General features: G+C 43.3%; 226 protein-coding genes, 2 tRNA genes, 3 rRNA genes, 1 other RNA gene and 1 other annotated feature (2 of these 233 cut by a window edge). Of the genes, 125 read left to right on the top strand and 107 right to left on the bottom strand.

Annotation, left to right across the window (positions count from 1 at the left end; translation table 11 throughout):
- Positions 1-251, bottom strand: partial view of a thiol peroxidase gene (gene tpx, locus A4G17_RS01700; RefSeq protein ID WP_123956946.1) — the 5' portion only. Its footprint begins 247 nt before the window's first position; 251 of the gene's 498 nt are visible here — the first part of the coding sequence; its start codon is at positions 249-251; its stop codon lies beyond the left edge, outside the window.
- A 122-nt stretch (positions 252-373) separates the two neighbouring features.
- Between tpx and A4G17_RS01695 the strand changes: the two genes are divergently transcribed.
- From A4G17_RS01695 to pdxY, 4 genes are all read left to right on the top strand, one after another.
- Complete coding sequence (locus tag A4G17_RS01695) at positions 374-1,093, top strand: 1-acylglycerol-3-phosphate O-acyltransferase (protein WP_123956945.1); 720 nt, start codon at positions 374-376, stop codon at positions 1,091-1,093.
- Between the two features lie 79 nt (positions 1,094-1,172).
- The gene (locus A4G17_RS01690) at positions 1,173-2,582 is read left to right on the top strand and encodes a multicopper oxidase domain-containing protein (protein WP_123956944.1); all 1,410 of its coding nucleotides are present in this window, start codon (positions 1,173-1,175) and stop codon (positions 2,580-2,582) included.
- An 89-nt stretch (positions 2,583-2,671) separates the two neighbouring features.
- Positions 2,672-3,625, top strand: a complete 954-nt coding sequence (gene accA, locus A4G17_RS01685; protein ID WP_123956943.1) for an acetyl-CoA carboxylase carboxyl transferase subunit alpha — start codon at positions 2,672-2,674, stop codon at positions 3,623-3,625.
- A 59-nt stretch (positions 3,626-3,684) separates the two neighbouring features.
- Positions 3,685-4,548, top strand: coding sequence for a pyridoxal kinase PdxY (gene pdxY / locus A4G17_RS01680; protein ID WP_123956942.1), 864 nt, complete (start codon positions 3,685-3,687; stop codon positions 4,546-4,548).
- A gap of 48 nt (positions 4,549-4,596) precedes the next feature.
- Here pdxY and A4G17_RS01675 read toward each other — a convergent pair whose 3' ends face one another.
- The 12 genes from A4G17_RS01675 to epmA all read right to left on the bottom strand — a co-directional run bounded on the left by A4G17_RS01675 (position 4,597) and on the right by epmA (position 12,839).
- Positions 4,597-6,003, bottom strand: coding sequence for a DHA2 family efflux MFS transporter permease subunit (locus A4G17_RS01675; RefSeq protein ID WP_123956941.1), 1,407 nt, complete (start codon positions 6,001-6,003; stop codon positions 4,597-4,599).
- Positions 6,004-6,075: 72 nt separating this feature from the next.
- Positions 6,076-6,456 carry a lysozyme inhibitor LprI family protein gene (locus A4G17_RS01670; protein WP_165894247.1) on the bottom strand — a complete coding sequence of 127 codons (381 nt, stop codon included), beginning with the start codon at positions 6,454-6,456 and terminating at the stop codon, positions 6,076-6,078.
- Between the two features lie 69 nt (positions 6,457-6,525).
- Positions 6,526-6,765, bottom strand: a complete 240-nt coding sequence (locus A4G17_RS01665; protein WP_123956939.1) for an FAD assembly factor SdhE — start codon at positions 6,763-6,765, stop codon at positions 6,526-6,528.
- Entirely contained in the window at positions 6,765-7,709 is a 945-nt protein-coding gene (gene ispH / locus A4G17_RS01660) for a 4-hydroxy-3-methylbut-2-enyl diphosphate reductase (protein WP_123956938.1), read from the bottom strand. Before ispH ends, A4G17_RS01665 begins: the two co-directional genes overlap by 1 nt.
- Positions 7,710-7,713: 4 nt before the next feature.
- Positions 7,714-8,199 carry a signal peptidase II gene (gene lspA / locus A4G17_RS01655; RefSeq protein WP_123956937.1) on the bottom strand — a complete coding sequence of 162 codons (486 nt, stop codon included), beginning with the start codon at positions 8,197-8,199 and terminating at the stop codon, positions 7,714-7,716.
- Between the two features lie 25 nt (positions 8,200-8,224).
- On the bottom strand, positions 8,225-8,563 hold the full coding sequence (gene glnB, locus A4G17_RS01650) for a nitrogen regulatory protein P-II (protein WP_123956936.1): 339 nt from the start codon (positions 8,561-8,563) through the stop codon (positions 8,225-8,227).
- A 10-nt stretch (positions 8,564-8,573) separates the two neighbouring features.
- Positions 8,574-9,167 (bottom strand): molybdopterin adenylyltransferase, encoded by a 594-nt coding sequence (gene mog, locus A4G17_RS01645; RefSeq protein WP_123957080.1) that lies wholly within the window; start codon positions 9,165-9,167, stop codon positions 8,574-8,576.
- A gap of 95 nt (positions 9,168-9,262) precedes the next feature.
- Complete coding sequence (locus tag A4G17_RS01640) at positions 9,263-9,622, bottom strand: YbaN family protein (protein WP_123956935.1); 360 nt, start codon at positions 9,620-9,622, stop codon at positions 9,263-9,265.
- Between the two features lie 106 nt (positions 9,623-9,728).
- Entirely contained in the window at positions 9,729-10,454 is a 726-nt protein-coding gene (lpxH, locus tag A4G17_RS01635; protein WP_123956934.1) for a UDP-2,3-diacylglucosamine diphosphatase, read from the bottom strand.
- A 9-nt stretch (positions 10,455-10,463) separates the two neighbouring features.
- Positions 10,464-10,991, bottom strand: a complete 528-nt coding sequence (locus A4G17_RS01630; protein ID WP_123956933.1) for a DUF1523 family protein — start codon at positions 10,989-10,991, stop codon at positions 10,464-10,466.
- 9 nt (positions 10,992-11,000) lie between these two features.
- Positions 11,001-11,789, bottom strand: a complete 789-nt coding sequence (locus A4G17_RS01625; RefSeq protein WP_123956932.1) for a TatD family hydrolase — start codon at positions 11,787-11,789, stop codon at positions 11,001-11,003.
- 66 nt (positions 11,790-11,855) lie between these two features.
- Positions 11,856-12,839, bottom strand: coding sequence for an elongation factor P--(R)-beta-lysine ligase (gene epmA, locus A4G17_RS01620; RefSeq protein WP_123956931.1), 984 nt, complete (start codon positions 12,837-12,839; stop codon positions 11,856-11,858).
- 109 nt (positions 12,840-12,948) lie between these two features.
- Here epmA and A4G17_RS01615 point away from each other — a divergent pair, with 109 nt between their 5' ends.
- From A4G17_RS01615 to dnaJ, 6 genes are all read left to right on the top strand, one after another.
- Entirely contained in the window at positions 12,949-14,433 is a 1,485-nt protein-coding gene (locus A4G17_RS01615) for a TrkH family potassium uptake protein (RefSeq protein WP_123956930.1), read from the top strand.
- 278 nt (positions 14,434-14,711) lie between these two features.
- Positions 14,712-16,613 (top strand): molecular chaperone DnaK, encoded by a 1,902-nt coding sequence (gene dnaK, locus A4G17_RS01610; RefSeq protein ID WP_123956929.1) that lies wholly within the window; start codon positions 14,712-14,714, stop codon positions 16,611-16,613.
- A gap of 45 nt (positions 16,614-16,658) precedes the next feature.
- A complete protein-coding gene (locus A4G17_RS01605; RefSeq protein WP_123956928.1) occupies positions 16,659-16,919 on the top strand; it encodes a protein L in 261 nt (86 codons plus the stop codon).
- Positions 16,920-17,014: 95 nt separating this feature from the next.
- The gene (locus A4G17_RS01600) at positions 17,015-17,413 is read left to right on the top strand and encodes a VapD (RefSeq protein WP_236941018.1); all 399 of its coding nucleotides are present in this window, start codon (positions 17,015-17,017) and stop codon (positions 17,411-17,413) included.
- A gap of 41 nt (positions 17,414-17,454) precedes the next feature.
- Positions 17,455-17,832 (top strand): effector binding domain-containing protein, encoded by a 378-nt coding sequence (locus A4G17_RS01595; RefSeq protein WP_123956926.1) that lies wholly within the window; start codon positions 17,455-17,457, stop codon positions 17,830-17,832.
- 176 nt (positions 17,833-18,008) lie between these two features.
- Positions 18,009-19,151: a molecular chaperone DnaJ gene (gene dnaJ, locus A4G17_RS01590; protein WP_123956925.1), complete on the top strand. Its 1,143-nt coding sequence runs from the start codon at positions 18,009-18,011 to the stop codon at positions 19,149-19,151.
- 58 nt (positions 19,152-19,209) lie between these two features.
- Here the strand turns inward: dnaJ and yccS are convergent, their stop codons facing one another.
- From yccS to A4G17_RS01570, 4 genes are all read right to left on the bottom strand, one after another.
- Positions 19,210-21,381, bottom strand: coding sequence for a YccS family putative transporter (gene yccS / locus A4G17_RS01585; RefSeq protein ID WP_123956924.1), 2,172 nt, complete (start codon positions 21,379-21,381; stop codon positions 19,210-19,212).
- 89 nt (positions 21,382-21,470) lie between these two features.
- Positions 21,471-21,746 (bottom strand): deoxyribose-phosphate aldolase, encoded by a 276-nt coding sequence (locus A4G17_RS01580; protein ID WP_123956923.1) that lies wholly within the window; start codon positions 21,744-21,746, stop codon positions 21,471-21,473.
- 38 nt (positions 21,747-21,784) lie between these two features.
- Positions 21,785-22,249, bottom strand: a complete 465-nt coding sequence (locus A4G17_RS01575; protein WP_123956922.1) for an outer membrane lipoprotein — start codon at positions 22,247-22,249, stop codon at positions 21,785-21,787.
- A gap of 23 nt (positions 22,250-22,272) precedes the next feature.
- Entirely contained in the window at positions 22,273-22,890 is a 618-nt protein-coding gene (locus A4G17_RS01570; protein WP_123956921.1) for a VOC family protein, read from the bottom strand.
- Between the two features lie 40 nt (positions 22,891-22,930).
- Here A4G17_RS01570 and argS point away from each other — a divergent pair, with 40 nt between their 5' ends.
- On the top strand, positions 22,931-24,658 hold the full coding sequence (gene argS, locus A4G17_RS01565; protein WP_123956920.1) for an arginine--tRNA ligase: 1,728 nt from the start codon (positions 22,931-22,933) through the stop codon (positions 24,656-24,658).
- 51 nt (positions 24,659-24,709) lie between these two features.
- Here the strand turns inward: argS and A4G17_RS01560 are convergent, their stop codons facing one another.
- Together A4G17_RS01560 and rpoH are read right to left on the bottom strand one after the other, a co-directional pair.
- The gene (locus tag A4G17_RS01560) at positions 24,710-25,348 is read right to left on the bottom strand and encodes an HI_0552 family protein (protein ID WP_123956919.1); all 639 of its coding nucleotides are present in this window, start codon (positions 25,346-25,348) and stop codon (positions 24,710-24,712) included.
- 95 nt (positions 25,349-25,443) lie between these two features.
- Positions 25,444-26,364 (bottom strand): RNA polymerase sigma factor RpoH, encoded by a 921-nt coding sequence (gene rpoH, locus A4G17_RS01555; protein WP_418886398.1) that lies wholly within the window; start codon positions 26,362-26,364, stop codon positions 25,444-25,446.
- 99 nt (positions 26,365-26,463) lie between these two features.
- On the opposite strand from rpoH, the gene ssrA reads away from it, so the two are divergent.
- From ssrA to glmS, 20 genes are all read left to right on the top strand, one after another.
- Positions 26,464-26,830: a transfer-messenger RNA gene (gene ssrA, locus A4G17_RS01550) on the top strand.
- 254 nt (positions 26,831-27,084) lie between these two features.
- A complete protein-coding gene (locus A4G17_RS01545; protein WP_123956917.1) occupies positions 27,085-28,338 on the top strand; it encodes an integrase arm-type DNA-binding domain-containing protein in 1,254 nt (417 codons plus the stop codon).
- A 188-nt stretch (positions 28,339-28,526) separates the two neighbouring features.
- Positions 28,527-29,297, top strand: coding sequence for a hypothetical protein (locus tag A4G17_RS01540; protein ID WP_123956916.1), 771 nt, complete (start codon positions 28,527-28,529; stop codon positions 29,295-29,297).
- A 220-nt stretch (positions 29,298-29,517) separates the two neighbouring features.
- Entirely contained in the window at positions 29,518-29,793 is a 276-nt protein-coding gene (locus A4G17_RS01535; RefSeq protein WP_336195971.1) for a helix-turn-helix transcriptional regulator, read from the top strand.
- A gap of 10 nt (positions 29,794-29,803) precedes the next feature.
- Positions 29,804-30,139, top strand: coding sequence for a hypothetical protein (locus A4G17_RS01530; RefSeq protein WP_123956915.1), 336 nt, complete (start codon positions 29,804-29,806; stop codon positions 30,137-30,139).
- Between the two features lie 4 nt (positions 30,140-30,143).
- Positions 30,144-30,281: a hypothetical protein gene (locus A4G17_RS01525; RefSeq protein ID WP_165894246.1), complete on the top strand. Its 138-nt coding sequence runs from the start codon at positions 30,144-30,146 to the stop codon at positions 30,279-30,281.
- Positions 30,282-30,373: 92 nt separating this feature from the next.
- Positions 30,374-30,634: a hypothetical protein gene (locus A4G17_RS01520; protein ID WP_123956914.1), complete on the top strand. Its 261-nt coding sequence runs from the start codon at positions 30,374-30,376 to the stop codon at positions 30,632-30,634.
- A complete protein-coding gene (locus A4G17_RS01515) occupies positions 30,591-30,890 on the top strand; it encodes a hypothetical protein (protein WP_165894245.1) in 300 nt (99 codons plus the stop codon). The genes A4G17_RS01520 and A4G17_RS01515 overlap by 44 nt, the downstream gene beginning before the upstream one ends.
- Positions 30,891-31,036: 146 nt before the next feature.
- The gene (locus A4G17_RS01510) at positions 31,037-31,426 is read left to right on the top strand and encodes a hypothetical protein (RefSeq protein ID WP_123956912.1); all 390 of its coding nucleotides are present in this window, start codon (positions 31,037-31,039) and stop codon (positions 31,424-31,426) included.
- A gap of 11 nt (positions 31,427-31,437) precedes the next feature.
- Positions 31,438-32,181, top strand: coding sequence for an antA/AntB antirepressor family protein (locus A4G17_RS01505; RefSeq protein ID WP_123956911.1), 744 nt, complete (start codon positions 31,438-31,440; stop codon positions 32,179-32,181).
- On the top strand, positions 32,182-32,700 hold the full coding sequence (locus A4G17_RS01500; protein WP_123956910.1) for a BRO-N domain-containing protein: 519 nt from the start codon (positions 32,182-32,184) through the stop codon (positions 32,698-32,700). It begins immediately after the preceding gene.
- A gap of 328 nt (positions 32,701-33,028) precedes the next feature.
- Positions 33,029-33,880: an ash family protein gene (locus A4G17_RS10265; protein WP_236941017.1), complete on the top strand. Its 852-nt coding sequence runs from the start codon at positions 33,029-33,031 to the stop codon at positions 33,878-33,880.
- Complete coding sequence (locus A4G17_RS01490) at positions 33,873-34,064, top strand: hypothetical protein (protein ID WP_123956909.1); 192 nt, start codon at positions 33,873-33,875, stop codon at positions 34,062-34,064. The genes A4G17_RS10265 and A4G17_RS01490 overlap by 8 nt, the downstream gene beginning before the upstream one ends.
- Positions 34,057-34,257 carry a hypothetical protein gene (locus A4G17_RS01485; RefSeq protein ID WP_123956908.1) on the top strand — a complete coding sequence of 67 codons (201 nt, stop codon included), beginning with the start codon at positions 34,057-34,059 and terminating at the stop codon, positions 34,255-34,257. The genes A4G17_RS01490 and A4G17_RS01485 overlap by 8 nt, the downstream gene beginning before the upstream one ends.
- 10 nt (positions 34,258-34,267) lie before the next feature.
- Positions 34,268-36,490 (top strand): DUF927 domain-containing protein, encoded by a 2,223-nt coding sequence (locus tag A4G17_RS01480; protein WP_123956907.1) that lies wholly within the window; start codon positions 34,268-34,270, stop codon positions 36,488-36,490.
- Between the two features lie 396 nt (positions 36,491-36,886).
- Positions 36,887-37,252: a type II toxin-antitoxin system RelE/ParE family toxin gene (locus tag A4G17_RS01475; RefSeq protein ID WP_123956906.1), complete on the top strand. Its 366-nt coding sequence runs from the start codon at positions 36,887-36,889 to the stop codon at positions 37,250-37,252.
- Positions 37,249-37,518, top strand: coding sequence for a helix-turn-helix domain-containing protein (locus A4G17_RS01470; RefSeq protein ID WP_123956905.1), 270 nt, complete (start codon positions 37,249-37,251; stop codon positions 37,516-37,518). The genes A4G17_RS01475 and A4G17_RS01470 overlap by 4 nt, the downstream gene beginning before the upstream one ends.
- Before the next feature lie 601 nt (positions 37,519-38,119).
- Positions 38,120-38,296 (top strand): hypothetical protein, encoded by a 177-nt coding sequence (locus tag A4G17_RS01465; protein ID WP_165894240.1) that lies wholly within the window; start codon positions 38,120-38,122, stop codon positions 38,294-38,296.
- Between the two features lie 435 nt (positions 38,297-38,731).
- Complete coding sequence (locus tag A4G17_RS01460) at positions 38,732-39,496, top strand: DeoR/GlpR family DNA-binding transcription regulator (protein ID WP_123956904.1); 765 nt, start codon at positions 38,732-38,734, stop codon at positions 39,494-39,496.
- Positions 39,497-39,557: 61 nt separating this feature from the next.
- Positions 39,558-41,390, top strand: coding sequence for a glutamine--fructose-6-phosphate transaminase (isomerizing) (glmS, locus tag A4G17_RS01455; RefSeq protein ID WP_123956903.1), 1,833 nt, complete (start codon positions 39,558-39,560; stop codon positions 41,388-41,390).
- A 74-nt stretch (positions 41,391-41,464) separates the two neighbouring features.
- Here the strand turns inward: glmS and A4G17_RS01450 are convergent, their stop codons facing one another.
- The 7 genes from A4G17_RS01450 to A4G17_RS01420 all read right to left on the bottom strand — a co-directional run bounded on the left by A4G17_RS01450 (position 41,465) and on the right by A4G17_RS01420 (position 47,373).
- A complete protein-coding gene (locus tag A4G17_RS01450; RefSeq protein WP_123956902.1) occupies positions 41,465-43,324 on the bottom strand; it encodes an SLC13 family permease in 1,860 nt (619 codons plus the stop codon).
- A 99-nt stretch (positions 43,325-43,423) separates the two neighbouring features.
- A complete protein-coding gene (gene ccmI / locus A4G17_RS01445; RefSeq protein WP_123956901.1) occupies positions 43,424-44,341 on the bottom strand; it encodes a c-type cytochrome biogenesis protein CcmI in 918 nt (305 codons plus the stop codon).
- Positions 44,338-44,796, bottom strand: a complete 459-nt coding sequence (locus A4G17_RS01440) for a cytochrome c-type biogenesis protein (RefSeq protein WP_123956900.1) — start codon at positions 44,794-44,796, stop codon at positions 44,338-44,340. Before A4G17_RS01440 ends, ccmI begins: the two co-directional genes overlap by 4 nt.
- Positions 44,796-45,335: a DsbE family thiol:disulfide interchange protein gene (locus A4G17_RS01435; protein ID WP_123956899.1), complete on the bottom strand. Its 540-nt coding sequence runs from the start codon at positions 45,333-45,335 to the stop codon at positions 44,796-44,798. The genes A4G17_RS01440 and A4G17_RS01435 overlap by 1 nt, the downstream gene beginning before the upstream one ends.
- Positions 45,336-45,347: 12 nt before the next feature.
- Positions 45,348-45,908 carry a DUF1287 domain-containing protein gene (locus A4G17_RS01430; RefSeq protein WP_123956898.1) on the bottom strand — a complete coding sequence of 187 codons (561 nt, stop codon included), beginning with the start codon at positions 45,906-45,908 and terminating at the stop codon, positions 45,348-45,350.
- A 75-nt stretch (positions 45,909-45,983) separates the two neighbouring features.
- Positions 45,984-46,871 (bottom strand): archaetidylserine decarboxylase, encoded by an 888-nt coding sequence (gene asd, locus A4G17_RS01425; RefSeq protein WP_123956897.1) that lies wholly within the window; start codon positions 46,869-46,871, stop codon positions 45,984-45,986.
- Positions 46,872-47,028: 157 nt separating this feature from the next.
- Entirely contained in the window at positions 47,029-47,373 is a 345-nt protein-coding gene (locus tag A4G17_RS01420; RefSeq protein WP_123956896.1) for a ComEA family DNA-binding protein, read from the bottom strand.
- A 232-nt stretch (positions 47,374-47,605) separates the two neighbouring features.
- On the opposite strand from A4G17_RS01420, the gene A4G17_RS01415 reads away from it, so the two are divergent.
- The 6 genes from A4G17_RS01415 (at position 47,606) to rfaC (ending at position 52,603) form a co-directional block, all read left to right on the top strand.
- Positions 47,606-48,895: a LysM-like peptidoglycan-binding domain-containing protein gene (locus A4G17_RS01415; protein WP_123956895.1), complete on the top strand. Its 1,290-nt coding sequence runs from the start codon at positions 47,606-47,608 to the stop codon at positions 48,893-48,895.
- 16 nt (positions 48,896-48,911) lie between these two features.
- Entirely contained in the window at positions 48,912-49,592 is a 681-nt protein-coding gene (locus A4G17_RS01410) for a hypothetical protein (protein ID WP_123956894.1), read from the top strand.
- A 66-nt stretch (positions 49,593-49,658) separates the two neighbouring features.
- Complete coding sequence (locus A4G17_RS01405) at positions 49,659-50,060, top strand: MliC family protein (protein ID WP_123956893.1); 402 nt, start codon at positions 49,659-49,661, stop codon at positions 50,058-50,060.
- Between the two features lie 3 nt (positions 50,061-50,063).
- Entirely contained in the window at positions 50,064-51,116 is a 1,053-nt protein-coding gene (waaF, locus tag A4G17_RS01400; RefSeq protein WP_123956892.1) for a lipopolysaccharide heptosyltransferase II, read from the top strand.
- Positions 51,106-51,672 carry a hypothetical protein gene (locus tag A4G17_RS01395; protein ID WP_123956891.1) on the top strand — a complete coding sequence of 189 codons (567 nt, stop codon included), beginning with the start codon at positions 51,106-51,108 and terminating at the stop codon, positions 51,670-51,672. The genes waaF and A4G17_RS01395 overlap by 11 nt, the downstream gene beginning before the upstream one ends.
- Positions 51,653-52,603 carry a lipopolysaccharide heptosyltransferase RfaC gene (rfaC, locus tag A4G17_RS01390; RefSeq protein ID WP_123956890.1) on the top strand — a complete coding sequence of 317 codons (951 nt, stop codon included), beginning with the start codon at positions 51,653-51,655 and terminating at the stop codon, positions 52,601-52,603. The genes A4G17_RS01395 and rfaC overlap by 20 nt, the downstream gene beginning before the upstream one ends.
- A gap of 20 nt (positions 52,604-52,623) precedes the next feature.
- On the opposite strand, the gene crp is transcribed toward rfaC, so the two are convergent.
- The 7 genes from crp to coaBC are packed head-to-tail and all read right to left on the bottom strand — an operon-like array spanning position 52,624 to position 56,894.
- Positions 52,624-53,298, bottom strand: coding sequence for a cAMP-activated global transcriptional regulator CRP (gene crp, locus A4G17_RS01385; RefSeq protein WP_123956889.1), 675 nt, complete (start codon positions 53,296-53,298; stop codon positions 52,624-52,626).
- Positions 53,299-53,358: 60 nt separating this feature from the next.
- Complete coding sequence (locus A4G17_RS01380) at positions 53,359-53,580, bottom strand: YheU family protein (protein ID WP_123956888.1); 222 nt, start codon at positions 53,578-53,580, stop codon at positions 53,359-53,361.
- Between the two features lie 8 nt (positions 53,581-53,588).
- Complete coding sequence (slmA, locus tag A4G17_RS01375; protein WP_123956887.1) at positions 53,589-54,194, bottom strand: nucleoid occlusion factor SlmA; 606 nt, start codon at positions 54,192-54,194, stop codon at positions 53,589-53,591.
- A 41-nt stretch (positions 54,195-54,235) separates the two neighbouring features.
- Positions 54,236-54,691, bottom strand: a complete 456-nt coding sequence (dut, locus tag A4G17_RS01370; protein ID WP_123956886.1) for a dUTP diphosphatase — start codon at positions 54,689-54,691, stop codon at positions 54,236-54,238.
- Positions 54,692-54,705: 14 nt separating this feature from the next.
- Positions 54,706-55,362, bottom strand: a complete 657-nt coding sequence (locus A4G17_RS01365) for a YARHG domain-containing protein (protein ID WP_123956885.1) — start codon at positions 55,360-55,362, stop codon at positions 54,706-54,708.
- A gap of 15 nt (positions 55,363-55,377) precedes the next feature.
- Positions 55,378-55,692 (bottom strand): hypothetical protein, encoded by a 315-nt coding sequence (locus A4G17_RS01360; RefSeq protein ID WP_123956884.1) that lies wholly within the window; start codon positions 55,690-55,692, stop codon positions 55,378-55,380.
- Positions 55,692-56,894: a bifunctional phosphopantothenoylcysteine decarboxylase/phosphopantothenate--cysteine ligase CoaBC gene (coaBC, locus tag A4G17_RS01355; RefSeq protein ID WP_123956883.1), complete on the bottom strand. Its 1,203-nt coding sequence runs from the start codon at positions 56,892-56,894 to the stop codon at positions 55,692-55,694. The genes A4G17_RS01360 and coaBC overlap by 1 nt, the downstream gene beginning before the upstream one ends.
- A 162-nt stretch (positions 56,895-57,056) precedes the next feature.
- Between coaBC and radC the strand changes: the two genes are divergently transcribed.
- The 5 genes from radC (at position 57,057) to ddc (ending at position 61,769) form a co-directional block, all read left to right on the top strand.
- Positions 57,057-57,746 carry a RadC family protein gene (gene radC / locus A4G17_RS01350; protein ID WP_123956882.1) on the top strand — a complete coding sequence of 230 codons (690 nt, stop codon included), beginning with the start codon at positions 57,057-57,059 and terminating at the stop codon, positions 57,744-57,746.
- A 139-nt stretch (positions 57,747-57,885) separates the two neighbouring features.
- The gene (gene rpmB, locus A4G17_RS01345; RefSeq protein ID WP_006251446.1) at positions 57,886-58,122 is read left to right on the top strand and encodes a 50S ribosomal protein L28; all 237 of its coding nucleotides are present in this window, start codon (positions 57,886-57,888) and stop codon (positions 58,120-58,122) included.
- 11 nt (positions 58,123-58,133) lie between these two features.
- Positions 58,134-58,304: a 50S ribosomal protein L33 gene (rpmG, locus tag A4G17_RS01340; protein ID WP_077464092.1), complete on the top strand. Its 171-nt coding sequence runs from the start codon at positions 58,134-58,136 to the stop codon at positions 58,302-58,304.
- Positions 58,305-58,690: 386 nt separating this feature from the next.
- Positions 58,691-60,055, top strand: a complete 1,365-nt coding sequence (locus A4G17_RS01335) for a diaminobutyrate--2-oxoglutarate transaminase (protein WP_123956881.1) — start codon at positions 58,691-58,693, stop codon at positions 60,053-60,055.
- Between the two features lie 181 nt (positions 60,056-60,236).
- Positions 60,237-61,769 (top strand): L-2,4-diaminobutyrate decarboxylase, encoded by a 1,533-nt coding sequence (gene ddc, locus A4G17_RS01330; RefSeq protein WP_123956880.1) that lies wholly within the window; start codon positions 60,237-60,239, stop codon positions 61,767-61,769.
- 85 nt (positions 61,770-61,854) lie between these two features.
- Here the strand turns inward: ddc and nhaA are convergent, their stop codons facing one another.
- Positions 61,855-63,036: a Na+/H+ antiporter NhaA gene (nhaA, locus tag A4G17_RS01325; RefSeq protein ID WP_123956879.1), complete on the bottom strand. Its 1,182-nt coding sequence runs from the start codon at positions 63,034-63,036 to the stop codon at positions 61,855-61,857.
- A gap of 201 nt (positions 63,037-63,237) precedes the next feature.
- On the opposite strand from nhaA, the gene rpmH reads away from it, so the two are divergent.
- Genes rpmH through yidD form a run of 3 tightly spaced genes read left to right on the top strand, consistent with a single transcriptional unit; the run spans position 63,238 to position 64,035 of the window.
- Positions 63,238-63,372 (top strand): 50S ribosomal protein L34, encoded by a 135-nt coding sequence (gene rpmH, locus A4G17_RS01320; protein ID WP_005599701.1) that lies wholly within the window; start codon positions 63,238-63,240, stop codon positions 63,370-63,372.
- A gap of 28 nt (positions 63,373-63,400) precedes the next feature.
- The gene (gene rnpA, locus A4G17_RS01315) at positions 63,401-63,775 is read left to right on the top strand and encodes a ribonuclease P protein component (protein WP_123956878.1); all 375 of its coding nucleotides are present in this window, start codon (positions 63,401-63,403) and stop codon (positions 63,773-63,775) included.
- Complete coding sequence (yidD, locus tag A4G17_RS01310) at positions 63,724-64,035, top strand: membrane protein insertion efficiency factor YidD (protein ID WP_123956877.1); 312 nt, start codon at positions 63,724-63,726, stop codon at positions 64,033-64,035. The genes rnpA and yidD overlap by 52 nt, the downstream gene beginning before the upstream one ends.
- Here yidD and A4G17_RS01305 read toward each other — a convergent pair.
- Positions 64,021-64,626 (bottom strand): YigZ family protein, encoded by a 606-nt coding sequence (locus tag A4G17_RS01305; protein WP_123956876.1) that lies wholly within the window; start codon positions 64,624-64,626, stop codon positions 64,021-64,023. The two genes, yidD and A4G17_RS01305, sit on opposite strands and share 15 nt — an antisense overlap.
- A gap of 167 nt (positions 64,627-64,793) precedes the next feature.
- On the opposite strand from A4G17_RS01305, the gene A4G17_RS01300 reads away from it, so the two are divergent.
- From A4G17_RS01300 to trkA, 6 genes are all read left to right on the top strand, one after another.
- A complete protein-coding gene (locus A4G17_RS01300) occupies positions 64,794-65,756 on the top strand; it encodes a TAXI family TRAP transporter solute-binding subunit (RefSeq protein WP_123956875.1) in 963 nt (320 codons plus the stop codon).
- A 138-nt stretch (positions 65,757-65,894) separates the two neighbouring features.
- Positions 65,895-68,528, top strand: coding sequence for a TRAP transporter permease (locus A4G17_RS01295; protein ID WP_123956874.1), 2,634 nt, complete (start codon positions 65,895-65,897; stop codon positions 68,526-68,528).
- A 146-nt stretch (positions 68,529-68,674) separates the two neighbouring features.
- Positions 68,675-69,100 (top strand): universal stress protein, encoded by a 426-nt coding sequence (locus A4G17_RS01290; RefSeq protein WP_123956873.1) that lies wholly within the window; start codon positions 68,675-68,677, stop codon positions 69,098-69,100.
- 51 nt (positions 69,101-69,151) lie between these two features.
- Entirely contained in the window at positions 69,152-70,105 is a 954-nt protein-coding gene (fmt, locus tag A4G17_RS01285) for a methionyl-tRNA formyltransferase (RefSeq protein ID WP_123956872.1), read from the top strand.
- Positions 70,102-71,412, top strand: a complete 1,311-nt coding sequence (gene rsmB / locus A4G17_RS01280) for a 16S rRNA (cytosine(967)-C(5))-methyltransferase RsmB (protein WP_123956871.1) — start codon at positions 70,102-70,104, stop codon at positions 71,410-71,412. Before fmt ends, rsmB begins: the two co-directional genes overlap by 4 nt.
- Position 71,413: 1 nt before the next feature.
- On the top strand, positions 71,414-72,790 hold the full coding sequence (trkA, locus tag A4G17_RS01275; protein WP_123956870.1) for a Trk system potassium transporter TrkA: 1,377 nt from the start codon (positions 71,414-71,416) through the stop codon (positions 72,788-72,790).
- Positions 72,791-72,850: 60 nt separating this feature from the next.
- On the opposite strand, the gene cgtA is transcribed toward trkA, so the two are convergent.
- From cgtA to rsmD, 8 genes are all read right to left on the bottom strand, one after another.
- Positions 72,851-74,026, bottom strand: coding sequence for an Obg family GTPase CgtA (gene cgtA / locus A4G17_RS01270; protein WP_123956869.1), 1,176 nt, complete (start codon positions 74,024-74,026; stop codon positions 72,851-72,853).
- A gap of 51 nt (positions 74,027-74,077) precedes the next feature.
- Positions 74,078-74,989 carry a DMT family transporter gene (locus A4G17_RS01265; protein ID WP_123956868.1) on the bottom strand — a complete coding sequence of 304 codons (912 nt, stop codon included), beginning with the start codon at positions 74,987-74,989 and terminating at the stop codon, positions 74,078-74,080.
- On the bottom strand, positions 74,989-75,924 hold the full coding sequence (locus tag A4G17_RS01260) for a DMT family transporter (protein ID WP_236941016.1): 936 nt from the start codon (positions 75,922-75,924) through the stop codon (positions 74,989-74,991). The genes A4G17_RS01265 and A4G17_RS01260 overlap by 1 nt, the downstream gene beginning before the upstream one ends.
- Before the next feature lie 70 nt (positions 75,925-75,994).
- Positions 75,995-76,252: a 50S ribosomal protein L27 gene (rpmA, locus tag A4G17_RS01255; protein ID WP_123956866.1), complete on the bottom strand. Its 258-nt coding sequence runs from the start codon at positions 76,250-76,252 to the stop codon at positions 75,995-75,997.
- 20 nt (positions 76,253-76,272) lie between these two features.
- On the bottom strand, positions 76,273-76,584 hold the full coding sequence (rplU, locus tag A4G17_RS01250; RefSeq protein ID WP_123956865.1) for a 50S ribosomal protein L21: 312 nt from the start codon (positions 76,582-76,584) through the stop codon (positions 76,273-76,275).
- A 210-nt stretch (positions 76,585-76,794) separates the two neighbouring features.
- Entirely contained in the window at positions 76,795-77,937 is a 1,143-nt protein-coding gene (gene nagA, locus A4G17_RS01245) for an N-acetylglucosamine-6-phosphate deacetylase (RefSeq protein WP_123956864.1), read from the bottom strand.
- Between the two features lie 15 nt (positions 77,938-77,952).
- Positions 77,953-78,747, bottom strand: coding sequence for a glucosamine-6-phosphate deaminase (gene nagB, locus A4G17_RS01240; RefSeq protein ID WP_123956863.1), 795 nt, complete (start codon positions 78,745-78,747; stop codon positions 77,953-77,955).
- 123 nt (positions 78,748-78,870) lie between these two features.
- Positions 78,871-79,461, bottom strand: a complete 591-nt coding sequence (gene rsmD / locus A4G17_RS01235; RefSeq protein ID WP_123956862.1) for a 16S rRNA (guanine(966)-N(2))-methyltransferase RsmD — start codon at positions 79,459-79,461, stop codon at positions 78,871-78,873.
- 66 nt (positions 79,462-79,527) lie between these two features.
- Between rsmD and ftsY the strand changes: the two genes are divergently transcribed.
- Genes ftsY through ftsX form a run of 3 tightly spaced genes read left to right on the top strand, consistent with a single transcriptional unit; the run spans position 79,528 to position 82,895 of the window.
- Positions 79,528-81,318, top strand: coding sequence for a signal recognition particle-docking protein FtsY (gene ftsY / locus A4G17_RS01230; protein ID WP_418886392.1), 1,791 nt, complete (start codon positions 79,528-79,530; stop codon positions 81,316-81,318).
- Positions 81,315-81,968: a cell division ATP-binding protein FtsE gene (gene ftsE, locus A4G17_RS01225; RefSeq protein ID WP_123956860.1), complete on the top strand. Its 654-nt coding sequence runs from the start codon at positions 81,315-81,317 to the stop codon at positions 81,966-81,968. Before ftsY ends, ftsE begins: the two co-directional genes overlap by 4 nt.
- Positions 81,969-81,971: 3 nt before the next feature.
- Positions 81,972-82,895, top strand: a complete 924-nt coding sequence (ftsX, locus tag A4G17_RS01220; RefSeq protein WP_123956859.1) for a permease-like cell division protein FtsX — start codon at positions 81,972-81,974, stop codon at positions 82,893-82,895.
- A 64-nt stretch (positions 82,896-82,959) separates the two neighbouring features.
- On the opposite strand, the gene prlC is transcribed toward ftsX, so the two are convergent.
- The 18 genes from prlC to rluC all read right to left on the bottom strand — a co-directional run bounded on the left by prlC (position 82,960) and on the right by rluC (position 106,918).
- On the bottom strand, positions 82,960-85,107 hold the full coding sequence (gene prlC, locus A4G17_RS01215) for an oligopeptidase A (protein WP_123956858.1): 2,148 nt from the start codon (positions 85,105-85,107) through the stop codon (positions 82,960-82,962).
- Between the two features lie 159 nt (positions 85,108-85,266).
- On the bottom strand, positions 85,267-86,745 hold the full coding sequence (locus A4G17_RS01210) for a VWA domain-containing protein (protein WP_123956857.1): 1,479 nt from the start codon (positions 86,743-86,745) through the stop codon (positions 85,267-85,269).
- A gap of 62 nt (positions 86,746-86,807) precedes the next feature.
- Entirely contained in the window at positions 86,808-87,290 is a 483-nt protein-coding gene (locus A4G17_RS01205) for a hypothetical protein (protein WP_123956856.1), read from the bottom strand.
- A 6-nt stretch (positions 87,291-87,296) separates the two neighbouring features.
- Complete coding sequence (locus tag A4G17_RS01200) at positions 87,297-88,037, bottom strand: coiled-coil domain-containing protein (protein WP_123956855.1); 741 nt, start codon at positions 88,035-88,037, stop codon at positions 87,297-87,299.
- A gap of 32 nt (positions 88,038-88,069) precedes the next feature.
- On the bottom strand, positions 88,070-89,593 hold the full coding sequence (locus A4G17_RS01195; protein ID WP_236941015.1) for an SUMF1/EgtB/PvdO family nonheme iron enzyme: 1,524 nt from the start codon (positions 89,591-89,593) through the stop codon (positions 88,070-88,072).
- Entirely contained in the window at positions 89,583-90,800 is a 1,218-nt protein-coding gene (locus A4G17_RS01190; RefSeq protein WP_123956854.1) for an ABC transporter permease, read from the bottom strand. The genes A4G17_RS01195 and A4G17_RS01190 overlap by 11 nt, the downstream gene beginning before the upstream one ends.
- 2 nt (positions 90,801-90,802) lie before the next feature.
- Positions 90,803-91,501 (bottom strand): ABC transporter ATP-binding protein, encoded by a 699-nt coding sequence (locus A4G17_RS01185; RefSeq protein ID WP_123956853.1) that lies wholly within the window; start codon positions 91,499-91,501, stop codon positions 90,803-90,805.
- A gap of 47 nt (positions 91,502-91,548) precedes the next feature.
- Positions 91,549-93,519 carry a vWA domain-containing protein gene (locus A4G17_RS01180; protein WP_123956852.1) on the bottom strand — a complete coding sequence of 657 codons (1,971 nt, stop codon included), beginning with the start codon at positions 93,517-93,519 and terminating at the stop codon, positions 91,549-91,551.
- Positions 93,519-94,529 carry a hypothetical protein gene (locus A4G17_RS01175; RefSeq protein ID WP_123956851.1) on the bottom strand — a complete coding sequence of 337 codons (1,011 nt, stop codon included), beginning with the start codon at positions 94,527-94,529 and terminating at the stop codon, positions 93,519-93,521. The genes A4G17_RS01180 and A4G17_RS01175 overlap by 1 nt, the downstream gene beginning before the upstream one ends.
- A 12-nt stretch (positions 94,530-94,541) precedes the next feature.
- The gene (locus A4G17_RS01170) at positions 94,542-97,229 is read right to left on the bottom strand and encodes a putative virulence factor (protein WP_123956850.1); all 2,688 of its coding nucleotides are present in this window, start codon (positions 97,227-97,229) and stop codon (positions 94,542-94,544) included.
- Entirely contained in the window at positions 97,226-100,249 is a 3,024-nt protein-coding gene (locus A4G17_RS01165) for a virulence factor SrfB (protein WP_123956849.1), read from the bottom strand. Before A4G17_RS01165 ends, A4G17_RS01170 begins: the two co-directional genes overlap by 4 nt.
- A gap of 21 nt (positions 100,250-100,270) precedes the next feature.
- The gene (locus A4G17_RS01160) at positions 100,271-101,851 is read right to left on the bottom strand and encodes an SrfA family protein (protein WP_123956848.1); all 1,581 of its coding nucleotides are present in this window, start codon (positions 101,849-101,851) and stop codon (positions 100,271-100,273) included.
- Between the two features lie 140 nt (positions 101,852-101,991).
- Positions 101,992-102,750 (bottom strand): class I SAM-dependent methyltransferase, encoded by a 759-nt coding sequence (locus A4G17_RS01155; RefSeq protein ID WP_123956847.1) that lies wholly within the window; start codon positions 102,748-102,750, stop codon positions 101,992-101,994.
- Positions 102,747-103,421, bottom strand: coding sequence for a M15 family metallopeptidase (locus A4G17_RS01150; protein ID WP_123956846.1), 675 nt, complete (start codon positions 103,419-103,421; stop codon positions 102,747-102,749). Before A4G17_RS01150 ends, A4G17_RS01155 begins: the two co-directional genes overlap by 4 nt.
- A gap of 15 nt (positions 103,422-103,436) precedes the next feature.
- Complete coding sequence (gene dapE, locus A4G17_RS01145; RefSeq protein WP_123956845.1) at positions 103,437-104,567, bottom strand: succinyl-diaminopimelate desuccinylase; 1,131 nt, start codon at positions 104,565-104,567, stop codon at positions 103,437-103,439.
- On the bottom strand, positions 104,564-104,911 hold the full coding sequence (locus A4G17_RS01140; RefSeq protein WP_123956844.1) for an ArsC family reductase: 348 nt from the start codon (positions 104,909-104,911) through the stop codon (positions 104,564-104,566). Before A4G17_RS01140 ends, dapE begins: the two co-directional genes overlap by 4 nt.
- 114 nt (positions 104,912-105,025) lie before the next feature.
- Positions 105,026-105,868: a dihydropteroate synthase gene (gene folP / locus A4G17_RS01135; protein ID WP_123956843.1), complete on the bottom strand. Its 843-nt coding sequence runs from the start codon at positions 105,866-105,868 to the stop codon at positions 105,026-105,028.
- Positions 105,869-105,958: 90 nt separating this feature from the next.
- On the bottom strand, positions 105,959-106,918 hold the full coding sequence (rluC, locus tag A4G17_RS01130; protein ID WP_123956842.1) for a 23S rRNA pseudouridine(955/2504/2580) synthase RluC: 960 nt from the start codon (positions 106,916-106,918) through the stop codon (positions 105,959-105,961).
- A gap of 139 nt (positions 106,919-107,057) precedes the next feature.
- Between rluC and A4G17_RS01125 the strand changes: the two genes are divergently transcribed.
- The 4 genes from A4G17_RS01125 (at position 107,058) to A4G17_RS01110 (ending at position 112,933) form a co-directional block, all read left to right on the top strand.
- Positions 107,058-107,978: a mechanosensitive ion channel family protein gene (locus tag A4G17_RS01125; RefSeq protein WP_123956841.1), complete on the top strand. Its 921-nt coding sequence runs from the start codon at positions 107,058-107,060 to the stop codon at positions 107,976-107,978.
- 371 nt (positions 107,979-108,349) lie between these two features.
- Entirely contained in the window at positions 108,350-111,325 is a 2,976-nt protein-coding gene (gene rne, locus A4G17_RS01120; RefSeq protein ID WP_207948556.1) for a ribonuclease E, read from the top strand.
- A gap of 90 nt (positions 111,326-111,415) precedes the next feature.
- Positions 111,416-112,204, top strand: a complete 789-nt coding sequence (locus A4G17_RS10260) for a hypothetical protein (protein WP_236941014.1) — start codon at positions 111,416-111,418, stop codon at positions 112,202-112,204.
- A gap of 63 nt (positions 112,205-112,267) precedes the next feature.
- On the top strand, positions 112,268-112,933 hold the full coding sequence (locus tag A4G17_RS01110) for a coiled-coil domain-containing protein (RefSeq protein ID WP_123956840.1): 666 nt from the start codon (positions 112,268-112,270) through the stop codon (positions 112,931-112,933).
- A gap of 81 nt (positions 112,934-113,014) precedes the next feature.
- On the opposite strand, the gene corA is transcribed toward A4G17_RS01110, so the two are convergent.
- A complete protein-coding gene (gene corA / locus A4G17_RS01105) occupies positions 113,015-113,986 on the bottom strand; it encodes a magnesium/cobalt transporter CorA (protein ID WP_123956839.1) in 972 nt (323 codons plus the stop codon).
- Between the two features lie 330 nt (positions 113,987-114,316).
- Between corA and ubiE the strand changes: the two genes are divergently transcribed.
- The 15 genes from ubiE to A4G17_RS01030 all read left to right on the top strand — a co-directional run bounded on the left by ubiE (position 114,317) and on the right by A4G17_RS01030 (position 128,971).
- Positions 114,317-115,105, top strand: a complete 789-nt coding sequence (gene ubiE / locus A4G17_RS01100; RefSeq protein ID WP_123956838.1) for a bifunctional demethylmenaquinone methyltransferase/2-methoxy-6-polyprenyl-1,4-benzoquinol methylase UbiE — start codon at positions 114,317-114,319, stop codon at positions 115,103-115,105.
- Complete coding sequence (locus A4G17_RS01095) at positions 115,105-115,728, top strand: ubiquinone biosynthesis accessory factor UbiJ (RefSeq protein WP_123956837.1); 624 nt, start codon at positions 115,105-115,107, stop codon at positions 115,726-115,728. The genes ubiE and A4G17_RS01095 overlap by 1 nt, the downstream gene beginning before the upstream one ends.
- A gap of 1 nt (position 115,729) precedes the next feature.
- Positions 115,730-116,410, top strand: coding sequence for a hypothetical protein (locus A4G17_RS01090; RefSeq protein ID WP_123956835.1), 681 nt, complete (start codon positions 115,730-115,732; stop codon positions 116,408-116,410).
- Positions 116,410-118,038 (top strand): ubiquinone biosynthesis regulatory protein kinase UbiB, encoded by a 1,629-nt coding sequence (gene ubiB / locus A4G17_RS01085; RefSeq protein ID WP_123956833.1) that lies wholly within the window; start codon positions 116,410-116,412, stop codon positions 118,036-118,038. Before A4G17_RS01090 ends, ubiB begins: the two co-directional genes overlap by 1 nt.
- 336 nt (positions 118,039-118,374) lie before the next feature.
- On the top strand, positions 118,375-119,301 hold the full coding sequence (locus A4G17_RS01080) for an aminoimidazole riboside kinase (RefSeq protein WP_123956832.1): 927 nt from the start codon (positions 118,375-118,377) through the stop codon (positions 119,299-119,301).
- A gap of 94 nt (positions 119,302-119,395) precedes the next feature.
- Positions 119,396-120,826, top strand: a complete 1,431-nt coding sequence (locus A4G17_RS01075) for a glycoside hydrolase family 32 protein (RefSeq protein ID WP_123956830.1) — start codon at positions 119,396-119,398, stop codon at positions 120,824-120,826.
- Between the two features lie 12 nt (positions 120,827-120,838).
- Positions 120,839-121,873, top strand: a complete 1,035-nt coding sequence (locus tag A4G17_RS01070) for a substrate-binding domain-containing protein (RefSeq protein ID WP_236941013.1) — start codon at positions 120,839-120,841, stop codon at positions 121,871-121,873.
- Between the two features lie 257 nt (positions 121,874-122,130).
- Positions 122,131-123,645 (top strand): sodium-dependent transporter, encoded by a 1,515-nt coding sequence (locus tag A4G17_RS01065; protein ID WP_123956829.1) that lies wholly within the window; start codon positions 122,131-122,133, stop codon positions 123,643-123,645.
- Positions 123,645-123,737 carry a methionine/alanine import family NSS transporter small subunit gene (locus A4G17_RS01060; RefSeq protein ID WP_123956827.1) on the top strand — a complete coding sequence of 31 codons (93 nt, stop codon included), beginning with the start codon at positions 123,645-123,647 and terminating at the stop codon, positions 123,735-123,737. Before A4G17_RS01065 ends, A4G17_RS01060 begins: the two co-directional genes overlap by 1 nt.
- 334 nt (positions 123,738-124,071) lie before the next feature.
- Entirely contained in the window at positions 124,072-125,049 is a 978-nt protein-coding gene (gene manX / locus A4G17_RS01055) for a PTS mannose transporter subunit IIAB (protein WP_123956825.1), read from the top strand.
- Positions 125,050-125,059: 10 nt separating this feature from the next.
- Positions 125,060-125,857, top strand: a complete 798-nt coding sequence (locus tag A4G17_RS01050; RefSeq protein ID WP_123957074.1) for a PTS mannose/fructose/sorbose transporter subunit IIC — start codon at positions 125,060-125,062, stop codon at positions 125,855-125,857.
- Positions 125,858-125,867: 10 nt separating this feature from the next.
- Positions 125,868-126,704: a PTS mannose transporter subunit IID gene (locus tag A4G17_RS01045; protein WP_123956823.1), complete on the top strand. Its 837-nt coding sequence runs from the start codon at positions 125,868-125,870 to the stop codon at positions 126,702-126,704.
- Between the two features lie 76 nt (positions 126,705-126,780).
- Positions 126,781-127,236, top strand: coding sequence for a DUF986 family protein (locus A4G17_RS01040; RefSeq protein ID WP_123956822.1), 456 nt, complete (start codon positions 126,781-126,783; stop codon positions 127,234-127,236).
- On the top strand, positions 127,233-128,435 hold the full coding sequence (gene manA / locus A4G17_RS01035) for a mannose-6-phosphate isomerase, class I (RefSeq protein WP_123956821.1): 1,203 nt from the start codon (positions 127,233-127,235) through the stop codon (positions 128,433-128,435). The genes A4G17_RS01040 and manA overlap by 4 nt, the downstream gene beginning before the upstream one ends.
- A gap of 26 nt (positions 128,436-128,461) precedes the next feature.
- Positions 128,462-128,971 (top strand): hypothetical protein, encoded by a 510-nt coding sequence (locus A4G17_RS01030; RefSeq protein WP_123956820.1) that lies wholly within the window; start codon positions 128,462-128,464, stop codon positions 128,969-128,971.
- Positions 128,972-129,055: 84 nt separating this feature from the next.
- Here the strand turns inward: A4G17_RS01030 and rpsT are convergent, their stop codons facing one another.
- Entirely contained in the window at positions 129,056-129,319 is a 264-nt protein-coding gene (gene rpsT, locus A4G17_RS01025; RefSeq protein WP_123956819.1) for a 30S ribosomal protein S20, read from the bottom strand.
- Between the two features lie 245 nt (positions 129,320-129,564).
- Here rpsT and murJ point away from each other — a divergent pair, with 245 nt between their 5' ends.
- Positions 129,565-131,133, top strand: a complete 1,569-nt coding sequence (murJ, locus tag A4G17_RS01020; RefSeq protein ID WP_123956818.1) for a murein biosynthesis integral membrane protein MurJ — start codon at positions 129,565-129,567, stop codon at positions 131,131-131,133.
- A gap of 71 nt (positions 131,134-131,204) precedes the next feature.
- On the opposite strand, the gene A4G17_RS01015 is transcribed toward murJ, so the two are convergent.
- From A4G17_RS01015 to argC, 5 genes are all read right to left on the bottom strand, one after another.
- Positions 131,205-131,693 (bottom strand): GNAT family N-acetyltransferase, encoded by a 489-nt coding sequence (locus A4G17_RS01015; RefSeq protein ID WP_123956817.1) that lies wholly within the window; start codon positions 131,691-131,693, stop codon positions 131,205-131,207.
- Positions 131,693-132,874 carry an aspartate aminotransferase family protein gene (locus A4G17_RS01010; protein WP_123956816.1) on the bottom strand — a complete coding sequence of 394 codons (1,182 nt, stop codon included), beginning with the start codon at positions 132,872-132,874 and terminating at the stop codon, positions 131,693-131,695. The genes A4G17_RS01015 and A4G17_RS01010 overlap by 1 nt, the downstream gene beginning before the upstream one ends.
- Before the next feature lie 100 nt (positions 132,875-132,974).
- On the bottom strand, positions 132,975-133,796 hold the full coding sequence (gene argB / locus A4G17_RS01005; RefSeq protein WP_236941034.1) for an acetylglutamate kinase: 822 nt from the start codon (positions 133,794-133,796) through the stop codon (positions 132,975-132,977).
- Positions 133,797-133,935: 139 nt separating this feature from the next.
- Positions 133,936-135,156 (bottom strand): bifunctional glutamate N-acetyltransferase/amino-acid acetyltransferase ArgJ, encoded by a 1,221-nt coding sequence (gene argJ / locus A4G17_RS01000; RefSeq protein ID WP_123956814.1) that lies wholly within the window; start codon positions 135,154-135,156, stop codon positions 133,936-133,938.
- A gap of 69 nt (positions 135,157-135,225) precedes the next feature.
- On the bottom strand, positions 135,226-136,161 hold the full coding sequence (gene argC, locus A4G17_RS00995; protein ID WP_123956813.1) for an N-acetyl-gamma-glutamyl-phosphate reductase: 936 nt from the start codon (positions 136,159-136,161) through the stop codon (positions 135,226-135,228).
- A 187-nt stretch (positions 136,162-136,348) separates the two neighbouring features.
- Here argC and A4G17_RS00990 point away from each other — a divergent pair, with 187 nt between their 5' ends.
- Genes A4G17_RS00990 through A4G17_RS00980 form a run of 3 tightly spaced genes read left to right on the top strand, consistent with a single transcriptional unit; the run spans position 136,349 to position 140,238 of the window.
- Positions 136,349-137,413, top strand: coding sequence for an MFS transporter (locus A4G17_RS00990; protein ID WP_123956812.1), 1,065 nt, complete (start codon positions 136,349-136,351; stop codon positions 137,411-137,413).
- Positions 137,414-137,460: 47 nt separating this feature from the next.
- A complete protein-coding gene (locus tag A4G17_RS00985; RefSeq protein WP_123956811.1) occupies positions 137,461-137,829 on the top strand; it encodes a fluoride efflux transporter FluC in 369 nt (122 codons plus the stop codon).
- Positions 137,830-137,856: 27 nt separating this feature from the next.
- Entirely contained in the window at positions 137,857-140,238 is a 2,382-nt protein-coding gene (locus A4G17_RS00980; protein ID WP_123956810.1) for a GDYXXLXY domain-containing protein, read from the top strand.
- A 66-nt stretch (positions 140,239-140,304) separates the two neighbouring features.
- Here the strand turns inward: A4G17_RS00980 and serA are convergent, their stop codons facing one another.
- The 7 genes from serA to tsaA form a co-directional block, all read right to left on the bottom strand.
- Positions 140,305-141,540: a phosphoglycerate dehydrogenase gene (serA, locus tag A4G17_RS00975; protein ID WP_123956809.1), complete on the bottom strand. Its 1,236-nt coding sequence runs from the start codon at positions 141,538-141,540 to the stop codon at positions 140,305-140,307.
- Between the two features lie 94 nt (positions 141,541-141,634).
- Entirely contained in the window at positions 141,635-142,294 is a 660-nt protein-coding gene (gene rpiA, locus A4G17_RS00970) for a ribose-5-phosphate isomerase RpiA (RefSeq protein WP_123956808.1), read from the bottom strand.
- A gap of 130 nt (positions 142,295-142,424) precedes the next feature.
- Positions 142,425-143,759 (bottom strand): phosphoglucosamine mutase, encoded by a 1,335-nt coding sequence (gene glmM / locus A4G17_RS00965; RefSeq protein ID WP_123956807.1) that lies wholly within the window; start codon positions 143,757-143,759, stop codon positions 142,425-142,427.
- 105 nt (positions 143,760-143,864) lie between these two features.
- Positions 143,865-145,391 carry a threonine ammonia-lyase, biosynthetic gene (gene ilvA, locus A4G17_RS00960; protein WP_123956806.1) on the bottom strand — a complete coding sequence of 509 codons (1,527 nt, stop codon included), beginning with the start codon at positions 145,389-145,391 and terminating at the stop codon, positions 143,865-143,867.
- Positions 145,392-145,408: 17 nt separating this feature from the next.
- Entirely contained in the window at positions 145,409-146,068 is a 660-nt protein-coding gene (slyD, locus tag A4G17_RS00955; RefSeq protein WP_123956805.1) for a peptidylprolyl isomerase, read from the bottom strand.
- A 156-nt stretch (positions 146,069-146,224) separates the two neighbouring features.
- Positions 146,225-146,947 carry an SIMPL domain-containing protein gene (locus A4G17_RS00950; protein WP_123956804.1) on the bottom strand — a complete coding sequence of 241 codons (723 nt, stop codon included), beginning with the start codon at positions 146,945-146,947 and terminating at the stop codon, positions 146,225-146,227.
- A 62-nt stretch (positions 146,948-147,009) separates the two neighbouring features.
- Positions 147,010-147,753 carry a tRNA (N6-threonylcarbamoyladenosine(37)-N6)-methyltransferase TrmO gene (tsaA, locus tag A4G17_RS00945; RefSeq protein ID WP_123956803.1) on the bottom strand — a complete coding sequence of 248 codons (744 nt, stop codon included), beginning with the start codon at positions 147,751-147,753 and terminating at the stop codon, positions 147,010-147,012.
- A 105-nt stretch (positions 147,754-147,858) separates the two neighbouring features.
- Here tsaA and A4G17_RS00940 point away from each other — a divergent pair, with 105 nt between their 5' ends.
- Positions 147,859-148,764 carry a 1,4-dihydroxy-2-naphthoate polyprenyltransferase gene (locus A4G17_RS00940; RefSeq protein WP_123956802.1) on the top strand — a complete coding sequence of 302 codons (906 nt, stop codon included), beginning with the start codon at positions 147,859-147,861 and terminating at the stop codon, positions 148,762-148,764.
- 105 nt (positions 148,765-148,869) lie between these two features.
- On the opposite strand, the gene proS is transcribed toward A4G17_RS00940, so the two are convergent.
- Entirely contained in the window at positions 148,870-150,585 is a 1,716-nt protein-coding gene (gene proS / locus A4G17_RS00935) for a proline--tRNA ligase (protein ID WP_123956801.1), read from the bottom strand.
- Positions 150,586-150,919: 334 nt separating this feature from the next.
- On the opposite strand from proS, the gene acpP reads away from it, so the two are divergent.
- Entirely contained in the window at positions 150,920-151,150 is a 231-nt protein-coding gene (gene acpP / locus A4G17_RS00930; RefSeq protein WP_123956800.1) for an acyl carrier protein, read from the top strand.
- Positions 151,151-151,236: 86 nt separating this feature from the next.
- Here the strand turns inward: acpP and A4G17_RS00925 are convergent, their stop codons facing one another.
- Positions 151,237-152,097: a phosphoribosylaminoimidazolesuccinocarboxamide synthase gene (locus A4G17_RS00925; RefSeq protein WP_207948568.1), complete on the bottom strand. Its 861-nt coding sequence runs from the start codon at positions 152,095-152,097 to the stop codon at positions 151,237-151,239.
- Between the two features lie 152 nt (positions 152,098-152,249).
- Positions 152,250-152,380, top strand: a sequence feature (His leader region).
- Positions 152,381-152,405: 25 nt separating this feature from the next.
- On the opposite strand from A4G17_RS00925, the gene hisG reads away from it, so the two are divergent.
- From hisG to hisIE, 12 genes are all read left to right on the top strand, one after another.
- A complete protein-coding gene (hisG, locus tag A4G17_RS00920; protein ID WP_123956798.1) occupies positions 152,406-153,305 on the top strand; it encodes an ATP phosphoribosyltransferase in 900 nt (299 codons plus the stop codon).
- Positions 153,306-153,308: 3 nt separating this feature from the next.
- Entirely contained in the window at positions 153,309-153,551 is a 243-nt protein-coding gene (locus tag A4G17_RS00915) for a recombinase RecA (RefSeq protein ID WP_123956797.1), read from the top strand.
- A gap of 78 nt (positions 153,552-153,629) precedes the next feature.
- The gene (gene hisD / locus A4G17_RS00910) at positions 153,630-154,916 is read left to right on the top strand and encodes a histidinol dehydrogenase (protein WP_123957073.1); all 1,287 of its coding nucleotides are present in this window, start codon (positions 153,630-153,632) and stop codon (positions 154,914-154,916) included.
- Positions 154,917-154,918: 2 nt separating this feature from the next.
- A complete protein-coding gene (gene hisC / locus A4G17_RS00905; protein WP_123956796.1) occupies positions 154,919-155,980 on the top strand; it encodes a histidinol-phosphate transaminase in 1,062 nt (353 codons plus the stop codon).
- A 9-nt stretch (positions 155,981-155,989) separates the two neighbouring features.
- A complete protein-coding gene (gene hisB, locus A4G17_RS00900) occupies positions 155,990-157,075 on the top strand; it encodes a bifunctional histidinol-phosphatase/imidazoleglycerol-phosphate dehydratase HisB (RefSeq protein ID WP_123956795.1) in 1,086 nt (361 codons plus the stop codon).
- A gap of 20 nt (positions 157,076-157,095) precedes the next feature.
- Entirely contained in the window at positions 157,096-157,911 is an 816-nt protein-coding gene (locus A4G17_RS00895) for a TIR domain-containing protein (RefSeq protein WP_123956794.1), read from the top strand.
- 10 nt (positions 157,912-157,921) lie between these two features.
- Positions 157,922-158,515 carry an imidazole glycerol phosphate synthase subunit HisH gene (gene hisH, locus A4G17_RS00890; protein ID WP_123956793.1) on the top strand — a complete coding sequence of 198 codons (594 nt, stop codon included), beginning with the start codon at positions 157,922-157,924 and terminating at the stop codon, positions 158,513-158,515.
- An 80-nt stretch (positions 158,516-158,595) separates the two neighbouring features.
- On the top strand, positions 158,596-159,051 hold the full coding sequence (tnpA, locus tag A4G17_RS00885) for an IS200/IS605 family transposase (RefSeq protein WP_123956792.1): 456 nt from the start codon (positions 158,596-158,598) through the stop codon (positions 159,049-159,051).
- Between the two features lie 79 nt (positions 159,052-159,130).
- Positions 159,131-159,877 carry a 1-(5-phosphoribosyl)-5-[(5-phosphoribosylamino)methylideneamino]imidazole-4-carboxamide isomerase gene (gene hisA / locus A4G17_RS00880; protein ID WP_123956791.1) on the top strand — a complete coding sequence of 249 codons (747 nt, stop codon included), beginning with the start codon at positions 159,131-159,133 and terminating at the stop codon, positions 159,875-159,877.
- The gene (hisF, locus tag A4G17_RS00875) at positions 159,859-160,632 is read left to right on the top strand and encodes an imidazole glycerol phosphate synthase subunit HisF (RefSeq protein ID WP_123956790.1); all 774 of its coding nucleotides are present in this window, start codon (positions 159,859-159,861) and stop codon (positions 160,630-160,632) included. The genes hisA and hisF overlap by 19 nt, the downstream gene beginning before the upstream one ends.
- A 14-nt stretch (positions 160,633-160,646) precedes the next feature.
- The gene (locus tag A4G17_RS00870; protein ID WP_236941012.1) at positions 160,647-161,228 is read left to right on the top strand and encodes a DUF2726 domain-containing protein; all 582 of its coding nucleotides are present in this window, start codon (positions 160,647-160,649) and stop codon (positions 161,226-161,228) included.
- A 12-nt stretch (positions 161,229-161,240) separates the two neighbouring features.
- Positions 161,241-161,843 carry a bifunctional phosphoribosyl-AMP cyclohydrolase/phosphoribosyl-ATP diphosphatase HisIE gene (hisIE, locus tag A4G17_RS00865; protein WP_207948567.1) on the top strand — a complete coding sequence of 201 codons (603 nt, stop codon included), beginning with the start codon at positions 161,241-161,243 and terminating at the stop codon, positions 161,841-161,843.
- Positions 161,844-161,872: 29 nt separating this feature from the next.
- Here the strand turns inward: hisIE and A4G17_RS00860 are convergent, their stop codons facing one another.
- The 5 genes from A4G17_RS00860 to nrfA form a co-directional block, all read right to left on the bottom strand.
- On the bottom strand, positions 161,873-162,658 hold the full coding sequence (locus A4G17_RS00860) for a glycosyltransferase family 32 protein (protein WP_123956787.1): 786 nt from the start codon (positions 162,656-162,658) through the stop codon (positions 161,873-161,875).
- Positions 162,659-162,782: 124 nt separating this feature from the next.
- Positions 162,783-163,742 carry a cytochrome c nitrite reductase subunit NrfD gene (gene nrfD / locus A4G17_RS00855; RefSeq protein WP_123956786.1) on the bottom strand — a complete coding sequence of 320 codons (960 nt, stop codon included), beginning with the start codon at positions 163,740-163,742 and terminating at the stop codon, positions 162,783-162,785.
- Positions 163,742-164,422: a cytochrome c nitrite reductase Fe-S protein gene (nrfC, locus tag A4G17_RS00850; RefSeq protein WP_123956785.1), complete on the bottom strand. Its 681-nt coding sequence runs from the start codon at positions 164,420-164,422 to the stop codon at positions 163,742-163,744. Before nrfC ends, nrfD begins: the two co-directional genes overlap by 1 nt.
- Positions 164,419-165,042 (bottom strand): cytochrome c nitrite reductase pentaheme subunit, encoded by a 624-nt coding sequence (gene nrfB / locus A4G17_RS00845; RefSeq protein WP_123956784.1) that lies wholly within the window; start codon positions 165,040-165,042, stop codon positions 164,419-164,421. The genes nrfC and nrfB overlap by 4 nt, the downstream gene beginning before the upstream one ends.
- Before the next feature lie 19 nt (positions 165,043-165,061).
- On the bottom strand, positions 165,062-166,450 hold the full coding sequence (gene nrfA / locus A4G17_RS00840; protein WP_418886397.1) for an ammonia-forming nitrite reductase cytochrome c552 subunit: 1,389 nt from the start codon (positions 166,448-166,450) through the stop codon (positions 165,062-165,064).
- 478 nt (positions 166,451-166,928) lie between these two features.
- On the opposite strand from nrfA, the gene yidC reads away from it, so the two are divergent.
- Both yidC and A4G17_RS00830 read left to right on the top strand, forming a co-directional pair.
- The gene (gene yidC / locus A4G17_RS00835) at positions 166,929-168,566 is read left to right on the top strand and encodes a membrane protein insertase YidC (protein ID WP_123956782.1); all 1,638 of its coding nucleotides are present in this window, start codon (positions 166,929-166,931) and stop codon (positions 168,564-168,566) included.
- Positions 168,567-168,689: 123 nt separating this feature from the next.
- Positions 168,690-169,148 (top strand): YchJ family protein, encoded by a 459-nt coding sequence (locus A4G17_RS00830; protein ID WP_123956781.1) that lies wholly within the window; start codon positions 168,690-168,692, stop codon positions 169,146-169,148.
- A gap of 82 nt (positions 169,149-169,230) precedes the next feature.
- On the opposite strand, the gene mscL is transcribed toward A4G17_RS00830, so the two are convergent.
- The 10 genes from mscL to pcp all read right to left on the bottom strand — a co-directional run bounded on the left by mscL (position 169,231) and on the right by pcp (position 178,237).
- Entirely contained in the window at positions 169,231-169,632 is a 402-nt protein-coding gene (gene mscL / locus A4G17_RS00825; RefSeq protein WP_123956780.1) for a large-conductance mechanosensitive channel protein MscL, read from the bottom strand.
- Between the two features lie 86 nt (positions 169,633-169,718).
- Positions 169,719-170,246: a menaquinone-dependent protoporphyrinogen IX dehydrogenase gene (gene hemG, locus A4G17_RS00820; protein ID WP_123956779.1), complete on the bottom strand. Its 528-nt coding sequence runs from the start codon at positions 170,244-170,246 to the stop codon at positions 169,719-169,721.
- A 120-nt stretch (positions 170,247-170,366) separates the two neighbouring features.
- Positions 170,367-171,551 (bottom strand): NRAMP family divalent metal transporter, encoded by a 1,185-nt coding sequence (locus A4G17_RS00815; protein ID WP_123956778.1) that lies wholly within the window; start codon positions 171,549-171,551, stop codon positions 170,367-170,369.
- A gap of 18 nt (positions 171,552-171,569) precedes the next feature.
- Positions 171,570-172,307, bottom strand: a complete 738-nt coding sequence (gene pxpA / locus A4G17_RS00810) for a 5-oxoprolinase subunit PxpA (RefSeq protein ID WP_123956777.1) — start codon at positions 172,305-172,307, stop codon at positions 171,570-171,572.
- Positions 172,294-173,226, bottom strand: a complete 933-nt coding sequence (locus A4G17_RS00805) for a 5-oxoprolinase subunit C family protein (protein ID WP_123956776.1) — start codon at positions 173,224-173,226, stop codon at positions 172,294-172,296. Before A4G17_RS00805 ends, pxpA begins: the two co-directional genes overlap by 14 nt.
- Positions 173,223-173,870: a 5-oxoprolinase subunit PxpB gene (gene pxpB / locus A4G17_RS00800; RefSeq protein WP_123956775.1), complete on the bottom strand. Its 648-nt coding sequence runs from the start codon at positions 173,868-173,870 to the stop codon at positions 173,223-173,225. Before pxpB ends, A4G17_RS00805 begins: the two co-directional genes overlap by 4 nt.
- A gap of 163 nt (positions 173,871-174,033) precedes the next feature.
- On the bottom strand, positions 174,034-175,341 hold the full coding sequence (locus tag A4G17_RS00795) for a sodium ion-translocating decarboxylase subunit beta (RefSeq protein WP_123956774.1): 1,308 nt from the start codon (positions 175,339-175,341) through the stop codon (positions 174,034-174,036).
- Between the two features lie 10 nt (positions 175,342-175,351).
- The gene (oadA, locus tag A4G17_RS00790) at positions 175,352-177,163 is read right to left on the bottom strand and encodes a sodium-extruding oxaloacetate decarboxylase subunit alpha (RefSeq protein ID WP_123956773.1); all 1,812 of its coding nucleotides are present in this window, start codon (positions 177,161-177,163) and stop codon (positions 175,352-175,354) included.
- Positions 177,164-177,184: 21 nt separating this feature from the next.
- Positions 177,185-177,445: an oxaloacetate decarboxylase subunit gamma gene (locus tag A4G17_RS00785; RefSeq protein ID WP_123956772.1), complete on the bottom strand. Its 261-nt coding sequence runs from the start codon at positions 177,443-177,445 to the stop codon at positions 177,185-177,187.
- A gap of 156 nt (positions 177,446-177,601) precedes the next feature.
- Positions 177,602-178,237, bottom strand: a complete 636-nt coding sequence (gene pcp / locus A4G17_RS00780) for a pyroglutamyl-peptidase I (protein WP_123956771.1) — start codon at positions 178,235-178,237, stop codon at positions 177,602-177,604.
- A gap of 81 nt (positions 178,238-178,318) precedes the next feature.
- On the opposite strand from pcp, the gene A4G17_RS00775 reads away from it, so the two are divergent.
- Positions 178,319-179,944, top strand: coding sequence for an ABC transporter substrate-binding protein (locus A4G17_RS00775; protein WP_123956770.1), 1,626 nt, complete (start codon positions 178,319-178,321; stop codon positions 179,942-179,944).
- 124 nt (positions 179,945-180,068) lie between these two features.
- Here the strand turns inward: A4G17_RS00775 and erpA are convergent, their stop codons facing one another.
- Positions 180,069-180,410 (bottom strand): iron-sulfur cluster insertion protein ErpA, encoded by a 342-nt coding sequence (erpA, locus tag A4G17_RS00770; protein ID WP_123956769.1) that lies wholly within the window; start codon positions 180,408-180,410, stop codon positions 180,069-180,071.
- A gap of 153 nt (positions 180,411-180,563) precedes the next feature.
- On the opposite strand from erpA, the gene A4G17_RS00765 reads away from it, so the two are divergent.
- From A4G17_RS00765 to A4G17_RS00725, 9 genes are read left to right on the top strand one after another with little or no spacing between them, the layout of a single operon-like run.
- Entirely contained in the window at positions 180,564-181,688 is a 1,125-nt protein-coding gene (locus A4G17_RS00765; protein WP_123956768.1) for an LPS O-antigen chain length determinant protein WzzB, read from the top strand.
- On the top strand, positions 181,675-182,481 hold the full coding sequence (locus tag A4G17_RS00760; protein ID WP_123956767.1) for a DUF4422 domain-containing protein: 807 nt from the start codon (positions 181,675-181,677) through the stop codon (positions 182,479-182,481). The genes A4G17_RS00765 and A4G17_RS00760 overlap by 14 nt, the downstream gene beginning before the upstream one ends.
- A gap of 24 nt (positions 182,482-182,505) precedes the next feature.
- On the top strand, positions 182,506-183,750 hold the full coding sequence (locus A4G17_RS00755) for an oligosaccharide flippase family protein (protein ID WP_123956766.1): 1,245 nt from the start codon (positions 182,506-182,508) through the stop codon (positions 183,748-183,750).
- The gene (gene tagD, locus A4G17_RS00750) at positions 183,732-184,190 is read left to right on the top strand and encodes a glycerol-3-phosphate cytidylyltransferase (protein WP_123957072.1); all 459 of its coding nucleotides are present in this window, start codon (positions 183,732-183,734) and stop codon (positions 184,188-184,190) included. The genes A4G17_RS00755 and tagD overlap by 19 nt, the downstream gene beginning before the upstream one ends.
- Positions 184,187-185,272 (top strand): CDP-glycerol glycerophosphotransferase family protein, encoded by a 1,086-nt coding sequence (locus A4G17_RS00745; RefSeq protein WP_123956765.1) that lies wholly within the window; start codon positions 184,187-184,189, stop codon positions 185,270-185,272. Before tagD ends, A4G17_RS00745 begins: the two co-directional genes overlap by 4 nt.
- An 18-nt stretch (positions 185,273-185,290) precedes the next feature.
- Complete coding sequence (locus tag A4G17_RS00740; protein WP_207948555.1) at positions 185,291-186,616, top strand: DUF6418 domain-containing protein; 1,326 nt, start codon at positions 185,291-185,293, stop codon at positions 186,614-186,616.
- Between the two features lie 10 nt (positions 186,617-186,626).
- A complete protein-coding gene (glf, locus tag A4G17_RS00735; protein ID WP_123956764.1) occupies positions 186,627-187,736 on the top strand; it encodes a UDP-galactopyranose mutase in 1,110 nt (369 codons plus the stop codon).
- 10 nt (positions 187,737-187,746) lie between these two features.
- Positions 187,747-189,156, top strand: coding sequence for an undecaprenyl-phosphate galactose phosphotransferase WbaP (wbaP, locus tag A4G17_RS00730; RefSeq protein WP_123956763.1), 1,410 nt, complete (start codon positions 187,747-187,749; stop codon positions 189,154-189,156).
- The gene (locus tag A4G17_RS00725) at positions 189,156-190,250 is read left to right on the top strand and encodes an acyltransferase family protein (RefSeq protein ID WP_123956762.1); all 1,095 of its coding nucleotides are present in this window, start codon (positions 189,156-189,158) and stop codon (positions 190,248-190,250) included. Before wbaP ends, A4G17_RS00725 begins: the two co-directional genes overlap by 1 nt.
- A gap of 37 nt (positions 190,251-190,287) precedes the next feature.
- Here the strand turns inward: A4G17_RS00725 and A4G17_RS00720 are convergent, their stop codons facing one another.
- Positions 190,288-191,532, bottom strand: a complete 1,245-nt coding sequence (locus A4G17_RS00720) for an O-antigen ligase family protein (protein WP_123956761.1) — start codon at positions 191,530-191,532, stop codon at positions 190,288-190,290.
- A gap of 94 nt (positions 191,533-191,626) precedes the next feature.
- Here A4G17_RS00720 and rfbB point away from each other — a divergent pair, with 94 nt between their 5' ends.
- The 8 genes from rfbB (at position 191,627) to A4G17_RS00680 (ending at position 200,981) form a co-directional block, all read left to right on the top strand.
- On the top strand, positions 191,627-192,715 hold the full coding sequence (rfbB, locus tag A4G17_RS00715) for a dTDP-glucose 4,6-dehydratase (RefSeq protein WP_123956760.1): 1,089 nt from the start codon (positions 191,627-191,629) through the stop codon (positions 192,713-192,715).
- A complete protein-coding gene (rfbA, locus tag A4G17_RS00710; RefSeq protein WP_123956759.1) occupies positions 192,712-193,584 on the top strand; it encodes a glucose-1-phosphate thymidylyltransferase RfbA in 873 nt (290 codons plus the stop codon). The genes rfbB and rfbA overlap by 4 nt, the downstream gene beginning before the upstream one ends.
- Positions 193,585-193,710: 126 nt before the next feature.
- Entirely contained in the window at positions 193,711-193,926 is a 216-nt protein-coding gene (rpsU, locus tag A4G17_RS00705; RefSeq protein ID WP_123956758.1) for a 30S ribosomal protein S21, read from the top strand.
- A gap of 134 nt (positions 193,927-194,060) precedes the next feature.
- A complete protein-coding gene (dnaG, locus tag A4G17_RS00700; protein ID WP_123956757.1) occupies positions 194,061-195,812 on the top strand; it encodes a DNA primase in 1,752 nt (583 codons plus the stop codon).
- A 100-nt stretch (positions 195,813-195,912) separates the two neighbouring features.
- Complete coding sequence (gene rpoD, locus A4G17_RS00695; RefSeq protein WP_123956756.1) at positions 195,913-197,784, top strand: RNA polymerase sigma factor RpoD; 1,872 nt, start codon at positions 195,913-195,915, stop codon at positions 197,782-197,784.
- Positions 197,785-197,889: 105 nt separating this feature from the next.
- Positions 197,890-198,843 carry an RsiV family protein gene (locus tag A4G17_RS00690; RefSeq protein WP_123956755.1) on the top strand — a complete coding sequence of 318 codons (954 nt, stop codon included), beginning with the start codon at positions 197,890-197,892 and terminating at the stop codon, positions 198,841-198,843.
- A gap of 51 nt (positions 198,844-198,894) precedes the next feature.
- A complete protein-coding gene (locus A4G17_RS00685; RefSeq protein ID WP_123956754.1) occupies positions 198,895-199,998 on the top strand; it encodes an RsiV family protein in 1,104 nt (367 codons plus the stop codon).
- Between the two features lie 56 nt (positions 199,999-200,054).
- The gene (locus A4G17_RS00680; RefSeq protein WP_123956753.1) at positions 200,055-200,981 is read left to right on the top strand and encodes a DUF3298 and DUF4163 domain-containing protein; all 927 of its coding nucleotides are present in this window, start codon (positions 200,055-200,057) and stop codon (positions 200,979-200,981) included.
- Between the two features lie 63 nt (positions 200,982-201,044).
- On the opposite strand, the gene miaB is transcribed toward A4G17_RS00680, so the two are convergent.
- From miaB to A4G17_RS00660, 4 genes are all read right to left on the bottom strand, one after another.
- Positions 201,045-202,475 (bottom strand): tRNA (N6-isopentenyl adenosine(37)-C2)-methylthiotransferase MiaB, encoded by a 1,431-nt coding sequence (miaB, locus tag A4G17_RS00675; RefSeq protein ID WP_123956752.1) that lies wholly within the window; start codon positions 202,473-202,475, stop codon positions 201,045-201,047.
- Positions 202,476-202,714: 239 nt separating this feature from the next.
- Entirely contained in the window at positions 202,715-203,218 is a 504-nt protein-coding gene (crr, locus tag A4G17_RS00670; RefSeq protein WP_123956751.1) for a PTS glucose transporter subunit IIA, read from the bottom strand.
- Between the two features lie 72 nt (positions 203,219-203,290).
- Positions 203,291-205,012: a phosphoenolpyruvate-protein phosphotransferase PtsI gene (gene ptsI, locus A4G17_RS00665; protein WP_123956750.1), complete on the bottom strand. Its 1,722-nt coding sequence runs from the start codon at positions 205,010-205,012 to the stop codon at positions 203,291-203,293.
- 73 nt (positions 205,013-205,085) lie between these two features.
- The gene (locus A4G17_RS00660) at positions 205,086-205,343 is read right to left on the bottom strand and encodes an HPr family phosphocarrier protein (protein ID WP_123956749.1); all 258 of its coding nucleotides are present in this window, start codon (positions 205,341-205,343) and stop codon (positions 205,086-205,088) included.
- Positions 205,344-205,679: 336 nt separating this feature from the next.
- On the opposite strand from A4G17_RS00660, the gene asd (A4G17_RS00655) reads away from it, so the two are divergent.
- From asd (A4G17_RS00655) to A4G17_RS00645, 3 genes are all read left to right on the top strand, one after another.
- Positions 205,680-206,795: an aspartate-semialdehyde dehydrogenase gene (gene asd, locus A4G17_RS00655; RefSeq protein WP_123956748.1), complete on the top strand. Its 1,116-nt coding sequence runs from the start codon at positions 205,680-205,682 to the stop codon at positions 206,793-206,795.
- A gap of 189 nt (positions 206,796-206,984) precedes the next feature.
- Positions 206,985-207,626, top strand: coding sequence for a MerR family transcriptional regulator (locus A4G17_RS00650; protein ID WP_123956747.1), 642 nt, complete (start codon positions 206,985-206,987; stop codon positions 207,624-207,626).
- Complete coding sequence (locus tag A4G17_RS00645; RefSeq protein WP_123956746.1) at positions 207,623-211,078, top strand: acyl-[ACP]--phospholipid O-acyltransferase; 3,456 nt, start codon at positions 207,623-207,625, stop codon at positions 211,076-211,078. The genes A4G17_RS00650 and A4G17_RS00645 overlap by 4 nt, the downstream gene beginning before the upstream one ends.
- A gap of 81 nt (positions 211,079-211,159) precedes the next feature.
- On the opposite strand, the gene A4G17_RS00640 is transcribed toward A4G17_RS00645, so the two are convergent.
- From A4G17_RS00640 to oxyR, 3 genes are read right to left on the bottom strand one after another with little or no spacing between them, the layout of a single operon-like run.
- Complete coding sequence (locus A4G17_RS00640) at positions 211,160-211,669, bottom strand: protein disulfide oxidoreductase (protein WP_207948554.1); 510 nt, start codon at positions 211,667-211,669, stop codon at positions 211,160-211,162.
- On the bottom strand, positions 211,662-212,300 hold the full coding sequence (gene fabR / locus A4G17_RS00635) for an HTH-type transcriptional repressor FabR (protein ID WP_123956745.1): 639 nt from the start codon (positions 212,298-212,300) through the stop codon (positions 211,662-211,664). Before fabR ends, A4G17_RS00640 begins: the two co-directional genes overlap by 8 nt.
- Positions 212,297-213,187: a DNA-binding transcriptional regulator OxyR gene (gene oxyR / locus A4G17_RS00630; RefSeq protein WP_123956744.1), complete on the bottom strand. Its 891-nt coding sequence runs from the start codon at positions 213,185-213,187 to the stop codon at positions 212,297-212,299. Before oxyR ends, fabR begins: the two co-directional genes overlap by 4 nt.
- 123 nt (positions 213,188-213,310) lie before the next feature.
- Between oxyR and murB the strand changes: the two genes are divergently transcribed.
- On the top strand, positions 213,311-214,339 hold the full coding sequence (murB, locus tag A4G17_RS00625; RefSeq protein ID WP_123956743.1) for a UDP-N-acetylmuramate dehydrogenase: 1,029 nt from the start codon (positions 213,311-213,313) through the stop codon (positions 214,337-214,339).
- A complete protein-coding gene (locus tag A4G17_RS00620) occupies positions 214,336-215,097 on the top strand; it encodes a biotin--[acetyl-CoA-carboxylase] ligase (RefSeq protein WP_123956742.1) in 762 nt (253 codons plus the stop codon). Before murB ends, A4G17_RS00620 begins: the two co-directional genes overlap by 4 nt.
- Positions 215,098-215,133: 36 nt before the next feature.
- On the opposite strand, the gene A4G17_RS00615 is transcribed toward A4G17_RS00620, so the two are convergent.
- The 3 genes from A4G17_RS00615 to tal all read right to left on the bottom strand — a co-directional run bounded on the left by A4G17_RS00615 (position 215,134) and on the right by tal (position 217,793).
- Positions 215,134-215,796 (bottom strand): 7-cyano-7-deazaguanine/7-aminomethyl-7-deazaguanine transporter, encoded by a 663-nt coding sequence (locus tag A4G17_RS00615; protein WP_123956741.1) that lies wholly within the window; start codon positions 215,794-215,796, stop codon positions 215,134-215,136.
- Positions 215,797-215,970: 174 nt separating this feature from the next.
- Positions 215,971-216,786 (bottom strand): 5'-nucleotidase, lipoprotein e(P4) family, encoded by an 816-nt coding sequence (locus tag A4G17_RS00610; RefSeq protein WP_123956740.1) that lies wholly within the window; start codon positions 216,784-216,786, stop codon positions 215,971-215,973.
- Between the two features lie 56 nt (positions 216,787-216,842).
- Positions 216,843-217,793, bottom strand: a complete 951-nt coding sequence (gene tal / locus A4G17_RS00605) for a transaldolase (RefSeq protein ID WP_123956739.1) — start codon at positions 217,791-217,793, stop codon at positions 216,843-216,845.
- Positions 217,794-218,179: 386 nt separating this feature from the next.
- Between tal and A4G17_RS00600 the strand changes: the two genes are divergently transcribed.
- The 8 genes from A4G17_RS00600 (at position 218,180) to A4G17_RS00565 (ending at position 227,417) form a co-directional block, all read left to right on the top strand.
- A complete protein-coding gene (locus A4G17_RS00600; RefSeq protein WP_207948553.1) occupies positions 218,180-218,620 on the top strand; it encodes a VOC family protein in 441 nt (146 codons plus the stop codon).
- A gap of 75 nt (positions 218,621-218,695) precedes the next feature.
- The gene (locus tag A4G17_RS00595) at positions 218,696-219,046 is read left to right on the top strand and encodes a DUF1801 domain-containing protein (RefSeq protein ID WP_123956738.1); all 351 of its coding nucleotides are present in this window, start codon (positions 218,696-218,698) and stop codon (positions 219,044-219,046) included.
- 380 nt (positions 219,047-219,426) lie between these two features.
- A 16S ribosomal RNA gene (locus tag A4G17_RS00590) occupies positions 219,427-220,966 on the top strand.
- 76 nt (positions 220,967-221,042) lie between these two features.
- Positions 221,043-221,119: transfer RNA gene (locus A4G17_RS00585), tRNA-Ile, on the top strand.
- Positions 221,120-221,192: 73 nt separating this feature from the next.
- Positions 221,193-221,268 (top strand) — tRNA-Ala (locus tag A4G17_RS00580).
- A 280-nt stretch (positions 221,269-221,548) separates the two neighbouring features.
- Positions 221,549-224,450: ribosomal RNA gene (locus A4G17_RS00575) — 23S ribosomal RNA — on the top strand.
- 190 nt (positions 224,451-224,640) lie between these two features.
- Positions 224,641-224,756 (top strand): 5S ribosomal RNA (gene rrf, locus A4G17_RS00570).
- The 16S, 23S and 5S rRNA genes sit together here with 2 tRNA genes alongside, the layout of an rRNA operon.
- Before the next feature lie 213 nt (positions 224,757-224,969).
- Complete coding sequence (locus A4G17_RS00565) at positions 224,970-227,417, top strand: class I adenylate cyclase (RefSeq protein WP_123955570.1); 2,448 nt, start codon at positions 224,970-224,972, stop codon at positions 227,415-227,417.
- Positions 227,418-227,460: 43 nt separating this feature from the next.
- On the opposite strand, the gene trxA is transcribed toward A4G17_RS00565, so the two are convergent.
- The 3 genes from trxA to A4G17_RS00550 form a co-directional block, all read right to left on the bottom strand.
- Positions 227,461-227,775, bottom strand: coding sequence for a thioredoxin (gene trxA / locus A4G17_RS00560; protein ID WP_123955571.1), 315 nt, complete (start codon positions 227,773-227,775; stop codon positions 227,461-227,463).
- A gap of 115 nt (positions 227,776-227,890) precedes the next feature.
- A complete protein-coding gene (locus A4G17_RS00555; RefSeq protein WP_123955572.1) occupies positions 227,891-229,198 on the bottom strand; it encodes a nucleobase:cation symporter-2 family protein in 1,308 nt (435 codons plus the stop codon).
- A gap of 130 nt (positions 229,199-229,328) precedes the next feature.
- Entirely contained in the window at positions 229,329-229,934 is a 606-nt protein-coding gene (locus A4G17_RS00550; RefSeq protein WP_123955573.1) for a glutathione S-transferase family protein, read from the bottom strand.
- A gap of 194 nt (positions 229,935-230,128) precedes the next feature.
- On the opposite strand from A4G17_RS00550, the gene A4G17_RS00545 reads away from it, so the two are divergent.
- Positions 230,129-230,686 carry the 5' portion of an MBL fold metallo-hydrolase gene (locus A4G17_RS00545; protein ID WP_236941011.1) on the top strand. 471 nt of this gene lie beyond the right edge of the window, so the window shows 558 of its 1,029 coding nt (coding positions 1-558); it begins with the start codon at positions 230,129-230,131; its stop codon lies beyond the right edge, outside the window.

Raw genomic sequence — 230,686 nt, 5'->3', positions numbered from 1 at the left:
GCTGAAATGCAAAGCACCACAGTGTTCGCAAGGTTGGCGGCTTTTTGGTTGAACACACGTACCGAAGTGGCACAAATGCCCGTGTCGATGCTTGGGAAGATGTTTAACACTTTGCGTTTTCCTGCGAAATCGCTCAATGAAACATCCGCTAACCCATTGTTGACTAAAGTAAAATTCTCAACGGTGGTGTTTACCGCAGGAAATTCGCCTGCGACTTCAATCGGGTTGCCTGCAAGGGTAATTTGAGTCATAAAAAGTTCCTTTATGTTAAGTGAAAATCGTGGTTACTATACCGATTTTTTAAGACGATGAAAATACGACATCATTTTACGTTTTTGCTATACTGCGACAAATTTTTTGCAAGGAAAAGGCTATGTTAAAACTTCTTCGTATTGTTGTGGTGGTAATTGCCGCCGTTTTGATTTGCTTAGTGGGAACAATTTATGCGTTGCTGCGTTTCCGACATCCAAGCAGCGTAGGTGTCGTGGCAAGAGCCTTTGGGGCTCTGCATCCCTTATTTGGATTAAAGGTAATTAAACGTCCAAAACCTGAATTTACCCAACCAGCCATTTACATTGGCAATCATCAAAATAATTACGATATGGTTACGATCGCGGGTATGGTACCAGAACGGACGGTAAGTGTGGGCAAACGTAGCCTGATCTGGATTCCGTTTTTTGGCTTGGTTTATTGGGCAACGGGCAACATTTTTATCCACCGAGAAAAACGCAGCAGTGCAATTAGCACGATGAATAAAGTGGGTGAAATTATTCGTGAGAAACAGATTTCGATCTGGATGTTCCCTGAAGGGACTCGTAGTCGTGGCCGTGGTTTACTGCCTTTCAAAACAGGGGCGTTCCATACCGCTATTGCTGCAGGGGTGCCGATTGTGCCTGTAGTCTGTTCTGATTTACACCACAAAGTTGATCTCAACCGCTGGAACAACGGCGTGGTGATTTGCGAAACGCTTGATCCGATCGACACGAGCGGATACAGCCGAGAAAATGTCAAAGAGCTGATGGATAAATGCTATAAGCAAATGGCGGATAAATTAGCCGAGTTGAATCAAGAAGTGGCGGCACTTGAAAAGTAGCCTTTGCAAAATTTTCGAATGATCTCACCGCTTGTGATCGGCATGGGTGGGTCAAAATCTTACAACGATAAAATACACTATGAATAAATCACGCCGTCAATTTCTCAAACGAACTGGTCTTGCGACTGGTTTTGCTCTTGTGCCGCAAGCAGTTTGGGCTGCGGAGCGTCCAAAACTGGTGATTCCACCGCTGATTGATGTTGGACGTGGTCGCCCCGTGCGGCTGGATTTTCGCCCTGCTCAAACTCAATTCGATAGTGGCAAATTGGTCGATGTGTGGGGCGTGAATGGGCAATATCTCGCCCCAACAGTGCGGATGAAATCGGGCGATGTGGTGCGATTAACCTACATCAACAGCCTGCCGCAGCCGTTGTCCGTCAATATTCAAGGGCTACTTGCCCCGACTGAAATGGTCGGTTCCATTCATCGCCAGTTAGAGCCAAATCAAAACTGGTCACCTATTCTTACCATCAATCAACCTGCTTGTACGGGGTGGTATCACGCGGATTCCATGCTCAATTCCGCTTTTCAAACCTATCGTGGTTTGGCGGGGCTGTGGCTGATTGAAGATGCAGAGAGCCGTAAAGCAAAGCTACCCCGCAAATATGGCGTGGATGATATTCCGCTGATTTTGCAAGATCAGCTGATTAACACGGATGGAGTACAGGTGTTAGACAGCCAAGCCCTGCAATTTTGGGGTAAGCGGCTGTTTGTAAATGGGCAGGAATCCCCCTATTTTGATGTGCCACGAGGCTGGGTGCGTTTACGAATTGCCAATGCTTCGCTCTCTCGCCGTTATGAATTACGCTTAGATAACGGCAAACCGCTCTATCAAATTGCTACGGGTGTCGGATTTTTAGCCCAACCGCTTGAAATGGAAAGTATTTCCGTAGCACCGAGTGAGCGAGTGGAGCTGCTGATCGATCTGAATGAAGGCGAAAAGGTGTCGCTGATAAGCGGACAAAAACGTGGCTTCTTTTACAAAGTAGAGCAATTTTTTGCCGATGATGACGAGCTGATCGATAATGTGGTGGTCGAATTTCGCCCAAAAGGATTACCTTCCGCATTGAATAGCGATGCCGTGCTGCCGCCATTCAATGTGGGCGATTTCCAACTGAAAATTGCTCAGGAGCGTCAGTTTACTTTACGACCGCTTGATCGGCTGATCAATCAACAGCGTTTTGACCCAAAACGGATCGACTTCACTGTGCAACGAGGCACCGTTGAGCGTTGGCATCTCACCAGTAACGACCCCATTGGTTTTACCTTGCAGGGGGCGAAGCTGATTATCGAAACACAAAACAACCAAAAATTCCCTCATAAACAACTGGCGTGGCGGGATACAATTTGGCTCGAAAAAGATCAAGAAATGACGGTTTTAGTCCGTTTTGATCACGCAGCTCCAGAAACGCATCCATTTACCTTTGGCGTGTCGGATTTAATGCTACGAGATCGTGGGGCAATGGGACAGTTTGTGGTAAAAGAATAAATTTGTAAAATTTTGCACAAATCCGACCGCTTGTTGCGGTTTCACTGATAGAATACGGCAATTATTTCTGCCAACAGAAAGGAAAAGCTATGACTTTAGAATATTTAGATTTTGAATTACCAATTGCAGAACTGGAAGCAAAAATTGATGCCCTGCGTTCTGCGGTGGGCAACGACGATAAAATCAATCTTGACGATGAAATTTCACGCTTACAAAAGAAAAGTGAAGAATTGACCAAAAAAACCTTTGCTGATTTAGATGCTTGGCAGGTTTCGAGAATGGCTCGCCACCCAAGCCGTCCTTATACGCTAGATTATATCGAACGCATTTTCACCGAGTTTGATGAATTGGCGGGCGACCGTGCCTTTGCCGATGACAAAGCGATTATCGGCGGCATTGCCCGTTTGGACGGGCGTCCGGTGATGGTAATTGGCCACCAAAAAGGGCGTAACGTAAAAGAGAAAGTTAAACGCAATTTTGGTATGCCAGCCCCTGAAGGCTACCGCAAAGCGTTACGTTTAATGCAGATGGCAGAACGCTTCAATATGCCAATTATCACCTTTATCGACACCCCTGGAGCTTACCCTGGCATTGGGGCAGAAGAACGTGGTCAGTCAGAAGCGATTGCCCGCAACTTGCGTGAAATGTCCACCTTGAAAGTACCCGTGATTTGTACCGTGATCGGCGAAGGTGGTTCAGGCGGTGCTTTGGCGATTGGCGTGGGCGACAAAGTCAATATGTTGCAATACTCCACCTACTCGGTGATTTCGCCAGAGGGCTGTGCTTCCATTTTATGGAAAAGTGCCGAAAAAGCCTCGACTGCGGCGGAGGTAATGGGCTTAACTGCACCACGTTTGAAAGAGTTGGAGCTGATTGACAGCATCGTGCCAGAGCCGCTTGGTGGGGCTCACCGCAATTTTGATGAAATGGCGGCCAATTTAAAACAGCGTTTACTGGATGATCTTGCCGATCTCGACCCGCTCGACCAAGATGCTCTTATCGACCGCCGTTATCAGCGGTTGATGAACTACGGTTATGTATAACGATTAAATCAGCCCCCGCTTGCGGGGGCAAAATTTTTCAGTCAATCAAGGGACAATAAATGAAAAACGTGCTTTCCATTCAATCACACGTCGTTTACGGCTATGCAGGCAATAAGGCAGCGGTATTTCCGATGCAGTTGCTTGGGATCGATACTTGGGCGTTGAATACCGTTCAATTTTCCAACCATACGCAATATGGTAAATGGAAAGGGATGGTGATCCCGAAAGAGCAGATCGGTGAAATTGCTCAAGGGATAGCGGAGATTGATGCCCTGCACGAATGTGATGCAGTGCTGTCAGGCTATATTGGTGCGGCGGAGCAAGGGGCGGAAATTTTAGCGGTTGTGGCGAAAATTAAAGCGTTAAATCCAAATGCGATCTATTTTTGTGATCCTGTTATGGGGCACCCTGACAAAGGTTGTATCGTTGCACCTGGCGTGGCGGAATTTTTGCGAGATGAGGCAATGGCACAAGCGGATATTATTGCACCGAATTTAGTTGAGTTGAGAGAATTAACGGGATTGCCAGTAGAAAACTTTGAGCAGGCAATTGAAGCTATCAACGTAATTTTGAGCAAAGGCCCTAAACGCGTGTTGGTTAAACATTTGAGCCGAGTGGGCAAAGATCTGAGCCAGTTTGAAATGGTGCTTGCTAACCAAGATGGCATCTACCACATCAGCCGCCCGTTGCACGAATTTGTTGGTCGTGATCCCGTTGGCGTGGGCGATCTCACTAGCGGTTTGTTTTTAGCGAATTTGCTCAACGGTAAATCAGATTTAGATGCCTTTGAACATACCGCCAATGCGGTAAATGACGTGATGAGTATCACCCAACAAAGCGGTAAATACGAGTTGCAGATCATCAAGGCCAGAAATTTGATTGTGAACCCTGAAAGCCGCTATCAAGCGGTTAAAATTGGTTAGCTTTTTGCGAATAGCAACAAAAATGGGCGTTTAAAACGCCCATTTTTGTTATCTATTTTTCTGTAACTTATTGGCAAACCACAAAGTGAGCACACTCATTCCAATCGCAATCAGAAATGCAAAGTGGACACCGTAAAGCATGGCTTGTTGCGGTAGTTCACTGGCTTTGTATAGCTCTTCGCCAATATGAGTAACGCCTACGAAAAATGCCGCACCCACCGCACCTGCAATCGGATTAATGGTACTGATAATAGCGGTGCCGTGCGGATACATCTCTTTCGGCAAGGCATTTAACCCGTGAGTTTCGGATACGATCATCATCGATACCGACATTGGCAGCAAAGTGAACACTGCGGTTAGTAGCCAAACAGGGCTGGTGACATCAAATAAGCAAAGCATTAACGCAAAAGTGGTGCACAACAATATCGCCCCAGGTAACACAATCGGTTTTGCTCCCCGCTTGTCGAGCTGATTCCCCATAATCGGTGACAAAAACGCCTGAATCACGCTCCCTGGCAATAAAATGAGCCCCGTGATCGTGCCAGAAAGTAGCACTACTTGTTGCAGGTACATCGGCATAATCAGTTCCGTGCCGATAAACACGAACATCAATACGGCTAAAATGAGCATCGCATAACGATATTGTGCAAAATGGAACACGTTAAGATCGATAAGTGGCACATCCAGTTTGAACTGACGACGCGTAAACCACACTAGCAAGGTAACAGAAATAGTAAAAATCACACTAAAAAGTGGTACGCCAAGCATCGTAAAATTGCTGGTGGAATAGACCAAACCGCCTAAACCAAAAATCGAAAGCAACACCGATAAGCCGTCAATTTTGGGTTTGGTGATCGGCTGTAAATTGACGTTAAGAAACAGTATTGCCAATACAATCGACAGCAAAATAAACGGCACGGTCAGCAAAAACAGATACCGCCAACCGAGATGATCGACCACAATCCCCGATAGGGTTGGCCCTATTGCAGGGGCAACCATAAACATCATCGTAATAAAGCCGATGATAGTACCACGCCGATTAGGTGGATAAATCAATAAAATGCAGTTAAACAAAATTGGGACAGTGAACGCCGCAGATACCGCTTGAATTAGCCGCCCTACCAGTAAAATCGGGAAATTCGGGGCAAAAGCACAAATCAACGAGCCAGCTAAAAACGTGAGTAGCGTGACCAACAGCATAGTGCGCGTGCTAAACCATTGAATGATATTCGCTGTCAGTGGTGTGAATGCCCCCATGACTAATAAAAAGCCAGTGGCAATCCACTGTACGGTGGTTTTATCTACTGAAAACTCTTGCATGAGTGTGGTCAGTGCCACATTTAGCAGCGTTTCGTTCAAATAGCCAAAAAACGCCCCGATTAAGAGCGTGAAAGTGATCAATTTCGTCGGAAAATTCGGGTCTTCCCCGAAGTATTCGTATTGTTTTGACATCATTATTCCAAAAAAATAGGGGACGTTTTCACGTCCCGTTTGCAAAAAATGTAAAGAAACTGACCGCTTGTCAGTCTAGTAAGTGTACCAACTGTGCTTGGTGATCGCATTGGTTTGGCAGTTGCCCGTTTTACACTCTCGTAGGCGGTCTCGCAGGTATTCTGTCCGCTCACGGTTGATCTTAAAATTGCAACCCACATCAATTTCACCCTTATTTTCACATGCCATATCACGATGACGGATCCAATCTCGTTGCGTTTGAGTCAAGCCTTTTGCCACTTCAGGTTTGAGTGTCGATTTCAACTCTTTATAGACTGCGTTTAGCTCATTATCGGATTCTAAAAACAGCTTTGCTGAACAATAAGTGCGGTCGTAACTGGTGTTGAAGTGATCGCAGGCATCGTTAGCGATGGCAAGTGTTGGAACCAAAAGTGAAAGTAAAAGTAGCTTTTTCATGAGTTGCTCCATTGGTGAGGGATAGATTTGCAAAAGTTTGTCTGTAAATGACCGCTTGTAGGCATCACATTAATATGCCAACTTCGATTTAATCAGCTCCACCATTGCCTGCAATTCGGCGGTTGGGGTGGGCAGTTGGTTCATAAACCAGCGAAAAAGTTCAGGGTCGGAATAGCTCAACATTTCAACAAAAATCTGCTGCTGGCGTTCACTCAATTCATCAAAATGTTGCTGATAGAATGGCATAATCAATTTATCTAGCTCTCGCATACCACGACGGCATTCCCATTCAATTTTAAAACGGTTCATTATTGCACCTCGGTAATCCGTAATTCTTTTGGCACTTCAAACACGGTGTTTTCTTCGCAGCCTTCTAGCTCGCTCACTTCCGTTGCACCAAGTGCTTTTAAACGAGCAACCACCGATTGCACTAACACTTCGGGTGCAGAAGCCCCTGCGGTGATGCCGATAGTTTTCACGCCATCGAGCCAGTTTGGATCGATGTCTTGTGGTCCATCAATCAGCTGAGATGGCGTCCCCATTCGAGAAGCGAGCTCTGCCAAACGGTTGGAGTTAGACGAATTTTTCGAGCCAACCACGAGCACTAATTGTGCTAATTTTGCCAATTCTCTGACCGCTTGCTGGCGGTTAGTGGTAGCGTAGCAAATGTCGTTTTTGCGGGGACCTTGAATAGCAGGATATTTCTGCTTTAGGGCTTCGATCACATCGCTAGTATCATCAATTGACAGTGTCGTTTGGGTCATAAAGGTCAGGTTTTCATCATCTTTTAGGTGTAATTTAGCGATATCTTCCACATCTTCTACTAAGAAGATGCCGCCTTGTTCGTTGTCATACTGCCCCATTGTGCCGACCACTTCAGGATGCCCTTCGTGCCCGATTAAAATCGCTTTCGTGCCTTTTTTGCTGGCACGAGCGACTTGCATATGCACTTTCGTCACCAATGGGCAAGTGGCGTCAAACACTTTCAATTCACGTCGCTTAGCTTCGTGGCGAACCGCTTGCGAAACGCCGTGAGCAGAGAAGATCACAATCGCACCGTCTGGCACTTCATCCAGTTCCTCCACGAAAATGGCCCCTTTAGCTTTCAAACCATCGACCACAAAACGATTGTGTACCACTTCGTGTCGCACATAAATTGGTGCCCCGTGAATTTCTAACGCCAGCTCCACAATTGAAATTGCACGATCCACCCCCGCACAGAAGCCACGTGGGTTCGCTAAAATAATGTTCATTTAATCACTCTTTTTTAGTTTTTTTATGTTCCAACAACGAATCTAAAATCAGCAGACCCGCTCCAACCACAATGCCAATATCGGCAATATTAAATACAGGATAGTGATACACATCCCAATAAAAATGGAGAAAATCAACCACATAGCCGTTATAAGCACGATCGATCGCATTGCCAATCGCCCCACCGATAATCAACGCATAAGCCGTATTTTGCAGTTTCATTTCAGGTTTGTTTTTATACAGCATTACGACCAACGCCGCAGAAATCACCACCGCTAAACCTAAAAAGAAATAGGTCTGCCAGCCATCGTGATCTGCTAGAAAACTAAACGCCGCCCCATAATTTCGGGCATAAGTTAGGTTAAAAATCGGCAAAATATTAATGCTTTCATGTAGATCAAAGCGTTGTACAACAAGGTATTTGGTAAAAAGATCAGTAGCGATGATTGCAACGCTCAACCACAGCCAAGAGAGTGTGTTTTTTTTCATGGATTGTCCTTATAGGGCATTGTCGCTAAATCGCTTCTTCGTTTTCTTCGCCAGTACGAATGCGAATGGCTCGCTCGACATCGTATACAAAAATTTTGCCATCGCCGATTTTACCTGTTTGAGCGGTGTCGATAATCGCTTCAATACACTCATCGACTTGATCATCAGCCACCACAATTTCGACTTTCACTTTCGGCAAGAAATCGATCGCATACTCCGCCCCGCGATAAAGCTCGGTATGTCCTTTTTGTCGTCCAAAGCCTTTGACTTCGGTCACGGTCATTCCCGCAATGCCCACATCGGTTAGGGCTTCCCGCACATCATCTAATTTGAATGGCTTAATAATGGCTTCGATTTTTTTCATTTTTTTGTCCTTATTTTCTCGCAGCTTTTGGTCGGAAACTTTCACAAATGGCTGGATTCGTGTCGATATAAATGTCGCTTAACAGCTGTAAACAGTAAGGAACAGCAGAGAAAATGCCGCGAATGAGCGTTTTTCCGTCGCTATCTTTCACGCCTTCTAAAGTTTCTTTAATTGCTTTTGGTTGACCAGGTAAATTTAAAATCAGCGAGTCGTGGCGAATGGCACCTACTTGGCGAGAGAGAATGGCGGTCGGCACAAAATGCAGGCTGACTTGTCGCATTTGCTCGCCAAAACCGGGCATTTCACGATGAGCCACCGCTAAGGTCGCATCGGGGGTGACATCTCGTTTCGCTGGGCCTGTGCCACCTGTTGTCAGCACTAAATGGCAGGCTTTTTCATCGACAAGTTCAATCAGTGTTTGTTCAATCACCGCTTGTTCATCGGGGATCAAACGGGTTTCAAGCTCAAACGGCGCTGTTATAGCGGTTTCAAGCCACTGTTGTAATTCAGGAATGCCTTGGTCGGCGTAAACGCCTTGGGAGGCTCGGTCAGAAACAGACACTAAGCCGATTTTGAGCGTGGTTTTACTTAAACAAGCGGTCATTTCGAGAGAATTTTTTGCAAAAAATGGGACGTGCATCATATCGCATTTTGCAACATTTTGCCAAAAACTCACCGCTTGTGGGGCGAGAAAAGGGGCTATCGAATAGTTTTGATTTTAAAGAAGAAATAGTAATACTGGAAAATAATGACTAAGATCATGGCGATTTTTCCCCAAATGTTTGGTAGGGCGAAAAACGCAAAAATACAAAAAGGTGCGGCAAAAGCGAGAATGGAAATTTTCTGTTTCATCGTCATTGCACGGCGTTGGTCATATTCTTTAAGGTATTTTTGATAAATTTTCGTGCCAAGAAACCAAGTATGTAACCTCTCAGAGCTTTTGCCGAAACAGTACAACGCGGCCAACAGAAATGGCGTGGTTGGTAGCCCTGGTACGACAACGCCGATGCCGCCTAGCACAACAAATAGTAACCCTGAAAGAATAAAAATTGGTTTCATATATAAGTGAGAATAAATCGCAAAATCAAATGATAAAGGGATTTTGCCAAAGTTTCAACGAGTTTGGTCTGGTGTGCTCGTTAGGAAAAGATGAACGCAATTGGGTTTAGCGTATTTCATTAAACGCAAAACCCTTTTCGTCTACTGCCAAAATAGAGGCCGTTTTGCCCCAATCGCCTAGCACGATACGGGTAAACAAGCGGTCAGATTCGCTCGAAATGTTGCAAATATGCACGGCTTGTTTGTGAGTGTGTCCGTGGATCAACCACTCTGCCCCCAAATTTGCCACGGTTTCAGCGGTGAATTGCGGATTGATGTCCATAATTTGTGCCGATTTTGTGCCTTTATCGGCTCGGCTTTTGGCTCGAATTTTGTGAGCGATTTTTAGTCTCAGCCACAATGGCAAACACAAAAACAACCGTTGCCGCCATTTTTGGTGTACTTTACGCCGAAATTGTTGGTATTTGATATCATCAATGCAGAGCGTATCACCGTGACAGATCAAGGTTTTTTTGCCATATAGATCAATCAGATAATAATCTGGCAGCAACTGCATTCCTGTCTGTTCGGCAAATGTTTTACCCAGCAAAAAATCGCGATTGCCACAAATAAAATAACACGGCACGCCTTGAGTGGTGAGAGTTTGAATGGCGGTTTTGACTGTGCGGATCAGCTCGGAGTCTTCATCATCGCCAATCCAAAAATCAAATAAATCCCCCAAAATATAAACCGAGTCTGCAAGCGGTGCGTTTTCTCGCATAAATTGCAAAAACAGCTCGGTGATTTCAGGTTGGCGTTCGTTTAAATGAAGATCGGCGATGAAGTAGTGCATAGTGAGCTATTATTTTGAACTATCAAACCAGCCACGGATCACTTGCACAGACAAGAAAAAGGTCAATGCAAACAGGGCGTAGAAAATGTAGCTAAACCATGGGTGCGAGCCTGAGTCGCCTTCGGCAAGTGGTTTGATTGAGACGATATTACGGAATTCATTCAACCAGTTGATTCGCCAGCCGTAATATTTAATTTCAACTTGCTTTTTCTCATTGGCATAGGCTTGTGCTTTGGCTTGAATATCCGCTGAGTTGAATTTGAAGTAGAACGGTAAGCCCCAGCCAGTGTCTTCGTTGCGGTAAACCATGACTTTTTTGGTTTCAGGCTCTTCGGTGAATAAAAAATAAACATCTCGCACAGCACCATCAGCAGGGTTTGCCGCACTGAGTAAGCCGTCTTTATCCATTCTGCGAACCTCCATGCCCGTTACCGTTGTGGTTTCGTAACTTGGGAACGCGTAATTAACCGCACCAATCAGAACGATGTGGAGTGAAAGGGTGACTAAAATGAGAAAATATTTGATCATTGCTTTCATAATGACTCCTTATTGATTGATTTTAAATAAATTTTTGACATTTTGCGTCGTAATTTGTGCCATTTCTTCCAGCGAAATGCCTTTCAAAGTTGCGACATATTCACACACCTCACGCACATAAGCAGGCTGGTTCGGCTTGCCGCGATAAGGAATCGGAGCAAGATATGGTGAATCCGTTTCGACTAATAGCCGATCAAGTGGGACTTTTCGCACTACATCCCGTAATTCTTCGGCATTGCGAAAGGTAATAATACCTGAAATGGAGATATAAAACCCAATATCCAAGGCACTTTTTGCCATTGTCCAATCCTCAGTGAAGCAATGTAACACACCGCCGCATTGCTCGGCATTACCTTTTTCAAGAAAATGCATCGTATCTTCTCGAGCAGAGCGAGTATGGACAATTAACGGTTTGTTTACCTGTTTAGCCATTTCAATTTGTTGTTCAAATAAGGATTGTTGCAATGCCTTGGTTTCGGGGGTGTAGTGATAATCCAACCCAGTTTCACCAACGGCGACTACTCGAGGATCTTGCACAAATTCAAACAACTTTTCGTAATCAAAGGGCTCTTCTTCCACATTGAGCGGATGAACCCCACACGAAAGTGAGACTTCAGGACGATGTGCGGTGAGCTGTTTCATTTTTTCAAAACGCCCAACGGTGGTACAAATCGAAATAAAATGCTGCACGCCACGAGCCTTAGCGTTGTCGAGCACCTCGTCCACATTTTTGTGCCGAGTGTCGTAATCGAGACTGTCTAAATGACAGTGGCTGTCGATGATAAATAAGTTATTCAAAATCTATCCTAAATTAAGTTGTTGATATCACAAGCGGTAAGATTCTACCAATTTTTTACAAATTGCCTAAGCTCTATCCACACTGAACGCCATTACCTCATCAATTCGATCTGCATCCATCGCAATCATCAGTAAACGATCAACCCCGAGTGCTACACCGGAACAGTTTGGGATCCCCGCTTTTAAGGCCTCAAGGAAACGGCTGTCGAGTTGCTGCCGGGGGAGCCCCATTTCTTCCCGCTGTTTGTTGTCTTGTTCAAAGCGGCGGAATTGTTCGTTAGCATCGCTTAATTCGTGGAAGCCATTGGCGAGTTCCAATCCTTTATAATAGAACTCAAATCGTTCGGCAATACGGTGATCTTCCGTGCTAATTTGAGCGAGAGCCGCTTGCGTAGCAGGAAAATGGTAAACCACTGTTGGTCGCTCTTTGCCGATATGGGCTTCGACCACTTCACTAAATAAAAATTGCAACAGGGTATCCCTCTGCTCGTTTTCATCACATTGCAAGCCATGCTCACGGGCCTTGGCAACCAGCTGTGATTTGCTGGCGGAAAGCGGATCTAAACCAACGTAAGTTTGGAATACAAACTGATAGCTGAAAGATTCCGCAGGCTCGCAATCCAAAATTTGTTGCAGTAGATCATCGACTTCATTGATTAAACGGTACATATCGAAATGTGGACGATACCATTCCAACATCGTAAATTCAGGGTTGTGGCGTTTGCCGGCTTCTTCGTTGCGAAAAACGCGACAAAGCTGAAAAATGGGTCCACTACCGCACGCCAACAGCCGTTTCATATGGTATTCGGGGCTGGTGATCAAATGTAGCCTTTTCGCTTGATTGGCAAACGGCGACAAAAATTGAGTGCTGAAAGTTGAAAGGTGCACGTCCGTCACGGAAAACTCACTCATTGCTGGTGTTTCGACTTCCAACACGCCCCGTTCGGTAAAAAATTGGCGAATTTCATGGATGATTTTCGCTCGTTGAATTAAATTTTTAATGCTCGCCGATGGTTTCCAATCGAGCGAGCAATTTTGCAAATTTTCCATAGAATCTAACCGCTTGTAATCAAAATGGCGGCATTATAACGGAGAAAAAATTTGACTGCACACAAAAGCGGAGTACCATTTAGCCGTTTTAGCATTTGAAGGATTAAACGTGCAGTTTCTCTCAATTATTCGCATTGTCGGCATTTTGGTGATGTGTTTCTCCTTTACCATGTTAGTGCCTGCGTTTGTCGCATTGATTTATGGTGATGGCGGTGGTAAGTCGTTCCTTGAAGCATTTGTGCTGAATTTTTCGGTGGGGACCGTGCTGTGGTGGCTTTGCCGACATTACAAATATGAATTGCGTTCACGGGAAGGTTTCTTGATTGTGGTGCTGTTTTGGGTGGTACTTGGCTCCTTGGGGGCAGTGCCGTTCATTCTATTGGAAAATCCTGATTTGAATTTTTCGCAGTCTATTTTCGAATCGTTTTCAGGACTAACAACCACTGGGGCAACGGTCATTACAGGCTTGGATAGCTTGCCGAAAGCAATTTTGTTCTACCGTCAATTTTTGCAATGGCTTGGCGGAATGGGGATCATCGTACTTGCGGTGGCAATTATTCCTTTGTTAGGCATCGGCGGAATGCAGCTTTATCGTGCTGAGATGCCTGGTCCACTTAAAGAGCAGAAAATGCGACCTCGTATTGCCGAAACAGCAAAAGCCTTGTGGCTGATTTATGTTTCTCTCACCGTGCTTTGTGCTACCGCATTTTGGTTGGCAGGAATGAGCGTGTTTGATGCGATTTGTCATAGTTTTGCAACGGTGGCGATTGGTGGATTTTCAACGCACGATGCCAGTATCGGCTATTTTAATAGCGAGACGATCAATTACATTACGGTCTTCTTTTTGCTGATTTCTGCCTGTAACTTTGCCTTACACTTTGCTTTATTTGATCAATTCCAAGGTCGATATAAAAGCAAAATGCAACGCAATATTTTGCATCACTATTGGCGGGATTATGAGTTTCGTTTTTTTATTTTAGTGCAACTTTCGCTGTTTCTCATTTGTGTGGTATTGCTCTGGGCGTACAGCTATTTTGATGATCCTGAAACGACACTGTCGCAGGCATTGTTCCAATCAGTTTCGATTTCGACCACTGCAGGGTTTACTACAAATGATTTCAGCAGTTGGCCTTCGTTTTTGCCGTTATTGTTGGTACTGGCCTCCTTTATTGGCGGCTGTGCAGGCTCTACGGGCGGCGGGTTGAAAATGTTCCGTGTGCTATTGCTTTATTTGCAAGGAAAGCGAGAAATTCACCGTTTTATTCACCCTAACGTTATCCAGCCGATCAAATTGGGCAGACACGTTTTATCCGAACAAATCGTTGATGGCGTCTGGGCATTTTTCTCCGCCTATTTCTTCGTTTTTATTGTCTGTTGGATTGCAACGATTGCGTGCGGTATGGACACTTTTGATGCACTGAATGCGGTGATTGCGAGTATGAATAATCTCGGGCCTGCTCTCGGTGCTGTGAGCAGCAATTTCGTACAAGTGCCAGACAGTGCCAAATGGGTGCTGACTTTTGCGATGGTTTGTGGGCGATTAGAAGTCTTTACGCTATTGGTTATTCTCAGCCCAACCTTCTGGAAAGACTAAGACAAGCGGTCAGTTCCAACCGTTTTTTTGCAAATCAATTTGCAAAATGTGGCAAGGAACTGACCGCTTGCGGTGAAATTTTTCAAAAAATTTTTAATTCCCCCCTTGAACTCCCTTTTTTTAGCCCTATTTACTGCTTCGTCTGAACGGGAACGTCGCACAACTTCCCGTTTCTTTTTTGAAAAATGTTTTGATTAGCCCTTGAAATGTTGTGAAAAATCACAATTTTGTCGCTAACTGAAACAAAATTACCAAATTTTATGTAGAGGAATCAAAAAATGGGAAAAATCATTGGTATTGACTTAGGTACAACTAACTCTTGTGTAGCGGTAATGGACGGTGACAAACCACGTGTATTGGAAAACGCAGAAGGTGCACGTACAACGCCATCAATTATTGCTTATACCGATAAAGAAACTTTAGTGGGGCAGCCAGCAAAACGTCAGGCGATCACGAACCCGAAAAATACATTATTTGCAATCAAGCGTTTAATCGGTCGTCGCTTTGAAGACCAAGAAGTCCAAAAAGACATCAAAATTATGCCATTTGAAATCACGAAAGCAGACAATGGCGATGCGTGGGTAGTTGCAAAAGGCGAAAAAATGGCACCACCGCAAATCTCTGCAGAAGTGTTGAAAAAAATGAAGAAAACCGCAGAAGATTTCTTAGGTGAGCCAGTAACCGAAGCGGTAATAACTGTGCCTGCGTACTTCAACGATGCACAACGTCAAGCAACTAAAGATGCAGGTCGTATTGCTGGTTTAGAAGTGAAACGTATCATCAACGAACCCACTGCAGCGGCATTAGCGTACGGTTTAGACTCTAAGAAAGAGAACCAAATCATTGCGGTTTACGACTTGGGGGGTGGTACATTCGACTTATCCATCATCGAAATTGATAACTTCGACGGCGAACAAACTTTTGAAGTGCGTGCAACTAACGGTGATACTCACTTAGGTGGTGAAGACTTTGACAACCGTTTAATCAACTACCTTGTTGAAGAGTTCCAAAAAGAGCAAGGCGTGGATTTACGCAACGACTCAATGGCAATGCAACGTGTGAAAGAGGCAGCAGAGAAAGCGAAAATCGAACTTTCTTCAGCACAATCTACGGAAGTGAACTTACCGTACATTACCGCAGATGCAACAGGCCCGAAACACTTAGTATTAACCGTAACACGTGCGAAATTAGAAGCCTTAGTTGAAGATTTAGTTGCTCGCTCATTAGAGCCAGTAAAAGTGGCATTAGCAGACGCAGGTTTATCTGTTTCTGAAATTAACGATGTGATTTTAGTGGGTGGTCAAACTCGTATGCCATTAGTGCAACAAAAAGTGGCAGAATTCTTCGGCAAAGAACCTCGTAAAGACGTGAACCCAGACGAAGCGGTGGCAATCGGTGCGGCAGTGCAAGGTGGTGTATTAGCGGGCGATGTAACGGACGTGCTTTTATTAGACGTCACTCCGTTATCATTAGGTATCGAAACAATGGGCGAAGTAATGACCAAACTCATTGAGAAAAATACCACAATCCCAACGAAACACAGCCAAGTGTTCTCAACAGCACAAGACAACCAAAGTGCAGTAACCATTCACGTGTTACAAGGTGAGCGTAAACGTGCAAGCGATAACAAATCGCTAGGTCAATTCAACCTAGATGGTATCCAGCCTGCACCACGTGGTATGCCACAAATCGAAGTAACTTTCGACATTGATGCGGACGGTATTTTACACGTGTCAGCGAAAGATAAGAACACTGGTAAAGAGCAAAAAATCACCATCAAAGCCTCTTCTGGTTTAAGTGATGCGGAAGTGGAACAAATGGTACGTGATGCCGAAGCAAACGCTGAAGCAGACCGCAAATTTGAAGAGTTAGTCCAAACTCGTAACCAAGCCGATGCGATTGTTCACTCAACTCGTAAACAAATCACTGAAGCAGGCGAAGCATTAAATGCGGACGACAAAGCGAAGATTGAACAAGCGGTCGCAGATCTTGAAAAAGCTACAAAAGGCGAAGACAAAGCAGACATCGAAGCGAAAATCGAAGCCTTAGTGAAAGTGTCAGAACCACTTATCCAAGCAGGTCAAGCACAGGCTCAACAAGGTCAGCAACAAGCTCAACAAAGCCAAAAAGATGACGGCGTAGTGGATGCTGAGTTTGAAGAAGTGAAGGACAATAAGTAATCTTATAATTGGGGGAAGAATTTCCCCCTTTAGCGGAGAATTATTATGGCAGCATATACAAAAGACACAGAAGTTTTCCTGCAATTAGTAAAAAATGATAAGCAACATTGGAATAATAGATATTCTCCAGGGGAGAAGGTGCCTGTTTCAGGGATTTATCGCTGTATTGCTTGTGGGAAAGAAGTAACTTGTAATGAGAATGATCCCTTACCTCCACAAAATTCATCTCAGCATATTTCTTGCAGGGATATAAAGTGGCAATTGATTATTCGAACAGATACTAAAGGAAATCAGTTTAAATCATAATACGAGGGCGTAGAAATACGCCCTTTCGATCTATACAGCGGGTCAGATCTTACGAAAATTTTGCAATTATGAGCCGATACCTAATTACTTTTGATATGGACACAAATTGTCTGAAAGACAATTACCATAACGCCAGCTATAACAACGCTTACTATGACTTGCGCAACGTGTTGGAACAGCACGGCTTTGAGCATTTGCAGGGCAGCGTGTATCTCGGGCGTGAAGGCGTGAGCGAAGCCCACGGCACCTTGGCAATTCAGGAGCTGACTGCAAAATTTGACTGGTTCTACCCGTGCGTGTCGAACATCAAATTTTACCGCATCGAAAGCGATCTCAACGCCGACTTTATCGCGGAAAACATGCACCGCGCGAAAATGGCATTTGAGAAACAGCTTAAAGTGCTAGAACAAACGCTCATTGATTCGGGCTTATCACAAAAGCAGATTGATGAAATCCTGAAAAAGCAGGTGTTTTCCTTAGAAAATGCACAATAACAAGCGATCAATTTTCACCAGATTTTTACAAAGGTACTGAAATGAAACTCTACCCAATTATCACAAAAACATTCGACCAAACCGCAACTGGCGAAGATTTTCAGCAACTTTGGCAATCCGTTGAATTACCTGAAAATAGCCAATGCTACGGCGTTTACTTTAACTATCAAGACAACGGTAACCGTTACGAGTTTGCGATTGCAACGGAAACGCCAAATGATAATGCACCGATTGTGCTTGATGATTTAACCTGGTACGAAAAATTCAGCACCAAAGTTGAACACCTTGGCGAAACGTGGGACACGATTTGTCGCAAGGGTAAACAAGGTTTATTAAGACGTGCTTTTACGGTTGATTTCGAGCAGTATCAACCAGACGGCAGAGTAGATGTGTTTGTGTCGATTGTGGCGCATTGTTAAAAAGCCCCCTCTTTAGCAAAGAGGGGGTATGGGGGAGATTTGGCAGACTAAATTTACGCTCATACGTAAACAAAAAATCGCAATTAAATCTCCCCTATCCCCTCTTTTCTAAAGAGGGGAATAAAACAAGCGGTCAAATTTCAGCAAAATTTTACAAATTTTAAAACGGAACATTTATGTCAAAACGTGATTATTATGAAGTCCTTGGATTAAGCAAAGGGGCGAGTGAACAAGAGATCAAACGTGCCTATAAACGTTTGGCAGCAAAGCATCACCCCGATAAAAACCAAGGCAGCAAAGAAGCAGAAGAAAAATTTAAAGAGATCAAAGAAGCCTACGAAGTGTTAGGCGATAGCGAAAAACGTGCAATGTACGACCAATACGGTCATCAAGCCTTCGAACAAGGTGGATTTGGTGGAGGCGGTGGCTTCGGCGGATTTGGAGGTGGCGGTTTCGGCGGCTTTGAAGATATTTTCAGCGAAATGTTCGGCGGTGGTTTTGGTGGCGGACGTGGTCGTCAGCGTGTGGTACGTGGCGACGACTTACAGTACAACCTTGAAATTACTCTTGAAGAAGCTGTTCGAGGTGTGAAAAAAGATATTCGCATTCAAACGTTAGCCGAATGTGATACCTGTCATGGTAGTGGTGCAGAAGCTGGTAGCAAAGTAGAAACCTGTCCACACTGTCATGGCTCAGGGCGTATTCGCCGTCAGCAAGGGTTCTTTATGACGGAGCAAACCTGTCCAACTTGTCATGGCACTGGCAAGAAAATCGAAAAACCTTGTAAATCTTGCCATGGTGATGGACGTGTTCACAAAACCAAAAATCTTTCTGTCACAATTCCTGCAGGCGTAGATACCGGTAACCAGTTACGTTTATCGGGCGAAGGAGCGGCAGGCGAAAACGGCGCACCAGCAGGCGATTTATATGTGGTGATTCACGTGAAAGAACACGATATTTTCGTGCGTGATGGCTTAAATCTTTATTGCGAGGTGCCGATCAGCTTCACGATGGCCGCCCTTGGTGGTGAAATTGAAGTGCCGACTTTAGATGGACGAGTGAAGTTGAAGATTCCGGCAGAAACCCAAACGGGCAAATTGTTCCGTGTTCGAGCTAAAGGTATTAGCAGCCCACGCTCGCACCATACTGGTGATTTGATCTGCAAAGTGATCATCGAAACGCCTGTATCGCTCAATGAAGAACAGAAAGCGCTATTACGCAAATTGGAAGAAAGCCTCGAAGGTAAAGGGCAACACCGCCCGAAACACCAAGGTTTTTTCGAAGGCGTGAAGAAATTCTTTGATAATTTAGGCAAGTAATTGCTCAAATAAAACGGTAAGAGAATAACGCTTACCGTTTTTTTATGCGAACAAGCGGTCAGATTTGTGGATTTTTTTGCAAATCAGGCTGTTTCACAAATCCCCAAAGTTGCGGCAGAAGTTGCACGATCAAACGAAGTTGTTGCAGTAATAGCAGGCTCTGTTCGTTGAGTGAGGTTTCTTGTTCTAACTGATGCAGTTGCTGATCGACGGTCGCAATCGCCTGCTCAGAGCAGGTTTTACCGTCCGACATCTGTTCAAGTAATTTCGCCACTTGTTTACCTTGTTGAAAGAAAATTGCCGCAAAATCAGGCTGATGATTGAGCTGCTGGCTTTCGGTTCGGTAAGCACCGAGTGCAGAAATATAGCTCATCAACGTGTAATTTAGCCCGAGCAGTGTCGGGGCGAGACTGAGAGTTTGGCGGTATTTTTTCGGCTCACCCAACATATTTGACACGGTTACCCCAAGGCTTGCCACGGCATTCTGTGCGGCTCGGCGTGCGACACGGTAGGAAAATTGATCCCGATAGCCAAATTGCAGTTGAGCGATGATGTGCAGCAGGTAAGTTGCACTGGCTCGTAAGGTTTGTTGCACACTTTGGTGAAGATGGACATATTGCCAATCTGGCCACAGATAGGAGACCGCCAACCATGCGATTCCCGCACCAAGTGATGTATCAAAAATGCGAGGCAGCATAGCACCGTCAGGATCGAGTCCAACAATATCAAAGCTGATCAGCACTTGAATGGTGATGAAAAAGGTCGAAAAGCTGTAGTTGTTGGTGCGGAATAGGAAAAACAGGCTGCTTGATGCCACCAACAGCCCAAGCTGTGCTTCTAATGTCGGCGACAGATAGCGAAACGATAGCCCAACAATCACGCCCAGCACGGTACCAACCACCCGCTGCACCAAGCGTTTTTTGGTGGCGGAGTAGTTTGGCTGACAGACCAAAATGGCGGTAAGCAAAATCCAATAGCCAAGTTCGATCTGGAAAAATTCTACCAAACAACTACATACAAACACCACAATCGACAGCCGTACAGCATGGCGGAAAAGCTGTGAGCCAAAATGGCATTGGCTGCGAATCGCTTGCACAATATTGCGAAAGTTCGACACATTTTCACCGATCAAGCGGGTAGTTTTCGGCAATTTTTTACCATTTTCTGCCAGCGGTTTGTCTTGAGCTAATTGCATCAGCTGCCCTTCAATATGGCGAAGATTCTCAGCGATCGACTGCAATTTATGAAAATGAGCGATCCCTTTCTGTTGATAAAAGTGCAGCGATTGGCTCAAACCGTTCAGGACTCGTTCACCCCGTTCGTTATGTTGATAGTTTTCGCCGTAGCGTAAACTGTGGGCGATTTGCTGGCAAGCGATGGCTTGCAGCTCAAGTAGCCGTTGAAAGCGGAAAATTAAGTCAGTATTTTGCAGGGCTTGGAAGAGATCTGCATATTGTGAATAGCTCGAACTTGCTCTCTCCCAAATATCTTGCCCCGTGAAATAGTACCGCAGCATTTTTTGCGTGCGAGAATTGCGGTGCTGATTGCGTAAACGGTAGAACAGCGACACACGGGCCTTGTCGAAAGCGTTCATCACGTCAATGTTGGCTTTGGCGAGAGCGAATTGCTTGGTGGGTAGAGACTCGGTGTCATCGGGGTCGAAAAAATCCGATTTCAGCTGCAAATAATGCCCAAGGGTGTCGAAATAGTGGGCGATATTTTCCTGCATTGTGCGGTTGGGAAAGCAGAGATAGACCAGCACCGCCACCACACCATAGAGCAATGCCCCTGCCACAATCAGTATAGGATTACTGTACCAACTGGAATGTGGGGTGTAGGTCAAGGTGGTATAAACGGCAACCAGTAGGGTACTGAAGGCGATGGTGCTGTAACGAGGTCCGATTGCCCCAAGCATAATCACAATGAAAGTAATCGCAGTGATCAGCGGAATAAATAACCAGCCGTAGCTTAACGCCAACTGTGCTGAAAGTGCCGACACGCCAAAGGCGATCAGGGAGAAAAACAAGTTTTTCAATCGCCCACTGAGGCGATTGTCTAAATCCGACAATCCGCCTGCGATAATGCCCAACACTAATGCCATCGTGTGTTCGGAAATATCCAGCTGCCAAACGGTAAGAGCCGCTAAATTGGTGGCAAGGAAAATCGGTAAAACGCCAAGAATGTTGGCATTTAACCATTCAAATGAGAGTTTTTTCAGAAAAGCGTGCATTGCAAGCGGTCAGTTTAACGAAAAGTTTTACAATTTTAGCAAACTCAAGGCAATAAAAAACCCCGAATATTCGGGGCTTTTGAGAAGGATTATTTGAATTCGTAACGGCGAATGGTTTTTAAATCTTCATCACGGTTCGCTGCAGCATCGCCGACAATAATACGTGAACCAACGGCAGCATGGGCGTCATATTGACGAACTAAAGTCACCACTTCACCGTTATCTTTTTGTGCGGTTATCTCAACGGTATTCACATCTAACGCTTTGCTAGAGAGAATGGTTGCATTCCCTTTTCCTGAATACACATGAGCGGTACAACCTGCTAATACTGCAGTCATCAATACAACAAGAGAAAGTTTTTTCATTTTTTTTCCTTATGATATAGAGAAATTAAAAGTAAGGGTTAGAGTAAAGACACGTTGAGATCGGCGTGAGAACCAACAATTCTGACACGTTTACCCGGTATAAAGCCAGCATCTTTTTTCTGCACCACCACGATTTCTTGACCGTCGTCTTTGCGGATGACCATTTCTAACGAGTCGACTTGGCTCGCTTTTTCTTCCACTTTGCTACCGATTACCCCACCTGCGATGGCCCCAACAACAGCCGCAATAGCTTGACCACGGCCGCCGCCAATGGTAGAACCCGCAATGCCACCTAATGCACCGCCACCAATTGTACCTAATGCACTTTGGCTATTGGGTTGAATTTTCACTTCACGCACAGAGACGATAGTACCATAGCTGATTGAGCGAGCTTCTTTTGCTTGGTCGCCACGATACACATCACCGCCATAAACATCAGTGTTTGAGCAGCCAGCAAGAGTTAAACTTGCGAATAAAGCCGCTGCAAGTCCGAATTTTTTCATATTTTGCTCCAATGAAAAAAAGTTCAGTTTTCAATTTCTGAACAAATTATCGCATTTATATCATAAGGGTGCAGCTTTAGACAGCAAAAATTACAATTCGTTGCATTCTTTAAGGAAATTGCAATACTTGGATTGGGTAATCGCTCACCTGCAACACTTGGTTGGCTAATTTTCAGTTTGAGTTGCACATTTTCGTGCAAATCAAACCGCTTGCAGACCCGCTCTGCCCATTGTTCTACGGTTTCATCTGGCAGAAACGGCACCACGACTTCGATATGTTCCCAACCTTGTTCTTGATAGATTTTACCTTTAGGAAATGGCAATTCGATAATCGAAACGGATTGCCCGCAAAAGGCAATAGGTTGATGGAGTTTGAATAAGCCGATTGGGCGGCCGTTGACGTCACTCTCTTTCAGCAGTTCACCACCTTCAAGCAACAGAGCTTTCCATTGCATTGCTGTCGTCACATCATTCATTCGCACCGCAAGGTGATCGATGGCAAATGCCCTTAAATCAATGCCCGCCGTCTCTGCAATGTGCTGAATTTTCTGCTCAAATGGGGCGATGTCTCCAAAACAAGCGGTCAGTTTCGGTAAAAAATTTGCAAATGTCGGGCATTCGCTGGGGTTTTTTAGTATCATTGCACACATTTTTGTAAATCAATTTGAAAAGAGAAATAACGTGAATATTCAACACATTTTATCGGAAAAAATGAAGCAAGCAATGATCGCCGCAGGGGCGGATCAAAGCGTTGAGCCGTTGGTGCGTCAGTCCGGCAAGGTGCAATTTGGCGATTATCAAGCCAACGGCATTATGGGGGCCGCGAAAAAATTGGGCGTGAACCCGCGTGAATTTGCCCAAAAAGTGTTAGATAACCTAGAATTAGGCGGTGTGGCGGATAAATTAGAGATTGCAGGGCCGGGCTTTATCAACATTTTCTTAAACCCAACTTGGTTGGCAAGCAACGTGCAGCAGGCGTTAAACGATGAACATTTAGGTATTGAACGCAACCAAAATCAAACGGTGGTGGTCGATTATTCTTCCCCAAACGTGGCGAAAGAGATGCACGTTGGGCATTTACGCTCGACCATTATCGGCGACGGCGTGGTGCGTGCGTTAGCATTTTTAGGCAACAAAGTGATTCGTGCTAACCACGTTGGCGATTGGGGCACGCAGTTCGGTATGCTGATTGCCTACCTTGAAAAAATGGAAAACGAACACGCTTCTGAAATGGAATTGAGCGATTTGGAGGCGTTCTATCGTGCAGCGAAAGAACATTACGACAACGATCCTGTTTTTGCGGAAAAAGCCCGTAACTATGTGGTGAAATTGCAAAGTGGCGATGAATACTGCCGTACAATGTGGCAGAAGTTGGTCAATATCACGATGGTGCAAAATCAGCACAATTACGACCGCTTGAATGTGACCCTAACCGAAAACGATGTGATGGGTGAAAGCCTTTACAACCCGATGTTGCCTGCGATTGTTGCTGATCTAAAAGCACAAGGCTTGGCAGTGGAGGATGACGGAGCGTTAGTGGTTTTCTTAGATGAATTTAAAAACAAAGACGGCGACCCAATGGGCGTGATCGTTCAGAAAAAAGACGGCGGTTTCCTTTACACCACCACCGACATCGCCGCCGCTAAATACCGCTACGAAACTTTGAATGCCGATCGTGCGTTAGTGTTCTCCGACTCCCGTCAAAGCCAACATATGCAACAAGCATGGCTTATCACCCGCAAAGCAGGCTATGTGCCAGACAGCTTCAGCCTTGAGCACCATAACTTTGGGATGATGCTTGGTAAAGACGGTAAACCGTTCAAAACTCGTACGGGTGGCACCGTGAAATTGGCAGATTTGCTCGATGAAGCCGTGGAGCGTGCGGAAAAACTGATTGCAGAAAAGAACCCAAATCTGACCGCTTGCGAGAAAGCTGCGGTCGTCGAAGCGGTAGCAATTGGTGCGGTGAAATATTCCGATCTTTCCAAAAATCGCACCACCGACTATGTGTTTGATTGGGACAATATGTTGAGCTTCGAGGGGAATACTGCACCGTATATGCAGTATGCCTATACGCGTATCAGTTCGATTTTCAGTCGTGCAGGTATCGATCCGAACAGCCTAAGTGGTGACATTTCACTGACTGAAGACAAAGAGCGAGCATTAGCGATCAAATTGTTGCAATTTGAAGAGGCGGTAAGTGTCGTCGCCAAAGAGGGTACGCCACACGTGCTCTGTCAGTATCTCTATGAATTAGCTGGGATTTTCTCTAGCTTCTACGAAGCCTGCCCAATTCTCAATACCGAAGAAAGCGTCAAAAACAGCCGTTTGCAACTTGCAAGTCTAACGGCCAAAACCTTAAAACAAGGTTTGGATCTGCTTGGCATTAAAACCGTTGAGAAGATGTAATTTACCGATGAAAAAAGGAAGGCTATGCCTTCCTTTTTCGTTTGCAAGCGGTCAGTTCCGCTCATTTTTTTGCAAATGGCAAGCCTCATAAAGTGGCAATAAATCCTGAATGGTTTGGTAAATAAATTCTACCGCATCAATGTTTGCCAAATCGGCTTTTTCCACGTTTCTGCCGATGCAAAAAAAGTCCTGGTTGTGTTGAATGTGGAGCTCCTTTTCGTTCAATTCGCTTACTGAATGGAAATCCGCATATTCACTCTCATCGCCATGCCAAATATCAAAGTCAGCGTATTTGTGACGGTCGAAATTATCGATCCATTGATGGTATTGCTCAAGAGAAGTCTGTGAACGTTCGGCACGATAGCTATGCCAATCAAGGCTGACAGAAAGTCGACGGCGATTGAGAATCACCGATAAAATCACTGCCGAGTTTTGGTTAAATTCGTATTTATAATAGGCGAAAAAATGGGCTCGCACTTGCCAGCCATTGCACCATTTTTCAATATGCGGCTCAGCAAAAGGGTATCCGAGTTGTTTCGCCACTGCTAAGTGTAACGCCTTCCAATTCTCCCAAGCGAATTTATATTTCACTTTGATAAGCGGAATGTCTTCAGGGCAATATTTTTTCAGTTGAGCGAATTGGAAAAAGGGAATATCGAATAATTCACAACTTTCGGGGGATAATTGCATATAAGTTCCTGTGGTGTAGATGACAAGCGGTCAGTTTTGGACAACATTTTGCAAAAATACCTAGAAGAAAGGGCGTAATCAATACGCCCTTAACCTTATTCCACCGTAATTGCCTCTTTGATTTTCTTCAACGCTTGGGTTTCAAGCTGTCTAACCCGCTCTGCAGAGATGTTATATTTCGCCGCCAACTCATGCAGCGTGGCTTTTTCTTCATCGAGCCAGCGGGTTTTAATGATGTCTTGGCTACGTTCATCAAGCTGTGCCAACGCGTAAGCGAGCTGTTCGGTGGCTTGACCATTGTGTTGTTCATCTTCCAAATCATCAGCGAAATTGGAGTTATCATCTTCGATATACATCGACGGCACATAAGCATCGTCGCTGTCTTCGCCCACCGGCAAGTCGAATGCCATATCTTGCCCTGTCATCCTTGATTCCATTTCTTTCACATCGTCTGGCGACACACCCAATTCTTCCGCGACTCGTTGAATTTCTGCTTCGTTAAACCACTCTAAACGCTGCTTATTTTTGCGTAGATTGAAGAATAACTTGCGTTGGGCTTTGGTGGTAGCGACTTTGACAATCCGCCAGTTTTTCAACACATATTCGTGAATTTCTGCCTTAACCCAATGCACGGCAAAGGAAACCAACCGCACACCCACTTCGGGATTGAAGCGTTTTACCGCTTTCATCAAGCCGATATTGCCTTCTTGGATCAAGTCTGCCAGCGGTAAGCCATAGCCCATATAACCACGGGCGATATGCACGACAAAACGCAAGTGCGATAAAATCAGCTGCTTAGCGGCATCCAAATCTTCATCGTAGTAATAACGTTCCGCCAGCTCTTTTTCCTGAACAGGCGTAAGCATCGGGTATTGATTTGCCATACGGATATAGCTATCCAGATTGCCTTGCGGCACCAGCATGGTATTGGCTAATGCAGGGTGATTTTCCTCGTCATCGTCGGCGATCAGCTCCGCTTCGGTTTCGATCGGATCTAGATCGTCGTCGTTCTCCATTAACTCGACATCATCGTGCTGTTCTTTCATCAGCGTTCTCTTAACTTGCAAAAAATTGTGGCAATCTTACCGCTTTCTGCTAAAATCGCCAAACTTTTTGGGGCTGATTCTGGATTCGACGGGATTAGCGAAGCCCAAGGTGCACGTCGAGGTGCGGTAGGCCTCGTAAACAAACCGCAAAATAATAGTCGCAAACGACGAACAATACGCTTTAGCAGCTTAATAACCTGCTCATAGCCTTCACTCCCCAGCTTCCGCTCGTAAGACGGGGATCAAGTGGAGTCAAACCCAAACGAGATCGTGTTGAAGCCGCCGCTTTAGGATCGAAGCACTAAATTGAATAAAGCTAGTTTATTGATAGCGTGTCTGTCCGCAGTCAGTTTACGAAATTAAAGACGAGACTAAACGTGTAGTGCTGAAGGTAGAGTAATTTCGGACGGGGGTTCAAATCCCCCCAGCTCCACCAAATCGTTAAACAATACAGACTAAAATAGACCGATAAAGCCTTGAAATACAATGTTTCAAGGCTTTTTTATTGCCTAATCCTGACCGATTTAGACTGATGAAAACCGATGATTTTAGTAACACTGATAGTAACACCGTGTTACTATAGCAAAATCCAGTGTTACTATAATCAGCTTAAAGCCTTGTGTGGCAAGGATTTAAGTAGTGGCGCTTGATGTTACTTCGATTTTCCAGTGTTACTAAGGCGATGTTACTATGGCAAGAACAACGAAAAAGCTCACAAATACCGAAATTGAGCGTGCGAGACCTAAGGCGAAAGAATATAGCCTTGCGGACGGTGACGGGTTGTCGTTGAGAGTGAAACCGAGCGGGGCGAAATTGTGGCTATTCAACTACTACCGCCCTTTCACCAAGAAACGCAATAATATGAGTTTTGGCTCTTACCCTGATGTATCGTTAGCGTTGGCAAGGGAAAAGCGAGAGCATTGCCGTTCATTACTTGCTCAAGATATTGATCCACAAACTCACCGCCAAGAAACCGAGCAAGCAAAACAAAATGAGCTGAACAGCACTTTTGAAAGTGTAGCGTGGGCGTGGTATGAACACCGCAAGACGAGAGCTAATTTTTCAGAGAGCTATGCTAAAGATGTGAAACGCTTGCTTGAACGCTTACTTTTACCCGCTTTTGGGCATTTGCCGATTTCTCACATCACCGCACCGCTTGCCCTGAAAGCCTTCAAACCGTTGCAAGATAAAGGCACACTAGAAACCTTAAAGCGTGGTATTCAAAAGCTGAATGAGATAATGACTTATGCTCTTCACAGGGAAATCATTTTAAGCAATCCCACCGCCAACATTTCCAAAGAGTTTGATAGCCCACGAGTAGAGCATTTCAAAACGATTAAGCCCGAAGACTTGAGCGAATTTCTTTACACCCTGAACAATGCTCAAATCCACCTACAAACCCGCTATTTGATTTTGTGGCAGTTGCTCACAATGACCCGTCCGAATGAATCAGCAACCGCACGCTATTGCGATATAGACGAAAAAGCGAAGATATGGACTATCTACATCAATAAGGGCATCAAACAAGACGACAATGGGCGAGAGCATAAAATCACGCTATCACGCCAAGCAATGGCACTTTTGCGAGAGATTAAGAAATTGAGTGGCGGTAAAGAGTATTTATTCCCGAGTATTAAAAACCCACAAACGCACGTAAACACGCAGACAGCGAATGCGGCGATAAAGCGAATGGGCTATCACGGAAAGTTAGTGGCTCACGGCTTGAGAAGTATCGCAAGCACTTACCTGAATGAGAAGGGTTATAACCCTGAACTAATCGAAGTGGCTCTTTCTCACATTAACCAAGACCGAATCAGAATGGCATATAACCGAGCGGATTACATTAAACAGCGTTTTGACTTGTTGCAAGCGTGGGCGGATTTTGTAGATGAATGTTCGCAAGGGGCATTACCGCAATTTCATTTAAAAGTTGTCAATGCTTAAACAATTCACTGTAATTAAAATCAGTGAAAATGCTTGCATTTTGTGAAAGATTAGCCATAATTAGCCTATAAATTAACTACCGAATTAGTGTGGATAGTGGCGGAGTAATTAACCGACACGACAAGGGGAAAGCCCTTTATTTCCCTTTCCACACTCTCACAGTAAAGGGCAGCTCAAAGGGGAGTTTTATGGTAAAAAAATTTAGACCAAAGGATACTTTGATTTTTTTGTCTTTGTTTCCATATTTCCAGCTCTTTTATGCTTGCATTTTTGGAATAAACAAGCATAAAGTTATTACAGTTACAGTTTTAACTGATTTTCTTATTCTGACGTCCTTCTACTGTGTGATTTTGCTTTGTCTTAAATATAGGAAGTTTACCTTCTGCAAAATTATAGGGAGATTCCAAAATATTTATTGGGTAAATTTTACCTATGTTTTTTCTGTCTGTATTTATCTAGTGCTAACCAAAGAACCAGTGAAGCTTTATGGATCTGTTCCTGCAATATACGCAATTAATCCAAATTTTTTATATGCTTTGATGTTTATTTTTATGGAGTTGTTTAAGTTGTTTATGGATGTAATCTTTCCAGAAGAAACAAATAAAGAACCCGAGCACCCAAAAAGCAATACAATAGAACTGGAAGAATTACAGAGCGCCATAAATCAAAACCTAAAAAAAACTGAACCACCGCCAACGAAGACGGAAACAGCAACGATAGCAGATAATTACAACCCAACCGAGCGGGAAACGCATTTACAGGCTATCGCGACGCTTTCCTTTGAATTGGCAAAATGTAAATCTGTTTTTGCGACGAGCATAGGCAAGCCAAAGCAAGCAACTATCGCGGAAATTTTAGAGAAAGAAGCCAAGGTGTTATTTGCTAATCCAAAAAGTAAAGATACTTATCGCAAGCGACTAGGCGAAGCGCTAAACACCTATTCACCACAGGCGGACTAATCCGCCTTTTTTATTGCTTATCGCATAACTTCCCAAATTTTTCATCACTTCCCAAAATTGCGTAAAGCCTTTATTAGCAAGGCTTTACCATACTTCCCAAAATTACTTCCCAAATATCTTTGGTAAGTTTTCCCACTTCTCAATTTCATTTCACAAAATACCCCTACCCGCTAATCGTGGCGGATATTTCACAAAACGAAAGAATAGGGAGTATCAACCAATGACACTACAAACAAATCAACCTATCACATCACAAGAACTCGCTGATTCTGTTCGCTATGGCGTGGCAGAGCAAGACCGCATTTTACGCAAAAAAGAAGTCGCAAAAATCTTTAGCGTGGCGAGTTCTACCTTAGATGATTGGCTCAATCCTAAATCCAAACGTTACAAAGCAGATTTTCCGAAACGTATCGAAATCGGACGTAATTCAATCGGCTTTTTAAGCAGCGAAGTGAATGCCTATCTCTCTAAACTTGTACAGGCTAGCAGAGTGTAAGGGGCAACCTATGGCTAAACTTCACTACCCAACCCGAATGGCTAAATCGTGCCTAGCTATTTTGGATCACCCACAAGGCATTAGTGGCTTGATGATTGATTTCAATTACTTCATCAGTAGCGGGCGAAATGAAGTGAATGACTTAATCAACAATCACGATGTTCACATCATTAAAACCGAAGAAAAAAACAAACACGGCACGGGGACTTTTACCGTCTATCGAATTGCTGACCGTACGAACGCTGAAAAGGTTATCAAGGTGCTAAATGGCGAGCGTATGAAATGCGGGCTTGAATCACTTACACAGGCAGAGATTGATTTTTATCTCTCACAGTTTAAGGAGTAATGCGATGACCGAGAATAAAAATCCTATCACTCAATTAAAACAGTATAAAACCGCCAAGAATGAGCCAAAAGAGCCAGTAAAAACAATATCAATACACCAATTAAAGGGGAAGGTTCTCAAAATCGCAATCAGAGCGTTTTAGCGTTAGATACTTTCCCACAGGTTACTTACACATTCACCCAGGCAAAATGGGGCGTAGCGAATTGTAAGAAGAACTACCCCGACTGTTTTCACTTGAAGAAAGGACTGCAACGGCAACTTGGGGCTATTTGCAAAAACTTGCACCAAACCGACCGCTTGTTGGTCGAGCTAAACAGCGAAGGGAAATTGACCGCAGAGCAACAGACAATCGCCAAGTATTACAAACGACTATCACGCTATTTAACCAAGCAAATGCAAGGCGTAATTGATTATGTAGAGCAGGTGGAACAGGCAGAAGGAGAAGAATTAGATGCGTTGTGTTATCGCAAAGATGAACCTAGTGCTGATGAATAAGGCAATCGAACACTATCTCGATAAAACCAAACGTACAGAAACGCCTGTATTCACGTTTTTAAGCCTTTGGAGCGATGAAGAACCCTATCCATTAACTGAATTGCTCTTCTGCTTAGATGAGCGAATTGAAATGTTAGGGAGCGAATTCAAAGCCAACCCAACAGAGCCCTTTGCGGCGATGTTAAGCGTGCTGAAGCGTAAACGACACAGATTGTTACAGGTTCAAGGGGAACACTCCCCCGTAATATACCCGTAGGGGTGCCGTAATGGTGCCGTTCAAATGACAGGCTCAGAACTTCAGAAAACTTCATGTTGGAACCTAATAAAACCTAAGACGAGATCCGCAAGGATAGCAAGAACAACCCCAAGGTTACCCCAAGGATCAAACAGAGAGAAACAACAATGACAGAGACAACAACCCCAAAAAACACAGCCCACAATGAATTTTTAGATGTAGGGCAAATGATGGATTACTACCCACTACTTACCGTGATGTTCGATGTGGCAAGCGATGCATTGATGAAAACCGCAATGGAAGCTGACACCAAGCAGCAATTCAAATTAGAGCTGAACACGCTCTACAAATCGATTATGAGCAACGCCAAAGGCTTTAGTGAAAACTATGACGAGTTAAGCGATGACGAGCAAGAAGCCGAATGTAAAGCGGTAGGGTCTTACCTTTACTTTGCAAGTCTGATGCGAATGTTCGCAGAGAAAGTAGAGCAAGCTCCGATTGTTGAAGAGAGCAATGCCGAAGCAAAAGATGACAGCACAAGCAACGCCATTCATTAAGGAGTAACCCAATGCAAAACGAAATCAGCCAATTACTTACCCCACAAACTCACGACTTCAACGGCAGAACCGCCAACGGCATTAACGGGCGGGCATTGCACCAAGGCTTAGGGGTGGGGCGAATGTATGCCCACTGGATTAAAGCCCGCATTCAACAGGGGCGATTTATTGAGAACGTGGATTATTTGATTGTTCAAAATTCAATCATTGATTTGCCAAAATTAGCAAGTTCAAAAGGCGGGAATTTGCGAGCGGTTGAATACATTCTATCGCTGGATATGGCGAAGCACCTTTGCTTGATGGAAAAGACAGAAATCGCTCACGAAATCCGACAGCATTTTATTGACTGTGAAAAGGCACTGGCAGAGATTGCCCCGAAAGTGTACCGCAACAGCTTAGCGAAAACACAGGCACGGCTAGACAGTATCGACTACAACCACGCCTTAAATGAAGCGATTGAGCAGTGGGAAATCCGCAATCAGAAAGGTAAGAAGCCTTATCATCACAGCAACGAAGCCGAGATGCTAGATAGTCTAGTCGTTGGTATGAATATCAGGGCTTGGAAGCAAGCCAATGATGTTACAGGCAATGCAAGAAAGCATTTCAACGTAGCACAGCTTGCCCTGCTTAAAGAGCTATTAAAAGCCGATGCAACCCTGATTGATTTAGATATGCCATTCCAAGAACGCAAAGCCCAATTAACCAAACTGGCGCAGCGTTATTTGTCACAACGTTTGAAACAAGGTAAGGAGTAAATGATGAAACAGATTGATCCAATCGAAAGAACAAGCGTTCTGATATTTGAGAATCAAGAAATCAGAGTTATCACCCAAAACGGCAAGCCTTATTTTGTGGCAAAAGATGTGTGCGAGGTATTAGAAATCAGCAACCACAAGGACGCAGTAAGCCGACTAGATGATGACGAAAAGGGGGTAGGATTAACCGACACCCTAGGCGGAAAGCAAAAAATGTTATGGCTTACAGAAGGCGGATTCTACAAGTTGATTTTACGAAGTAAGAAAGCCGTTATTAGTGGCACGCAAGCCCACCGTTTTACGAATTGGATATGCCGAGAAGTTATCCCACAAATCCGCAAAACAGGTGGCTACGGCATTCCGTTTGCTGAATTAAATGACTTCACTCACCGAGAAAGAAACTCGATTGAGCGGGGGCATTATGCGGGCGTGAATCTCAATGTACGCAAAGTTGAGAAGCACGCACTGGCACAGGAAAAGGCATTTTTAATTGTGAAGTATCAACCAGGTCTATTCTAAATAAAAACCCCGTCCGAATAGACGGGGCAACTTCACTACCCAAAAGGTTCTTAAAATGAAAAATTTTACAACGAGATTACAGCGAGATATTACAACAAATCACCCCATATTTCTAACAAATCGCAGCAAGTTATGGGTATTTGTTAAAATTTGCAAAAAATCACTAGGAACTGACCGCTTGCAAAAGGGGGATCTTGGCGGTAGTATTGAAAGCACTATCACAAAGAACGGACACCGCACCCGTCAGACTTGCGGAACTTTTTTATCACAAATTTACCTTTCAGAAAGGGGTAAGGATTTTCCTTATACCCTTCAAAAAGCTGTATTTGTGGCAAGGTCGATACGTCGAAATAAGGCGGAGTTTATCCGCACGAATAAGGCGAGCCGTTTCTTTGCGGTAGTTGAAGCCTTGTCACACCCTTTAGGGAATGGCAATTCATATTTACTAAACAAAGAGAAAATCACAATGCTATTCAAATTCCTACTCCTAGGCGAGAAACGCCTAACTGTTCGCATTCGTGCTAAATCTGAACAAGAAGCACGCCAACGCATTCAATTCACAAGCCCAGCTATCTGTATTGCAAGATTTAGCGATAATCTGACCGCTTGCAGTGCTAATTCCTTGCACGAAACAGGCAAACCTTGCACGAAAGATGCAATTTTTCTTGCACGAAACGTGCAACCCACTGAACAAAAAACCATATTGCACCCGTTCGCCCTTATCGGTTATTCTGCTCCCGTTGTCGCAAAATCGACAGCCAGCCGTGAGAAGCTGAATGATTTACCATTGGCGAACAGTAGCACGCCTTTAACTCGTGCTTTTTTTGTTCGTAGCTTACGCACACCCAAAGAAAATGCGTTCCTGAAAAATAAGGAGCGTTCCTTTCTCTCAATGGTGGGGCGTATTGGGCAACGCTTAGGCGTTGGCTGTCTTCCAATGGTGGCAGTTTCTCACCCCGATACGCTCTACCGCCCAGCCGTGAGAAGCAAAGCGGTAGATATTCAAAAACTACCATTGGAGCTTTCTCAAATGTTCTACAAATTCCTATTCACAGGCTCACGCCTACGCATTACTGTTTACGCACGCACCCTAGCCGAAGCCTATAAACGTTTACCACTCTCACAATCTAAACCCGTGCTTATCGCCCGTTTACCAGTACAAGGGGGTGTTTATGCGTAATGAACCACTTTATCGAGTGATTGGCTATTCAGAGCCAAATGATGAGCGTTTAGTCCTTGCTGAAAACTTATCACACAAAGAAGCGTGGCAGACCGCACGCAACGCAATGGACGAGAACCTAGCGATTTATGCGATTAGTGTTAGACCGATGGTTAGAGATGTGAAAGGGGGTAAAAATGTATAAGAACCAAAAAATCAATCAAGAAGAATTGGACAGCTTTGATACAGCAAAATGTTGTTTATGGGAGGCCTATTGCATACTTGAAATTATTCAAGAAAAGCTAATCAATAATGATGAGACTGTTAATCTAGGCACAGCATTAAAAAGCGTAGTAAAAACAATCAACAACAGCTTAGATTTGCTGGAAGAGATTTAAGGGGGCACCAATGGCTAAACTCACCGCGGCCCCGAATCTGAAAAAGCAACCACAGGGAGCGACACAATGCAAAATTTTAGCGGGCGTTCAAGCGTGGGATTTTGCCAATATCCCGCAGGCTGAACGTACCCAAGCAGAGATTGAGCTAAATCAAATTTTACCCACAGGCACGGTAGAAGCGGGAGCAATCCCGCCAATCGTTCTCGATGCAAAAGTTTTGCAAAATCTGACCGCTTATCGCATTGCCCCCGCAAGTGTGGAGTATGTGGAAATTCAGCGAGCGAATAATGCCGAGAGCCTAAAAGGTACGCATATCACGCTAATTTCTGATTTTCTCGCCAAACACACGGCGGCCAAAACGGTGGTAATGTATGACGAAGCAGGGCAATTACTGGAGAATTTAAGCAATTATATTCAACGCTTGCGACAAGATGGCAATCAATCGAAGGAAATCGCTGAAATCGTTACAGAGAACGCCCAAAAGCAAGCGTTAGCGAATGAGGCAGAGAAACGTACTCCTTTCATTGAAAAACGCACTATAAACGGATTAAGGGGATTGTATCGCATTACCCCGAAATACAATGCCGACACAGACGAATGGATTGAGAGTAATGAAAAATGGCTTTGCGATGTGGTGGATGTTGTGGGAATAGGCAGAAGCGACACAGACGATTTCATTGTGTTGCAATGGCAACCAGAACAAAGCTCACAGAAAGTCACTGAAGCCCTACCGTTGCGGGATTTAGGTGAGCGGGAAGGATGGAAACTGCTGAAAGAGCGGGGTTTAAACATCACCAATACACCTTACTTACGCAATGAATTGGCGGATTATTTGCAAAATCTGAATAAGGGCAACCGCCAACTATGGACCATCACCAATGCCACAGGGTGGCAGAAAGGGGCATACATTTTGCCAAATGGCGAGATTCTCGGCGAACCTGAAACGCCTGTCTTGTTCCGTTCACAATCGGCAACGGCGAAAGGCTATCACACCCAAGGCACGACAGAAACGTGGCGGGCGAATGTGTCGGATTATGTGCGGGGTAATCCGTCTCAAATGCTAGGTTTAGCGGTGGCGTTCGCAAGCCCAATGATTGCCCTGTTGAATGCGGAAAGTTTCGGCGTTCATCTGTTCGGTGGTTCAACCGCAGGGAAAACGACGACAGCCAATATCGCAGATAGTTTATTCGGCAATCCCGACGATATTCGTCTATCGTGGAACACGACCGCCCTGGGTATTGCCAACGAAGCGGCTGCCCGTAATGATGGTTTGCTGACGATTGATGAAATCGGGCAAATCACCAACCCGAAGCACGCTGAACAAATCGCTTATACGCTGTTTAATGGTGTAGGCAAAATTCAAGGGGCAAAAGACGGGGGTAATCGAGAGTTGCAACGGTGGCGGATTGCGGCATTCTCAACAGGGGAAATTGACCTAGAAAGTTTTCTTAAGAGCAAGGGCATACAAATCAATGCGGGGCAATTAGTCCGCTTGTTGAATGTGCCTATTAGTCCCGCAAAATGCTTTCACGGCTTACCCGATGGCAAAGCTCACGCTGACCATTTGAATGCGGCAACACGGGCGAATTATGGCGTTGTAGGTAGGCTTTGGATTAAATGGCTTATTGCCAATAAGTCTGAAATTCCGACTGCTTACCAAGCCATTAAAAACAAATGGCTCAACCGCTTGCCAAATGATGCAAGCCCACAGGTGCAACGAGTGGCGGGCAGGTTCGCCATCTTAGAAACCGCTCTACACCTTGCTGATGTATTCACGGGCTGGGGTGCCGAAGAAATAGCCGAAGCAGTGCTACACTGTTTCAATGAGTGGATAAATATTTTCGGGCTTCACAGTCGAGAAGAAAGGCAGGTGATTGAGCAGGTCAATGGGTGGCTTTTAAGATATGGTTCACGCTTTATCGAAATCCCAAGCAACCCCAACCAACGAGAGCCGAATGACACAGCGGGCTATCGACTGCTTGTGAATGAACGCAACGACAAAGAGAAGTTTTTTATCTATCCGCAAGTCTATATAGATGACGTGATAAAAGGCTTTAACGAAAAACAGGCGAATGAGATTTTGTTTAAAGCAGGAATGCTGGAACGCTCCAACGAAAAACCGCCAAGATACAGAATAAAAATGCCCGCAAGCGTTAAGAAGAATCAGCCCCGTTGTTATGTTTTGATCCCACTTGATGAAAGTCAAGATGATGAGACAGAGCAAAAAGCATAGCTATTACTTTTTCACCATTTATGACAAAGAGCCGATCCCATTTTGGATTGGCTTTTTTTATCAGTAACTAACCTAGCCTTTTACACATACGAGAAAATTTAGCGGGATAAGCGGGATAAAATTATTAAAAAAAGAGTAAATTGTAATAATATCAATAGATTAAGTGGGGAAAGTTATCCCGCTAATGACTGATTTTATCCCGATTTTGACCTATTTTATCCCGATTTTCGCTCATTTTATCCCGCTATTTTTTCTCTATATAAAAAATTACGGCGTATTATGGTGTATTGTTTTGTTCAATAAATAGACAGTGAAAAATAAACTAAAACTATTCATCATTGACAAAAAAAATAAATACTATAACTTATATGTGATATTTAAAAAGAGAAATAGAAGATGACAGATGAACCTAAATGGGAGCTTGTTTTTTACAAAACAGAAAACGATAAAACCCCAGTGGTTGAATTTATTAAAGGATTACCGAATAAGTTACAGGCAAAAGCCTTAAAAGATTTAGAGTTGCTAGAAACTCACGGCAATGATTTAACTATGCCTTACTCAAGAGCAATGGGAAACGGCATCTTTGAGCTACGCATTTCACAATCTGGCAATAATGCCCGCATCTTTTATTTTTTTAGAGTGGGCAACCGCATTATTCTAACGAATGGCTTTATTAAAAAGACCCAACAAACACCGCCAAGAGAGCTTGAAAAAGCATTGAGATATAAACAAGACTACGAACAACGAGAGGCAAGCAAATGAACTTGAACGACCTTAAAAAAGAGCTATTAGCAGACCCAAACGTAAAGGCAGAATATGACCGTTTAGGCACTCAATATGAAATTATCAACGAGCTGATTAAGCTACGCAAAGAGCAAGGTATTACACAAAAAGAACTGGCAAGAAGAACAGGACTAAAGCAGTCAGCAGTAAGTCGCTTAGAGACTGGAAACTACAACCCCTCACTTGCTTTTTTAGAACGGATTGCTCAAGGTATGGGGAAAGAATTACATATCGAATTTAGATGAAGTAATAAAGGGCAACCCAAAGGAACAGGCTTGTAATATTCTTTCGGATAACGGATTAAGGCAGTTTTGCTATAAGTTGAAAAGGTACTCCTGACGGGGTAGGGCTTTCCACGGGGTTGCGGGAGCGTGGTTTTCGGCAGTTTTTTCAATACTTAGGGCATCATCATCTTCTAAGTATTAACCCATTGATATGAAAGGAATTAAGGCGTGAAAGATGATGGTTTGCGAGTCATCATCTAAGAAAAGCTAGTCGATGGCATATAGCCATTGTTGTTACTGGTGAAAGTCGTTCACCCCTGGCCTAGCATAGATAGCAGACTAATTCCCTTGTAAACCAAAATGGCGAGAAATGGCGAACAAGTAGATAATTTCCTACCAAGTACGCACACGCAAAGGCGGAGTTTTGACACCAGTACGCGCGCGCGTATGGGGGCAATGTGGCAGAATTTCAAGGGTAACTTTACGGTAATGTATTCGCCTTGAGAATAGACTAATTCTTGGAGTCCATAAAAAGGGAAACACATTGCCAAAATGCGAAACGTGCTATAAAACTGCGAAAGCAATAAACCCTTATCATATAAGGCTTGAAAAAGGATCACATATGGAAAAACTGCGAAACAAAACCCCCATTTGCGAAACAAGCAAACAGCACAGAAATAGCCGATTTAATGCCCTAAAGCACGGTGGCTATGCGACAACCCTTTACCAGCTGCCGCCAACAGAAAGAGCGGAATTACTCAATCAGAAGCAAGCACAGCGAAATTTACTCAAGCGGTAAAGTCTTTACTGATTCAGTAAACTTATACCTCCACCAATGGCGGACGAACGCTAAAGGGCATATTTACATAGGGTTGTTTTTTAAATGTGGCCATTGTGTGATTTTGACGATGAAATGTAGTGGTTTTGGTGGCTAAAAAATTACCAATTTATCAAGTGACTTTTGATTTTAGTAACACTGATAGTAACATCGTTAGATTCTGAATTGATTAAAATCCTTATATTACAAGGCTTGAAAGCACCTAATTCAGATGACCCCAGCGTTAAACAATACAGACTAAAATAGACCGATAAAGCCTTGAATATCAACGATTCAAGGCTTTTTTGTTGGTGAATATTTGAGAGTCCAAGGTAGTTTTTATTTTCTTTTTCTTTTCATCTGTAAAAATTCCGATATAATTTGCGAATATTTCGTTTCGAAACTTTGTATTGGATTATGCCAAAACGTAATACCCAACAGCGTCGCCAAATTATTGCCGCGATGGTGCAGGAACAAGGCGAAGTCAGTGTTGAAAGCCTTTCCAGCCTATTTGAAACCTCCGAAGTAACCATTCGTAAAGATCTCACCGCTTTAGAAGAGAGCGGTTTTTTATTGCGTCGCTATGGCGGTGCAGTACGGCTACCAGTCGATTTGATTGATGATTCTTCCGAATATCTTTCGAAACAAAAGTTGGCTATTGCAAATGAAGCGGTGCAACATATTCGAGAGCATAACCGCATTATCATTGATAGCGGTAGCACAACGGGAGCATTAGTCAAAGCTTTGGACCAAACAGGCTTGGTGATTATGACTAACTCGTTGGCGTTGGCGAATGAGCTGACGGTTTTAGAGTGCGAGCCAACGGTGTTGATGACCGGCGGTACTTGGGATGCCCGTTCAGAATCCTTCCAAGGCAAAGTAGCGGAACAAGTGTTGCGTTCTTATGATTTCGATCAGCTATTTATTGGGGCGGACGGGTTAGATCTCTCCCGAGGCACAACAACATTCAATGAGCTTGTCGGGCTAAGTCAAGTGATGGCGGAGGTTGCTCGGGAAGTGATTGTGCTGATTGAGTCACAAAAAATCGGTCGCAAAATGCCGAATATCGAACTGGAATGGCAACAAATTGATAAGCTCATCACCGATGACGAGCTGCCTGCCGCGATCAAATTGCAGATTGAGCAGCAGGGCATCGAGGTGATTATTGCAAAACACCATTAATATCTGACCGCTTGCAAGCGGTCAGATTGTCTTTATCGTTTACAAATTAAGGAAGCAAATTATGTGTGGAATTGTGGGTGCTGTGGCACAACGTGATATCGCAGAAATTTTAGTCGATGGTTTACACCGCTTGGAATATCGTGGTTACGATTCAGCGGGTGTGGCAGTGTTAAATGGCGATCACCAGCTGCAAATTGTGCGTCGGGTCGGCAAGGTCAAAACCTTGGATGATGCCCTTGAAGCTAACTATTTAGCGGGTGGCACAGGTATTGCTCATACACGCTGGGCAACCCACGGCGAGCCGTCTGAAACCAACGCTCATCCGCACCGTTCGGGCAAAATTGCGGTGGTGCATAACGGTATTATCGAAAACTACGAAGCATTGCGTGCTGAATTGCAGGATCGTGGTTATGTGTTCCAGTCGCAGACAGATACCGAAGTTATCGCCCATTTAGTTGAATGGGAATTGCGTTCGGCAAGCAGTTTACTGGAGGCGGTGCAAAAAGCGGTGGTTCAACTGCGTGGGGCTTATGGCACCGTAGTGATGAACCAAGACGAACCTGAGCATTTAATCGTGGCTCGCTCTGGCAGTCCATTGGTAATCGGCTTGGGAATGGGCGAAAATTTCTTGGCATCTGATCCATTGGCATTGTTGAATGTAACCCGTCGTTTCATCTACTTGGAAGAAGGCGATGTGGCGGAAATCACTCGCAGAACAGTCGATATTTATGATCACTTGGGGACGAAAGTTGAACGTGAAATCCACGAAGGCAATTTCGAGCAAGATGCTGCGGACAAAGGCCCATACCGACACTATATGCAAAAAGAAATTTTCGAACAGCCTGTCGCCATTCGCAATACCTTGGAAGGTCGCATTGCCAACGACAAAGTGGTGATTGAGGCGATTGGTGAAAATGCGGCGGAGATTTTGAAAAAAGCAGAACATATCCAAATCGTGGCGTGTGGCACTTCCTACAATGCTGGCATGGTCGCTCGTTACTGGTTTGAGTCAATTGCAGGCATTAGTTGCGATGTGGAAATCGCCTCCGAATTTCGCTACCGCAAATTTGTGACTCGCCCAAATAGCTTGCTGATAACCCTTTCGCAATCAGGCGAAACGGCGGATACATTGGCAGCATTGCGTTTAGCCAAAGAGTCGGGATTCATGGCTGCGATGACGATTTGTAACGTAGCAAGTTCATCGCTAGTGCGTGAATCGGATTTCGCTTTTATGACCAAAGCGGGCGTTGAAATTGGTGTGGCATCCACCAAAGCCTTCACCACGCAGCTTACCTGTTTATTGCTATTAACTGCTGCTATTGGTCGTTTGAAAGGTAAGCTCAATGAAAGCGAAGAACAGCACATTGTACAAGCGTTGCAACGCTTGCCAGCCCAAATTGAAAGTGCGTTAGTGTTTGATAAAGCGATTGAAAAATTATCGGAAGATTTCGCTGAAAAACATCATACTTTATTTTTAGGGCGTGGTGAGTTTTACCCAATCGCAATGGAGTCAGCATTGAAATTAAAGGAAATTTCCTATATTCATGCTGAGGCCTATGCCGCAGGCGAGTTGAAACATGGTCCGTTAGCCTTGATCGACAGCGATATGCCTGTGATTGTGGTTGCTCCTGAAAATGACTTGTTGGAAAAAGTGAAGTCTAACATTGAGGAGGTCCGTGCCCGTGGCGGTCAGCTCTATGTGTTCGCCGATCACGAAGCGGGTTTTAGCGACATGGAGAGCTTTAAAACTATCGTGTTACCGAAGGTCGATGCGGTCACCGCTCCGATTTTCTACACAGTGCCACTACAACTGCTTTCTTACCACATCGCTTTAATTAAAGGTACCGACGTGGATCAGCCAAGAAACTTAGCAAAAGCGGTGACGGTGGAATAGCCAAGCGATTTGCAAAATTTTGTGCGGAAGTGACCGCTTGTAGGCAATGCAAGCGGTCACTTTTTTGTTGAAATTTACAAAGGAAATAAAATTGGCACGAGGAAGACGGAAAGTAGCATCACTAAAATCGTAAATGGTACACCGACTTTGACGAAGTCCATAAATTTGTAGCCACCCGGAGCAAGCACCATGGTGTTTACTGGTGACGAAACTGGGGTCATAAAGGCAGCAGAGGCAGAAATGGCGACGATCATCACAAATGGAGCAGGCGAATAGCCAATCTGTTGAGCGATAGCAATGGCGATTGGCATCACTAAAATTGCGGTTGCGGTGTTGGAAATAAAGGCACTGATAACGGCGGTGAACACAAATAATGCGACCAACACAAAATGAATGTCCATTCCTTGCATGGTGGTTGAAAGCCAGCCAACCACTAAGTCGATCCCGCCCGTTTTTTGTAGAGCAATGGAAAACGGCATCATGCCAACAATCAAAATCAAACTTGGAAAGTGAATGGAATCATACGCACTTTTCATATCAATGCAGCGGAATTTACCGAGCATCAAGCAGGCGATCAACGCTGCAATTACGTTTGGCACAATGCCTGTAATCATTAACACGACCATGGTGAGCACGGAAAACAGTGCGTGCGGCGCTTGGCTCAATGCTGGGGCGGCATTTTTACTTTCTTCAGGGGCGTTCAACAAGAAGAAATCACGGCTGCTGTTAATGGAAAGAATTTGGTTCCATACGCCCATGACCAATAATACATCCCCCACTTGTAACGGTGTATAAATAATATTATCCCGCAGCACTTCGCCTTCACGTTTAAATCCAACTACGCTTAGACCGAATTGGGAACGAAATTTCAATTCACTCACACTTTTGCCGAGCAGTTCACTTTCAGGCAGAATAGAGATTTCTGCCATACCAATTGATTTAGCATGTGCTGAAAAATACTCGCCTTTTAATTCAATTGGCTTTAAGCCAAACTGCTCACACAAGGCGAGAAAAGTGTCGCTTTCTACGCCAACATCTAATAATAAAACGTCTTTTTCGTGCAAGGTAGCATTACCGTAAGCACTTAGAGAGACACGGCGGAAACGTTTCATCCGTTGGATCGCCACGATATTTAAGCCATATTCAGAACGTAGATTGAGTTCGTTGATCGTTTTGCCAACGAAGGTCGAGTCGGCAGTAATCAAGACCATTTTCGCTCGGCCTTGCAGTTGGTATTCATCAATAAATTGGGCGATAGATGAGCCTGCTTTGCGTTCAGTTGATAGGGCTTCACCGTTATCTAGCCAATGTCTGGCGATTAACATATAGCCAATGCCGAGCACTAATACCGCTACGCCAATTGGGGTGAAACTGAAGAAATTAAAGCCCTCGAAACCCGCTTTGACTAATTCCGAATGAGCAACTAAGTTTGGCGGCGTGGCGATCAAGGTCATCATCCCGCTAATTAGCCCTGCAATACTTAGCGGCATCATCAATCGTTTAGGTGAAATCCCCATACCCGAGCAGATGGCCAACACAACAGGAATAAAAATGGCGACGATCCCCGTTGAGCTCATAAAAGATCCAAGTCCTGCAATTGACAGCATCAGCAGTACTAGTACGCGAACCTCACTTGCACCTGCGACTCGCATTAGCCATTCGCTGACTTGATACGCAATGCCAGTACGCACCAAACTTTCGCCCACTACAAACAGTAATGCGATTAACACGACGTTTGGATCGCTCAATCCAGCAAACACTTCTTTGGTGGTTAAAATGCCACTTAAACTGAAAAAGGCAATGACGAGCAAGGCGACAATATCCATTCGTAATTTGTTCGCCATAAATTGCCAAATCGCAAAAACGAGTAACGCCAGCACCCAAAAGAGCTGATGCTGCATAAAGTCGGGAAGGAGTTGAGATAAGAATTGCATAATAGGTTCCGATAGTTTCTTTCAACAAGCGGTCAGTTCCGCTCAATTTTTTACCAATAAGAGAAAGGCTCGCTCCGCTATAGTGAACAAGCCTTCAAATTATTTTTGCGTCTCTGGCTCAGGGGGAGCCTGCTTTTCTTCAGGAGTAAGCATCGACATTGCCGCTTGCATACTGCGTTCAATGGTGGCACGGCTTGGGTCATTATCAGGCATCAGTTTGAGCACCATTCCCCACGTCATTGCGGCCATTTTGTAATCTTCTTTCTCAAACAGGTGGAAAGCTAATAAACGTAACGCACTGAGATTGGTGTGATCCACTTTAATGATCTCTTTCACCAGATCTTCACCTTTGGCTTTGTCTTTAGGATCTTGCGACATCATCAATAATTCAGCCAGTTTTTGTTTATACAACAAGTTCTCAGGCTGTAAATTGTTGGCTTTCGCATAGCTATCTAACGCCATATCCCAATTTTCAGTAGCCATCCCAATTTGCCCTAAGAGAAACCAAGACTCAGCGTCTTGTGGCTTATCTTGCAGCTCCACCCGCAGAGCCATGGCGAATTGGTTCATTTCGGTTTCACTTAACGGCTCAGCCTCTTCGTTTTTTAAACGCTCGTAGAAGTAGTCGAGTTTTTTATGGCTCATTTCAAGCATTGTGCCAGTAAACCACGAACCAACGTGCCAATAAATACCTGCACTAACACCACCAACGAACAACATCAGTGCGACAAACCACACTTTGCCGAAGGATTTTTGTGCAGTAAGTGGTTGCTCAGACGCGTTTTCAGGAATATCGTCCAACAAACTTTGCTGCAACTCACGCTTCGTCTGTTCAGGATCATCAATCACGCCTTCATTAGCTTCACGTTCTACTTCTTGCAAACGATCAAAATAGAAGGCTTTATTGAGATTGTCTCGCTTTTGTGCGGTTCGGTTGGTCGTTTTTCTAAGTAGCGGAGAGAACGCAATCACGCAAATTACGAGGGTCATCAGCCCGATAGTTAGCCAGAAATTCATTCGGAATCCTTGTCATTGAGAATGTGATCGAGACGTTGCTGGTCAAGTGGCTTTGCAAATTTTTGCTCGGAACTGACCGCTTGTGGCACAGCTTTTTTTCGTCGAATAAGCCAAAATCCGCCTACAATTAACAGCAATGGCATCAGCCACAGTAACACTGTTGCAGGTGTAAGTGGTGGATCGTAAGTCACAAAGTTGCCATAACGTTCCACCATATAATGCACTACTTCATCTTTGCTTTTGCCCTGTTTGAGCAGCTCCAACGTTTTGTAACGCATATCGGTGGCGATCGTCGCATTCGAATCAGCAATATTATTGTTTTGACACTGTGGGCAACGCAGCTCTTGAATTAGCGAACGATAATCTGCTTCCTGCTGTGCATTGTCGAATTGGTGAGTTTCAATCGCAGCCCAACCAAATGCAGGCAGCAACAAAAGAACAAGCCATTTTTTCATTATTTCAACTTCTCATAAATTGGTTTTAGCACGTTGTTCCACACATTCGCATTCACATCGCCTGCGTGACGGTAATGAATCACACCATTGCCATCAATAATAAAGGTTTCAGGAGCGCCATACACACCCAGATCTAACCCAAGCGATCCTTTCGGATCAAAAATCACCGCTTTATAAGGATCGCGATTGTCGGCTAAGAATTTCAAGGCTTTTGTACGATCATCTTTATAATCGATCCCCACAATTTCCACGCCTTGTTTGGCAAGCTCGGTCAAGTATTGATGTTCGGCATAGCAAGTCGGGCACCAAGTTGCCCACACATTGAGCAAACGTGGCGTACCGGTTTTCAACACGGAAACATCGATCGGCTTGTTTGGATCATATAAGGATTCCAGTTGGAATGCGGGAACAGGTTTACCAATTAATGCCGACTCTAAGGCTTTCGGATCGTGTCCGTCAGCGTTCCAGCGTAGCTGCACCACAAACGCAGCCACCAAGCCAAAAAAGAGAATTAAAGGGAGTAACAGTTTGGTTTTCATATCATTAGAGAGTTATTGAGAGTAACGAAAATGCCCAGTAATTTTATACTGATGCAAAATATTTTCTTCTTGCGTGCCACGACCAATATTATGAATAATCAGCGGCGTGTTATCTGCCGTTTTTTTATCAGACACAATACCAATATGGGTTAAGCCTTTTCCTAAATCCCAAGTTACAATATCACCAGCGAGATAGTCACCATCTTTGATCTCAAAACCTTGACGTTTGAGATAAGTGGCGATATTGGGCACACGGCGATGATCGATATTACGATCGGTTCGCTTCAATCCCCACTTTTTAGGGTATAGGCCGAAATTTTTCTGCATATCTTCATGTATAAGCTGCTGCAGATCGATTTTTTGTTCTCGCAACGCACGTACCACTACATCGGTACACACACCTTTGATCATCGGAACATCCCCCATTGGGTAGGCGATTTTACTATAAGCGGCATCGTAGTACTGCGTTACGCCAATTTGCTGCCGAGCAGAATCCACCAACTTCGCGGGAGAAAAAGCCAAACTCGTTGCAGAGAACAGCCAGACGCTAGAAATAAATAAAAACTTGGTCATACAAGCGGTCACTTTCGCAGAAAATTTTGCAAATTATAAAGAAAAAACGAGCCGTTCAAAACGACTCGTGTACTGTTATTTGATCTTCGCCAAAGGTTCGCCCATTCGGGTTGGTTCGCCTGCGGTGAGATGCGATTCAAGGGCGACTTTGCCTTGTGGGAACAGGTTGATCACGGTTGAACCTAAGCGGAAGGCTCCCATTTCCTCGCCTTTTTTGAGATGGACGGCACTTTCGCCTTCAGTGAGATATTCATACACCAACACGTCTTTACTGCGTGGTGGGTTGATCACCCCAGCCCAAACGGTACTCATACTTGCAGTAATCGTGGCACCAACCAAAATTTGTACCATCGGTCCAAATGCAGTATCAAATTCACAAATCACTCGTTCGTTGCGAGCGAATAAATTTGGAACGTGTTCCGCTAAAAATGGATTCACCGAAAACAATTCACCAGGGACGTAGATCATCTTGCGTAAAGTCCCATCGCACGGCATATGCACGCGGTGATAATCACGCGGTGAAAGGTAAGTGGTGATAAAATCCCCATTTCTGAATTTCTCGGCTAATGCCATATCGTTGGCGAGCAAGGTTTCAAGGGTAAAAAGGTGTCCTTTGGCTTGCAAAAGCCGGTTTTGCTCGATTTTGCCTGACTCGCTGACACGACCGTCCGCAGGCAAACATAGCGTTTGCGGATCTTGGTTGATTGGGCGGGCGTTGGCTTTTAACGGGCGGATAAAAAACTCGTTGAAAGACGCGTAGTCAGACGGTTGCGTTTTTTCAGCTTCGTCTAAATTTACTTGGTATTTTTTCGCAAATAATTTGATGATGAAATGGGTCACCGCACCCCATTTTTGTTCGGCTAACCAACCGGCTGCACGGGTTAAAGGCAGCTGTGGCATAAGATATTGGATGGCAATTTTAGTACGTTGCCAGTAGGTTGGTGATGAATACGGTTTAAGCATTGTGATACCTTTGTTTATCCCGATTTTTCGGATAGCTAAAAAGCAAGCAGTATAACAAAAGCGAGAAAGTTTACAATGCAAAGAACAAGCGGCCGATTTGCAAAAAAATCGCAGGATCTGACCGCTTGTTGTTTCGGAGGATAATCACATTATAAATTTATTCTAAAACGATGCGATCGCGGTTTTTCTCAAGCGTTGCTTTACCGATACCTGAGACCTCGGTCAATTGCTCAATATTGAGAAATTTGCCGTTTTTCTCACGATATTCAAGGATTGCTTGAGCTTTCTTTGCCCCAATTCCGACCAGTTTATCTTGGATCTCTGCCGCAGAAGCCGTGTTGATATTCACTAAATTCGGATTGAGTGCTACCTTTTTGGCTTCTGTCTGTTGTTGCATTGGAGGCGGTTCAGCGGTTGGAACTTGGGCTTTTTCTTTGGCAAAAGATTGGGTGGTAAATACACCGAGCAGCAGTGTTAAAGCCAGTTGTGTGATTTTCTTCATTGTGTTCTCCTTAAATGTTGTGAATCACATGCCTTACCTTAACGGTCTAGTAAATTGCTGCAACTGTGGCACATCATTTTTGCGACACAGATCGAGAAATTTGCAAAAACGCATTGCATTTTTTCAAGTCTGAAAATCTGTATAAATTATGTAGAAATGGCGTGCTGAATATCTTGAAATCCTTTAGAATAACGGCAATTTTTTATTTATTTCTCCCCTTTTGGAATACCCAATGAGCCAATTAAATCAACGTAAAGAACCCACTTTTGGTGAACCTTCTGAACCTAAATTAGACAAAGTAGAAAATGCTGAGAAATCTGCAGAAAATACGGAAAAACCGAAGGTTATTCTCTCTCTGCACAGCAAAGCAACCGTAGGACATACTTTCACACCGATGATGAAACGCTCATCGGACAATGTGGATCTGCCTACATTAGAAGAGCAAAACGCATTAAAGGAAAAAGAAAAGGTGTCAGAACCAGCCAAAAAAGCAAATGGTGGATTTGCTTTCTCTCCAGTTGCTGAAACGAATAATGATGTTCAGCCACAACCAGAAGCGACCCCAACGACTCAACAAGATACAGCATCAGAAAAAACAGCGGCAAACCCGATTGAACGAGTGATTCCAGCCGCCGCACCTGCGGCGGCAAAAGCAGTGGTAGAGAAGGTGCCATCAAAATATCGCCGTTTATTGATCGTTCTATTACTGTTGTTAGCCCTGCTATTAGTCTTTTTCTTGTTGAAACCGAAAACACCTGAAAGTGTAGAAACGCTGCAGCAGCAAGGTTCTAGTTTGCCAATTGAATTCCGCCCGGTAGATGAAGAGGAAGCAAAACGTGCTGAAGCTCAGGCAAAAGCAGCTCAAGAAGCCGCACTAGCTCAAAAGCAAGCAGAAGAGCAGAGTCAGCAAGCTCAACAAGCGGTCGGATCACAGGCACAAATTGCAAATCCGCAACCTGAGGCTCAACCAGCAGAGAATACGGCTCAGCAACCCGCAGTTCAGCAACAAACACAAAGCACTGCGACACAGCCTCAAGATCCACAAGTTGTTGGGATAGCGACAAAACCAACGGCTCAAGAACCGGTGAAAAAACCAACAAATACTGGCAGCGTGATTTATCAGCCAGAGCAAAAGCAACCGGCAAAAACAACGGCCGCTCAGCCGAAGACTACGCCATCTACCTCGAGGGTAGAGGCAAAGCCACAGCCAAAAGTCGATCCGACAAAAGGGGCGCCAGTTGTCAAAGCAGAACCCGTTAAAGTGAAAACACCAGCTACTTCCGTATCTAGCAAAACGATGACTGTGCCAAAAGGCGTGTCGTTAATGCAAGTTTTCCGTGATAACAATCTCAATATTGCGGATGTGAATGCAATGAGCAAAGCCAATGGTATTGTTAGCCAGCTCAAAGCGGGTGAAAAAGTGACTGTGCGTTTAGATAAAGACAACCGAGTCACAGAAATGAGCATTGGCTCAGGTGGAAAATTTATTCGTCAGGCAAACGGCAGTTATATTTATAAATAGTGTTTTGCGGTAATTTATGATGAGAAATGTGATAGGTCAACTTGTTATGGCATTTGGGCTAGTGGCACTCTCGCCATTGGCGGCAGCGAGTTGTTATTGTCCACAGGGGCATTACTCTGGCGGTAATTGTGTTGCTCCCTTGCCGCATGGCAACGGTTTTAGAATGTTACCTGTTGCTCAGCCTATTTGTTCTAATGGAAGTAGTCCAAAATCTGACCCAATGCCAAGAGGCATAACAAATCAAGATATTCACAATTTATATGTTGATCGAGATATTGATCTGTCGTTTGACCAACAAAATGGTCATTATGCGGTCGTTGTCAGCACTACAATGAATGGACCGAGTAACTGGCTAGGTGAGTTTGTTTCGGAGCGTTTCTATCCCGTTTATGCTTGTGTGAGTAAAGAAATGAATTTGCCCATTAAGGAGATCATCCACCATAAAAATTACCGTATCCGCTATGCGCTTGACTCTGGTTGCAAAGAGTTTTCTGGATCAATTTTAACGGAGAGAATTGCATTATGGCGAGGGCAGTTGGCTGATGGTTCTTGGAATTTTTACTGGACGGAATATCAACCCAATACGCCAGCGAAAGAGCTTAAACGTCTGAAACAAGAAAATGAACAACGATGCAAACAGCAAAGCCAAACTTGTCAGTTTTTAGGCGATTTTGGTGAACAATTAGGCACATTTTAAATTGTGTCGCTCAATCAAATGAATTAGAGCAGCGTCAAGCTGCTCTTTTTCTCTAAAGGGGAGAATATGAAGTTGATAGCAAAATGCTTCACATTAGCTTTTGGGGTGTGGTTATGCGGTTGTAGTGCAACCACAATTGCACCAGCAGAGCAAATCCAACAAAGAACAGAACAGAAAGCACAATCAACGGTAAAAGGCCGAGATGTGGTGAAAAAACAGTTCGTTACGGAATATGTGTGTGACAAGCAGTATTTTGTACGTGTTCAAAAATCATCGGCTAAGAAAAACAGCACAGTGACGGTCACGTTTAATCAAGTCTCACATAAACTTTCGCCAACAGTTGCGAAAAATGGCAAGAAGTACAGCAATATTCGTTGGACTTGGTTGGAAGGCTTTGACGGCAAGGCAACTTTAAGTGATAACCGCCACAGGGTGTTGGCGAGCAACTGTGTGAAAAAAGCAGGATAGCACATGAATATTTTAGTGATTGCACCATCTTGGGTGGGGGATATGATGATGTCTCACACCTTGTATCAACAGCTCAAGCAGAACTATCCCAATAGCAAAATTGATGTGATGGCACCAGACTGGTGTCGTCCATTGCTTGCTCGCATGCCCGAAGTACGAAAGGCGATTTCTATGCCGATTGGACACGGCTCTTTTGCGTTATGCAAGCGGTATGATTTGGGCAAAAATTTGCGAAATCAGTATGATTTGGCAATTGTGTTGCCAAACTCGCTGAAATCCGCATTTATTCCCTTTTTCGCCAGAATTCCGCAACGCCGTGGCTGGAAAGGCGAAATGCGTTACGGCTTTTTGAACGATCTACGAACGAATAAGCACGACTATCCGATGATGGTACAGCGTTATTTGGCGTTGTCATACGATCAAAATCAGATCCCCACAGCTGAAAATTTGCCTGAAGTTTATCCGTATTTGCAAGTCGATGCTGAGCAAATTGGCAAAACCAAACAGCTATTCGCCAAACAGTTTGATGATGCCGAAAATCGCACCGCTATTGGTTTTTGCCCTGGGGCTGAATTTGGACCAGCCAAACGCTATCCCCACTACCATTACGCGAATGTTGCAGCAAAATTGATCGAGCAGGGCTATTCGGTGCGTCTGTTTGGCTCAAAGAAAGATGAAGCCGTGGGCGAGCAAATTCGCTCCGCCTTACCTGAACATTTACAACGTTATTGCATCAATTTAGCGGGGCAGACCGATCTCAACCAAGCGGTTGATTTAATCGCTGATTGTGCAGCGGTGGTGAGCAACGACTCGGGGCTGATGCACATTGCAGCGGCTCTCAATCGCCCGCTTGTTGCACTTTATGGACCAACCAGCCCGCAATATACCCCGCCGCTGTCGAAAAATGCGGTGATTATTCGCTTGATTGAAGGTGGGCTGATTAAAGTCCGTAAGGGCGAGGCGGCGGAAGGTTATCACCAAAGCCTGATCGATATTTCACCAGAAATGGTATTGGCGCAATTGGCTCAACTGTTGGAGAAACACAATGCGAATTAAATTTCAACACCCCTATACGAAATCCTATGAGAAAATGGTATTTCAAGTCGGTAAGCTGATCTATAAAAAAGAGACACGCCTACTGTGTTTTGCTGATGTGATCGTCTTTTTGCCTTTTATTATGGCGTTAGCTTTTGTGGCTTTGACGATTGCGGATTGGCAAGAAGAATTTTATGACTGGTTTGAGAGTCACGTTATGTGGTGGCTCGGTTGGGGGCTAGTTGGTTATGCTTTCCTGATTGAAATTTATGCCACGCTTATTCGTCCTTCTATTTATAATCTGAAAATCTTGCGTGACAATAAAAATATGACGGAATCAACAACCGAAATAGAGATTCAGTCGCAAGGGCTTTTCTATAAAACGGGGATGTTCGAAGGCATTTATCGTTACTCGTTTATTTCACAGGTGCTAGATATGCAAGGGTATCTTGTGATGATACTCAATGGGACGCATTTGATCGCTGTTCCCCACACTGCTTTTGACAGCAATGAGCATCGCCAAGCCTTTTATGACCAATTGGTTGGAAAAATCCGTGATGAAAGTTTGTCTGGTTAAAACCTCATCAATGGGCGATGTGATCCACACCTTGCCCGCGTTAACCGATGCCCAAATGGCGATCCCAAACTTGCACGTTGATTGGGTAGTGGAACCTGCTTTTGCGGAAATTCCACGATGGCATTCAGCAGTACGAAACATCATTCCCTTTGCGTTGCGAAAATGGCGTAAGCGGTTATTTTCTAAAGACACTTTGCAGCAGTGGCAAGCCTACAAGCAGCAGCTCCAAACGGAACAGTATGATGCAGTGATTGATGCCCAAGGTTTGCTAAAAAGTGCTGCATTGGCAACCCATTTGGCAAAAGGCATCAAATACGGCTACGACAGACATTCCGCTCGTGAAGGTTTAAGTGCCTGTTTCTACGATAAAAAATTTGCAATTTCCTATCAACAGCACGCTGTGGAACGTATTCGCAACCTGTTTTCGCAATCTCTTGGGTATAATTTACCTACCGCTGTGGGCGATTACGGAATTGCAAAACTTTTTCAGGAACTGACCGCTTGTCAGCCCTATATCATTGCCATTCATGCAACAACACGAGCGGATAAACATTGGCAAGAACAACGTTGGGCAGCACTTTTTGATGCACTCACCGCACAAAACCTAGCAGTGCGTTTGCCTTGGGGAAATGACGTTGAACGCCAGCGGGCAGAAAGGCTTGCGGCAGGCAATCCATTCATTCAAGTGTTACCCAAACTGAGTTTGACAGAATTGGCTCAACAACTTAGCCAAGCTCAAGCCGTGGTTTCGGTGGATACAGGGCTAAGCCATTTGACTGCGGCATTGGATAAACCAAATGTAATTTTATATGGGGCGACCGATCCGAAATTGATTGGAGCCTATGGGAAAAATCAGATCTATCTGCAAGCAGGTTCAATGAACAACATTGAACCAAATCAGGTTTTACAGGCATTAAAAAAGGCGATTTAATCGCCTTTTTCATTTTAGAATTATCGTGTGCCGTAAACGACAATCGTTTTACCATGAGCAGTAATGAGTCCTTCATCTTCAAGCATCTTCAAAATTCTGCCAACGGTTTCACGAGAACAACCCACCATTTGCCCAATTTCTTGACGGGTAATTTTGATTTGCATTCCTTCAGGGTGCGTCATGGCATCAGGCAGTTTAGCGAGATTCATCAACGTTTGTGCGATTCGACCGGTTACGTCTAAGAAGGCTAAATTACTCACTTGACGAGAGGTCATTCTCAAACGACGTGCCAATTGAGTCGAAAGATACATCAAAATATCAGGGTTTAAATGCACTAACTGTTTAAATTTCTTATAAGAAATTTCTGCAATCTCGCAGTTGCCTTTAGTGCGAACATAAGCTGTGCGAGGCTGAACTTTATCTTCAAATAAGCCCATTTCACCCACAAACTCGCCTTGCCCTAAATTTGTTAGCAACATTTCTTTGCTTTCATCATCTTTGATAAAGACAGACACCGCACCGCTGACAATATAAAACAGCGATTCAGCTTCTTCGCCTGCATGAATCAGCGTGTATTTAGCAGGATAACGGTGAATATGGCAGTGGCTTAAAAACCATTCAACAATCGGATCGTGGATTGATGGCAACGGACTCACATTTTCAAGTTGAGCCGTAGAAATGGAAACATCTTGCATAAAATCGTTCTAATCCATTGAAATTATTATCATAACAGGCGAATTTTAGCACAATTCTACCTATTCCCCTAAGAAAGATTTTTTCTCTTTAATATCAAGACTTTGGTGAAGTTCTGACCACACAATTACTACTTTCTCTGCCTGTAATTGTGTCAGTAACCGTTGGCGTTTTTCATCAAGAGAAAGCTCTCGTTCACCGTAATCTGTACCTTCTCGTAAAATAAAAGAATCAAGCACATTATAAAGCGTGGTTTGTTCGAGAGCTTGCCATGGAATGATCATGAAGAATCCTAATAAAACAGCGGTTTAATTAACGCCCACTGTTTTTCAAAATGTTGATGTTGATTGAAGGTAAAATTAGAACGCACTAAACGTAGAAATTGCCCTTCGCAGAAGGTGACTAAATAACCCGCTAATGCACGTTCGTCAGCAAAGGCTTTGCCTTCACGGAGCTTGCTCATTTGCAGTAAGTTCACAAATTGTAACTCTAAACCATCAAAAAATTTTGACACACGAGCTTTGAGAACGTCTTCTTCAAACATTAACGCGTGCCCAGTAAGAATTCGTGTGACTCCGGGGTTTTTTTGAGCAAATTCAAGCACCACTTGCAAAATCGCTTTGACGGCAACTTCGGTATTTTCTTTGCGTTTATTGGCGTTAATATGGCTTATTAAGGTAATTTCAATTCGCTCGATCAACGCTTCAAACATTTTGGTTTTGCTTGGGAAATAGCGGTATAACGCCCCTTCCGATACACCAACAGCGGCTGCCAAGCGTTCGGTGGTAATTCGTTGCATCCCATTTTCTGAGTTCAGTAAACCAATTAAGACTTCAAGCACTTGTTGCCGACGTTCTTTTATTGATTTTTTCGGCATTTTGACCACAGGTTCTATCACAGTTTCTCCTTTGCAAAAAATTTCATTGATCTGACCGCTTGTTATTGTTTGCCCGAATGCCCGAAACCACCTTCGCCACGGTCAGTGGCAGTGAATTCTTGGACGATATTGAAACTTGCTTGCACTACAGGCACAAACACGAGTTGTGCAATGCGATCGCCCATTTCAATAGTGAATGGCTTGTTGCTTCGGTTCCAGAGCGACACCATGAGCGGTCCTTGGTAGTCGGAGTCGATGAGTCCCACCAAATTGCCAAGTACAATACCATTTTTATGCCCTAACCCCGAACGAGGTAAGATCACGGCGGCTAAATTCGGATCGGCGATATAGATCGACATGCCCGTTGGGATCAGCACGGTTTGCCCCGCTTCCACGGTCATCGGTTGTTCAATCAACGCTCGTAAATCTAAACCTGCTGAGCCTTCAGTGGCGTACGCAGGTAAGGGAAATTCACTGCCAATACGGCTATCTAGAATTTTTAAATCGATTTGTTTCATTGTGATTCCTTTTTTTACCCAGCAATTTCAACTTTCTCAAAAATAAGTTTGTCGTTTTCTAATTTAAAATTCCATTGAATCAGCCATTCGTCATACTCTTTCCAAGGTTCTTGTTCTGATGTTTGTTCATGATAGGAAAGTATCACTTTCTCACCTTCTATAAGAACATGGAAGCGTTTTTCGAGAACACCATCATCAATACGAACAGTGTAGAACTCATTGCGAAAGGCGCTCAAATCAAGGTGTTGAAGTAAGGCTAAAAAATCGACTTGTGTTCCTTCTGGGAAGTCGATATTCCAGCGTGAGGATAACTCGCTGCTTGGTGTCTGTTTTAACGCATTAAGCTCTTCTATTATGGCTTGCCGTGCTTTATTCAATGATTTTATTTTTTTATCTAGCAATGTGACATTCTGCTTTTCTATTTCGCTTAAGGACACTTCCCCTGGTTTTGGTTGATACCAATCTTGGTTCTCAAAATAATCCTGCAGATCGGGATGGTTAAACTGATGCCCATGAATGGCAAAGATCTCATTTTTGATTATCCATAATCTGCGGATATTATTCCCGAGTTCATTTTCGGTTAGTAATTTCTGAGAACAAGAAGGACATAATAATTCAGCCTTACAATAGGCAGAGAACAGTAAACTAATAAAAAAGAGCATTCTAAACATTGGATTATTCCTAAATTAAATACTTTTTAAAATCTGACACGGCAGCCAGCCCACTTTGTCACCTTGCTTAACCACCGCCCATTCATAGTGTAATTCAAGTAGTTCAACGACTTCATTTTCGCCTATCACAAGTTCGGTTGGATCGTAATCTATCACGAGCTGATTATCGTCAACAAAATGGCTCGGTACATAAACTTGATAGCCTGCAATTTCGGCTTGTAACCAATTTTCATAGTGAGCACATTTCGCCAAAATATTCACGGCACAGCCTTTGGGAAAACGAGGAAATTGCCCTTCGCCTTGATGAGATTTGACGGTGATTAGCTTCATTATTTTTCCCGATAACGTTCAACAATTTCATTCACCAAGGTTTTGGCGAGTTCGGTTTTGTCGGCAAGCGGTAAGGTTTTCTCGCCATGTTGCCAAAATAGGTGCAGGGTATTGTGATCTTGCCCGAATACCTGCCCGCCAGAGACATCATTGGCACAAATCAAATCCAACTTTTTGCGTTGTAGCTTGCTTTTGGCGTATTCTGCTACGTTTTGCGTTTCTGCGGCAAAGCCTACGGTAAAGGGACGATTTTCGGTAAGATGAGCGATATTGGCGATAATATCGGGGTTTTTCACCAATTTTAGCGTCAAGGTGTCGCTGTCATCGGTTTTTTTCAGCTTCTGCTCAGCAATCTGTTCTACCCGATAATCGGCCACTGCCGCACAGCCGATAAAAATGGCAGATTGTTGAGCGGAAGTGACCGCTTGTTGTGACATTTCTAAGGCAGAAACCACATCAATGCGTTGCACATGTTGTGGGGTTGCTAAATTCACGGGACCTGAAATCAAGGTCACTTTCGCTCCCCGTTTAGAGAAAGCATCGGCAATCGCAAAGCCCATTTTGCCAGAACTATGATTGCTGATGTAGCGTACGGGATCAATCGCTTCTTGAGTTGGGCCTGCAGTGATAGTGATCGTGAGATCGGCAAGATCTTCACATTCGGCAAAATGCTCATGAATAGCGTGGAAAATTTCGCTCGGTTCTGACATTCGCCCTGCTCCAACATCGCCACAAGCTTGGAAACCATCGTTCGGACCCACTGTCAGCACGCCCTGCTTACGCAATTTTTGCAAATTTTTCTGCACAACTGACCGCTTGTACATTTGTTGATTCATTGCTGGAGCCAGTAAAATCGGTGCAGCGGTCGCTAAACAAAGGGTAGAAAGCAGATCATTACCCATTCCCACACGCAGCCGAGCGATAAAATCGGCACTTGCTGGGGCGATCACCACCAAGTCCGCCCACTTCGCTAACTCAATATGCCCCATAGCCAGTTCTGCTTGCGGATCAAGCAGTGAAGTTGATACTGCATTACCCGAAATTGCTTGCAAAGTGAGCGGGGTAACAAAGGCTTCTGCCGCAGGAGTCAGCACCACACGTACTTCTGCATTAGCGGTACGCAACAAGCGAATGAGTTCAATGGTTTTATAAGCAGCGATCCCACCAGTGATCCCCACCACGATTTTTTTATTGGTCAGCATGTTGGCATTCCGTCTCAAAATAAAGTACCTATTTTACGCAAACAGGCACTCACTCACAACGCCCTATTTTTGCGATCTCTGTCGAAAAATAGGGCAATTTCTTTTGTATCAAAGAGTTACTCTCCTTATGCTTTTTATCAATCAAGTTGATTGGATAGAATTATGGCAAAAACAATAGGGCAAATGCCTCGTGAAAAATTGCTGGAATCGGGGGCGGAATCTTTAAGTGATGAAGAGTTGTTAGCCATTTTTTTACGCACAGGGATTAAAGGCACACCCGTGTTAGCCTTGGCGGAAAAGGTGTTAAATCATTTTGGCTCATTGCGGGGATTATTGTCTGCGAATTTAGACACTTTTTGCCGAGTCAAAGGACTTGGGCAAACGCAATATATTCAATTGCAAGCCACCAAGGAGATGAGCAAACGGTATTTCACTCAAGCAATGGAGATGAACGGCACGATCAGCGATCCTGATTTAGCCGTGCTGTATTTTCAGGCGATGCTGGAAGATGACGAACGAGAGGTTTTTATGGCTTTATTTTTGGATAATCAGCATCGTCTAATTCGTCAGGAAAAGCTTTTTTTCGGAACGGTTAATCAAACAGTGGTACATCCGAGAGAGATCATCAAAATCGCCTTAAAATGTAATGCTGCAGCGATTCTTGTTGCACACAATCACCCGTCTGGTAGCAGTGTGCCTAGCGAGGCGGATAGGCATATGACAAAACGTATCGAAATGGCATGCGATTTAGTCGATGTGCGGCTGGTTGATCATATAATCATTGGTAAAGGTGAGTATTTTTCGTTCGAGGAAGAGAAAATTCGCAATGAATTTGAACAAATTTCCCCTTGAATGAGTGCGTTAAAGTCAGTATAATCCGCAGTCTTTAAAATAGTCTGTGGGTCGGGTGCTATACCTGACGAGGTAATCAGCTCGAGCTGATAACCCGAACCATTTAGCTTAAGCTTAAGTAATCATTGGAGAATTTCAAATGTCTAGAGTCTGTCAAGTAACAGGCAAGCGTCCAGCAGTTGGTAACAACCGCTCACACGCAATGAATGCGACTAAACGTCGTTTTCTACCAAACCTTCACACTCACCGTTTCTGGGTTGAGAGCGAAAACCGTTTCGTTACTTTACGCTTAACAGCGAAAGGTATGCGTATTATTGATAAAAAAGGCATTGATGCAGTGTTAGCTGAAATCCGTGCTCGTGGCGAGAAAATCTAAGGAGCTAAAAGATGGCAGCTAAAGGTGCTCGTGAGAAAATTAAATTAGTTTCAACTGCTGAAACTGGTCATTTCTACACAACAACTAAAAACAAACGTAATATGCCAGAAAAAATGGAAATCAAAAAATTTGATCCAGTTGTGCGTAAACACGTTGTTTATAAAGAAGCAAAAATCAAATAATTTGTTTCTTAGCGAATTGAACCCAGCGAAAGCTGGGTTTTTTATTGCTGAATTTTACGAGTTGGCAACCGTTTGCCTTTTGTGGAGCAAATTTGCAAAAAATGGGTAGAAACTAACCGCTTGTTGTCAAAAATCCCTTTCATTTTTGTTAAAAGAATGTACCATTAGCCGCCTTAAATATAGCTCTATGTTTAAGATGTTGTTTCCAACCTATCCCATTCCTTGGGGATCAAATAGGGCAAAAACAAAAAAGCTGAAACGCTTTTTTTAATAAGTAGCGAGTCAAATGCCCCAAGGCATCTTATCTTTCAGGATAAGAAAGCTTAGGCTTTCCGCAAGGCACCCGACTTATTTTTTTCACCTCTTATAGAAGGTCTATTCATATCATGACAAACACGCCTGTTAATCCAATTAACCAAGCAACCAACGAATACTACTTAACTCGCCAAAACGAAATGGAATCGAACGTGCGTAGTTACCCACGTAAATTACCTTTAGCCATTGCCAAAGCACAAGGCTGTTGGGTAACGGACGTAGAAGGCAATGAGTATCTTGATTGCTTAGCCGGTGCAGGAACATTAGCCCTAGGGCACAATCACCCAGCGGTAATCCAAGCGATTCAAGATGTCTTAGCGAGCGGTTTACCATTACATACGTTAGATTTAACCACTCCATTAAAAGACGCATTCACCGAAGAATTACTCTCATTCTTCCCGAAAGGCGAATACCGCTTACAATTCTGCGGACCATCAGGTGCAGACGGTACAGAGGCCGCGATTAAATTAGCTAAAACTTATACTGGTCGTGGCAATGTAATCTCATTCTCTGGTGGCTACCATGGTATGACCCATGGTTCACTTTCCATGACAGGTAACCTCAACGCAAAAAATGCAGTTCAAAACTTAATGGCTGGCGTGCAATTTATGCCATATCCGCACGAATACCGTTGCCCATTAGGCATTGGTGGCGAAGCGGGTGTTGAAGCCTTAACTTACTATTTCGAAAACTTTATTGAAGATGTTGAAAGTGGTGTCGTTAAACCTGCAGCAGTGATTCTTGAAGCAATCCAAGGCGAAGGCGGCGTAGTAACCGCACCAGTGAAATGGTTACAAAAAATCCGTGAAGTGACCAAAAAACACGGCATCGTGTTAATTTTAGACGAAGTTCAAGCAGGTTTCTGTCGTTCAGGCAAAATGTTCGCTTTTGAACACGCCGGCATTGAGCCAGATGTGGTGGTGATGTCAAAAGCAGTGGGCGGTAGCTTACCACTTGCCGTACTTGCCATTAAGAAAGAGTTTGATGCGTGGCAACCAGCAGGACACACAGGCACATTCCGCGGTAACCAACTGGCGATGGCAACAGGTTACGCTTCATTAAAAGTGATGAAAGAGCAAAACCTAGCGAAAAATGCGGAAGAGCGTGGTGAATTCCTAAAAGCAGAATTGAAAAAATTAGCAGAAACCTACGGTTGTATCGGCAACGTGCGTGGTAAAGGTTTAATGCTTGGTATTGAAATTGTTGATGAGCGCCAACCACAAGATCGCATTGGTTCTTACCCAGCCGACGGTGTGTTAGCCGCTGAAATTCAAAAAGCGTGCTTCAAAAACAAATTATTACTTGAGCGTGGCGGACGTGGCGGTAACGTTGTGCGTATCCTTTGCCCACTGATCATCACTCAAGCAGAATGTGAAGAAATGATCAAACGCTTCACACAATCAGTACAAGATGCGTTGAAAGTAACACGTTCTTAATCGTAAAAAATAATAAATGTCTGCCCCCGTTTACGGGGGAAGTACCCTGCGAAGCAGGGGTAGGGGGCAACAAGCGGTCAAATTTGTTGAAAAATTTGCAAATGCCCCCTTCGGTTTCGCCTACGGCTCAACCACTTCCCCCGCAAGCGGGGGCAGAATTTTACCCTTTAGGAAACAATCCATGACAACTCTCTCAAAACACAAACAAGCTCTGTTCTGCAACAATGCAAATGCGATTGCAGACTACCAAAGCGCAATGAATACCGCCGTACAAGCGGTCAGTGCTTGGCTAAAAAATGAAAAAATGTACACTGGCGGTTCGATCAAACAACTTCGTTCAGAAATCGCATTTAATCCAACCCAAGAAGGCTTTGGTGTTGAAAAATCACTCGACCGTTTAGTTGAGCTATTCTTAAACAAAAGCTTAAAAGTGCATCACCCGCACTCATTAGCACACTTACATTGCCCGACAATGGTCACAAGCCAGATCGCAGAAGTGCTGATTAACGCGACCAACCAATCAATGGACTCTTGGGATCAAAGCCCTGCTGGCTCGTTAATGGAAGTACAATTAATTGAGTGGCTGCGTGAAAAAGTTGGCTATGGCAAAGGACAAGCGGGCGTATTCACCTCTGGTGGTACACAATCTAACCTAATGGGCGTGTTGCTTGCTCGTGATGCTTGCATTGCAAAACATTGGAAAAATGAAGATGGCTCAGAATGGTCGGTTCAGCGTGACGGGATCCCTGCCGATGCGATGCAGAAAGTCAAAGTAATCTGTTCAGAAAACGCCCACTTTTCTGTGCAAAAAAATATGGCGATGATGGGAATGGGCTTCCAGTCTGTTGTGACCGTACCTTGCAATGACAACGCTCAAATGGATGTTGATGCTCTTGCAAAAACCATCGACGATCTGACCGCTTGCGGAAAAATTGTCGCTTGTGTGGTGGCAACCGCGGGTACAACTGATGCGGGTGCTATCGACCCACTGAAAGAAATTCGTGCCATTACCGATCAATACGGCATTTGGATGCACGTTGATGCAGCTTGGGGCGGTGCATTACTGCTTTCAAATGAATATCGCCACTTCTTAGATGGCATTGAGCTAACGGATTCCGTAACACTCGATTTCCACAAACACTTCTTCCAAAGTATCTCTTGTGGTGCTTTCTTACTCAAAGATGAAAAAGAGTACCGATACATCGACTACAAAGCGGACTATCTCAACTCAGAGTATGATGAACAGCATGGCGTGCCAAATTTAGTGGCAAAATCGTTACAGACGACACGCCGTTTTGATGCGTTAAAACTGTGGTTCACCGTTGAAGCTCTCGGCGAGCAACTTTATGGTTCAATGATCGACCATGGCGTAAAACTCACTCGTGAAGTGGCGGATTACATCAAAGCCACTGATGGATTAGAACTTTTAGTTGAGCCACAATTTGCTTCTGTTTTATTCCGAGTTGTACCGCAAGGCTATCCAACAGAATTTATTGATAGCTTAAACCAAAATGTTGCCGATGAGCTCTTTGCACGTGGTGAAGCGAATATCGGTGTTACCAAAGTGGGCGATGTGCAATCACTCAAAATGACCACACTAAGCCCAATCGCTACCCTTGAAAACGTTCAAGCGTTATTAGCTCAAGTGTTAAGCGAAGCTGATCGTATTAAAGAGGCGATTGCAAAAGGTGAATACACCCCAGCGATTGACTAAGTGCTTGTTAAAATGAGAAACCCCATACCGCCTGTAGCCGTATGGGGTTTTGATTTGCAAAAAAGGGTGCGAAACTGACCGCTTGTTAGGCTTTCTTGCTCACCGGTTTGGTGCAAGCTTTGAGTAAGAAGTAGCCCGCAATTGCCGAAATAAAGGAACCCATCAAGATGCCGAGCCGAGCGAGAGACATAAATTTACCATCTGTTTCCTCCCCACCGAAAGCGAGTCCCGCTAAGAACATTGACATGGTGAAACCGATTCCACACAAGACGGAAATCGCAAAAATTTGCTTGAAATTGATCCCTTCAGAGAGTTTTGCTATGCCCAGTTTCACTGCTAAATAGCTGAAACTAAAGACACCAAGTGCTTTTCCTATCACTAAACCAAAAGCGACACCTAAGGTTAATGGAGAGGTGAAACTGCTTACGCCCATGCCAGATAAGGTAACGCCAGCATTACAAAATGCGAAAAGAGGTAAAATAATGAAAGAACACCACGGTGCAAGCATGTGTTCAAAGTCATGCAATGGCTCTTCCCCATTTTTGCCTTTGAGTGGAATGCAAAAACCAATAATCACGCCTGCCAGCGTGGCGTGAACGCCTGATTTTAACACGGAGGCCCATAAAATCACGCCAACCGCAATATAAGCACATAAAGCGCTGACTTTCATCCTATTTAATACGACAAGTGCAACAATAGCAATGCCAGCAGAGACTAAAGCGGTGGTGCTCAGATCATTGGAGAAGAAAATGGCGATAACCACAATGGCACCTAAGTCATCAATAATCGCCAGTGCAAGAAGGAAAATCTTCAACGCAAAAGGCACACGTTTGCCGAGTAAGGCGAGAACGCCCAATGCGAACGCAATATCGGTTGCCATTGGAATCGCCCACCCAGAATGATGCTCAGGAATGTTTGCATTCATGACCCAATAAATCAGTGCTGGTACAACCATACCACCCACGGCACCAATGGCTGGGAAAATGGCTCGCTGATAGCTAGAGAGTGCACCAACAAGTAGCTCTCGTTTGACTTCTAAACCAACTAATGTGAAGAAGACCGCCATGAATCCATCATTTACCCACATAATTAAGGGTTTATGAATACTAAAAAGCCCAATTTGTATGCTCACAGGCATTTCAAGAAAATCGAAATAAAGATTACTAAAAGGGGTATTGGCCAATACAATTGCTACGGTTGCAAAAAAGAGCAGTAACATACCGCTTGCGGATTCAAGTTTAAGAAAGTCTTTGATTTTATTGATCATTAGTCACTCCTATAATGTATTCGTGAATAATAGTAGCAAATTCTTTCAATAAAGAAATCTATTTCAATTAAGCAAAGTGTGATCAAACACAAATTTTCGGTATTTACCTTGATCTTTTGATTCTTTATCGGTAAAATCCGCACTCTATTTTTTATGTTCCTTATTTGGTATTTGCCAATTTTAAATTTTTAGGTAGAAGCAATGAAACGTACATTTCAACCATCAGTATTAAAACGTGCTCGTACTCACGGTTTCCGTGCTCGTATGGCAACGAAAAACGGCCGTCAAGTATTAGCACGTCGTCGTGCTAAAGGTCGTAAGAGCTTATCTGCATAATTGCAATAAGCAAGCCGAAACACCCAGTGTGAATAAGCTAACTTTTTCTCGGGAGCTACGTCTGTTAGCTCCCGTTCAATTTAAAGCGGTCTTTGAACAGCCAAATCGGGCTAGCACGCCGCAACTTACCCTTCTCGCTCGCCAAAATAACGCCGAAAATGCCCGTTTGGGTTTAACGGTCGCCAAAAAACATCTCAAACGTGCTCATGATCGCAATCGTATCAAACGCATTGTGCGGGAAAGTTTTCGCTTGAAACAGCACGACTTACCAAATTATGATTTTGTGTTTGTCGCAAAAGGTGGGATTGGTAAACTGAGTAACGCTGAACTGTTTGAAACTCTCGAAAAACTATGGCAACGCCACATTCGTCTCGCCCAACAAGCTCGCAAAGACCCAGCCTAATCGCTTATTTGCTACTTGGCATTGTTCATTTTTATCGCTATGCGATAAGCCCTTTGCTCGCTCCCCGCTGCCGATTTTATCCAACCTGTTCTCAATATGCTCTTGATGCCATTCGCATTCATGGTGGAGTAAAAGGCGGCTGGCTCGCATTAAAACGGATTGCTCGTTGTCATCCGTTGAGTGAGGGCGGGGAAGATCCCGTTCCACCAAAAGCAGAATGTGGCTGTTGCAAAAAATCGTCAAAATTAGACCGCTTGTAAACGCAACCTACCCGCAAAGCGTCGGGTGATTTCCGTTTGAATTTCAGGTAGTTGGCTTGGATTGATGCCAAAGGTTAATTCAATTTTCTCACCGAACTGCTGATCAATTAGCTCAATGTCCCGTTGCTCAATCAAATTCTGAATACTGTGGAATTGGTCGTAATCACACTGCAAGCGGTAACTTTCTCGCAATACTTTGCGAATGGTGTCGAGCTGCATCAGTGCTTGCTGCACACCATTGCCGTAGGCTTTGACTAATCCGCCTGTGCCGAGCAAAATTCCACCATAATAACGCACCACCACCGCACTGATCTCCCCCAAACCGCTGCCGAGTAAGTAATTCAACATTGGCTTGCCCGCGGTGCCTGAAGGTTCACCATCATCGGAAAATCCATATTGCTGTGAATCCATCGGCATACCCGCCACACACGCCCAGCAGTGATGGCGAGCTTGTGGGTGTAACGCTTTGATTTCTGACCAAAAGGCTTTGGCTTGATCGATGCCTTCGGTATGACGGACATAGGTAATAAATCGGCTTTTTTTGATTTCTTCTTCAAAAATAGCGTACGCTTTTGGAATAAAAAATTGCATAATTTAGCTTTCTGGTAACAAATTTGTGAAAATTTTGTGATCTTTATCTGATTCTTTAAAGAAAACGTTTGCCTATCTAGGCAAAGTCGAGTATATCTATAGCGTTTTTTAGTGGAAAACACGGTGTTACCGTTATTCTATTCTTTCCTGACAAGAGGATCTATTAGATGAAAAATTTATTGAAACTTTCATTAGTTGCTACATTAGCGGCTTCTGCGTTTTCTGCTCACGCAGAAGAGAAATTCATCACCATCGGAACAGGTGGTCAAACTGGGGTTTACTATGTGGTGGGACAATCGATCTGTCAATTAGTAAATCGTGACACGGCAAAAACTCAGGTGAAGTGTAACGCTCCTTCAACAGGTGGTTCGGTGGCGAACTTAAACTCAATCGCGGATAAACAAATGGATATGGGGATTGCGCAATCCGACTGGCAATTCCACGCCTATAATGGATCAAGCTCTTTTGAAGGCAAGAAAAATGACAAATTGCGGGCGATTTTCTCTATCCACCCAGAGCCGTTTACGGTAATGGCTCGTGATGATTCAGGGATTAAATCGTTTGATGATTTGAAAGGTAAACGTGTAAACGTAGGTGATCCAGGCTCAGGTACCCGTGCAACAATGAACGTGATTTTGAACGCAAAAGGTTGGACGGATAAAGAGTTCAAAGTGGCTTCAGAATTAAAACCGGCGGAAATGGCATCGGTAATGTGCGATAATAACTTAGATGCCGTTACTTATAACGTTGGTCACCCAAATGGTGCGTTAAAAGAAGCAGCTGCATCTTGTAATGCACACTTAGTCCCTGTGACAGGTGAGGCGATCGATAAATTAGTGGCTGACCACGCTTACTACGCTAAAGCGACTATCCCAGGCGGCTTATACAAAGGTACCGACAACCCAGTAGAAAGTTTCGGTGTGTATGCAACACTTGTGACTTCTGCTGATGTGGATAACGACAAAGTGTATGCGGTTGTGAAAGCGGTGTTTGATAACTTCGACCGATTCAAACGTTTACACCCAGCCTTTGAAAATCTTAAACAAGAAGATATGATCAAAAACGCGCTTTCTGCCCCACTTCACGAAGGTGCAGTGCGTTATTACAAAGAGAAAGGTTGGTTGAAATAAAATGCTAGGGTAGGTCAAACCCCACTCTACGATTTTTACTTTGGCAATTTTGCCCTTTCGGTCCATTAACAAGCGGTCACTTTCTTGCAAAATTTTGCAAAAATCCGACCGCTTGTTTTCGCATTTTTAGGAATTCCTATGTCCGTACAAGAAAAAACAGCAACCCTTGATGATCTACAAGATATGGTCGCCTCGAACGATTCGGGGGGGCGTAATCCGAGTGGATTCACCAAAAAGCTGATTGTGGTAACGGCGATTTTGTGGTCGTTATTCCAACTTTATTACACCTCGCCGTTTCCGTTTTGGTTGCAAGAAGTGATCCGCAACATTGGGTGGGATCTGAATGTGGTGATTGATGATACCAAAGCTCGTTCGGTGCATTTGGCATTCGCCTTATTCCTTGCGTATCTCTCTTTCCCCGCTTTTGCCACTTCGCCAAAACACCGTGTGCCTTATCAAGACTGGATGTTTGCAACGCTTGGGGCGTTTTTAGGGGCATATTATCTGTTCTTTTATGAAGGATTAGTGACTCGCTTTGGTGCCCCAAATACACAGGATATTATCGCAGGCTGTTTGGGCATTTTGCTATTGTTAGAAGCTTGTCGCCGTAGCCTTGGCTTGCCGTTGGTGATTATTGCGGGTGTATTTTTGCTGTATAACTATTTCGGGCAGTTTTTGCCGACGGATTGGATCATCAGCCACCGTTCAGGTTCGCTATCGCAAATCATTAACCAACAGTGGATCACCACTGAAGGGGTGTTTGGCGTGGCGTTAGGGGTTTCGACCAAATATGTGTTCTTATTCGTGCTATTCGGTGCCTTGCTCGACAAGGCGGGTGCGGGCAACTACTTTATCAAAACCGCCTTTGCATATTTAGGGCATTTCAGCGGTGGACCCGGTAAAGCAGCGGTGGTTTCATCGGCATTAACAGGCTTGGTGTCGGGTTCATCCATTGCCAATGTGGTGACGACAGGGACGTTCACTATTCCGATGATGAAACGGGTTGGCTTGAGTGCGGAAAAAGCAGGTGCGGTAGAGGTCGCCTCGTCAGTAAACGGGCAGATTATGCCGCCAGTGATGGGGGCTGCCGCCTTTTTGATGATTGAATACGTCAATATGCCATACAGCCAGTTGATCACCCACGCATTCTTGCCTGCGTTTATTTCGTATATTGCGTTGGTATATATCGTCCATCTTGAAGCTCAAAAACTTGGTTTGAAAGGCTTACCACGCACTGATCCGCCAAATCCGATTTATATTACCTTAATTCGTGCACTGGCCAGTTTCTTGGTGATCTGCATCGTCTATTTTGCAATGGATTTTGGGTTAGGTTGGATTAAAACCGTCACTCCTGATTACGCGTTCTCTATTGTATGCGTGCTTTTAACTGCCGTTTACTTAGGGTTAATTCGCCGTGTGGCAAGCTTCCCAGATTTAGAGCCCGATGATCCGAATGCGAAAATCGTCAAATTACCGTCCACGAAACCGACGGTGAACGCTGGCTTACACTACTTACTGCCTGTCGTCGTGTTGATGTGGTGTTTGATGATCGAACGGATGTCGCCAGGGCTCTCCGCCTTCTGGGGCACAATGGCGTTGGCGGTGATTTTGATTACCCAACGTCCTTTACTGGCTTTCTTCCGCCACGAAAATACCAACAAACTTGCACTGGCTAAACAAGGTGTACAGGAATTAGTGGACGGCTTGGAAGCCGGTGCTCGCAATATGATCGGTATCGGTATCGCTACCGCAACAGCGGGAATTATCGTTGGCGTGGTGGCACTGACTGGTTTTGGTGTGCAGCTTTCTGGCATCATCGAAATGCTCTCAATGGGCAACATTTTGTTGATGCTAATTTTAGTGGCGATTTTCAGCTTAATTCTGGGAATGGGCTTGCCGACTACCGCCAACTACATCGTGGTCTCTTCCTTAATGGCGTTGGTGATTGTCGAGATTGGTAAACAAAACGGCTTGATCGTACCGCTGATTGCCGTCCACTTGTTCGTATTCTACTTCGGTATTATGGCAGATGTCACTCCGCCCGTTGGCTTAGCGTCTTTCGCTGCCGCAGCGATTTCAGGAGGCAGCCCAATCAAAACTGGGGTGCAAGCCTTCTATTACAGCTTGCGAACGGCGGTACTACCATTCCTGTTCATCTTCAACACCGATTTATTGTTAATTGATGTCAGCTGGGCGAAGGGCATTTTGGTGTTCATCACGGCAACCATCGGGATTTTAGTTTTTACCGCTGCAACAATGAACTACTTCTTCGCCCGCAATAAATGGTGGGAAACCCTGATTTTATTGTTAGCGGCGTTTACCTTGTTCCGCCCAGGCTTCTTTATGGAAAAGATCTCGCCAACGGCACGCTATATTGAACCCGTTCAGTTGCAGCAAGAACTCGAAAAAGCAACTGTGGGGCAAACGCTAACCTTAAAAGTGGCAGGGCTAAACCCATACGGCAAGGAGATCGAATTTTATTCACAATTGGCAGTGCCTGAAGGAAAAAGCGGCGAAGATCGTGTTAAAGCTCTTGGTTTAACGCTGCTTGATACTGGTGAAAAGATCGAGTTTGTCGGTAATCCATCGCCGAAGATTTTGATCGATAATGTGGAAATCGACTCGCCTGCCGCAAAAGCAGGGCTGAACTGGGATCAAACAATTCTCGAAGTTGCCCTTCCGCAAGACTCGCTACCGAAAGAACTTATGTTCTTCCCTGCGTTACTGCTGATTTTCGGTGTTGCGTCGAATCAACGCAGACGGAGAGTATAACGTGATGTAAGGATTGAGCCTGTGCTCAGCCCTTTAGAGAGATGACATTGTGACAAGCGGTCAGATTAGTAAAATTTTTTGCAAATCTAACCGCTTGTACGGGCGGGCACAGACCCGTTCCTACGATAACAACAAACGGATACAAAATGTACAACAAACTATTAATTGCCATTGATCTAAACGATCTCAAAAGTGCCAAATTTGTGGTGGAAACAGCACTGAATATCACTGCTCATAATCCTGATGCGATTTATCGGGTGGTCACCATCATCGAGCCGATTGACGACAGCTTTATTGCTTCGTTCTTACCAAAAAATTTCGATAAATCGGTAATCGCCGAAGCCAACAAAGCACTACACGATTTCACCCAAGCCCATTTCCCTGCGGGTTCAAAAGTGCAACACATTGTGGCTCATGGCACGATTTATGAAGAAATTAACCGCATTGCGGAAGAAAAATCGGTAGATCTAATCGTCATGCTCGCCAGCAGTAAACCGAATGCCAAAGGCTTGAGTTCGAACACCGTCAAAGTCGCTCGCAACAGTAATAAGCCGATTTTGATTCTGCGTTAAATTCCATTTTGCGTTACAATAATGCCATTCAATTTTGAGTGGCATTTTTTTATGAAAAAACTAAACATCATCTTTGCTGGTACGCCTGATTTTGCGGCGACCCATTTGCAAACGTTGCTAAATTCAGAACACAATGTGGTGGCGGTTTATACCCAGCCCGACAAACCAGCAGGGCGAGGCAAAAAATTGCAAGCCAGCCCCGTCAAACAGTTGGCGGAACTTCACCAAATCCCCGTTTATCAGCCGAAGTCATTACGCAAAGAAGAAGTGCAAGCCGAATTAAAGGCGTTGAATGCGGATGTGATGGTGGTGGTCGCATACGGTTTGATTTTGCCCGAAGCCGTGCTGAACGCCTTTCCTTATGGCTGCTTGAATGTGCACGGCTCATTGTTGCCCCGTTGGCGTGGGGCGGCACCGATCCAGCGAGCGATTTGGGCAGGTGATAGCGAAACGGGCATCACTATTATGCAAATGGATGTCGGTTTAGACACGGGCGATATGTTGCATAAAGTGTATTGCCCGATCAGCCCAACAGAAACTTCTGCCAGTTTATATGCCAAACTTGCTGAGCTTGCCCCTGCCGCCTTGCTTGAGGTGTTGAACGGTTTAACAAGTGGTCAATTTTCACCTGAAAAACAGCAAGACGAATTAGCAAACTATGCGGAAAAACTCACGAAAGAAGAAGCAAAACTAGACTGGAATTTGACCGCTTGTCAGCTTGAACGCAATATTCGAGCCTTCAACCCCGCACCGATTGCCTATTTGACCTTGAATGTCAATGGCGTTGAAGAACGGGTAAAAGTCTACCAAGCCGATGTACAGCCACATCAACCTAAACCGGCTGGAACGGTACTTACAGCCGATAAAAACGGCATCCAAATTGCCACGGCAGACGGCGTGTTGAATCTCACTCAGTTACAGCCATCGGGCAAAAAACCGATGAGCGTGCAAGATTTTCTCAACGGACGAGGCGAATGGTTTAAGGTGGGAGACATCATTTCGTGAAAAAACACTCCTCTCGTGCTGTCGCGGCACGGATTATTTTACAAGTACTTGATGAAGGTAAATCGCTATCAAGTTTGCTGCCTGAAGCACAATTGCAAGTGGAAAGCAAAGATGTTCCGCTTGTGCAAGAAATTAGCTTCGGGGTATGTCGAGTGCTGCCACGGTTGGAGCATATCATCAAACAGTTGGTGGAAAAGCCGCTCAAAGGCAAAACCCGCTTGGTGCATTGTTTGTTGTTGGTTGGGCTGTATCAGCTACTTTATATGCGAGTGCCAGCCTTTGCGGCGGTGGACGAAGTGGTGAATGCCACGAAATCGTTGAAGCTGGATAATTTCCGTGCCTTAACTAATGGTGTGCTACGCCGTTTTTTGCGAGAGCAAGAGGCTATTTTGGCGAAAGTCGATAAGAATTGGGATACGTTGCACCCTGATTGGTTGGTGAACAAGCTGAAAAAAGCCTATCCGATGACGGCCAGCCCAAATTGGCGGGAGATTGTGGAGGCGAACAACCAACGCCCACCGATGTGGATTCGAGTCAACCCTACCCATTCTACTGTAGCAGATTATGCCGCAGAACTGGGTTTGCTCGTTGCGAGCGAGTCTTGCGCGACTGCACCGCCTTGTGCCTTGCGACTGAGTTCACCACAAGCGGTCAGTTCCTTACCAAATTTTGCAAATGGCGGGGCAACGGTGCAAGATGCCCACGCACAGTGGTCGGCCTTGCTCCTTGATGCTCAAAATGGCGAACGGATTTTAGATGCTTGTGCCGCCCCTGGTGGAAAAACCACCCACATTTTAGAGCGAGCACCACAGGCAAAAGTGGTGGCACTAGATATTGAAAACAGCCGCTTGCAACGGGTCAAAGAGAATTTAGCTCGCCTTGGACAAACGGCAGAAGTGATTTGTGGCGATGCCAGCCAGCCATCACAATGGCTGGCTGATGATGTGATGTTCGATCGTATTTTGCTTGATGCCCCTTGTTCGGCTACGGGGGTGATCCGTCGTCATCCTGATATCAAATGGCTACGCAAGGAGAGCGATATTGCAGAACTTGCGGCATTGCAAAGGCGAATTTTAAAAGCACTGTGGCAGCGACTTAAGCCTAACGGTGTGCTGCTGTATGCGACTTGCTCGGTGATGCCAGAAGAAAATAGTGAACAAATTCAAGATTTTATTCAGCAAACGGCAGATGCAGAATTAGTCGAAATGGATTTCAATGGTGAGCGAACTACAATGAAACAGTTTGTGCCGAGCGAAAACGGTGGCGACGGTTTTTTCTATGCGAAATTGAGTAAAAAAGCAGGTTGAGATGAAAATTATCATTTTAGGTGCGGGGCAAGTGGGGGCAACGTTGGCAGAAAATCTTGCCAATGACGATAACGATATCACCATTATTGACGATGATGAAGCCCGCTTAGGCAAACTGCAAGACAAGCACGACTTGCAGGTCATCAAAGGTAATGCGGCATCACCTCGTACTTTGCGAGAAGCGGGGGCAAGCGATGCGGACTTATTGGTTGCCGTGACTAACAGCGATGAAAGCAATATGATCGCTTGTCAAATCGCTTACACCTTGTTCAACATTCCGACCAAGATCGCCCGCATTCGCAACCCCGACTATGTGCGGGAGCGGGATGCATTATTTAACAATAAAGTGCTGCCCATCGACCACATCATTGCCCCTGAGTTGTTGGTTACCAAAGAAATTCTCCGCCTGATTGATTACCCTGGGGCGTTGCAAGTTGCCCATTTTGCCGATGATTTGGTCAGCCTTGTCAGCGTGAAAGCTTACTACGGCGGACCGTTGGTGGGTTATCCGATTTCAGCATTGACCGATCATCTCCCACATATTGAAACCCGCATCGTTTCGATTTTCCGCCAAGAAAAAGCCTTTGTGCCACAAGGATCGACCATTATCGAAGCGGGCGATGAAGTCTTTTTTATCTGTGCCACGCAACATATCAAAGCGGTAATGGCGGAGCTACAACGGTTAGAAAAACCGCACAAACGGGTGATGATTGTCGGTGGTGGTAACGTAGGTACGGCATTAGCGAAAAGTTTGGAAGAAAAATGCAGCGTTAAGTTGATTGAACGGGATCCTGACAAAGCCACCAAACTTGCTGAGAGGTTGTCCAAAACCTTAATTTTATGCGGCGATGCTTCCGATCAAGAGCTCTTATTTGAAGAGCATATCGAAAACGTCGATCTGTTTTTGGCTCTGACTAGTGATGATGAAGCGAATATTATGTCGTCTTTGCTCGCCAAGCGTTTAGGGGCGAAAAAAGCGATTGTGTTGGTGCAACGAATGGCCTATTTGCATCTCATTCAAGGCGGTACGATCGATATTGCCCTTTCACCACAACAGGCAACCATTTCGGCGCTCTCTAGCCACGTTCGCAAAGGCGACGTCGTGAAAGTCGCCTCGTTCAAACAAGGTTTGGTGGAAGGGATTGAAGTGATCGCCCACGGTGATAATCAATCATCTAAAGTGGTGGGGCGAAAAGTCAAAGAGATCAAGTTACCTCAAGGGGCGATCATCGGGGCGATTGTCCGCAACCATGAAGTGCTTATTGCTCATAAATCGACCGAAATCCACGAAAACGACCGTGTGATTTTGTTGGTAAATGACAAAAAACACGTCAGCGAAATCGAGAAATTATTCCAAATTAGCTCGTTTTTCCTTTAAATAAAACAACGGTCTGATTGGTAAAATTTTTTCATAATCAGACCGCTTGTCTTTAAGTAGTTACGGTTTGTAGATAATCTCTACGCCTTCATCATCTTCTTCTGTCCAATCATCATCGTCGAGATCGTCCCAATCGTCTTCGGTGATTGGATTTTGCATCGCTTGTTGGTGGTAATCATCCCATTTGAAGGCCACTTCGTCAGCAGCTTTTTCTTCTGCTTCAATGCGTGGGTTAGCTTCGATAAAGTCCATAATATCACGAGTGAGTGCGGGTACGCCTTCACCAGTCGCCGCAGAGATTAAGTAATAATCGCCTTCCCAACCGATTTCGGCACAAATTTCTTCAGCACGTTCACGGGCGGCAGCTTCACCGATGGTGTCGATTTTGTTGAACACTAACCATTGCGGTTTTTCCGCCAGTTTCTCACTGTATTGATAGAGTTCCGACTCAATCACTGAAATGTTTTGAGCTGGATCGCTTTCATCAATCGGCAGAATATCCACCAAGTGGATCAACACACGACAGCGTTCTAAGTGTTTCAAGAAACGGATCCCCAAGCCAGCCCCTTCTGCTGCCCCTTCAATCAGTCCTGGAATATCGGCCACCACAAAGCTGCGATCGGAGCCGACACGAGCCACGCCCAAGCTTGGCACAAGTGTGGTAAATGGATAGTCTGCGACTTTCGGTTTAGCGGCAGAAACGGCTCGGATAAAGGTTGATTTACCGGCATTCGGCAAGCCCAACATACCCACATCGGCAAGTAGCATCAGTTCTAAAAGCAAATCGCGTTTTTCGCCGGGGGTACCATTGGTTTTTTGGCGTGGGGCTCGGTTCACCGAGGATTTAAAGCGGGTATTGCCTAAACCGTGATAGCCACCTTTTGCCACCAACATTTTCATACCGTGTTTGGTTAAGTCGCCAATCACTTCTTGGGTATCATTGTCGATTGCACGGGTCCCGACTGGCACTCGTAAGGTAATGTCTTTACCACGATGCCCCGTACAGCCTGCACTGCGACCATTTTCGCCACGTCCTGCAGCAAAGCGTTTTTCAAAACGGTAGTCAATCAAGGTATTCAAGTTTTCATCGGCAATTAAATAGACATCGCCGCCATCGCCACCATCACCACCATCAGGGCCGCCTTTCGGGATAAATTTTTCACGGCGGAAGCTCACACAGCCATTACCGCCATCGCCTGCTTCCACGCGGATCAGGGCTTCATCAATAAATTTCATTTGTTCTCCTCTAAGTTGCAAAAGTCTAGCCAAATCAGACCGCTTGCAACGCTATTTTTTGCACAATTTATCTCCTAAGGTGGAGAGCATTGTACCAATAATCACGATAAATGCCCCAAAATAGCTAAGTGTATTCATCGCTAGGGGCGGAATGTTGTCGGGTAAAATGTGGTGTCCAATAGCTTGAAATGCCATCGTAAAAATAGGGATCAATACCGTCACGACACTGACTTTGGTAGCATCCCAATAATTCAACGCTTCAGCGTAAGCACCATAGCTGACAAAGGTGCTGAAGCAACAAAAAATAAATGCGGCAATTGCCCAGCTGTTCAATAAATGTAGTTGGCTAAACTCCGCCAGGGGAAGAAGCACCACGCTACAGCCTAAATAGATTAATAGCAAAATCTGTTGTGAACTAAATTTCGAGAGCAATAACTTTTGTGCCACGCCATAGCTTACCCACACTACCGAAGAGATTGCACCGAACACTACGCCAATGCCGTAGGCGTTCAATTGGAAAAGGGCGTCAAAACGGTCGTTGAAAAAAGCGACTAACCCGATAATGAGCAACGCTAAGCCAATTTTTTGATGTTTACCGAATTTTTCTTTAAAAATCACTACGCCACAAATCATCATCGTGAAAGGCGACAGTTGCCATAACACTTGGCTTGTAGTGGCTTCGATAAGGGTTAATGCATAGCTTGAGCCAACAAAATAAGCGGTTAAACCAAAAACACCGAGCAGAATGTACTGCCAAGAGTCTTTACAAGCGGTCAGATCAGGCAATTTTTTTACAAATGCCAGAAAAAGGATAAGCCCGCTCCCCGCAAAAGCGAAACGAAACCACACAAACGTAGTGGGATCCATTACCTCCAAGACTGCTTTGGCGGCAATGGGGAGAAATCCCCAAGTGGCAGTGGCGAGTAAAGCAAGGCTAAAACCAAGCAGTGCATTACGTTCCACTATTTACCCCGCAGTTGTCGGCGATAGAAAATTTTATGCCCCGCCGCTGCGGATAACGCTCCAAGCACCACGATGATTGCACCGATATAGCTCAACAAATTGAGATTAGGGGCAGAAAAATGGGCTGGAGCAATCCAGTGTGCCAGCTCGCTGAAAATCAGCGTTAGAATCGGAATTTGCGGCATAATCATACTCACTTTTGACACTTCCCAACGGTTTAACGCTTCTCCGTAGCAGCCGTAGGCAATAATGGTGTTCAAACAGCAAAAAATCAGGCACGCCAAGGTGAAGCTATTGAGATTACCCACTTGAGAAAGTTCTGTAAAAGGGCTAAACATAATGCCGCAACCGCAGTAGATAAAAAGCAAAATTTGCTGCGAATTGAACCGTTCTAACAACATTTTTTGAGCGATGCCGTAACCGACCCACAGTAAACTGCCGCTTGTACCAAGAAATACACCGAGTGAAAAGCTGTTCATTTCAGCGAAATCAGTAAAACGATCATTGAAAAAGAGCGGTAAACCGATAAGCAGTAGCAACAAGCCAAGTTTTTGATGGACGCCTAACCGCTCTTTAAATAACACAATGCCGCTAAGTAGCATCGAAAAAGATGACAGCGGGCTTAATACTTGGCTGACCGTGGCTGGAATGTAGTTCAATGAAAGGTTAAACAGGTAAAAATTGGCGGCTAACCCGATGGCTCCGATGACGACAAATTTCAGATGCCGCCAAGAGAGTGAGTGGAGCTTGGGTAATTTTTTGCTGATCGCAAGTAGAATAAAAACTCCAACAGCAGCCACCACAAACCGAAACCAGACAATTGTTTGTGCATTCATCGCGGTAAGCACAGGTTGCAGTGCGATAGGCAAAATGCTCCACATGATTGCAGCGGTGAGAGCTAAGGAAAAACCTAACAGAGCGGACTTCGGTTGCATTGGATGAACCTTTTGATGAAATACAAAAAACCCCGCAAAGAAGCGGGGCATTTAATTCTTGGTTTGAAGATTACTCAGCAATGATGCTTACGTATTTACGGCTTTTCTCGCCTTTCACTTCAAATTTAACTTTACCGTCAGTAGTTGCGAATAAAGTGTGGTCTTTACCCATACCAACGTTGTTACCGGCGTGGAATTTAGTACCACGTTGACGAACGATAATGCTACCTGCTAAAACAGACTCGCCACCGAAACGTTTAACACCAAGGCGTTTAGCTTCAGAGTCACGACCGTTACGAGTTGAACCACCAGCTTTTTTAGTTGCCATCTACTTGATCTCCTCTGAAATTATGCTTGAATCCCAGTGATTTTCACTTCTGTGAACCACTGACGATGACCTTGTTGTTTACGGCTGTGTTTACGACGACGGAATTTAACGATTTTAACTTTCTCGCCACGACCGTGTGAAACCACTTCCGCTACTACTTTACCACCAGCAACAACTGGGGTACCGATTTTAACATCTTCACCATTAACGACCATTAACACTGAGTCGAACTCAACTTTTTCACCAGTTGCAACTTCAAGTTTCTCTAAACGAACAACTTGACCTTCGCTTACTCGGTGTTGTTTGCCGCCACTTTGGAAAACTGCGTACATATTTACTCCGCTAAATAGTGCCTTTCGCTCTGCGTTTGGCACCCTCAAATTCATATAAAATAGGTGTGCAATTTTACGCAAAAACAATATTAAGAGCAAGCAGGATTTGCATAAATTTTCTAAATTGTAAAAAAATCTGAAAAAGTGACCGCTTGTAATGGCTCACAAGCGGTCACTTCCGATAAAGATTTTGCAAATGGCACTCGTTTTCTAGTTTGCTTTCCATTCCCCGTTCACGGCGGTACCGAGTACGTTGAATTGGTTATCGAATGCAGCAAGGTTGGCAATTTTACCAGCCTCGATTGATCCGAGTTGATCTTCAATATGGATCGCACGGGCGGGGTAAAGGGTACACATCCGTAGGATTTCTGCGAGAGAAAGATCGGTGTGTTGGGTCATATTGCGGATCGATTCAATCATTGTAATCGCCGCGCCACCTAGACTACCAAATTCATCGACACAACGACCGTCTTTTACGGTCACTTTTTTACCAACGAAAATGAAGTATTCCATATCTGTTCCCGCTGGTGCAACGGCATCAGTTACGATCACTAATTTATCGCCTTTGGCTTTTTTGGCGATGCGGACATTACCCCAATCAACGTGGTAGCCGTCCACGATAATGCCTGCGTAGATGTCGCTGTCTAACACTGCACCGACCACGCCACCATCACGCCCCGAGCTAACTGGCGACATAGCGTTGTGTAAGTGAGTGGCAAAGCCGATACCTTGAGCAATGCGTTCTTTGGTTTGTTGGTACGTTGCATTGGAGTGTCCGACCGAAACGATAATGCCTGCATCGACAAATTTTGCAATATGGTCTGCCGTTGGGTTTTCAGCGGCTAAAGTGAGTTTGGTGATCACATCGCCATTTTCGCAAAGAAAATCGATCATCTCACCGCTTGCTTCACGGATTAAATCGGGACGATGTACGCCTTTTTTCGCCACGCTGAGATACGGGCCTTCTAAATGCAAGCCCAACGCTTGATTTTTATATTTCGCCAAATAATCACGCATCACTTTAACGGCTTCTTTCATTCCTTCGTCAGATGACGTGATGAACGTTGGCAAATAGCTGGTGGTCCCCGATTTCAAGTTCGTTTCTTGCATAATTTCAAGGGTGCGAACGGTGGTTTCTTCGTTAAACATCACCCCGCCGCAGCCGTTGAGCTGAAGATCGATAAAACCAGCGGATAAATTCGCACCGTTGAGATCCACTTTTTTCAGATTCGTTGGTACATCGTTTTGATGTACTACGGCATCAATGCGATCGTCTTTGACAATCACCGCGTGTTGATACAGCACTTTTTCGCCGGTGTAGATCACGGCGTTAGTTAAGGCATAGTGATTCATTTTTCCTCCTATGAGTTAGCGAGCCACATGTTGTTCTAACTGTTTAAAATATTTAACGGTTTTAACTTTTAATTCTTGTGTTGCAGGTTCATCACACACTACCACAGCACGACGATGTAGTTGCAAGGCACTGATTGTCCATAAATGGTTGATAGGGCCTTCGACACAGGCTTGCAATGCTAAAGCTTTGTTATGACCTGTAACTAAAATCAACACCTCTTCGGCATCTAATAAAGTGCCTACGCCTACGGTTAAAGCGAATTTTGGCACTTGGTTCACATCGTGATTGAAGAAACGTGAGTTAGCGATGAGCGTATCTTCCGTTAAGGTTTTGATACGAGTGCGAGAGCTGAGTGATGAGGCCGGTTCGTTGAAGGCAATATGACCATCTACACCTACACCGCCCATAAAGAGATGCACTTTGCCGTAAGATTTCATTTTTGCTTCATAACGCTCACATTCGGTATCAACATCGTCAGCCATACCGTCAAGTAAATTGATATTTTCCGCAGGAATGTCGATATGATTGAAGAAATTTTCGTGCATAAAGGTGTGGTAACTTTCAGGGTGATCGGCGGGCAAGCCAACGTATTCATCCATATTAAAGGTCACAACATTTTTGAAACTGACTTCGCCCGCTTGATAAAGTTTAATCAATTCTTTATAGGTTTTTTGTGGTGTGCTACCTGTTGGCAAACCCAACACAAATGGCTTATCTACGGTTGGCTGGAACGCATTGATTTTATCTACAATATAACGAGCTGCCCAGCGACTGACTTGATCGGCACTATCTAAAGGAACTAAACGCATATACTCTCCTATGATATAAAAAAGGCTTTTGAAATAAAACTTCAATCTTAGAATTATAAGAGAAAATTTACTTCATTTGTAATGAAATTTGCCTAAAATTTGAATGAGATCACATTTTTATCTTCAACTCACTTTTATCAACCTGCTCACCACCATTCCCGCTGTTTTTTCTTTAATTACTTGCCACGGTTCAGGGAGTTGAAGCGGGGCATGATTTTTTTCGGTTTCAACATAGATTAAGGCGTTGTTCGCCAGCCAGCCATTTTGGGCGAGATGCACCAACACTTGTGGCACGAAATTATGGTGAAACGGGGGGTCAACAAACACAATATCAAAAGGTTCGCCACTGTTTTTTTGTGCCAGAAACTGTAAGCTGTCGGTGTGATGGACGGTGCCTTTATCCGTTTTTAGGTTGGCTAAATTCTTTTTGAGTTGATTGGCGGCATTTGCAAATTTTTCTAAGAAAGTGACCGCTTGTGCTTGGCGGGAAAGGGCTTCAATGCCAAGTGAGCCACTACCCGCAAAGCAATCTAGGCAACGTGCATTCGGCACGTCCATCATCAACCAATTAAACAGGGTTTCTTTCACTCGATCGGTGGTCGGTCGTAAGCCGTCCGCATTCAGCACGGGCAATTTTCGCCCCCGCCACAAACCGGCAATCACTCGCACTTCGCCCATCGGTTGTGATTGAGCGAGATTTCGATTTTTTTTCATACGTTATAGCAAAAAAATTTGTTAAAAATGATAGACTAGAACAAGTGTAGTCTATTTTCGACAAAAATGGATTTTTTAATTTGGGAGAATGCAAAAATGGCAGACGAGAAAAAGAAAAAAGGGTTTTGGTCGTGGTTAGGTTTTGGCAAAAAAGATGAGACAGAAGCCAAAAAAGATGAATCGCAAGCGGTCCGTTCCGAAGAAAATTTTGCAAAAAATTCGGAGAAAGTAACCGCTTGTGAGACTAAAACGTCGGCTGATTCTCTCGAAGAGAAAGTTGATGCGGTGATTGATGTGCTGGAAGACAAAGTCGAGCAGCTCAAAGAGCAGGTTGAAGAGACTATTGAGCAAGCTGGAGAAAAATGGGAACAATTTGCTGAACGAGTGGAAGACAAAGTGGAGCAGATTGAGGATGTGGTTGAAGAAGCTGTCGAACAAGCGGTTGAATCCGTTGAAGAAATGGCGGTTCATGTTACCGATCCTGCCAAGGCAATGACGCAAAATGTGGTGGAAGAAATCCAGCAAGCGGAAATCGACGTTGAGGAAGCCGTCGAACAAGCGGTTGAATCCGTTGAAGAAATGGCGGTTCATGTTACCGATCCCGCCAAAGCGATGACGCAAAATGTGGTGGAAGAAATCCAGCAAGCGGAAATTGATGTTGAAGAAGTCGTCGAACAAGCCGTTGAATCCGTTGAAGAAATGGCGGTTCATGTTACCGATCCAGCCAAAGCGATGACGCAAAATGTGGTGGAAGAAATCCAGCAAGCGGAAATCGACGTTGAAGAAGCTGTTGAACAAGCGGTTGAATCCGTGGAAGAAATGGCGAGCCACGTGGTCGATCCCGCTGAAACCGTTGAGCAAGAACTAATTGATGAGCTGAATGACTCAGCCGCTGAGCCAACAGATCATTATCAAGAAAAACCAGCGAGCGAAGGCGGATTTTTTAGCCGTCTAATCAAAGGGTTAATCAAAACGAAACAGAATATCGGTTCTGGTTTCCGCAATTTCTTCCGTGGCAAAAAAATTGATGATGATCTGTTTGAAGAGCTAGAAGAACAGCTGCTTGTGGCGGATTTGGGGATGCCGACTACCACTAAAATTATCAACAATCTTACCCAACACGCCAGCAAACAGCAGCTGCGAGAGGCGGAATTGCTCTATCAGCAACTCAAAGTGGAATTAGCGGAGGTGCTAAAACCCGTGGCTAAACCGTTGGAATTAAGCGACAAAAAACCGTATGTGATTTTAATGGTCGGTGTGAATGGTGTCGGCAAAACCACTACCATTGGTAAATTGGCACGAAAATTCCAAACGGAAGGTAAATCGGTGATGTTAGCGGCGGGGGATACTTTCCGTGCGGCGGCGGTCGAACAACTGCAAGTGTGGGGGGAACGCAACAACATTCCAGTGGTGGCACAAGCCACGGGTTCAGACTCGGCATCGGTGATTTTCGATGCGATGCAATCGGCAGCAGCGAAAGGGATCGATGTATTGATCGCTGATACCGCAGGACGTTTGCAAAACAAAAATAATTTAATGGATGAGCTGAAGAAAATTGTGCGAGTGATGAAAAAATATGATGAAACGGCCCCGCACGAAATTATGCTCACATTGGATGCAGGCACGGGGCAAAATGCAATCAGCCAAGCGAAATTATTCAATGAAGCCGTTGGGCTAACTGGCATTACACTCACTAAATTAGATGGCACGGCAAAAGGTGGGGTAATTTTTGCGATTGCCGATCAGTTCAATATTCCGATCCGCTATATCGGTGTGGGTGAAAAAATCGACGATTTACGCCCATTCAATGCTGATGAATTTATTGAGGCATTGTTCACCCATGAGGACGAAAAATGATTAAATTTTCTAACGTAAGCAAGGCCTATAAAGGTGGCCGGCCCGCATTGCAGGGCATCAGCTTTGAGCTTGCCAAAGGCGAAATGGCGTATATCACGGGGCATTCGGGGGCGGGTAAAACCACCTTGCTCAAACTGATTATGGGCATTGAGCGAGCTAACGGCGGACAAGTGGTGTTTAACGGACACGACATCACTCGCCTTGCGGAGCACGAGCTACCATTTTTACGCCGCCAAATCGGCATGGTGCATCAAAATTACAGTTTGCTGACCGACCGATCAATTTTTGACAACGTGGCATTACCGCTCATTATTATGGGACAACCGAAAGAGATTGTGGAACGTGAAGCTCGCTTAGCGTTGGAGCGGGTTGGTTTGCAAAATAAAGCGAATTTCTTACCGCTTCATCTTTCGGGTGGTGAGCAACAACGCGTTGATATTGCTCGTGCGATTGTGCATCGTCCACAACTGTTGCTTGCCGATGAGCCTACGGGGAACTTGGATGACAAATTGTCCTTTGAAATTTTCCGTTTATTTGAAGAATTTAACAAAGCGGGCACTACGGTGCTGATTGCCACGCACGATACGCAAATTATTGCCCAACGCCCGAAACGCTGTTTAGTGTTGGAAGAAGGGCATTTGAAGGGGTAAAAAATGGTAAATTTACAGACACAAACTCGCTACATTTTGCGTTCCGTGTGGCAAGATTTGATTAAGCGGAAGTTCGGCACTTTTTTAACGGTGTTGGTGATTGCTGCCTCACTGACTATTCCCACGGTCAGTTATTTGTTGTGGAAAAACACCAGCCAAGCTGCTGCGGAGTTTTATCCTGAGCCTGAGTTGACGGTCTATCTGCACAAAAATTTAGCGGAAAAAGATGTTGAAGGCGTGGTGAACCACATTCGCCATTTTGATACCGATAAAATCGAAAGCCTAAACTATATTTCTCGTCAGCAAAGTTTGGATGAGTTCCGTTCGTGGTCGGGCTTTGGCGATGCGTTAGATATTTTGGACGACAATCCATTGCCTGCAGTGGTCGTGTTGAAACCAAAGAAAAATTTTACGTCGCCAGAAAATATGATTGCCTTTCGAGACGGTTTGCAAAAAATCAAAGGGGTGCAAGAAGTTCGTTTAGATAATGGCTGGCTCGAAAAGCTCACCGCCTTGACTCAGCTCATTGCTCGTGTCGCAATTACTTGTACGTTATTGATGTTTGTGGCAGTGTTTTTGGTGATCGGTAACAGTGTACGCTCTGACGTATCGAACAGCCGTGCGTCGATTGAAGTAATGCAATTGCTTGGGGCAACGGACCATTTCATTTCACGTCCGTTTATTTATACCGGAATGATTTACGGCTTACTCGGCAGCCTATTGGCAATGTTATTCAGCCTTGCGACTATCAGCTATTTTACTAGTGTGGTTCGTTATGTGGCGGATATGTTTACGGTCAGTTTTGAAGTCCACGGCTTTGATTTCAGCGAAATTTTGCTGATTATTGTCCTAAGTATCTTCCTCGGCTGGCTCTCTGCTAAAATCGCCACCAACCGCCATATTCAGAAGATTGGGGCGAAGTATTAAAAAATCTAACAAACGGTCAGATTTGCAAAACGTTTTGCGGATCTGACCGCTTGTAGTTTACACCTTATAGAATCCCACGTTGTTTTAACAACGCATCCAATTTTGGTTTACGTCCGCGGAATTTTTCGAATAATTCCATTGGTGGACGGGAGCCACCTTGAGACAAAATGTTATCTAAGAACGCTTTACCCACTTCGGCATTCAAAATGCCTTTTTCTTCAAACAGCGAGAACGCATCAGCGGCTAACACATCTGCCCACATATAGCTGTAATAGCCTGCCGCATAGCCCCCCGAGAAAATATGGGTGAAGGAGTGCGGGCGACGTGCCCATTCAGGCGAAGGAATCGCGGCAACTTTGCTCTGTACGTCTTTGAGCATATTCAGCACATAGTTGGCTTGGTTTGGCTGGTATTCATAATTCAAGCGGAAATCGAATAAGCCGAATTCGAGCTGACGCACCATAAACAGTGCCGCTTGGTAGTTTTTCGCTTCCAACACTTTATCTAGCAAGCCTTGTGGCAGCGGTTCGCCCGTTTCATAGTGACCTGAAATAAAGGCGAGGGGTTCTTTCTCCCAACACCAGTTTTCAAGGGTTTGGCTTGGAAATTCCACGGCATCCCATGGCACACCGTTAATCCCCGCCACACTTGGCACATCAATGCGGGTAAGCATATGGTGCAAACCGTGTCCAAATTCGTGGAACATTGTTACGACTTCATCGTGTAGCAGCAGTGATGGTTTACCTTCAACAGGTTTGGCGAAGTTACAGGTGAGAAACGCAACAGGAATTTGGATCGTACCGTCAGCGAGTTTGCGGCGACCGATACAATCGCTCATCCATGCCCCACCACGTTTGTGTTCACGGGCGTAGAGATCAAGGTAGAAACCGGCGATCAAGCGGTCAGATTCGTCAAATAATTCGTAATACTTAACCGTTGGATCCCACACGTCTACGCCTTCTTTTGGCTTAATGTGAATGTTAAACAACCGCTTGGTGAGTTCGAACAAGCCTGCAATCGCTTTTTCTTCAGGGAAATATGGGCGAAGGGCTTCATCGCTTATGGCGTAAAGGGCTTGTTTTTGTTTTTCGCTGTAGAACGCCACGTCCCAAGGCTGTAAATCGTCCACGTTAAAGGTTTGTTTTGCATAGGCTTTAAGCTCTGCAAACTCTTTTTCCGCCTGTGGTTTGGCTTTGGTAACCAAGCCATTTAAGAAGTCGATGACTTGTTCGGGATTTTCTGCCATTTTGGTGGCGAGAGAATAGTCGGCGTAGGTTTTAAAGCCGAGCAAGGTGGCGAGTTCGAGGCGTAATTTGAGCAACTCATCAATCACTGGCGTGTTATCCCATTTACCTGCATTTGGACCTTGATCCGAGGCTTTTGTGTTGCTGGCTCGGTATATTTCTTCGCGTAATTCACGATTTTCGCAGTAAGTGATCACTGCTGAATAGCTTGGATAGTCCAAGGTGAAGCGGTAGCCTTCTTGGTTTTTGCTTTTCGCCGACTCTTTCGCTGCTGCCAACGCTCGTTCACTCAAGCCGTTGAGCTGATTGACATCGGTGATGGTTTTGCTCCAGCCCATATTGGCATCAAGCACGTTATTGCTAAATTTCGTGCTGAGATCAGACAATCGTTTTTTCAGATCCGCATATTTTTTCTGTTCTTCTGGTGGTAAAGCAATGCCTGAAAGTTTGAAATCTAACAAGGCATCGTCAATCGCTTTTTGTTGTGCAACTGAGAAGGTAGCAAATTCAGCACTTTCTTTGAGTTTCTTATAGGCTTGGTAGAGATCAGGGTTCTGTCCAACCCAAGTGCTGTATTCGGTTAGATCTTTACGGGAAAGATCGTAGGCGTTACGTAGCACATCGCTGTTTTTAACCGACTTTAAATGGCTTACCACCGACCACGCCCGTTCTAATTTATCGTTAATATCGGCAAGCGGTAAGTAGAAATTGTCCCAAGTGATTGTGTCTTGCTTAGTAACTTGAGTCGTCACCTCACGGCATTGTTGCAGTAGAAAATCAATAGCGGGTTTAACAAATTCAGGTTTGAACTGGGAAAATTTCGGTAAACCCGAAAAATCGAGAAGAGGGTTGTGTTTAAGGCTTTCAGGCAGTACCAGCGGTTTCTGCTCGCCGCCAAATACAAAACGAGGAAAGTGTAAACCTGCCAATCCTAAGGCACTTAACTGAATAAAACGGCGTCTTTGCATTATTTTCTCCCTTGCATTTGTTATTGAATTGTTAATAAATATGACGTAAAAATTCTCAAATGAGAAGTAAAATCTATTGGTTAGCTGGTGTTTTAATCTGCAATTGATGTTTAAGATAATAAAAAGCCCTTTAAAGATCATGCTTAAAGGGCTTTAAGGCTATTTACACTCTTCTTTTTCAATCATTGGTTGAATTGCACGGTTGATCATATTGCTCACTTGCTGTTTACTTTGAGCCGTGAAGACTTTCCCGCCAGTGGCAGAAGCAGCACAGTTTGCTGCTTTTGTATTACCAATATCTACCACATTGATTTTGAGTTTTGGTTTGGACTTAGCGAGTTGTTTAGCCAAGCTACAAACGCTTTGATCTTTATTACAAGAGTCTTCTCCATCACTAATTAAGAGAATAAAGGCATCACGGTTTTTGCCATCCACCATTGAGGCCGCTTTTTGTAAACCGTCATAAAGGGCAGTCCCTGCATTATCACTTGTAGTGTCTGGGTACATTGAGCGGATTTTTTGTTTTAAGGCCGCTCGTTTGCCTGGGCTATAGAAGCCATGGCTAGTACTTGGGCAGTAGGTTAGGCTAACGAGTCCAATATCAATATTTTTGTCGATCTTATCAATAATGGTAGATGCAGAGCTTTTCGCTACGGTCAGTCGGCGTGGTTCTCGACGCATATAATCGAGCTCGGCTTGGGTAATGCCTACGGTATCCCAACGTTCGTTAAAGGCGTCTATAGAGGCTTTTGTTTCAGAAAGCGAAAGTAGCATCGATGCCGAGTTATCAAAAACCATCACCATTTGTGGCCGTTTTTCAGGCGTAATGGATTTTGTACAGATTGGGGCTGGCTTTTTAGGTGGCTCAACGACCTTTTCTTCTTTTTTAGGCTCTGGCTGAGGTACTTTTACTTCTTCAACTGGCACTGGCTTTTCTTTTTCTACCGTTTTTTCGGGCTCAATCTCCTTGACTGGCTCCAGTTCTTTTACCGGCTCTGGTATTTTAACTGGTTCTGGCACTTTTTCTGGTTCTGGTTGTTTGACCACTTCCTGTTTCACGGGTTCTTTGACAGGCGGGGTGGCTTCTGGTTTTGCTTTGAGCAAGAACCACCAGAGCAAAAAGCCGAGTAACAATAAAAGAAGCGGCAGTAGCAATAAACACCATAAATGTTTACGCCAGAAAGGCACAGTTGCAACAGGGGGAATAACTGGCGGAGGTGGCTCAACCACTTTGCCTAATCCCCAGCCAACAATTACAGGTTCGCCATTGACGACATAGATCTCTTTCGTGTTATGAGTAGCAGACGTTAATAGTTGTTGAATTAATGCGGCTTTTTCAGCAGAAATGGCATTTTGCTGTTTAAGTTCGGAAACTAAATTCTGAATAGAAGTTAACTTATTTTGAATAGCAGAGAGCAATTTTTCATCTTGCTGTTTTTCTGTCAGTTTGACTGGCTGTCCCTCGAGAGAAGAATACCATTCAACCACATCCGTTTTAACCACAGGTTCAGCAAACACTTTTAGCGTGCTGGGTGGCAAATGTTTAGCTAAGAGTTGTTTAATTTCAGCGAAATGTGCAAGAAAGGCAAGAGCATTTTGCTGGTTAGGTTCGATTGGCGTACGGGCGAGTCGTTGCATAAATAGGTGCTCACTGAAAATAATATCCGCAATCTTGCGATGACGGATATTATCAAATTAAGTTAAATACCAATAGCTTGCTGTAAACTAGATAACTTCGATTGCAATTTTTGCAGTTCAAGTTGTTTTTCTGCTTCAGAGGCAGAGGAGTTATTCACATTTTTCAACTGCTGTTCAACTTCGTTGATCTGTTTCATCAAGCCTGATTTTCCTGCGGCTTTTTTCTTTAAATCTGCTGTCAGTGAGTTGACGGATTTATTCAGCTTAGCCAACTGTGCTTTTTTTTGTGCAGCAGATTGATTGACCGCATTCTGTTGTGCTTTGATTTGGCTATAAATGTTGTTGAGTTCTTTGCTTGTGGCTTTTTCGTCTAACAGAATTTTTTCTTTCTGTTCAATACGCTTATCGTAGCTGCCAGAGAAACTGCAAGCCGCTTTGCCAAAAACACTGAGCTCAACGGTGGGATCGCATTCTTCTGGGGTGGCACTACAAGCGGTCAGATAAGCCGAAAGAATTGCAAATAGCGTGAGTTTGATCGATTTCATAACACATTATCCTAATTTAATTGCGGTACGTTGCTTAGAGGCTGCGGTAATCAAGCTTTCAAGTTCAGTAATCTGTTTATTTAATGTGTTGATTTGAGCATCAAGCTGTTTCACATTTACCCCTTCACGTTTTTCTAATACCGCCACATCTTTAAAGGTATCGCGTTTTTTCTTCATTACAGACAAACGCTCATTTAAGGTTTTTAAGTTGGCATCGACACGAGCAAGTTCTTTCTTGGCATTAGCTTGTTCGACCGATTTGTTTTTAATTTGTTTGTTTAAGGCAGCCAATGTCTGTTTATCTTTATTTAACACGGTTTTTGCCACACTGATGGTTTCTCGTGCCACATTATTGGTTTCTTTGACATCTCGAATTTCAGCATTTAAGCGATCTTCTTTATTCGCATATTTGGTGCGTTGTTGTTCAAAGTAGTAGTTGGCTCCCATACCAATACCACAGCCTGCAACTGCTCCTGCAGCGGCACCAATCGCAGTTGCTTTTGAGTCCCCACCAGTGACTAACCCCGTTAGAGCACCTGTCGCTGCTCCAGCTAATCCGCCAGTTACACAGGCACTGATCCCTGACTCACTAAAAAACTCTGCTTGGCGGCCGCTGTTAAGCATTGGGTCAGCATTTGATGATGAGCCCATGCTTAGCCCGCCCATGTTTTGGCAACCAGAAACTAAAACCGCGGCAGATAAGCTCAGTGTAAGTGGCAATGATTTGCTAAATTTAGATAATTGCATATGGTTCTCCTAGGAATTGAACATTTTGGACACTATTTTCTTAATTCGTTACAGCTTTGTAGCCAAACTTCACGCGCTATTTTGCCTGTTTTGTAATAATCGGCAAGGTGTTTGGCGTAAAGATCAACGTACTGATTTAAATTTGATTTATTTTGATTCTGCAGTTTTGAAATCACTGGCTGAATCTGTTTTTTAACAATATCGTGCGGATAAGTTTGGGCGGTTTCCACTAAGGTATCTGCATAATATGTTAAGACAAAATCACGCACGTCTTTGGCTTCATGGGTCTGAATTTTGATATCAGGGCAAGCGGCAAGTGCAGTTTGTGTATCACTACATAGCGTATCGTAACGTTTTTGGTATTCCGTATAGCGTTTGTTGAGATCTGACACATCGGTACAGAGAAATGCCCCGAGTTGTAATGCTGAGCGAACCGCCTGATCCCGTTGTTCATCTTTATGTTGATTAGAAGCTCTTAATGCATCTTCTAAGCTTTTCAACTTATTTTTTAACTCTTTATTTTCAACGCCTTGGGCAATTTTCTCAAGGTTGGATACAATTTCTTGATCTTGCTTATTGTCCTTACCAAGAGCTTGCCATTCGTTTGAAATTTGCTGTAAGCGGTTGTTAGAGGTGATAATGGGGGTAACAAACACCACACGAAAGCCAGTATCCTTCGCCTTAAATCCTTCGCCATTATCGTTGTAATATGGCTGTTCGATGCGATATGCACTAGACATTTGGTTTTCGCCAGTTAAATAACTTCCACCTCGCACTGTAATACCGCCGCTTTGTCCGTGATAACGGTCAAGTTTATTGGCACGGAAAGCATCAAAAGTCATTTCATTCACATTGCCTAGCATATCAAATAAGCCAAGCGAGTTTGGATTAAGCTGACCCGCAAGCTGTAATTTGCCATTGGCATTTTTAGTTGACCAAATGTACTTATCGCTGCTTTCTGTCATCGGGAAAAGTCGTTCACGAAATTCAGAATCAGAGACAGTGGCTCCACCGCGTGCAGCATATTCCCATTCGGTATTGGTTGGTAAACGAACAAAGCCAACTTTATTATCTTCTTTTGGGAGTTTATCTGCATGATTTTTCAACAACCATTCGCTATATTTATTGCTGAATGCCACGGCATCAAACCAACTCACATTGGTAACAGGAAAGCGAGCTTTTATTTCGGCTTTTGGGCAGCTCTCGTTCATTACCGCTTGATATTGAAGCCGGGTAATTTCATATTTTGACATCAAAAAGTACCGCTCGCCTTTTTCCGAAAAACTGCCTGAAATATAGTTAGGTGTCGCATATTCGGCAAATTTTTGTTCGGCACTTTCGCTGCCAAGAACGATCGCTTTATCGCCAAGGAGATTATGTGAACCAGTTTTCACCATACGGAAAATTATCGCCCCTTCGCATGGCATCGGTAAGACAACATCTCCTTCAAGTTCTTTTGGGTTATAAAATTTCTTGTCCCAAGGCTCCGCAATAATGGCTTGGCTGAACAAAACCAATAGGGACAACATAGTCACATGGGTTAATTTACACTTCACGCAAGATCTCCGCAGGTTGAATTTTTCCAATGTTGCTTCCGCCTAATATAGCGACCACCACGGCAACGCTATTTGTCGCTAAAAAAGCAATCAGGTAATGAATTGGCAATAAGACACTCAAAAAAATCTCTTCTGATAAATGCTGGCTGAAAACAGTATTAATGATTGTGCTGCTTATCATAAATAGAATGAATGCCAACACAAAGGCAGCAGAAGATAACAGAAGCGATTGCATCATTAAATACACTTTCAATTCGCTCGGTTTCAAACCAAATAAGTAGAGCAATGAAATTTCTTTTCGTTTTCGTTCAATGTTCGCTAAAAAAGAACCTGACAGCGATAAAATCGCACCGATGATCGAGGTGATTGCAATAATCACAAACAGGATAGTTAGCACCTTATCAATCGATTTTACATTAGCAATTGCATTGGCTTGGGTAAGGGTTGAAATGCCTTGATCTCTCAGCTGAGCGGATAACGCTAAAACGCTATCCAGATCGGCGGCATAAATTCGGGCTTTCGAATAGGTCCGACGTGGCGTTTCCAACGCCTTGCCTGATGTAATTGGTTGGTTGACATAATGGCTGACTTGGTAACCATCAAGGAAATTTTCGATTTCCACCAAAATGGGTAAGCGAACAAAAGCCCCTTTGCGATTGAAATAACGCTCTGGCAACACGTTTTCGACCATTAAGGTCATACTTGCTTTTTGTTCCACACCTTCAAGCTTGCGGCTGAAAAACAGATCAATGTTATCACCTTGCTGAACTTGTAATTTTTCTGCGATTAAGGCGGACAAAATAATGCCTTTATCTTGCGAGAGCACCATATTTTCTGGGATTAACGGATCTTTTTCTGCTGTCGGAATTAACAGCACATCACGTTCAAAGGTATGAGTAGAGCGTACATCTGCCTGCATATTTAATGCACGAGTGAGCGGTACCACAAACTGAACAAGCAGGTTGTTTTTGATCTCATTTAACCATTTGTCGTCCAGATTGTAATTCAGTCCATCCATTTTGATTTCAAGATTTTGTGGGTCGTTAACCAGATCTTGCTGCAGCTTCGACACAATGCCAAATTTTAAACTGAATAATAAGAGCAGCGGGGCAATGACTGCCATTAATGCCGATACAATAAAAAAGGAGACTTTGCGGTCTTGCCATAAATCTTTTGCGACTAATTTGAACAGTAATGAAAATCGCATCGTTACTCCTGAAACACCGCTTGGTTATTCGACACTTGCCCTTGAATAACACGAATTGACTTCTGTGTAATCAGATCCCAGTCGTGAGTGACCACCAATGCTGCGATTTGATTTTTCTGTACTACGTCTAAAATAATATCGAACAGTTTTTCTGCATTCGATGGATCTAAGGCAGCGGTTGGCTCGTCGGCTAATAGCACGGGAGGTTGATGAGAGATGGAGCGAATAAACGAAACACGTTGTCTTTCGCCAATCGAAAGCTGTTTAGGGTATTGTTGTAGCAAGTGCGAAATTTGTAGCTCTGCGACTAAATAATCTAGCCATTCTTGATCAAGTGCATTGCCTAAAATTTGGTTGGGTAACGCTAAATTTTCTTGCACAGACAGAAAAGGCAGCAGCCCGCCTGATTGCAACATAAAGCCGAAACATTCTGCACGCAGTCGAGCAAGCTGTGTTTGATCTTGCTGTGCAATAGATTGCTCAATTTGTTGGAAGGCATTGCGATCGTAAATTTGATAGCTTACAAGCCGATCAGGCTTCAAAATCAACCCCACCATTTCCAAAATGGTGCTTTTTCCACAGCCACTGCTGCCGCAAAGTGCGACGGCTTCACCTGCCTTCAAATGCAGTGAAGGCAGATGAATGTGGAATGGATTGGCGTTGCTTCCTCGTGTAATCGCCAAATCTTGAATGTTCAGCATCAGTTCTATCCTTGCAAGCGGTCAGCTTCTCGGTATTTTTTGCAAATTTATGGCAACGCTTCAAGCGGCACGGGGTAGACATTATCTTTTGGATCACTGCCTTCGGTGAGCGAAATCCAGCGATCAACATCATCATTATAGGTTTTGTAGTGGCGGAGTTTTTTCTTCAAATCCATAATGAATTTTTCTTGTTGCTGAGCCCCCATACTTTTCCACGAATCTTCATCAATGCTAGTTACTTGGCTTTTATACGGAATACCATCTAAGTATTCGCCCAACAAACCAAGATCTGCAATTTTCGTTGCTCCGCCTTGTTTGATTTTATTCGGATCTTGCCCCATTGCTGCTGCAACGGAACGCAGCTGTTTGAACATATCGTCAGGTGCAATTAAACCGCTGGTTGCGGCATCTGAAATATTTTTCACTACTTCGCTGAGTTCACTTAACTGTGCTTTAGTAAACAGCACCCGTACTTCGGCAGTTGGGGTATTTTCTTTAACAAAATCACGGTCGCTGATCCATGCTTTGAACACTGGTGGTGCAGTTTGACCTGTTGTCCGACCTAAATAAGCGAGACGCATCGCCTTACCGACTAATACGGCATCTTCTTCTAGCTCATTAGCGGGCTTTTTCTCTTCTTCTTTTGCCCCTAAGGAGCTGCCCGCTGCCATTTCGCCTTTATAGGCAAGCTTCACATCCGTAGTTAAGGCTTTGGCAAGAGAGCTAACTTTTTCACCAAACTCATTCACATCGCCTGCATTCACTGGGTAGTACAACGCTTTGTTGATGTAGTTATTAAATGCCAAATCGTTATATTGGCTTGCTGCTTTATCGTGATTGTTTTTGCCTGATGGGGTTTTTAAGTGCAGGGCATAAACCGCAACCCCTTTGTGCTGAGCTTCTAATCTCAGTTGTTTGGCATCCATTCCCGTGGTGGAAATTGGGTTATCGCCTTCGATCGCCCCCGCATCGGTAATCAGCACAATATAGCGGCCGCCAAAATTGTTCCAATCAATCTCTTTCAACGCTTGGCTAATACCGGCATAGGCATCTTCACTAAACTCTTTACTAGACACTTTGGCTTGTTTTAGGGAAGCGACTTTGTCCATAAAGTCTTTGCCATCTTTCACCGTATTCGGATCCACAAACATTTTGGATGTGTACTCTAAGCCTGGAACCGCTTTAGTGCTAGAGCGGAAAGCGACTAAGCCAAATTTCACCTGTTCTTGTAGATTTTCCTTTTCAACTTGAGCGTAAAGTTGTTTAACGGCTTCTCGAGTGCGGTTAATATAAGGATCCATTGAAATGGTAGAGTCGATCACAAATACCACCGCCGCTTTGAAGCCAGTGACTTCACCCGTTTGAGCATTGTTATTTGCAGGCTTTGCGGTGGCTGGGTTAGTTTGTGCCGTTGGCTCTTTTTTCGATACGGAGGCAATTTCTAAAATTCGCTCGTAGAAACCGTCATTATTCATCACTTCTTCGCCTTGCAAAATGGGCAACAAGTAGAAGTTCTTTTGGAAATCGACAAACTCTTTTGGCTCTTGTGCCACAATGTTTTCGGCATTGCCTGTTTTCGCTAAGTTGTCGCGAATCTGTTTGATGCTATCAGCTTTTTTATCTGATGAAATTATACCTTCTAGTGCGGTTTTATCTTTAAAAAAGAGGAGCGGATCTCGCCCAACTGGGTTGGTAAACGTCAATGTCATTTGGATATTCCAAGGTACTGCACAGTTTGCATCTAACCAGCCAACGGTTTTTCCAAATTCATCAGGCCCCACTTGCAACCATTCTTGGTTATTCACTGTTTGGCGTGCATAAACATAGTAACGAGAAAAGGCAGGGATTTTCTTGCCGTCTGCTTTTCCCGCAACATCAGATAAGGCACAGGTTGGGGTGCTTAGCACTCGTTGAAATAAGGTTTGCTTGCCTTCTTGTTTGAGAGGCTGTGGATTAGCTAAAACGGCGCTGCATAATCCAAACGTCGTTAGGGCTAAAAGGCTTAGTTTCTGTTTCATTATTTTTTCAACTCTTCAATACGTTTTTTGGCTTCTTCATTGTTTGGATTGGCGGCTAATCCCGTTTCATACCAATACAACGCACTTTCTTTGTCTAACTTAAAGCAGCCATCGCCTTTAGAGAAAGCCGCGTCATACTCTTTGGCATAAGCAAAGGCAATTTCTGCATTACCACTTTCGGCTTTATTGGCATAAAGACGCTGAGCAATACCGCAGGCTTTGGCGTTTTTTGCATTCTCAATAATAGCTAATAATTGTTTGGTGTCTGGATTGGTTTTTAAGCAGGTTTGCAAAAAGCTCAGCTCGTCGCCACCTGCTTGAATCTCACAAGCGGTCACTTCTGGCGATTTTTTTGCAACTTCATCGGGGTTCTTATTTAATAGCCACCAAGCAACGCCCCCTGCAATGGCTAACAAGAGAATGAACAACGTAATAAGGGCTACAGGGCTCTTCTTTTTCGTTTCAGGTACAGTAGGAAGAGGAGGTTCTTCAATGGCAGGCTCTTCAACGTTGGCTTCTGTTATTTCAGGTTCAGCAGCAACTTCCGTTACAATTTCTGGCTCAGCCATCACATCAATTGGCTCTTCTACGCTGATATTTTCTTTCACTTCCGTGGCGATATCTGGTTCGACAATATCTCGAACATCTTCTTCACGAGATGAATCACCACCTGCGGAAGAGGCCAAAATATTACCTAAAAAGCGGATCACGCCACGATCCGTCAAATTGTCGCTTTTTGCCCACAGCAAATATTGGGTATTGCCTGCCTGTTGAACGAGTGCGTCAATCAGCCAAGGACCAACAGTACCTTGTAAGGCTTCCCCAGTTTCGGTTAAGCCACTCACCTTGTGCCAAACGGGTTCGGGGTTCCATTGTTCACCTTGGGCAAAATAGTGTTGATCTTGGTTGCGTTGTACTGCAATTTCTAAGTCAGCACTGCCTTTCCAGCGTTTAATTTCGATATCCGCATAGCCAGGTCTATTTTCTTTTAATTCGACAATAATTGGCATAATTTCCTCTGCTTAAATTTTTGATGTGGTAAAGCGGTTTAAAATGTCGCCTAATTTGGCATTTTGAGCCGCATCAATCTCACGACCCGCACTGTGCCCTGCATTTTGTTCACAAATTGCCCCAAAGGCCACAAACCAGTCGAACAGATAATCACGGGTAAAGGTGCTTGGTTGTTCACTGAGTTTCGGTAAACCGTTGACCATTTCTACTGCTTTGGTTTCAAAAACCGCTTGCCCTGCAACCGCACGGCTCGCTGGACGTTGTGCCGTTGGTTGTTGAATAAACCCGAGCCATGCCAAGAAATCTGAAATTTGGGTATGCACGGTAAACACTTGACGTTCTGCCACTTGGTCACGTTTATAGCCCGCATTTTCATTTTGCAAAATGGCTTCAGAAAGTGATTCTTGCAATTTCAGGCGGGTGGCGGCGGTAATTAATTCGCCGACTAATTCATCAAGAACTTTGCGGTTTTCACCATTAAAGCGGAAGAATCGCATTAAGTGCTCGTTTGCGGAGAAGCTGCGAAGATGCTCAATCCATGCTTTGAACACGGCTTGAGCAAAACGTGACTTCATCGCGGGTGCGGTATTTTCTTGCTTTTCAGCACTAGGATCTAACGTCGGTGCCTCACCAAAAATATCTAGTGTGTTGCTATCACCAAAATCAAAGCTCATATCAAAGCTTGCCACAGCAGCATTATCCACAGTTGTTTCGCCCGTTTCACTGCTCTCATCTAAATCGACAGAGTGGTACAAGGAGAAAATGGTGTCGTATGGGAGCTGGAATAAGCGTAATAATTCACCAAGAAATAAGGAGCGACCTTGTAATTCCTTAATGATTGCTTGTGCAAGCTGACGCTTTTTATTGACCTCTTCTGCACCGTCGCTTTGATACCACGAGCTGAAACGTTGTTCAACTAGTTGAATGGCTTGGTTTAGTTGCTCAATAATACGTTTTTGCTTTACTTCGGGCGATGAAATCGTTTCAAGATAATCGCTGATCCCTTTCATACCGCCATCATTGAGTTCTAACATAGCATTCCATTTAGCTTCAGGGTTTTCAACGTGGCGTTGAATTTCGGTATCTTGGGTGAAGGTCTTTTTCATTAAATCTAACTGAGCTCGCTCGTTGTCATTAATGCTAAGTTCTTGACCGTTTTCCACATTGAGAAATGGCACTTTGAATCCTGGTTTACGCACCAAAAACATATTGTTGAACGGTTTATCGTCCGCCCAATTTTTAAACCAGTCGTAGTGGCCAAAACGCTCTAAAATGGTTTGTTTAAGAAGACCATCACTACCCCAGCTAATTTTTAGGTTTTCTTCGGTCGTAGTCAGTTTATCTTGAATGCGAATATCAAATTTGGTGACTGCCCAAAGTAAGCCCGGTTTTCGTCCATGACGAATTTCAGCGGATTCGCCCTGTGTTTTGTTGATCCAACGCTCTAAGACTGGGCCAACATCGTTTACTTCTGACTGTGTATTACTTGGCGTACACATGATTAAGATATTCATTTCTTGGCTATCAGTATAACGCTCAAACAGATAAGCCACTTTACCTCGCAAGATGAGCTGCGAAACAGGGTTATCTGCAGTAATTTGAGTGATGTTCATACGCCCGCGATAGCCAGGGAAATCCAATAAATCGATATTCTCAACGACAGGCACTCGGGTTGCATTCATTAGCGGGAATACCAATTCAGCGGTGAGAATGGTGAGCTGCGAAAGTGAGATCTCAACAGGTTCAGCAATTTCGTCTTCACTGGCTTTTGGGCATACCGTAATTTTTTCATCACGGCTTGTGCCTAGTCGCTCCACCATATCGACGTTCATAATGCTGTCCGCTTTCGAAATACCGCCACCTTCTTTTTCTTTGATAACGGCAGTTAGCGGCGCATAGACCGTTGAAGCGTGTCCAAGTACAGATAATGTTTTGGCAAACTGGATGTACACATCATTAAATTCAGGAAACTCACCCCATAAAATCGAGAAGAGGGTTGCACGATCTTCAATGGCTAATTTCGGGGCTAAAGCGGTCGATTTTGCCCAGTAATTTGCATTTAATGCCGAGAGCGATTTGCCAAAGTTATCCGTCGCGTAATCTTGTAAATCCACCACATCATCTTCGGTTAAACCGCCAAATGAACGGGTTACGGCTTTGTTACTGACTTTCTTTAAAATGTCGTTGATTTTGTTTTGATCGCAAACGTAGTCTAATTTCTCTTTATCAAAATCGTTAAAAAAGGAGTTTATTAAGATTTTGATTATTTCCACTTCGCTGAAAATTTGCAGTTTCAACGGATAACCACGAATACCGCCAGTGGCATTGCGGCTAAAACGAGTCACTAACCCCGTAGCTTCCTTACCGCCACCTTCAGGGTTAATGTGTTCAACGAAATCCAAGGTTTTACCATCAAACTCTGTTTGGAGTTTTCCTTGTTTATCGGCAGCAAGTGCAGAAATGAGATAGGATTTACCCGCTTGTGAAAGTCCGAAAAAGCCTGCTGTCACAGGATGTGATGAAGATTCCCCTAAGCGTTTTGCCGTATTGCGTAAACGACGTAGCTCTAAAATTAGGCTGTCTGCTTCGTTATCTAGTCGTTGGCTTTGTGTACGGTTATCTGACACCCACTGAATCGCACTTTGTGAACCTTCAAAGAGATTATGCCAAGAGCCAACTAGTTTTTCTGTATTACTCATCTTTTTACACTTCCACTATCAAGCCAATATTGTGAATCATTTAATCCAGCATCTAACATTGTATTTAATTGCAGCTTAACATCGTCTTTACGCACACTTCTGCCATCACTTGCTTGGATCTGTTTGATTTCAAGGGTTTCGCTGTAATTGCCTTTCTCTCGGGTTTTCGCCACTTTGAGTGAAACATTAAGCACCACGCCACTTCCCGCTAAACGTTCCCTTAATTCAGGGTTTTCAATACTTAACGTATAAAGTGGTGCAGCGGTCCAACGTTCAACATTTAATTGGCGGAAACCAAGGCGAGTTTTACCACGCACTTCAAATTCATGATCAGGGAAATCATAATCTTCATTATCCAAATTCACGTCGGCGTAATAGACATCGCTTTCTTGAATGGTATTGTTGTTACTTAATAAGCCAATGTATTTCACCGTTGAATAAGCTTTAATTGCAATGGATCTAAAGAAGAAATTTGGAATCCGAGAGTTTTTACTCAAGAAACATAACATCGCCCCAACGGCTGCCGTTGTTTTCGGGTCATCAATTCTGCCTTGTTTATGGAATGGATACCAACTGCCTGTTTTATAATGATGTAATGGCAAAATTCGCCCAACAGGAAGCGGTAAGCGAGATTTAAAATAGGCTTGAACCCCTGGTAAGCGAGACGGTCGCCCAGTCAGCAACAACACATCACATTGGTAGCTATTCACGATTTCACATAACGATTTGAAGGTTTTACAAATGTCGTAATGTTCATTCATAAATAGGAAGTGAATTTGCGCAAGGTTCACTTTGACAGGCACATCCAAAATATTAAATGGTTTGCCCAATTCGCGTGAAATCGGTTGGTTAATATAGTTTAAAACACTTTCTGTTGGCGGATCGGCTTCTGCCAATAAGCTTGCAAAAGTGGCTCCAGACAAGCGATTTTCTGTCGAGAAAATATCATATTCCTCATATTCTTTGAGAATACGAAGCCCAATAGGGCTGAAGATTTGCAAGGTTAATTGTTGGCGAAGTAAACGATCTTGGACTTTTAAAACTTGGGTGCCGATCAGTTCCGATAAAATAGGATCAGGATCTTTTAAGCCCGCCGCTTTTAGTCCGTCCGCCAATGATGGAATAACCACATCACGAATCATATCAAGCAGAATATCATCCCCTGCCACTTTAAAACCGTCTCGGAAACGTTGCGTTGGAATGATATAAGCATTACTGCCAGAACGCCCGTTTTCACCGTAGTCAAGATGATAGTCGTTGATCACTAGATCGGTAGTGCCGCCACCAATATCAATCGTGGCAACTGTCATTTTTGTCTTATCGGCTTTATCAGGGCGAACTATCGCTGAAATAAAGGCTTCAGGGCGACCTGCATAGTTATTTTGTGTTTCGTTAAATAAGTACACAATCTGACCGCTTGTTGCTTCATCCCATTGAATATGTACTTCAGGCAATACTGGCCAATACTGCTCACGACTCTCTTTCGTAAAGAAATCAATATCGTTGTCGGTTTTATCCCAGCCAAGACTTTTCCATACTAAACCAATAGCTTCTAACATATTGCCACGGAAAATTTCTCGCTCGGGTTTTGGCATTGCAGGCGGAACGGTCAAAATAATTGAACGCAAAAATCGAGGTGTTTTAGCATGCTCTAGTTTTGAACGCTGAGCAGGACTGTTGATTTGCATCAAGGCTTGTAATAACACTTCAGACAGCATAAAAGTCATCAAGGAGCTGCGTGAATAGTGCGGTTGGAACACGGGCATTTTACGTTCAAATTCTTCTTCAACATCATCACGTAAGCGGTATAACGCTTCACCATATTCGTTAATCAACCCTGACAGTGGCGCTGCGGTTGCATAAGGTTCTGCATCGGTTTTTACATAAGATGAATTAAAACGCCAGCCTTGTTCGTAGCGTTCTGTATCCCAAAGATAACGTTTCGGGCTGGATAAACCCGTTGAGCCTTCATTCCCTTCACGGCGAGATGCTAAACGCCCCGCTTCCTTACCAACACGCACAATAGTCGGCCATTGGAAGGCATCACGACGTCCACTTTGTACGGAAAAATGTTCCTTACCGAAAAAGGCTTGGGCAAATTCTACCCGACTTTCAAACGGTTCGTTATAGCAATGTTCTGGACGGGAAAGGTCACGAATTTCCAGCTCGTAACGTTTTTTCATTCCGTCTTGTTCTTGTTCGTGATCTTCAATCAAAATACCGCAGGTACGAGAGTTTCCCACATCCAAAATCATATCAACGGGAATGGCCTTGGTAATGTCATCACGTTTGTTTGAGGCAATTTTAAAGCGAGGAATTTCAATTTCTTCGCCAACCAAGGCAAGTAAATTGAGATAGTGCCCTTGATGAACACGGTTGTTGATATCGAGTGCTAAATCATCAGGGTGAATTTTTAAGCGATCTGGCTCTGGAGCAAGTTCGGTAAACAGTTCAAGTAACCAATCATTGATCCATTTGAAATCCAAGAACCAAGAAATATGGTTCGATTGATAGGCAAAAGAGAAAGTTGTCCCTGAACGGACATCTTCATCTGTTGGGGCTAAATAGGCCGTGTTTTGATTATTACTGAAAATTTTAGTATCAAATGCAAGGGTAACTCGATGTGAATTACCGTCATTATCTGGCGTATCCAGTTTGATAATTCGCATTCTTGCCCAGTTATAAGGGCCTTCATCAAAGCGATCAGGTGGAATACTGCGTAATACTGGGACGGGTAACCAAACGCCATCAAACAGTTTGAGTGAGTCTTCAACGCTAATTTCCTGTTCAACACGCACCATCATGTCAGGCTTAGCGGAATCGCAATATCCTTCTCCGGTTTTGCTCAACAGTAAGCGACGCAATGGTCCGTGATTAGCAGAAGAAATAAAGTTACCCATATTCTTCTCACGCCATACTTTGTCTTTCCAGTCAATTTTCAGAGCAAAATCAATAAATTGAATACCACTATTCATTACTAAGGAAAGTTCTTTGCCATATTGTTGTAAATCTGGAAGCATGAGTTACCTTCTTAATTTGGATTAATTTGTTTTCATTGACATTGGAAAGGCTTTGCCTGAGCCATAGCTACCGCTACAGTCAGCCACACCAGATGTAGTCGGTTTGCAAACAACGTTTGGCAATTGATAGGTTGAACCGTCAGTACAATTCGCAATACCAGCATTGTTGATATTCAACCCGCCTTTGGCTGCGGCAGCATTTACCGCACCTGAACAGGTGACGCCATCACCACGACTTAAGGTTACTTTGCCTTGACCATCTTTAAAGCTGTAGCTCAGTTTAAGTGGTTTACCTGTTGCTTTATCTTGAATACCTGCACCGGCATTCCAATTGCCGTTCAAGAAATCCGTTTTGCCTGCCGCTAAGGCAGTTGGATCCAACGCCAATTCTTTAGCCGCTGGAGTATTCGATGGCTGCGAATTTGGATTTCCACCATTGGCGGCATTATTTGCAGGAGAATTTGCTGTATTTTGAGCGGCATTTGGCGTAGCGGTTTCTGGCAGTGTTTGTGTGCCATTTTTGAGTTCATCTGTTTTACCACTATTAGGATCGTTTCCAACCACTGGTGCGGTGGATTTCGTTGGATCCGTCGGCAGGTTTTGCTCTGCAAGCGGTGGGTTTGTGGCTAAATTTTGCAAAAGAGTCGGATCCGTAATCGCTTCGCCTGTTGCAGTATTTACCCAACGATTATTTACCCAGCGGTACGGAATTTTGTTGGCATCCGTAATCACCAGACAGTTTTCACTATTTCGGATCACAATTTTGCCTTTCTCATCACGTAGAATGCCGTCCACTTGATAAAGCACACACGGTGCTTTTTTGTTCGGATTAGCTTTGGCGGTATTGTTTGATGTTGTTTGTGTCGTTGTCGCCGCATTTTTGATGTTGGCTTTTGGAATCCACCATTTGGTGTATAAATAATACCCAAGTAAACCAAGCAGTAACAATAGTGGAAGCCAGAACCACCAACGGGTAAGCAGCCAACGGCATTTATTGTGTTCTTCGATAACGGGTGGGGCAGGAGCGACTTCTGGTGTTGCGACAGGGGCAACGGGCGGTCGAATCGCTGGGCGTAACGCTAAAAACGGGTCATCATAAGGTGATTTATTTTTCTCAATAAATCCCCAACCAGTGATTACGGGGCGATCATTGACTAAATAGATATGTTCTTCGTTGGGAAAGCGAATGGCTTTGAGTTGTTCATTGAACGGTGCATTTTCGGAGTAGAGCAGACGAGAAAAAAGCAGCTGGTCGCCTTTTTGTGTATTGGGCGAATGGGCTAACTCTTTGCCTAAATCTAACATATTGGATTTAAAAATATCCAACTCAGCTAAAGCTTTATCGCGTTCTTCTTGGGTGGCGGATGTCCAGGGAATAATAAAATAGGAGCCGTCTGGATTACTTGATTCAAAGGGAACATACCAATCAATTTTACTGCCTGAATCATTACGTTGTGGAATGGCAAGATATTCCGCCATCATGCGACCACGTTTAAATCGAATGGCGTCACGGAGTTGGCTTGCAACGGTATAGACTGCCTGTCCATCTCGTCCAAGTGCCGTATAGTCCTTTATATCACCACTGCGTAATAAAGTGCTCATAAATTCCCCTTTAATCATATAAAGATACAAAAATTGGTTAAATATTATAAATAATTAGGTCAGTTTTTTATAGTAACTGTCACAATTTATTTATAACACGGCAATAATTGCAAAAAATGATAGGGAAGTGACCGCTTGTATTAGCTTTTAGTAAGATGCGAAAGATACACATCAAACCGATGGTTTTTGGTCTCTTGGCTGAAATCGGGTTTTTGTGCGGCTAAGAAGGGGGCATAGTCGGGGCGTTTAACCACTACCCGCTTGCAGGCGAGCTGTTTGGCAGGTGCAAAGAAATCATCGCTGTCTAAATCCGCCCCCACTAAATGCTGAAATACGCGCATCTCTTTTTTGACCAACGCACTTTTCTGTTTGTGCGGATACATCGGGTCGAGGTAGACCACATCGGCAAAATCCGTCGCAGGATCGAGCTCACTAATGGAACGAACGGGCAATAGCTGCATCCGCTGTTGCATAAATTCGCCGATTTCCGCATCTTGATAGGCTCGCACTAAGCCGTCCTCCAGCAAAGCACAAACCACAGGGTGGCGTTCCACTAATGTCACTTTGCAGCCGATTGCCGCCAGTACGAAGGCATCACGCCCTAAGCCTGCGGTGGCGTCGATCACCGTTGGCAAATAGTCGCCTTTGATCCCCACCGCTTTGGCAACGGCTTCACCTCGTCCGCCGCCAAATTTCCGCCGATGAGCCATTGTACCATCCACAAAATTGACCGCGATTGCCCCTAATTTTGGCTCATCCAGTTTGCGGAGTTCCAAACGTTCGTTGGTTAAAACTAAGGCTAAAATCGCAGAGCTGTCGTGAACAAGCTGCCATTTGTCGCAAATGGCTTGAAATTTGTCTAGGTTGTCGCTCTCGTTAATCAGTTGAATAGCTGTCATAGAATATAGTGTTCAAAAATCTCGTCTAAATGGGCAATCAGTGTGCTTTTGCCTTGAATTTCTTCTCCTTGCCACGCCATTTGCAAAAGATCGGGTGAAAATGACCGCTCGTAAAGGTCAGCAATCGGGAAATAGCTCAAATGCCACGGTTCCACTCCGATTTTTTTGTCGTCTCGCTCCATAAACGGAAAAGAGAAACCGAATTGCTCGGCATTGACCAACAGCCAGTTGGTCAGCTGTTGAAAATAACCACCTGTTTGGTATTCCCACGGCTCAAGCTGCAATTTTTGTCCTGTGGGAAGTAAATCAGGGTCGAAAATATCCACTTCCGTCCCCCAATGATGACGGCTCGCCCCCGGCATTGCCGACCAACGTACGATGGCTTGAATTTTTTGCCAATCATCCAAACCGCTCAAATCAATGGTACAGCCGTTGTCATCGTGAACCTTGCGTTCGCCGCAAAATTTGCCGTTCCAAATCAGTTTCTGCCGTTCAAAATCACGAAAGGTGCTGGCGGGTTGTAAATTAAACCCCGCCGCTTTCGCGGCTTTTTGCATGGTTAAAAATGCCGACACAGCTTCCGCTTGCAAAAAATGATTGGGTGAAAGCGGATTGGGCAATGGCACTAAATGGGCTCGGCTTTTGCCGGTGAGAATTGCAAAATGATTCATTGATCTGACCGCTTGTTAGTTCAAAATTTGCTCGACTATGTGATAATACACTTCCCCACACTTCGCCAAATCGTCCACATCAACACATTCATTGACCTTGTGAATAGTTTTGTTCAATGGTCCAAATTCCACCACTTCGGTGCCCATTAGGGCGATAAAACGGGCGTCTGAAGTGCCGCCTCCCGTGTCTAACTGCGGTGTGATGTTGGTGACGTTTTCCACTGCGTGTACCGCCGTTTCGACTAATTTTCCTTTTGCAGTTAAAAACGGTTTTCCTGACAAGTTCCACTCAATTCGGTGCGATAAGCTGTGTTTTTGCAGCATTTTGGCAACTTTGGCTTTGATGATTTCATCGGTCACTTCGGTGCAGTAACGCAAGTTGAACTGCACATAAAGTTCCCCAGGGATCACATTATTACTGCCCGTGCCAGCCTGAATATTGGCGATTTGTAGACTGGTCGGTGGGAAAAAGTCGTTGCCGTTATCCCATTGATAGGTCGTCAGTTCCTGTAAAAATGCCAGCGACTTATGCACAGGGTTATCGGCTAAATGGGGATAAGCAACGTGCCCTTGCACACCTTGAATGTATAAATTGGCGGTGATTGAGCCACGCCGTCCGTTTTTGAGAATATCGCCTAACTGCTGGCTACTTGACGGTTCGCCCACGATGCAATAATCGACTTTTTCATTGCGAGCCATCAAGGTTTCCACCACTTTCACCGTGCCGTCTTTGGCGGCGGCCTCTTCATCAGAGGTAATCAACAGGGCGATTTTGCCCTTGTGATTCGGGTGGTTTTTCACAAAGGTCTCGGCAGCGATCACCAGTGCAGCGAGTGGGCCTTTCATATCTGCCGCCCCACGCCCGTAAAGCAAGTTATCCACAATGCGAGCTTCGAACGGTGGATAATGCCATGCCGTTTCATCGCCAGCTGGCACAACGTCCGTATGCCCAGCCAACGCAATGCAAGGCTCGCCTTGTCCGTGGGTCGCCCATAAATTGAGGGTATCGCCAAAGGGGAGCCATTCCAGTTCAAAACCGACCGCTTGTAGCCGTTCAGCAATTAGTTGCTGGCAGCCTTGATCATCAGGGCTGATGGATTTTCTTTGGATAAGTTGTTGTGCTAAGGTAATAATGTCATTTTTCATGATTTTAACTTTGCCTGATATTCCGCTGCATCAAAGCCGATTAACGCCACATTGCCTGCAATGACAATCGGGCGTTTGATTAACGTTGGTTGTTCGTTCAGCACTTGTAACGCCGTGTCTTTGTTGAGAGTGTTTTTGATCTCATCCGATAGCCCACGCCAAGTGGTGCTGCGTTTATTGATCAAGGTTTCCCAGCCGAATTTGTCTGCCATTTTTGCCAGCCATTGTGGATCTAAGCCATCCACACGATAATCGTGCAATTGTGGATTGAGCCCGTTGTCATCTAGCCATTTCAGTGCTTTTTTAACCGTGTCGCAGTTTTTAATGCCGTAAACTGTTGTCATCTTTTATTTCCTATTAGTCGCGGTGGACTTAAGTGTCCACCCGTTTGTCATTTGCAAAAAATATGGTGAAACTGACCGCTTGTTGCGGGTGAGCATTTAGATCCGTTCCTGAAGTTAAGCTTCCATCATCGCCCGCCAAATTTTCAAGGCGTCCGCGGTTTCGGCGACATCGTGGACGCGGACGATTTTTGCCCCTTGTTGAATGCAGAGCAAGGCTCCAGCCACGCTGCCGATGATGCGTTGATCGACGGGTTTATCTAGCACTGCACCGATCATTGATTTGCGAGAAAGCCCTGCAAGCACAGGGTAGCCAGAGTCAGCAAATAATGGCAGATGTTTCATGAGTTGATAGTTGTGTTGCACCGTTTTGCCAAAGCCAAAGCCAACGTCTAATATAATATGTTCTTTGGCAATGCCTGCGGTTAAACAGGCAAAAATTCGCTGATTGAGAAACTCGCTGACTTCTTCCACCACATCATCATAATCAGGGCTTTGTTGCATCGTCTGCGGGCTGCCTTGCATATGCATTAGGCACACGGGCAGGGCGAGTTCGGCGGCGGTTTCCAACGCATTCGGTTCTTGCAATGCTCGAATATCGTTGATGATATCCGCCCCAACTTGAGCCGATTGCCGCATGACTTCAGCCTTGGATGTATCTACGGAAATCAAGCAATCAAAGCGTTGGCGAACGGCTTCCACCAACGGGACTACCCGCTGCAATTCTTCTTCAAGGGTCACAATCGGTGCATTTGGACGGGTAGATTCCCCGCCGATATCAATAATATCCGCCCCGTCATTGAGCATTTTTTCTACTTGGAAAAGTGCTTTATCGAGCGAAAAGAATTTCCCCGAATCGGAAAACGAATCAGGCGTGAAGTTTAAAATCCCCATAATTTTCGGGGAGGTGAGATCTAACAAGCGGTCAGATCCTTGCTGATTTTTGAAATGGATTTTCATAGCTAAAAGGTATCGCTCCATTGTAGTGGCGGTTTTAACCCATCTTGATAAATTTGCAAAACTTTTGGCGGATCTAACCGCTTGTAACGGCTATTCCGCTCTCAATTTTTTCAATACACCTTTCAACGTGCTATCCAGTGGGGCGGTAATGACTATTTCCTCATCGGTTTTGGGGTGTTGAAAGCGGATGGAATAGGCGTGTAGGAATAGGCGGTTTAAGCCCGCTTGTTGTATTTTGCTGTCAAAATCTCGGTCGCCGTACTTGTCATCTAGGGCGATGGGGTGGCCAGCAAATTGAGTATGCACACGAATTTGGTGCGTTCTGCCCGTAACAGGGGACGCTTTGATCAGCGTAGCGTTAGCGTAGCGTTCTTCAATCGAAAAACGGGTTTCGGATGGTTTGCCTTCTTCGCTCACTTTGACGATTCGTTCACCGCTCGCCAGTTCATTTTTCAATAATGGGGCTTTGATCACTTTAGTGTGCGATTGCCACTGTCCACGCACCAACGCTAAATAATCTTTTTGTACCACTTTTTCACGCAGTTGCTCGTGTAAGTTGCGTAACGCCGAGCGTTTTTTGGCCACAAGTAAAATGCCTGACGTGTCGCGGTCGATGCGGTGCACTAATTCTAAAAAACGGGCTTCGGGGCGTAATGCTCGCAGGGCTTCGATCACGCCAAAACTCAAGCCGCTGCCGCCGTGCACCGCGATGCCTGATGGTTTGTTGATCACCAACAAGACATCATCTTCATACAAAATTTGGCTTTCTAACTCTGCCACCTTGTTCAATTTAGTCGAAATCGGAGCTTCGTTTTTCTCAGCGACACGGACAGGCGGTACTCGCACTACATCATCGGTTTGCAATTTGTATTCAGGTTTGATGCGACCTTTGTTTACTCGAACCTCACCTTTGCGAACGATGCGGTAAATCAGGCTTTTCGGCACGCCTTTGAGTTTGCTGAGCAGGAAATTGTCTAAACGTTGCCCTGCCTCGTCTTCGCTAATGGTGAAAAATTGTACGCTGGCAGAAATGATTTTATCGGTTGTCATGGCATTTTTTTGTCTTACTAAAATGGGATAAATCCTATCATATTTTGTGGTTGGCGGACGTTGCAATTGCAAAAAATAGCGAAAATCTGACCGCTTGTGATAGAATCCCTGCTCTTTTTTTATATGAACAGGAGATAAGATGAGTAAAGAAACACAAGCTACGGATACTGTGCAGCAAATTGATGTTCAAGCCACGGCAACGAAGGTATTAGAAGAAGTAAAAACTTTGGATTTGGCGAAATTAGACCATTTTTTGTACGACTACATTATTCCTTACGGCACGAAAATCGTCCTTGCGATTGCTATTTTTGTATTCGGTAAATATTTAGCTCGAATCATTAGCCGATTACTTGGTCGAGCGGTCTTGGCATCTAGCAAAGATGAGATGTTGCAAAGTTTTGTGACATCCATTGCCTATTTTTTATTCCTTCTCATTGTGGTGATTGCCGCCCTTTCACAACTTGGGATTAACACCAGTTCTCTTGTTGCCTTAATTGGTGCGGCTGGTTTGGCGATTGGTTTAGCATTACAAAACTCGCTACAAAATTTTGCAGCGGGGGTGATGATTTTGATCTTCAAACCTTTTCGCAAAGGCGATTTTATTGAAGCCGCAGGAGCCAGCGGAAAAGTGGAGCAAATGGGGCTATTGGTATTGGAGTTGCGGACAGGTGACAACAAAACCGTGCTAGTACCGAATGGCAAAGTCTTTGCCGACAGCATTGTGAACTATTCTCGCAACGAAACTCGCCGTATCGATCTGATTTTTGATATTAGTTACGATGCGGATATTGAAAAAGCGAAAAGCATTATTGCGAAAGTGCTGTTTGATGACGAAAATGTCTTAAATCACCCAGAACCAACGATTGCGGTGGGCAGTCTTGCACCAAGCAGCGTACAGCTTTTTGTTCGCCCGTGGGTGCAAACTTCCAAATATGCGTCAACTCAATTTGATTTGCTGGAAAAAGTGAAAATGGAGTTTGATAAAGCCGGCATTGGCATTCCATTTAACCAATTAGATCTGCATTTGCCAGATAACGTGGAAATTGTGCGTAAAGCGTAATTGCCGACAAGCGGTCAGATAAGCGGAATTTTTTGCAAATTCCGCTTTTTCTTTTTCCAAATTTATGCCTATTTGCCTTTCTATTTTTTGCTTAAAATGCCATAATGATTCGCTTTTTTTGCCTGTCAGGCTGCTCGGCAGTTTTGCAAAAAACAGGCGAAATCGCACCGCTTGCAAGCCATTTCTGCAAGTGCTAACGGATTGATTCTGCAACCATTTTTTGAGTGTAAGACGGTAATTAATCGTTTTAACATCCTTTCGTAAATGATGTTAGTGCCTTTTAATTCCAGACAATCGGGAGATTGGCTTACGCGTTGAAGCGGAGAAAGGGCGAAAGGATGACATAATCAACAACAATAATGAGAAACACAATGAAAAGAATGTTAATCAATGCAACTCAGAAAGAAGAGTTGCGTGTTGCCCTTGTCGATGGGCAGCGACTGTTCGACTTGGACATTGAAAGTCCGGGGCACGAGCAGAAAAAAGCGAATATCTACAAAGGAAAAATCACTCGCGTTGAGCCGAGTTTAGAAGCGGCATTTGTCGATTACGGTGCAGAACGTCACGGTTTCCTTCCTCTCAAAGAAATTTCTCGAGAATACTTCCCTGAAGGTTATGTGTTCCAAGGTCGCCCGAATATCAAAGATATTATCCAAGAAGGGCAAGAAGTCATCGTCCAAGTCGGAAAAGAAGAGCGTGGCAATAAAGGGGCAGCACTGACGACTTTCATCTCCCTTGCGGGCAGTTATTTAGTGTTAATGCCAAACAATCCAAGAGCAGGTGGGATTTCTCGCCGCATTGAAGGTGATGAGCGTTTGGAACTCAAAGAAGCCCTTGATTGCTTGACGGTGCCTGACGATGTGGGGTTGATCGTGCGTACTGCCGGTGTCGGCAAGTCGCCAGAGGAGCTGCAGTGGGACTTAAAAGTGTTGCTACACCATTGGGAAGCCATTAAACAAGCAGCACAATCTCGTCCTGCACCATTTTTAATTCACCAAGAAAGTGATGTGATCGTGCGTGCTATTCGCGACTATCTCCGTCGTGATATTGGCGAAATCTTAATTGATAACAAAAAAGTGTTCGAAAAAGCGAAAAATCATATCCGCTTGGTGCGTCCTGACTTCATCAATCGTGTGCGTTTATACGAAGGCGAAGTGCCGTTGTTCAGCCACTATCAAATTGAATCGCAAATTGAATCCGCATTCCAACGTGAAGTGCGTTTACCATCAGGCGGTTCAATCGTAATTGATGTTACGGAAGCCTTAACTGCTATTGACATCAACTCGTCTCGAGCCACTCGTGGTGGCGATATTGAAGAAACCGCATTGAACACCAACTTGGAAGCGGCTGATGAAATCGCACGCCAATTACGTTTGCGTGACTTGGGAGGATTGATTGTCATCGACTTCATTGACATGACGCCAGTTCGCCACCAGCGTGAAGTAGAGAACCGCATTCGTGAAGCCACTCGCCAAGATCGGGCTCGTATTCAATTTGGTCGTATTTCTCGTTTTGGCTTGCTTGAAATGAGCCGCCAGCGTTTGAGTCCGTCCTTAAGTGAGGCCTCAAGCCACGTTTGTCCACGTTGCCAAGGTACTGGCAAGATTCGTGATAATGAATCGATTGCGTTGTCGATTTTACGTTTACTTGAAGAAGAAGCAATTAAGGACAATTCCGCACAAGTGCATACCATCGTGCCAGTAGAAATTGCCTCGTACTTATTGAACGAAAAACGCCGTGCGATTAGTGATATTGAAAAACGTCACGACGTACAAGTGGTTGTGGTACCAACGGAATCGATGCACACACCACATTTCAGTGTTTATCGCTTGCGTGAAAGTGAAGTGGTACCAACCTTAAGTTATGATTTAGCCAAACGCTATCAAGAGCGTGAAGAAAATAGCTTGATCTCGCAACAGAGCGAAGATGTGCTAGTCACCCGTAATGAGCCTGTGCTCACGGTGGAATCGGTCTTGCAGAATGCGGAGTTAAATTTACAAGCGGCTCCAACTCCAGCGGCTCCTGCGAAGCCATCGTTACTAAGCCGTTTGATTGCCAAGATCAAATCTTGGTTCTCAGAAGAAGAAAAAGCACCGCAGAAAAAAGGTAAACATAATAAACGCAATCCACGTGATCGTCGTCAGCAACGTCGTGAGCGTCCAAATCGCAATGAACAGCGTCAAGAACGCAAAAATCAAGCGATTGAAGACAACAAAGCTTTACAAAAAGAAGCTCAAGCAGAAACAAAAGCCGAGAGCAAAAAACGCCGTGATGTGGTCGAAGAAGTGGTGAGTGAACGCCAACAGCGTGAAACGGCAAAAGTGGCAGAACGTCGCCAACGTCGTGATTTACGCAAAAAAGTTCGAGTAGAAGGCAACGATGTAGAATCAAAAGCAAGTGAGATGCAAGTCGTTGCTGAAACAGAGACACCAGCAAAATTTGTTGTGCAAGATTCACCGATGTTGCCAACTGAACAATTCGAGATGGCAGAAGCACAAGCGGTCACTTCCACTGAAAAATTTGCAAATAATGACAGCAAAGACGATGCTAACGATTCGAAAGAAAATGGTCGTCAGCGTCGTTTGCCACGTCATTTGCGTGTGGGTGGAAATCAACGCCGTCGCGAACGCCGTGATGAAGTCAAAGCTGTAATGCCATTAGCGGCAGCGGTCGCATCACCCGAGTTTGCAAGCGGTAAGATCTGGGTAAAAGTTTGCGAAACACCGAAAGCGGAGGAGAAAACCGCCTTCTTGTCTGTGGATGAAATGTTGCAACAACAAACTCAACCTGAACAGAAAGAGATTGTGAAAGCAAAACCGAACCCTGATGCGAAATTTGCCGTACCTTTTGGTGGTGTGGTGACACAAGCTACGGATCGTGATTTAGTCAAAGAAAATCATGAACGTAAAAATCATGAAGAAGTCGATGTTGTTTCATCAGATACCGAGCCAAAACCGTTACCTGATGCAATCCAACCATTTGGCTTTGTGGTTACGCAAGAGACCAACCGTGATTTAGTGAAAGAAAATCACGCCCGTCGTAGCGTTAAATCTGCTGCCAGCGTGGCTCAAGCGGAACAAAGTACCGTAGTGGAAGAGCCAGCAAAAACCATTGGCGTTTATCAAAGCAGTTATCAATTTGAAGGTAAACTCGGCACATTCTCTCGCGTACCACATACTAAAGCAGCTATGTCGGTTGCCGCTGCCCCTGTGGAGCAAAGCCCTGCGTTTCCAATTCAAGAGTGGCAACACTCCAAATACTATTTCTATGGTAAAGGATTCGGTGGGCACAGCAGTGCGATCAGCCACGTTTACTCAGTAGCCCGTGTTGCTAGCAGTGTTGAATAAGCACAAGATAGGGATTTTGAACTTTTCTCAGAATCCCTGTTCTAATTAGATGTTTTAACCCTTAACTCTTTAATTAACAAGGAGATTTTCATGAAGAAATCATTATTAACATTACTCGTTTTAGGTGCTAGTGTGTCTTTAGCAGCGTGCGATCAAGCAAAAGAGAAATCTGCTGAAGTTAAACAAGCTGCAGAAACGAAAATGGAACAAGCAAAAGAAGCAACAGCAGATGCAATGAAAGCGGCAGAAGCGAAAGCAGGTGAAATGAAAGACGCTGCGGCGGCGAAAATGGAAGAAGTCAAAGCAGCAACAGCCGATGCAATGAAAGCAGCAGAAGCGAAAGCAGGTGAAATGAAAGACGCTGCGGCGGCGAAAATGGAAGAAGTCAAAGCAGCAACAGCCGATGCAATGAAAGCGGCAGAAGCGAAAGCAGGTGAAATGAAAGATGCGGCTGCGGCGAAAATGGAACAAGCAAAAGAAGCAACGGCGGATGCAATGAAAGCGGCAGAAACCAAAGCAGGTGAAATGAAAGATGCGGCTGCGGCGAAAATGGAACAAGCAAAAGAAGCAACGGCGGATGCAATGAAAGCGGCAGAAGCCAAAGCAGGTGAAATGAAAGATGCGGCTGCGGTGAAAGTAGAAGAAGCCAAAGCAGCAACAGCCGATGCAATGAAAGCCGCAGAAGCCAAAGCAGGTGAAATGAAAGACGCTGCGGCGGCAAAAGTAGAAGAAGCCAAAGCAGCAACAACCGATGCAATGAAAGCGGCAGAAACCAAAGCAGGTGAAATGAAAGATGCGGCGGCGGTGAAAATGGAAGAGGTGAAACAAGCGGCTGGTGAAAAAACCGAAGAGATAAAATCTTCCGTTGAAAGCAAATAATAACTAAACCAGAAAAGGCACATCACAAGGTGCCTTTTCTTTATTTTATATAGGAGTAATGTGATGAAGAAATCATTATTAGCGTTTAGTGTTGTGGGATCATCTGTGCTGCTTACCGCTTGTGATAATGGCAAAGCAAAAATTGAAGCCGAGTTGAGTGCAACGAAAGCAGAGTTAGCCGCATTACAAATCACACTTGAAGAAGTGAAAAAAGGAGCGGAATCTCAAGTTGCAGAGTTAGAAAAAACAACGGCAGAAAAAATGGTTCTGATTCAAAAAATCGCAGATGAGAAAGCTGCAGAAGTGCAAAAAGAAGCTGATTTGAAAGTGTCAGAAGCACAAAAAGCAGCAGAGGCTAAAGTGGCTGAAATGCAGAAATCATTAGATGCTCAGTTGGAAGAGGCGAAAAAAATCTCAGAAGAGAAATGGCAAATGCTGAAACAGTCTTTAGAAGCTCAATTAGCAGAATCACAACTGGCTACAGAACGAGCGAAAGAGATGGCTGTAGATAAGAAAAGTAAACTATCCGAAGCATTTGAAGACGTTAAATCGTCTATCAGCAACAGTTTAAAAGATGCGAAGGAAGCCATTGCGGATACGATGCAAGATGCAGGTAAGGCGATTCAAAACATGGGTTCTGATATGAAATCAGAGATACAAAAAGCGACTCAAGCTACGGAGTCTCAACGGGAAGAGAATCAGAACGAGACAAAAAACGAAAGCCAATAACTCTCGGATTGGCCATCTTTTTGAAGGAAATGACCGCTTGTGTTGTGACAAGCGGTCATTTTTTCAGGATTTTTTGCAAATTTATAACCAGCCTTTGCGTTTAAAGTAGATATACGGCGTGGCTGCCGCACAAATCATCAAACCAATTGCCATAGGATAGCCGTATTCTAACCGCAATTCGGGCATGACATCAAAGTTCATTCCATAGGTGGATGCAACCAGCGTCGCAGGCAGGAACATCACTGACACAACAGAGAAGAATTTCATAATACGGTTCTGCTCAATGTTGATGAAACCCATTGCAGCTTGCATTAAGAAGTTCACTTTTTGGAACAGCGATTCATTGTGCGGCTGTAGGGATTCAATATCGCGTAAAATATCGCGAGCCTGTTCAAGCTGATTATTTGGCAAGCGGGTTTTACGTAATAAGAAACTTAACGCCCGCTGCGTATCCATCAAGCATAGCCGTACTTTTGAGCTGGCGTCTTCCAACTCGGTGAGTTCCGCCAAGGCATCATCAAAGTTGTGATCGCCTTTCTTTTCTTTCTGTTCTTCTTGCTCTTTTAAGATCACACGGCTGAGTTTTTCCAAATCGGCGTAGATATTTTCAATCACGTCTGCCAACTGCTCGATTTTAGTTTCAAATAGGTCGAGCAATAATTCATAAGCGTTGCCATCGATCAACTTTTCACGGCGGGAACGCATTCGATACAAACGAAACGCGGGCAAATCCCGCTCACGCAAGGTGAATAAACGCCCATCACGAATGGTAAAGCCTACGGTGGCGATGTCGGCATAATCTTCATCATCTAAACAGTAGAAAAACGAGTGCAGATGTAGGCCGTCTTCATCTTCAAAGAAACGTGCTGATGCTTCCAAATCTTCCAATTCGTGCTCTTCGGCGAGCGTTTGGTCTAAGCGATGTTCGAGCACGCTCCGTTCTTCCTCGGTGGGGTCGATCAAATCGATCCAAATGGCGTCGTTAAATTGGTTTTGAATGGTTTCATCAACACTGATCAAGCGGTCGTTTTGCAACGAAAAAGCGCGAATCATTTCATACTCCTATAGTTACAACAAGGTATGAGGCGATGAACAAAAATGAACAAAAATTAAGATACTGACAGGGAAAATACCGACACTCGTCGGCGAAAGGATTTTGGACGAGGTGGGTTAGAAAGCTGATAAGTATCGACTGTGACTGTCCAAAATGCTGTATCCTCAAGGTGAAAAAAACGGGCGAATGGTACAGATTTCAAGCCAGTTCGTCAAGAATTTCTCGATGACAAGCGGTCAGTTTCCCGAAAAGTTTTGCAAATTGTTAAGGAAATCTGACCGCTTTTTTGTTATGGTATGTGCCAATTTTTTCGAGTAGAGAAAGGCACAATGAACGATATTCAACAACCACAATCCCTCCCATCTGACACATCTTCCCCAGAAACCACCCATTTCGGTTTTAAAACCGTGGCGAAAGACGAAAAACAGCAACTAGTCGCCAATGTTTTCCATAGTGTTGCAGGCAAATATGATTTGATGAATGATTTGCTTTCCTTTGGTATTCATCGTGTCTGGAAGCGGTTTACCATTGATTGTAGTGGTGTGCGAAAGGGGCAGAAAGTGCTGGATTTGGCCGGCGGAACGGGCGATTTTACCGCGAAATTTTCTCGCATTGTAGGTGAAACAGGCGAAGTGGTGTTGGCGGATATTAACAGCTCAATGTTGCAGGTTGGGCGTGAAAAGCTCCGTAATCTCGGCGTGGTAGGCAACGTCAATTATGTGCAGGCGAATGCGGAGTGCTTGCCGTTTGCCGATAACACTTTTGATTGCATTGTCATCAGTTTCGGCTTGCGTAACGTTACTGATAAAGACAAAGCCTTGCGTTCGATGTTCCGTGTGCTGAAACCCGGCGGTCGTTTGTTGGTGTTGGAATTTTCTAAGCCGATTATTGACCCGATCAGCCAAGTGTACAACTTCTACTCGTTCAATATTCTGCCTAAAGTGGGTGAGGTGGTGGTGAATGATGGCGACAGTTATCGCTATTTGGCGGAGTCGATCCGTATGCACCCAAAACAAGATGAGCTCAAAGCGATGATGGAAAATGCGGGCTTTGAAAGCGTCAATTACTACAATTTAAGTGCAGGTATTGTGGCACTTCATCGGGGTTATAAATTCTAATGAACGGCGTTTTTCAACAATTGATGCTGCCGCAGTTGGCAATCGGTGGCATTGAAACGGCATTTAACACTCTGCTCGCCCGTTCGGCTCATCTTGCCCCGATATTACGCAAACTCTCGGGAAAAGTACTACAAATTCGGCTAACTCGTCCCGAACTCACGTTTTTTATTCTGTTTAGCGATAACCGCACTGATTGGCTTTCGGTTTACGAAGGTGATGTCGATTGTGCCGTGCAGCTTGAAGCAACGACCTTACCCAAATTGGCGGACAAATCCAAATTAACCGATCTCATTAACGACAAACGATTGATTTTAAACGGTGATTTGCAGGTGCTACAACATTTCACGGCTTTACTGGAACAGCTCGAAAAAGATCCTGCCGAATGGCTTTCATACTTGATCGGCGATGTACCTGCTCAACTTTCCACCGATTTCGCCAAAGGCATTTTCTACAAAGTGACATCGCAATTTGAGCAAAATAGCCGCCATTTAATCGATAATTTAACCACTGAGCGTCCTGTCCTTGTACACCGCTTACAGCTTGCCGATTTCTGTGATCAAGTCAAAGCATTGGAACAACAAGCGGTCAGATTAGAACAAAAACTTGCAAATTTAAGGAGATGAAATGAAAGTACATCCTCTTTTTTTATGGCTAAGTTTATTGACCAACACCGTAGCTGCAGAGCTTTGGAGCCTTGAAGCACTCCAACAAGCACCTGAAGGGTGGGAGATTGAGCTAAAGGTTGAAGGCGAGTTGAATGGTGACAAGCGGTCAGATTTCGCCTTGATTTTGCAAAAAAAGGATAAAACGTTAATTAAGAAAGACGAATGGGGCGAAGAGAATTTTAATCCACGTCGCCTTGTGGTGTTTTTATCTGAGCAAGATGGTTATCGCCAAGCCTTACAAACACGTGATGGTTTTCTTCCGAGTGCAAGCACTCCAGATAGCCATTGCCTTGAGGATCCGCTTGCCGATGGCTCATTAACTATCCGCAAAAGTCAATTATATGTTAGCTTACACTACTTCCATAGCTGTGGGAGTTGGTGGACAACAAATGCGACCTATCAAATTCGCTATAAAAACGCAAAATTTGAACTCATTGGCAAAGAAAGCCAATCGTTACACCGTGCGAGCCTAATGGAAGAACATAGTAGCGTAAATTACCTAACGAATAAGGAAAAATTTACCACTGGAATTAACCAAAGTGCGTCAGAAGAACATCGTCCAGAAACAAAATGGAGAACGCTTGCAAAAGCAGAGCAACCGCTGACTTTAGATGTGAGTAAACTGAAAGAATTACCTTAATGAATATCAAAAATTTCCGCCGTCTCTACAAAATCATTCACACCTTTTTACGTTATGGGATTGATGAAGTTATTCCCGATGTGCCTCGCACACGCTCACTGCGGTTGGGGCGGAAGTCGCTATTTTGGGTGCAAAATCAGTTCCCAAATGAACCGCTTGGTGTGCGATTACGCCTTGCGTTGCAGGAGTTAGGCCCTGTTTGGATCAAACTCGGGCAGATGCTTTCCACCCGCCGTGATCTGTTTTCTCCTGAACTTGCCGATCAACTGGCGTTACTGCAAGATCAAGTTGATGCGTTTGACGGCAAATTAGCCCGCCAGCGTATCGAGCAAGCTTTGGGTGGTTCCCTTGAAACGTGGTTTGATGAATTCGAGGAAACTGCATTGGCATCGGCGTCTATCGCACAAGTTCATACGGCAAAATTCAATCAAAACCAACCGCTTGAATTGGCGGGTAAGGAAGTGGTGCTAAAAGTGATCCGCCCTGGGATCGAGCAAGTGATCAAAGACGATCTTGAATTGATGTATCGTCTTGCTCGCTTGATCCCGAAATGGTCTGCGGACGGTAAACGGCTGCGAGCGGTGGAAGTGGTGCGGGAATATGAAAAAACCGTGTTGGACGAGTTAGATCTTCGCAAAGAAATGGCGAATGCGATCCGCTTGCGAGCGAACTTTGACGGCAGCGAAATGCTCTATGTGCCTGAAATGTATCCTGATTTTTGTCATAAAAATCTGATTGTCATGGAGCGGATTTACGGCATTCCCGTGGCGAATATTGCCGAACTTGAAGCCAACGGCACTGATATGAAACTCCTTGCAGAGCGAGGGGTGAAGGTGTTTTTTACCCAAGTATTTCGCGACAGCTTTTTCCATGCGGATATGCACCCGGGCAACATTTTCGTGAACCCGAATCACCCTGAAAATCCGCAATATATCGGCATTGATTGTGGCATTGTTGGGCAGCTGAATGAACACGATAAACGCTATCTCGCCGAGAGTTTTGTGGCGTTTTTCAACCGAGATTATCGCCGCGTGGCGTTGATGCACGTTGAGTCGGGCTGGACGCCAGAAGACACGAATATTGATGCTTTTGAGCAAGCCTTTCGGGAAGTGTGCGAACCGATTTTTGCCAAGCCGCTGTCAGAAATTTCTTTCGGGCAGGTTCTGCTGAATTTGTTTAACGTAGCTCGTGAATTCAATATGGAAGTACAACCTCAGTTGGTATTGCTGCAAAAAACCTTGCTCTATATTGAAGGCTTAGGCAGACAGATTTATCCGCAGTTGGATTTATGGCAAACAGCGAAGCCTTTTTTACAAAATTGGCTAGATGAGCAAATGGGCGTCAAAGCGATGATTCGCCAAGTTCGCCAACGTTTACCGCAATTTCGTGAACATTTCGCCGAATTTCCCGAAGCCGTTTTCCAAGCGTTACAACAACAAAAGCAGATCAACAAACGCCTAGCAGAAATTAATCAGAGTTTGCAACAAAATCGCCCGTCCCAGTTTGGTTCGACCTTACTTATTGGTGGATTGTTGGCTGGGATCTTTTGGAAATTTGAAGCGATGCCGCTGTGGTTGAGTGTGAGTTTATTTCTTTTGACTATCGTTTTGCTGTTAAGACACAGGTAGCCCAACTTGAGTCGGTGACTCAACACATTTATTCGGTAGAGACAAGCTACACTAGCTCGTTGTGAGTCTCGATTTGCAAAACTTTTTAAGGAAACGACCGCTTGTACTGTGACAAGCGGTCAGTTTTTATGGCTTTTTTACCAAATTTTAAGCGGTTCACTTGTAACCACTTGACTTGCTCGCACGTTTTTGAATGCCACGCACTGACCCACCTTTAGCTCTACGCCCTTTACACAAATTTGTGAGCGACGTCACAAAATACTAAACTGGAAATTGCAAAACTAAATCGTTTTAGCTACTATTTTGTTTAGTTTTTTAGTCAAAAGAGTATTAATTATGAACAAAATTTGGGTGTTAGGCGATGCCGTTGTGGATTTAATTCCAGACGGAGAAAATCACTATTTACGTTGTGCTGGCGGGGCACCAGCAAATGTGGCGGTAGGAGTAGCTCGCCTTGGCGTACCAGCGGGATTTATCGGGCGAGTGGGGGATGATCCGCTGGGTAAATTTATGCAGCAGACCTTACAAGCGGAAAACGTCTGCACCAAACAGATGATTTTAGATCCTGCTCAACGCACGTCCACGGTGATTGTCGATTTGGATAATGGCGAACGCAGTTTTACTTTTATGGTCAATCCAAGTGCTGATCAATTCTTAGAAATCAATGATTTACCGAATTTTCGAGCAGGCGAATGGTTGCATTGTTGTTCGATTGCGTTAATCAATGAACCGTCTCGTGCAACCACTTTGGAGGCGATCCGCCGTATCAAACAAGCGGGGGGGTTTTTCTCCTTTGACCCAAATTTACGCGAGTCCCTTTGGGCATCGCTCGATGAAATGAAACAAGTGGTGAATTGTGTTGTCGCCTTGGCGGACGTGCTGAAATTCTCGGAAGAAGAGCTGACCTTATTGACCGATAGCGACAATTTGGACGTTGCAACGGCAAAAATCACCGCACAATATCCTGAGAAACTCATCATCATCACCCTTGGCAAAGACGGGGCGGTGTATCATCTCAATGGCAAAAGTGAAATCGTAGCGGGCAAAGCATTGCAGCCTGTTGATACCACTGGGGCGGGGGATGCGTTCGTCAGTGGTTTGCTGGCTGGGCTGTCGCAATATCAAAACTGGCAAGAAGATCGTGATGTATTGGTGCAAGTGATTCGCCAAGCGAATGCGTCGGGCGCGTTGGCTACCACGGCGAAAGGGGCGATGTCGGCATTGCCTAACAGAATTCAGTTGGATGCATTTCTGTTAGCTTAAAATATGGGCCAACCCATCAGTTGGCCGTTACGATTTTATACAACAAGCGGTCACTTTCTTTAATAATTTTGCAAATCAGATACGGAACAACACTATGCATATTTTCAATCAAGGCAAATACAAAAGTTTGCATGCTCAGGCAGCGGGAGAGTTAGCCGCTGTACGTGACGTAGTTTTACAAGATAAAGACTTCCGCCCAACCTATCATTTAGCTGCACCCACGGGTCTGTTGAATGATCCGAATGGGCTGATTTTTGACGGTGAGCACTACCATATTTTTTATCAGTGGTTCCCTTACGATGCCATGCACGGAATGAAGCATTGGAAACATTACATCACCCGTGATTTTCGTACTTTCCACGAAGGTGATATGTTGATCCCCGATGAGCGGTTTGAAAGCCATGGTTGTTATTCGGGCGGAGCGATTTTGTGGCAGGATAACATCGTGGCGTTTTATACGGGTAACGTCCGCCGAGCGAGCGATAATCAACGGGTACCGCATCAAAATATGGCGATTTTTGACAAATCAGGCAAATTGCTCGAAAAACGTTGCATCATCAGCGAACCGCCTGCGGGCTACACTGAACACGTCCGAGATCCCAAACCGTTCATCACCCCAGAAGGCAAAATTCGCTTTGTGGTTGGGGCACAACGCAATGATTTAACGGGAACCGCATTGCTGTATGAAATGGACGATTTAAACAGCACGCCCCGTTTGCTATCGGAGTTGGCGGTGGAGGCATTTGATAATCAAAATGTGTTTATGTGGGAATGCCCTGACCTATTCCAACTGGGTGGGAAGGAGGTATTTGTTTGGTCGCCGCAAGGTAAAAATCGCGAAGCTTATCAATATCAAAATAATTTCCACGCCGTTTACGCGTTGGGCAAATTAGTGGGCTCGAGTTTGCAGACGGATCAGATTGACGAATTGGATTATGGTTTTGATTTCTATGCCCCGCAGACGATCGAAAACAGTGATCGGATTTTGGTCGGCTGGGTGGGCTTGCCCGATCTGCAATACCCAACGGATCGCTACAAATGGCATTCAATGCTGACACTTCCCCGCAAATTGTCGTTGCAAAATGGTAAAATTTATCAACAGCCGTTGGTCGAGATGGGTGAGCGAGAAACACTTCACCTTGCAGGCGAGCAACCAATTGCCGATTTGGATACGTGCTATTTGCAAATTTCTGTTGAAAACCGACCGCTTGTATTGGATTTTTTCCGCAACTCACAAGGGCAAACCTTACGATTACGCTATGACGATGGCGTGTTGAGTTTGGATCGCACGGCTACGGAACAAACCGAAATCATGGCAAAATTCGGCTCGGTGCGGCAGTGTAAACTGGCGCGGTTAGATAAACTCGAGTTATTTTTTGATCGCTCTGTTGTAGAAATTTTCGTCAATGATGGTGAAAAAGTGCTCACTTCACGATTCTTCATTGCCGAACGGGAAAATGTGCTGATAAGTGAAAATACAGTTGAGATAGAAATCGCTAAAGTGCGAGCGATAACATATAAATAAAAGGAGAAAGCATTGGAACAGCGTAAACGCATTACGTTAAATGATATTGCTCAGCTGAGCGGGGTATCTAAAACCACCGTCAGTATGATTTTAAACGGGCAGGCGGATCAATTTCGGATTAAAGCGGAAACGTGCGATAAAGTGCGAGAAATTGCCAAGCAGTACGGCTACCGAGCGAATGCGAATGCGAAAGCGTTGAAGCAGTTGCGTTCTAATGTGATTGGGTTGGTGATCCCCGATCTTACCAACTACGGTTTTGCGTCCACGGCAAAAACATTGGAGCGGTTATGTCGGGAAAATGGTTTGCAGTTAGTCATTGCCTGTTCGGATGATAATCCTGTGCAGGAAAAAATGGCAATTGATCGACTGTTGGATCGGCAAATTGATGTGTTGGTTACCGCTCCGACTCACCAAGATCCAAATTATTACAAAAGTATTCTCAAGCACGTCCCCATTTTATTGATCGACCGCTATGTGCCGAATTTGGCACTTTGTCATATTATTAGTGCGGATACGCCGAAAATTGCGGAAGTCGTACAGCAAACGGCGGAGCGTTATCAGCTGTCTGAATATTACTATTTTGGTGGGCTGCTTTCCCTTTCTCCGAGTCAATCACGTTTGGCAGGCTTTCGCCAAGGCTTGCAGAAAGCCAATCTGAGCGAAACAAGCGGTTGGATTTTACATAAAGATTACCAATCGGAGTCGGGTTATCACATGTTGCAGCAAGTCGTAGAGCAATTAGGACGTTTGCCTGAAGCGATTTTTACTGCTTCTTACACCCTTTTAGAAGGCGTGTTGCGTTATTTGACGGAACATAAATTGATGGATAAATTGCTCAACCGAGAGCTGCATTTAGCCACGTTTGACGATCATCATCTGCTCAATGCTTTACCTTTTCATATTCATTCGATTAAACAAAACCACGAGCAGATCGCTCACGAAATTTTTGCTACGATTCGCCAAAAATTACAGGGTAAGAAACCAGAAAATGTGACAGTAGAGTGTGAAGTTATTTGGCGTGATCACGAAAATGCACATAAAATGTAAAAAAAATTTAAAAAAATTGTTGTGCTATTTTTCTAAAAGTTGATTTATATAAAGTGCTATATAAACAGGAATGCTAGGTTTTTATTCTTTATATGGGCAGAAAATCTAGCATTTTTTATGGTATGATTTTGATAATATAAGCATATTGATTATTTTTGACTATTTACTTTCTTGAGTTTGTTGGGCATATTGCGAGCAATTACGAATTTTCGTAACAAATTTTTATCCGATTAAAACAATAATTTGAGGGACTTACCGTGTCAAATTCAGCATCAAATACCACGAATAGAGAAACGTTCTCTGGACGTGGTGTCTTTATTTTAGCCGCAATCGGTTCTGCGGTGGGGTTGGGAAACATCTGGCGTTTCCCTTATGTAACGTATGATAACGGTGGCGGTGCGTTTATTATTCCTTACCTTGTCGCCTTGCTTACTGCGGGGATCCCGCTGCTTTTCTTGGATTATGCGTTAGGGCATAAATATCGTGCTTCTGCACCGCTTGCGTTCCGCCGTTTCAGCAAAAATTTTGAAACATTTGGTTGGTGGCAAGTGTTGATCAACGTGATCATCGGTATTTACTATGCAGTGATTTTAGGCTGGGCAGCAACTTACACGTATTACTCACTAAATAGTGCTTGGGGAGCGAATCCTGCTGATTTTTTCTTCAAAGAATTTTTACAAATGGCAGATGGAGCGGGTGTAAGCCTTGATTTCGTTGGTACAGTGACAGGTCCATTAATTGCGGTTTGGGTGGGGATTTTGGTGATCTTAGCTCTCGGTGTACAAAAAGGGATTGGTAAAGTATCAGCTTTATTTATGCCGTTATTGACCATTATGTTCATCGTGCTTGTCATTACGGCCTTGTTTTTACCGGGAGCAGAAAAAGGCTTGAATGCATTATTCACACCAAACTGGGAAAAATTAAAAGATCCTAGTGTGTGGATTGCAGCTTACGGTCAAATCTTCTTTTCGCTCTCAATCTGCTTCGGGATTATGATCACCTATTCATCTTACTTGAAGAAAAAAACCGACTTAACCAGTTCTGGCTTAGTAGTTGGTTTTGCTAACAGTAGCTTTGAGTTACTTGCAGGTATCGGGGTATTTGCAGCCCTTGGCTTTATGGCAACGGCAGGGGGTAAAGAAGTCAGTGAAGTGGCAACGTCAGGCATTGGTTTAGCTTTCATCGCTTTCCCGGCGATTATTGACCAAGCCCCATTTGGCAGTGCTATTGGTGTCCTATTCTTCGGTTCATTGCTCTTTGCAGGTATTACTTCTCTCATTTCTATTTTGGAAGTCATTATTGCCGCAGTACAAGATAAATTACAGCTTGGGCGGGTGAAAGCAGCAACAATCGTTTGTATTCCAATGGGTGTTGTTTCAATCTTGCTATTTGGCACAACGACTGGCTTACCGGTGCTTGATGTATTAGATAAATTCGTAAATAGCTTTGGTATCGTTGCAGTAGCATTCTTCTCATTAGTTGCAATCTCATTTAGCAAAAAGCTCTCGGTGCTTTCCGACCACTTAAACGAAGTCTCTTCATTCAAACTTGGCGTAGTATGGCGTGTATTAGTCGGTGGCGTAATCCCAGTGGTGCTTGGTTATATGTTATTCAGCGAAGTATTTAAAGTGTTAAGCGAAGGCTATGGTGGTTACCCGACGTGGTTTGTCGGTATCTTTGGCTGGGGTATGGCAATTGGATTGGTTGCAATCGGATTTGTACTCTCTCGCCTGAACTGGAAAAATGAACAAAAATTTGAGGAGGAAAAATAATGAGTGGTGGTGCAATTTTAATGATGTCAGCGTCATTGATTATTATTTGGGGTGGTTTACTTATAGCCGTAGCAAACTTACCAAAAGAATAATAGGTAAAAAATCGTAAGGAACTGACCGCTTGTATATCTACAAGCGGTCAGTTCCTTTTGTTTTTTTGCAAATGGCTTACCAGTTTCAGCTTAAAGCCTTAAAAGTGAAAATATTTTGAAAATTATTTTTAAATAAAAAGTAAATAAAGGGGCGAAATCTGCTCAAAAAAGAAGCCAAATGAAGCGTCAAAAAAATAAAATGCGATCTAGATCACATTATTGTCCGATTTCAGTTGTTGTAACTGTACAAAAAGTTACAATTCGCCCGAAATTTTACTCTATTTGAGAATAAGTTTATCTTTTTCATTTTTTTATTCAAAAAGGAAACCACACTATGAGTATTGCGATTATCATCGCGACCCACGGCGTTGCAGCGGAGCAGCTTCTCAGAACGACTGAGATGTTGATCGGCGAGCAGAGCGATGTGGCGTTTATTGACTTTGTGCCAGGTGAAAATGCTGAAACCATTATGGGCAAATATCAGCAGAAATTGGCAACGGATCTAGCTCACTGCGATCAAGTGTTGTTCTTGGTCGATACTTGGGGCGGTAGTCCGTTTAATGCGGCAAACCGAGTGATCGGTGAGCAAACCAATATGGACATCGTCACTGGCGTGAATGTGCCGATGTTAGTGGAAACCTTTATGGCTCGGGATGATGGTCCAAGCCTTGAAGAATTGGTTGAGGTGGCGTTAGAATCAGGTCGTGGTGGCGTGCGTGCGTTACGTTATCAAGAGCCTGAAGAAGCTTCAGTTGCAAAAGAAGAGCCAAAACCGACCGCTAGCGAGCCTGCTGTGGTAACGCCAAACGGTGTTGGGCACTTAGAAATTGGCTTGGCACGTATTGATGACCGTTTAATCCATGGTCAAGTGGCAACTCGCTGGACGAAAGAGAGTCGTGTGAGCCGTATCGTTGTGGTGAATGACGATGTGGCGAAAGACAGCGTACGTTCAACAATGCTGAAAAGTGTGGCTCCACCAGGGGTAACCGCTCACGTTGTGGATGTAGAAAAAATGATCCGCGTATATAACAACCCGGAATACGCCGGCGAGCGAATGATGTTATTGTTCACGAACCCAACTGATGTCGTACGTTTAATGGAAGCGGGCGTTGAGTTTAAATCGATCAACGTTGGTGGTATGGCGTATAAAGACGGCAAGAAAATGATCACCAGTGCGGTTGCCGTGGACGAAAAAGATATCGAAGCCTTCAAGGTGTTAGATGCGAAAGACATTGAACTTGATGTGCGTAAAGTATCGAACGACAGCCGTCAGTATATGATGGATCTGTTAAAGAAAAATAACTTAATCTAAGGAAATTATGATGGAAATTTCTACCTTACAAATCGTGTTAGTGTTCCTTGTTGCCTGTATTTCGGGAATGGGATCAATTTTAGATGAGTGGCAAACTCACCGTCCATTAATTGCTTGTACCTTAATTGGTATCGTATTAGGCGATATGAAAACGGGTATCATCGTAGGTGGTTCATTAGAACTTCTTGCATTAGGCTGGATGAACATCGGTGCAGCACTTGCACCGGATGCTGCATTAGCCTCTGTGGTTTCAACGATTTTAGTGATCGTTGGCGGTCAAGATATTCCGACTGCGATCGCATTAGCCATTCCACTTGCGGCAGCTGGTCAAGTTTTAACCTATGTGGTGCGTGCGATTACCGTGGGTTTCCAACACGCTGCAGACAAAGTGGTTGAAACTGGCGATTTAGATAAATTGGACTGGATCCATCGTTCAGCGTTATTACTCCAAGCGATGCGTATTGCAATTCCTGCCTTAATCGTGGCGATGACAGCGGGGACAGACTCTGTACAAGCGATGTTAAATGCGATTCCTGAAGTCGTTACCACGGGCTTGAAAATCGCAGGTGGCTTTATTGCGGTAGTGGGTTATGCGATGGTGATCAATATGATGCGTGCAGGCCACTTAATGCCATTCTTCTACACCGGTTTCGTGGTGGCAGCCTTTACTAACTTCAACTTAGTGGCTCTCGGCGTGCTTGGTACCGTAATGGCAATCGTATATATCCAACTTCACCCAAAATACAACCAAAGCAAACAAGTGGTGCAAGTTCAAGCAACTAACAACTTAGACAACCGTTTAGACTAAGGAACAGACGATGACAACTGAAATCAAAAAAGTAACACAAAGCGATTTAAATGCGGTCGTTCGCCGTTCAAATCTCTTCCAAGGTTCGTGGAACTTTGAGCGTATGCAGGCATTAGGCTTCTGCTACTCAATGGTGCCAGTAATCAAACGGTTATACCCAGATCCAAATTCACAAGAGCGTAAAGATGCGATCAAACGTCATCTTGAGTTCTTCAACACCCAACCATTCGTGGCAGCCCCTGTTTTAGGTGTAACTATCGCAATGGAAGAAGAGCGTGCTAACGGTAAACCGATTGACGATGCCGCAATCAACGGTATCAAAGTGGGTTTAATGGGTCCGCTTGCAGGTGTGGGTGACCCAATCTACTGGGGGACCGCTCGTCCAGTTTTCGCTGCATTAGGTGCAGGGTTGGCGTTAAGTGGGAGCTTACTAGGTCCATTGTTGTTCTTCGTCTTGTTTAACTTAGTGCGTTTAGGCACCCGCTACTTTGGCGTAACCTACGGCTATAAAAAAGGTTTGGATGTGGTTCAAGATATGAGCGGTGGCTTATTACAAAAACTCACCGAAGGGGCGTCAATCCTTGGTTTGTTCATTATGGGGGCATTAGTCCAAAAATGGACGAGCATCAATGTTCCGCTTGTGGTTTCGGTGATTGAAAAACAAGACGGTACCGTTGAAACGACCACAGTACAAAGCATTTTAGACAGCTTAATGCCAGGCTTACTGCCATTATTGCTCACCTTTGCGTGTATGTGGCTGCTTCGCAACCGTGTTAATGCGTTATGGATTATCTTAGGCTTCTTCGCATTAGGTATTCTTGGTGCGTGGACAGGTGCACTTGCTTAATAGACGTTGCAAAACTTTCTAAAAATCTGACCGCTTGTTACAATACAAGCGGTCTTTTTCTTCCCTCTATTTGCAAATGACAAATTTCATTCTCCTTCTCGGTATTACGCTCTGTTTGGGCTATGCGGTTTATGACCAACTGATAATGCCGAAACGCAAAGGTAGCACCAAATTAGCGGTGGAATTACAACGCCAAGCGGGGATCGATGTGTGGATTTCCGTGGGGCTGATTGTGCTGACCATTGCCCAAGGCATTCAATCAGGCATTGAGCCGTTTACGTTGTTTTTATTGGCAAGCTGTATTATTTTGTGCGTCTATCTGGCATTTTTCCGCTCGCCACGGTTATTATTGAAACAAGACGGCTTTTTCTTTGGCAATATTTTCTTTGATTATCAAAAAATTCAGCAGATCAACTTAGCGGATCAGCAAATTCTAGTGATTGATTTAAACAGCGGACGGCGTTTGTTAGTGCGAATTAAGCACGCAAACGATGTAGAAAGGGTCGTGAATTTCTTTGGGGGTTATAAATGATTTTTAAATTGGCAGGCAAAATGCAGCATTACGACTGGGGCGGAACGAATTTTATTCCAAGCTGGTTGAAGTTAGACAATGTTGAGCCAAAACCGTATGCAGAATATTGGCTTGGGGCACACCGCTCAGCACCGTCAATGCTTGAATTTGAAGGCAAGTGGCTGGCGTTAGATCGGGTCATCGACAAAGCTCCAAAACTGCTTGGCGACCATTCCCGTGAATTATTTGGCGATGAATTGCCGTATTTATTGAAAATTTTAGACGTAAAACTGCCGCTTTCGATTCAGCTTCATCCGAATAAAAAGCAAGCGGAATACGGCTTTGAGCAAGAAAATCAGCAAAGCATTCCGCTTTCTGCCCCAAACCGCATTTATAAAGATCGCAATCATAAGCCTGAAATGATGATCGCATTGTCGGATTTCTGGCTGTTGCACGGTTTCCAGTCGATTGAGGAAAGCTGCAAGCGGTTAGATTCGCACCCTTCTTTGCAAATGTTAGCCAACGATCTGCGTGAAAAAGGACTGCCAACGGTCTATTCGCAAATTATGCAAGCGGATCAAACCCAGTTAGCGAAGTGGATTTTGCCAGTGTTGGACGCGAAACAAGCGGACTATCAACAAGGTAAATTGAAACTGGATAACCCAGATTACTGGCTGCTTTACACGATGGAAGCAATGGCGATTTCCCCTGAAAAACTCGATGCAGGCTTGCTCAGTTTCTACCTGTTCAACATCGTTAATTTGAAAAAAGGCGAAGGCATTTATCAAAGTGCTGGCTTGCCGCATGCCTATTTGCGTGGGCAGAACATCGAGCTAATGGCGGCATCGGATAACGTTATCCGTGGCGGTTTGACCTCGAAATATGTGGATATCCCTGCATTGCTCAATACGATTGATTACCGCGAAATCACCCCGAAAATCATTCCTGAATATCAAGGCGAGGACGTATTGCATCTTTATCCAACGCCCGAGGCGAAAGATTTCGCTCTGCAACGCTTTGAATTTAAACCCTTCAATGAAGAACAGTTCACCGCCAGCAGTGCCAGCATTTTATTAGTGATGAACGGCAGTTTATACATTGATTTGGGCGAAGATTCCATTCACTTGCAACAAGGTGAGTCAGCATTTATTGCTGCCGACAGCCAAGTGGATATTATCGGCGAAACAGACGGCTATGCGGTGATTGCTAGCGTGCCGTGATGTGGAATATTTATATGGAGAGCAACATGTCTTATGTAAAATCGATGGCGGTGTCGTTGTTATCTGCCGTAATGAGTGTTTCTGTGCAGGCGGCAACGGTGAGTCAGTTATATCAAGTGAAAGAAACGACACAGCCGCCAGCGGCGGTAGAAAACGTGCAAGAGTCGCCTTTGCAACACTTTGTGAATAGCCTAGAACTGAGATTTATTGGCATTAAACTGCATGCCATGAATGATGAAATCATGGTGGAGTTTAATTATGAATTACGTAATAAAACTGCGGTAGGAATTAAAAAAGTTCATTGGACAACCGACTATATTGCCGAGGGGCAAACCTTCTTCACCCAAAATGAACCACTTATTTTTCCACAGTCACTTGCTACAAATGAACCATTGCCTTTGACGTTTTCCGCCTCATTGAAGCAATTTCCGCAAAATATAAAAGAGATATTGCTGAATCAACGAGAGTTAGTGACCACACAGTTTCATGCAAAAAGCATTGAATTTAGTAATGGGACAAAAATTATTGTTGAGTAAACAAATGAAAAGGACTGAAATTATCTAGAATAATTTCAGTCCTTCAATATTATGGCGATAATATTATCTATTTTATTGAGCTTATTACGCTAATTTTTTGATTTGAGCAACTAATTTAGATTTGTGGTTAGCTGCTTTGTTAGCGTGAATTAAGCCTTTAGATGCCATACGGTCTACGACTTTTTGCATTTCAACGAAAGCGGCTTCAGAAGCGGCTTTATCGCCAGTTGCGATGGCTGCGTAAACTTTTTTGATGAAAGTACGCATCATTGAGCGTTGGCTTGCGTTGTGTTTGCGGCGTTTTTCTGATTGCACCGCACGTTTTTGTGCTGACTTGATATTAGCCAAGGTCAAACTCCTAAAAAAATATCTGTGTAAAAATAAAAAACATAAAAGCGAACTTTTATGTGCTATCGATAGTTGAGGGTCTGCAGACCCTATATTTTCAACGAGACACGGGCTTGAAAATAGTATCTTTTCATGCCAAAACGTTGCAGGGAAAAGATAGAGACAAATTCTAGCAGTTTTTTTCTGATTTTCCTACCACAAACTGCTAAAATTCCGATCAATTTTCACGTTCAAGAGACATATCGGTGAGCAAAAAATTATTAAAATCGGGAATGGTTGTCAGTGGTATGACGCTAATTTCTCGTGTATTAGGTTTAGTACGAGATGTGGTCGTGGCTAATTTACTCGGCTCGGGTGTCGCGGCGGATGTGTTCTTATTCGCTAATCGTATTCCGAATTTTTTACGTCGTTTGTTTGCGGAAGGGGCGTTTTCCAAAGCCTTTGTTCCTGTTCTAGCGGAATATAATGCCGATAACGATTTAGACAAAACCCGTGAATTTATCGCCAAAGTGTCGGGCACGTTGGGCGGATTAGTGACAATGGTTACTCTGGTTGCAGTGCTTGCTTCCCCGATTGTCGCCGCTTTATTTGGTACTGGTTGGTTTATTGATTGGCTCAATGGCGGTCCGAATGCCGAGAAATTTACCCAAGCTTCGATGTTGCTCAAAATCACCTTTCCTTATCTCTGGTTTATCACTTTTGTGGCGTTATCGGGGGCGGTGCTCAATACCATTGGTAAATTCGGGGTAATGGCATTTTCGCCTGTGTTGTTGAATGTGGCGATTATTGCAGTTGCGATTCTCGGTTCGCCTTATTTTGATTCGCCAGACACCGCACTAGCGTGGGGCGTATTTCTCGGTGGTTTACTGCAGTTCCTATTCCAAATTCCGTTTATGAAAAAGGAAGGGCTGCTGGTGAAGCCGAAATGGGCGTGGAATGATGATGGGGTGAAAAAAGTCCGCACGTTGATGATCCCAGCTTTGTTTGGTGTGTCGGTCACTCAGCTCAATTTGCTATTAAATCAAGTGATTGCCAGTTTTTTGGTAACAGGTTCAATTAGTTGGCTTTATTACGCCGACCGTTTGATTGAATTTCCGCTTGGTTTGTTTGGCATTGCGATTTCAACGGTGGTACTGCCAAGTTTATCCCGCATCGCAAAACAGAAAGAATTAAGCGACAGTGTGCGAGCGGAAAATTTCAGTCAAACAATGGACTGGGGCGTGCGAATGGTGCTGCTGCTTGGCGTACCAGCGATGATCGGCATTGCAATCCTTGCCGAGCCGCTGATTATGACGATGTTTATGCACGGTAAATTTGGATTGAGTGACGTAATGGCATCGGGCAGAGCGTTGTTTGTGATGTGTTTTGGGCTGATTAGCTATATGTTGATCAATGTGCTTGCCAACGGTTTTTATGCTCACCAAAACACCAAAACGCCAGTGAAAATTGGCATTATCGCCGCTATCAGCAATATCTGCTTTGGTTTGCTGGCCATTCCGTTTGGCTATGTGGGCTTGGCGATGGCATCAGCGTTGTCTGCACTAGTGAATGCGAGCTTGCTCTATCGGGGCTTGGCGAAAAATGGTACTTACCAAGTCAGTGGCAAAACAGCTCTTTTCGCCCTGAAATTACTCATTGCCGGTTGCATGATGGGGGGGGTAGTTTCCTCTTTCTCGCCTGATTTATATGGCTGGACAACCCTTTCCCTATGGCAAAAAATCCACTGGCTGATTTGGCTTATCGCTCTGGCGGCAGTCAGCTATTTCGGCACGTTGATTGCTTTAGGCATTCGCAAACGGGATTTTAGGGCATAGTTTGACTCGCAAGCGGTCAGTTCCGCTCAATTTTTTGCAAAAAATCTGCAGGAACTGACCGCTTGTATTCTTTATGAACGTTGGTAAATCCATTCTTGAAAGCGGAAATCGGCAATTTGGCGGGATTGTTGAATGCCACGGTTTTTGAAACCGTGTTTTAGGTAGAACCGTTGAGCGAGTTCGTTTTCAACGGCGACTTTGAGATAAACGGGTTTGTCTGCCATTTTTGCGAAGGCAAGTTGCATCAATGTCGAGCCAATTTTTTGTTGCTGAAATTCAGGCAACACATTCAAGGCATAGATTTCATTTTCTATATCTAATTCAGAATTCCGCCCTTTGCCGAAAGCGATCATGCCAACAAGCTGCTTTCCTTCTTCCGCTACAAAAATTTGTACATCAGGATTATCAAGCGATTGCTGAAAACCCACCGTCCAACCGTCTTCTTGGATGTTGTCTAAAAAATTCTGCGGAAAAATCCCTTGATATGCCACTCGCCATACTTTGGCAAGCAAGTGGCTTAGTGCTTGAGCATCAGAAAGAAAGGCTTGGCGGATGTGCATTATGGCTCCTGTAAAATTGCGTTTAACACCGTAACCCCTTGTTCGATTTGCTCATCGCTGATAATCAATGGCGGGAGTAGGCGGAGTTTGTGTTTGGCGGTGAGCAATAATACCCCCTTTTCAATCCCTTTGGCGACCACTTCGGCGGCGGTAATGCCGTCTAATTCTACACCGATCATCAAGCCCATTCCGCTGACACTTTTCACTTTGGGTAAGGCCTTGAGAGCATTTTGCAATTTTTCGCCTTTTTTAGCGATTTGCAAAAGAAAATCGGGATCTAACCGCTTGAGTACGGCATTGGCGGCAGCGCAGCAGACGGGATTTCCGCCAAAGGTGGAGCCGTGATCGCCTTTGCCGAGCGTTTCGGCACATTTTTCACCAAACAAAATAGCTCCAATCGGCAAGCCGCCACCTAAACCTTTGGCAAGCGTCACCATATCAGGCTGTATGCCGAAATGTTGGTAAGCGAATAATTTCCCCGTGCGACCAATGCCTGTTTGTACCTCATCAATAATCAATAAAATATCATTTTCACGGCAAATGTGAGCAAGTTCTTGCACATAGCCTGCATTTAGCGGCAAGATTCCGCCTTCCCCTTGCACGATTTCGATCATTATCGCACAGACATCATTTTGTGAGATTCGCGTTTGTAACGCTTGAATATCGTTGGCAGGCAGATGTTCAAACCCTGGAGTGAATGGGAAAAAGTGTTGGTGAAAAGTCGCCTGTCCTGTGGCAGCAAGCGTTGAAATGGTGCGGCCGTGGAAGGAGTTTTCCAGCGTCAAAATGGTGAAACGATCTGCGCGCCCGTATTTGTCTAGGCTATATTTGCGGGCGGCTTTGATTGCCCCTTCGTTAGCTTCCGCACCGGAATTGCAAAAAAAGGCACGGATCTGACCGCTTGCATGGCACAAGGTTTCGGCAAGTTGGGTGCTGGGGGCAGTGTAGTAAAGATTGGAAGTGTGTTGCAAAGTAGCAGCTTGCTGGCTCACCGCTGCCAGCCATTCATCATCTGCCCAACCTAAGCTATTGGTACCAATGCCACTGGTGAAATCGAGATAACGATTGCCGTCAGCATCCCATACCTCACAGCCTTTGCCTTTGGCGAGAGCGAGCGGAAAGCGGGCGTAAGTTTTAGCGATAAATTGGCTATCTTGTTGTTGAATTTGCTCATTTTTCATTCGAGATCCTAATCACTGTCGGGTGGGGTGTGACCCACGATTTGCAAAATTTTTGAAAAATCTGACCGCTTGTTATGGTCAATGGTGGGGCTTACCCACCTTACTTTTTGTAAAACAAAGTGCCGTTGCCTTGTTCGCTGAACAGTTCGAGTAAAATGGCATTTGGTACACGTCCGTCAATAATTGCCACTTCGGGTACACCGGAGCGAACGCAGTCCACACAGCATTCAATTTTGGGGATCATTCCACCTGCGATCACACCTTGTGCCACAAGTTCGGTCACTTCATCGATTTCAACGGCACTAATCAAGGTGCTTTCATCAAAACGATCCCGAAGCAGGCCCGCAATATCGGTCATCGACACCAACTTACTTGCCCCTAATGCAATCGCAATGTCGCTGGCCGCTGTATCGGCATTGATGTTGTACACCACGCCATTTTCGTCCGCGCCGATAGTCGCAATCACAGGGATAAAGCCCGAGTTCAAGGCAAAATGGAGCAAGGTGGTATCGACGTTGGTGACTTCGCCGACAAAGCCGAGATCTACTTCCGTTTGCAGTTTTTGGCAGGTCAAAATCGCCCCATCAATGCCACACAGCCCAATGCCTTTGCCTTTTAGCAACGCTACCAGGTTTTTATTCACTTTACCGGCCAGCATTTGCTGCACAATATCCATCGTTTCTTGATCAGTGACACGCAACCCATTGATAAATTGGCTCTCTTTGCCGATCAGCTTGAGCCCTTGGGAAATCTCTGGCCCACCACCGTGTACTAATACGACTTTGATACCGAGCTGATTAAGCAATAGTAAATCCTGCATCACGGTCTGTTTGAGCTGCTCGTTTATCATCGCATTGCCGCCATATTTGACCACAATGATGTTGTTTTTGTACTTCCGAATATAAGGTGCAGCTTCGTTCATCACCGCTGCAAGTGTTGTGATTTGGGTTTGGTGCATTGTGCTCTCTCATTGGTTGGGGGCTTGCCCCCATGGTGAAGTTTTTAAACAATCAAGTCGCTTGTTGTGTGTGGGTCAAGACCTATCCTACATTGACTCTTCGTTAGGAACGATAATCTCCATTGATCCGTACATATTCATAGCTTAAATCGCAACCCCACGCTTGTGCAGTGTGGTTGCCGTCGTGCATATCGACCAAAATCTGAATGTCGTTGGCGGAAAGCACGTCAGCGGCGTGTTCTTCGCTGAATGGGAAGTAAGCGGCGTTTTTGCAAACCAGCACTTCGCCTTTGTCGCTTTTGAGAGTAAGTTCGACATGGTCGATCGAGAAATCACCCTCTGTGTAGCCGATGGCACACAGCACGCGTCCCCAGTTGGCATCTTGTCCAAACATGGCCGCTTTAAAGAGATCGCTGGAGATAATGGATTTAGCAATTTTCAGCCCGACCGATTGGCTACGAGCATTGCGGACGGTGCATTCCAACAACTTAGTCGCCCCTTCGCCATCTTTAGCAATTTGGCGGCACGCCCACACGCAAACTTGATGCAACACTTGGCAGAAAATGGCGTAGTCGGCATTTTCGCTCTGAATTTCAGCATTGCCTGCCAAGCCATTTGCCATCACTGTTGCCATATCGTTGGTAGACGTGTCGCCATCGACATTGATTTGGTTCAGGCTCTGCTTCACTTCGGCTTGCAAGGCTTGATTGAGCATCGCAGGAGAAATTGCCACATCGGTGGTGATAAAAGTCAGCATCGTTGCCATATTAGGATTGATCATACCGCTGCCTTTAGTCATTGCTCCCATTCGGCACGTTTTGCCACCAAGCTGAAATTCGACGGCAAATTCTTTATGGTGAGTATCAGTGGTCATGATCGCTTGGGCGGCAAGGGTTCCGCCTGTTTCGCTTAAACAAGCGCTCAGTTCTGGAATACCTTTTGCAAAGGGCTCAATAGGCAACGGCTGGCCAATCACCCCCGTGGACGCAATCACGATATCGCTCGCTTTCAGCCCCAATGCCTTGGCGGTAAGTTCGCAGCAGGCTTGGGCGAGTGCTATACCGTTTGGATTGCACGTGTTGGCATTGCCGCTGTTGCATAACATCGCTTGGCTGTAACCGTCGGCAATGTTCGCTTGGGTAACTAAAATCGGTGCGCCTTTGACTTTGTTTTGGGTATAAACCGCCGCCGTGGCACAAGGGCGGTCGCTAACTAATAACGCCAAGTCCAGTTTGTCTTTGTTTTTGCGAATACCGCAATGTATGCCACCTGCTTTAAACCCTTGTGGAGCAGTGATCCCACCTTGTACTTCAATTGTGTTCATTTTTTGTCCTTGTTATGATGTTGTGGTTATTATGGTGCCCCGAAAGTGGGGCAGAATTGGATTGTCTAGCTAAATCACAAGCCCTAGAGTCTCTTTCCGTCTGAGCATGATATTCATACACTGAATGGCAGCACCTGATGCCCCTTTACCGAGATTATCAAAACGGGCACAGAGCAGTAATTGGCTTGGGCTGCCGAGTACGAAAATTTCGAGGCTATCTTTACCGCTTAACGCATTTGCAGGTAAGGTGTTGTCAGTCGTGGAATGTGCATAATTATGCACGCTGATAAGCGGTGAATTGGCGTAAAAATGGTGTAAGAAGTCAGCAATTTTTTCGCCGGATTGCCATTCTTTCGTCAACGCAGACATCGTCAACGGTACAGAAACGAGCATTCCGCTGTAATAATCATCGACCACGGGGCAGAACAGCGGCGGCTGACTTAGCCCTGATATTTTTTGCATTTCAGGCAGATGTTTATGGTTCAGCCCTAAGCCGTATAAACGTGGTGAGCGGTAGCTTTCTGGCATATTTTCGCTTTGGTAATCGGCAATCATCGCTTTACCGCCCCCAGAATAGCCCGTGAGAGATTGGCACACCACGGGGTGATCCACAGGCAAAATCCCCTTTTTTACTAAGGGGGCGACTAACGTTAAAAAACCAGTAGCGTGGCAGCCTGGAACTGCAACCCGCTGGGCGTTTGCGATGGTTTCACGCCCCAATAATTCAGGTAAGCCATAAACCCAACCGCTTGCGGTGCGATGAGCGGTGGACGTGTCGCAAATGCGAGCTGTGGCGGGGGCAAGTTGTACAATCTCTTTTGCCGCTTCATCGGGCAGGCAGAGAAATGTGAGATCTGCCTGTGCCACTTTTTCCAAACGAGCGGAGAGATCTTTGCGTTGGTTTTCAGGCAGTATGAGTAGCTCAATATCATTTTCTTGGCTTAAGCGGTCGAAAATCCGCAATCCTGTGGTGCCAATGGATCCGTCAATAAAAATTTTGTGCATCTTGTTTCTCGCTCAAAAATTCAACTTGCTCGGATTGTATGCAGAGATTAACCACTTTGCAACAACAAATTGAATATAAATTCAAAATAAATGATTTTTTATTCATTTGTGTGATTCGAACGGAAATCTTGGCTTTCTGCTATAATTGGCGACAAGCGGTTACTTTCTCACAATTTTTTGCAAATTTATGTCTTTACAAAATCTTCTTCTTTGGCGGCGATTTATTTCGACCTTGGCGTTCTTCTCGATGCAGAGCGTCTTTTTTATTTTTTTACAGCAGAAAGGGCTATCGAATACGGAAATTGCCTTTTCGTTGTCGTTGCTATTTTTCTGCTCCCAGGCGTTGGCAATTTTTGCGGGGATCTGGGGCGATCGCTACGGCTTGGCGAAAATGATGTTGCTTGGCTGTTTTTTTGATGTGCTGGCGTATGTGTTCTTTCTGTCGGCGGATCACTATCTGATTTTGCTGTTCGCTACCGTCTGCTTTGGTTTGGGCAGTTGCCTGTTTTCGACCAACGCCCGTGCCTGTTTGCTTGCGTTGGCGGACGACAGCTACGAGTCCAAAACCCGCTTGCAGGGCAAATTTCTCAAGGTGACCAGTATGTCGTCAATGGCGGCACCGCTGCTTGCTATTCCGTTTATCAAATTTGAGCAGATCGACTGGCTAATTTGGCTCTGTTTTGCGTTGGAAGCGGTACTGTTTCTGTTTATGGCAAAACCTTTTTTCACCATGCCGAGTGTCAATCAGCAGGTGAAATTCCGCTGGGGACAACTTCGGGAGATTATCACCAAAGAGTTTGTCTATGTGCATTTGATGCTGTTTTTGCCGATTAGCGTGGCGTTATCGTTTTTCGTGATTTTTCCCTATTTGTTTGATAATAAACTCAATTCTCCTGAGCAAGTGCCAGTCGCCTTATTTATCAATGGGTTGATGACTGTGGCATTACAATCGCCATTTTCCAAACATATTCATCTCACCTCCCGTCAGTTAGTCTGGATTGCACCCTTGCTGGCATTGGGAATGATTGTGCCGTGGTTTCTTACGTTGAAATATGCTTCGCTGTTCTCGGCGTATCTCTATTTGGTGATATTCACCTTGATTGAAGTTTATGTACTCACGGCGATGGCGAACCTGTTAGTGAAATTTGACAACGGCAAAAATCGCGGCTTTATTTTCGGTTCATCACGCCTATTACAAGCAATTTTAACGATGATTGTGATGAACTTAATTCCGCATTTTTTCTTGATTTAACATACCGTTTTCTTCCTTTGATTGAAGGGGAAGGGCTAGGTGGGACTATGAATATATTGCTGATTTCAATTGGTGCCGCATTCGGTGCAATTTGTCGCTGGCAGCTCGGCGTGTGGCTTAATCCGTTGCTACAAGCGGTTAGTTTCGGCACTTTTTTTGCAAATGTACTCGGCTGTTTACTGATTGGCATGACGATGGGGCTGAATTTGCAGGACGGGCAGAAGTTGCTGTTGATCACGGGATTTCTCGGTAGTTTCACTACGTTTTCTGCTTTTTCAGCGGAGATCGTCGATAAACTTATCCAAGAAAAATGGCTGAATGCGGCAATGGTATTTGGGTTACACACAATCGGCGGTTTGTGTGCTACTATCATCGGCGTTTGGGTTACTAGGCTCGCAACAAGCGGTCGTTTCTGAGCAATTTTTTGCAAAGAGGAGAGCATTATGAAAAACGATTTTTGGATTGAATCTTGGGATAAATTCTTACTGATTTTATTCTCACTGTTCGGGGCTGGATTTTTTTCGAGCGGCGTGGTGACGTGGATTGCGTCTAACTGGGCGTATTTCAGTAAATTTGAAAAACTTTTTGCAACTCAAGGGCTGTTAGTGTTACTCATCGGCGGGAGTTTATGGCTTAGTCGGCGGGCAAATTCAATCAATAAAATTCAGCTGCTTTGGTTTGTGGCGGCGGTCGTCATCGGGGGGCTATTTGCTCTCATTGGGCAGATTTACCAAACGGGAGCGGATGTTTGGGAGCTTTTTGCGTTATGGGCGTTATTACAGGTGCCACTTTGGATGGTGCTACCCAATGTGGCAGGTATTTTGCTGTGGATTGTGACCGTAAATTTAGCTATCGGGTTTTATTTTGAGAGAGGTCTGCTCTTTAGCTACAGTTTCTCTTCGTTTTATTTGGTGGCGTTGTTTTTCAATATCACCTTACTTGGCCTGTTTGAACGCTTTCCAACTTTATTTCACGATAAATGGCGGATTGTAATTCGCACATTGTCGTTGCTTGTTGCCACGGCGTCCGTATTTGCACTATTTAGTAATGATAGTCTCGCTCTGTTTATTGTATTGCTGATGGCTGGGCTGCTTTTTTATTATAGTAAAAAGCGGTTTGACCCTGTTAATTATGTGCTCTTTTACTGCACATTGGTGATCGCTGCCAACTTTTTGCTTGTTCGTGACGGAGAAATTTATGTCATGGCACTGATAACAGTGGCGGCAGTCATTTTTTTAGGTTATCAATTAACACGGTGGATTAAGGAAAAATATGCTCATATTGAAAACAATATTGGGGTGACGTTGCTCTACTTTTTCCTGACATTATTGGCAATTGCATTGATTCTTGTTGTGCTTTATCTCAATGGTGTGCGATCTGAAGGTGTTTTTCTGATTCTTGCCTTTATGTTGTTGGCTACGGGGCTTTTCATAAAAAATACCGTGCATCCGTTGATTTCACAGACCTGTTTTGCCGCTGCAATTGTGTTGGTCGTTCTGTATGGTACGTTTTCATTTGACTACGATCTACCAAACCCAGTTGAATCGGCCGCGTTTGTTGCGGGTTTTTTGCTAATTTATGCGATTTGCCAATCCACTTGGGTAAGATCGATCGCATTAATCGCAGTACTTTATCAAATCAACTATCACTATCCACTTTCTGATTATATTTACTGGCTGATCCTTGCGTATTTGGTGAGTTTCTTATTCGCATCAAAAGCTCCCGTTCATTTAAACCCGCTCGGCTGGGCATTGTTATTGTTTGATGCGGGAAATTACTATCGAGTAATAATGTCTTCGTATATGACAGAAGCAGACGCATTACCAGAAGTGGACTCTTTCTCCGCATTTATTCGAGTGATTTCTAACGGATATTTCGACAATATGACGTTCAGTCTTGCTGGCATTATGTCCATGTTGATTGTACTTTCTCCTGTGATCATTTTTGTGATCTTACAATATTGGCAGAAAAAATCCGTGAATGTCGTGGTGTTAGTCGGTTTGCTGGGTTTTGTATTACTTTTCACAGGTTATACCTGGCTAAGTATTTGTTTATCGCTATTATTACTGGCGTTCGCCAATCGCAACCGCACATTGTTGCTGTTCTCGGCATTATGGCTACTGTGGAATCTCTCAGAATATTATTATTTCCTTGCTATTCCACTGCTATATAAGAGCTTTTTGCTTTTGAGTAACGGTGTGCTGTTTGGCGGCTTGGCAATTTATCTCTATCGCAAAGCCAAATTGCTCCCGCAAGCGGTTAGTTCCGAGCAATATGTTGCAAATCGAAAAGTGCCTATCGCGGCAGTTCTCAGTTTGGCGGCAACGCTTGGATTGGCGAACTATGCCATAACGCAAAATGAAGATGTGCTTAAAAACGGCACGCCGATTTTGTTAGAACTTGCTCCTGTTGATCCCCGCTCATTAATGCAAGGTGACTATATGGAGCTTAGTTACACCATTTTAGGGCACATCAATGATAAGTTATACAAACAAGAACAAGAAACTGAACTGAGCGATCCATTCTACGAACCGCAAATGAAGTGGAGCCATAAAGTTTATGCGTTAGTTTCCCTTGATCAGCACAATGTTGCGACCTTATGCCGCCTTGAAACAGAGAAACCAACGAGTTTTTCTGGCTGTGCAGAAGGGGTTTATCTACCCGTTAAGTGGGATTGGGGGCAGCTCAGGCTCCCAAGCCATCAGTACTTTTTCGCAGAAGGAAAAGCCGCACACTATAATGCCGCGCGTTATGGTGAATTTCGTTTTAAAAATGGCAAAGCCTTGCTTTCAAGACTACTCAATGAGCAATATGTTGAGCTGTAATTAGCAAGGCGAGTAAAAAAATCAGGGACACTCAAAATGTCCCTGATTTTTTTATCTTATTTTACTTTAATAGAGTACGCGGCTCTTAATGGTGCCATCGATCTCTTTCAGGCGTCTCAACGCTTCATCAGTATGCTCTGATTCCACATCGATCACCACATAACCAATTTGTGGGTCAGTTTGTAAAAACTGCGCCGCGATGTTCACGTTTAAATCCACAAACACTTGGTTGATTTTGTTCAAAATACCCGGTTTGTTAGTGTGAATATGGAGCAAGCGTTTAGTGCCGCTATGTTCTGGCAAGGACACTTCTGGGAAATTAACAGCTGACAGTGTTGAGCCGTTGTCGGAGTATTTCACAAATTTATTCGCCACTTCAGACCCGATATTCGCTTGGGCCTCCGAGGTTGATCCGCCAATGTGCGGGGTCAAAATCACATTATCAAACTCGGTCAATGGTGATACAAACGGATCGCTGATGGAGGCGGGCTCTTCAGGAAATACGTCCAAGGCGGCACCACGAATATGTCCTGCTTTCAAGACATCAACTAACGCATCAATATCCACTACCGTGCCACGAGCAGCATTGATCACCACGGCATCTTTTTTCACGTTCGGTAAGTTTGTCGCATTCAACAAGTTCTTGGTTGATGCATTTTCTGGCACGTGCAGCGAGATCGCATCACTTATCGCCAACAATTCATCAAGGCTGCTCACTTGTTGAGCGTTACCTAAAGGCAGTTTGTTTTCGATATCGTAGAAATACACACGCATCCCGATGGCTTCTGCCAAAATGCTTAACTGCGAGCCGATATGACCATAACCGATAATACCGAGATTTTTGCCCCGCACTTCGTTTGAACCTGCGGCGGATTTGTTCCAAATGCCACGATGCACTTCCGCATTGGCGGTCGGCACCTGACGCATTAACAGTAAAATCTCGCCCAACACTAATTCTGCGACTGAACGTGTGTTTGAGAAGGGAGCATTGAATACAGGAATACCACGCTGTTTAGCGGCATTGAGATCCACCTGATTGGTGCCGATACAGAAGCAGCCGATAGCAATCAATTTCGGGGCGTGAGCCAGCACGTCTTCGGTGACAAAAGTGCGTGAACGAATCCCCAAGAAGTGGGCATCTTTTACTGCATCAAGCAGCTCTTGGCCATCAAGGGCTTTTTTGTGGTATTCAATGTTGGTATAGCCAGCGGCTTTAATCGCATCAATCGCATTTTGATGCACGCCTTCAAGCAGCACAAATTTGATTTTAGATTTGTCGAGGGAGGTTTTTGGTTGTGTCATAGTTTTTCCTGAAATGTTGTTATCAATGTAGGAGAGGATCTATGTGCCCGATCTCACCTTTATATGCGAAGCAGTCGCAATGTTTAGCCGCTTGTTATTCAATAATCTTTGCCCCGTCTGGTGTGCCGACGATAGTGACGTTAGCGTAGCGTTGGGCGAAGATGCCATTGGTGACCACGCCTGCGATGTTGTTAATGGTTTGCTCCATTTTCAACGGCTCTAAGATTTTGAAGTTGTACACATCTAAAATCACGTTGCCGTTGTCGGTCACGACATTTTCACGGTACTCGGGCGAGCCACCGAGTGCCACCAGCTGACGAGCCACATAGGAGCGAGCCATTGGGATCACTTCTACAGGTAATGCGAACGTAGAGCCTAGCACATCGACCTGTTTTGTGGAATCCACAATACAGATGAATTTTTTTGCTAGTGAACTCACAATTTTTTCACGAGTCAATGCCGCACCACCACCTTTGATCATATAGCCTTGCGGAGTGATTTCGTCCGCTCCATCAATATACACATCAAGACTTGATACCTCGTTGGCATTAAACACTTCAATACCTTGTTTACGCAGCAATTCTTCCGAATTTTTCGATGCTGCCACCGCACCTTTGATCTTATCTCGCATCTCGCCAAGGGCTTCAATAAAGCAATTTACCGTGGAGCCACTGCCCACGCCAACAATGGTGTCAGGTTTTACGTATTTCAACGCCGCACGAGCCGCGATTTTTTTCATTTCGAGTTGATCCATAATTTACCCCAGTAGGGCTTCAGCCCATCAATGTTTATTAAATTTAAAATGATGGGCAAAGGCCCATCCTACGAATATGGAACAAGCGGTCAGTTTTTCGCAAAGTTTTGCAATAAACTGACCGCTTGCATTAGTTACGTTTTACCGCATCGACAATTTCTTCAGCACTGCGTTGAGCCAGTTCGGCATCTTCGCATTCAACCATCACACGAATTAACGGCTCGGTACCTGATTTTCGCAATAAAATACGCCCTTTGCCTGCCAAACGCTTTTCTACTTCCGCAGCAACGATTTTGACCTCCTCGCTTTCAAGTGGATTTGCACCACCTTCAAAGCGAACGTTGAGCAACACCTGCGGGAATAGCGGAACGGCTTTCGCTAATTCGTTCAGACTCAATTTATGGCTTGCCATGGCGGCTAACACTTCGAGAGAGGCAATAATGCCATCGCCCGTGGTGTTTTTATCTAATACGATGATATGTCCTGAGTTTTCGCCGCCTAACTTCCAGCCTTTTTCTTTTAATAATTCAAGCACATAGCGGTCGCCCACATTGGCACGCACGAATGGAATTGCTAATTGTTTCAAGGCGATTTCTAAGCTCATATTGCTCATCAAAGTGCCGACCACGCCGCCTTGCAGTTTGCCTGCTCGCAACGCTTCGCGGGCGATAATAAACAGAATTTGGTCACCATCGACTTTATTGCCTATGTGATCGACCATAATCAAGCGGTCGCCATCGCCATCGTAAGCTAAGCCGACATCTGCCCCCGCATCAACCACCACTTTTTGCAAGGCGTTGATGTCTGTTGCTCCACATTTTTCATTGATGTTTAAACCGTCTGGGCGAGTGCCAATTTCGATCACCTCTGCACCTAATTCACGCAGCACATTTGGTGCGATGTGGTAGGTTGCGCCGTTAGCACAATCGACCACAATTTTATAGCCCTCAAGGCTTAAGTATGCCGGGAAGGTGCTTTTACAGAATTCAATATAGCGACCTGCCGCATCGTTGATGCGGCTTGCACGCCCGAGTTCGGCAGAGCTAACGCAATCCATCGGTTGATCAAGTAAAGCTTCGATCGCTTCTTCTACATCATCAGGTAATTTTTCGCCAACGGATGAGAAGAATTTGATGCCGTTATCGTAATAAGGGTTGTGGGACGCTGAAATCACAATGCCCGCTTCCGCACGGAACGTGCGAGTTAAGTAAGCAATCGCAGGGGTTGGCATCGGGCCTGTGAACGCCGCAGACAGCCCTGCCGCAGCCAAACCTGCTTCAAGAGCAGACTCCAACATATAGCCAGAAATACGCGTGTCTTTACCGATTAACACTTTTTTTGAGCCTTGAGTTGCAAGGATTTTCCCTGCAGCCCAACCGAGTTTTAAAGCAAATTCAGGGGTGATTGGAAACTTCCCTACTTCACCACGCACGCCATCGGTGCCGAAATATTTACGTTGTGCCATTATAACCTCTTTTATGTAGGGTGGATTTTGACCCACCAAACCGCAACAAGCGGTGAGATTGTTGAAAAGTTTTGCAAACGGTGAGCCAAGGCTCACGCTAGCTTGTTATTTTAAGAAGAACTGATACGCAGGGCTATCACTGACATTTTGGTAGCGGTAGCCAAGTCGGTTGAGATCTTGTTGGAATTGGGATTGTTCTGGTTCATTGACCACAAAGGCGGCTAAAATATCACCATAATCTGCACCGTGGGCTCGATAATGGAACAGCGAAATATCCCAGTTGATTAGCGTTTGTAAGAAGTGGAACAATGCCCCTTTCTGTTCTGGAAATTCAAAACTGTATAACATTTCTCGCTCGATAGATGTTGGGCGACCGCCGACCATATAACGAATATGGGTTTTCGCGATGTCGTCTTCAGAAAGATCGGTAACATCATAGTCGTGCTGCTGTAATCCTTTGATAATATCGAGTTTTTCTGCATTGCCACTCACTCGCACTCCCACGAAAATGCAGGCTTTGCGATCGTCAGAATGGCGGTAGTTAAATTCAGTTACCGCACGATTGCCGAGAATTTCGCAGAATCTCAAGAATGCTCCTTTCTGCTCGGGAATGGTCACGGCCAATAAGGCTTCGTGTTTTTCACCGATTTCACACCGCTCAGAAACGTAACGCAAGGTGTGGAAATTCATATTCGCACCCGACAGAATGCAGGCTAATTTTTTACCTTGCAGATTGTGTTGAGCAATATATTTTTTCAGCCCTGCAAGCGACAATGCACCAGATGGCTCCGCCACCGCACGCACATTTTCGAATACGTCTTTGAGTGCTGCACAAATCTCATCGTTATCCACCAGTACCACATCATCAATATATTGTTGACATAAGCGGAAGGTTTCATCGCCAATGCGTTTTACCGCCACACCGTCAGCAAACAAGCCGACACGTTCTAGCTCAACCGGTTCACCCGCCTGCAAGGCGTGGAATAGGCAGGCGGAATCTTTGGACTCGACGCCAATAATTTTAATTTCTGGCATCAGTTGCTTAATTAGCACCGCAATGCCTGCTGCCAAACCGCCACCACCGACGGGTACGAAAACGTAGTTCAAATCGTTGGTTTGCTGCAACAGTTCCATTCCGATCGCCCCTTGCCCTGCAATCACTAACGGGTGATCGAAAGGATGGACAAAGGTCATTTTCAGTTCGTCGGCAAGTTCAATCGCTTTGGCTTTGGCTTCATCAAAATTTGCCCCGTAGAGCAACACTTCACCGCCAAAAGCACGCACAGCATCGACTTTGATTGATGGCGTATTTTGCGGCATTACAATTAACGCCCGCAGTCCAAGATGTTTGGCGGAAAGTGCCACTCCTTGTGCGTGGTTGCCCGCAGAGGCAGCAATAACGCCTGAGGCTTTTTGAGCAGGAGAAAGGCTGGAGATCATCGCATAGGCCCCACGCAGTTTGAAACTGTGCACTGGCTGGCGATCTTCACGTTTGATCAGAATGCTATTACCCAAGCGTTCAGAGAGTTTTTCCATCGGTTGCAATGGGGTAACTTGAGCAAGATCGTAGATTTTAGAACTGACAATGGTACGGAGATAATCCGTACCAGTTTTGAGAGCGTGTTCACTCATCGTGCAACAACCTGTGATTAGTGTTTATGGCATTTCTCATCAGCTGAATGGTGGTGATGATGGTGCTCATCACAGCATTCGCCATTATGATGATGGTGATGATGTTCATCACAGCAGCCTTCGTGTGCTTCATCGTAATGATGGTGATGATGCGTGCCACAACCACAGCCATGATGTTCTTCGTCGCTATCATGTCCGCCGCAACAACCACCTGCTTGGTGAACGTGACCGTGAGCGATTTCTTCTAATGTTGCTTCACGAGTTGCTACGACTTCCACGCTAAATAGCAATTCTTGACCTGCTAACATATGGTTACCATCAACCACTACTTCATCGCCTTCAACCGCAGTAATCACTACGGGTAATGGACCGACATCGGTGTCTGCGATAAAACGCATACCAACTTCTAATTCATCCACGCCCATAAATACTTCTTTGGGTACACGTTGCACCATATTTTCGTTGTATTCACCGTAGCCTTCTTCGGGTTTAACGCGAACTTCAAAGGTATCGCCAACGGCTTTGCCTTCCAGTGCGTTTTCTAAGCCGATCACTAAGTTGTTGTGACCATGTAAATAGTCTAATGGTTGGTTCGCGGGTGCTTCATCAACGAGTACGCCATCTTGGGTACGAACTTGGTAAGCGATACTTGGCACCACATTTTTTGCGATTTTCATAGGGTTTCCTTAATTGAGTGTGAAAAACGTTGCATTGTAGCTTGTTATCGCTGATTTGCAAAACGTTACAATGATCTGACCGCTTGTAAAGTAACAAGCGGTCAGAATTAAAAGTAATCTCGCCTGTTTACGGCGAGAAAGTGAAGAGACGGCGGATTATTCAAATATCACTTTGCCAGATGCTGTGGCAGAAATGGTCTGCTTATCAGCTTCCAATGGGAGCTGTTCAGTAGAGGACATTGATGACGCTTTCATTGTGGACACTGCATACATTCTTGGACTAGAAGCTGGTGCAATATCACTTGGCGTATTTAAACGCACATCACTTAATACATATTTTTTTGCGTTTAAGCCTTGTTGAATAACATTGGCTTTGTGTTGAAATTGTTTGATGATCTCCAGTGTCATCTCATCTTCTAACGAGGCCATTTTTTCAGGTGATACGCTGAAATCAATGTAGCTGATCGCAACGTGATCACCTAAATTTTCTAATACTTTTGCCATTGCATCAAAGTTTTTGCTTGTCAAGGTAATCTGACCTTCTGCTACCCAACCGGTCACTTTGCCGTCTTTGTTATAGTCGGCGTAATTGCTGATGCCATTTGCCGCAATGTCAATATCGGCGTGTTGTTTAGCGATCTCCAAGAATTTGTTTAGATTGGTGGAAACTTGCGTTTTGAGTTCGGCGAGACTTTTGCCTGACTTACGGCTGTAAACTTCCGCTTTCATTAAATCTTTTTCAACAGTGCGGCTGACTTGAGTTGAAAAATGGAATTGGGAACCTTTGCCGTTGTAAGTAGATTCAGGATTAGTCTCTGCAGATACGGCGAAAGTTGCCGCTGCAAGCGGTAGGATGGCGAGATATTTTTGCAATTTCATTACATTGTCCTCAATAAAAGTTAGAAATCCGAAAATTGTTGATTAGAGTCGGTATTCTCAAATTAGTTCAGTGTTTCAACATCCAGCACCCACACTTTGCTCGGATTTTCAGCATCAACTTGCCATAAAATATTGTGATTGGCGAGATGCATACCATACATCCGGTCGCTAAGTTTACCTTGCTGATAGGCAGGGCGGGGATCTTGTGCCAGCACATCACGAATAAAAACGACAGGATCATCAATGCCAAAATGTGCAAAATTTTTTGAGAAACTGACCGCTTGTAAGGCTTTTGGCGTAAATTCAACGCACAATCGTTCAGGTGGTTTTTGCTGAGCAAAACCAGAACAGGCGTACGGTTCGCTGTCGGCATAGGCGAGGTATGGCTTGATGTCGAAAATTGGCGTGCCATCGACCAAATCTACACTGCCTAAATGCAACAGCACGTCGCCGTCGGCAATTTCGACTCGTTGTAATGCGACTTTAGATAAGCCCAGTGGATTGGGGCGATGGGTCGCTCGGCTGGCAAAGACGCCAACCCGCTCATTGCCACCCAAACGCGGCGGGCGAACGGTTGCGTGCCAGTGTCGCTCGGGAATTTGATGGAAATGAAAAATCAGCCATAAGTGGCTAAATTGTTCCAGCCCTCGCACCGCATCGGGCGAATTATAGGGCGGCAGCAGGCGTAAAACGCCTTTGCCTTGTGGGACCAAATTTGGCTGGCGAGGCACGGCAAACTTCTCACCATAAGGGCTGTGGATAATGCCGATCGGTTGTAATTGAATAGCAGAGGGAAGATTTTGCATAAAAATGATCGTTTTCTGTTAAAAATCAAAAAAATGATGATGAATTTGTAATAAGATATATAACTTTATGTGCCTTAAAACTTGGTCATTCTGTAACGTATTAATATGAATAAACATTCTACTTTTTCGATTTGGTTTAGTACAGCCCGCCCGAAAACCTTACCGCTTGCGTTGGCATCGATTTTGGTTGGTTCCGCATTGGCGGCGTGGGCGGGGAAGTTTGATGGTGTTATCACACTGTTAGCGTTGCTGACCACCTTGTTGTTACAGATTTTATCGAACTTTGCCAACGACTATGGCGACCATGTCAAAGGCTCCGATACCTCGGCACGAATTGGTCCGTTGCGTGCGATTCAGCATGGTGCCATTTCTGGCGAGCAACTGAGAAAAGCCATGATCATGGTGAGTGGTTTGGCGTTCAGTTCAGGAGCGGTTTTGGTGATGTGTGCCTACCAATCGTGGCAAGACCTGCTGGCGTTTTTTGTGCTTGGCGTGTTAGCGATTGTTGCAGCGATTACGTATACCGTCGGCAAAAAACCATACGGCTATTTAGGCTTGGGCGATTTATCGGTGCTGATTTTTTTCGGTTTTTTAGCAGTGCTTGGCACTTTTTATTTACAAGTTCACTCGTTGCCTTTGATTACCTTTTTCCCTGCATTCGCCAGCGGCCTATTGGCGGTTGCAGTATTAAATATCAATAACTTACGCGACATTGAACAAGACAAGGCGGCGGGTAAAAATACGTTGATTGTGCGAATTGGCGGAAAAAACGGGCGAATTTATCACTTATCGTTACTTGCCCTTGCGATGCTTTCTTATCTTATTTTCGCCCTGTGTGAGCTGCCACATTGGTATAACTATTTGTTTTTATTGACCACACCATTGTTGGTGAAGCACGGTTTATTTGTGTTCACTCACCCAAATCCTGCAGATTTACGCCCACTTCTTGGGCAAATGGCTGGGCTGGCGTTGCTGACCAACGGTTTATTTGCATTGGGTACAGTGCTGTAAATTTGCAAAATTTTGCTCGGATCTGACCGCTTGTTAGACCGCATCATAGAAAAAACGCCCGCTTGGATTGCTTACAAGCGGGCGTTTTCATTGCTTTTTGGCAAATTACAACTTGATTTGCCCTTTGATGAAATCGAGCAGCTGATCTTTAGCAATCATCTGTTTTTCACCGTTACGGCGGTTTTTGTATTCGATTTCGCCATTGTCGAGATTTTTCTCACCAATCACAATCATATGCGGCACGCCGATCAATTCCATATCAGCAAACATCACACCTGGACGTTCTTTACGGTCGTCAAAAATGACTTCAATACCTTGTGATAACAAGGTTTTATAGAGATCGGTTGCAAAGGCTTCCACTTTTTCTGATTTGTGCATATTCATCGGTACAATCGCCACGGTAAATGGGGCAATCGCATCCGTTGGCCAGATAATGCCACGTTCATCGTGGTGTTGCTCAATCGCTGCCGCAACCACTCGGGTGACACCGATGCCGTAGCAGCCCATAATCATGGTTTGTGGACGGCCATCTTCACCTTGCACGGTCGCTTTCATCGCTTCGGAATATTTTGTACCGAGTTGGAAAATATGGCCAACTTCGATCCCGCGTTTGATTTGCAACGTACCTTTGCCGTCTGGGCTTGGGTCACCTTCCACCACATTGCGTAAATCTGCCACTTTTGGCAATGCCACATCACGTTCCCAGTTGATGTTGAAATAATGTTTACCGTCAATGTTTGCCCCTGCGGTGAAATCACTCATCAATGCAACGCTGCGGTCAATAATCGCAGGAATGTTCAGATTTACTGGACCCAGCGAACCCACACCTGCCCCGATTTTGGCTTTGATTTCGGCTTCATCGGCAAACTCAAATGGCTCTGCCACTTCTGGTAATTTTTCTGCTTTGATTTCGTTCAATTCGTGGTCGCCACGCACAATCAATGCCACAAGCGGTGCATTTTCGTCTGAGCCTTTCACAATCAAGGTTTTCACGGTTTTTTCGATTGGCAAATTAAATTGCTCGACCAACTCGTTGATCGTTTTCGCATTTGGTGTATCAACTAACTGCATTTCTGCTGTTGGTGCTTGACGCTCACCCACTGCAATCGCTTCGGCAAGCTCGATATTGGCGGCGTAATCGCTTTCGGTGGAGAATACCACATCATCTTCACCGCTTGCCGCTAACACTTGGAACTCGTGGGAAGCCGAACCACCAATTGACCCCGTATCTGCTGCCACTGGGCGGAAATCTAAACCAAGGCGGGTGAAAATGTTGCTGTAGGTTTGGTGCATCACATCGTAGGTTTCTTGAAGCGACTCTTTGGTGATGTGAAATGAGTAAGCATCTTTCATCAAAAACTCACGCCCACGCATCACCCCAAAACGTGGACGCACTTCGTCACGGAATTTGGTTTGAATTTGATATAAATTGAGCGGAAGCTGTTTGTAAGAGCTGATTTCACGACGCACTAAATCGGTGATCACTTCTTCGTGAGTGGGGCCCAGCACGAATGGGCGGTCACCACGATCGGTAAAACGCAATAATTCTGGACCGTAATCTTCCCAGCGACCTGACTCAATCCACAAATCTGCTGGTTGCACCACAGGCATCTCCACTTCCAACGCCCCGCTTTTGTTCATCTCTTCACGAATGATGTTTTCCACTTTTTTCAATACACGCAAACCCGTTGGCAACCAGTTGTACATTCCTGATGCAAGCGGGCGAATCATCCCTGCACGTAACATTAACTGGTGGCTGACGACTTGGGCGTCATTTGGCGTCTCTTTGAGCGTTGAAAATAAATATTGGCTAGTACGCATATTATCTCTCTTTAAATGCTTTGTTTAAGTCAGAAAAAATGGGCTTATTCTAAAGCAAACAAGCGGTAAGATCCGCAAAGATTTTTGCAAATTTGCAAAAAATCTGCGAAATCTGACCGCTTGTCAGGTGAAATTGCAATCCGCTATGGATAAAGCCGTCACATAGTGGTAGAATCGTGCCACTTTCGCTCACCCAATGAGCATAATTTTAATTTAGGTGTGGGAAAGCTGGTTTGACTTCTCGGCGAATTTTGCCAAAGTAGTTGAAATTTCAGCGAATTTCTTTACACTGTTCAACTCTCGCACTTAGGCGAATCACAATAGGAAACAAAAAATGAGCATTGAAGAACGCGTAAAAAAAATCATCGTTGATCAACTCGGCGCTAAAGCAGAAGATGTGAAACCTGAAGCTTCTTTCATCGAAGATTTAGGTGCAGACTCTCTTGACACTGTTGAGCTAGTGATGGCTTTAGAAGAAGAATTCGATATCGAAATTCCTGATGAAGAAGCTGAAAAAATTACTACTGTTCAATCTGCGATTGATTACGTTCAAAGCAATTCATAAGATGTTGAATCTGAAAAAGCGACCTTTGGTCGCTTTTTTATTGCCCGTGAGTTGAGTGGGCGAAATTATTTCGCCCTAATCAAATGTTATTTTGTGAGTAAATCCAACGCTTCTTGGTATTTTGCTACGGTTTTTTCAATCACATCGGTAGGCACTTTCGGGGCGGGGGCTTGTTTGTTCCAGCCGCTGTTTTCGAGCCAGTCTCGCACGAATTGTTTGTCAAATGACGGTGGATTAGTGCCTTCTTGGTAGGTGTCGACTGACCAAAAACGGCTTGAGTCTGGTGTTAAAACTTCATCCATTAACGTGAGTACGCCGTTTTCATCTAAACCAAACTCAAATTTGGTGTCGCAAATAATAATGCCTTTGGTCAAGGCATAGTCTGCCGCTTCGGTATAAAGGGCAAGTGCAGCCTCTTTCACTTGCTTGGCAAGATCTGAACCAATTTGGCGTTCACATTCTTCATAGCTGATGTTGATGTCGTGGTCGCCCACTTCTGCTTTGCTGGATGGTGTAAAAATCGGTGCTGGCAACTTACTTGCCTCAACTAAACCTTCAGGCAATGGTAAGCCACAAATGGTACCTGTTTTTTGGTAATCCTTCAGCCCGCTGCCCGTTAAATAACCTCGCACAATCGATTCAATTTTAACGGGTGTTAAACGCTTGCACACTACTGCACGATATTGAATGGCTTCAGCCTCTTCTTTCGGCAAGACATCAAAAACTGAGTCCCCGGTGAAGTGATTTGGCATAATGTGAGCGAGTTTATTGAACCAGAAATTGGAAATTTGTGTCAAAATTTCACCTTTGCGTGGAATCGGATCATCTAAAATCACATCAAACGCAGATAAACGGTCCGTTGCCACCATCAACATACGTTTGTCGTCAATTTCATAAAGATCACGCACTTTTCCGGAATAGATTTTTTTAAGACTGATTTGCATAATACACCCTGTATCAAAAGAAAACGGGCGAATTATAGCAAACTACGCAAACGTTTGCGATTTTTTCCAAGAAAGCACTTGAAAGCGGAAAATTTTTAGCGTATCTTCTACGCCATTCACTTTGGAGAATAAAAAATGTTAGCTATTCGTCGCCATCATCACCATCATTTACCTGAATAATCTTTCGGGCATCTGATGTGCTTGGAAGATTGAGCTTCTGAGTATGCGAATGAGTGATTACCCAATTTATAGCCCTCGGAAGCCTTGCTTTCGGGGGCTTTTCTTTATGCAAATACAACAGGGACAATACAATGAATGATAAAAAACGCTTACGCATTGCGATGCAAAAATCAGGCAGATTAAGCCAAGAGTCTCAAGCTTTACTCAAACAGTGTGGTGTAAAAATTAACCTTCAAGAACAACGTCTTATTGCTTATGCCGAAAATATGCCTATTGATATTTTACGGGTGCGTGATGACGATATCCCAGGGTTAGTGTTTGATGGCGTAGTTGATCTCGGCATTGTGGGGGAAAACGTGTTGGAAGAAGAGGAGCTGGCACGCCAAGCTAGTGGTGAACAAGTGGCTTACAAAATGCTTCGCCGTTTAGATTTTGGCGGCTGTCGCTTGTCGATTGCGGTACCACAGGATGAAAATTACAACAACATCAAAGAATTACAAAATGCTCGCATTGCTACCTCCTATCCGAATTTGCTCAAGCGTTATATGCAGCAACAAGGCGTCAATTTTAAAACCTGTTCACTTACTGGGTCAGTCGAAGTGGCTCCCCGTGCAGGGCTAGCCGATGCAATTTGCGACTTGGTTTCATCGGGTGCAACCTTGGAAGCCAATGGGTTGAAAGAGGTGGAAATCATTTATCGCTCAAAATCCTGCTTAATTCAGCGTGCCATGCCACTTGAAATGGAAAAACAAGCTCTTGTGGACAAACTCCTCACCCGCATTCAAGGCGTGCAGCAAGCAGCAGAATCGAAATACATAATGCTCCATGCACCAAAAGAAAAGTTAGCAGAGATCACCGCACTGTTACCCGGTGTGGAAAACCCGACTATCTTACCTCTTGCCCATGATAATTCAAAAGTGGCGATGCACGTGGTGAGCCAAGAAAATCTGTTTTGGGAAACGATGGAACAGCTTAAGGCGGTTGGTGCAAGCTCGATTTTAGTGTTGCCAATCGAAAAAATGATGGAGTAGTTCATGGCATTTACGGAAACAGAACAACAATCTTTACTTGCTCAAAAAGGCATTGGTCCGACTATTTTAATGCGTCTTGCGGAAATGGGGCTAGATGATGTGAAACGGTTAGCCAATACGAGTCCTGAATTTATTTTACAACTTGGTTCAGAGATCACTGGCTCAACCTGCTGGCGGAACAGTCCGCAGGCTCGAAAAGCGATAGAAACGGCCGTTAATTGGGCAAAATCGCAGTGTAATCTATAGCATTTGCAAAAAATGCTTCGGAACTGACCGCTTGTATATTGTGCAAGTGAATTTGATTTTTAAGGTGAGATAACAATGATGCAAACACTTATTTGGAACAATCTAAATGCCGTTGAAAAACAAGCTGCACTGGCTCGTCCAGCCCAAATGGTGGGCGAGCAAATCACGGCTGCCGTGGACGAAATTCGAACGCATGTGCTCACTCATGGCGACAACGCTCTATTTGAATTGGCGGAGCGATTTGACAACATCAAACTCGACAGCCTTGTGGTTTCGGCTGCGGAAATTGCCGCAGCAAGCGGTCGGATCCCGCCCGAATTATGCAACGCTATTCAAACGGCAAAAGCGAATATTGAGCGTTTTCACCAAGCACAGCGTCATCAAGACGTCGATATCGAAACGCAAGCAGGCGTGCGTTGCCAAGTCCTCACTCGTCCGATTGAGAAGGTTGGGCTGTATATCCCCGGTGGCTCAGCCCCGTTGTTTTCAACGGTGTTAATGCTTGCGGTGCCGGCTAAAATCGCAGGTTGCAAACATATTGTGCTGTGTTCTCCGCCACCGATTGCGGATGAAATTTTGTACGCAGCCAATTTATGTGGGGTACAAACCATTTATGCTATAGGCGGTGCCCAAGCGATTTTTGCAATGGCAAATGGCACTGAAAGTGTGCAAAAAGTGGATAAAATTTTCGGACCGGGCAACGCTTTTGTTACTGAAGCTAAACGCCAAGTGATGATGAACGGCACTGCCATTGATATGCCTGCAGGCCCTTCCGAAGTGTTGGTGATTGCCGATGAATTTGCTGATCCAGATTTTGTCGCCAGCGATTTACTTTCTCAAGCAGAACATGGAGCGGACAGCCAAGTCATTTTAGTGACCGACAGTGTAGACTTAGCGAAACAGACAGAACTTGCTATTGAACGCCAACTTGCAAAACTTTCTCGTAAAGTGACCGCTTGTAAAGCCCTTGAGCACAGCCGAATTTTGATTTCGGAAGACTTACAACAGTCTGCTCAAATCAGTAATGCCTACGCCCCTGAACATTTGGTTGTCCAAATAGAAAATGCCCGCAATTTATTGCCGTTTCTCGATAACGCAGGCTCCATTTTTCTTGGGGCTTATTCACCAGAAAGTATGGGCGATTACGCCAGCGGCACCAATCACGTTCTGCCGACCTACGGCTACACACGCACCCATTCGAGCCTTGGTTTAGCGGATTTCAGCAAACGAATGACGGTGCAAGAGCTGACGCCACAAGGTTTTAAGCATCTTGCTCAAACCGTCATGTGCATGGCACAGGCAGAGCAGTTAGACGCTCACAAACAAGCGGTGGCAATTCGTTTAGCAAAATTGGAACAGGAGTAATTATGTCAATCACCTCGCTTTCTCGTCAAAATATCCAAGCCTTAACCCCCTATCAATCGGCTCGCCGTTTAGGGGGCAAAGGCGATATTTGGCTCAATGCGAACGAATATCCCGTCTCGCCCGAGTTTGATCTCACCAACCGCACGTTTAACCGCTATCCTGAGCCACAACCGCAGGCGGTGATCGAAGGCTACGCCAACTACGCCGGTGTTTTACCTGAAAATGTGTTAGTTAGCCGTGGCGGTGATGAAAGCATTGAGCTGATTATTCGCGCATTTTGTGAAGCGGAAGACACTGTACTTTACTGCCCACCAACCTATGGTATGTATGCGGTGAGTAGCCAAACCTGCGGTATTGCTTTGAAAACCGTGCCATTAACTGCCGATTTTCAGCTGAATCTGCCTGAAATTGAACGCTGTCTTGACGGTGTTAAAGTCGTGTTTGTGTGCAGCCCAAATAACCCAACAGGCACGCTGGTCAAGCGGTCAGATCTGCTCAAACTTTTGCAAATCACCGCAGGCAAAGCCATTGTCGTAATGGATGAAGCTTATATTGAATTTTGCCCGCAAGCGACGATGGCAAATGAATTGCCACATTATCCACATCTGGCAATTATCCGTACACTTTCCAAAGCTTTTGCCTTGGCAGGACTACGTTGCGGCTTTACATTAGCCAACAAAGAGCTAATCAACGTGCTACAAAAAGTGATAGCTCCTTATCCTTTGCCTGTCCCTGTTGCCGATATTGCGGCTCAAGCCCTTTCTCCACAAGGCATTCTCGCCATGCAACAGCGAGTGGCAGAGACATTAACCAACCGCCAAGAATTGCAAAAAAATCTCGAAAACCTACCGCTTGTAGAGCAAGTTTTTGAAAGCCACGGCAATTATTTATTGGTGAAATTCAAAGACGGGCAAAAAGTGTTTAAAACCCTTTGGGATCAAGGCATCATTTTACGCGATCAACACAAGGCGTTGAGGTTAGAAAATTGCATTCGTATCACTATTGGTACTGCGGAAGAAAACCAGCGTGTGATTGAGGCTTTACAACACATTCAACAAATATAAGGAAAGACTATGCAACCAACCCTTTTTATCGACCGTGACGGCACATTAATTGACGAACCCAAAACCGATTTTCAAATCGACAGCTTAGAAAAGCTACAATTTGAGCCAAACGTTATCCCAGCACTCTTGAAACTCAAGCCCTATTACCGTTTTGTGATGGTGAGCAATCAAGATGGCTTAGGGACCGATTCTTTCCCACAGGAAAATTTTGATAAGCCACACAATGCGATGATGGCACTGTTTGAATCACAAGGTATCACCTTTGATGAGGTGCTGATTTGCCCGCACAAACCTGAAGATAATTGCGATTGCCGTAAGCCGAAGATCAAATTACTGCAAAAATATCTCGACAAAAAATTATTCGATCCCGAAACCAGTTTTGTGATTGGCGACCGTGCCACCGACGTGCAACTGGCGGAAAATCTTGGGATTCGCGCGTTGCAGTATGATCGTGAAAAGTTGAATTGGGATCTCATTGTTGAAAAACTTTTGCCGCAACTGACCGCTTGTCCTGACCGCCCGCCACGCTATGCCGAAGTGGTTCGCACTACCAAAGAAACGGACATTAAAGTGCAAGTTTGGCTCGATGAAACTGGTGTGAATGAAATCAAAACGGGCGTAGGCTTCTTCGATCATATGCTTGACCAAATTGCCACCCATGGTGGTTTTAGAATGAATGTTGAGTGTAAAGGCGATTTGTGGATTGACGAACATCACACCGTAGAAGACACCGCCCTTGCTCTAGGCACTGCGTTAAAACAAGCCCTTGGCGATAAGCGAGGCATTGCCCGTTTTGGCTTTGTGTTACCAATGGACGAATGTAAAGCCGAATGCACCATGGATTTATCAGGTCGCCCTTATTTTAAATTCAAAGCCAAATTCAAACGAGATAAAGTGGGCGATTTTAGCACGGAGATGACCGAGCATTTTTTCCAATCCATCGCCTACACCCTAATGGCAACCCTACACCTAAAAACCAAAGGCGAAAACGACCACCACAAAATCGAAAGCCTGTTTAAAGTGTTTGGACGGACATTGAGACAGGCGATCAGAGTGGAAGGGGCAGAGTTGCCGAGTAGTAAGGGATTATTATAATTTATATTTAGAGGTTAATAATGGATAGCAAACTGAAAATAATAGAAAATTTAATTACTGAAGGTGAAAGCTTTAATTTCAATAACTTTAGTAATACTAAATATACAAATCATGGTGTTTATGGAGGTACTGACAAACCTCAATGGGCAACATTTAAAACAAGAGTTAAAAATATAATTTCAAGTTCACTTTCACCCGATTCTTCGGCAGTAGAATTAGTTGATAAAGCTTTAACAATAAGAACTAATGGCAATGGCTCTGATGCATTTCACTTTATTCAAAACAATCTTATAGAAGCATTAAAACAACTAAAAATAGCATTAACTGAGGATGTTTATGGCGAACTTAAAAAAGAGAAGAGTACAGCGTATTCTCCTGCTTTTTCAAATAAAGTATTTATTGTCCATGGGCATGATGATGAATTAAAGCTTGATGTAGAAAGATTTATTAGTGAAATAGGATTAGAGCCTATCATATTGCATCGTCAACTTGATCAAGGAAAAACAATTATTGAAAAATTTGAAGAATACAGCGATGTAGGATTTGCCTTTGTTTTACTTACCCCTGATGAAATTGCATACCTTAAAAGTGAACAGAATAAGCTAGAAGAAGAACGTCAAACAGAATTCAGAGCTAGACCAAATGTTATTTTTGAATATGGATATTTTGTTGGGCGTTTAGGAAGAGCAAGAGTTTGTTGTTTATCGAAGGGAAATGTAGCTCTACCAAGTGATATTAGTGGGCTTATCTATAAGTCAATAAATAAAACGGTAGATGAACAAGGAATCGCAATAATTAGAGAACTAAAAGCAGCTGGATATAATATAAAAATATAAAGTAAAGAATATGCAAAAAATCACAATCATCAACACCCGCTGTGCCAACCTTTCCTCGGTCAAATTCGCCTTTGATCGTTTGGGGTATAACGCACAAATTACCGATAATATCGAGCAAATCCAATCCGCTGATAAGCTGATTTTACCTGGCGTTGGCACGGCAAAAGCGGCTATGGAAAACTTAACCGAGCTTGGTTTGATTGACACTATCCAAAACTTAACCCAGCCTGTTTTGGGCATTTGCTTAGGTATGCAATTAATGACCGACTATTCCGAAGAAGGTGATGTGGATTTGTTAAAACTGATGTCAGGGCAAACGGAGAAACTCCCCGATTGCCAGTTGCCTTTGCCTCATATGGGATGGAATAAAGTGCATTATCAAGCAGATCATCCGTTATTTGCCGATATTCCGCAAGATAGTCATTTTTATTTTGTGCATAGTTATGGGGTTTTACCTAATGCTCATACTGTTGCTACTTGTGATTATGGCGTGCCGTTTTCGGCGGTTATCGCCCACAAAAATTTCTATGGTGTGCAGTTTCACCCCGAGCGTTCGGGTAAAGTTGGGGATCAGTTGCTGAGAAATTTTGTAGAGAAGGTTTAGCCCGTTTTTTCCTAGGGTAATAAATTACCCTAGGTTAACCATAATTGTTCCCCTTTGGAGGACTTTATCTGGAGAAATAAATGAGTTACACCCGTTTGCTTTATCATGTTATTTTTCGTACAAAACATGGTGTGCCTGCGATTACAGAAAAATATGAGACTGATCTATACCGCTGTATTTGGAAATTTACTCAAGAACACAATTGTATTTTACATCGGGTCAATGGAATGCCAGATCATATTCATCTTTTTGTCGATATCCATCAAAGTATTGCCGTTGCAGAGTTTGTTAGAAAATTAAAGAAAACTACGCATTTATTTCTAGAGAATAATTCTGATAAATTCCCTCAATTTAATATGTGGTCTGTTGGTTACTGTGCGTTAACTTATAGTGAGCATGAAAAAGAGAAGATTATTAATTATATAAAGAATCAAAAAGAGCATCATAAAAACATGAATTTTTCTGAGGAAATAAAGCAGTTATTTATCGAAAATCATATTCAAATTAATGAAACTTTCTTTGATAGAAATTTATAAAAATAGTTTTACCCTAAAAGGGTAAAATTATGACTAACCTAGGGTAACTTGTTACCCTAGGTACAAAAAGGAAAACACCATGAAAACATCACAAATTATCCCAGCCCTTGACTTAATTGACGGTCAAGTCGTGCGGTTACATCAGGGCGATTATGGGCAGAAAACGGGCTATGATTTTGACCCAATTGCCCAATTTCAACACTATGCAGAGCAAGGGGCAAAGCAGTTACATTTAGTGGATTTAACCGGAGCGAAAGATCCGACTAAACGTCAAACGGAGTTGATTAAAAAAATTGTGCAGGCAACGCATTGTCTTGTGCAAGTTGGCGGTGGGGTTCGTACGGAAAAAGATGTTGCGGATTTGCTCGCTGTTGGAGTAAATCGAGTGGTTATTGGCTCAACGGCAATTAGTCAGCCTGAATTAGTGAAATCGTGGTTTGAAAAATATGGGGCAGATAAATTCGTACTGGCGTTGGATATTCGAATTATTGACGGTAAGAAGTGGATCGCCGTCAGTGGCTGGCAAGAGACAAGTGTGGTCACCTTAGAACAAGTGTTAAATGATTTTCAAACCGTTGGCTTGCAACACGTGTTATGTACCGATATTTCTAAAGATGGCACATTGCAAGGCTCCAATGTGGCGTTATACCAAGAAATTTGTGCTGCATTTCCTGATATTGCTTTCCAATCATCAGGAGGCATTGGCTCTTTGGCAGATATTGCTGCGTTAAAAGGTTCTGGGGTAGCAGGTGTGATCGTTGGGCGTGCATTATTAGAAGGTAAATTTAACGTGAAGGAGGCAATCGAATGTTGGCAAAACGGATAATTCCTTGTTTGGATGTGCGTGATGGGCAAGTGGTGAAAGGTGTGCAGTTTCGCAACCACGAAATCATCGGCGATATTGTTCCGCTAGCTCAGCGTTATGCCGAAGAAGGGGCTGACGAGTTGGTGTTCTATGATATTACCGCTTCTTCAGACGGCAGAACCATTGATAAAAGCTGGGTGGAGCGAGTGGCACAAGTGATTGATATTCCTTTTTGTGTGGCTGGCGGGATAAAAAGCGTGGAGGATGCCGAAAAATTGTTCGCTTTCGGTGCCGATAAAATTTCGATAAATTCCCCTGCCCTTGCCGATCCTGATTTAATTAATCGCCTTGCCGATCGCTTTGGCGTGCAAGCCATTGTGGTGGGGATTGATAGCTGGTTTGAAAAAGAGACGGGGAAATATTGGGTTAATCAATATACTGGCGATGAAAGCCGCACTCGCCAAACAAATTGGCAGTTACTTGATTGGGTCAAAGAGGTTCAACAACGTGGGGCGGGGGAAATCGTACTCAATATGATGAACCAAGACGGTGTGCGACAAGGTTACGATATTGCTCAATTAAAATTGGTGCGAGAAGTCTGTCACGTTCCGCTCATTGCCTCTGGTGGTGCAGGTGAAATGGTGCATTTTCGTGATGCGTTTATGAAAGCGCATGTTGATGGAGCTTTGGCGGCGAGCGTGTTCCATAAACAGATTATTGAGATTGGAGAATTGAAGGAATATCTCAAGAAGGAAAATATTGAGGTCAGAAAATAATGTGGGAAGGAATATTGTTAGACGTATTAACACAAATCAAACCACTGTTATATCTTTTTCTAGGAACAGTCTCTTTTGTTTTTATATTGAAATTTTTGACAATTTTTCTGAGAAAAAGACGGAGATACAAATATAGCCGATCTACGACGAACATAACTTATAAACCGAATAATTTAGATATTTTATCAAAAGCTGATTTTACTCAGTCCCCTTTGCTGAATAAAAGTGAGGCGTTATTATTTTCTGAGTTATCCCATTTACTTGAGTTAAAACACCAACAACAGGGTGTTAAATTATTCTCTCAAGTTTCTATGGGAGAGTTTATTCAATCAAAAAGTGTTATAGCATTTAATTTGATTAATCGTAAGAGAGTCGATTTTCTAATTGTAGATCAACAATATAATCCAGTTATTGTTATTGAATATCAAGGGAGTGGACATTATCAAAATAATGCCGTTGAACGTGATGCAATAAAGAAAGAATGTTGTAGAAAAGCCAATATTGAATATATTGAATTTAAACAAAATTATGATGAGTTGGATTTTCAACGAATTTCCAAAATTTTAAACGAAACTTATAAAAGTGAAGGAAAATAAATGTTAAACCTAATTGAAATAAACTGGCAAAAAGTCGATAACCTGCTTCCTGTGATTATCCAAAATGCAACTACTTGCGAAGTATTAATGCTTGGCTATATGAATCAGGAAGCCTTACAGAAAACCCTATCGGAAAAACGAGTGACCTTTTTTTCTCGCACCAAAAATCGTTTATGGACGAAAGGTGAAACGTCGGGCAATTTTCTGAGTGTTGTCGATATGAGCCTCGATTGTGATAACGACACCTTGCTGATTTTAGTGAATCCTATCGGCGAAACTTGTCATACCGGGGCTGAAAGCTGCTTTTACCAATTTGAGCAAAAAGAACAGCCCGACTGGATTTTCTTTAGTAAATTAGAACGTTTGATCGCTAGCCGTAAAAATGCGGATCCGGAAAGCTCTTATACCGCCCAACTTTACGCGAAAGGCACTAAACGTATTGCTCAAAAAGTGGGGGAGGAAGGGGTAGAAACTGCATTAGCGGCCACAGTGAAAGATCGTCATGAAACCATTTGTGAAGCGGCTGACTTGGCATATCATCTCACCGTATTATTGCAAGATGCTGGCTTGTCTTGGGCGGATGTCATTCGTAAATTAAAAGCACGTCATCAATAAAAAATAGCTGGCAACGCCAGCTATTTTTTTTACTTCAACAATTCTTCATTTTTCTTGTGGTTCCATTTACCCCGTTTTTTATCCATATATTGGAAATATTCGTTGGTAAATGTGCCTTGTGCACAAGTGAGTTTGTCTCGGCGACTATTCACTGTTTTGCCTTCCAAGGCTTGATTCAGTGTAGTAGGGCCTGTTAAGGAAAACACGCCACCGTTAATTCGGCGTTGTTCGATATTATCAATAATAATATCCAAGGTCTCTTTCAAAAATGAATTACTTTTTTCACTCGCAAGAAAGAAATTGGTGTATTTATCACGGCGGGTGATGACCACTTCACTGTCATTTTCTTTGATGATAGACGATAATGCCCAAACGAGATGCCCATCAATATCCATATACACTCCACCTTCTTTATACAAGGTAAAAATCCGCCAAAAATCAGCTTGAGCTGCACCGTCTGTTAGCAGACTGTAAGCGGCAAACGTGCGTTCATCTGCATTGGCTTTGATGTAACTTTCTCTCTCTTCCGTACTGACATAACGGTAGTCATAGCTTAATGAGAGCCAACGATTAAACAAGTAATTGCAATAAACAGGTAGCGTAACGTGGTTGCTGTAATTGGTTTGCCAAATGGTTCTAGTGATGCGATCTTGGCGGTTGGAGGACAATTTAGCGGGGCTAAATGTAGGAATGGTAAATCGTTTTTTAGGGAAAAGTGCGTGAAATCCATAGCTAGAAATTTTAACGATATTACCAAGTAAACGGCAAAGTCCGTTTGAGAGAGTGATTAAAGATTCATATTTTACCGCAGCCATGTTAATGCCTTATGCTTTTAATAATTCCTTGCTACTTTAGCACTTTCTGAGTGGCAAAAAAAGCAAGCGGTCAGATTTCCCGAAACTTTTGCAAATGTTGAGAGGGAACTGACCGCTTGTTGAGTTAGTAAATCGTCATTTGCCCTGCGTAAAGAATGAAGTAACGCAAGCAAAGTACACCAGTTAGCGTTGCACAGGCAAGTAACAACATAAAGCCTTTGCTATGTTTTAATTTTGCAGAGGCAAGTAGGTTGCTGATGAGTGGGAAGAGAATCCCTAAGCCCACAACGCCGGCCCAAAATACATTTCCCCATAAGCCTGATAAGGCATTGTCAACGGATACTGTTTTTTGCCCGCCACTTAAATAGAGAGTAGTGAAAAAACCGATCAGCATCAAAATTTCAAACACGACCGTTGGGCGTTCCCATTTGTGTAAGAAATGCACTTCATCGGAGTAGGTGGATTGTTTTCCAACCAATAATACTGCCACAATTAACGCAGCAATCCCAGATGAGGTACCTGATGCTAAAAATAACGCAGGCAGCCATAACGTATTGAGCATGGGGTAGCTGATTAAATCAGATAACAAGAAACCCGTATAAACCCCGAGTAAAACGGCTAAAACAAGTAGGAAAATTTCAATCGGGTTGATGAATTTTTCTGTGGTTTTAATTAGGTTTACCACAAATTGTAGTGCCGGCACAAAGCGATTGATAAGCCTTTCAATCCATTCTCTGAAAATGATCGCAATCCATAAGAAGATCACGGCCATATAGACTTGGAACAGTAGAACGCCCATCGACATAATCGAATCAAACTGGTAGTTGAACATCAGATACCAGAAAGTCCAAGGCTTAGTTAAGTGAAAAATTAACAACAGTAAGCCAATGGTCACTGTACCTGGTGCAAGCACTGCAGTGCTACGGATAATCCAACTTTCACTTGGGTTGACAAGTTTACGACTGCGTTTATATAACACCGCTAACAGCGTTGAGCCTGATGCGACGCCGAGTAAAAACAGGTAGATCGCAATGGTCGAATCCCAAACTAAGTTCGGGGTTTGGAATGGAACATAGTCGTTCATTATTTTTTCTCCCCTGCTTTGAATGGAATGTGATACAAGTTCGGCTCTGTGCCCAATGGCACTTTAGTGCGATAAGTTTCGTTTTCACGAATTTTGATCGAAACGGCACTGTTCGGATCGTTCAAATCACCAAAGGTTAAGGCTTTAGTCGGACAAATTTCTACACAAGCGGGTTCTTTGCCCGCCGCTAAGTTGGTATCACGACAGAAGTTACATTTATCCGCTGATTTTTTCTCTGGGTGGATAAAACGTACACGGTACGGACACACGGCGATGCAGTACTGACAACCAACGCACAGATCAGGATTGACATCAACAATTCCCGTGTCTTTGTCCACAAAAGACGCCCCCGTTGGACAAACTTGCACACAAGGGGCATTGGAACAATGCTGGCACGATTGGCGGAAGAATTCGTACTGAACGTTTGGAAATTCGCCATAAGGCTGGCTACGCAAGATTTCTAGACGAGAAACCCCTTCGGGGACGTTGTTGGTGTCGCGGCAAGCGTCCATACAAGCGGTACAACCGATACAGGCTTTTTCATCGTGTACCATGGCGTAGCGAATGGTTTTCTTTTCGTTCCCAGTCGCAAGGCTAAGTGAGCTAGTGGCTAACCCTGAGCCAGCCACAACCGCTAAGGCACTTGCACCTGAGACGAAGTCTCGACGGGAGCAACTCATTTTTTATCCTTAGCTTGTTCTACTTTGTTGTTTTCGTGAAGACGACCGTGACACTCCACACAGAGTTTTACACGTTGTTTTGGCTCAGTTGCCTTCATTGGTTCAGTTTCTGGGTGAAGTTTGTGACAGTTCACACATGCCATCTTGGTCGCATGGACATCGTGAGCCCAGAACGTTTCACGCAATTTGTCAGGATTATGGCAGGCAAAGCAGACTTGGTTTTGCTCGTGCGGTGTGCGTTCAAGATCTTGGTTTTTCGCTTTACCAAGCTCGTTAAATCGCATCACATCTTTCACACCTTTGCGGTGGCTTTCAGAAATATTACCGTGGCAGTTCACACAAGTTAATGGTTTGCCTGTGTTTGGGCTAACCGTCTCTTTCTGAAAATGTTTGCCTTTATGCTCAAAACTGGAAAAACGTCCGTGACAGTTCACGCAGTATTTGTTTGGATCTCGGCGAGCATCTTTTGCCATCGTGGCATCATCAACAGTTTCTTCCCACATTGATTTCGGCAGCGGAGGCATCTCTGCCATCGAGGTTGATGTCATTGCAAAAAATCCCGCTAAAGTGACCGCTTGTAGTAGGGCAAATCGCCCTACTTTTGAGATGATATTTTTCATAGTAACCTCAACTTATGGATTATTTCGCATCTGCTGGAAGTAAACCTTTTTTCTTCGCTTCTTCTTCCCATTGAGGTACTACGGTGCGTAAAAACTCTTCTTTCTCACGCTTACCTTTTGCATAGTCGATTCCCATTACCGCTTGGGCTTTCTCTTTTGTTGAGATATCTGGAACTTCGATTTCATGAGTAATGCCGTGAATTGCTAGCACACGAGCGAGTTTAGTACGAGCATCGGCCGCTTTGTCTAAGCCAGTGCCAAGCACTCGCAATAACACATCAGGGGCGTGCATATGTCCACCGTGGCTTGCTGCTGAGTAGTCCCAACGCCATTGAGCGTGGCGAATATCTTGTAATGCGGCTTTCATTTCTTCTTCAGTTGCACCCGCATCCCAAGCAGCTTTCGCTTCAAAGTGAGCACGTACAATTTGATCTTCTAAACGGATCATCACGTCTTTCACTTCTTTTTTATGGGCTTTCACACGTTCTTGTAAGCTCTCTTTGCTTTGTTCGTGACAGGTTTTACAAGTGAATTCGAAGTTATCAAATGGATTGCCAATTTTGTGATCGGTATAGATCTTGCCATCTTTGCTTTCTACTTTTGGCATATGGCAGTCAATACAAGTCACCCCATTTTTGCCATGTGTCCCTAATGACCAAATTTCAAAGTCTGGGTGTTGAGCTTTCAACATTGGTGCTTTTGACAGAGAGTGTGTCCAATCTTTGAAATCAATGTCGTCATAGTATTTTTCGATGCTGTCCACATCTACCCCATTATCCCATGGAAAAGTGACTGCTTTGGTTTTTCCAGCGAAGTAGTATTCCACGTGGCAGTTGGCACAAACGGCAACACGTTTACCGTGTTTGTCGAGTTGGTCAAATTTCCAACCAACCGTTTCTAATGCACGTAAAACATGTGGGCGTGCAACACGTAGAGCTGGCTTTCCGTCTTGGAATTCTTTTGAGGTCGTATCGTGACAATCTGCACAGCCGATAGCGTTCACCATTTCGGCACCGTATTTCGCCCATTTCGCATCAAAATAGCCATCTTCGCCTTTTTCTGCAATTAAACGTGGAACATCAGGGCCTTTACAAGCCCAGCACGCCATAGATTGCGGGCCAGAGTCGCCATCTTTTGGAGCTCCCGTACGTAAAATGTTACGGACATCGGTAATCGCATAGTAGTGACCGCGTGGTTTGTTGTAATCGTGTGAGAATAAATATCCCCCCCAAAGCACCACCATACGAGGATCTTCTTCAAGGGCACTATCAACTTGTTCAGAATCTTTTGTTGCAACCCAAGATTGGTATTGGAGTGGATATTTCTCTGCAAAGGTATGGTTTGCAGATTCAATTTTAAGATCAGGTTTTGGTCCTTCATAACTGGCGGGCACACCTGCCCACGCCATTGATAAACACCCTAACGTCGTTGTTAAAGCCAACAGGCTATTTTGAAGTTGTTTGCTAACGTGTTTCACGAGAGCCTCCCCACACAGTAAAGTAAATGATAATTTTTCTTATTTAAAAACAATAAGATAAATGAATATAACTTGATTGTGAGCGTAATGAAAAACCGACAAATTTGCTAGTGCATAAACACGTAGTTTTTTGAACTGTGTCAAATTTTGAGTGAATAAATATCACTTTTCTGTAAGGCATTTTTAATAAGTACAAAAGATAAACAGATACAGTATTGTTCAGTTCATTGAAACAGGCCTCGATGAGTATCGAGGTATCTACTTAGCGATTCTATGTATCTCGTTTGTTTTAGGGTAATTTGCAAAAAATTGCTGTGATCTCACCGCTTGTTGCGTAAAAGGCGTTGGCGAGTTAAGCAACCTATATTAGAATAAGCACTTTTCTATTTAACTAACCAGAGAACTTAAAATGAACTCAAACCGTAGTTTACTGATTATGGGTTTACTGCTTGTGTCGTTCTTGATTTTTACGCAATGGCAACAGGATTATGACCCTGAAATCCAAGCTCAAAAACAAGCCGCCATGGCACAACAGCAAGCCGCTCAACAATCGAGTGATGTCCCTGCTTCTTCTAATTCAAATTCTGCGATCAATCAGCAAGCGACTCAAGGAAAAACCATTGTCCTTGAAAGCGATGTGTTACGTTTAACCGTAGATACCTTAGGTGGTGATGTTGTGGATTCTGATCTATTAAAATTCAATTCGGAATTGCACTCAAACACGCCTTTTGCACTTTTACAAAATAATGACAAAGTGCTCTATGTTGCTCAAAGCGGTTTAGTCGGTAAAAACGGGATTGACACCAACGCAGGTCGTGCACAATATCAAGCCACAGCGGATAAATTCGTATTGGCGGAAGGTGAAGATACGCTAAATGTTCCACTTGTTTTGGAAAAAGATGGCGTAACCTATACCAAAACGTTCACGTTAAAACGTGGTAGCTATGACATTGCAGTAAACTATACGATCAAAAATGATACTGGCGAAACGCTTGAGGTACAGCCATATGGTCAAATTAAGCACAGTTTAGTGGAAAATTCAGGCAACTTTGCAATGCCAACCTATACTGGGGGGGCTTACTCTTCATCGGAAGTAAACTATAAAAAATATAGTTTCGATGACATGGCGAAAGCAAATTTATCGATTGATACCAAAGCAGGTTGGGCTGCGATTTTGCAACACTATTTCGTCTCAGCATGGATCCCAAATCAAGATGCAGAGAACAACCTTTACACCCGTACAGGAAACGGCGTTGGTACAATCGGTTATCGTGGTCCAATTACACAAGTTGCACCAAATAGCGAAGTCACGATCAAATCAAATTTATGGACAGGTCCAAAAGATCAAAATGCGATGGAGCAAGCGGCCAATCACTTTGAGTTAACCGTGGATTATGGTTGGGCATGGTTTATCGCAAAACCATTGTTCTGGTTACTGACCAATATCCAAAAACTCGTAGTGAACTGGGGCTTAGCCATTATCTGTGTAACGATTGTGGTGAAAACCATTCTTTATCCGCTCACTAAAGCACAATACACCTCAATGGCAAAAATGCGGATGTTACAGCCGCGTATTCAAGAAATGCGTGAGCGTTTCGGGGATGACCGCCAACGTATGAGCCAAGAGATGATGAAACTCTACAAAGAAGAAAAAGTGAACCCAATGGGTGGTTGCTTACCAATTCTTCTACAGATGCCGATTTTCATCGCACTATATTGGACCTTTATGGAGGCGGTAGAGCTTCGCCATGCCCCATTCTTCGGTTGGATTCAAGACTTGTCTGCACAAGATCCATATTACATTCTGCCGTTATTAATGGGTGGCTCAATGTTCTTGTTGCAAAAAATGTCACCAACACCAGTGGCTGATCCAATGCAGCAAAAAGTGATGACCTTCATGCCAGTATTATTTACGGTGTTCTTCTTATGGTTCCCATCAGGCTTAGTGCTTTACTGGTTGACGTCTAACTTAATTACGATTGTTCAACAATGGTTGATTTACCGTAATTTAGAGAAAAAAGGCTTGCATACTCGAGCCAAGAAATAATTCACAGATAAAACCTGCGTTACCGCAGGTTTTTTACATTCTCAGCTCGCAAGCGGTCAGTTCCGTTCAATAATTTGCAAAAAAGGTTGCGGAACGGACCGCTTGTATGACAGGAAGAGGAATATGTCTGAATGCCCTTGCCAATCTGGATTAAGCTACCAAATGTGCTGCGAGCCTTTCCATTTACAACAGAACGATCCAGATACCGCCGAACAATTGATGCGCTCCCGCTATACTGCGTACACACAACGCAATATTGAATACATTGTGGCAACAACAGTACCACATCAGCAGGCACAGCTTGATCAAGCCGCAATGAAACAGTGGGCAGAAACCACTCATTGGGTAGGATTAGAGATTATTGAACACAAATCGAATATCTCTAAGATTCATTCAACGGTAGAATTTAAAGCGATGTTTCAAACGCCAAACGGCATTGAGAGCCACCATGAACATTCACTTTTTGTGAAAATAAATGGGCGGTGGTATTTTGTTGATCCCACCGTGCCACTCCCTACTCAAAAACAACCTTGTTTTTGTGGATCGGGGAAAAAGTTTAAGCATTGTTGTGGAAGCCGTTAATCATAACAAGCGGTCAGTCCCAAATTATTTTTTGCAAATGAAAAAGGCATCTTATTAAGATGCCTTTTGTATTATTCACAATTTATTTATTTTTTAATAAATCACGAATTTCAGTTAATAGTTTTTCTTCAGCTGTTGGCTCAGGTGTTTTCTCTGGCTCTGGAGCAGGGGCTTTCTTCAAGTTATTAATGATTTTCACCATTGCAAATACGGCCATTGCAATAATTAAGAAATCAAAGACGTTTTGAACAAATGCACCGTATTTTAATGTTACGGCTTCTGCACCACCTTGTGCTTCTTTTAATACAATAGCAAGATCTTTAAAATCTACACCGCCGATTAATAAACCGATTGGTGGCATAATCACATCACTGACTAAAGATGAAACGATTTTACCAAATGCACCACCAATGATCACACCGACAGCTAAATCAACGACGTTGCCTTTTACCGCAAATTCACGGAACTCTTTTAATAAACTCATATTGTTTTCCTTTTGAATATCAAGAATTCGTCACGAAGACGAGCGAAAAAAATTATAAGTGAAGAAAAAGAGATGAGTAATCTTTTTTAACTTAATTTACTCAATTTACTCACAAATTCTGAAACAATTTGCCAGTCAGTATATTCATATTCTTGGCGAGTATCGGTTTCGCCGCCGGTGATTTTCATAATAAAACGAATCATAACACGGTCGAACCAGCGGTAACGTGGATAACGTAATGCCCCTGCAAAAACCTGAACTAATTGTGGTTGCCATGAGATTCGTTTTAAAAGTTTACGCGTATAAACATTTGTTTCAGGGCTATTTTTATTTGGTTTACGGGCGGTGAGATTGACACTATAAAAGGCAGATCTTTTCTGATTAAGCAAAACAGAATGTTTTGCAACAAATTTTTCTAAAAGGGGATCAAAATGCCCATAGCGAATGGAGGCACCAATCACGATGCAATCAAAGGAAGCCAGTTCCTCTGACGAGATGTCTGCCGTTTCACGCAAACAAAGTGTGGTAATCTCACCTTGCCATTCTCTGGCGATTTTTTCAGCAATTTTACGTGTTTGTCCGTCACGGGTAAGATAAAAAATTACGGTTTTCATTCAGTTATTTCTCAATACAAGCGGGCACTTTTTATAAAAATTTTACAAATAAAAAAGCAGAAGGGCGTTTTCACGCCCCGTTGAGAATGGAATTTTACCTGAAGTTGAATCAGGATGAAATTAGCTAAATAAGTTAGCAAGGTATTTTGAAAGCGTCATTCCACTTAAAATCGCCATTCCGACTACCACGATAGCCCCTGAAACCGTCATCCAAACAGGGTGTTTGTAGTCACCGACGATGTTGGTTTTATAGGCAGCAAGCAGAATTAAACCGAGTGAAATAGGTAAAATTAAGCCGTTTAAGGTGCCGACAAATACCAGCACTTGGGCGGGTCTGCCAATAAAGGCAAGCACGAAGGTCGAGATCACGATGAAAGCAATGATCCACAGGTTTTTATGTTTTTCAATTTTAGGTGAGAAGGTCGTGATAAATGACACGGAAGTGTAAGCCGCACCGATCACTGAAGTGATGGAGGCCGCCCAAATCACGATGCCGAAAATGATTAAGCCAACATTCCCCGCAACGTGTGAGAATGGCGTAGCAGCAGGATTTTTCGGATCTAAGGTGATGCCTTGGCTGACAACACCAAGTACCGCCAAAAACAGTACAACTCGCATCACAGAAGCGATTAAAATCGCTGACACAGAACTTTTGCTGACTTCGTTTAACGATTCTTTGCCTTTCACTCCAGCATCAAGCAAACGGTGAGCTCCAGCAAACGTGATATAGCCTCCAACTGTGCCACCCACTAAAGTCACAATCGCAATGACGTCTAATTTTTCTGGAAGAAAAGTGTGGGTCACGGCATCGGCAATCGGTGGGTTGGATTGCACTGCTACATAAATGGTTAAAGCGATCATCACAAAGCCCATCAACTGTGCAAAACGATCCATTGCCTTACCTGCTTCTTTGAATAAGAAGATCCCAACGGCAATCGCCCCGCTGATCAACGCCCCCGTTTCGGCGGATACGCCCGTCAGAATATTCAGCCCAAGTCCCGCTCCGCCAACGTTGCCGATATTAAAGGCTAAACCGCCCATTACAATCAATGCGGCGAGAAAATAGCCCGCCCCAGGTAACACCGCATTGGCGATGTCCTGTGCTTTCTTTTCTGAAACTGCGATGATCCGCCAAATGTTGAGCTGAGCCCCGATGTCGAGCAAAATTGAGAGCAAAATCACAAAACCGAAACTCGCTGCAAGGGTTTGGGTAAAGGTGGCTGTTTGGGTCAGAAAGCCTGGACCGATGGCGGATGTCGCCATCAAAAAAGCGGCACCAAGTAAGGCATTACGATTGTTTGACATTGTGTTTTCCTTTTATTGTTATGGTTGAATTTGAATATGGCGTTCTGCAAGAGCAATGCGGATTTTTTCTGCAAATTCGACGGCGTGAGCCCCATCGCCATGTAGGCAAATGCTGTCGGCTTGGATCGGAATGGTAAAACCTTCCACGGAAGTGACCGCTTGTTGTTCCACCATTTGCAGCACTTGGGCAATCGCCTTTTCATCGCTTTCAACTAACGCATCGGGGCGGGTGCGTGGTACAAGCGATCCGTCTGCAAGATAGTGGCGGTCAGCAAAGACTTCAGCAATCACGCCTAAACCAACTTCGGCAGCAACGGTCAGCATCAAACTGCCCGATAAGCCCATCAACTTTAAATTGGGGTCGAAGCCTTTCACGGTTTCTGCAATCAAGCGAGCCAAGGCAGGATCTTTCGCTGCTTGGTTATACAACGCCCCGTGCGGTTTGACATAATGCAACGGTACATTTTCCGCTTGGCACAAGGCTCTGACCGCCCCAAGCTGATAGCGTAAACAGGCTTTGAGTTCATCATCAGGCAAGTGCATGGGAGTACGCCCAAAATTTTCTCGATCAGGGAAACTTGGGTGAGCTCCCACTCGCACACCATTTTCTTTTGCCCAGTGAATAGCTTGTCGCATTTCGTTGTAATCGCCGGCGTGTAGCCCACAAGCCACATTCGCCGAGCTAACTAGCTGCAATAAGCGTTCATCATTGCCACAACCTTCGGCAAGATCGACATTCAAATCAACGTGTTTCATTGACTACTCTCCGGATTTGGTTCAGATAATTTGCATTTTTTTGGTGAAATTCGACCGCTTGTTCACGACTAACTTGCTGAAAATAGATTGTGCGACCAAACGGATTTTGTGCAAGACGCCCTAAATCTGCTTGGATCACGCAAGCTATTTTCGGATAGCCGCCAGTGGTTTGGGCATCCGCCATTAACACAATCGGTTGCCCATCAGGCGGCACTTGCACTGTTCCCGCTGGGGCGGCGTAAGAGAGCATTTCAAGCGGTTGGTTTAGGGATAATTTTTGCGAACCTGCCAAACGATAGCCCATTCGGCTGCTGTTCGATTGCAACACCCAACCTTGCTGCCAAAATTGCTGTTGGCTCTCGGGGCGAAATTCTTCATATTCAGATGACGCCGTGGCATAAATGCGGTTGGTAAATGCAATTGGTTCAATGCCAAGAGTACTAAGTGTCTCGGCATTGCGAGCAGTCGGTAAGTGGTCGCCTGCTTTGATTAATCTTCCTTCAAAACCGCCGAACGCCGCTTTGAGATCGGTACTGCACGAGTTCAACACTTTGGGGACTAAGAAACCGCCAGCAACGCACAAGTAACCGTAGTTACCCATTGTTGCTCGTTTGATGGTCAAGGTTTGGCGGGCTTTGGCGGTATAACGCCAGTAGGAATAGACTGGTTCACCGTCTAATTCCGCATCAAACATTGCACCGGTGAGGCAAAATGGTGTATCGCAGTCGAAAGTGAGTGTTAGTCCGCCCATGGCAATTTCCAGTGCGGCAGCGTTTTCTGCATTTTTTAGCAACAAATTACCCGCTTGTAAGGCAAGTGGATCCATCGCCCCAGCGTGCCCAATGCCAAAACGGCGTATCCCATAACGCCCCAAATCTTGAATATGTGCGAATGCACTGATATTGACGACATAAATCATAGTTGGATACTCTCTGCAATAAAACGCACTTGATCGCCTGCTTGCAGCAATACTGGCGGGTTTTGGCGAAGGTCGAACAGTGGCATTTCGGTTCGGCCGAGCAGTTGCCACCCCCCAGGGGAAGTGAACGGGTAAACACCCGTTTGGCTGCCGCCAATTCCCACTGAGCCTGCAGGCACTCGGGTTCTCGGCACATCACGGCGTGGCGTGTGTAGGTTTTCAGGCAAGCCACCTAAATAAGGAAAGCCGGGTTGGAAACCCATCATAAAGACGGTGTAAGTCGCTTGTGTATGGCGGCGAATAATGTCTTCTGGTGTCGTTTGGTGGAATTTTGCAACATCTGCCAAATCTTCGCCAAACTCACCACCGTAATGCACGGGAATTTCAATCAATCTACCTTGGTAGTTTGGTGTTTGGTTGGCGATTTGTTGCCAGAGTTGCTGTAACTGCTGTTTGAGTTGGGTCGTATCGGCATGGGGAGCGTGATAAATCGTCACGTTGTTCATACCCACCACGGCTTCTTGCACAGTCGCAAGCGGTTCGGCGTGGTCGGCAAATAGCCATAACCGTTGCTGTTTTTCGAGTTCAGCAGGTGGGGCAAGGGTGCAAAGCAGAGAATGCTCACTGGTATGGTGAATTTGCATACAAAAACCTTGTTAATAAAAGGATGAAAATGTTTTTACGCTGTTGCAAATTTGTTGTCAATAAAATAGAAAAGAAAATGTGGAAGATGTGAAAAGGATCACAAAAAATAGGGCGTATTGATTACGCCCTATTTGCAAAAAATGGTGCAGAACTCACCGCTTGTTACATCAACGCCGACACATATTTCAGCATCACGCCCGCCGCAATCGCTGAGCCGATAACGCCTGCAACATTTGGGCCCATTGCGTGCATCAGTAGGAAGTTTTGGTGATCTTCTTCCAAGCCGATTTTGTTTGCGACCCGAGCCGCCATCGGCACTGCCGACACGCCAGCTGCTCCAATCAACGGATTGATCGGTTTGGTTGGGTTGAGTTTGTTGAGCAATTTCGCCATCAGTACACCGCTTGCTGTGCCGATCCCAAAAGCAACCACGCCGAGTAGTAAAATGCCGAGAGTTTGCGGTTGCAGGAATTTATCAGCAACTAATTTTGAGCCGACAGATAAGCCGAGAAAGATGGTAACGATGTTGATCAATGCATTTTGGGCGGTGTCGTTCAAGCGTTCTACCACGCCGCTTACTCGCAATAAATTACCGAAGCAGAACATGCCGAGCAGTGGTGCTGCATCGGGCAATAACAATGCAACTAATAACAGTAACACAATCGGGAATAGGATTTTTTCACGGTTGCTAACATTGCGAAGTTGCACCATTCGGATTTTACGTTCTTGTTTGGTGGTCAAGGCACGAGCGATTGGTGGCTGAATGAGTGGTACCAGTGCCATATAGGAATAAGCCGCGACCGCAATTGCTCCGAGCAGTTCAGGGGCAAGTTTGCTCGCTAAATAGATTGCCGTTGGGCCGTCTGCTCCGCCGATAATCCCAATCGCTGCAGCTTGCGGCAGGGTGAAGCTCATCACGCCTGTCCAATTTAGCAATAATGCCCCGATGATGGTGGCAAAAATCCCGAACTGAGCGGCTGCGCCAAGTAACAAGGTGCGAGGGTTAGCAAGTAGTGGCCCGAAATCGGTCATTGCACCCACGCCCATAAAGATGATGAGCGGTGCCACACCGTAGCCGATCGCCACTTTGTAAAATAACGCCAGCACGCCTGCGGTGTATCCCATATCGCCTGCCAACACTTCCAACTCATGTTGTACGGACGGCAACGCATTTGCCAAAGCAACTTTGATTGCCGTTGGATCCGCTGCACTTTGCAGTTTGCCTGCCACAATCGCAAGCTGTTCTGTGGTGCCGTGATGGAGCAGATTATCTAATGCGGTCATCGCCAAGCCCGCTTCGGGAATGTTCGAGAGCAAGCCCCCAAAGCCGATCGGTAGCAGTAATAGCGGTTCAAATTTGCGGGCAATCGCTAACCAAAGTAGCACAAGGCTGACAATCAGCATCACTGCTTGCCCAAAGCTGAGATGCATAATGCCCATTCCTTGCACTAATGCCAAAATACTTTCCATATCGACCTCGTTAGCCTAATGTCATCAAGGTTTGACCCACGGTAACCACATCGCCGCCTTTGACTTGAATACCTTGCACCGTACCCGCTTGGCTAGCACAGATTTGGGTCTCCATTTTCATCGCTTCTAAAATCAGTAACGGCTCGCCTTCTTTGACTTGCTGCCCTTCGTTTACCAACACTTTCCAGATATTACCTGCCATTGGTGCAGTTACTGGCACGCCTGCCGCAGTCGGTTTTGGTGTTGGGGCTGGGATTGGCGTTTGGGCAGGTGCGGCAGCAGGTTGAATATCGCCCACTTCGCCGCCTTCCGACACTTTCACCACAAAGGCTTTGCCTTCTAATTCAACGGTATAAACCGCCGAGCCACCAGTGTTGGTATTTGCAGATTTTGGTGCGGAACTGACCGCTTGTTTTGCCGTTTCAGCTGTTGGAGCGGGCTCAAAGGCGTCTGGATTGCCACGATTTTCCAAGAATTTCCAGCCAATTTGTGGGAACAACGCCACGATCAATACATCATCAATCGCATTTTCTGCTAATTTAATGCCTTTCTCTTTCGCTTGTTGTTGGATGTCTGTGGATAATTTGTCCATTTCCGGCGGGAGATGATCGGCGGGGCGATCGGTAATCGGTTCGCCACCTTCCAATACTTTGGCTTGCAGTTCCGCATTCACAGGGGCAGGTGTGCGACCGTATTCACCTTTGAGAATGCCCGCCGTTTCTTTCGCGATGGTTTTGTAACGTTCGCCCATTAACACGTTGATCACCGCTTGAGTTCCCACGATTTGCGAAGTTGGGGTAACAAGCGGGATATAACCAAGATCTTTTCGCACACGCGGAATTTCTTGCAGTACTTGATCCAATTTTTCAGAGGCATTTTGTTGTTTGAGCTGTCCTTCAAGGTTGGTCAGCATTCCACCTGGCACTTGAGCCACTAAAATACGGCTGTCAGAACCACGCAGTTGCCCTTCAAATTTGGCATATTTTTTACGTACATCACGGAAGTAAGCGGAAATTTTTTCTAAACGAGAAATATCCAACCCCGTATCAAACGGCGTGCCCTGTAAGGTCGCTACCAAGGCTTCGGTTGCAGGGTGTCCGTAGGTCCCACTCATTGATGAAATCGAAGTATCAATACCGTCTACACCCGCTTCGACCGCTTTCAACAAAGCCATTTCCGCCATACCTGTGGTAGCGTGGCAATGTAAATGCAGCGGTACATCATATTTCTGCTTGATGGCTCGCACCAAGGTTTCCGCTTCCATCGGACTCAAAATGCCCGACATATCTTTGATCACCACCGAATCGACGCCAATTTCCAGTAATTGCTCGGTGAGTTCGAGCCAGGTGTTTAAATTGTGCACAGGGCTAGTGGTATAACTCAATGTGCCTTGTGCGTGCCCACCATTGCGTTTCACCGCTTGCAACGCCTGTTTCATATTGCGAGGGTCGTTCATCGCATCAAATACACGGAACACTGACATACCATTTTTCACCGAACGTTCGACAAAACGATCGACCACGTCATCTGCGTAATGGCGATAGCCGAGCAGATTTTGACCACGCAGCAACATTTGTAGCGGGGTTTTTGGCATCGCTTTTTTCAGCTCACGCAAGCGTACCCAAGGATCTTCGCCTAAAAAACGAATACAGGCATCAAAAGTCGCCCCGCCCCATGCTTCCAAAGACCAATAGCCAATATCATCCAACTCTTTGGCAATCGGCAGCATATCATCTAAACGCAGACGGGTTGCAAACAAGGATTGATGTGCATCACGCAACACCACATCAGTAATCGCAATTTTTTTCGCTTGAGTTGTCATAGTTTTTCTCCAAATTCAAAATTATTTCAGTCCTTGCTGACGGCGATGATGGGCAATCGCGGCCACGATCACAGGGCGTAAATGGTCAAAATCGGTCGGGGGAACAGTTTGAGTGGTTGGGGGGGAAACGGCGGGCGTTTCGAGAGGTTCAGGAAAGAAGCGGTTGACTAACGCAGACATCAGCTGAATGGCATAAATCAAAATCAGCAAAAACAGCATCACGAACCCAACGCCTGCAAACATTAAGTTTAGCCCTTCTTGTAACAGTTCAGTATTGGTCATTTCTCATTACTCCCTCAATGAAATGGGCTTATCTTACCTGATTTGGAAATGATTTCTGTGGCATAGCTCACATTTTGCAAAATTTTTTGAAAAAGTGACCGCTTGTTGATCTAAATCATCAATACAAGCGGTCGGTTTCAGCAAATTTTTTGCAATTTAGCAGATCGCCCCCCCTACAATTTGCAGATCATGTTCGGTATGCAACGCCGTTTCGACCGCAATATTCAAGCCTTTCACTAAGGTATCGAGTGCCATTGTTGGTGCATTGCGATGCTGCACGCCTTGTTCTGGCAAAAAGGGAATATGGATAAAACCACCGCGTGTTTGGGGGAAATTTTCGGCGAGAAAATGGAGCAAGCCAAACATTGCGTGGTTGCAAACGTAGCTGCCCGCTGAAAGGGAAAGCGAAGCAGGAACACCTGCGTTTTTGACCGCTTGTACCATCGCTTTAGCGGGTAAAGTAGTGAAATAGGCGGCAGGAGCGTGGGGAACGATGGCGGTATCGATCGGCTGATTGCCTTGATTATCTGGGATTGACGCATCGTTCAGGTTGATCGCAACACGTTCGATTTCAATCGATGATCGCCCGCCCGCCTGCCCGATGCAAATTACCACATCAGGTTGCAATGTTTGGATTTTTTCTCTCAATACATCAAGGGAGCGATCAAATACGCAAGGCAGCTGTACGGCATCAATATGCGGTTGTTTGGCAAGGATTTTTGCCACCTCCCATGATGGATTGATGTTTTCTCCCCCAAAAGGCTCAAAACCAGTGATTAATACTTTTTTCATTTTGTTTACTCTTTGTTTACATTAAATTCATTTTTGTGCTAGTTTATTGAGCGATTATAACACTAATAAGGAGCCAAACCGATGCAAAAAACAACATTCATACTCAGTGCAGCCGCAGCTTTATTATTCAGTCAATTTTCCTTTTCTGCCGTGGTGCCAGAAGGGACAAAGCTGCGAGCGAAACAGGAAATTGTGATCAACAACGGTGCAGAGCCAACTTCACTTGATCCACATAAAGTAGAAGGTATTCCAGAAGCGGTAATCACCCGCCAGTTGTTTGAGGGGCTGGTGGTGAGAGATCAAAAAGGCAACATTCAGCCAGCTGTGGCGGTCAGTTGGGAAAGCAATGAGAATTTCACTCAATGGACATTCAAACTGCGTGAAACAACGTGGTCAAACGGCGAGCCGCTAACAGCAGAAGATTTTGTCTATTCGTGGCAACGCCTAGCTGACCCAAAAACTGCCTCGCCTTATGCAAGTTACCTCGAAAAGCTCAAATTAAATAATGCCACAGAGATTATTGCAGCTAAAGTTGCCCCACAAGAACTCGGCATTAAAGCCCTTGATGCTCACACATTACAACTCAATTTAAGTTCGCCTGTGCCTTATCTCCCAGCAATGTTGGTTTCACACTCACTCGTGCCGTTACATAAAGCCACGGTGGAAAAATTTGGTGATGATTGGATTAAAGTCGGCAATTTCGTTGGTAACGGGGCTTATGGTCTTGCAGAACGTGTGTTGAATGAAAAACTGGTCTTCACCCGCAATAAACAGTATTGGAACGACAAAGAAACGGTGATCGAAAAAGCGACTTTACTTTCCCTTGAGTCAGCCAATTCTGATGTGGCTCGCTATCGTGCCAACGATATTGATATGACCAACAACAGTATTCCTGTTGAACTTTATCCAAAACTCAAAGCAGAGCTACCAAACGAGTTGCACACCACTCGCACCATTGCGACCTATTATTACGTATTTAACAACCAGAAAGCCCCATTTAACGATATTCGAGTGCGTAAAGCATTGAATTTGGCATTGCAGAGGGATCTTATCACTGAGAAAGTACTTGGAATGGGGCAAACGCCAACTTATACCTACACTCCGAACTACATTGGAGGTGGCGAGAAAATCCAAACGCCTGACTATGCAGCCCTTTCTCAAGAAGAGAAAAACAGACAAGCGGTGGCGTTATTAAAAGAAGCGGGCTTTGATAAAAACAATCCGCTGAAATTCACCTTACTTTACAACACCTCTGAAAACCACAAAAAAGTAGCGATTGCCGTCACATCGCTTTGGAAATCGAATACGGGGGATGCTGTGCAGGCGTCGTTGCAAAACCAAGAATGGAAAACCTTCTTAGAAGCTCGTAATCATGGTACGTTTGACGTAGCTCGTGCTGGATGGCAGGGGGAATATAACAATCCAACCGCATTTCAAAATAACTTCTTAACGGGCAGTTCCTACAACGATGCCAAATTTTCAAGCAAGAAATTTGATGAGTTGGTGGAAAAATCCTACTACGCTAAAACCGACGCAGAACGTAGTGACGTTTATGCCCAAGCAGAACAGGCGTTACTGGAGGAATTTCCGCTTGTCCCTGTGTATAACTATGTAAACGTCCGTTTGGTCAAACCTTATGTGAAAGGCTTTACCACCACCGATCCGCAGGATTACTACTACATTCGTAATCTCTACTTGACAGAGTAGTTGGTAAAATTTTGCTAAAAAATGACCGCTTGTCTTGAGGGTTGGTTCTTAAAACTAAAAGTTTTCAGATAAGCTCTCAAGACAAGCGGTCACTTCCTACAGGAATTTTGCAAATGCGGTGAGATTAGATACTGAAAGATGAGCCACAACCACAAGTTGAACTCGCATTTGGATTGCTCACCACAAAGCGAGAGCCTTCAAGCCCTTCTACATAATCGACTGTACCACCAATTAAGTATTGCAAACTCATGGGATCAACTACTAGCCCAACATTTTGATTTTCAATAGTTAAATCGCCATCATTAACTTGATCATCAAAGGTAAATCCATACTGGAAGCCACTGCAACCACCACCTGTGATGTAAACACGTAAGCGTAAATTTGGATTATCTTCCCCTTCAATCAAACTTTTTACCTTCTTTGCTGCTGCATCAGTGAAGGTTAAAGGCACTTGGATATCACTCATTTTTTGTCCTAGGTCAAATTTTTGGAAATGGTGCATTATCTATCAATTAGGGAGGCAGAGCAATAAGTAAAAAAGGGTGCTAATTAAAACAGTTCCTTGCTATACTACAGACAATATAAAAATTGGATTAATTAAATTTTCGTGGAAGTTTTTATGATAAATGAAAAAATTGAAAATAAGTATCAATCAGATGAGATTGACTTAGTCGAACTAATCAAGGTGCTATGGGATAAAAAATGGTGGATTGTGTTATCTGCTTTTTTTTGTGCAGCAATTGCGGGGATTTATGCCTTTACTGTAAAAGAGCAGTGGACCTCAAAGGCGGAGGTTGTCAAGCCTATGGCAGAGGATCTAGGTAGTTATTTTAGTATCCGCAAAGAATATGCCCGAATATTAGGCCAAGAATTTGATATTGAGTCATCATTTAATGTTATTTATGATAAATTTATTTTATATTTGAATTCATTAGATGAAAGAGAAAGATTTTTCTTAAAGTCAAATTATTATCAAAATATTGTGGCAGGAAAAGATGACAAACAAAAGCTTGAGTTTTTAAATGAAATACTGATAAATGATGTCAAAGTTATCAAACCAGACTCTAAAAAAAATCCTAAACAGCTTGGTGTAACTGTTCAGTTCACAGCAGAGGATCAAGTTTCTGCTCAGAGAGTTTTAAGTGAATATTTAAATTATATTAACAAATATACTTATGCATTAGAAATTAAAGATTTTTTAATATATTTTAATGAGTTAATAAAGGATTTAAAATATGAGCAATCTAAATTTGAAAGAGATTTAAATATCCAACGAAATATTAAGTTAGAAAACTTAAGTAATGCAGTTGAGGTGGCAAAAGTAGCTGGAATAAAAGAGTACTCTAAACCTCTGGATTCTAATAATAACATTGTGCAAAATATTGCTTTAAGTGATACAAAAATTCCACTTTCAGATTCTAAATTGAGTGATAGTCCTTATTTATTTATGTTGGGTGAGAAATATTTACAAGCACAATTTGATGTTATTGATAAAAGTAATATTGTTTATCCACCACGATATTATGAAATTAGATTTTTATTATCAGAGTTAGAACCGTTATTAGAAAAAGCACAGAATGAAGATGTGATGGTTTTTAGATACTTATCTTCGCCTAGTGTTCCTGTTACGCAGGATTGGCCTAAACGTTTAATTATATTGTTGATTGGTGCTATTTTAGGTTGTTTTTTAAGCATAGTGGTTATTTTATTCAAAAGAGTATTGGTTAAAAATGAAAAATATTAAGGTTATTATTGCAACACATAAAAAATATTTTATGCCTGAAGATTCTATTTATTTACCTGTGCATGTGGGCAAATTAGGGAAGGAATCTATAGGTTATCAAGGAGATGATACAGGGGATAATATTTCGAAAAAAAATCCTTTTTTTTGTGAGTTAACAGGACTTTATTGGGCTTGGAAAAATTTAGATGCTGATTATATAGGATTAATTCACTACAGACGATTTTTTAGTTTAAAGGGGTTTTGTGCAAGAAGAAATTTACCGATTGAAAAGTTATATTTAGATAGAATGGAAATAGAGCAACTATTAGATGAGTACGATGTAATTGTTCCTAAAAGGCGTAATTATTACATAGAAACGCTCTATTCACATTATGCTAATACACTGCATGCGGAACATTTAGATGTTACGCGCGATATTATTTCTGAGCTTTATTCAGACTATCTCGATAGTTTTGATAGTGTGATGAGACAGAGGGGGGGGCATATGTTTAATATGTTCATTATGTCAAAAACGTTAACTGAAAAATATTGTGAGTGGCTGTTTGATATTCTTTTTGAATTAGAAAAAAGAATTCCAGCAGAGAAGTATTCAGCATTTCATGCTAGATTTTATGGACGAGTGAGTGAGCTCCTATTTAATGTATGGCTAAAACAATATACTCAATCTAGTAATAACGGCATAAAGATTAAAGAAATTCCTTTTTTTTATGGTGAAAAAATTAATTGGTTTAAAAAGGGAAGTGCGTTTCTGCTTGCTAAATTTTGGAGGAAGAAATATGAAAAAAGTTTTTAGTATAATGTTATAAGATTCTCAGTTATGAAGAAAGATAATAAAAGACTATTAAACAATTTTTTTTCTTTAGTAGTATTACAGTTTTTTAATTATGTTCTGCCCTTTCTTACTCTACCTTACTTGGTTAAAACTTTAAGTGTTGATATTTATGGGCTAGTAGTATTTGCTCAATCTTTAATACTGTTTGTAAATATCTTCATAGATTGGGGATTTAATCTTTCTGCGACAAGGGATATCTCTATTCATAGAAATGATAAAGTTAAGTTAACCGAAATTTACAGTAGTGTTCTTGCTATTAAAGTTTTCATCACGCTAATTTGTTTTCTTATATTATGCGTAGTTGTATCTTCTATTCCCAAACTTGGATCGAACAGAGATGTTTATATTTTATCTTTTTTATGGGCTGTTGGGCAGGCAATATACCCTATTTGGTATTTTCAAGGCATAGAAAAGATGAAATATATTACATTGATAAATGTTAGCTCTAAAATTATTTTTACTATTTTGATATTTGTCTTTGTGAAAAGTGATGATGACTATTTATTAGTTCCTATATTTAACGGTCTTGGAAGTATTATAGCGGCTATAATATCTTTGTGGATAATTGGTAAGCTTATTAAGCAAAGCATAAAAATTCCTTCATTTAATGTTATTTGGATGTATTTTCAAGAAAGTTCATCATTTTTTCTTTCTAGGTTGTCTTTAAGTCTTTATACTTCGGCTAATACTTTTATTTTAGGTATAGCAACATCAACAACAATAGTTGCCTACTATTCTATTGCAGAACAACTTTATAAGGCATTACAGGCATTTTATTCACCGTTATCTCAAGTGTTATATCCTTATATTGCGAAAGAGAGAAATATAGTATTATTCAAAAAAATATTTATTTTTTCAGCTATTTTAAATTTACTTGGAATTATTGTGCTGTATTTGACTTCCGATTTTATTTTTGAGTTGTTTTTTTCGCAGAGAATAGGTGTTGAGAGTGTAAATGTATTTACAATATTTTTAATTGCTTCATTTTTTGTTGTTCCAAGCATATTGTTAGGTTATCCTTTTCTTGGGGCAATAGGTTATGCTAAATATGCAAATTTAAGTGTAATATATGGATCAGTACTTCATATTATTGGCTTGCTGATGTTATATTTTGCTGATTATATTACATTATATTCAGTGGCTTATATGGTGTTGCTAACAGAAATATTTGTATTAGTATATAGGGTTTTCATAGTATGGAGAAAAAACTTATGGGTAAAACAGTCATAACATATGGTACATTTGATCTTTTTCATATTGGACACTTAAAATTGTTGCAAAGGTTAAAACAATTAGGAGACAGATTGATTGTTGCCGTATCTACAGATGAATTCAATGAGGGAAAAGGAAAAAAAACAATGATCCCTTATTCACAAAGAGCTGAAATTGTACAAAATATAAAATGTGTTGATTTAGTTATTCCAGAAACAAGCTGGGAACAAAAATTGGTAGATGTAAAAAAATATGATGTAGATGTTTTTGCAATAGGAAATGACTGGGAAGGAAAGTTTGATTTTTTAAAAGAACATTGTGAAGTAGTATATCTAGAAAGAACACAAGGAATATCTTCTACTCAAATTAAACAAACATTAAAGACATTTACTATATCTAAAGATGAGATATTAAAGGCTTTTGAAATTTTAGAGCAATTAAAGAGAGATTTAGAATGAAGAAATTATTGAAACTTATTAAAGCAATTTTCATTGCTATGGGAGGATGGTGGATATATTTTTTTTCTGGATTTTTTCCTAGAAGTGAAATGAAAATAGTCTTTGGAGTTCATACAAATAGTCTATCAGGTAACGTGAAGGCTCTATATTTAGATTCTAATTATCAAAAGAATAAGACAAAAGTTTTTATTTATAAAAACAAAAAAGTTAGGAGTTATCTAAAAGAGCTAAATGGAGATTACATATATTATTCCGTTTTTAGTATTAAAGGTATATGGCATATTCTTACAGCAAAAAAATTTATTTATTCAAGTTATCCTTCAGATATTAGCTTTTGGCTCTCGAGAGGTGCTGAGCTATTTAATGTTTGGCATGGAACCCCATTAAAAAAGATAGAAAGAGACGTAAATACAGGGTTTTATGCAATAAAAAATAGATATGAAAGGATTTTGAAATTTATTTTTCCTTATCTGTATGCTAAACCGAATTTATTGTTAGTTTCTTCTGATTATGAAAAAAAGTGCTTTACTACAGCCTTTTCTGTGTCGGGGTCTCAGTTAGTTTTAGCATTTCCACCTAGATTAATTGAGTCAAGGAAAGATTACATCAATTCAATTAACAAAGATTCTATTTTATACTGCCCAACTTGGAGAGATGATAATTCATTTTCTTTTTATAAAAATTGTAACTTGAGTGATCTTAATGAACTTATGATAAAGGAAAATAAGCTTTTTATCATTAAAGCCCACCCTTCAGATAGTTCAGTTCATTTAGATAAGAAGTATAGTAATATTAAATTGGCAGATAGAACAGATGATTTTTATCAACTGGTAAAAAGGGCTTCCCTAGTTATTACTGACTATTCTTCTATAATGTTTGATTGTTTATATTGTAATATACCTGTGGCATTATTTTGTCCAGATATTCAAAATTATTTGAAGAATAGTAGAGAATTTTATTGTGAAATGAATCAACTTCCTTTTGCTGTTTATAAAAATTTAATTGATTTAGTTGCTTCTAAGGAGCACAAGCTCAATTCTGATAAGATACATTATTTTTCTCCCTATACTAATTTTTTGTAACATTTAATTTACATTCATATGAAAATACTAAGAGTATTTACTATTATTTTATTTCTTTCTCTTTGTGTCATGTCCATAGAAGGTTTATGGGAAATAAATGACTTTTTATTATTGGGATTGTTTGTTTTTTGGTTATTATTGGATGTAGTTACTTATCCAAAAAGAAGTTTTCTAAACTCTATAATTTTTATTACAATTTTATTTAATGTACTAGGTGTGTTTGCTATAGAGCATTCGGAATCATCCTATTATCTTTATGAAATTGAACAGTGGATTAGTTATACAGGAAGTATACCTGTATTATTTTTATTTCAGTCATTTTTCTTGCTTGGAATATATTTATTTATTGGTGAAAATAAAATTATTAATTTTTCTGTTAAAAATATTCAATATAAATCAATATTTTTATTATTACTATATTGTTTATTGATTGCTACATATTTGCTAATTATTGTACATAAACCGGCCCCTGTATTGAGTGTGGATAGATTTGTATATGATAAAGAAATTTTGGGAAGGTTCGGTCAGTTGACGAATGTTCTTTTTTATTTTTCTTTCGGTTTAGGTATTTTATTTTTTAAAGAAAAAAATAAGTTATATTTATTTTTGCTTTTTAGTATTCAACTTGCTTTTTTACTAAAGGGGCATAAATTTTGGAATTTAATAGAAATATTTTTTCTGTTCTTTATTCCCTATGTTTCTTATATTTCCAGAAAAAAAGTTATAAAAGTATTTTTCCTGCTTTTAATTTTTTTATTTATTTTAATTCTAACGGCAATAAATATTAACATATATTATTTTCCTAGTTTTGAGCCTATGGATTATGCAAGGCAACGTTTGTCTCAGGAGGGGCAACTTTGGTGGTCAACATTTTTAAATTATGAAAATGTTGTTAGGTTGAGTGAGTTGATTGATGAGTTTAAAATTTATTTTAGTTTGAATGAGTATAATCAATACGATATAGGAATGTATAAAGTTATGCAGCTTAATACAACTGAAGAGCGGTTTGAATGGAAGTTAGAAAGGCTTTCTAGATTTACATATTCAACCCCTGCGTTAATATATTATTATTTAGGCGGATATTTAGGAATGTTTTTCATGTTTATTTGCGGAGTGATTTCAGGTATTTGGCTAAGAATTGTGATTTACTGTATGGTTTATGGAGACTTGGTTATGTCATTACTACTAGCCAGGTTATTTTATATTTTGAGAAAGGCTGTGAAAGATGGGGATTTTTATAAGTTTTTTTCTACTGAATTTATTTTAATTTTTGTTACTATGTTTCTATTATGTTTTATACATAATAGAAATAGTTTTTTTAAAAATAAAGAGTTAATAGATTAGAGGGTTTTCTATGAAAAAATATGATTATTTAATTGTCGGTGCTGGGTTGTTTGGTTCAATTTTTGCTTATGAAGCCTCTAAGAGAGGAAAAAAGTGTTTAGTAATTGAGAAGCGAGATCATATTGGTGGAAATTGCTATACTCAAAATATTGAGGGTATAAATGTACATAAATATGGGGCTCATATTTTTCATACAAGTAATAAAAAAGTGTGGGATTATGTTCAAAATTTCGCAGAGTTCAATAGATTTACGAACTCACCAGTTGCTCGTTATAACGATGAGCTTTATAGCCTTCCGTTTAGTATGTTGACATTTAATAAAATGTGGGGCGTTGTTACACCTGAAGAAGCAAAAAAGAAAATTAAAGAACAGATAGAAAAGGAAAATATTACTGAAGCTAAAAATCTTGAAGAACAAGCTCTTTCATTGATTGGTAGGGATATTTATGAAAAATTGATTAAGGGGTATACAGAAAAACAGTGGGGGCGTAAGTGTACAGAACTCCCTGCTTTTATTATCAAGCGTTTGCCTGTTAGATATACTTATGATAATAACTATTTTTATGATACTTATCAAGGTATTCCTATTGGAGGATATACTGGAATTTTTGAAAAGATGCTAGAAGGTATAGACGTTAAATTGAATATAGATTTTTTTTCTGACCGTGAATACTATGAAGAACTTGCAGAAAATATTGTTTTTACAGGAATGATTGATGAGTATTTTGATTACCGATTTGGAAAATTAGAATATAGAAGCCTGAATTTTGATACAGAGATTTTAGATGTTGATAATTACCAGGGTAACGCTGTGGTTAATTATACTGAGTCAGATGTTCCATATACTAGAATCATTGAACACAAGCATTTTGAATATGGAAGTCAACCTAAAACTGTAATTACTCGAGAATATTCAAAGGAATATCAAGAAGGAGATGAGCCTTATTACCCTATAAATGATGAAAAAAATAATGAGTTATATTCTAAATATAAAAATTTAGCCGAACAAAAATCTAATGTGATATTTGGTGGGCGATTAGCTCAATACAAATATTTTGATATGCATAATATTATTGCGGAAGCACTTGATTGTGTAGAGAGACATTTTGCAGATAAATAAGGAATAGGCCATGAGTAAACAAATGCTATCAAAAGGTTTTTTAGCGTTTATCGATTTTATTTGTATTTTTATTTCTTTCGGATTGTCTTTATATATTTTGAAATTATTTGACTCTTCTATTTATAGATTTCTCCCTGAAAATGAAATAGAACGACGAATTATTATTCATTTCTTTATTAGCTTGGTCAGTGTTACTTGGTTCTGGATAAGATTACGTCATTACACTTACCGAAAACCATTTTGGTTTGAACTGAAAGAGGTCATTAGAACGTTAGTGATACTTGCTGTTGTAGAGTTATCTATTATTGCATTTTCTAAACTCCATTTTTCGCGTTATTTATGGGGGCTAACTTGGGTTATTGCATTAATCATTGTTCCTGCAGGAAGAATTTTGATTAAAAAATGGTTAGTTAAGAATAATTGGTATTTGAAAGATACTATTATTATTGGTTCAGGAAAAAATGCGGTCGATGCATATAATGCTTTGAGTAATGAAAGCTATTTAGGATTAAATATTCAGTATATTATAAGAACAAGTAACAAAGAGTTTGTGAATGATAATATTAAAGAAATCAAATTAGATGATGTTTGGAGTGTTATAGATCCTGACTCAACCCAATTCATTATTGCATTAGAAAATGGTGAAAGTGAGCAACGTGATATTTTGTTACGAAAATTGGCAAAGCATAAATGCCGATATATTTCTGTCATCCCAACTCTAAGAGGGCTTCCATTATATAGTACTGATATGTCTTTCTTATTTAGTTATGAGGTTATGTTACTCCGTATTAATAATAATTTGGCTAAACGCTCATCTCGATTTTTAAAAAGAGCAATGGATATTTTAGGTTCTATTTTTATTATGATCGTTCTATTTCCATTATTGTTAGTATTATACTTCCTAATCAGAAAAGACGGTGGAGATGCTATTTATGGACATACCCGAATTGGAAGAAACGGAAAATCTTTTTCTTGTCTAAAATTTAGATCGATGGTGGTAAATTCTAAGGAGGTGTTAGAAGAACTCTTAAATAATGATCCTAAAGCTAGAGAAGAATGGGAGAAAGATTTTAAACTAAAAAATGATCCTCGTATTACTAAAGTTGGCCACTTTATTCGTAAAACTAGCTTAGATGAGCTTCCCCAATTGTGGAATGTATTAAAAGGAGAAATGAGCTTAGTTGGTCCTCGTCCTATAGTTAAAGAAGAGTTGGAACGTTATAAAGGAGATGTGGACTATTATCTAATGGCAAAACCAGGAATGACTGGTTTATGGCAAGTTAGTGGTCGTAATGATGTTGACTACTCAACCCGAGTGTATTTTGATGCGTGGTATGTGAAAAACTGGTCTTTATGGAATGATATTGCGATTTTATTTAAAACCATTAATGTGGTATTAAAAAGAGATGGTGCTTACTGATGAAGTCTTTAAATACAAGTTATTTTTCTCGACTAGATCATTTAAGATTTTTTGCTGCAGCTTTAGTTCTACTGCATCATTTTAGAGGAAAAATATCATTATCTGCTATAACAGAAGTTAATTTAACCAACTATATTGAGTATATGTTTAGCTTTTGGGCTATTAATGGTTCAACGGGAGTTTCTTTATTTTTATTCCTTACTGGTTTTTTATTCTGCACAATTAGTGATTATGGTAGAAAAAAGATTAACTATGCAGGATTTGTTTATAACAGAGTTCTTAGAATATTCCCGTTATTAATTGTTATAATTTTTATTGTTATAACAATGAGTAGATCTGAGTCTACACCAATGGATATTTTTAGGGTTATTACTTTACAGCTTAATACAGGATCTCCACATGCATCTTGGGCTCAAAAATTTTATCCTGCAGCTCCTATATGGACAATAGGTGTCGAGTTTCAATTCTATTTGATATTTCCTTTTTTAGCTTTATTTTTATCAAAATATGGTAGTCGGTATTTAGCTTTATTGATAGTTCTCATGATATCCATTAGATATAATATGGAGGTTTTATCATCTAAACCAATGTATACTGATTTTTATCATTCTATTATTGGTAGAATGGATCAGTTTTTGGTTGGGATGTTATTTGCTGTTTGGGTAAATAAAGGATATTTCAATTGGTTAAAAAATAAGTTTATTGCAGTGTTTTTTAGTCTTTTAGTGTTCTTTGTTTTAATGTATGCCCTACCTTTTAGGGCAAAGGTATCCTATACTTATATTCACTTTACTGTTGAGGCTATTTTATGGGGTGTAATAGTAGTTGCTTATTTTTTGGTGGACATAAAAATACCGAGATTATTAGATTTATTGTTTTCAAAACTAGGTGAAATTAGCTTTTCTATTTATTTATTACATCTACCAATAGGTATGATGTTGAGTAAGTCTTTGAGTTTAGTTCCTCCGCAAAATATATCTGAATTATGTTTTCAATTTTTATTTAAGTTGATAGTAACTATTATAGTTTCATTTATAACATTTTATACTATAGAAAAACCGTTTATGAGCTTAAGGGTTAAGTATACTAAGTAGTTTTTAAATTAGAGCTAGTTAAAACCTAGCTCTTTTATCATTTAGTATTGCTTTTTTTAGGAAGTATAAATAGTATAAAAAAGTAAAATATACTTCCCGAATTATGAGCTAGGAATGTTTGACTGGTAAAGAATAGAGCACAGGATATGATGTGTATTATTCCAATTAGCCCTAATGTTTTTTCTTCTATGGATTGGGATTTATATCTTTGATATAAAAAAACTAGTGGTGTGAATATGATGGTTAGAATACTAAGCAAACCAAAAATCCCTTTTTTTACAAAAGAGTCTAGGTATTGATTATGTGCATCATTAAATTGTAATGTTGCTTTATGGATTACTTTATTGTGAATCTGTTGTTTTTTTAGTTCTATATATCCTTTACTTCCCCATCCTAAAATTGGTCTTTCTTTAATTCCTAAAGATGCTCCTTTCCACATATCAAATCGAGCCCCAAGAGAAGTGTGTCGATGATTTTTTTCCACGTAGTTTGTGATTTCTTTATGTGTTTTATTAATTCTTTGCATAACGTTAGTTTTCGGAACAATCACTACCGTAGTTATTAGTATTCCTAGGGTTAATGAAATTCCAATAGTGATTTTTTTATTTAAATTCTTATAAGAAAACCATAAAATAATACCCAGTACGACAGGCAATCCAACCCAGCCACCTCTTGCTCCAGTTAAGGCACTTGCTAATACACCAAATCCTGATGCGATTAGACAAAATACTAGCCATTTATAATTTTTCTTAATTCCCCAGTAAATTGAAATAGCGAGACTCATCATTGCCAGTGAAATAGCAATATCACCTGCTTGAATATGCATTAAATAGGGAAATGGTCTTTCTAGATTTAGATAAAACTTGTGGTAAATTGCAACGATTCCAGCTATGGCAGAACCAAGAGGAATACCATATAAAATTATCTTAATGTTGATCGGAAGCTCTCTAAACAATAATAACAAAGGCAAAAATAATAGCACTCTGCTTGGGTTATCAATTTCCCGCCAGCCATCACCATGAATAACAGCCGAAAGAGCAAAGGTCGAAAAATAAAAAACAAAAGCAAAAATAAGCCATTTATCTTCTCTAGTCGGGTTTAATTTTCTTTTTTCTACAAATAGATAATAAAAAAGATAAACAACACCGATAATAGCTAATGACATTGGGGCGTAGCTATAACCTTTTTTAAACGTGAGAACCGTAATAAAAAAAGAAAAAACGAGAGCGTTAATAAGCCAACCAATGTGTTTTTTTTCTATTCTACGGATAAATGGAACCATATAGAGCGCCTTGCTATAAAATAATTTGAGGCTATTTTAGCCTATTTCTGGCGTAAATTTTGTTACAATGCTGAAAATTTTGGTAGGAGATGTGATGAAAACCATTTTTGTAACAGGTGGGGCGGGGTTTATTGGCTCGGCGATGGTACGATTTTTGATTAATCATACAAACTGCCGTGTAGTCAATATTGATAAGCTCACTTATGCAGGAAATTTGGCATCATTAGCCAGTGTGAGTGAATGCTCTCGTTACCATTTTGAGCAAGTGGATATCTGTGCAAGCGGTCAGATTCTGGATCTTTTTTGCAAATATCAGCCCGATGCAGTCTTGCATTTCGCTGCGGAAAGCCACGTAGATCGCTCAATTGATCGCCCTGCGGCTTTTATTGAAACCAATATCATCGGTACTTATACTTTGCTTGAAGTGGCTCGTCAGTATTATTGCTCGTTGTCTGGAAGCAAAAAATCAGGGTTCCGTTTTTTGCACGTTTCAACTGATGAAGTCTTTGGTGATTTAGTAGAAAATGCAAAATTATTCGATGAATTAACCGCTTATGCACCAAGTAGCCCCTATTCCGCTTCGAAAGCGAGTGCTGATCATTTAGTGCGAGCGTGGCATCGTACTTATGGTTTGCCTGTCCTGATCACCAATTGTTCTAACAACTATGGCTATTTTCAGTTTCCCGAAAAGCTAATTCCGCTGACGATTCTCAATGCGTTGCATGGCGAGCCCATTTCAATTTATGGCAAGGGCGATCAAATTCGAGATTGGCTGTTTGTGGACGACCATGTCAGGGCGTTGTATCTAGTGCTAGAAAATGGACAAATTGGCGAAACCTATGCGATTGGCGGTGGGAATCAGCTCACTAACCTACAAGTTGTTGAACAGATTTGTGAACAACTCACTTTGGCAAAAAATTTTGCGGAACTGACCGCTTGTTATCCAGAAACAGCGGCGATTTCCGATTTCAAAATTCAAATTCAGTTCGTAGAAGATCGCCCTGGGCATGATAAGCGTTATGGTATGGATAGTTCAAAAATTCAACACGAACTTGGCTGGCAACCACAGGAAGATTTCAGCTCCGGTTTAGCCAAAACGATAGCGTGGTATTTACAAAATCGTCAGTGGTGGCAACCGCTGAGAGAACGTTATACCGGGCAACGTTTAGGAGCAGCAAAATGAAAGGCATTATTTTAGCGGGCGGAAGTGGATCGCGGCTTTATCCGATTACCCGTGGGACGTCAAAGCAATTACTCCCTGTGTATGACAAACCGATGATTTATTATCCATTGTCCGTGTTGATGCTCGCAGGCATTCGAGACATTTTGATCATCACCACCCCCGAAGATAGTGAAAATTTTAAACGATTGCTAGGAAATGGCTCTGATTTTGGCATTCAACTAAGTTATGCTGTTCAACCAAAACCAGAAGGTTTGGCTCAGGCATTTTTGATTGGCGAACAATTCATAGGAAATGATTCTGTCTGTTTAGTATTAGGGGATAACATTTTCTATGGGCAAGCCTTTACACCAATGTTACGAGCGGCGGCAAATCAACAATCGGGGGCGAAGATTTTCTGCTATCAGGTCAAAGATCCTGAGCGTTTTGGCGTCGTGGAATTTGATGCACAATTCAATGCCCTTTCTATCGAAGAAAAACCGAGTGTGCCAAAATCAAATTGGGCGGTTACTGGGCTTTATTTTTATGATAATCGAGTTGTTGAATTTGCTAAACAGGTTGAACCGTCAGCACGAGGTGAGCTCGAAATTTCGGCAATTAACCAACGTTATTTAAAAGATGGATGCTTAAAAGTTCAGTTGCTCGGGCGAGGATTTGCGTGGTTAGACACCGGTACGCACGATAGCTTACATGAGGCAGCATCGTTTGTGAAAACGATAGAACATGTTCAACATCTACAAATTGCCTGTTTAGAAGAAATCGCATGGCGAAACGGTTGGCTGACTACCGAGCAGCTGGCGATACAGGGCGAAAAAATGGCAAAAACTGATTACGGACAATATTTATTGTGGCTAGTGAATGGCAATAAATAGGCAGAATATTGCTTTACTTCACCCTTTCTCTAGGGTAGAATGCAGCACCTTTTTTAGTTCTATGCTACCGCCAAATGTTAGGCACTGTGTAGCTTCATTTAATATTATTTCCTGAGGTGATGGCATATGCCAGTAATTAAAGTTCGTGAAAATGAATCATTTGACGTTGCATTACGTCGTTTCAAACGCTCTTGCGAAAAAGCGGGTATCTTAGCTGAAGTTCGTGCGAAAGAGTTCTACGAAAAACCGGCGGCAGTTCGCAAACGTGAAAAAGCGTCATTAGCAAAACGTCATGCTAAACGCAACTTCCGCGAAAACGCACGCAATACTCGTTTATACTAATTTCGTTTAAACGTTTAGACTAAAACCGTGAAACCTTCTGGAATCACGGTTTTGGCGTTTATAACAAGCGGTCATTTTGTGAGAAAAATTTGCAAATATGACCGTTTGAGTTCCCTAATCAACAAGGAGATTCAATGAAAGGCACAATTCCCCGTTCGTTTATTGATGATCTTGTTGCTCGCACCGACATTGTTGAACTCATTAACAGTCGCGTTAAACTCAAAAAAGCAGGGCGTGATTATCAGGCCTGCTGCCCATTTCATCACGAAAAATCGCCCTCATTTACGGTTAGTCAAAGTAAGCAGTTTTACCACTGTTTCGGTTGCGGTGTACACGGCAATGCGATTAGTTTTTTGATGGAGTATGACAAGCTCGAGTTTCTCGAAGCCATTGAAGAATTGGCTGCTTTACACGGCTTGGAAGTGCCAAGAGAAAATGTGATTCAGCGAGACGGTAAACCGCCCGTCAGTTTTAAAACTCGGCGAAATTTGTATGAATTGCTCGATTCAGTTACCACGTTTTATCAACAGCAGCTGACACAAGATACCCATAGCCAAAACTATTTAGCTCAGCGTGGCTTGTCTGCTGAAGTCATTGAGCGGTTTGAAATCGGCTTTGCACCGAATGCAATGGATTCTGTGCTTCGGCGTTTTGGCTCAAACAAAGACGAAATCCAAAAACTACTTGATACGGGCATGCTGTCGCAAAATGATAGCGGTCGAGTTTATGACCGTTTCCGCAATCGGATAATGTTCCCTATTCGAGATAAGCGGGGACGAGTGATTGCGTTTGGCGGGCGAGTAATGGGGGATGAAAAACCGAAATATCTCAACTCACCTGAATCGGCAACTTATCACAAAGGCAATGAACTTTACGGTTTATACCAAGCCTTGCAGCAAAATGAAAACCCCGAATTTTTGTTTGTGGTGGAAGGTTATATGGATGTGGTGGCTCTCGCTCAATTTGGGATCAACAACGCTGTAGCTTCACTGGGTACTGCCACCACGGGCGAGCAAATTCAGCACATGTTTCGTTGCACTGAACAAGTGATCTGCTGCTACGATGGCGACCGAGCGGGGCGAGATGCAGCATGGCGTGCTTTTGAAAATGCCTTGCCACACTTGTACGATGGTCGTCAGCTGAAATTTATCTTTTTGCCCGATGGGGAAGATCCAGATAGTTTTGTGCGTAGCCAAGGCAAAGACGGCTTTGAGCAATATTTGCAAAAAGCACAAACATTGAGTGAGTTTCTGTTTGACTCGTTGTTGCAAGAAGTGGATCTCTCGACCAAAGAAGGCAAGTCGAAATTAGCGACCTTGGCAATCCCTCTGATCAAACGAATCCCAGGGCAGATGTTACGAGTCTATTTACGCAATATTTTAGGACAAAAGCTAGGCATTCTCGATCCCGCTCAAGTGGAAGCATTAATACCGCAAAATAGTGAGCAAAACCGACCGCTTGTCTCTAGGCCAAAAATCGAACGCACGCCAATGCGATTATTGATCGCACTGTTATTACAAAATCCGAATTTAGTGAGCCTAATTAGTGAAGAAATTCAGATTTTGCAGCAGTTGAATGAAAAAGGGGTCGAGCTGTTTTTATCATTGGTTGAAACGTGCCGTGCAAATGTTGGCATAACGATGGGTGGACTATTGGAACATCTGAGAGAGAATGAAAACTATCGCCACCTTGAAATGTTATCGAATTGGGATCATTTAGTGGCACCAGAAAATGTTGAAGACACTTTCAAAGAAACTTTAAAATTTTTCTACCGCAAATTTGTTGAACGTGAAATTGAACGGCTGCAAGCTAAAGATCGCCAGTCTGAAGGCTTAAATTTAGAAGAAAAACAAGTGCTTATGCAACTGCTTTCAATGAAACTGTAACAAGCGGTGTGTTTTCAGCAATTTTTTGCAAATCTATTTATAACAAGCAAAGAGTGGTATAATCCACCACTATTTTGTTCTCACGGATACGGATAAAATTATGGAACAACATTCACAATTAGAAGAGCAACAATCTCAGTTAGAACTGTTGATTGCCCAAGGGCGTGAGCAGGGGTACTTAACACTTTCTGAAGTGCATGACCACTTACCAGAAGAGCTTGTCGATGCGGATCAAATTGAAGACATTATTCAGATGATCAATGATATGGGGATTAAAGTCCTTGAAGTTGCCCCTGATGCCGATGATCTGATGCTTGCGGGTGGTTTGCCTGATGAAGACGTCGTTGAAGAAGCAACTAAAGTGCTTTCAACAGTAGAATCTGAACTTGGCCGCACCACCGATCCTGTACGGATGTATATGCGGGAAATGGGGACCGTTGAGCTGCTAACTCGTGAAGGTGAAATTGATATTGCAAAACGTATTGAAGACGGCATCAATGCGGTGCAGTGTGCCGTAGCAGAGTATCCTGAAGCACTGAGTGAATTTATTGCTCGTTATGCGGATGTTGAAGAAGGAACATTACGTTTATCTGATCTTGTCACCGCATTTGTTGATCCAAATGCAGAAGAAGCGGCAGCAGTAGAAGAAGAGCTTGATGTCGATTTGCACGAAGACGAAGAAACAGAATCTACCACAGCGCCTGTTGATGAAGAAAGCGATGAAGATGAAGAGAGCAGTGCAGATACTTCAGATGATAATTCCATTGATCCAGAATTGGCTCGTGAAAAATTTTATGCACTGCGTGATCAGCATGCCAAAGCGATTCTGATCATTCAAAAACATGGACGTGCACACAAAAAGTCCAAAGAGCAGATTCAAGCGTTATCCGATATTTTCCGTGAGTTCCGCTTAGTGCCAAAACAATTTGATTTGCTTGTGGAGTCTATGCAGAAAATGATGAAGCAAGTGCGTGCTGCAGAGCGACAAATTCAACGCTATGCAGTGGAATATGCACAAATGAAAAAAGCGGATTTCATTAAGGCATTCCAAGGACATGAAACATCAGATGAATGGATCGATAAAGCGATCAATGCAAAACGTGGAGCTGTGCCAAAACTTGCGGATTACGCGGAGCAAATTCGAGTTCATATTGTGAGTTTGCAAAAACTCGAAGAAACTTCTGGCTTGACGATTACCCAAATTCGGGAAATCGGTGGGCGAATTTCAGAAGGTGAATTAAAAGCTCGCAAAGCGAAGAAAGAGATGGTCGAAGCTAACTTACGTTTGGTGATTTCGATTGCGAAAAAATACACCAACCGCGGTTTGCAATTCCTTGATTTAATTCAGGAAGGTAACATCGGCTTAATGAAAGCGGTGGATAAATTTGAATATCGCCGTGGTTATAAATTCTCGACTTATGCGACTTGGTGGATTCGTCAGGCGATCACCCGTTCGATTGCAGACCAAGCGAGAACGATCCGTATCCCAGTGCATATGATCGAAACGATCAACAAACTCAACCGTATTTCTCGCCAATGCTTGCAAGAAATGGGACGTGAAGCGACTCCTGAAGAGCTGGCGGAAAAAATGGGTATGCCAGAAGATAAAATCCGCAAAGTGTTGAAAATCGCCAAAGAGCCGATTTCAATGGAAACGCCAGTGGGCGATGATGACGATTCACATTTAGGTGATTTTATCGAAGACAGCACCCTTGAGTTGCCACTCGATTCTGCCACGGCAGAAAGCCTTCGCATTGCGACCAACGAAGTGTTGGAAGGCTTAACTCCACGGGAAGCGAAGGTGCTACGGATGCGTTTCGGTATTGATATGAACACCGATCACACCCTTGAAGAAGTGGGTAAACAGTTTGACGTAACCCGTGAGCGGATTCGTCAAATTGAAGCCAAAGCGTTACGCAAGCTTCGCCACCCAAGCCGTTCTGAAACGCTACGCAGTTTCTTAGATGACTAATTTTGAATTCCCTTGCTCGCAATAGCAGGGGATTTTTTTATCTCAAACTTGCAAAAAATGGGGCGGAACAGACCGCTTGTATCTTAGTTTTTAAAGGAGTTTACAATGAAAAAATCACTGATTGCTGCTGTTTTATCACTATTTGTGCTTACTGCCTGTGATGATCAAGTTTCACAGCGGTTGCTAGAAGCAGAGAAAAGAATTGTGCAGTTGGAGGCGGATTATAAACGCAGTCAAGAGAGTCTAAAGACGAAAGAAACTGAGCTAGCACAAGTGAAATCCACTTTCCCTGCATTACAGGTTGAAATTGTGACATTATTTGACAAACAGGAGACGATCAAGTTTGAGAAGGCAGAGAAAGCGGAATATCAGCCAGAACAAAGTGTGGTATCCGTTTTTGCTTCTCAAGCTAAAACGGGCGTTGAGTGGCTCGATCAAATTTTGCTCAAGCAATTGATTCTTGGTTATTTGGAACCAGAGAAAGACAAGTCGTTGGAAAAAAGTGAAAACGTAACAGAAGCGGATGCTCTCGCCGTTTTTGAGAAGGTATATAGTAATAGTAAAGAAGATGCTCAGGAGTATAAAGGTTTTGGTTACGAAAATACGGCGGAAACTCGCTATGTAGGACAACGCAATAACATTGTGACTTTCACGCAGTTTTTTTACACCTACTCGGGTGGAGCACACGGTTTAGGGTATACCGATTATTTGAATATTGATGTGAAAAAACAAGCACTGATTCAGTTAGACGATCTCATTCGCCCAACAAAACACAATGAATTACTTGAATTGCTATGGAGAGCTTATGAGGCGAAAACCCGCGAATTGTATGGGAAAAATGAAGAAACCTTTGTGAAAAAAGCCGATTTCTTTGCCCCAAATAATTTCTACTTTACCCCATATGGCATCAATTTTGTGTACGCCCCTTATGCCATTGGTGCTTATGCGGAGGGTGAAATTGAACTCTTTCTCTATTTTGACGAATTAAAAGAGATTGTGACTGAAGCATACCAGCCGTCGAAACAAGATGGCATGGGGCTATATTCGGATCCATTTTAGTTGCTGATTTGCAAAAAATTCGTCGGAACTGACCGCTTGTAAGGAGAGAGAATGAAGAAATCACTGCTTGCTTTTGCTATCGCTTCACTTTTTGTTGTAACGGCTTGTGATAATAAAACCAAATCGAAATTACGCGAAGCAGAGCAAAAAATGGCTCAACTAGAGGAAAACTATAAAGCTGTCCAAAGTAGTTTAACGATGACAGAAAAGGAGTTGAGTCAAGTTAGAGAGACTTTGGCGATAAAAGAAAATGAATTGACCTTATTGCATTTAGAAAAGCAACACACTTTCCCTGCGTTACAAGTTGAAATTATCAAGTTGTTTTCTCAAAAAGGAGAAGTTAAGTCCCCTAAAAATGAGGATAGGAGAGACTCAAGTGGCATTTCCGTATTTGCATCGACCGCCAAAACAGGGGTGAAGTGGCTTGATCAATTGCTGTTACAAAGTCTCTATCATCACTATCTTTCTAAAGAAGAAAAAGACGCACAAGGTGACAAGCAAGTCACAGAACAAGACGTTGTGGCGTTTTTTAGCGAAATGTATAACCAATTAGCATCTTCGTTAAAAGAAGAACAAGATGGGATGGTTATCGGCTATGGTGAGAGTGCAACTACCTATTACATTGGGCAGCGTAATAACATTGTGAGTTTTTCTCAGTTGTTTAAAAGCTACTTTGGTGAAGGGCGTGGCATTTATCAAACGCATTATTTGAACATTGATATTGCCAAAAAGGCGTTAATTCAGTTAGATGACTTAATTAGTCCACAAAATCAAAGCAAACTAGAAGATATTTTGTGGGAATATTTCAAAGAGAGTCGACAGAAGATGTACGGTACTGCAGATGTATTTGTGACAAGGGCACAGTTTTTTGTTCCAAAAAATTTCTACTTTAGCCAAGATGGTGTGACCTTTGTTTATCCACTCAATTCGATAGGTATTTTCGCTGAAGGAGAGCTGGAATTCACAGCAAGCTACTATGAACTAAAAGAGCTAATTAATAAAGCGTATTTACTAGGCGAAAAAGATGGCGTAGAAGATCAGCCAATCCATAAAACTCACTCACTACGACAAGGAGATGGCATCGCAGAGCAACCAATCAATAACACGCATTCACCAAACGAAAAAGATGGCCCTATGCTTAAATCGATCTTCTAATAGGTAAAGATGTTTGCAAAAAATTCGTCGGATCTGACCGCTTGTCAGGAGAGAAAATGAAAAAATCACTGCTTGCTTTTGTTATCGCTTCACTTTTCGTCGTAACCGCTTGCGATAATAAAACCAAATCGAAATTACGCGAAGCAGAGCAAAAAATGGCTCAACTCGACATGGAGAATAAAAAGTTACACGCTGAACTTAGCAAACCGCGGGACTTCCCTGCGTTACAGGTGGAGATTGTTGAGCTGTTCTCAAAAAAAGGAGAAGTGAAGTATCCAAAAAAAGCGTATGAAATAGATTCAAGTAAAATTTCTGTGACAGCCACAACCGCCAAAACGGGGGTTGAATGGCTCGATCAGCTGCTTCTACAAAAACTTTATCACGATTATCTTTCCGCTGAAGAAAAAAAGATGGCCGCGGGAAAGGTAATTACCCAAGACGAAGTGATTACGTTCTTGAACCAGGTGTATGATAAATCGGAAGCGGCGGTAAAAGATCCAGAAGATCGTGTACACGGTTATGAAAGTAGCGTAAATACCTATTATGTTGGGCAGCGTAATCACATTGTGAGTTTTACTCAGTTTTTTTCTAGCTACTCTGGCGGAGCTCATGGGGTCTATCACACAAATTATTTGAACATCGATATCAATAAAAAAGCCATTATTACGCTTAATGATTTAGTCAAAATGGACAAACTGGCTGAGTTAGAGAAAATATTATGGAATAAATATCTTGCCTTGAAAACGAATGAAAAAGGTGAAATGGCTGAGCTGCTTACGGAAAAGAAAGATTTTTTTGTACCTGAGAATTTCTATTTCACAGCGAATGGCATGAGTTTTGTTTATCCGATTTATACATTAACAACGTATTCAGAAGGCGAGGCGGAATTATTTGTTGATTTCTATGATTTAAAAGGCTTGCTCAACGCAGATTATTTCCCAACGAAAAAAGATGGCTTTGAGCTGAACCCAACGGAGTTTTAAGGTAATTGATTAACAAAAAGACCGCTTGTATGTTGTTACAAGCGGTCTGATTTTTTCTGGATTTTACAAATTTACCACAAACTTGCCAACACCAAGTTCATCTTCTTTGCGGGTGCGGTTGATGACACTTTGTGGCGATTCAACCACTCTTAAGCCCATTTGCTCTTCGGTGCGAACCACTTCACCACGCAGGGAGTTGGTATAAACATCGGTGATTTTTACATCGACAAATTTACCGATCATATCTGGCGAGCCTTGGAAGTTCACGATACGGTTAGTTTCGGTACGCCCTGTCAATTCCATTAAATCTTTTTTCGATGGACCTTCAACCAAAATGCGTTGTTCTGTACCAAGCATCAAGCGGCTGAATTGCATTGCCTGATGGTTGATGCGTTGTTGCAGACGGTAGAGACGATCTTTTTTCTCGTCTTCGCTCACATCATCGGGCAAATCTGCCGCGGGTGTACCTGGGCGAGCGGAGTAGATAAAGCTGAAGCTCATATCGAAATTGACTTGCTCGATGATTTTCATCGTGTCTTCAAAATCTTTTGCCGTTTCTCCTGGAAAGCCGACGATGAAATCGGAACTGATTTGAATATCAGGGCGAGCCTCACGTAACTTGCGGATAATCGCTTTGTATTCTAAGGCAGTGTGGTTACGTTTCATCATCGTTAGCACGCGATCTGAGCCGCTTTGGATTGGCAAATGCAAGAAACTAACTAATTCTGGTGTGTCACGATAAACTTCGATGATGTCGTCAGTAAACTCAATCGGGTGGCTGGTAGTGAAACGCAAGCGGTCAATGCCGTCAATCGCAGCAACAAGACGAAGTAATTCCGCAAAGGTGCAGATGCCACCGTCAAAGGTTTCACCGCGGTAAGCGTTCACGTTTTGACCAAGTAGGTTCACTTCACGCACGCCTTGTGCAGCCAGTTGAGCAATTTCAAATAAAACATCATCAACAGGACGGCTCACTTCTTCGCCACGGGTATATGGCACAACGCAGAATGAGCAATATTTGTTACAGCCTTCCATAATCGACACAAATGCCGTTGGACCTTCGGCTTTTGGCTCAGGTAAGCGGTCAAATTTTTCAATTTCTGGGAAGCTAATATCGACGATCGAACTTTTCCCGCCACGAATTTGGTTGATCATTTCAGGTAAGCGGTGCAAGGTTTGTGGCCCGAAAACGATGTCCACGAACGGTGCACGTTGGCGAATATGCTCACCCTCTTGTGAGGCGACACAACCGCCGACGCCGATAATTAAGTTAGGTTTGGTGTTTTTCCACGTTTTCCAACGTCCGAGCTGTGAGAACACTTTTTCCTGTGCTTTTTCCCGAATGGAACAGGTGTTGAGCAATAAAACGTCCGCATCTTCAGGGTTTTCGGTCAATTCAAAACCATGAGTGCTGTTTAAAAGGTCAGCCATTTTGGACGAGTCGTATTCGTTCATCTGGCAGCCCCAAGTGGTAATATGTAATTTTTGTGTCATCTTGAAATAGTAGGTAAATTAAAAGGTTAAATAGACTGCAAGGCATTAAGCAGAAAATGGGGGGTATTTTACCCGTTTGTGTGAAGTATGGCTATAGAAAACGGCTGATTTGCTCGATGGAACAGGCACTGAGTTATAGAGATGTTTGATATAAGTCGTTATGGACGAGCAAATACCAGTTTAGAATTTTTCGCTCAAAAGAAAAGCCACCTACTTGGTGGCTTTAATCTTGTAAGGGGTTATTTAGTGATAGTTAAAACAACACTTTCGCCTTTCACGACTTCACCAGTGTGTTTTTGTAAATTGCTGATTTCATCCATATTGGAAATCACAACTGGGGTGAGCACTGATTTTGCTTTTGACTCTAAAAGAGCAAGATCGAATTGAATGATTGGATCACCTACTTTTACTTTTTGGCCTTCTGTCGCTAAGCGAGTGAAGCCTTCGCCTTTGAGTTCAACAGTGTCGATACCAAAGTGAACGAATAATTCAATACCTTCGTCTGATTCAATTGAAAATGCGTGATTAGTTTCAAAAATTTTACCGATTGTGCCGTTTACTGGAGCGACAATGACATCTCCATTTGGACGTACTGCAATACCATCGCCGACGATTTTTTCAGAGAAAACCACATCAGGAACATCTTCGATATTGACAATCTCACCTGAAAGTGGAGCATAAATGTTTACTTCTTTAGACGCAGAATCTTTCTTGCCGCCAAAAAGTTTATCTAAAAAACCCATAATTAAATCTCCATTACTTAAATGAACAAAATTCCCAGCTATTTTAGCTGAGAATTTTGTATTTGTATCTAATTAGTTCAATTTTTGATAGAAGTCATCAACTAATTTTTCAATATCCGCTGCTGTTGGCTGTTGTAATGCGGCATCAGCAAGAGCTTTAGCATCGGCAAATGTGATATTGCGAACCAGTTTTTTTACATGTGGAACGGAAATACCACTCATACTGAATTCGTCTAATCCCATACCGAGTAACAAGGCGGTAGCTCGTACATCACCCGCTAACTCACCACACATTCCAGTCCATTTGCCTTCAGCGTGAGAGGCATCAATCACTTGTTTGATCAAGTTCAATACGGATGGCGTAAGTGGATTGTATAAATGGGCAATGAGTTCGTTACCACGATCTACTGCAAGTGTATATTGAGTTAAATCGTTGGTACCGATACTGAAGAAATCGACTTCTTTTGCAAGATGGCGAGCATTGACGGCAGCGGACGGTGTTTCCACCATTACGCCGATTTGAATATTTTCATCAAAGGCTTTGCCTTCTGCACGAAGCTGCTCTTTCAACGTTGCGACGATGCCTTTTAATTCACGGATTTCTTCCACGGAAATAATCATCGGGAACATCACCGCTAATTTACCGAACGCTGAAGCACGCAAGACCGCACGTAGTTGGGTGTCGAGAATTTCACGACGATCTAAGCCAATACGTACTGCACGCCAGCCAAGGAATGGGTTCATTTCTTTTGGTAAATCTAAATAGGGCAATTCTTTGTCGCCACCGATATCCATGGTACGTAATACTACAAGTTTGCCACCCATGGCTTCTACCACTTCCTTGTAGGCTTCAAATTGTTCATCTTCCGTTGGTAAATGGTTACGATCCATAAATAAGAATTCGGTACGGTATAAACCAACACCTTCACCGCCGTTACGCAATACGCCTTCTACATCACGAATAGTCCCAATATTACCAACGACTTCAATACGGTGTTCGTCCAAGGTTTCCGCTGGCAAGTCTTTCAATTTGGCTAGTTCTGCTTTTTCCGCTTGCTCTTTTGCTTGCTGTGCTTTGAAAGCTTCAACTTGTTCGTTGGATGGATTGATATGAATTTGGTTGTTAGTCGCATCTAAAATGATCAGATCGCCTGTGTTCACTAATGAGGTGATATTATTCGTCCCCACAATGGCAGGCAACTCTAACGAACGTGCCATAATTGAGGTGTGAGAGGTTCGACCGCCAATATCAGTAATGAACCCTAACACTTTGTCTAAATTCAGCTGAGCAGTTTCAGATGGCGTTAGATCGTAAGCAATCAGGATTGCTTCTTCTTGAATATCGCCTAAATCAACAATGTGCATATTCAGAATATTGCGTAACAAGCGGTTACCAATATCACGAATATCGCCAGCCCGCTCTTTTAAATATTCATCATCAATGTCGGCTAACATGGCGACTTGCATGTCGATAATTTTGCTGGTTGCAACATCCGCTGTTACAAGGTGTTCTTCTAAATAGCCTAAAATTTCTTCTTCAAGCTCTTCATCTTCTAAGATCATTAAATGACCCTCAAAGATTGCTTCTTTTTCTTCACCTAGTGTGCGGCGTGCTTTTTCTTTGATTGCCGTCAGCTGTGCTGCGGCTTTTTCACGGCCTGCAAAGAATTTTGCTTTTTCTGCGTCAACTTGTTCTGCCGAAATTTTTTGCGTATTTAAAACGATAGGTTCTTCTTTTAGCACAAGAGCTTTGCCGAAAACTACACCCGGCGAAGCAGCGATACCAGTAATCATAATCGAATCCTTGGTTGAAAATAGAAAAAAGGACTTTATCACGTTTAAATCGTCATAAAGTCCGTAAAAGGTATTATTCTAAAGTTGGGATTAAATCGACTAAGAAATCGACCGCTTTTTGCTCGTCTTCACCTTCAGCCGAAATGGTGATAACGGTTCCCTGTGCTAAACCTAATGTTTGGAGTTTGAATAAACTTTTCGCACTTGCACTTTTGCCACCAGAAGTTACAGTAATGTCTGATGCAAAACCTTTCGCAGCCTTAACGAATTCAGCGGCTGGGCGAGTGTGCAAACCATTTGCACCAACGATAGTCACGTCTTTTGAGTACATTTTGAGTTCCTCTTTGTTATGTCAAAAATGGTCAATAGCCTTGAAGAATATAGAGCTATTGAAAGTTAAATTCTTGCTCACTTTACTATAAAACTGAGCGAAATACACGCTAAAAGCATCAAAATAAAAGGTGATTTACATTTTAACAGTATTTATTTTATTTCGTGAAGAAAATCGTTTGCGTTAGCTCAAACTTTTCTGAGTTTTTTCGATTTTTCGTCGATGCTGCCGGATTTGGCAGTCTTCCTATTTTTTTGATTGCATTTCCCCACGAAATCTTGTATTTATCCACCCATTTCTTTTCAAACACAACTTTACTTTTATTAGGAGCAAAAAATGCAAAATGTAGGTTTTATCGGCTGGCGTGGAATGGTCGGTTCGGTCTTAATGGATCGAATGGTGCAAGAAAACGACTTCTCTAACATTAATCCTATCTTCTTCACCACTTCACAAGCGGGGCAAAAAGCCCCTGTTTTTGCAGGTAAAGACGCAGGTGAACTTAAAAATGCTTTCGACATTGATGAGCTGAAAAAACTCGACATTATCGTGACTTGTCAAGGCGGCGATTACACCAACGAAGTATATCCAAAATTAAAAGCAACTGGCTGGAATGGCTACTGGATTGATGCGGCATCAGCATTACGTATGAAAGACGATGCAATCATTGTGCTTGACCCAGTGAATCAACACGTTATCGACCAAGGCTTAAAAAATGGTGTGAAAACCTTTGTGGGTGGAAACTGTACCGTCAGTTTGATGTTAATGGCGATTGGCGGCCTGTTTGAGCGTGATTTAGTGGAATGGGTTTCGGTGGCAACCTACCAAGCTGCATCGGGTGCAGGTGCCAAAAATATGCGTGAATTGCTTTCACAAATGGGTGAATTAGAAGAGAGCGTTAAAGCAGAACTTGCTGATCCAGCATCATCCATTTTAGATATTGAACGCAAAGTTACCGCCAAAATGCGTGATGATGCATTCCCAACCGACAACTTCGGTGCTCCGCTTGCGGGTAGCTTAATTCCTTGGATCGACAAATTGTTACCAGAAACAGGACAAACCAAAGAAGAGTGGAAAGGCTACGCCGAAACCAACAAAATTTTGGGCTTGAGCGAAAATCCAATTGCGGTTGATGGTTTGTGTGTTCGCATCGGAGCATTACGCTGCCATAGCCAAGCATTCACCATCAAACTGAAAAAAGATTTACCGTTGGCGGAAATTGAACAGATCATTGCCAGCCACAACGAATGGGTGAAAGTGATCCCGAACGATAAAGAAACCACTTTGCGTGAACTCACTCCAGCGAAAGTGACTGGCACCTTGAGCATTCCAGTCGGCCGTTTACGCAAACTCGCCATGGGCGGTGAATATTTGGCAGCATTCACCGTTGGTGACCAGTTATTATGGGGGGCTGCGGAGCCTGTTCGCCGTATTTTAGTGCAATTAGTGAAGTAATTTTTCTGCGCTAAATGCATACACAAGCGGTCAGATCCTGAAAGTTTTTTGCAAATCGCCTTGCAAAACGTTTGATGGATCTGACCGCTTGTTTTTTTTACCTTTTTATTTAAGTGTAGAGTGACACTATTTACTTTTTGTTTTTTGTGGCTAAAATAGCCCGCAATTATCCCTTGAAAAGGACAAACTATGTTAAAGATGAATGAGTTGGTCAAACTCAGCCAAACCCCCAAATCGACGATTTTGTATTATGTGAAAGAAGGGTTGTTGCCCGAACCGCATAAAGACAAGCCGAATTTTCATCTTTATGATGAAAAGTGCGTCAAGCTGATTGAATTTATTCGCTATTTACAAAGTAATTTTTATGCCACGATTTCGCAGATTAAAGCCTTATTTGCTTCGCCTGCTTTTGATGTCGACAATCCTTACGAAAGTTTGATTAGTTCACTGTCTATCATTATGGGGGCTGAGAGTGAAACTTTTAGTGAAACGGAGCTTTGCCAACAATTTCACATTTCTGCTGAGCAGCTACAACAGTGGGTTACACAAGGCTTGATCACGCCTCGTGATAATATTTTTACTGCCAAAGAACGCGATATTTTAGCGATTCTATGCCGTTCTAACGCGGCAGAGTTGGGCGTGATTGCACAATATGCAGAAGTAGCAAAAAAGCTTGCAGTGCAAGAAGCAGAAGTCACAATCAATGCACTAGAAAATAGTTCAGAGAAAGATCAAAAACTCAAGCATCTGTTTGATATTTTGTTAGTGCTTAAGCCTTATGTGTTAAATATGCAAACTTTAAAAACTTACCAGCAGGGGAGTCAACTATGAAACTCTGGAAATATGCGGGCTTTTTGCCTTATTTAGCTATTGCTTTTCTCAATGCAAGTGTCGATTTGGCACATAAAATCACGATTCAAAATGTCCTGTTAAAAAGTTTTGAAGGCGATACTTTAGTCATGCTAACTGCAGTGATTAACGCAATGATTTTATTGCCCTTTATTCTGCTTTTCTCACCGTCAGCGTTTTTAAATGACACCTTTTCTCGTACCAAAATTATTCGTATTAGCAGCTTGGCAGCCGTTGCGATCAGTGCGTTGATTGCTGTCTGTTATATGATGGGGCAATTTTATTTCGCATTTGGTTTAACGCTGTTGCTAGCGGCTCAAAGTGCGATTTATTCGCCTGCGAAATACAGCATCATCAAATCCATTGTTGGCACAGAGCAGCTAGGAATGGCAAATGGTGTGATTCAGGCTCTCACTATTATGGCAATTCTCTTTAGCTCATTTGCTTTTTCGTTTTTCTTTGAGGCCCATTATGTAGCTGCGAACGATCCCAATGTTATTTTGCAAAGTGTATGGCCAATCGGTGTCGCGTTAGTTGTATTGAGTATATTAGAGGCTATTTTTGCGTTCCGAATTCCATTTTTCGCTCATCAGCAAGCAGAGCAAGATGGCAAATTTAGTACTGTGGAGTATCTCAATTTCACTTATTTCAAACAGAATATTCGTTCGCTGCGAGCAGATAAGAATATTTGGTTAAGTGTAATTGGATTAAGCCTATTTTGGGGTGTTTCACAAGTGATTGTGGCAGCCTTTCCGGCACACTATAAAACATTTTTTAATGGTGATAACGCGATTGTGATTCAAGCGATTTTGGCGGTCAGTGGTGTAGGGTTGATGATGGGCTCTTACCTTGCTGGGAAAATGTCTAAGCTTCATATTGAGTTAGGTATTGTGCCGATTGGAGCATTGGGTATTTTTGTGTCGTTATTTGGCTTAACAATGGCAAGTAGCGAGCTTTGGTTAGGGATTTGCTCTTTCAGCTTCGGTGTATTTGGTGGGCTATTTATTGTGCCTCTGAATGCGACTATTCAATTTTTTGCCCCAGAAGCACAAAGCGGCAAAATTATGGCTGGCAATAATTTTATGCAGAACATTGCGATGGTGCTATTTTTATCGCTTAGCATTGTGTTTGTGCAACTCGCTATTTCAACAACGGGCTTGTTTATCTTCTCCTCATTAGTCTGTTTGGTCGGGAGCTTTTATGCAATGTTACAGCTCCCGCATCTTTTTACTCGCTTGCTGTTGCTACCGATTTTAAAAACAAGCTATCGTTTTAATGTTGAAGGTTTGAAAAATCTCCCACAAAGTGGTGGTGTACTGTTATTAGGTAATCATATTAGCTGGATCGACTGGCTTGTATTGCAAGCCGCAAGCCCACGGGCAATTAAGTTTGTGATGTATCGTCCGATTTACAATAAATGGTATCTCAACTGGTTTCTACGCATTTTCAACGTGATTCCAATTGGCGGTGGAGCAAGTCGAGAATCCATCCAAACAATCCGTAGTTACTTAGAAAAAGGTGAAGTTGTTGCCCTGTTTCCTGAAGGTCATATTAGCTATAACGGGCAGATCAATGAATTTCAAAAAGGGTTTGAATACGTTTTAAAAGACCTAGAAAACGTCGCTGTCGTGCCATTTTATTTGCGTGGCTTATGGGGCAGTAGTTTCTCTCGAGCAGAAAGTTACTATAAAGCATTAACCAAAAGACGTGGCAAACGAGATGTGCTTGTCGCTTTTGGTAAACCGATTAATCGCTTTATTGACCGAGTGGAAATGAAACAGAAAGTCGTTGAGCTCTCTTTTAGTGCGTGGCAGCGTTTTATTCGTCGTCAAAAACCACTCACAGAGCATTGGTTATCTTCGGCTAAATCGGATCTCTTTAAGACTAGCGTAGTGGATGCTCAAGGAATGAAGTTGAGTAACTTAAAGCTGATGGCCGCCGTGTTTAGTTTTGTTAAGCAATTACGTCAACAATTGAAAGATCAAAAGCATATTGGCGTTGTATTGCCAAGTTCTGCCGCAGGATCGATTGTGAATATGGCATTGTTATCAATGGGTAAAGTGCCTGTAAATCTCAACTATACCTTGAGCGAACAGACGATGGCAAAAGCCTTAGAGAAAGCACAAATTCGTACGGTGATCAGTTCGGCAAAGTTTTTAGAGAAACTGACGGCTCGTGGGTTTGATTTCAAAGCTGTCTTACAGGATAAGCTGATCTTTGCTGAAGATCTTGGCAAAGCGATCAGCAAAAGTAGCAAAATTCGTAGTCTGTTGATGGCATTACTCGCACCGAAATGGCTGTTGAAATTGTGCTATTTCTCACCAGTTAGTTTAAATGATACGGCAACGATTCTGTTTAGTAGTGGCAGTGAAGGGGAGCCAAAAGGAATTGAGCTAAGTCATCAAAACTTGCTGATGAATATCAAGCAAGTAAGCGAGCTACTCAACTTCCGAAAAGATGATGTTATTTTAAACTCTCTGCCAATTTTCCACTCTTTTGGGCTGACGGTAACCACGCTTCTGCCATTGTGTGAAGGCATTAAAATGGTAAGTGTGCCAGATCCTACTGATGGTGAAATGGTTGGAAAAATGTGTGCTAAACAGGGGGTAACAATTCTGTTTGGGACATCTACATTCTTCCGATTGTACACTCGCAATCGAAAACTGCACCCGTTGATGTTCCAACGAGTACGTATGGTAATTGCGGGGGCAGAAAAGCTCAAAGCAGACGTCAAAGAAGCGTTCCGTTTGAAATTCGGATTAGAGATTTATGAAGGTTATGGTACGACAGAAACTGCACCAGTGGCGGCAGTGAATCTACCAAATATGTTAGACAAAGACAGTTTGAAAGAGATGACCTTTAATAAAGCGGGTTCAGTGGGGCTCCCTTTGCCGGGTACGGTGATTAAAATTGTTGATCCTGACACGCTTACTGAGCTGCCAATAAGCGAAAATGGCCTAATTGTGATTGGCGGTGGGCAAGTAATGAAAGGTTACTTGAATGAGCCAGAGAAAACTGCAGACGTCATTTTTGAACAAGATGGTGTGCGTTACTATAAAACGGGTGATAAAGGCAACATTGATGAAAATGGCTTTATTACGATTGTCGATCGCTATTCCCGTTTTGCTAAAATTGGTGGCGAAATGATAAGCCTAGGTAGTGTTGAAGAGCAGATTGGCAAAACGTTAGGCGATGAGGCGACGTTTGTGGCAACGGCAATTAATGACGAAAAGAAAGGCGAAGCTGTGGTGCTCTTGGTGAAATCAGAATTGCCGCTGAGCGAAATTGAGCAACGCATTAAAGCGGCCGAAATGCCGGCGATTATGCAACCGAGTTGCATTTTCCAAGTGGCAGAAATCCCAGTGTTAGGCAGTGGTAAAATTGATTTCAAAGGGGCGAGAACCCTTGCGATTGAGCTAAGCGAGAACGCTTAGAGAGATACCAACAAGCGGTCAGATCCGGAAAGTTTTTTGCAAATCACCTTGCAAAACGTTTGACGGATCTGACCGCTTGTATTAGAGATTTGCCAACCACAATCGCACTTTCAATCCCCAATAGCTTGTGAGTCCTGTGGTGTAGTGTTGAATTTTTCCATCTTTTATCAGCAAAATCGTTGGGGTAGCTTGGATATCCCAGCTTTTGGAAAATTCGCCTGTTGGATCATTAAGGGTGGGGAAGCTATAGCCGTTCTGGGTTAAATAGTTTTGCACAGCTTCATTCGATCCCGATTTTAATGCAACGCCCAACACTTCGATACCGCTATCTGCGAGTTGTTGCACTGCAGGCGACGTGTATTCACAAAACCCACACCAACTGCCCCAAAAATAGAGCAACATAGGTTTGTTATGGCTAAGTTGAGCCAGTATTTTGGGCTGCTGATGAATGTCGTTTAATACCTGTTGAGCAAACTGAGCAGGTGCGGTTGGCTTTCGGTACCAATCCACTGCAACACTTAAGACAATAAATAGCCCACCGTAGAGAAAAAAATTGCGGAGAAAGCGTTTAAGAAAAGCGGATTTATTCATGATTTTCTTTCCTTGCATGTGCCGTTTGGGCATAAAACGCCGCTCCACGAGCAAGCATACGAAGTTGCATAATTACCCGTTTTTTCAATTGGTTACGTTCTTGTTCATTCATATCAAGTGCATGGGAGCCAGCGGTGAAAACCAAGGTGACTAACCCTTCCGATTCAATATACGCCAATTCACGATCGATCAATGGGTTTTGGAGTTGGGTATATTCCGCTAATTCAGCAACAAAATGTTGGATTTCACGGCTAGCGGCAGTACGAAATGCTTGAGAGGTGCCAGAGCTTTCCCGTAGCAATAAGCGGAACATATTCGGGCGATCTTCAATAAATTCAAAGAATGTTTCAACAGAGGTTGCCACGACAGAGCCGCCATTTTCTAAACGCTTGCGTGCTTGTCGCATTAATTGGCGAAGAATCAGCCCTGATTCATCCACCATTGCTAAGCCAAGTTCGTCCATATCTTTAAAATGGCGGTAGAAAGACGTGGGGGCAATGCCGGCTTCACGGGCGACTTCCCTAAGGCTTAAATTGGAAAAACTTTTTTCCGCCGTGAGTTGATTAAAGGCAGCATCAACTAAAGCACGGCGGGTTTTCTCTTTTTGAACTGCACGAACTCCTATGCTCATTGTTGACCGTCCATAATTTCTTTAATTGCTTTGGCAAGTTGCTCGTAACGTTGGCGAAGTGGTGTGCCAGGTCGGTAAATTAGTCCCACGGCACGATAAGGTTCAGGATCAGTAAAGGTGAGATAGGTTAAATTAGGATTTGGATTCACTTGTGTGGCGAGTTCAGGAATCAACGCAATGCCAACATCGGCAGCGACCATATTACGTAAGGTCTCAAGGCTGCTGGCTTTAAATCGAGGGTTCTCTTTTGCTCCAATGGAGGTGCAGTAACTCATTGCGTGGGTGCGTAAGCAGTGACCGCTGTCTAGCATCAGCAGTTCTTGATCTCGCAATTGATTTAGTGCTAAGCAATCCATTTTTGCCCAAGGATGGGAGTTTGGTACAGCAAGTCGCATTTTTTCATTGAAAAGTGGTACTTCAATAAAGTTCTCGCTTGCGGGAGTAAATGCAACAATGCCACAATCCAGCTGACCTGACTCCAGTTGTTCCACTAAAACTGATGTTTGTAATTCGTAAATATAGATGTCTAATTCGGGAAAGCGTTTTTTGAGTTGTGGCAAAATTAGCGGAGAGAGATAAGGACCGAGAGTTGGGATCAAGCCAATTAAAATCGGCCCAGACATCTCTTTGCCTTGATTACTTGCCATTTCTTTGAGAATTTTGACTTCTCTTAACACGGATTTCGCTTGCTCAACTAATACCAATCCTGCTTGGGTAAAAAGCACTTTGCGGCTGGTACGTTCTAGTAAAATGGTGCCGAGTTCGTCTTCTAACTTGCGGATCTGTCCGCTTAATGTGGGTTGGCTCACATTACAAGCGTCAGCGGCTTTACGGAAATGTTTAAAATCTGCCAAGGCGATCAGATACTCTAAATCACGAATGTTCATCAGTTTCTCCTATCAATTTTGGCCCAAATTATGCCATAGTTTCGCTGACAAGCGGTCAGATTTTCAGAAAGTTTTGCAAAAAAGTGCTACACTACGGTCAATTTTTCTCAACGAGATCGCAGGATGAGCCAAAGTTTAACCCCTTTTCATACCTTCCATTTACCTGTCAATGCCAATCAAATTATCACCGTCACAACGGTTGAGCAATTATTGCACGAATGGCAGAAGGCGGTAGCCGATAAACAACCTGTATTATTAGTTGGAAAAGGCAGTAACTTATTGTTTTTAGAAGATTTTGCTGGCAAAGTATTGATTAATCAACTCAAAGGCATTGAGCATCGCCAAGACGATGATTTTCACTACTTACAAGTGGCAGGCGGAGAAAACTGGCATGAACTGGTGCAATGGACTCTCGCTCAAGGTATTTATGGATTAGAAAACTTAGCATTAATTCCTGGTTGTGTTGGCTCCGCCCCAATTCAAAATATTGGTGCTTATGGCGTGGAGTTTGAGCGTTTTTGTGATTTTGTCGATGTACTTGAATTGCCAACAGGAAAATCGTTCAAATTGAGCAAAGCAGAATGTCAGTTTGGTTATCGAGAAAGCGTGTTTAAACATCAGTATAAGACAGGTTACGCCATTGTAGCGGTGGGGTTGAAATTGCCTAAAGTTTGGCAGCCAGTGTTATCGTACGGAACCTTGGCACAGTTTGATCCGCAAGCGGTCACTTCCGAGCAAATTTTTGCAGAAGTTTGTGCGGTGCGTTCAGCAAAATTACCTGATCCAAATGAATACGGCAATGCGGGCAGTTTCTTCAAAAATCCGATTGTGTCACCTGAAATATTTTCAACTATTCAGCAGGCTTATCCGACCGTCCCGCACTATCCGCAAACCGATGGCTCAATTAAATTGCCAGCGGGCTGGCTGATTGATCAATGCCAATTAAAAGGCTTCCAAATCGGTGGTGCGGCAGTACATACGCAGCAAGCCCTTGTGCTAATTAACAAAAACAATGCAACAGGACAAGACGTGTTGGCATTGGCGAAAGCCGTTCGTTACCAAGTTCGAGAAAAATTTGGTGTTGAATTGCACCCAGAAGTGCGATTCATCGGTAAAGATGGCGAAGTGGACAGCGAGAGTGTAACACGATGAAGCTAAACCAACGTGTTATTCAGCAAGCCTTGCTTTGCGGCGAAGTTAATGTTTTTGAGCAAATTGATTCAACCAACGAGTATTTGCTCAACCATTATCGTGAATTGCCAAGCGGCTCTCTCTGCCTTGCCGAAAGCCAAACTGCGGGACGTGGACGCCGTGGGCGGCAATGGTTTTCGCCGATTAGCCAAAATCTCTATTTTTCCATGCTATGGCGGTATGAATTGGCAGAAATCTCACAAATATCCTCACTCAGTTTAGTGGTGGCAATCACCATTGCAGAAACTTTTGAGCAACTTGACGTCAGCGATATTCAGATTAAGTGGCCGAATGATATTTACTATCAGGGTAAGAAAATGGGCGGCATTTTGATTGAAAGCCGAATGGATAGCAATCACGCTTATTTGGTGATTGGCATCGGCTTGAATTTAGCAATGCAGAATGTGGATCCAAAAGTCGTAACCCAACCTTGGGCAGATCTAGCAGACTATCAATTTGATCGCAACCAGATCGCTGCCATGTTAGCGAAGAAACTGCAACATGCACTGATCGCATTTCCCCACCACCCCTTTGATGAATATCTCCCTCGTTGGCAAAAATTTGATCTTTACTATCAAAAACCAGTTAAATTGCTTACAGAACAAGGTGATATTCACGGAATCTCTCGTGGTATCAATGAGAATGGTGAATTATTGTTAGCACAGACTGACGGTATCAAAACCTTCGCCATTGGCGAAATCTCGTTAAGAGCGGATTAAAAATAAAGGTATGTCATTGACATACCTTTTTGCGTTTTAATTAGACGCTAAATTGAGTTTTTTCACAATGAAATTGAGTAATACGCCGTAAAGTGGCACGAACAGCAGTAGGCTCACAAACAATTTGAATGCGTAATCGACAGAGCCAATAGCGAACCAGTTTTCTGCCATAAAGGCGTCTTCGCTTTGGTAGAACGCCACGGCAAAGAACACGAAGGTGTCGATCAGGCTGCCGAACGTGGTTGAGCTCGCCGGGGCAAGCCACCAGGTTTTGCCTTGACGCAAGCGGTTGAAAACGAAGATATCCATTAACTGCCCCACGGCATACGCCACAAAACTGGCTAACGCAATACGGAATACGAACAGATTAAACTCGCCTAAGGTCGTAAAACCTTGGAATGTACCTTCAAAAAACAGCACTGAGACGATATAGCTGACGACAAGTGCTGGGATCATCACCACAAAAATAATTTTGCGAGCAAGTGCTGCTCCAAATACTCTTACAGTTAAATCTGTGGCTAAAAAGATAAATGGAAAGGTAAATGTGCCCCAAGTGGTTGGGATGGCGATGTCAGTAAATGGAATTTTTATTTCAAAGGTAATCTGCACTAAATAGTTGCTGATGGTGATAATAAAAATGTGGAAAAACGCTAACAATAGCAAAGAACGACACTGGGCATCGGAAAAGTGAATGGTCATTTTGTGTCCTTTTTAATACAAAAATTGAGCTAGGGTTAGGGAACCTAGCGGTTAAACAGGGGCGGAATAATACAGAGCAAGGAGAAAAGGTCAAGGAAAAATTGATGGGCAACAAGCGGTCAGTTCCTGAGAAAGTTTTGCAAAAAACTGGGTGTAACTGACCGCTTGCGTAGGTTATTTACCGTCCCACGCTCTTAAGGCTTTGTGGCGGGCTTGGTTTTTCTCGTCGGCACTTAACTTATAGTTGTAGTTAAATACTGCACCTTCCCAGTCGCCATAATTTGGGTTTGGTAATACGATGAATTTTTTACCAAAGGCTTTTTGATTGGCTTCCACGAAGGCACGGCGGTCGGCATTTGATTTTTTGTAGGGCTCATCACCGAAATCGTTTAAGTTGTCACCGATAAATAATACGATTTCATAGCCCATTTTTTCAATTTCTGCAAAGCGAGCAGATTTGCTTGATTTGTCTTTTTTCAAGAACAGGGTGTCTTCACTTGCACCTTGGAAGCCAAGGGTTTTCATATCATCCAATGTGCCTGCTTTTTCACCTTGATCCTTACGATTTGAAACATAGAACATTTTGCCTTTGTGGCTGTTTACATAGTTGTTGAACTCAACGGCACCCGCAATCGCTTTAGTTTGGCGAGCGTTTACCCAGCGGGTCCAGTCCTTGCCGTCAAAGGCTTTGTTGTTTTGAATTTGCCATGCGGCGTAGGCACTGTTATCCATCATCGTTTCATCTAAATCGACCACTACCGCTTTTTTCTTGCCTTTTGCCACTTTGGCGTTGTCGAATGCCACTTTTGCAGTATTAAATGCTTGGTAAGCAAGAGCCTGATATTCACCTGACTCTTGCATCCAGTTCACGCCAAGCATCGCGTGTTGTTGTAGTTTGGCTTCACCAGCGTTGCTTGGTGCTTGGGTACAAGCAGTTAAAGCAAAAACGGTACTAAGTGCAATGGCGGATAACTTGATTGAAGTTTTCATACTTTTCTCCTTATTTTTTGAATAAAAAAGCCCTATGGATCACAGGGCTTGGGGGGTTATAGCTTAGCTGAAAGCATCGCTTCTAATTTTTCTTGGTCGATAGCAAATTTGCGGATACCTTCCGCTAATTTTTCTACCGCCATTGGATCTGAATTGTGTTCCCAATAGAATTCGGCTTCCGTCATCCGTGCTGGACGCACTTTCACTTCGCCGTTAAAGGCTAATTTACGCACAAGCGGTTGATTGCTTTCTTGCAACTCTTTTAATAACGCTGGTGCGATAGTTAAGCGGTCGCAGCCAGCCAACTCGGTGATTTCACCTACGTTACGGAAACTTGCACCCATTACCACTGTGTTATAGCCGTATTCTTTGTAGTAGTTGTAAATAGAAGTGACAGAAATCACACCTGGATCTTCCGCGGATGCGAATTCTTTTTTCTCACCGTTGGCTTTGTACCAGTCAAGGATACGACCAACGAATGGTGAGATTAAGTAAACGCCAGCTTCCGCACAGGCACGGGCTTGGGCTTGAGAGAAGAGTAGGGTCAAGTTACAGTTGATGCCTTCTTTTTCAAGCTGTTCAGCCGCCTTGATGCCTTGCCAAGTCGAAGCAATTTTGATCAAAATACGATCATTGCTAATGCCCGCGGCATTGTATAAGCCGATCAATTTGCGTGCTTTGGCAATGGTTTTTTCTGTGTCGTAAGAGTAGCGAGCATCCACTTCAGTTGAAATACGACCTTTCACCACTTTTAAAATTTCTAAACCGATGTTCACCGCCAGTTTGTCTTCTGCATCAATCAATTGTTGAGCTTTGTCATTGCTTTGTGCTTTGGCGTAAGCAACAGCTTCGTCAATTAATGGTGCATATTGTGGTAGTGCAGAAGCACTTAAAATCAAAGAAGGGTTTGTGGTCGCATCTTCTGGTTGGTAAGCTTTGATAGCGTCAATGTCGCCAGTGTCCGCAACCACAACGGTCATTTCGCGTAATGCATCTAATTGATTCATAAATTCCTCATACAGATAGAAGTGAAAAAGTGTGCCTATAATAGCAGTAACTGAAAAGAGAAAATAGAAAGAATTTTGATTGAGGCGATAGATTTTGCAAAGTTTGTCAGAAAACCGACCGCTTATCGCTAATAAAATCAGCCAAACTGCACTGTTCAACAAGCGGTCGGTTTTCTCAAAAAATTTGCAAAAATTGCTTACGCGGAATTCTAAAATTTCTATAATGTACCCCAAACCACACTGCGACTGAGACACGATCCAGACTTCTACGGGAGGCAGCAGTGGGGAATTTTGAGCAGTGGGCGAAAGCCCGAGCCTGCCATGCAACCCACGTGTGTGAAGAATAGAATGAGTCAAGTATTTAAACAGTATACTAAGGAGCGAGCATGAACCAAAAAGTAAAAAATCTGCTGGAAATAAGCAAATTAACACCTGTTTTTGCGGTGGAAAATGTACAGAAAACCGCCGGATTTTATACCAAACATTTAGGTTTTCAGTTGGCTTTTGCCGTTCCTAATCACGATGCAGTGGAGGAAAGCTTTGAAAATGGCAAAGAATATCGTTATGCGATGCTGAAATCGGGGAAAGCAGAGATCGCATTTCAGCGATTAGATACTTTTCAAAACGACATTCATTTTGCTAAAAATCAACCTATTGGGGCTTCAGTCTCTTTTTATATGGATGTTGATAATATCGAAGATTTATACAATCGGTTAAAGTCTGAAAATTTAGAAATAACCGAACTGAAAACAACTTGGTATGGCGTTCTCGAATTTTACCTGAAAGACTTAAACGGATACACTTTGGGCTTTGCCAAAGCAGCGTAAAATTAATCTAATGAATTTAGTTTATTAGTTGATTTAAGAACAGTTAACTTAATGCAGAACCCGTTAGGAGTAATCATGAACCCAAAAGTAAGAAATCTGCTGAATGACTGGCAAACGGTTAATCCCGATTTGTATGAAATCGCCAATAGTGTACGCATGAGAATATTGCAACTGGCAGGTACAGTTGATGAAGAAGTGAAATATAGCGGTATTCTGTTTGCCGCACCTGTACCGTTTTGCGGCATTTTTGTTTATAAGCAACATGTATCGGTGGAATTTAGTCATGGCGCCAAGATAGTAGACCCGCACGGTTTATTAGAAGGAAAAGGCAAAGGACGTCGTCATTTGAAATTACACACACTTGAAGACGTAGAAAATAAGCATTTGGCGGATTACTTACAATTGGCACAAAAAGTAGCGGAGTAAATGGAACCGACCGTAAATCTTTTCCTTTTTTCTTGAAAGAATGCGAATTTCGTTATAGAAATCAGCCAACCTGAATAGTTTTTCAACAAGTGGTCATATTTTTCAAAAAAATTGCAAAAAAGACTTGCGCGGATTTCGGATTTCTCTATAATGCGCACCACACAACGACGCACTGTTGTGAACGGATTAGGTTATTACGGTGCGTCGTTGTTTTTTGCTCTTTAATAATGAATCAGACAATCTGTGTGGGCACTTGTTGATGTGATTTTGAAGTGAAATATTATTTAATTTTGAAGTCTTAATAAGTGCTTAACTTGAAATTCATAATGAATATTATTGATTTTTTTATAGTCAGTATTTATTGAGCGATTAAACTTTTTGAATTGAAGAGTTTGATCATGGCTCAGATTGAACGCTGGCGGCAGGCTTAACACATGCAAGTCGAACGGTAGCAGGAGAAAGCTTGCTTTCTTGCTGACGAGTGGCGGACGGGTGAGTAATGCTTGGGAATCTGGCTTATGGAGGGGGATAACTACGGGAAACTGTAGCTAATACCGCGTAATATCGAGAGATTAAAGACTGGGACCTACGGGCCAGTTGCCATAAGATGAGCCCAAGTGGGATTAGGTAGTTGGTGGGGTAAAGGCCTACCAAGCCCGCGATCTCTAGCTGGTCTGAGAGGATGACCAGCCACACTGGAACTGAGACACGGTCCAGACTCCTACGGGAGGCAGCAGTGGGGAATATTGCACAATGGGGGGAACCCTGATGCAGCCATGCCGCGTGAATGAAGAAGGCCTTCGGGTTGTAAAGTTCTTTCGGTGGTGAGGAAGGTATCAACTTTAATAGAGTTGGTAATTGACGTTATCCACAGAAGAAGCACCGGCTAACTCCGTGCCAGCAGCCGCGGTAATACGGAGGGTGCGAGCGTTAATCGGAATGACTGGGCGTAAAGGGCACGCAGGCGGATTGTTAAGTGAGATGTGAAAGCCCCGGGCTTAACCTGGGAATTGCATTTCAGACTGGCAATCTAGAGTATTTTAGGGAGGGGTAGAATTCCACGTGTAGCGGTGAAATGCGTAGAGATGTGGAGGAATACCGAAGGCGAAGGCAGCCCCTTGGGAATATACTGACGCTCATGTGCGAAAGCGTGGGGAGCAAACAGGATTAGATACCCTGGTAGTCCACGCTGTAAACGATGTCGATTTGGGGATTGGGGTTTAACTCTGGTGCCCGAAGCTAACGTGATAAATCGACCGCCTGGGGAGTACGGCCGCAAGGTTAAAACTCAAATGAATTGACGGGGGCCCGCACAAGCGGTGGAGCATGTGGTTTAATTCGATGCAACGCGAAGAACCTTACCTACTCTTGACATCCATGGAAGTTCGCAGAGATGTGAATGTGCCTTCGGGAACCATGAGACAGGTGCTGCATGGCTGTCGTCAGCTCGTGTTGTGAAATGTTGGGTTAAGTCCCGCAACGAGCGCAACCCTTATCCTTTGTTGCCAGCGATTAGGTCGGGAACTCAAAGGAGACTGCCAGTGATAAACTGGAGGAAGGTGGGGATGACGTCAAGTCATCATGGCCCTTACGAGTAGGGCTACACACGTGCTACAATGGTGCATACAGAGGGAAGCAAAATGGCGACATGGAGCAAATCTCACAAAGTGCATCTAAGTCCGGATTGGAGTCTGCAACTCGACTCCATGAAGTCGGAATCGCTAGTAATCGCAAATCAGAATGTTGCGGTGAATACGTTCCCGGGCCTTGTACACACCGCCCGTCACACCATGGGAGTGGGTTGTACCAGAAGTAGATAGCTTAACCGCAAGGGGGGCGTTTACCACGGTATGATTCATGACTGGGGTGAAGTCGTAACAAGGTAACCGTAGGGGAACCTGCGGTTGGATCACCTCCTTACCGAAGTAGAAATGACACAATAAGCGCTCACACAGATTGTTTGATAGAAAGACAAAAAAACTGAAGGTCATCCGTTGGGTCTGTAGCTCAGGTGGTTAGAGCGCACCCCTGATAAGGGTGAGGTCGGTGGTTCAAGTCCACTCAGACCCACCACTCAAACAGGTAACAAGCAAAGCAATAGGCTAAAGCAAGTTAATAATGAGTGAAGAAAACGGAAGTGATGAATGGGGATATAGCTCAGCTGGGAGAGCGCCTGCCTTGCACGCAGGAGGTCAGCGGTTCGATCCCGCTTATCTCCACCAACTCATCATACCTAAGGTTGCAAGCGGTCAGTTTTTGCGAAAGTTTTGCAAAAGCCTTTGTGATTTTAGGTATGATGAGTGAAACAGAAATGTTTCATTGTCTATAGTTCTTTAAAAAATAGGAAACAAGCTGAAAAACTGAGAGATTTTCGAAAGAAAGTCTGAGTAGTAAAAATCTTGTGTGAACAAAAGCACACAAGTAGTAGTTTTTGATTATCAGCTTTAAATATTTTGATGATTGTTTAATAACAATATTATCTAAAAATGTTTGAGGTTGTATGGTTAAGTGACTAAGCGTACACGGTGGATGCCTAGGCAATCAGAGGCGATGAAGGACGTGCTAATCTGCGAAAAGCTTGGATGAGTCGATAAGAGGCGTTTAATCCAAGATGTCCGAATGGGGAAACCCGATAAGCGAAGAGCTTATCATTATTTACTGAATCCATAGGTAAATAAGGCAAACCGGGAGAACTGAAACATCTAAGTACCCCGAGGAAAAGAAATCAACCGAGATTTCGTTAGTAGCGGCGAGCGAACGCGAAGGAGCCATTCAGTTATAGCACAAGACTTAGAGGAATGAGTTGGGAAACTCAATCAAAGAGGGTGATAATCCCGTACTTTAAAAGCCTTGTGTGGAACTAAGCTGAAAATAAGTAAGGCGGGACACGTGATATCCTGTCTGAAGATGGGGGGACCATCCTCCAAGGCTAAATACTCCTGATTGACCGATAGTGAACCAGTACTGTGAAGGAAAGGCGAAAAGAACCCCGGTGAGGGGAGTGAAATAGAACCTGAAACCGTGTACGTACAAGCAGTGGGAGCCAACTTGTTTGGTGACTGCGTACCTTTTGTATAATGGGTCAGCGACTTATATTTTGTAGCAAGGTTAACCGAATAGGGGAGCCGTAGGGAAACCGAGTCTTAACTGGGCGTCTAGTTGCAAGGTATAGACCCGAAACCCGGTGATCTAGCCATGGGCAGGTTGAAGGTTGGGTAACACTAACTGGAGGACCGAACCGACTAATGTTGAAAAATTAGCGGATGACTTGTGGCTGGGGGTGAAAGGCCAATCAAACCGGGAGATAGCTGGTTCTCCCCGAAATCTATTTAGGTAGAGCCTTATGTGAATACCTTCGGGGGTAGAGCACTGTTTCGGCTAGGGGTCCATCCCGGATTACCAACCCGATGCAAACTGCGAATACCGAAGAGTAATGCATAGGAGACACACGGTGGGTGCTAACGTTCATCGTGGAGAGGGAAACAACCCAGACCGCCAGCTAAGGTCCCAAAGTCTATATTAAGTGGGAAACGAAGTGGGAAGGCTTAGACAGCTAGGATGTTGGCTTAGAAGCAGCCATCATTTAAAGAAAGCGTAATAGCTCACTAGTCGAGTCGGCCTGCGCGGAAGATGTAACGGGGCTCAAATATAGCACCGAAGCTGCGGCATCAGAGTCAAATCTGTTGGGTAGGGGAGCGTTGTGTAAGCGGATGAAGGTGAATCGAGAGGTTTGCTGGACGTATCACAAGTGCGAATGCTGACATAAGTAACGATAAAACGAGTGAAAAACTCGTTCGCCGGAAGACCAAGGGTTCCTGTCCAACGTTAATCGGGGCAGGGTGAGTCGGCCCCTAAGGCGAGGCTGAAAAGCGTAGTCGATGGGAAACGGGTTAATATTCCCGTACTTGGTTATATTGCGATGTGGGGACGGAGAAGGTTAGGTAAGCAGACTGTTGGATGTCTGTTTAAGCCGGTAGTTGGGGTAGGTAGGCAAATCCGCTTACCCAATTTAAACAACGAGAAGTGATGACGAGTTCCTAAGGGAATGAAGTTACTGATACCACGCTTCCAGGAAAAGCCACTAAGCTTCAGATATAACTAAACCGTACTGAAAACCGACACAGGTGGTCAGGTAGAGAATACTCAGGCGCTTGAGAGAACTCGGGTGAAGGAACTAGGCAAAATAGCACCGTAACTTCGGGAGAAGGTGCGCTGGCGTAGGTTGTAGGAGTTTACCTCCGAAGGCTGAACCAGTCGAAGATACCAGCTGGCTGCAACTGTTTATTAAAAACACAGCACTCTGCAAACACGAAAGTGGACGTATAGGGTGTGATGCCTGCCCGGTGCTGGAAGGTTAATTGATGGTGTTATCGAAAGAGAAGCTCCTGATCGAAGCCCCAGTAAACGGCGGCCGTAACTATAACGGTCCTAAGGTAGCGAAATTCCTTGTCGGGTAAGTTCCGACCTGCACGAATGGCATAATGATGGCCAGGCTGTCTCCACCCGAGACTCAGTGAAATTGAAATCGCCGTGAAGATGCGGTGTACCCGCGGCTAGACGGAAAGACCCCGTGAACCTTTACTATAGCTTGACACTGAACATTGAATTTTGATGTGTAGGATAGGTGGGAGCCTATGAAGCAGGAACGCTAGTTCTTGTGGAGGCGTCCTTGAAATACCACCCTTTAACGTTTGATGTTCTAACGAAACACCAAGTACAGGTGTTCGGACAGTGTCTGGTGGGTAGTTTGACTGGGGCGGTCTCCTCCCAAAGCGTAACGGAGGAGCACGAAGGTTTGCTAATGACGGTCGGACATCGTCAGGTTAGTGCAATGGTAGAAGCAAGCTTAACTGCGAGACAGACAAGTCGAGCAGGTGCGAAAGCAGGTCATAGTGATCCGGTGGTTCTGAATGGAAGGGCCATCGCTCAACGGATAAAAGGTACTCCGGGGATAACAGGCTGATACCGCCCAAGAGTTCATATCGACGGCGGTGTTTGGCACCTCGATGTCGGCTCATCACATCCTGGGGCTGAAGTAGGTCCCAAGGGTATGGCTGTTCGCCATTTAAAGTGGTACGCGAGCTGGGTTTAGAACGTCGTGAGACAGTTCGGTCCCTATCTGCCGTGGGCGTTGGATGATTGAGAGGGGCTGCTCCTAGTACGAGAGGACCGGAGTGGACGCATCACTGGTGTTCCAGTTGTCTCGCCAGAGGCACTGCTGGGTAGCTAAATGCGGAAGAGATAAGTGCTGAAAGCATCTAAGCACGAAACTTGCCTCAAGATGAGTCATCCCTGACATTAAGTCAGTAAGGGTTGTTGTAGACTACGACGTAGATAGGTGGGGTGTGTAAGCGTTGCGAGACGTTGAGCTAACCCATACTAATTGCCCGAGAGGCTTAACCATACAACCTCAAGCGTTTTTGGAAAGAAGAAAGAAGCCAAAAGCGGTTGAGAAGAAAGCTAAACGAAAAGACAAAGCGAGAGCGAAGTGAAAGAAAATCAAACAGACAGCTTGTTTCAGATTAAAGGCGACGTAAGAAGCCAAGAATAGAGAACGAAAAAATAAAGACGAACAAAGACAACAACAGGATTTTCCTGATGGCCATAGTGCTGTGGTCCCACCTGATTCCATTCCGAACTCAGAAGTGAAACGCAGTGACGCCGATGGTAGTGTGGGGTTTCCCCATGTGAGAGTAGGGCACCATCAGGGTTTTATTGGACCCCTTGCAAGTACTCGGTTGAGTACAGTGCAAGGGTTTTTTGTTTTGGGGAAGGGGAAAAGGAAAGAGAAGACTTTGTAAAAGATGGTACTAAAGTGACCGCTTGTAATTAGGTTTTCTTATTTAGAGCATAACTTAACATTTCTTTACTTTTTCGTCCAAAATGTTACATTGATCACATTTTTTAAATAGAGAATAGATGTATGAGAGAGCTTGTTTTAAATCCACCAACTGTTTCAAATAGCTGTTTGGATTTAGCAAGCTCGCTCACATTTGCCAAAAAACGTGTAGACGCATTGGAAGCTTATCGCATCAAGCGACTATTAAATAATTGTAGCGAAGGTTTTCAAACAGTTTTTTCGTTGTTGCCTGTCCTAATTCATTATAACCATCCGAGTTTGCTTTGTTATACGGAAAACGCTCCGTATGGGTTATATGATTTCCATTTAGATTCTACCCAACAAAAGTATTTAGAATCTCTTATTGAGCAGCCTTTATTCGCAAATAGATTTGCCCAATTCGATGCACTTTATGTAATGGGAAGTCTTGGTTCAGTAACACAGAATTCGCTCTCTGATATTGATTTATGGCTTTGCCGTTCCCTGCGGTTATGCCCAAATCAAGAAAAGTCATTGAATGATAAGTTAGATAAAATCAAAAATTGGGCAAAATCTCTCGGTGTGGATATCCATTTCTATCTAATGAACCCTGAGGAATTTTCGGCTCGTGAATATCGTAATGATATTAGTACGGAGAATAGTGGTTCGGCCCAACATTACTTATTGTTAGATGAGTTTTATCGTTCTGCAATTCGGTTGGCAGGAAAACGAGTGCTTTGGTTACACATGCTGGATAGTGAGCGTCCTTATACAGAAGTTATTGCAGAAGGTGTTTCTCAGAGAATTATTCATTTAGAGGAATGGATAGATTTTGGTGATTTTTCTGATCTTTCATTGAGCGAATATTTTGGGGCTAGTTTATGGCAACTTTATAAAGGAATTAATAGTCCATATAAATCGGCGATCAAGATTTTTCTTCTTGAGAGTTACGCGGAAACTTATCCTGATACGCATTTAATCTCTCGGAAATTTAAGCAGTTATTGCTTTCAGATCAAGCTGTGAGTTATCACTTTGACCCTTATCTTGCGATGCTTGAGCAAGTAACGATCTATTTAGAAAAACGTAAAGAGTTCAATCGACTAGAGTGTTTGCGTTATTGTTTCTATGTGAAAGCAACGGAAGGTCAGTTAGATGATTGGAGGCGACAAGAGCTCCGTAAACTTGCTTTTTCTTGGGGATGGCATGAACAAGAAATGTTATCGCTTGAAGCAAAAAGTGAATGGAAAATAAAACAAGCCATGCGGCATCAGAAAATGCTGGTTGCTCAGTTATTGCAAAGTTATCGTAATTTAATTAATTTTGCCCGTAAATTTCATATTGATCCAAGCATTATGCCTCAAGATACGGATCTTTTGATGAGAAAACTTTACTCGGTATTTGAGATTTCTCCCGGTAAGGTTGAGTTGATTAATGGAAAAATTGCGAAAAACTTAGGCGAAAATGAACTGACTTTTGTTGAAGTTACTGAGAATAGTGCGACTAAAGCCGGATGGTATTTGCTCAATCATGCACCATTGAGTGCTTATGATTCTAATAAACGTTATGTTCAGTATCATAAATCGTTAAACAAACTAGTTGCGTGGGCTTATTTTAATGGGATCCTGACAGTAAATAGCCAATTGCATCTTGTTAGTCAAACTGTGAGTTTATCTAAACTTCGCCAATTTATCGCTGATTTACGGCTTTCATTTCCTGCACAAGCACCCAAAATGACGGATGATGACCTTTATCATCCAAACGAAATTCGTAACTTAATTGTTGCGGTAAATTTAACTAAGGATCCAACAACAAAGTTGCGTTCCCGTCGTGAATTATCACAAATTGACTTGTTAAACTTGAGTTTATCCAATCAAGGGGTTATTGGTAGTGTTAGTGTGATGTATCGAAATATGTGGAATGAAATTATCACACAGCATATTGAGGGGCAGGACTCTATTTTAAAAGCATTAAAGCTAATTTCCAATAAAATTTATCGTAGCTCTGCCCCCCCGCAATCAGTTAGTGTGTTTTGCTATAGTTCTCAGCTTCGTAATGAGTTACAAAAATTTGTGACGGCATTAGTTCATCGCTGTATTTCTGTACAAACAGGAACGATGTTTGAGAAGCAATCTTACACATTTAAACTTGCGGGTAAAAAGTGGCAGTTCGTTTTTAATCAGCAGGTGGAGCTAAAAGAGTTGCCTTTAGACGAACAGAAAAACGAGAGATTGAACGCACCAAAAGTAATTTATAATTTTGCTAGCGAGGGTTTTTTACAGTTCTTTTTTGAAGATAATCCAGATGAGACTTTTAATGTCTATGCTCTAGATAAGCAGAATCATCTTGAGACTTATTTGAATTGTATAGGAAGAAAAGAAGAAAAAATAACTCGAATTATTCGTTCTTATACGGAAAATGATAATTCAGAGAGCGCTGATTACATTGAGAGTTTTAATTATCCGCAGTTTTATCAGTTACTTAAGGAAGAAAACGAAACAATTATTGTGCCATTTCAAAGCAAGCGGCACCGAGACTATATTCAGAATATGTAAAAGCCAGTTTTAATACCGTATTAAAACTGGCTTTTTAGTTAGATTAGGCTAATTTTTCTAAAAATGCGGGTAAATTTTGTGCGCCAACTTGTTGTGCAACTACTTCACCATTTTTGAAAATGAGAAGGTATGGAATGCTACGCACGCCAAATTCTGCAGGGATTTGTTGGTTTTCATCAACATTCATTTTTACAATACGTGCCTTATCACCTACTTGTGCGGCTAAATCGTCTAGTACTGGACCGATTGCACGGCAAGGGCCACACCAAGGAGCCCAGAAGTCTAATAATACAGGTACGTCAGATTGTAAAACGTCTTTTTCAAAAGTGGCATCAGTTGTATGAATTACGCTGCTCATAATTTTTCCTTATTTTGAAGATAAAAAGAAACGTCTCACTACTGAGACGTTGATATATCGCACAAGATAGGGCTTTATTCCCAATTTTTCAAGTAGGAAATAGATATTGTTGCAATTATTTATCGCTTGTTGCGTCTTTATCCTGTGGTAAAACCAAGTTCAAAATCAATGCCAGTAGTGAACCAACGGTGATACCTGAACCGAAACTTTCTTTGAAGAAACTTGGCAATTTGTCTAATAATTCAGGGCGAGTGGTAACCGCAAGACCACAGCCGATTGAGATCGCAATAATCAAACCGTTACGTTTGCTACGTTCTACTTTATCTAGCATTTGAATCCCTGCGGCGATAATCATCGCAAACATCATCAAGCCTGCACCACCTAATACTGGCATTGGGATAGATACAATTAATGCACCAAATACAGGGAATACGCCCGCAAGCACTAATAGCACGCCCATAATAGTCACCACATAACGACTTGCCACACCTGTAAGCGAAATAACACCAATATTTTGCGAGAAAGAGGAGAATGGGGTAGTGGACATTATTGCTGCTAATGCAGAACCCAAACCATCACAAAGGACACCGCCACGTAGATGTTTACCGGTAATTTCCGTTTGTGTTGCGTTACCTAAGGCTAAGAAGTTACCGCTTGATTCCACGATAGTGACCAAATAAGCGATACTCATACCGATAATGCCTGAAATTGGGAAGGCTAAACCGAAATGAAGGGGTTGTGGCACAGCAAAAATTTCAGCATTTTTCACGTTATCAAAATTGATCCAGCCTAGAGTTAAAGCAACAACATAGCCAACTAAAATACCGATAACGATAGCGGCAGCAGAGAAAATCCCTTTCCCCCATTGAACCAGGGCTACGACTAAGACAAGTACAAAGGTTGCCATCGCTAAGTTAGCAGGATCGGCATAATTCGGATCGCCTTTTTGACCACCCGCGAACCAATCCACTGCGACTGGGATAAGGCTTAAACCGATCATCATAACTACCACACCAGTTACAACAGGTGGGAATAATTTACGCACATAAGGCATAAAGAAGCTACCAATGATCATCACCAGTGAACCCACTAACGATGAACCAAGAATGCCAGCCACGCCATATTCGCTAAAGCCAATCGCAAGCGCTGCTGCAACGAAGGTGAAGCTCGTTCCCATTACACTTGGTAAACGTAAGCCAATTGGTCCAATACCTTGACACTGAATAATAGTAACAATGCCCGAAACTAATAAGGCCGCATTAACAAGCACGATAGTATCAGGTGTTGGAAGCTGTAACACATTACCAAGCACAAGCGGTACGGCAATAATACCGCCAAGGGCAGCTAATAAGTGTTGGGCAGCAAGTAAAAGAGTTAAGCCAAAAGGTGGCTTCGAGTCGACTGGGTAAAGAAGTTTTTGCATAGTTGATATGTGTATAAGTTAAAAAAATAGGGCGGAATTATAATGATTTTGGATAATCAGGCAATCGTTTACCTAAAGAAAATAAAAAAATGCCTAGATTAGCTCTAGGCATTTTTCGTTATTTGTTCAATTATTGTTTTTCTAATACATATTGAACTGCTTGATCTTGCTGCATTGCTTGCATAAAGCGAGCTACATTTGGATAATCACGCCAGCTTTTTGGCATTTTGTCTGTCCAACGGGTCATCACAAAGGCATAAGCATCAGCAATGCTACGGCGATCGCCATAAACATGTAAACCTTCGCCAATTAAGTTATCTAAATATTGCATTGCACGATCAATACGAGCATAAGCTGATTCACGCACCGCATTGATTGCAGCTTCACTTTCATCTGTTGTGAAACGATGTGGCATAAAGAATGGCCAGAATGCAGGGTGGAAATCACTCGCTAAGAAAGACATAATTTCATTTAATGCAAAATCTTCTTCTGCGCCCCCTTTACTGCCTAATTCTGCTTCAGGGTGTTTATCGGCAATATAGGTTAAAATTGCAGAGGCTTGGGTCATTGCACGTTTTCCGCCAATATCTAAGGCAGGCACGGCTGCTAATGGATTGATGCGTTTATATTCTTCTGATGAATAATCGGCACGAACTGCTTCGTAATCCGCTTTTGTCCATTCTAAAGCAACCCAACAAGCTAAGGCACAAGTACCTGGCGCATAATAGAGTTTCATAAATGTCTCCTTGATTCTATGGTCTGAATAAAAAGTAGATAGTGCTATAAATAACGCTACCTTAACTATTATATCACAGCCAAAATAAATGATTTGAGTCATCTCATTTGTAAAAAAGTCTCCAAAATTGACCGCTTGTACCGAATATGCTGAGATTTATGCTTAAATAAATGGAGCAAACAGAAGGAAAAATAATGCAAAAACCAATCCAATATCCCAAAAGTGCTCATTATTGCCCTAAAACAAAACGTTTTTTTAATCTCGGTTCAGACAAAAAATTATCTGCGATTGGCGTAGTTCAAGCCTTTTGGCAAATGTTAGTCTATCCTGAAAAATTTAAGCCTGCCACCGCTCTGCCGATGTTGCAACCAGATTTTTCATTCTTTTTACAACCAAGTTCACAAGCAAAATTTATCTGGTTTGGGCATAGCTCGCTATTGATGAGAATGGCAAATCAGACCATTTTTATCGATCCTGTCTTTGCGAAGTCTGTTTCCCCTTTTCCAATTATGATGAAACGCTTCCAAGCACCGCCAGCCAGCCTTACAGAATTACCACTGGTGGACGTAATTATTTATAGCCACAACCATTATGATCATTTAGATGAAGCAGTGGTTCGCTATTATGTTTCTCAGAAACATTTGCAAAAAACACGCTTTATTGTACCGCTTGCAATGGGCGAGCAGTTGCGAAAATGGGGAATTGATGCAGATAGGATTCAAGAGTTGGATTGGTGGCAATCGGCTCGACTT

Source organism: Frederiksenia canicola, assembly GCF_011455495.1.
GTDB classification, from domain to species: Bacteria; Pseudomonadota; Gammaproteobacteria; order Enterobacterales; family Pasteurellaceae; genus Frederiksenia; species Frederiksenia canicola.
Note: the sequence above shows the minus strand (reverse complement) of the source record. Positions and strands in the feature narration are given on the sequence as shown.

Coding starts and splice junctions, on each gene's coding strand:
- rpsU (WP_123956758.1), top strand. CDS start 193,711: ATGCCAGTAATTAAAGTTCGTGAAAATGAATCATTTGACGTTGCATTA.
- nagB (WP_123956863.1), bottom strand. CDS start 78,747: ATGCGTTTAGTTCCTTTAGATAGTGCCGATCAAGTCAGTCGCTGGGCA.
- A4G17_RS00980 (WP_123956810.1), top strand. CDS start 137,857: ATGAAAAACGATTTTTGGATTGAATCTTGGGATAAATTCTTACTGATT.
- argC (WP_123956813.1), bottom strand. CDS start 136,161: ATGCACAAAATTTTTATTGACGGATCCATTGGCACCACAGGATTGCGG.
- A4G17_RS01505 (WP_123956911.1), top strand. CDS start 31,438: ATGCAAAACGAAATCAGCCAATTACTTACCCCACAAACTCACGACTTC.
- hisF (WP_123956790.1), top strand. CDS start 159,859: ATGTTGGCAAAACGGATAATTCCTTGTTTGGATGTGCGTGATGGGCAA.
- nagA (WP_123956864.1), bottom strand. CDS start 77,937: ATGAATCACTATGCCTTAACTAACGCCGTGATCTACACCGGCGAAAAA.
- glmM (WP_123956807.1), bottom strand. CDS start 143,759: ATGGCACAACGTAAATATTTCGGCACCGATGGCGTGCGTGGTGAAGTA.
- A4G17_RS01040 (WP_123956822.1), top strand. CDS start 126,781: ATGACAAATTTCATTCTCCTTCTCGGTATTACGCTCTGTTTGGGCTAT.
- A4G17_RS01490 (WP_123956909.1), top strand. CDS start 33,873: ATGCGTAATGAACCACTTTATCGAGTGATTGGCTATTCAGAGCCAAAT.
- A4G17_RS01170 (WP_123956850.1), bottom strand. CDS start 97,229: ATGAGTAATACAGAAAAACTAGTTGGCTCTTGGCATAATCTCTTTGAA.
- A4G17_RS01095 (WP_123956837.1), top strand. CDS start 115,105: ATGAACGGCGTTTTTCAACAATTGATGCTGCCGCAGTTGGCAATCGGT.
- oadA (WP_123956773.1), bottom strand. CDS start 177,163: ATGACAACTCAAGCGAAAAAAATTGCGATTACTGATGTGGTGTTGCGT.
- A4G17_RS10260 (WP_236941014.1), top strand. CDS start 111,416: ATGAAGAAATCATTATTAACATTACTCGTTTTAGGTGCTAGTGTGTCT.
- epmA (WP_123956931.1), bottom strand. CDS start 12,839: ATGGAAAATTTGCAAAATTGCTCGCTCGATTGGAAACCATCGGCGAGC.
- nrfD (WP_123956786.1), bottom strand. CDS start 163,742: ATGAACGACTATGTTCCATTCCAAACCCCGAACTTAGTTTGGGATTCG.
- A4G17_RS01360 (WP_123956884.1), bottom strand. CDS start 55,692: ATGAAGCTAATCACCGTCAAATCTCATCAAGGCGAAGGGCAATTTCCT.
- A4G17_RS01015 (WP_123956817.1), bottom strand. CDS start 131,693: ATGCACATCCGCCAAGCCTTTCTTTCTGATGCTCAAGCACTAAGCCAC.
- dnaG (WP_123956757.1), top strand. CDS start 194,061: ATGAAAGGCACAATTCCCCGTTCGTTTATTGATGATCTTGTTGCTCGC.
- A4G17_RS01530 (WP_123956915.1), top strand. CDS start 29,804: ATGGCTAAACTTCACTACCCAACCCGAATGGCTAAATCGTGCCTAGCT.
- slyD (WP_123956805.1), bottom strand. CDS start 146,068: ATGAAAATCGCAAAAAATGTGGTGCCAAGTATCGCTTACCAAGTTCGT.
- asd (WP_123956748.1), top strand. CDS start 205,680: ATGCAAAATGTAGGTTTTATCGGCTGGCGTGGAATGGTCGGTTCGGTC.
- glmS (WP_123956903.1), top strand. CDS start 39,558: ATGTGTGGAATTGTGGGTGCTGTGGCACAACGTGATATCGCAGAAATT.
- ftsX (WP_123956859.1), top strand. CDS start 81,972: ATGGTAAATTTACAGACACAAACTCGCTACATTTTGCGTTCCGTGTGG.
- pcp (WP_123956771.1), bottom strand. CDS start 178,237: ATGAAAAAAGTATTAATCACTGGTTTTGAGCCTTTTGGGGGAGAAAAC.
- hemG (WP_123956779.1), bottom strand. CDS start 170,246: ATGAAAACCGTAATTTTTTATCTTACCCGTGACGGACAAACACGTAAA.
- rfbA (WP_123956759.1), top strand. CDS start 192,712: ATGAAAGGCATTATTTTAGCGGGCGGAAGTGGATCGCGGCTTTATCCG.
- A4G17_RS01205 (WP_123956856.1), bottom strand. CDS start 87,290: ATGAAATCGATCAAACTCACGCTATTTGCAATTCTTTCGGCTTATCTG.
- A4G17_RS00620 (WP_123956742.1), top strand. CDS start 214,336: ATGAAGCTAAACCAACGTGTTATTCAGCAAGCCTTGCTTTGCGGCGAA.
- ptsI (WP_123956750.1), bottom strand. CDS start 205,012: ATGATTACTGGTATCGCTGCTTCGCCGGGTGTAGTTTTCGGCAAAGCT.
- rpoD (WP_123956756.1), top strand. CDS start 195,913: ATGGAACAACATTCACAATTAGAAGAGCAACAATCTCAGTTAGAACTG.
- A4G17_RS01465 (WP_165894240.1), top strand. CDS start 38,120: ATGGAAAAACTGCGAAACAAAACCCCCATTTGCGAAACAAGCAAACAG.
- A4G17_RS01365 (WP_123956885.1), bottom strand. CDS start 55,362: ATGTTTAGAATGCTCTTTTTTATTAGTTTACTGTTCTCTGCCTATTGT.
- oxyR (WP_123956744.1), bottom strand. CDS start 213,187: ATGAACATTCGTGATTTAGAGTATCTGATCGCCTTGGCAGATTTTAAA.
- rpmB (WP_006251446.1), top strand. CDS start 57,886: ATGTCTAGAGTCTGTCAAGTAACAGGCAAGCGTCCAGCAGTTGGTAAC.
- A4G17_RS00775 (WP_123956770.1), top strand. CDS start 178,319: ATGCAAAAAACAACATTCATACTCAGTGCAGCCGCAGCTTTATTATTC.
- hisH (WP_123956793.1), top strand. CDS start 157,922: ATGCAAAAAATCACAATCATCAACACCCGCTGTGCCAACCTTTCCTCG.
- pxpB (WP_123956775.1), bottom strand. CDS start 173,870: ATGCAAATTCACCATACCAGTGAGCATTCTCTGCTTTGCACCCTTGCC.
- A4G17_RS01450 (WP_123956902.1), bottom strand. CDS start 43,324: ATGCAATTCTTATCTCAACTCCTTCCCGACTTTATGCAGCATCAGCTC.
- A4G17_RS01695 (WP_123956945.1), top strand. CDS start 374: ATGTTAAAACTTCTTCGTATTGTTGTGGTGGTAATTGCCGCCGTTTTG.
- ubiB (WP_123956833.1), top strand. CDS start 116,410: ATGAATATCAAAAATTTCCGCCGTCTCTACAAAATCATTCACACCTTT.
- A4G17_RS01175 (WP_123956851.1), bottom strand. CDS start 94,529: ATGCCAATTATTGTCGAATTAAAAGAAAATAGACCTGGCTATGCGGAT.
- coaBC (WP_123956883.1), bottom strand. CDS start 56,894: ATGCTGACCAATAAAAAAATCGTGGTGGGGATCACTGGTGGGATCGCT.
- A4G17_RS01030 (WP_123956820.1), top strand. CDS start 128,462: ATGTCTTATGTAAAATCGATGGCGGTGTCGTTGTTATCTGCCGTAATG.
- A4G17_RS01155 (WP_123956847.1), bottom strand. CDS start 102,750: ATGACAGCTATTCAACTGATTAACGAGAGCGACAACCTAGACAAATTT.
- A4G17_RS01180 (WP_123956852.1), bottom strand. CDS start 93,519: ATGAAACAGAAACTAAGCCTTTTAGCCCTAACGACGTTTGGATTATGC.
- glnB (WP_123956936.1), bottom strand. CDS start 8,563: ATGAAAAAAATCGAAGCCATTATTAAGCCATTCAAATTAGATGATGTG.
- A4G17_RS00645 (WP_123956746.1), top strand. CDS start 207,623: ATGAAACTCTGGAAATATGCGGGCTTTTTGCCTTATTTAGCTATTGCT.
- tsaA (WP_123956803.1), bottom strand. CDS start 147,753: ATGCAAAATCTTCCCTCTGCTATTCAATTACAACCGATCGGCATTATC.
- A4G17_RS01160 (WP_123956848.1), bottom strand. CDS start 101,851: ATGAGCACTTTATTACGCAGTGGTGATATAAAGGACTATACGGCACTT.
- A4G17_RS01200 (WP_123956855.1), bottom strand. CDS start 88,037: ATGCAATTATCTAAATTTAGCAAATCATTGCCACTTACACTGAGCTTA.
- pdxY (WP_123956942.1), top strand. CDS start 3,685: ATGAAAAACGTGCTTTCCATTCAATCACACGTCGTTTACGGCTATGCA.
- A4G17_RS01050 (WP_123957074.1), top strand. CDS start 125,060: ATGGAAATTTCTACCTTACAAATCGTGTTAGTGTTCCTTGTTGCCTGT.
- A4G17_RS00555 (WP_123955572.1), bottom strand. CDS start 229,198: ATGCAAAAACTTCTTTACCCAGTCGACTCGAAGCCACCTTTTGGCTTA.
- rpmA (WP_123956866.1), bottom strand. CDS start 76,252: ATGGCAACTAAAAAAGCTGGTGGTTCAACTCGTAACGGTCGTGACTCT.
- A4G17_RS01290 (WP_123956873.1), top strand. CDS start 68,675: ATGTACAACAAACTATTAATTGCCATTGATCTAAACGATCTCAAAAGT.
- dnaK (WP_123956929.1), top strand. CDS start 14,712: ATGGGAAAAATCATTGGTATTGACTTAGGTACAACTAACTCTTGTGTA.
- A4G17_RS01510 (WP_123956912.1), top strand. CDS start 31,037: ATGACAGAGACAACAACCCCAAAAAACACAGCCCACAATGAATTTTTA.
- proS (WP_123956801.1), bottom strand. CDS start 150,585: ATGCGTACTAGCCAATATTTATTTTCAACGCTCAAAGAGACGCCAAAT.
- A4G17_RS01075 (WP_123956830.1), top strand. CDS start 119,396: ATGCATATTTTCAATCAAGGCAAATACAAAAGTTTGCATGCTCAGGCA.
- manA (WP_123956821.1), top strand. CDS start 127,233: ATGATTTTTAAATTGGCAGGCAAAATGCAGCATTACGACTGGGGCGGA.
- dnaJ (WP_123956925.1), top strand. CDS start 18,009: ATGTCAAAACGTGATTATTATGAAGTCCTTGGATTAAGCAAAGGGGCG.
- ftsY (WP_418886392.1), top strand. CDS start 79,528: ATGGATTTTTTAATTTGGGAGAATGCAAAAATGGCAGACGAGAAAAAG.
- A4G17_RS00795 (WP_123956774.1), bottom strand. CDS start 175,341: ATGGAAAGTATTTTGGCATTAGTGCAAGGAATGGGCATTATGCATCTC.
- A4G17_RS00720 (WP_123956761.1), bottom strand. CDS start 191,532: ATGGTTCCATTTATCCGTAGAATAGAAAAAAAACACATTGGTTGGCTT.
- A4G17_RS01140 (WP_123956844.1), bottom strand. CDS start 104,911: ATGACAACAGTTTACGGCATTAAAAACTGCGACACGGTTAAAAAAGCA.
- A4G17_RS00650 (WP_123956747.1), top strand. CDS start 206,985: ATGTTAAAGATGAATGAGTTGGTCAAACTCAGCCAAACCCCCAAATCG.
- mscL (WP_123956780.1), bottom strand. CDS start 169,632: ATGAGTTTATTAAAAGAGTTCCGTGAATTTGCGGTAAAAGGCAACGTC.
- folP (WP_123956843.1), bottom strand. CDS start 105,868: ATGAAAATCCATTTCAAAAATCAGCAAGGATCTGACCGCTTGTTAGAT.
- A4G17_RS01515 (WP_165894245.1), top strand. CDS start 30,591: ATGCGTTGTGTTATCGCAAAGATGAACCTAGTGCTGATGAATAAGGCA.
- A4G17_RS01560 (WP_123956919.1), bottom strand. CDS start 25,348: ATGCAATTATCCCCCGAAAGTTGTGAATTATTCGATATTCCCTTTTTC.
- A4G17_RS01395 (WP_123956891.1), top strand. CDS start 51,106: ATGCGAATTAAATTTCAACACCCCTATACGAAATCCTATGAGAAAATG.
- glf (WP_123956764.1), top strand. CDS start 186,627: ATGAAAAAATATGATTATTTAATTGTCGGTGCTGGGTTGTTTGGTTCA.
- miaB (WP_123956752.1), bottom strand. CDS start 202,475: ATGACACAAAAATTACATATTACCACTTGGGGCTGCCAGATGAACGAA.
- A4G17_RS01540 (WP_123956916.1), top strand. CDS start 28,527: ATGGTAAAAAAATTTAGACCAAAGGATACTTTGATTTTTTTGTCTTTG.
- A4G17_RS01570 (WP_123956921.1), bottom strand. CDS start 22,890: ATGATACTAAAAAACCCCAGCGAATGCCCGACATTTGCAAATTTTTTA.
- A4G17_RS01415 (WP_123956895.1), top strand. CDS start 47,606: ATGAGCCAATTAAATCAACGTAAAGAACCCACTTTTGGTGAACCTTCT.
- A4G17_RS01440 (WP_123956900.1), bottom strand. CDS start 44,796: ATGAAAAAATGGCTTGTTCTTTTGTTGCTGCCTGCATTTGGTTGGGCT.
- A4G17_RS01080 (WP_123956832.1), top strand. CDS start 118,375: ATGAACAAAATTTGGGTGTTAGGCGATGCCGTTGTGGATTTAATTCCA.
- ccmI (WP_123956901.1), bottom strand. CDS start 44,341: ATGAATTTCTGGCTAACTATCGGGCTGATGACCCTCGTAATTTGCGTG.
- rpoH (WP_418886398.1), bottom strand. CDS start 26,364: ATGGAGAACGACGACGATCTAGATCCGATCGAAACCGAAGCGGAGCTG.
- A4G17_RS00805 (WP_123956776.1), bottom strand. CDS start 173,226: ATGATTTATGTCGTCAATATCAGTGCATTCGCACATATTCAAGATTTG.
- A4G17_RS01380 (WP_123956888.1), bottom strand. CDS start 53,580: ATGATCATTCCATGGCAAGCTCTCGAACAAACCACGCTTTATAATGTG.
- pxpA (WP_123956777.1), bottom strand. CDS start 172,307: ATGAAACACGTTGATTTGAATGTCGATCTTGCCGAAGGTTGTGGCAAT.
- crr (WP_123956751.1), bottom strand. CDS start 203,218: ATGGGTTTTTTAGATAAACTTTTTGGCGGCAAGAAAGATTCTGCGTCT.
- A4G17_RS01090 (WP_123956835.1), top strand. CDS start 115,730: ATGAAAGTACATCCTCTTTTTTTATGGCTAAGTTTATTGACCAACACC.
- A4G17_RS01210 (WP_123956857.1), bottom strand. CDS start 86,745: ATGCAACGACTCGCCCGTACGCCAATCGAACCTAACCAGCAAAATGCT.
- A4G17_RS01595 (WP_123956926.1), top strand. CDS start 17,455: ATGAAACTCTACCCAATTATCACAAAAACATTCGACCAAACCGCAACT.
- A4G17_RS00985 (WP_123956811.1), top strand. CDS start 137,461: ATGAATATATTGCTGATTTCAATTGGTGCCGCATTCGGTGCAATTTGT.
- A4G17_RS01575 (WP_123956922.1), bottom strand. CDS start 22,249: ATGAAAAAATTCGGACTTGCAGCGGCTTTATTCGCAAGTTTAACTCTT.
- A4G17_RS01640 (WP_123956935.1), bottom strand. CDS start 9,622: ATGAAACCAATTTTTATTCTTTCAGGGTTACTATTTGTTGTGCTAGGC.
- tal (WP_123956739.1), bottom strand. CDS start 217,793: ATGAATCAATTAGATGCATTACGCGAAATGACCGTTGTGGTTGCGGAC.
- yidD (WP_123956877.1), top strand. CDS start 63,724: ATGGCAACGCCACATTCGTCTCGCCCAACAAGCTCGCAAAGACCCAGC.
- A4G17_RS01260 (WP_236941016.1), bottom strand. CDS start 75,924: ATGCAACCGAAGTCCGCTCTGTTAGGTTTTTCCTTAGCTCTCACCGCT.
- A4G17_RS01305 (WP_123956876.1), bottom strand. CDS start 64,626: ATGCAATTTTTTATTCCAAAAGCGTACGCTATTTTTGAAGAAGAAATC.
- erpA (WP_123956769.1), bottom strand. CDS start 180,410: ATGAGTGATATCCAAGTGCCTTTAACCTTCACTGATGCAGCAGCAAAG.
- prlC (WP_123956858.1), bottom strand. CDS start 85,107: ATGCAAAGACGCCGTTTTATTCAGTTAAGTGCCTTAGGATTGGCAGGT.
- A4G17_RS00680 (WP_123956753.1), top strand. CDS start 200,055: ATGAAAAAATCACTGCTTGCTTTTGTTATCGCTTCACTTTTCGTCGTA.
- A4G17_RS00725 (WP_123956762.1), top strand. CDS start 189,156: ATGAAGTCTTTAAATACAAGTTATTTTTCTCGACTAGATCATTTAAGA.
- rne (WP_207948556.1), top strand. CDS start 108,350: ATGAAAAGAATGTTAATCAATGCAACTCAGAAAGAAGAGTTGCGTGTT.
- accA (WP_123956943.1), top strand. CDS start 2,672: ATGACTTTAGAATATTTAGATTTTGAATTACCAATTGCAGAACTGGAA.
- A4G17_RS01600 (WP_236941018.1), top strand. CDS start 17,015: ATGGACACAAATTGTCTGAAAGACAATTACCATAACGCCAGCTATAAC.
- A4G17_RS01420 (WP_123956896.1), bottom strand. CDS start 47,373: ATGAAGAAAATCACACAACTGGCTTTAACACTGCTGCTCGGTGTATTT.
- trkA (WP_123956870.1), top strand. CDS start 71,414: ATGAAAATTATCATTTTAGGTGCGGGGCAAGTGGGGGCAACGTTGGCA.
- A4G17_RS00660 (WP_123956749.1), bottom strand. CDS start 205,343: ATGTACTCAAAAGACGTGACTATCGTTGGTGCAAATGGTTTGCACACT.
- A4G17_RS00950 (WP_123956804.1), bottom strand. CDS start 146,947: ATGAAATTGCAAAAATATCTCGCCATCCTACCGCTTGCAGCGGCAACT.
- yccS (WP_123956924.1), bottom strand. CDS start 21,381: ATGCACGCTTTTCTGAAAAAACTCTCATTTGAATGGTTAAATGCCAAC.
- rpmH (WP_005599701.1), top strand. CDS start 63,238: ATGAAACGTACATTTCAACCATCAGTATTAAAACGTGCTCGTACTCAC.
- lspA (WP_123956937.1), bottom strand. CDS start 8,199: ATGAAAAAAAACACACTCTCTTGGCTGTGGTTGAGCGTTGCAATCATC.
- A4G17_RS01045 (WP_123956823.1), top strand. CDS start 125,868: ATGACAACTGAAATCAAAAAAGTAACACAAAGCGATTTAAATGCGGTC.
- A4G17_RS01545 (WP_123956917.1), top strand. CDS start 27,085: ATGGCAAGAACAACGAAAAAGCTCACAAATACCGAAATTGAGCGTGCG.
- A4G17_RS00595 (WP_123956738.1), top strand. CDS start 218,696: ATGAACCCAAAAGTAAGAAATCTGCTGAATGACTGGCAAACGGTTAAT.
- A4G17_RS00915 (WP_123956797.1), top strand. CDS start 153,309: ATGGCATTTACGGAAACAGAACAACAATCTTTACTTGCTCAAAAAGGC.
- yidC (WP_123956782.1), top strand. CDS start 166,929: ATGAACTCAAACCGTAGTTTACTGATTATGGGTTTACTGCTTGTGTCG.
- ispH (WP_123956938.1), bottom strand. CDS start 7,709: ATGAACATTATTTTAGCGAACCCACGTGGCTTCTGTGCGGGGGTGGAT.
- A4G17_RS01300 (WP_123956875.1), top strand. CDS start 64,794: ATGAAAAATTTATTGAAACTTTCATTAGTTGCTACATTAGCGGCTTCT.
- hisA (WP_123956791.1), top strand. CDS start 159,131: ATGAAAACATCACAAATTATCCCAGCCCTTGACTTAATTGACGGTCAA.
- A4G17_RS00785 (WP_123956772.1), bottom strand. CDS start 177,445: ATGACCAATACTGAACTGTTACAAGAAGGGCTAAACTTAATGTTTGCA.
- A4G17_RS00600 (WP_207948553.1), top strand. CDS start 218,180: ATGAACCAAAAAGTAAAAAATCTGCTGGAAATAAGCAAATTAACACCT.
- lpxH (WP_123956934.1), bottom strand. CDS start 10,454: ATGCACTACTTCATCGCCGATCTTCATTTAAACGAACGCCAACCTGAA.
- serA (WP_123956809.1), bottom strand. CDS start 141,540: ATGACACAACCAAAAACCTCCCTCGACAAATCTAAAATCAAATTTGTG.
- cgtA (WP_123956869.1), bottom strand. CDS start 74,026: ATGAAATTTATTGATGAAGCCCTGATCCGCGTGGAAGCAGGCGATGGC.
- A4G17_RS01190 (WP_123956854.1), bottom strand. CDS start 90,800: ATGCGATTTTCATTACTGTTCAAATTAGTCGCAAAAGATTTATGGCAA.
- fmt (WP_123956872.1), top strand. CDS start 69,152: ATGAAAAAACTAAACATCATCTTTGCTGGTACGCCTGATTTTGCGGCG.
- waaF (WP_123956892.1), top strand. CDS start 50,064: ATGAATATTTTAGTGATTGCACCATCTTGGGTGGGGGATATGATGATG.
- fabR (WP_123956745.1), bottom strand. CDS start 212,300: ATGAGCATAGGAGTTCGTGCAGTTCAAAAAGAGAAAACCCGCCGTGCT.
- A4G17_RS00990 (WP_123956812.1), top strand. CDS start 136,349: ATGTCTTTACAAAATCTTCTTCTTTGGCGGCGATTTATTTCGACCTTG.
- A4G17_RS00640 (WP_207948554.1), bottom strand. CDS start 211,669: ATGAATAAATCCGCTTTTCTTAAACGCTTTCTCCGCAATTTTTTTCTC.
- A4G17_RS00745 (WP_123956765.1), top strand. CDS start 184,187: ATGAAGAAATTATTGAAACTTATTAAAGCAATTTTCATTGCTATGGGA.
- wbaP (WP_123956763.1), top strand. CDS start 187,747: ATGAGTAAACAAATGCTATCAAAAGGTTTTTTAGCGTTTATCGATTTT.
- A4G17_RS01690 (WP_123956944.1), top strand. CDS start 1,173: ATGAATAAATCACGCCGTCAATTTCTCAAACGAACTGGTCTTGCGACT.
- A4G17_RS01485 (WP_123956908.1), top strand. CDS start 34,057: ATGTATAAGAACCAAAAAATCAATCAAGAAGAATTGGACAGCTTTGAT.
- A4G17_RS01605 (WP_123956928.1), top strand. CDS start 16,659: ATGGCAGCATATACAAAAGACACAGAAGTTTTCCTGCAATTAGTAAAA.
- argJ (WP_123956814.1), bottom strand. CDS start 135,156: ATGAACACAATTGAAGTACAAGGTGGGATCACTGCTCCACAAGGGTTT.
- A4G17_RS01125 (WP_123956841.1), top strand. CDS start 107,058: ATGAGTAAAGAAACACAAGCTACGGATACTGTGCAGCAAATTGATGTT.
- A4G17_RS00565 (WP_123955570.1), top strand. CDS start 224,970: ATGAGAGAGCTTGTTTTAAATCCACCAACTGTTTCAAATAGCTGTTTG.
- A4G17_RS00615 (WP_123956741.1), bottom strand. CDS start 215,796: ATGACCATTCACTTTTCCGATGCCCAGTGTCGTTCTTTGCTATTGTTA.
- A4G17_RS01060 (WP_123956827.1), top strand. CDS start 123,645: ATGAGTGGTGGTGCAATTTTAATGATGTCAGCGTCATTGATTATTATT.
- A4G17_RS00830 (WP_123956781.1), top strand. CDS start 168,690: ATGTCTGAATGCCCTTGCCAATCTGGATTAAGCTACCAAATGTGCTGC.
- asd (WP_123956897.1), bottom strand. CDS start 46,871: ATGCTTAAACCGTATTCATCACCAACCTACTGGCAACGTACTAAAATT.
- A4G17_RS01670 (WP_165894247.1), bottom strand. CDS start 6,456: ATGAAAAAGCTACTTTTACTTTCACTTTTGGTTCCAACACTTGCCATC.
- A4G17_RS01295 (WP_123956874.1), top strand. CDS start 65,895: ATGTCCGTACAAGAAAAAACAGCAACCCTTGATGATCTACAAGATATG.
- A4G17_RS00940 (WP_123956802.1), top strand. CDS start 147,859: ATGAATAAACATTCTACTTTTTCGATTTGGTTTAGTACAGCCCGCCCG.
- A4G17_RS00550 (WP_123955573.1), bottom strand. CDS start 229,934: ATGAAACTCTATTATGCGCCAGGTACTTGTGCCTTAGCTTGTTGGGTT.
- corA (WP_123956839.1), bottom strand. CDS start 113,986: ATGATTCGCGCTTTTTCGTTGCAAAACGACCGCTTGATCAGTGTTGAT.
- A4G17_RS00755 (WP_123956766.1), top strand. CDS start 182,506: ATGAAGAAAGATAATAAAAGACTATTAAACAATTTTTTTTCTTTAGTA.
- A4G17_RS01675 (WP_123956941.1), bottom strand. CDS start 6,003: ATGATGTCAAAACAATACGAATACTTCGGGGAAGACCCGAATTTTCCG.
- rpmG (WP_077464092.1), top strand. CDS start 58,134: ATGGCAGCTAAAGGTGCTCGTGAGAAAATTAAATTAGTTTCAACTGCT.
- A4G17_RS00690 (WP_123956755.1), top strand. CDS start 197,890: ATGAAAAAATCACTGATTGCTGCTGTTTTATCACTATTTGTGCTTACT.
- crp (WP_123956889.1), bottom strand. CDS start 53,298: ATGCAAGATGTTTCCATTTCTACGGCTCAACTTGAAAATGTGAGTCCG.
- A4G17_RS00685 (WP_123956754.1), top strand. CDS start 198,895: ATGAAGAAATCACTGCTTGCTTTTGCTATCGCTTCACTTTTTGTTGTA.
- A4G17_RS00895 (WP_123956794.1), top strand. CDS start 157,096: ATGGATAGCAAACTGAAAATAATAGAAAATTTAATTACTGAAGGTGAA.
- A4G17_RS01525 (WP_165894246.1), top strand. CDS start 30,144: ATGACCGAGAATAAAAATCCTATCACTCAATTAAAACAGTATAAAACC.
- A4G17_RS00610 (WP_123956740.1), bottom strand. CDS start 216,786: ATGAAAACTTCAATCAAGTTATCCGCCATTGCACTTAGTACCGTTTTT.
- nrfA (WP_418886397.1), bottom strand. CDS start 166,450: ATGGCGTGGGCAGGTGTGCCCGCCAGTTATGAAGGACCAAAACCTGAT.
- manX (WP_123956825.1), top strand. CDS start 124,072: ATGAGTATTGCGATTATCATCGCGACCCACGGCGTTGCAGCGGAGCAG.
- rfaC (WP_123956890.1), top strand. CDS start 51,653: ATGAAAGTTTGTCTGGTTAAAACCTCATCAATGGGCGATGTGATCCAC.
- A4G17_RS01580 (WP_123956923.1), bottom strand. CDS start 21,746: ATGAAAAAACTTTCTCTTGTTGTATTGATGACTGCAGTATTAGCAGGT.
- murB (WP_123956743.1), top strand. CDS start 213,311: ATGAGCCAAAGTTTAACCCCTTTTCATACCTTCCATTTACCTGTCAAT.
- A4G17_RS01150 (WP_123956846.1), bottom strand. CDS start 103,421: ATGAATCATTTTGCAATTCTCACCGGCAAAAGCCGAGCCCATTTAGTG.
- radC (WP_123956882.1), top strand. CDS start 57,057: ATGGCAAAAACAATAGGGCAAATGCCTCGTGAAAAATTGCTGGAATCG.
- dapE (WP_123956845.1), bottom strand. CDS start 104,567: ATGAAAAATGACATTATTACCTTAGCACAACAACTTATCCAAAGAAAA.
- nrfB (WP_123956784.1), bottom strand. CDS start 165,042: ATGAAAAATATCATCTCAAAAGTAGGGCGATTTGCCCTACTACAAGCG.
- A4G17_RS01535 (WP_336195971.1), top strand. CDS start 29,518: ATGACACTACAAACAAATCAACCTATCACATCACAAGAACTCGCTGAT.
- ilvA (WP_123956806.1), bottom strand. CDS start 145,391: ATGAGTGAACACGCTCTCAAAACTGGTACGGATTATCTCCGTACCATT.
- tagD (WP_123957072.1), top strand. CDS start 183,732: ATGGGTAAAACAGTCATAACATATGGTACATTTGATCTTTTTCATATT.
- A4G17_RS00740 (WP_207948555.1), top strand. CDS start 185,291: ATGAAAATACTAAGAGTATTTACTATTATTTTATTTCTTTCTCTTTGT.
- hisD (WP_123957073.1), top strand. CDS start 153,630: ATGCAAACACTTATTTGGAACAATCTAAATGCCGTTGAAAAACAAGCT.
- A4G17_RS01335 (WP_123956881.1), top strand. CDS start 58,691: ATGACAAACACGCCTGTTAATCCAATTAACCAAGCAACCAACGAATAC.
- A4G17_RS01430 (WP_123956898.1), bottom strand. CDS start 45,908: ATGACCAAGTTTTTATTTATTTCTAGCGTCTGGCTGTTCTCTGCAACG.
- A4G17_RS00765 (WP_123956768.1), top strand. CDS start 180,564: ATGATAAATGAAAAAATTGAAAATAAGTATCAATCAGATGAGATTGAC.
- A4G17_RS01665 (WP_123956939.1), bottom strand. CDS start 6,765: ATGAACCGTTTTAAAATTGAATGGGAATGCCGTCGTGGTATGCGAGAG.
- A4G17_RS01480 (WP_123956907.1), top strand. CDS start 34,268: ATGGCTAAACTCACCGCGGCCCCGAATCTGAAAAAGCAACCACAGGGA.
- rsmD (WP_123956862.1), bottom strand. CDS start 79,461: ATGAAAAAAAATCGAAATCTCGCTCAATCACAACCGATGGGCGAAGTG.
- A4G17_RS01410 (WP_123956894.1), top strand. CDS start 48,912: ATGATGAGAAATGTGATAGGTCAACTTGTTATGGCATTTGGGCTAGTG.
- A4G17_RS01110 (WP_123956840.1), top strand. CDS start 112,268: ATGAAGAAATCATTATTAGCGTTTAGTGTTGTGGGATCATCTGTGCTG.
- A4G17_RS01435 (WP_123956899.1), bottom strand. CDS start 45,335: ATGAAAACCAAACTGTTACTCCCTTTAATTCTCTTTTTTGGCTTGGTG.
- ubiE (WP_123956838.1), top strand. CDS start 114,317: ATGAACGATATTCAACAACCACAATCCCTCCCATCTGACACATCTTCC.
- A4G17_RS01010 (WP_123956816.1), bottom strand. CDS start 132,874: ATGAAAAATGAGCAAATTCAACAACAAGATAGCCAATTTATCGCTAAA.
- rluC (WP_123956842.1), bottom strand. CDS start 106,918: ATGACAACCGATAAAATCATTTCTGCCAGCGTACAATTTTTCACCATT.
- rpiA (WP_123956808.1), bottom strand. CDS start 142,294: ATGGATCAACTCGAAATGAAAAAAATCGCGGCTCGTGCGGCGTTGAAA.
- A4G17_RS00860 (WP_123956787.1), bottom strand. CDS start 162,658: ATGGCTGCGGTAAAATATGAATCTTTAATCACTCTCTCAAACGGACTT.
- A4G17_RS01405 (WP_123956893.1), top strand. CDS start 49,659: ATGAAGTTGATAGCAAAATGCTTCACATTAGCTTTTGGGGTGTGGTTA.
- A4G17_RS01500 (WP_123956910.1), top strand. CDS start 32,182: ATGATGAAACAGATTGATCCAATCGAAAGAACAAGCGTTCTGATATTT.
- A4G17_RS01460 (WP_123956904.1), top strand. CDS start 38,732: ATGCCAAAACGTAATACCCAACAGCGTCGCCAAATTATTGCCGCGATG.
- hisB (WP_123956795.1), top strand. CDS start 155,990: ATGCAACCAACCCTTTTTATCGACCGTGACGGCACATTAATTGACGAA.
- nrfC (WP_123956785.1), bottom strand. CDS start 164,422: ATGAGTTGCTCCCGTCGAGACTTCGTCTCAGGTGCAAGTGCCTTAGCG.
- A4G17_RS01470 (WP_123956905.1), top strand. CDS start 37,249: ATGAACTTGAACGACCTTAAAAAAGAGCTATTAGCAGACCCAAACGTA.
- trxA (WP_123955571.1), bottom strand. CDS start 227,775: ATGAGCAGCGTAATTCATACAACTGATGCCACTTTTGAAAAAGACGTT.
- A4G17_RS01475 (WP_123956906.1), top strand. CDS start 36,887: ATGACAGATGAACCTAAATGGGAGCTTGTTTTTTACAAAACAGAAAAC.
- ddc (WP_123956880.1), top strand. CDS start 60,237: ATGACAACTCTCTCAAAACACAAACAAGCTCTGTTCTGCAACAATGCA.
- rfbB (WP_123956760.1), top strand. CDS start 191,627: ATGAAAACCATTTTTGTAACAGGTGGGGCGGGGTTTATTGGCTCGGCG.
- nhaA (WP_123956879.1), bottom strand. CDS start 63,036: ATGATCAATAAAATCAAAGACTTTCTTAAACTTGAATCCGCAAGCGGT.
- A4G17_RS01185 (WP_123956853.1), bottom strand. CDS start 91,501: ATGCTGAACATTCAAGATTTGGCGATTACACGAGGAAGCAACGCCAAT.
- rplU (WP_123956865.1), bottom strand. CDS start 76,584: ATGTACGCAGTTTTCCAAAGTGGCGGCAAACAACACCGAGTAAGCGAA.
- mog (WP_123957080.1), bottom strand. CDS start 9,167: ATGACCGCTTGTTTAAGTAAAACCACGCTCAAAATCGGCTTAGTGTCT.
- ftsE (WP_123956860.1), top strand. CDS start 81,315: ATGATTAAATTTTCTAACGTAAGCAAGGCCTATAAAGGTGGCCGGCCC.
- A4G17_RS01630 (WP_123956933.1), bottom strand. CDS start 10,991: ATGAAAGCAATGATCAAATATTTTCTCATTTTAGTCACCCTTTCACTC.
- A4G17_RS00760 (WP_123956767.1), top strand. CDS start 181,675: ATGAAAAATATTAAGGTTATTATTGCAACACATAAAAAATATTTTATG.
- tnpA (WP_123956792.1), top strand. CDS start 158,596: ATGAGTTACACCCGTTTGCTTTATCATGTTATTTTTCGTACAAAACAT.
- acpP (WP_123956800.1), top strand. CDS start 150,920: ATGAGCATTGAAGAACGCGTAAAAAAAATCATCGTTGATCAACTCGGC.
- dut (WP_123956886.1), bottom strand. CDS start 54,691: ATGAAACAAATCGATTTAAAAATTCTAGATAGCCGTATTGGCAGTGAA.
- A4G17_RS01165 (WP_123956849.1), bottom strand. CDS start 100,249: ATGCTTCCAGATTTACAACAATATGGCAAAGAACTTTCCTTAGTAATG.
- argB (WP_236941034.1), bottom strand. CDS start 133,796: ATGAACGAAGCTGCACCTTATATTCGGAAGTACAAAAACAACATCATT.
- hisC (WP_123956796.1), top strand. CDS start 154,919: ATGTCAATCACCTCGCTTTCTCGTCAAAATATCCAAGCCTTAACCCCC.
- A4G17_RS00815 (WP_123956778.1), bottom strand. CDS start 171,551: ATGTCAAACAATCGTAATGCCTTACTTGGTGCCGCTTTTTTGATGGCG.
- hisG (WP_123956798.1), top strand. CDS start 152,406: ATGAATGATAAAAAACGCTTACGCATTGCGATGCAAAAATCAGGCAGA.